Here is a 199,052-nt window from a genome sequence, read left to right as displayed (position 1 = left end):
GCAAGCCAGCCTGCACCGTGTTCAGGTGCGACCCATCCTGCCCACGGAGCGGGAACGCTGGAATACGCTGATGCAAACGTATCACTACCGGGGCTTTCGCACCTTGGCGGGCCGTAACCTGCGCTATGTGGCTACGCTCGATGGTCGCTGGGTAGCGTTACTGGGCTGGCATGCCGCCGCTTTTCAATGCCAGGCGCGGGATCGGTGGATCGGCTGGTCCTGGATCTTGCGCCGCCAGCGCTTGCATCTCATCGCCAACAATGCCCGTTTTCTGATCCTGCCCGGAGAATCCTTCCCGAATCTGGCGTCCCGTATTCTGGCGCTGAACCTGCACAGGCTCTCTGCGGACTGGCAATCCGTCTATGGGCATCCCATCGTGCTGGCTGAGACCTTTGTGGAATCCCCCCGTTTTACCGGTGCCTGCTACCGGGCCGCCAACTGGGTGGATGTCGGCGGAACCAAGGGCTTCGCCCGCCGTCCCGGTGGTGGCTATGTCCACCACGGCCAACCTAAACGTCTTCTGCTCTTTCCTCTCCATCCACAGGCGCGGGCCTGGTTGGCCCAGCCGCAGCCCCAACTCGAATGGACCCATACCCCCATGCAAACCGTGACGTTGAGCGACGCGCAAATGGAAGGCTTGCGCCAAATCTTTTTCCGCCTTCCCGATACCCGCAGCAAACTAGGCAAGCAGCATCCCCTCCCGGCCATCCTGACGGTGGCCGTGGCCGCTGTCCTGACGCGGGCCGAAAGTTATGCCGCCATCGCCGAGTGGGGCGGTCGCTTGACCCAGGCTCAATTGAAGCGCATCCGCGCCCGATTCGATCCCAAAACCAAGCGCTACCTCGCCCCCTCCGAACCGACCATCCGGCGCGTCTTGCAAGGGGCCGATGTGGAGGCGCTGGATGCGGCGATCGGCGCCTGGCTACTGGGTACGGCGGGCTTTGAAGCGGTGGCCGTCGATGGCAAAGTCCTCAAAGGGGCCGCACGCGCAGACGGCGCTCAGGTGCATCTGCTCAGCGCGTTCCTGCATGGACAGGGGGCCACCATCGCGCAAAAAGAAATCGCCCGGAAAACCAACGAAATTCCAGAACTGCGCAACCTGCTCCAGGACGTCAACATCGCGGGCAAGGTCGTCACCGCCGATGCCCTGCATACCCAGCGGGAGACCGCCCGCTTCCTCGTCGAAGACAAGAAAGCCGATTATCTCTTCACCGCCGTCAAAGGCAATCAACGAAAACTCCGCGACCGTCTGACGTGCCTCCCTTGGGGCGATTTTCCCCCTCAACGCTGAAACCACAGAGGTCGGGCATGGCCGCTTTGAATACCGCAAAATCATCGTCGCCACCCGGGCAACCGGCCTCCATTTTCCGCATGTCGGACAAGCTTTCCTGATCCAACGCTCCACCATCAACAGCAAAGAGGGCACGATTCGGGATGATTATGCCTTCGGACTCACCAGCCTGACCCCGGATCGTGCCACGCCCGAAAATCTGTTGGGCTTGGCCCGTGGTCACTGGGAAATTGAAAACCGGAACCATCATGTCCGCGATGTGACTTTCCACGAGGACCTCTCCCAAGTCCGTACCCAGAACGGTCCCCATATGATGGCGACCTTGCGCGAACTGGCCATGAGCATTATGCGTCTCACTGGCGTCAAGAATATCGCCAAAGCGTGCCGGGATTTCGCCGCCAGCGCGCACAAAACGCTCCGCCAACTCGGATACTGAGGCGCCACCACGGGGTTTACCTATCCGAGAATAGCTCCGGAGGGCGAGCTGCGTCCGTCAGCCACCCCATTCACGATTCTGCACCCAAAATCGCCTGAAAATGCCGCATTTCCACCAACTATAGCCCCTTCAAACCACCATTAAAATCAGTGGCGAAAACCTCTGCTACTATATCTGGCGAGCTTGACGGAGCCCTGACCCCCTACCCACTCAATCTGACGAAGAGCCATTTGTAGCAATAGGAATAGATGCCACGTTGCCTACTTGGAAATTTAATGTTGGATTCATGGCCTTCATGAAGCCATGGGCAAGTGTTGAGCACAATAATGCAGTTAGAAAGTATTTATCTTTTTGTGCAGGGAACGCAGAAGATCCAGCAACATCAAATATAGCCTTCGTATCTGAGAATCGAACCCCAAAATATGAGGAGCTAATAAATGACCATGAGATTGACTCTTGAAAATAATAGTCGCGATTCTGCGGTCTAGATCTTAGTTTACCTTGCTCATCAGTAAAGCTTTGGATCTCATAGCCATCATTTTCCCAGTTAACAATATTTTCATTATTTCCATACCATTTGCGATAATCTCCGCCCTTATTATACGGATACCATTTTTTAGTTCCGTAATTAGTGTCGCCTGAGAAGAAACTCATTTTCTTTGATGATACTTCAAACCACTCTCTAACAAATTTATCGTTACTTCCTGTTTGTAACCCAACCTTTACAGGTGCAATATCATCAAGTCTGGTGCCTTGCTGAAAAATATCTCTAATTTTATCGCTCACCCAGTATGCGATTGGACTTCCAGGAATCTTTTTGAAATCTGATGCAGATGCACGGTAGAACCAGCCGCAACCCGGATTCATAACCGCTTCTCGGATGGCGGCTTTTTTCTCATCTTCAGAATTGCCAGCAACCAACCTTAAATAGCCGCCCTTGTAGTCCAGCCGATTTGCGTTCTCCAATACAAAGGCGGTGGTTGAAACCACTTCACCGCCGATGCTGTCAAAAGCCCTTGCACCGAGGTGAGCCATTGATAGCAATGTGTCCTGGTTCAGAATCCGCGCACGCAATGCCTCAAACGATGACAAGAACATCCAACTCTGCATGGTAATCATCGCAACCGCTCCATGCTTCTGGGCAAGGTCGAGGTTACGTTCGATGAACATGGCAAATAGATCTGACTTGCTCGCGGGGTAGTTATCTTTCACCCATGCACTCAATCGCCCATTCATTCCCTTTCCCCCCATATACGGCGGATTGGCAATCACCACATGGTATTTCGGGCTCAGGTAATCGGCCTGCCGTAGGGCTTGCAGCACCTTCTGGTGGGTCAGGCTGTGGAACAGATGACCGGAGACATTTTTTGACTCCAGAATCCTGAGCATACCGTCCACGTCGGTGACATCGGTACGGATCAGGGAGCCGAAGTTGTCGGCCTCTTCGAACTGGCGCAGGGTGGTTTGCAATGGCGCAGTGAAGAGGTCACGGCCGGCAAAATCCATGTAATCCTTCAGCTCGCCATCGTCAAAGTGGACATTCTCCAGCACGCAGATATTTGGCTTGATGCCCTTGTTGAAGAACCGGCGCTGTTTGGCGCGGGCTTTCATAGTCAGGGCAAAAGCGGCCAGCTCCCCGGCGCGTTCGTCGATTTCGATGCCGTAGAGGTTATTCGTGAGGATCTTTTCTGGTATTTCGGCGGGATCAACGCCTTCCTCCTCGTAGATGGCGTAGAGCAGGTCAAAGGCATAGGTGAGCATGTGGCCCGACCCGCAGGCCGGGTCGCAAATCTTGATCTCTTCCGGCTTAGTGATGCGCAGGAAGTCCGTTTCTGCCTGTTCGGGCTTGATGTAGTAGTCCATCTGCTCAATCAGCTTCGAGCCGGGACGGTTGAGCAACCACAGACGACCAAGTGAGTTTTCTACCAGATAGCGCACGATCCAATGCGGGGTAAAAAGCTGGGTGGCGGCGGGGATATTCTCGGGCATGATCTTCTTGTTCTTCTTCAGTCCGTCGAACACCTCGTCCTTCTTCTCGGAGATATAGAACTGGTAGAACCAACCGATCACCTCGACATCCTCGCAGGCATCCGGCGTCATCGCCTCGCGGGTGTAGGCAAGGATGGAGTTGCCCGAGAGCAGATCGTCGGGCATCAGGAGTTCGGTGTAGTCATCGATGCGCTGGAACAGGAACGGCATCGCCTTGTTCCAGAAGTTGCAGGCGGCGACCACCAGCAGGCGGTAAGCCTCGCCTTGCGGGTCGGGGCTGGGCGCTTTGCCGTCGAGCAGGGCGAAGATCTGCTGCCGGACCTTATCGTGGACCATCTCTTCGTCGATATGCCCCATTTTGGCCTCAGCCAGAATCTCGGGCTGGAATTGTCCGGGGTCGGCTGGAGAAACAATGTTGACGCGGTTATAACGGTTCACGTCCATGAAACGCAGGGCGCAGAAGCGGTTAAACCAGATGTAGGCCACCCGCTCAATAACTTGCTCCTTGCTGTGCTCCTTGATGGTTTTTTCAAGTTTTTTCACTGCCTCGGCACGTTCACGCCGGGCGGCGCTGCTTTCAGCCAACACCAGTTTCAGTTTGGCGGAGACCTGTTCCAGCAGAGAACGTCGGGCATATTGGGCAAATTTTTTGAGTTTTGCAGTTTCCATATCAGAGAAGTCCTTTTGAACCACGAATGGATACGGATGAATACGAATCGTGATAAAGGCGAGTTGTGCACGGTTCTATGCAAGCGTGCATAAAGTCCATACACGCTTTTATGCGCCAGCGCTTAAATGGGCGCATATATTTACGCCGAGCGCATAAATTAACGCTTGCGCTCATAAATAGACCCTTTACGATCACCAATCTGAATAATTTCGCCACGCTTCTTCAGACGCAAAAGCAGTTTGTACGCCTGATCTTGAGTAACATGACACAGCTCCATGACATCCGCACGTTTTATGCTGCCGTGCTTGTTGATGTAGTTGAGTACCATCTGTTCTTGCTGGATAGGCGCGAACCCTGCCTGACGGATATACTCCGACTTCTTTCCCGCCTTTTGGTACATCGTCGCGCTGAGGGTGTAAGTCCGGCCCCTGCCGGTGCCGTGAGGTTCGAGAAATCCGGTTTCCACCAGTTTTTCCAAAGTCGCCCGAACATTGGCCTCCGGCTTTTGGACGGATGGAGTCAGGTCAGCGGTGGTCAAGCGGCGTTCTTCGCGCAAGCGTGACAGGATGATCAGGGAATCAATGGGCATGTTCCCCAGATTATCTTCCTGCTCGACTACCATCTTGAGGAAATCGAGATCGGCGGCGGCATTGGCCATCTGCACGGAAACCGTGAATTCATTGGACATGGAATAATCAGGTATCGGCCGACCGTATCGCAGCATACCTTCATAAATGCGGTCGATCCCGCGCCCAGTGCGCTCGGCCAAACCGATCCGCTTGATCACGTCAGCAAGCAGCGGATTACGGGAGCGAGGATCGGCGACGAGCAGATTGTCCAGGGTGACGCCTTCGACGAATCCGCCGGGATTGCTGATAAAAAGGCCATCGTCTGCAATCTTGACGTGCACGGCGCCCAGACGGCTGAAATCACGGTGGACTAGGGCGTTGACGAATGCTTCGCGGAATGCGCGGCGATCATAGTTGGGAACCGGCACACGGAAGAGGCCGACCTGTATTTCCTCTTCCTCGACCCGAGCCTTGAAAAGCAGTTCTACTTCTTCAAAGGTTTCCAGCAGGGGCTTACGATAGAACTCATTCACCTTGACGTCTGTGCCGTGCAGTACCTGGAAGGCTACCTCGTAGGCGGGAAGGTATTGCCGCAACAGATCGGCAGTTCCCAACAACAGCAAACCGGTCATGGTTGGCCGCCTGTGGCCGTTCGCCTCGCGACAAAGCCCCAGGGCACCATCCAGTTCGTCATCCGCGAGCGCCAGCAAGGATTGTTCTCCACCATATTTTTTGATGGCATTACGGATGCGCAGACGTTGCAGCGGATCGAGTTGACTTACTAAAACGTCCTCCAGCACCATGGCCGAGGGATCGACAAGTCCCATTGACGACTGGCGCTGGATGAACTCATGAGGATAAAAAGGTACCGCTTCAGGTGTGCCATCCAGTTTGAGCCGCCTTCGAACCAGCAGACCATCGGAAGTTGAAACCAGTTGCCGTGATTTAGGCACGGAGATATGGACTATAGATTTGCCCTGCAACTCGCACCGCTCTACTCGGACAGATATGGCCGGGTTCGTCTTATTGGCGATCAGTGAAGATATGCCCGACACATTGAGATGATTCGCATGCAAGCCGGTAGCCTCACCGTCATCCTCCACCCCAAGTAACAGGTCGCCGCCATTGGTATTGGCCAAAGATACCACGGCCGCCACAAGTTCCCGGTCCGGCAGGCATTTTATATCACTCTTGAATTCCAGAGACACACTTTCACCCTGCTGGATCAGCTTTTCAATTTCGTGCTCATTCGCGTCCATTCGTGGTTCCTAAATTTGAATCCTTTTCCCTTTGCGAATTTCATCCAGCAATGCCTCGCGCATGGATTCCAGGTAGCGTTCCACGTCGGTCTCGTCGGCCAGCCAGGCTTTTTCGAAAGAGACCTTCACCGAGCGGCTGGGCACATACTCGATGCGCGGCTCCGGCTTGGTGGGTGGCATGGGGCTCAGTCCTTCCTCCGGCGAGGTGGTTTCGCCGGGTTCCGGAGCAGGCTCAGATGTTGGAGCCGGTTGCGCCCAGGATGTCATCTGCGAAAGCAGTCGCTGGTAGTCGTTTTCCTCAAACCGACGTAGGTTTTCGCGGACCACCGCAATCAGCTTCTGTCGCTCCAGGTCTGCGTTGAATTCGTTGAACGGACGGGTGATCTGCTCTTGCTGCCCGTCGTTCAGTGCGACGAATTCGGCCATGCCGCAGAGTCGGCCTTTAAGAGCGGCGACTGTCTCCTTGGCCGTAGTGATCTCGGCCTCGATCTGGGCCGTGATCTTCTCCTGCAGGGTTTCGACTTGCGTCTTGACCTGCTGCATTCGGTTACCCTTGAAGCATTCTGGATCGGCCAATATCGCCCTCAAGACGCCTGAAGAAACATCTTCAGGATCGCCCTCTCTCACTTCCAGTTTTCCACTTCCCACATCTTCTTCGATGTAGGCGAAGTTGGAGTCCTGGCTTTGAACGAACTGGCGGGCGTTATCGAAAATGCCTTTCTGCGGCCCGCTCATGAATTTGCGGACAGGATCGATGACGCTTTCCTTCATGTCGAGCAACGCGTCTTCCTGGCGGGTGAGTTCGGTCAGATACCAGGCATAGGGCTTGCCGGTTAGCTCCTTGAGCTTCTCAAGTACCGGTGTCAGTGCATTCTGGAACGGATATTGGGATGCCTGGGCCGCTAGCAGGGTGAGCTGATGCGTCAGATCTTGGAGCGCAGTGTCAGTCTCCTTGCCAAGCGCCTTCGCTTCGCCGGCAGCAGGCGGAGCATCGAAGAAATCCTCAAAGAACACCTTGAGAACGCGAACCTGCGATGCGGTAAATTCGACCTGGGGCTCCAGCACCACATTGCCATGACCATGCGTGTTGCGCAGCGCCCGTTCCAGTTCGTCTTCTTCCAGCAGGTTCCCGTCAGCGCGGACTTCGACCTTGCCGCGAGCGCAGAGGCTGGCCAGGGTGCAAAGAATAGCGGCGTAGTACCAACCGTAGGGTTTGCGCTCGAATTTTTCCAACAGGTTTTTCAGCGTAGTACGCACGCCACCCCGGTTATTGCTCTGAATGAACGCCAACAGCTCCTGCTCAGACTCGGCCAGGGAGGTGGTATCATTACCCAAGAGTGTTGCACCCTTATTACGCAGAACCGTCCTGATCATTTCTTCCGTATAGGGGACGCCGCGCAGCATGCGAAGGTTTGGATAGGCACGGGTGATGAGATCCTGGAATCCGCGCAGCACCCGGGTCTGGGCATCCTCGGAACCTATTTCTATGTCGGCTCCTGCCACGAACAATTTGGCCTTGCCAATCAGGCTTTGAACGCGCTGCTGTAGCTCAGCAGACCGTTCCTGGTTCTGGAAGCTCTTGTCATTCAGAATGCGTTTAACTGACTCCTGTTGCGTGATCGAGATATTCTGGCGGATGTATTTCTCCGTCCGCTTGTACATGAGGATATCGCGAACGAGGCGTTCATCCGCAGGCATCAGAACCAGTAGTTCGTCCCGGCCCATGCTCTGCATCTGCAGGATGGACTCGCTTTCGGCGTTTTCATGGAACGGACTGATGACATGGATAGCCAGCTCGTACTCCCGCCCGTGCAGCCGATCATCAAGCTTTCTGGAGAATGGGTAGTCCTGGCCATTCTCGTCGAAGCGAATCTTCCGCTGCTTGATGACGTAGTCGAAAATGATCTTCTCAAGCTCGGCGGCAACTTCGGATGACTCCACCTCGGTGTTCTTGATTTCCTGCTCGACGTCTTTTTCCTCGTCGGTCAGGTATTCGTAGAGTGCGCCATTGCGCTGCACGTAAGTCTGTTGTTCCAAAAGATTGAGGGCTTCTTCGACCCGTTTCCGTAACACGGGCAGATCCTGATTGAAGCCGTCCAGCATCAGGACGCACAGGTTGCGAAGCGTCGGCTTGAACTCCTTGACGTATTTGACCAAAAAGAGCGTCTTCAACAGCCGAATGGCGAAAGGACCATCCAGATGGTTTTCTGCCTGGATGATGGCTCGCTGGATGTTGGATTTCAGCGCGGTGCGAATGCCTTCAAACATCAGGTCGAAGGTCGCAAGCCGCCCGATTTCATAACCCCCGATCTGGATCGCCACCTGCTGGAACACGCCCAGCATGGAGCGTTCGCCCACCGAACTGTGCTTGCCCTCAAAGGCGCTATGCAGCGATAGATTCTGAATGGCCGACTGAAACAGCGCAAACTGGTACGGAATAAACGGATAGCTGTGAATGAAGTGGTCCCGGTCCTGATAGTTCCGGTAGGTCTGCGAGCCGTCGGCAAAGTCAAACAGAGTCTTAAAATTGTTGGACTGCGCGTGATAAATGTCCGACAGAAGACGCACGCCTTCTTCGTTCTTCATAAGCAGACGTTTCTGGATAACCTCCGCCACGTCGGCACTGCTCAGCTTCATGCGATTGGCAAACCGCGCCTGAATTTTCGAGAAGTCGTTACTTTGCTGTTTGCTCATCTCGCCGACGACCGTCCCCATGTCCTCCTGGGCGGTCACGATGATCCATGCGCGGCCTCGGCATTTGGTGGCCAAGCTCTCGGCGATGGTCTGGAGGTTGGTCATCAGCTTGACATTTTCGGCGATGTACTGACCGACCTCGTCGATAAAAAAGTTCAGGCGGAATGCTTTATTTCCCTCTTGGCTCGATTGCCGCTCAATATACGCTTGCACCTGCTCAGCAAAATCTTCAATGGAGACACGGTATTCACTGCGGTATTTATCGAGTATCCCCGAGGCCTGCGTCTCGTCACCACCAGCTACCTGAGCATAGGCTTTGGCAATGTTTTTGGTCTCTAGCAAAGACTGCTCGCGGCCCTTTTGCCATGTTCTGCCCGCTGTCGTTTCGTAGGCCGATTGGAACTGTTCGTAGAGGCCACGACTGTCGAGGTCGCGCTCAAACCGGGCGATGTGCCCCTGTTTGCCGTAGTAACCACACATCTCGTCAAAGACCTTGACGAAGACAGCGAGGAGCGCATCCATTTGGGTCTTGCTGATGACATCCGCTTTCTGGTCGATGTTGAATAGAATGCTTTTAGAAGGGATGGCGACGGCTCGCTTGAGATCACCGCGCAGGATTTCGTTATCGCCGCACTTGGGCAGGAACAGATCAAGAGCCGAGGCTCCTTCGATCAGCCGGTTCTCAAGCAAGAGCGCCAGCATCTTCAACAGGTGGGATTTGCCGGACCCGAAGAAGCCGGAAACCCAAACGCCGTTGGCACCTTCATAGTTGTTGTAGGCATCCAGAAAGGACTCAAGCCGCTTCTCGACTTCGTTGGTCAGTACGTACTCTTCAATCTCTCGGGACAGACTGGCTTCATCGTCAGCTTTGATGACCCCTTCAATCGGGCGATCAACTGGCTTGTTGAAAATGGTCTTAAGAGTCATCATCCTTCCCTCGGCTCTTCTGATTAAATTCAGACTTCACAGTGAAAAATATTGAATGCTCGATAATATTTATCGTCATGCATTCTCTCAAAGAGATCCAGCGATGCTCCAGTCTGCAGGGAGTGGGTGTAGTTTCCCGGGAAAAATAGGACAGTCGGCTTATCTTTCGCTGTGCTCTGCAAATTGTTCAACACGTTGTGTGAGCGGATGTAGGGGAACACCTCACCAACGCCGGACAGAAAGAGAACCTCGAATTCCGTAATGGCCAGCTTGGCCGCAATGGCCGGAACAAGATGCGCTTCGGGGTCCAGCACGCCCTGCAACAACTCCTTGAGCTGCTCTTTGGAGACAGTAGCCTCCATTTCGATAATCTGGTTCCATATGCCACGCTCTTTGAGAATTTCTATCGAAAGATCATACAGATTGATCTCCAGAATCCGGACACCGGCCTGCTCAAGACGATTGACCAGCTTCAGCTTTTGCCGCTCGACTTCAACAGAATCTTCCGGCTTGAATGGGCAGATGAAAAAGGGGATCTCATTACCAAGACCTTGCTTCTTGAGAAAGCGTTGGCCTGAGATCACAGCAAAAAGATGCTGAAATCTTTCCGGTATTGGCCTTCTGGCCATATCTGCTGACACTACGCCATCCCTTTTAGTTCTGATTCAAATACAGGGAAGTGCAAAATCTCCCTGCGGTTGCCTTGATGGATCAGCTCCAATAGTTTTGGGCTGAGCATGGCAGCGTGGATCGTGTTGTTGGCCGTCAAGAAATCGGCCTCGCGAAGCATCTTAAATAAGACCTGCCGTAATTTGCTTCGGGTTGCTGGGGTGATCTTATCCAGCTCCAAATGCCATTCAGCTTTACGGTTGAAGAAAGCATCAAAATCATCAAAGTTCAGATCACCTTTCATTGAGATATAACGCTCATGAAGCACTTCGATGGCAAAGTCAGCGATAAATCTGTACTGGCGGCAAACAGCAAGCCAGAGAAGATAGACCTGCTCTTGACGACTGCCATCTACCAAGAATTTAAGTTCAACCGGACTCAGGGTCCTGAGCCGAGAGATAACCTCGCGGCAGATTCGCTTGAGTGTACTTACCGTTCTGGTCTGCAGTACATTATTTGCAATAACACTTGTACGAACTGCGTTCCAGTCACCGAGATCAAAATACAGCTTTACCAGCTCCAGCGACTCACGGTGAAATAGACTGCCCGTTGTAAATGACAGGCTGTATCTATCACTACCCATTTTTCGTCAGGATTCCTTTTTGTAATGTTCAGCAGCGCCACCGGCCTTCACCCATTCGTCCACGTCAACCTTTTTGAACTTCCAAAGTCGGCCCATGCGATGCGCGGGCATTTCATGCCTATCAATCCACTTGTACACGGTGTCATTGCTGACCCCCAGGTACTTGCAGATCTCACTTATTGATAACCAGCGGTCTTCCATCTCGGTCATTTCTTAAGCTCCTTGTGGGGGCGGCCAGAATGAAGTTGCGGAGCATTTCCATTTAAACGGTTCCAGTATACGAATAGACCGAATTTTGTCAAAGGAAGGCTACCGATTAAAGCCGATTACTTCGTAATAAGGTCTACGGAAGACGCATAATTGGCGCCTGCATCGATTTCACGGCACTGGCAGCGCAGGTAGATGGTGCGGCTCCTCGACCGGTGAGTTCCCAGGGTGGTCGCCCGCCTTACCCCACCGAAGTCATGGTGCGGATCCTGGTCTTGAAACGCCTGTACAATCTTTCGGATGAACAGATGGAATACCAGCTTCTGGATCGCCACAGCTATCAACGTTTCTGCGGCCTGCTGGATGCCGCGCACCTGCCCGATCGCAAGACGATCTGGCATTTTGAGAACCGGCATCGAGGTAGCCGGTGCCGAAGCCCTGTTTGCAGTGGTAGAGCAGCAAATTCTCCAGCACGGTTATCTGGCGCGAGGAGGTCAGATCATTGATGCCAACCTGGTCCCTGCACCCAAGCAGCATTTTATCCGGGAAGACAACGCACAGCTCAAAGAAAAGGCCGTACCCGCGACTGGAGCCCCACCAAACGTCGCTAGAAAGATCTGGAGCGACCTGGACGAAGAAGCATGGGAAAAGCAGCCATGGCTACAAGCTCTCTGTCAGAGTGGAACGCAAACACTGCCAGAGCAACAGGAGATAATCGCCCGGCAATCCAGCTTTAGGCTTCTCTTGGGCTGGGTGTTGGGGGTATTGGTAACAGTTCGTAGAGTCTCATGATGTGAGTATTCCCGTGTCATGACACCATTTGCACCCTTCGCCAGAGCAGGAGGGGCAAACCTGAACATTTGGGTTTGCTGGGTTTGCTGGGTTATTTTCACCGGCCATATATAAACTGTCAGTTGTATTACCATTTGTTTGACAGTTTTCACGCTGGGAATGAAACATACCCTTAAAACCCTGCAAACCCTGATTAGTGACTTTCCATGCCACCCCAAGATGTGTCTCCCGGCCTTTCATTACTTGAAGACCTTCAACAATCCTATTTTCGTGGCGTCGCAAGTATTTGCCTAGCCGCCTGATATTTATGGAACCTTTGCTGTTTCCAGCAACTGCGTCCAAAGCCCCCAGAAGCTCGGCATCAGTGTTGAAGGTAGCTTTTTCTACCAAGTCCTTCAGTGTGATAAACCGTTCACCGATCAGCGCGTGCCAACCTTGCAGAATGGCGCTGAGGTCTTCGGCTTCTGGGTCAGTAGCGCGTTCTCTACTCACAACGTCCAGTGGGTCAGCCATTGGACAGGGTGCGAGACCGTCCTCAATTAAGGTTAAAACTGCGGCGCGCACAGAATCGTTCCAGGCGTTAAAGCTGCCCAAACTGCCCTCCTTATGTGGCCGTGCATATTTCAAAATGGCGATGGCCGCCGCCTGCATCGCACCAAGATGCACTTGTGTCCACTCGGTCGGGTCAATATTGAATTGACGAAGCTCAGCCCTTTCAACCTTCGGGTCAACGCGGATTGTCAGCGTGCGCCTGGTTAAATCAGCAGCAGGGATCAGGTTTATCCCAGTCGCCATAAGTAGCATCCTTGTTGGGATTTTTGCAGTGGCACTTTGGCCCAGTAATCGGGACGAGTATCTTTCAGAGGTAATGACTGCGGCTAGGTCGTCGCCGCCCAGAGTACCGCTGAGGTTGTCCCACAGCACAGCCGGTGTTCCCTCAAGCAAGGTGGAGAATAGTCGTTTTTGCTGTTCTTCAGGGCTTGCACCGAGGCTTGTAACGGATTTGTCGTCCCCCGCCAGTAGTTTGGCGACAATGCCTATATGCGTTTTCCCAGAACCAAATGTTGGCGCTGAAATGATAAACATCGGAGACAATGGCAGGATTGGACGTTGTACAGCCGTCAACAACAGCGCCATAGTCGCTCCTGCATCTGCTGGAGAGATAAAAGGCATTTGGCTAAGCGGGAACCAGAGCGTTTGAATTGCCTCGCGAATATCGTTTGGAATGGGCGCCCAATCTCCTTGATGGTGCAAGTAAAGACCCGTCTGGTCATCATACCCTTGGCGATCAAGCAGTGTGCCACCAGGTCGCATGATTCTGTGACGTGTCACCCCATTTAACTCGGGGAACTGCCACGCCTCACGCGCTGCAAGTATGCGCTGTGCAAATTCAAGGGGTAGCTTACTTGCAGCCCATGAACCGCTGCGACCATCGTAACGTTTTATTTCGAAAAGTCGCTCAACGGGATCAAGTAACGCATGGGCTGAAGCCGGGTAAGTGTTCCCTCTTGAGTCGATCCGGACCAATGTCCCACCAAAATCAAAAACTTCGCGCTTAGCGGTCAGTCGCCCAATCACAGTACGAAGTAGTTCCGGCCATTTCCCTGAAATAAGCATGAGCTGTACGCGCTCAACCTCGCCAGGCTGTGCCTCGTCCTCTGCTACAGATTCACCCGCAAGTTCTTCCGCATTCGCAACTGTGACGGCCTCTATTGCTGTTCGGGTAGCGCTTGCGCCATCGCGCACATAAGCATCGCTCCAATCATCGCCCTCTACGTTTGGGATGGCTACCTGTCCATGCACCGCTGCTGCGGCGACTCTGGCTGCTTTCTGGCCCACTCCTGTAGCATCGTGGTCGCCACAAAGGATGATCTCTGCAGGGCTCCGTCAAGCTCGCCAGATATAGTAGCAGAGGTTTTCGCCACTGATTTTAATGGTGGTTTGAAGGGGCTATAGTTGGTGGAAATGCGGCATTTTCAGGCGATTTTGGGTGCAGAATCGTGAATGGGGTGGCTGACGGACGCAGCTCGCCCTCCGGAGCTATTCTCGGATAGGTAAACCCCGTGGTGGCGCCTCAGTATCCGAGTTGGCGGAGCGTTTTGTGCGCGCTGGCGGCGAAATCCCGGCACGCTTTGGCGATATTCTTGACGCCAGTGAGACGCATAATGCTCATGGCCAGTTCGCGCAAGGTCGCCATCATATGGGGACCGTTCTGGGTACGGACTTGGGAGAGGTCCTCGTGGAAAGTCACATCGCGGACATGATGGTTCCGGTTTTCAATTTCCCAGTGACCACGGGCCAAGCCCAACAGATTTTCGGGCGTGGCACGATCCGGGGTCAGGCTGGTGAGTCCGAAGGCATAATCATCCCGAATCGTGCCCTCTTTGCTGTTGATGGTGGAGCGTTGGATCAGGAAAGCTTGTCCGACATGCGGAAAATGGAGGCCGGTTGCCCGGGTGGCGACGATGATTTTGCGGTATTCAAAGCGGCCATGCCCGACCTCTGTGGTTTCAGCGTTGAGGGGGAAAATCGCCCCAAGGGAGGCACGTCAGACGGTCGCGGAGTTTTCGTTGATTGCCTTTGACGGCGGTGAAGAGATAATCGGCTTTCTTGTCTTCGACGAGGAAGCGGGCGGTCTCCCGCTGGGTATGCAGGGCATCGGCGGTGACGACCTTGCCCGCGATGTTGACGTCCTGGAGCAGGTTGCGCAGTTCTGGAATTTCGTTGGTTTTCCGGGCGATTTCTTTTTGCGCGATGGTGGCCCCCTGTCCATGCAGGAACGCGCTGAGCAGATGCACCTGAGCGCCGTCTGCGCGTGCGGCCCCTTTGAGGACTTTGCCATCGACGGCCACCGCTTCAAAGCCCGCCGTACCCAGTAGCCAGGCGCCGATCGCCGCATCCAGCGCCTCCACATCGGCCCCTTGCAAGACGCGCCGGATGGTCGGTTCGGAGGGGGCGAGGTAGCGCTTGGTTTTGGGATCGAATCGGGCGCGGATGCGCTTCAATTGAGCCTGGGTCAAGCGACCGCCCCACTCGGCGATGGCGGCATAACTTTCGGCCCGCGTCAGGACAGCGGCCACGGCCACCGTCAGGATGGCCGGGAGGGGATGCTGCTTGCCTAGTTTGCTGCGGGTATCGGGAAGGCGGAAAAAGATTTGGCGCAAGCCTTCCATTTGCGCGGTCGCTCAACGTCACGGTTTGCATGGGGGTATGGGTCCATTCGAGTTGGGGCTGCGGCTGGGCCAACCAGGCCCGCGCCTGTGGATGGAGAGGAAAGAGCAGAAGACGTTTAGGTTGGCCGTGGTGGACATAGCCACCACCGGGACGGCGGGCGAAGCCCTTGGTTCCGCCGACATCCACCCAGTTGGCGGCCCGGTAGCAGGCACCGGTAAAACGGGGGGATTCCACAAAGGTCTCAGCCAGCACGATGGGATGCCCATAGACGGATTGCCAGTCCGCAGAGAGCCTGTGCAGGTTCAGCGCCAGAATACGGGACGCCAGATTCGGGAAGGATTCTCCGGGCAGGATCAGAAAACGGGCATTGTTGGCGATGAGATGCAAGCGCTGGCGGCGCAAGATCCAGGACCAGCCGATCCACCGATCCCGCGCCTGGCATTGAAAAGCGGCGGCATGCCAGCCCAGTAACGCTACCCAGCGACCATCGAGCGTAGCCACATAGCGCAGGTTACGGCCCGCCAAGGTGCGAAAGCCCCGGTAGTGATACGTTTGCATCAGCGTATTCCAGCGTTCCCGCTCCGTGGGCAGGATGGGTCGCACCTGAACACGGTGCAGGCTGGCTTGCTGGTTTTCGGTGAGAGTTGGGACTTCCATGCGGCAAAAGTTACCGCATTCATCCTGAGAAGTCCAGAAAAACCCTTTGTGCTACTCCATCAGCAGCTTAGATGGAAGGTTGACAGGGCCCTGATGATCTCTGCCCTTGGGTATTTTCCCCGGATAGCCTTCGCCGTGGTCAGCATGTTCCCTGCCGAAAAACAGCAGACAACGCCACCTGTAGAGATGGACTCAGCAATGCTCGCCGCTGTCCCAAAGCCTTCAGCAATATAGATCACGTCGCCGGGATCCCTGAGCCAATACATACCGCCTTTCATCCTGCCGCCCTTGGCGAAGGATTTGCGTCCGGATGCGCTGATTTTCTGGAGCGATTGGATTTCTCCGTAGATGTCCCGCACGGATATGACTAAATTCCCAGTGAGATCTTGCATCGCGCCATAAGGAGAGATTTTCTTTTTGGCAAGATAAGGATGACCAGGTTCGGCTGGATCAAAATTATCCAGCGCCTGCCTGATACGCGTCGCCGCCTTTAAGTAGGCGGCTTCTCGCTGCTTCTCTGATTCACAACGGGCTTTGGCCTGTTGTTTGAGAAGTACCGCAAGTTCGGTATCGGATAAGTCAGGGTCGCGGACAGCCTGCCAGCCTGCTGTTAGACCTGTCCTTTTATCGCCAAAAACGGCCCCTTTGCGGCCCGGGAAAATCTTTAGCCAACCTGATTTATCAGAGGCTTTCCCGTTGCTCGAAAAGCGTATGAACTCGCCCACTTTTCCGTCGATGATATCGCTCGGGGGATTCAGACCGCGCGAGCGCATGGTATCAAGGAGGCCTCTCATTTTGTCCCCCATACTACGAGGCCGAGAGAACAAGAAAAAAATGCGAGAATAATGGCGATGATGTCAGGGCTCATTTTATCACCTCCCCCCGATTTGCCGTTTGGCTAGCCACTCCGCCAGGTCCGCAACACGATATCTAACTAAGCGTCCTGTCTTGAAATATCGTAAGTCATATCGGCGCGTGCAACGCCAATTTTGTAAGGTTGAAGGCTTAACCTGCAATACGGCTGCTGCAGTACGCTCGCTCAACATCAGTTGATGTGGGGAGATGTCTTTGCCGCAATCAAGCTGTCTGATAATTTCAACAATTATCTGTTTAATTAGATCGTTATAATGATCCATGGTTGACCTCACTGATCTTTGAGAGAAGATAAGGTTAGCCAAGTGTTCATCAAAGAAGATCAAAAATAACCGTATAAATTCGCGTTTATTTTGTTGACAGGTTCAGCGCCCTACGTCAGGTGTTACGCAAGACCCGCCATACGACCGATGTGGAAGCGCTGATCCGGGTGATGGTCCTCAACCGGCTCTGCAATCCCGAATCGAAACTGGGCGGACTGCGCTGGGTGGAAACAGTCTCTGGAGTTTGTCCTGGCCGTACCGGGGCGACGGTACCAGGAATTTACCGATCTGCTGGTGTCTTCCATCCACGATGGCCAAGGCGAGGTTCTGGATGTCCGCCGTGTAAAAAAATAGACGCTTCTCAGCAATTGACGCTGTTGTAGTGGAGCGTTTTGAAATCGTTACTAACGATATCGATAAGTTGTAAGATTAGATTAACTGTCGAGCACGGGGCCCGGGGCTCATTTTGAGCTCCACCCAATATCTCTTGCCGCATCAGCTGCTGGCTCTCTAAGCTTATCTCTTATGTGAAAATTTAAAAAATTCAGTGGTACCACCAGGCTCTTCGATGTTTTGAGTGGGTGAGATGGAGACCGCAGACCATGCATCTGGGGTCGCACCAATCACTGGTCAACCACCGTCAGTCTCGATCATACCACAACTTCTAGATAAGGCATTGGCGCGAAACTACATGGTTACCAACGATATTTCTTGCCTACAAGGTGAGTATCGGGGTCAATTCAAGGTCTCCATATGACGTCCTACTCATCCCTTACCTGGTCCCATGGGGACCGGACCTACCCACTCGATCTATCGAGCCCTTAAAATGAGCAGGTATTTCTTCGATTTACCGAGTATACTGTAACACAAAACGATATTTTATATGCTCAAACACAAGGTTGTCTTTATAAGAGGTTTATATCGTCTTGTTGTGCGTGCACGCGCCATCATTTATTCAATGCAAAAATTTACTGATAAAATAGCTATAGTTAAGAAATGTTGGTAATAAGGAGAAAACATGCTATCCCGTGATATAAAGATGCGCCTTTGGTACATGCCTTTTGCTCTAATTGGGCGTGGTAGTTTTTGTTTTTTACTGATGACCATGGCATTGCTAGCCGTCACTTTTTTGCCCTCTATTCTGTTCTTTGCCGCTTTGTTCATTTGGATCCCAACTTTATGGATTCTCTACGCAAGGGTATATTATCACTGGTCGTTTGCTGAAACTTGGATAAGAATCCGGCGACATGTACGATCTATACTCATCATCTTCGCTTTTTATTCAGTTCCAGTTGTGTTGACGGCTGGACTATTTAGGACGGTCAGTCTGCGGGACTATAGAGCTTGGATGTATCCCGGTGCGGGCAGTAGTGCGCATAGTATATGGTTGCGTTTTTGCGATAAACTTCCCTTGGCTTTTTTGCTAATTATTTTTGGGTATTTTCTATTCTGGCCGGCTATATCAGCAATTATGTTTTTGGACAAGAAAATAACTCCGATGGATATGATGATTTCGACATCGGAGATATTTGAACGTCTTTCTTTCCCAAAGCTAGTGATAATTACAAGTATAGTACTAGGCTTTTATTGGATCTTGTCGGAATATATTGCCAGAGTTTTTATGTCTTGGGAATCGGTAGCAGTGATGGTGGTGTTGACGATTTTCACCGTTATTCTGTCTGGGTGGTCATTTGCTTTTGGGCTGACTTTGGATTACTACCTGGATATCTCCAATAAGGATGAATGAAGTCAATGTGTTTCCCGACTAAAAAAATCAAACTCAGCGTATGCAAAACTAAAAAACGATAATGCATCTTATCAGGAGAATATCACTGCGGTGATTGTAGCAATTCCCGACAAATTATGTAGACAGAAACAAAGACAAAGAGATAACCTTGGTGGCCCAAAGGTATATAGGGATGACCCGCAGTAAAGCCGAATGTAACGCCACTGTAATGCCACTGTAATGCCACTGTAATGCCACTGTAATGCCACTGTAATGCCACTGTAATGCCACTGTAATGCCACTGTAATGCATGTTCACAGCACTACGTTACAAAAATTACTGGGCGTAAGAGCATTATGAAGTGCATTACAGAACGCGGTGTAGAAGTCTCGCTTTTTAACCATGCGCCCTCGCGGATGCAAGTGTTTTATAAGGGATGTATAGTGCTCGTGTCCAAATCTAAGCAGAAAGGCAGCAGGATACAAAACTCCTGCCCGTGCAGCGATATTCATCCATTCCCCCGAGTTCGACAGTTCATCGGCTAAAATCGTCCATTTTGTAACGCCACCCCAGCATTCATAGGGGTTTCAGCGTCCATTTTCTCAAACTTCTGTGGTGGCACGCTTTATCTCATAGATACTTTTATTTACATGACGATTAACACTGATAAAGTGGCGGCATGCATGTGAAGATAACCACCTCTGGCAGCCGCCGCTATGTCCAGCTTGTCGAGTCCTACCGGGATGATGCCGGAAAGGTTAAAAAGCGGACCGTCGCCACACTGGGGCGGCTGGATCAGGTCGACAGTCAGTTGAATGCCGAGATTCAGGGCTTGATGAAGGTCAGTGGTCAGGTACCCACCCCGATGCCAACGATTTCTTCTCCACCATCCAACGCTTTTGAAGAAGCGCGTGCTTTAGGCGATTGACCTGTTTTGCCATCAATCGTTTACAGCCTGCGCAACGCCTTTTGTTGAACTTCAACAATTCTGTAACCATTACGATATGGAAGCCGCTTTTATTGTGTGACTTGCCATATATTCTGTATTTTTCACCAGCAGTGCCCAGATGGTTCGGGCCATCTTGTTGGCCTGTGCCACGACAACCACGTTGTGGGGCCGTCGGCAGAGCAGCTTGTCCATCCAGGGGTTCCGGTTATTGATCTGGAAATTCACCACTGCCCGTGCTCCGTGGGTGAGCAGCTTTCGCAGATAGCTGTCTCCGCGTTTACTGATGCCCAGCAACCGGACCTTACCGCCGGTTCCACTCTGGCGGGGAACCAGCCCCAGAAACGCCGCAAACTCCCGCCCTGACCGAAAGGATTTCATATCGCCCACGGTGGCGATGATGGCGGTAGCTGTCAGTAACCCCACGCCAGGAATCGCCATCAATCGCGTCACTGTTTCCTGGTTTTTCTTCCATAGGGTCAAACGCTTTTCGATGTCCGCAATATCCTTGTCCATCTGTTCAAGCCGTTTTAATTGCTGGCGAACGGTGTCCAGGAACATGGGCGATAGGGATTCTTCCAAGTCGGCCAAAGCATCCGGCACTTCTTTCAGTCCTTTCTGGCGACCTTGCGGCAGATCAGCGCCAAATTCATAGAGCAAGCCCCGGATCTGATTCACCTGCATCGTCCGGACCTTGATGAGTTGCTCCCGGATACGGTGGAGCGACAGGACGGATTGCTGCTCTTCATTCTTGACCGCCACAAAGCGCATATCCGGCCGCTGTACGGTTTCCCAGATGGCTGCCGCATCCGCTGCATCGTTTTTGTTGGTCTTCACGAAAGGCCGCACGAATTGTGCCGCTACCAGACGGACCTCATGACCGAGCTTGCGTAATTCCCGGCCCCAATAATACGCACTCCCACAGGCTTCCATGGCCACGATGCCCGGTTGTCGATTGGCAAAGAACTCCAGAAGTGCCCGACGCTTCATCTGTTTGCGATGAATCTCACCGGTCTCCATGTCTACCCAGTGTAACTGCATGACCCTTTTTGCCAAATCCAGTCCATAAGTTGTAACCTGCATGACGAGTCCTCCTTGTCCTTAACGTGGATAAATTTCCACCTTGGCACCTTGATGCCGTCCGGTTCAAGCGGGGACTCCCTTCCGAAGCACCCCGCTGCCGGTCCTGTAGGGGGAGGCATCCATGCCATCTGTAACGGCTTCCCCTGGCTCTGGTCCTGCTGCTGCTCTCTTTTGTGGAAAGTTAAGATGGTGATGAGGGTACGGCTGCATGCGGTCTGTGTGCGGTGTAGCTCTTTTTGCCCGTTTTGATAGCTTGCTATCTTTATATTTGATACTAAGATACATTGATAGCTTATCTGGCTAGATATCTGCATATCAAGATAGCCAAAAATGGGCAAAATAGAGCCTTATCCAAGCCGAAGGCGGCAAAATCCACAGCCCTTGCCCGCGCAACGGGGTCCATCCAGACCCCAAGGCCACGCGGGGGTGGGCGGCAAGCCGGAACGTGTACCGGCTGGCCATTGGAACAATAAGCCGTCCATAGGTTGTGAGCGTAGCGGGAGTTTGTGGGTAAGGCGGGTTCTCATTTGCGTCATATTTTTGCTATCCAATCGTTTGATGTAGCATACTTTTTGGACAGTGAGGGGCGCAAATTGACGGGCCACCGGCCCGGTGTTATGTTCAGAGTAACTGCAACATACTCAAAAAAGGATAAAAGATAAGGCCAAGACTCGTGGTCACCGCACGCACAAAAATTTTATCAACATGCTATACCTGATCCTGGGTAAGCTGGATCTCAGGTTACCCACTTAAAATGTTGAGGCATCAATGAATAGCTTCGCAGTATACATGGCAATAATATTTTTCCCAGGAATTTTAGCAACTATAATTTGTGACAAAATTACGACTCATGTTACAAAATGGGGGGCATTTAAGTACACATTATATTCTTTCTTTTTTGGTGTTTCTAGTTATATTTTTGAGCAAATTATTTACTTTGTTTTGCCTCAACTGTCCACCTATTCTCAATCGAAAATAGAACGCGAAATATCAACTTCAAACATCCTCCCATTAATCCATTATGTAATAAATAATTACAACATCCCACAAACTGTTATCGCAAATATAATTATTGCCGTAACATTGTCACCCATTGTAGCAATTATTTTTTCTTTCGTATTCAATAAAAAGATAGTAAACATAATGGCCATGAAGTTTAAGGTATCTGAAAAATATGGCGACGAGAGTTTATATTATTTATTCTCGAGTCAAAAAAATTTGAAATACGTTGTCATAAGTGAAAAGGATAAAAACTTGACCTACCAAGGTAAATTGTCGGCAGTATCTATAACTGACTACATCCAAGAGATAATATTAATCGATGTTAAAGTTTATAATTATGAAACCAGCGACCTGGTATATAGCTCACCTAGTATATACCTATCGAAACCGCCTGGTGGTTTTACAATAGAGTACCCGGCTGAAAGCCACGATGAAACCACACTACCAATTAATCGTTACTATTGAGCACAGAGGAAAAGCATGAAGAAACCACAAAAACCAATCAGTAAGGGTTTACAAAAAGCTCAAGAAGGTCTCGCAATAGACGGATTAGTACTTAGAGGAATATTGCCGCGAAGTCCAAAAACTATTGCCACGCCACCGCCACCGCCACCAAAAAAACCCAAATAACATGAAAATCATGAGAAGTCGTTACTGTAATTAAGTCAGAGGATTCCTATAGAACAGAGATATCACCATGCCAGCATCCTGAGCAGTTGGTACGAGCTTCTACCACACCCTAACAAATGTAGGGCCTCTGTTTTTGGTAACCTGGCCGCTTCATTAATCTACACGAATGACGATGATGATCTCACCGTCACCGTCTTCGTTTCCTTCATAACGAGCCGTCCATAGGTTGTTGAGTTTGTGGGTAAGGCGTGGATTATCTAGTAACAAATGGTAATTGACATTGATGTAAAAGTGCGTTATTAATATATCAGCATTAGGTGTGAGCCGCAAAATTTAAGCCTAGAATGACTATTGCTAATAATATGTTAGGGAATTAATATGGCTGATTACGATGATATTTCGAAGCTGGCAGAACTAAAAGAACAAGGGCTCATAACTGATGCTGAATACAATCAGCAAAAGAACGAAGTATTATAAGACAATACTACTTATGTTAAAACTTACACCCCAATAAATTCACATTCAAGGTAATAGCATATTTTTTCTTGGGTATTATAGTCCATTTTTGGATTATTTCACTCCCCATATTTTGGTATCTAGCATACAAAGCGTACAAAAGGGGTGATTAATTTTAATCTTCTGCTGTTGATGAGATAAGCATGTTGCATAGATTATGTTTAGAATTTGAAACCTCATTACGTAAAGGTGTCCACGGTTACGCATTACCAACAGTTACCCTAATAGTTGGGCTTGAGTTAGAAGTAATGGCCCGCATCATAACCTGGGTATCTAAATTTATCTTTCTGGTCAGAAATAAAAATCTTCCCTTTTTTATTGTGACTAGATTTGCACACTTAATCCCATGATGAATAACCAAGGAGACTCCATCATGCATAGGAAAGTAGGATATTTTGTATTATCAATTTTTGTAGTGGCTTTGTCTGGTTGCGCTAACATGACCAATCCTGTGCCTGTTGCTGGGCAACACCGTACTGCACAACAGAAATATGCAAAAAAACACCAAAATGGTGTAGAAACCTTTTTGAGTGAGGTTATCTGATCATGAAGCTCCGCGAGTTGAGACCAGTGACCGTCATCAGCGGCATGGCCTCAGCCGCGATGTTAATTCGTTTTGCGACTGTTGACATCAGGAATCACATTTTGATTTCCGGTTAAAACAAGCTAGAAAATGCACATTTTTTTGCCTATAGAAAGACTCAAAAAAACGTCAAGCGTGTAAGTCTATGGTCCATAGACTAATGACGTTGCGGCAGACGCATGATCATGTTGTTACCGTTATAAAGAAAATGGATCAAATTAATCCCAATGCCTCAGATTATGAGCAGGTTACCCAGCACCACATGCGCCTCCTCAAGTTTTTGTAGGGAAGTATTCAGTTCCCTCGTATCCACATCACGAGGTAGACCAGCATGCGGATCAATCAAAGGTACAAAGTCAGCTTGCCGATCAGCGTCCGTTTGCGTCGGCCAAATTTTGTGGCGAAGCAATAACATTAGATTTCCGATTTGCTCATGTAGAGCGTATGCTGATTCTTGCCCTATTATGAACGGTTCATCTTTCATGGAAAATCCTAATTCTTTTGAAGTTTTCAGCATTTGCCGCCGCGCATCTTGTACCGTTTTCGAAAATTTTCGTAACCTCTCAAACTGATCCTCAAGTTTCATCACGGTTTCATACTCTTCTGCTATAGCATGTTTTGCTAGGGACTTTTTGTAATTTTGACTGTTCCTAGCCTTGCTGATATGTCTTGCATTGAAGTTTTTGCGGCTATTGTTGGTTGATTTATACCATATTCTAATGCGCCAATGCACTGTCACACTGCCGTTTATAGTTTTTCTAACCGCGATGCTCAAGTCGCTCCAGTCTTTATTTTGATTATCTTTATGGACTTGCTGTGATAGCTTTTTTTGGATTGCATAAAACTCTTGTGCTTTCTTCTGAGCATCGTCAAAGATTATGTCCTGTACCTGCTGATAAAAGAGCATCTGCCTTTGAAACATGACTTCAAGATTTCTTCTTGCTTCTGTTTGATGGTTCATTGTTGTGATCCTTTTTGGTGATGTGCTGGCCATATGACATCATCAGGTCCCAGACCGCTCTGACCAAAACTTGTCAATGATTAGAATATTCCGTCTTGATTCCTTTTTTCGTCTCATTAAGCAACTAAAATCGCCCATTTTCTCTTTTTTTACAAAGTGGTTTCCACGTGTTTGGACTTTAATGGGCACATCGGAAAACCTCATTTCACAAGAAACATACAGCATAGAAACAATTGGTTACAGCGTGCATTTCGTGCCATCAGGAGTTTTTTAAGTGCCCCGCAAGCCAGAAAGGACTCAAAGAAGCCGCCGGATGCTTTGGCCGACCTGGAAAAATCCCTATCGCCCATGCTTCTGGGCACCGTTCGCCAGCAATTAAAACGGCTTGAACAGATGGACAAGGATATTGCGGATATCGAAAAGCGTTTGACCCTATGGAAGAAAGACCAGCAAGCGGTGACACGATTGATGGCGATTCCTGGCGTGGGGTTACTGACAGCTACCGCCATCATCGCCACCGTGGGCGATATGAAATCCTTTCGGTCAGGGCGGGAGTTTGCGGCTTTTCTGGGATTGGTTCCCCGTCAGAGCGGCACCGGTGGCAAGGTTCGGTTGCTGGGCATCAGTAAACGCGGAGACAGCTATCTGCGAAAGCTGCTCACCCACGGAGCGCGGGCAGTCGTGAATTGCCAGATCAAGAACCTGAACCCTTGGATGAACAAGCTGCTCTGCCGACAGCCCACAATGTGGTCGTCGTAGCACAGGCGAACAAGATGGTCAGAACGATTTGGGTGCTATTGGTGCGAGATACTATCTACGACGCGAATCACGCGAAGATAAAAACCGCCGCATAGTACGGTATTACAGAATTGTTGAACTTCAACATAAGGAGTTGCGCAGGCGGATAAACGATTGATGGCAAAACAGGTCAGACCTCGGAAGAAAAAACCTGGCTAATTCCTGCCCATTAAGGACGTATCGTAGATAAGGAGTTCTTCCGGCGGATTCCATTAAGGCCCGCAGACTGATTGCTCTGCATCAAAGGCCGGATATAAGGCAGCAACTCGACCTCAACATGCCAGACACCGAATCCTCTTGCCCACATGGAGGCATCCATATAGGACTTGCGCATATCCACCGGCTGGCCGCAGAGATGCACCCGTACCCGACCCTTCCGGGAAAAACATCAGCCCCTCAACAGATGCAGAATCAGGCCGCCGCCCAGATCCAGACGGAGTCCCAGTTGATGCACAGCGTCTGCTTCCCGTCGGGCCGGAGAGGGCACGTCTTCCAGCGCGCCCAATCGACAAAGTCGGGGATAGATTGAGGGGTAGTAAACGCTGGGACAATATTGAACGGCTTCCGGTCTACATTCCCCCCGGTTTCCGGTAATCCCTTACACAGCCGTCCTTGCCAACGATAGAAACTGGCTTGACTGATGCATGCCTGATGACAAAAAGCCGTCACCGGCAAACCACTTTCAGCCTGTTCATTCAGTAATGCCTACCAGGCTTGGGCGTTGCGGCGCGGGGATCTCCTGCGCGGTGTTGATGGCACCATGTATTTTCTCCTCAGTCATATCCTGGAAGATTATTCTGCACCTTGGAAAGTTTCAGGACATAACGCTGCTCAGTTACCGGCTTCTTCATCTCGATTATTCTCATATTCAGGCGTCACATACCCCAGATTCTACCCCTGAGCCCACTCGATGTGTCGAGGAGCGCTAATGGACCCTTTTGCTTGGCTTATATTGCTTGTCTTTCCTTGTGTCGTTGATGCTTGCAGTAAGCCTATCCTTCGGCAGTCCTTGTTACGCCTCATTCATCTGGAAAGATTGTCCTAAATCCTGCGTACCTGCCTTCGGCATAGCTCAGACTGTGATTTTTGTATCGATTTGAAAAATTGCAATCTTAGCTCTACATATAGGATTTATAGATCAATCTGTTTTTGATCTCTAATAGATCATATGTACGTTTTTTGCTATAGTATTTAGAGATCACCAAGGATTTTTTATACTAGATATCCTTAGGGCAGAAAAGTCTATCGATTTTAAAATAATGGCATAAATAAATAATGGTGCGGTATTCACGAAAAGAAGAGCTTATTGTTTCGTCCAGAATGGGATTCTGATTGGAGACCCATAAGTGGTTCTGGTGCTCTATTTTGATAACCGCAAGTCTGTCAGCCAGGCGTGGATGATACCGTAACCTAGATTCATGGAGAATGCTGGTATTACGTATAGACAGATATTGCTGACAACAAAGTGCGGATAAACGAGACATGCGGCTAAAAATAAGAAGATTTTCGTATGTTAATCTTGGTAAGTGCAATATCGCACTTCAAAAAAGGAACATTCCCATGTCCTCCATTAATCATTATGACTGCCTGGTAAATTATGCTCAGCAGAAAAACCTACCTGTATTCCGCGAAGAGCATTTTCAGCAATGGTCCATTACTGAAGAAGGATGTTGCTATTGCGTCTCCCCTGAAGGGGCTTGGAACTTCTTTGGATTCGTCCCGCGTCCCAACCAGAAGATGCTCCTGGTAGCCGTCAACAAAAAGAAGGAATTCCTCTACTACCGACTGGATGCCACTGCCCTGCAAAAAAAAGTGGAGGGACAAAAACAGCTTTGGAATATTCCTCATGAGCAATCCTGGCAGGCCAGCTTGCTGGATTTCAGTCAGGTCCACCCCCTCTTTCTGATGCAATTGGCTTGGAAGGTTATGCCCGGCTCGCTCGAAATGTGGGACGATGATCGGACCATCATCTTAATCGCCCAACTTGCGCGTCCCTTCTCAGGGCACATCGAGTCTGACCCCCAAATGGATTTGACGGGCGCCCTGTTCAACTTCATGGAAAAATCCATACTCAAGTTTCTGGTAAATGAGTTGACAATTGCGACGCTCGGTGAATACCAGTTCTTGTGGGAAGCAGAAGACCTGGTTGATCGGCAGGCAAGAATAAAATCCCTGATCCGCCATCGCGGCCTGGTTCCACGATTTCGATTGGCGGATCTGTAAACTGAATGGATGCGCGGGGTGCTCCATAAGATCAGTGGAGGTCCGGCCAGCATCCATTTCGAAAAATGTTTTTTCTCTGACTTCATATATCTTAAGGATTATAGCCATGTCTACTTCACCGCAGCGCATACGCAACAAACTACTGCCACATGGACACTTTGCAATATCTCCTGGCTGGGTTTCTTCTGCAAACTTGCATCGTTGGCTCCGCTAAAATGAAGGATGGCGGGGCTCAAAATGAGCCCCAGGCAATGCCAGGTAAAACCGTTTCAAACCATCCTACCCTTCAATAGGTGTCAATAGCTGGAACCTACTCCGATAAGGCTATTTAAAATAAAGACCCTAAAGTAAACCTACGGATCTTCGGGACAGTCGGAGGATGCACTCCCAGGAGAAAAAACGTTGGCTCACGGGCCCATGGTAACATAAATACTTAATCCACCCCTCTGACACAACAGGAGAATTTTCATGCCCTTTCAAAGTGACAACGAAAAAAACATTCAGCAGCAATCCGGCTCCCAGATTTTTTGTTTTGCAGAAGCCGTCTATAAACAGCGCGAAGCCGAGGAACGACTTTTAGAAATGCTCTTGGGCAAGGATGTCATTGCAGCCATGCGGGATGATCTACACCAACGATAAAACGGAGCCGCCCGGTGTCAGTGCCAAAAGGCTCGGTGCATGGAATGGTACTGGTAGAGCGTCATCCCCCTTATCTCTTATCTGTAGTATTCATTGCCCATAATGGTTAGAAAAAACCCGAAAATTGCCCTCTTATTATCACGTAACACCCATAGGAAAGACGTTAATCTAGTCTCACTATCGTAACAGAAAAGAGTAAACCATGATGAAAACCCTAGATCTTGAAGCGGCTGCGCAGTTTCTGCACCTCAGCAAAGAAGAACTGCGACGGCGGGCCAAGGCGGGACAGGTTCCTGCCGCCAAGCCTGGCAAACGTTGGGTTTTTCTGGAAGACGCCCTTGCGGACTATCTCCGCAAACATTATCCTGAGTCTTGGCAAGTGGCGCCTTCTCTTTCTTCTTTGAATGTGGAGGTTCCTCAATGCTTTACAAACGTGGCAAAACCTATTGGATCGACTTTACGGCGCCGGACGGCCAGCGGATTAGACGCTCGGCTGGAACAACGGAAAAAAGCCAAGCCCAGGAGCTGCACGACCGGCTCAAGGGCGAGGCCTGGCGGCAAATTGAATTAGGCGCCCTCCCACGGGTGACTTGGGACGATGCCGGGCTGCGATGGCTGGACGAACGACAGGACAAAGCAAGTCTGAACAAGGATATGTCGGAATTAGCGTGGTTACAGACCTACTTTCGGGGCTGTTTTCTGGACGAGCTGACGCGATCTCGGATTCAGGAGGTATTGGAAATAAAGCGTAACGAAACCAGTCCCTCTACGGCTAATCGTCATTTGGCGCTGATCCGGGCCATCCTGAACCGCTGTATAGAATGGGGGTGGCTGTACCACGCGCCTAAACTGCGCCAGTATCCCGAGCCTAAAAAACGCATTCGTTGGCTGCGGCCAGAGGAGGCGGCGTGTCTGGTGACTTATTTACCCGCTCACCTGCGCGATATGGCCGAGTTTTCGCTGGCAACAGGTTTGCGTCAGGCCAATGTGACTGGCCTGTGCTGGGAGCAGGTAGACCTGATCCGGCACGTTGCCTGGGTTCACCCGGATGAGGCCAAATGTCGCAAACCCATTGGTATCAACCTTAATGCTACAGCCATGGCGATAGTGCTGCGACAAACCGGCAAACACCCGGTGCGGGTATTTACCTTTCGAAGAAAGCCTGTGAAGCAGACCAACACCCATGCCTGGAAAAAGGCCCTGCTGAAAGCGGATATTCATAATTTTCGTTGGCATGACCTTCGGCATACTTGGGCTTCCTGGCATGTGCAGGCGGGTACACCGCTGGAAAGGCTACAGGAAATGGGCGGGTGGGAGTCGGTAGAAATGGTCCGGCGCTACGCGCATCTGGCGCCAGAACACCTGGCAGAAGATTCAGCGCGCATTGATCGGGTACTCAGCCAGTTACAGGGGCATGGTACAAATATGGCACAACCCGACAAAACTACCATGGTCAAAACGCTGGTAACCACTTGATTTAATTGGTGGGCCCGCACGGACTCGAACCGTGGACCAAGGGATTATGAGTCCCCTGCTCTAACCAACTGAGCTACAGGCCCTGAAGAAAGGGCGCGAACCATTTTCGCGCCCGCATTTTTAACACATTTTTGCCCTAGGAAGGAATGGTAACTTCGCCATCCACAAAACTGCGCAAACGCTCGGAGCGAGAGGGGTGACGCAGCTTCCGCAAAGCCTTGGCTTCAATCTGACGGATACGTTCACGGGTCACGTCAAACTGCTTGCCAACTTCTTCCAGCGTATGGTCAGTATTCATACCGATGCCGAAGCGCATCCGCAGCACCTTGGCTTCACGGGCAGTCAGACCATTGTCCAGCAGCTCTTCGACCACCTCCCGAATCGCCGCATTGACCGCCGAATCCGCCGGGGCAGTGACATTCCGGTCTTCAATAAAATCACCCAGATGCGAATCTTCATCATCACCAATAGGTGTTTCCATGGAAATCGGTTCCTTCGCAATTTTCAGCACCTTGCGAATTTTATCTTCCGGCATTTCCATACGCTCCGCCAACTCTTCCGGAGACGGCTCACGGCCCATTTCCTGCAGCATCTGCCGACTGATCCGGTTCAGCTTGTTGATAGTTTCAATCATATGCACCGGAATCCGAATGGTCCGTGCCTGATCGGCAATACTGCGGGTAATGGCCTGGCGGATCCACCAGGTGGCATAAGTCGAAAACTTGTAACCCCGTCGGTATTCAAACTTGTCCACCGCCTTCATCAAACCGATATTGCCTTCCTGAATCAGATCCAGAAACTGCAGGCCGCGATTGGTATATTTTTTAGCGATGGAAATCACCAGGCGCAGGTTGGCTTCGACCATTTCCTTTTTGGCACGCCGGGCTTTGGCTTCACCGATGGACATGAGGCGACTAGCTTCCTTGATTTCCGCCACCGGCAAGCCCGCCCGTCTTTCAATTTCCGCCAGACGCTTCATGATGGCGAGAATGTCATCCCGATATTCCACCAGACGGGCGCTGTAGGAAAAACCGCCATTGATCTGCTGGTCAATCCAGTCGAGATCGCTTTCATGCCCCGGATATCTACGGACAAACTCCTTCCGGGGAAAACGCGCCCGCTCGATGCAGATTTCCATGAGCTCACGCTCACATTGTCGCACTTCTTCAGTCAATGAGCGCAGGGCATCGGCCATGACATCAATCTGCCGGCCATTGAGCTTGATTTCCAGAAAACGATCCGCAAGTTCGCGTCTTTTTTCCTGATAGCTGGCGTCATGCATTTCACCTTCGGCATGACTGGTCAACAGATTCAGATAGGCTTCACGAATAACGGCAAAGCGCTCCAGAGCTTCTTCGAGTTGCGGCCCTTTGTCGGCTTCGAGGGTTTCTTCACCGTCTTCTTCCTCATCGTCATCAGAGTCTGCCGCATCTTCCCCTTCCAGCAGAACCGCCTCGTCATCTTCACTGACGGCTTCGGCTTCCAGGGCATTGGGATCGATGAAAGCATCCACGACCTCATCCAGACGCATTTCGCCCCGTTCCACTCGATCTGCCGCGTCCAGCAGCAGAGAGATGGTGGTCGGACAGGTGGAAACAGCACGCAGAACCTGCATGAGGCCATCTTCAATCCGCCGGGCAATTTCGATTTCCCCTTCCCGGGTCAGCAGCTCGACGGTGCCCATCTCGCGCATGTACATGCGCACCGGGTCACTGGTGCGACCAATATCGGCCTCAACCACGGCCAGGGCTTCTTCAGCGGCCTCTTCAGCTTCCTGGGCAGCTACGCCGACATTGCCTTCGACATCGAGCAAAGTATCGCCATCGGGGGCCTCTTCAAACACTTCAATACCCATGTCATTGATCATGGAAATGACATTTTCCATCTGCTCAGGATCAAACACTTCTTCGGGCAGATGGTCGTTGATCTCCCCATAAGTCAGGTATCCCTGCTCTTTTCCGCGCGCAATAAGGCGCTTCAGCTCAGACCGCTGAGACTCATTGTCCACTACACTCTCACCGTCTCTCATAACTATCCTGCACTCGCGGAAAGCCGCACATTATATAAGAAAAAACCCATGGATGAAAAGCCGGAATTTTGCATCGGGTATTCATCCTGCTCAACTGGATACTTCATGGCTCTGATGGCTTGCGCTGACCACGCCGTGTTAACTGCACCATTTCGGCTCTTTCCTGCTCGGTCAGCGCACCCAGACCCGAACGATCCGCCGTACACGCCATATGATCTATTCGCGCCTTGACCAAACGTTGATTGATTCTTTGCACACAACCGGATATCTCATTACGCATCCCTGTGCCCTCCTGACTCTCGGCGTCCGTATCCATGACCAAGGCATAACAAAACTCGGCCAGATCAGAACCCGCCAATCTCGCCAAGAGCTCGTGAGAACTTAGATGGGTCATGTTAGCCAAAATATCAAGGGTGGCGTCCATTTTTTTTGCGATGGGATCTGCCGCAAAAGGGAGCAATGCCTTTTCCAGATTCTGCCATGCGGGATCCTCAGGATGATTCAAAAGCAGTCGTAAAGCATTTTTAAAAAGAGAAGGCCCCGCCTGGCTGCGTGCTCTTGCTCCGGGTGATGACGAAAGCATCGACTCCCGGCGGCGCTTTTTTGGCGTTACGGAAAAAGCCAGCCCACACAAATCCTGAAGCTTGTGCAGATAAACCTCCCTTAGCGTCGTATCATTCACGCGTTGCAGAAATGTCCTGGCTTCTCGCAAAAATTGGGCCTTTTCATCTTCGGCTGCAATGTTATAGCGGCGCTGCAGTTCATCCAGATAATAGTCAATTGCCGGGCGCGCGGTAGCGAACTGGGCTTCCAGTACCGCCCCACCCTGCGCGCGCACCAATGAATCCGGGTCCTGACCATCAGGCAGAAACAGTACCCGCAGCAAACGCCCTTCACGCAACAGCTCGGGTGCTATTTGTACCGCCCGCCAGGCCGCCTTGCGCCCCGCCCCATCGCCATCAAAACAAAGCAGAACTTCGGGGGCCGCGCGAAACAACATCTGCAACTGACTTTCACCGAGAGCGGTACCGCTGACAGCTACCGCATAATCCAGACCGGCCTGATGCAGGGTGATGACATCCAGATAACCCTCCACCAGGAGCGCCCGCCCCGTCCGGCGCAAGCCTTCGCGAGCCTGATACAGCCCGTAGAGTACCTGGCCTTTGTGATACAGGGGACCTTCCGGAGAATTCAGATACTTGGGTTCGTGGCCATCGAGACTTCGCCCTCCCAGACCGACCAGTTGGCCACGCCCATCACGGATCGGAAAAATGACCCTGTCACGAAAACGATCGTACACCGAATGATCCTCGCGACTGCTCACCAGTCCTGCCCCTATCAAGGCCTTTCGGGTGTGATCATCCCTACCCAGCCGCTGACTGAGAAAACTGGCGGCGGGCGGCGCATAGCCCAACTCAAAGCGGTCGATTGTGTCCGAGTTAAGGCCACGACTCTGCCAGTATTGCTGCGCCACCGGATTTTCGCTGAGGGCGCTCCGGTACAGTTTGACCGCTTTTTCCAGAATCTGTCTAAAGGGACGAAAATCTTCCTGAGGCGACTGACCGGCAAGCGCAGTGGGTAACGCCACACCTGCATCTTCCGCCAGCAGGGTCACCGCTTCCGGGAAAGACAGGCGGTCATGGGCCATCAGAAAACCAATGGCATTCCCATGGGCGTGACAGCCGAAACAGTAATAAATCTGCTTTTCCGGACTCACCGAAAAAGAAGGACTTTTTTCCTGGTGAAAAGGGCAACAGGCCCAGAAATCCTTACCTTTCTTTTTGAGTGGAACCCGCCCTTCCACCAGCCGGACCAGATCGGTGCGCTCCAGCAAGGCATCAATAAACGCTGGCGAAAATTTCACCATGATTCAGCGCAACTCCAATTCACTGACGCCACCACCGCCCTGCTCGGGACGGGCCATGCGCCACTGGGTCACCCGGGGATCCTGCCGGGCAAATTCCCGCACCATTTCTGCCAGCACCCCATTACCTTTTCCATGAAGCACCTCGACCTGCTGCCGACCGGAAGCCATAGCGCCGTCCACATGACGGCACAAAGCCTGCCAGGCATCGTCACGCAGCTGGCCGCGCAGGTCGAGACGCCAGGGATGGTTTTCCGGAGAAGCATACTGAGTACTGCCCTTATCCTTGGGCATTTCCAACGCCGCATCGGCACGAAACTGCGCTACCGGAATCCACAACTGCTTGCCACGCAACTGAATTTGCAGACGCTGACGCAGCGCATCCACGCGCGTGATCTGGGTAACCTGACGCAGGGGCAAAAATAACCCCCTGCTCCCGACTTCCGGCAAAGCTGGGGCGGCATCCTGCACAGCCCGGAAAGGCGCGCCTGTCTGTTCCAATGCCGCACTGGCAGCCTGGGTATCCCGCCCGGTTTTGAGCGCCGCAATGGTTTTACGGACTTCGCTGCGGGCATTTTCGAGTAACTGCTGCCACTCGTTGCGCGCTTCCTCTGCGGCGCGCTCGCGTTCCTGACGGGCCGCCTCCAGTTCCCGTTGCAAACGCTTCGCCGATTTGTCCGCTTCCATCCGCGCCAGCGCCGCTTCATCCATGGCCTGTTGCGCGGCGCGCAGCAACCCTTCCCGCTGTGCTTCCCAGCGTTCCCAGTCCTCGCGGTCATCGGCATACAGGGCTTCCGCGCGACGCATGAGCGGCTCGGGCATACCGATGCGCCGGGCGATGGTCAGCCCCTGACTGGCGCCGCCCACACCCCATTGCAGGCGATAGGTCGGCGTCAGTGTTTCTGCATCAAAACCCATGCCGGCCAAGGCCACCCCAGGGCGACCAAGGGCATAGCGTTTCATGACTTCCAGGTGACTGGTCAACATCGTGCAGGCTTTGGCCGCCAGCAGTTCCTCTGCCACTGCCTGGGCCAGAGCGCCGCCTTCACGAGGATCGGTACCATTACCCAACTCATCCAGCAGCACCAGACTATGGGCGTCGACCTGCTCAAGCAAGACCTGCAAGCGACTGACCTGAGCCGAGAAAGTGGACAGATCGGCATGAATATTCTGGGCGTCCCCAATCACCGCAAAGCCCTGTCGGAAATAACCCAACTGGCCTTCCGCAGCCACCGGCAAACCCAGATAGGCCATCAGATGATTCAAACCCAGTGCCTTGAGCAATGCTGTTTTACCACCGGTATTGGGCCCGGTAATGACCAACTGCTGATGCTGTTCCCCCAAAGCCAGAGAATTGCCCACCACCTGTCCGGGATGCTGCATGCATAACAGTGGATGCCGCAGCTTGTGCAAGGCAAAAACAGGGTGTTTGTCCACCGGCACCAGAACGCCCTGGTAGGCTTTACCCAGCTCCAGCCCTGCCCGGACCCCATCCAGCTTTCCCAACTGTTGGACAGCACGGCGGATGGCCGCTGCCTCCTGCCCGACCGCCGCACTCAACACCCGGAGTACTTTTTCCTGTTCCTGACGTTCGGCCTGGCGGTCCTGGACCAGTTGGTTATTCAGCTCCACCGCCGTCAAGGGTTCTACAAAAAGGGTTTCACCACTCGCCGAGCGATCATGGACAATGGCTTTGATCCGCCCTTTGTGGCTGGCTTTCAGGGGGAGTACATAACGATCATTGCGCAGCACAATCAGCTGCTCCTGCCAGTAATCCTGCCAATCAGGGTTACGCAAAAAACCCTGCAAAAACCGTTGAATGTCATGGCGGCCCTGGCGCAACTGCCGGCGGAGCGCCTGGAGTTCGGTGCTGGCCGTATCCAGAAGCTCCCCTTCCTCATCGAGGGACTGCTGCAGGCGGCGCAGCAATGACTGGGGAGGGTCAATATCGGCCGCCCATTCGCTGAGAGCGTCATCGATTTCGCGCAAGACGGCAGCATAGTGCTTCTGCCCCAGCAAAACCTGACTCACCTGTAGCAATTGCCGGCCAGCGAGGACCGCCCCGGGACGCTCGACCAGATCCAGCGATGTGCGGATTTCCGGCAGGGTCATAACTGGCAGAGTCGAACCCGCTACGGCGCGTTGTTGCAGACATAGAGCGAGATGGTGACGCTGATGAATTTCGGTCAGCGCTACCCAGGGATGCAAGTTTATTACATAATCTTGCCCATAAGGATGAGCACAACGGGCAGCCCACGCGGCACAGATGTCTTCCAGGTCAAGGACTCTGGCAAAGCTGTCCAGACAGGGAGCGTTTCCGGTCAAAGCCGCAACGGCTGTCATCCGTTATTCAGACGCGCCTTCACTTTATCGGCAACCAGCGCCATGTCTGCTTTGCCCAGCAATTGCGGGCGCAAGGTATTGAGCACCTTGCCCATATCCTTGGGACCAGCAGCCTCCAGCTGAGAAATGCTTTCAGCAATGAGGGCATCCAGCGCTTCCATGCTCAAGGGCTCAGGCAAATAGGCCGTGAGAATGACAATCTCCGCTTCTTCCTTGTCGGCCAGGTCGGGACGCTGACCTGCCCTGAACTGAGTGGCAGAGTCTTTACGCTGCTTAATCAGTTTTTCGACAATACTCAGGATCTCCGCTTCCTCCAGGGTGCGGCGCTCATCCACCTCACGCTGTTTGATGGCCGCCTGAAGCATACGAATCGTCGTCAGCCGCTCGGACTCACGCGCCCGCATCGCCGCCTTCATATCTTCCTGAAGACGTTCGCGTAAAGACATGATCAGTACATCCGCACCAGACGCATGGACTGACGCCGCATCCGCTTCAAAGCGCGCTTGCGGGCTGCAGCAGCCTTGCGCTTGCGTTCTTCCGTGGGCTTTTCATAAAACTCACGACGACGCACTTCCGTCAGGACTCCGGCCTTTTCACAGGAGCGTTTGAAGCGCCGCAGCGCCACTTCGAAAGGTTCATTTTCTTTAACACGAACAGTTGGCATAGAAGGTTTCAGACCTCATCAAAAATAAATGCTTAGCAAGAAAGGGGCAGAGTATAGGCAGATCAATCGCGCGAGTCAAAAAAATCTCTATCGTTGCTGACGTTGTAAAAAGCGCAAAACAAGCGTTGCATGTGCTTGACAGGGCGATCAAAAAGAATGCTAATATATGAAATAATGTACGTTAGACATACAGCCTCCTCGCCAGCCCCTCTGGGTGGCGTTATGGCTCGGTAAATTTGGGTCAGAAGTGAGTCAGGCGGCCTTTTTGCGGGGTGGGTCATCGGCGTCGGCCCAAAAGGCGGGTGCTGGGCACTGGAATTTCCCGGACTTCGGGTCGAAACCCTTCCAGAAGGGAACCCGCAGAAATTGCAGATGGAGCCATTGGGCCATGAGTCCTGCGGTAACGGGGGTGGCGACACGCCAGGGCGCTATGTCGGTCATGGGGAAGTCCTCAGCTAGGGTTTCGGCGAGGAGCTGCACCATGGACCAGGCGATGCAGCGGATTTGCATCCAGCGTTCCAAAACGGTGCGTTTTTGCTGCCAGAGATTATTGATGCCCCACCAGCGTTTGAGGTTATGGAAGATCGGTTCGATCTGCCAGCGGTTGCTGTAGAGGGAGACAATTTCGCTGGCGGTCAAGTGGGTCTCGGAAGCGAGATAGAGGCGGGTGGGAGACCATCGACGATGCTTTTCGTCGTAGATTGCACTCCAGACAGCCCGGACCGGATGGCCTTTCAGGAATCGTGCATTGGCGACGATGGATTGGAGACGGACCTTCTGCCATTTCCCATAGATATGCAGAGAGACGGTTTCGGTGGGCAGTGCGGCCATCTCTTCCGGGGTGTACTTGTCTCCATATATCCGGGGACGTCCGCGTTTGGATGTTTTCGGCGGCGGGTCCTGGAGCAGCACGGTATCTTTGCGCACCTGGCCGATAAACTGGCCGTGCTGACGCAACAGGGGCAAGAGCAGGCGCCGCCGCATGAACCAGGCATCGGTGAGCAGACGGACGGGTACTGGGATATGGGGCAGAAAAGCGCGCAGCAACGCCCCGGCAATTTTCAGCTTGTGGGTGTTGCCGGTGCTCGGTACCAAGCGCAAGCGGATGGGAAAGGAAATGGCTTTGCCGGATCGGGTACGGAGGGTCAACGCCAGGCCCACCCAATTCTGGGCGAGGACATAACTGGGGCGATTGTGTTTATGGCTGTGATCGAAGCGGAGGGCCGCACCTGGGGCTTTGGTAGAGTGTCGCAGGACCAGGGTATCGTCGATGACGAGATCGACGATCAGGAGCTTGGGCAAGGACTGCAGAAGCCAGCGTACCTGGGCTATGGCCAACGCCTGGGTGCGCAAGGACTCGCGCTCCAGGAGTTTGTAATAGGTGGTCCAGTGGCAGCGGAGGGAGATGCTACTGAGGGCGCGGGTGACCCAGCCTTCGGGCGAGATCAGGCAGCCACAGAGCAGTTCGAGGAAGCTGCGCCGCGAGCGGGGCGGCACGACCGTCAGAAAGTAGGAAATCCACTCCGACAGGCGGAGGGAAACGAGACGATGAAAGGGCATGGGTGTGATTCCGAGAAGCCTAAAACGCTTCTCATTGGCCGACCCTTTTTTACAAGGGTCGGCCGCACGGCCCCATCACCGTGTCAAGCACTTTCGCCGAAAGAAAGGCGATAAAAAACCCGGCGGAGCCGGGCTGAATGTCTAATCTTCAGTATGAAATATTAAAAATGCTTTTATATATAGAATATTAGATTACAATGTTAGAGTGATTGTGGTCTTTAAAAATCACAGGGGAAGCCCATGCGAACGGAAGCGAGAGAATTGAACGAAGCCTTACCTGATGTTCCGCCAGCCATCGACCCACCCCCGCTCGCGGATTTCATGGAAGTTGAGACCAGCAGCCCCTTTCTTACTCTGGATCAGGAATTACAACTCATCCGCCGCCTTCGTCAAGGCGACGAAAGCGCTAGAGCTACGCTCATTTCTGCCCATATGCCACTGGTTAGAGCCGTAGCTCGCTCTTATCGCAACAAGGGACTCAGCCAGGAGGATCTCCTGCAGGAAGGCTACATGGGCTTGTTGCGTGCTGCTGATCGCTTCCGCGAAGGCCTGGGCACGCGCTTCTCCAGTTACGCCACCTGGTGGATTCGCGAAGCTATGCAACGGGCCCTGATCCGCTCACGCTTTATTCGTCTACCCGATTACCTGGCCAAATCCCTGCATGCCTATTTGCAGCGAGCTGAAGACGAAAGTGCACACAATGAAGATACTCGCCGCGAGCAACGTCGTGAAGCCCTGGGGGTCCGCGAAAGTACCATGCGCGCTCTGGATTTTGCCGATATTCGCGTCTGCTCCCTGGATGAAGAATTTGCGGATGGGCCGAGCCGTGTGGAGCAGGTTCCGGGCGATACTGCCAGTCCGGACATGGATTACGATCGCGAGTCCATCTGCAAGGCACTTCGCGAACATCTGGCCGAGCTCAATGAAAAACAGCGGGAGGTCATGATTTTTCGCTACGGCATGCATGGAGATGCGCCCATGACTCTGGAAGCCGTGGCCGAACGCATGGGCGTCAGCCGCGAGGCGGTGCGACAATTACAGGTGCGGGCGCTGACCCGGCTGCGTCAATCGCTTTCGGACAGCGGTTGGGGTACTTGACGCTCCGCCAAGAGTGTCAACAATCTTTCCAGTGCCCGAGCCCGGTGACTCACCCGATTTTTTTCGGCCAGGGTCCACTGTGCCGCACTCCTGGTGCTACCAGACGGCCAAAAAAGCGGGTCGTATCCGAACCCCCCTTCCCCCTGTGGGATCGTCGCAATGGCACCCGACCAGAATCCCTGGACCACAATAGGCGCAGGATCCTCTGCCGACTCTAGCAAAACCATGCAGGCCACATAATAGGCACCGCGCTCTGTGTCCTGTAACTCCTGCATCTGTTGAAGCAAATGCTGGTTATTTTCGGCATCGCTGGCTCCTTCCCCAGCATAGCGCGCCGAGAACAGCCCTGGCGCCCCCTGTAAGGCGGGAACACAGAGCCCGGAATCTTCGGCAAGGGCCGCCATTCCTGACAAAGCCGCGCCATGGCGAGCCTTGAGCAAAGCATTTTCCACAAAAGTGCGGCCGGTTTCGGCCACTCCGGCAATGCCCAGATCATTCTGAGCATGTACCTGATAGCCACGCGGACTGAGCAAGCTCTGGAGCTCGCGGATTTTACCGGCATTACCAGTCGCCAGCAGCAGCGCTTTCACGGCACGGCCTCAGGAATTTCCTGACGCTGGCGGGCGACCAGGTCACGAATGCCCTGACGCGCCAGGGCCAGCATCTGCGTCATCTCTGCGTCGCTGAACACCGCGCCTTCGGCCGTTCCCTGGACTTCCACAAAAGCGCCGGTGCCGGTCATCACTACATTCATGTCCACTTCGGCGTGGCTGTCTTCGGCATAATCCAGATCCAGAACAGCTTGCCCCTGAAACATGCCCACTGATATAGCAGCCACCCAGTCCCGCATGGGATTCACCTGGACTTTGCCATTGCGGCGCAGGGTCTGCAGGGCATCAGCCACCGCCAGGCAGGCACCAGTGATGCTTGTCGTCCGGGTGCCGCCATCCGCCTGCAGCACATCACAATCCACCCAGATGGTGCGCTCGCCCAAAGCCTGCAAATCAACGGCTGCGCGCAGACTCCGACCAATCAGGCGTTGAATTTCGTGGGTGCGTCCAGAGATTTTACCTTTGGCTGATTCCCGCTGCATCCGGTCCTGAGTGGCCCGGGGCAACATACTGTACTCTGCGGTAACCCAGCCCTGCCCGGCGCCCCGCAAAAAAGGCGGCACTTTTTCCTCAATGCTGGCTGTGCATAAGACCTTGGTATCTCCACAGGCCATCAATACCGAGCCTTCGGCATGTTTGGTGAAATTGCGGGTAATGGCGATAGGACGCAAGGCGTCTGCTGTTCTTCCACTGGGTCGACTCATTTTCAGTACTCATCTGATGGCGGGAGGTGCATTGTAGCCCTGTCCTTCCCGCATCATAAACCCCTATAATGAGCTCAATCCCCCAGAAACGAGGATAACCTCATGTCTACTGTCGCCCATGTCGAAATCACCCAATTTCTGAAGCAACACCATCTCGCTCAGTCATTGACCATTGCCGAAATCCAGACCCTGGCGGAATATGTGACCCATGCCCAGTTCCATGCTGATCAGGTCATTGCCGAGTGGGGCACACTCGGTGAAGCCCTGTTTTTTTGTGTGAAAGGCGAAATGGCCATCATTCATCACACGGCGGATGGCGACGAAATGGAAGTGGTACGGGTGAAGGACGGCGAAATGGCCGGAGAAATGTCTTTTTTTGATCGGCAACCGCGCAGTGCCCGCATTCTCGCCAAAAGCGATGACACCCAGGTATTGGTCCTGACCCGTGCCCGCTATCAACGCCTCAAGGTCGAGAAACCCTATATTACGGTGAACATTCTGGAACAGGCCATCATCAGTCTCGACCATTTATTCCGCAATCTTTCCCAAAACTATACGGATTTTTCCACCTATATTTACGGAAAAGGCAAGCACTAGGCCCCGCCGCGTTGATTGAGCAGGTCGTGGATACGTCGCAAGCGTTCGAGGGGGTCCTGAAGCACCAGCAGCGCCTGCTTTTCTTCAGGAGAAGCCGGTAGCGCCTGGGCAAGTATCATCCCTGCCGTACTGGCATCCAGGTCTCTTGCCGCCGCCTCGCCCAGCAATTCTTTGAGGATGGCGCGGAGCAGGTCATCTTCGCGCCGCATGGGAACGACGGGCTCTTCCTCCCAGTAATGGACCGAAGCCATGGCCAAAGCACCCGCATAATGCCAATCCTGAATCGTAAAGCGTTGCTGTCCTTCCACCTGGATTTCCAGCACGCCCGGCTCACCGCCCCAATCGACAATACGCGCGAGGGTCCCCACTCGCTCAGGCTCGGCATGACCATCGCCGCGTGGATGGGTCAGGCAAATACCAAACCCACGGTCATTGCGCAGGGAGCTGCTGACCATATCCAGATAACGCGGTTCAAACACCCTCAGCCCTAATAAGGCCTTGGGAAAAAGTACGGATCGGAGTAAAAATAGAGGTATTGTGTCTGTATCCGTCGCCATGCTGTTCCTCTCACGAGTATCCATGAAACCCAGCCTGAAACCATCTTCCAGCTTCTCACTATATGTGCATTTGCCTTGGTGTAAAGCCAAGTGTCCTTATTGTGATTTCAATTCCCATGCGGCCGAACAGATTCCTGCGGAACGCTACGCTGCGGCGCTGATTGCCGATCTGGATCGGGAACTCCCGCGTATCTGGGGCCGGCGCCTGCACAGCGTTTTCATCGGTGGGGGCACCCCCAGCCTGTTTCCACCGGAAGTCATCCACCAGCTACTTTCGGATATCCGTGCCCGTCTGCAACCCTTGTCAGCCATGGAAGTCACTCTAGAGGCCAATCCCGGCGCCGTGGAAGCAGACGCCTTCAGGGATTTTCGGGCAGCCGGAGTGACCCGTCTTTCCCTGGGCATTCAGTCTTTCAACAATACGCATTTGCAGCGTCTCGGGCGTATTCACGATGCTGCCGCCGCGCAGCGCGCCATAGAAAAGGCCATGGCAGCGCAATTTACCAGCTTCAACCTTGACCTCATGTTCGCCCTCCCCGGGCAAAGTATGGACGAAGCCCTCGCTGACCTGCACACCGCTCTGCAATTTCAACCCCCGCATCTGTCCCTGTATCAGCTGACGCTGGAAACGGGGACACCTTTTGCCAGCCATCCGCCAGCGCAGATGCCTGATGAAGATACCGCAGCGGACATGGAAAGCCAGCTGCGCGACGTCCTCGATAGCCACGGACTTCCGCGCTATGAAATTTCCGCCCACGCCCGTGCTGGAGAACAATGTCAGCATAATCGCAATTACTGGCTATATGGTGACTATTTGGGCATCGGCGCCGGCGCCCATGGCAAAATCACCCAAGCCGAAGGTATCTGGCGTAGCCGGAAACCCAGCCGCCCGGAAAGCTATATGAACGATGCCCTCAGCGAACGGGAAACACTAGGCGAGTACACGCCCATTCCTCTAGAGGAACGCCCCTTTGAGTTCATGCTCAACGTCCTGCGCCTGACCGAGGGTTTCCCCATCCATTTGTTCACCGAGCGAACCGGCTTGGACAACCTGCTCATTGAGCCGCAAATCCGCCGTGCCCGACGCGAAGGCTTAATACAAGAAGAAGCCGGAACCATCCGGCCAACCGCCCAAGGGCTCAACTTTTATAATGAACTATGTGCTCGCTTCCTACCCTGAAAACCTCTATTTATTCCCGGCCCATGGCTTCGGCTTCGTGCCCGGTTATGGAGCCTTCGGTAAACAGGTACTCGCGCAGCTCCTTATCCAGTCGCGGCATTTTCCGGCGCAACCATTCCAGAACCATGGCGGCATGCTCTATTTCTTCATCCCGATTGTGTTCCAGCACCTGTTTCAAGTGGGGATCCTTGCAGGCGTCAACACGCTGCTGGTACCAATCTACGGCTTCAAACTCCTCCATTAGGGAGGATATGGCCCGGTGAATGTCCAAGGTATCACTGGACAAAGACTCCAAAGACTCGTGCATTGTTTCATGTGCCATCTTGAGATCCTTTCAGCATGAAAAAAATGAAATACTCTCTTAAGCATAGTCCAAAGCAGCCCCCTAACCCAAGCCTTCCTGATACCAAACCGGGGAATCATGAAGAGCCCTATCATGGGCTGGCCCGCCTCTTGTCCAAAGCCGGACTGTGCTCCAGGACCGTGGCCGCAGCCTGGATACGCGCCGGCAGGGTTGGGGTCGACGGACAAAAAATACTTGATCCAGAAGCTCGCTTTCCATCCAGGCATGCCCAGATTACAGTGGATGGGCAGCCCTTGCTGCAGCCCGAGCGTCAGGTGCTCATGCTGCATAAGCCACGGGGAGTGGTCAGCACCCGCAGTGATGAAAAAGGCCGGCCCACGGTTTATAACTTGCTGCCAGCCGAGCCCTGGCTCGCACCCGTAGGTCGCCTGGATCAGGCCAGTTCTGGTTTGCTTTTGTTCAGCAATGATCCAGCCTGGGCCCAGCAACTTCTCGATCCGCAACAACACCTGGTCAAAACTTACCATGTGCAGATCCGCCCACCTCTTGCGCCGGAGATACTGCAACATATGGCCCGGCACAGCGTGCTCGATGACCGGCCCTGCCTGCCCATGCAGATTCGCGAACTGCGTTGCGGGGGCAAAACCCAGTGGCTTGAATTCATGCTTGCGGAGGGTCGCAATCGTCAGATCCGGCGCCTCCTGCAAGCAGTAGATGCGGAAGTACTGCGCCTGATCAGGGTCAGCATGGGTCAACTGATCCTGGGCGATCTGGCCAGTGGGCAGTGGCGTTGGTTACAGCCAGACGAGGAAGCACTTTTGCAGGGCTGAAGGGTAGCTGTGTCCGTGCTTGGGGAATGCTTTGCAGCGACTTTGGTCCGCGCCGTTGTTGTTCTTGGCGAAATCCCGCGCCCGGCAGGCGAACTGTCTGAGCCCGCAGGGCGAGTTTTCGCCTGCCAGCGGGGTGAGTCATAGAACAACAGGCAAGGACCGTTGGAGCAAAAAGCATCCCCCAAGCACGGACACGGCTATCCTATATTATATATTCATTATATTGACATAGCCATAATATCTATGTATGTTAGTTGTACCTTATTTGCTGATGGAGAAAGGTCATGGAAATGGAACAGGAATTCGCGATGATTGCTTTGGTTTACCAACTGGAAGAAGAAGGTTATTGCTTTGCCGATGTTTCCGATGAGGAACTGCGCGAAGCCTTCCTGAACAACGAGGACCTGCGGGATCTGGCGGTACCGCGTGCTGCCTGACCCTCTTTCTCCTCCGCAACCGGCCTCGATGGCCGGTTTTTTTGCTGTCGCAGCGGATGAATCAGGGACAGATAAAGCCCTTGCGGGTCAGCTTCTTGCCCACTATACTGACCGAACGGTCGGTATCTGATTGATATTTTATCCCTGACAAGGAGTCCCAAGGGTGGCGCAAGAACAATCTTCATCCCGATTGACCATCACAGTGGCGGTCATGCTTGCCGTGGTCATGCAGGTTCTGGATCTGACCATTGTCAATGTTGCCCTGACCTACATGCGCGGCTCACTGCAAGCCAACAGTGATCAGATTACCTGGGTGCTGACCTCGTACATGGTAGCCAACGTCATTGTCCTGCCCCTTACCGGCCTGCTGGTGGAACGCTACGGGCAGCGCAACATCATGCTCTGGAGTGTCGTCGGTTTTGTGATTTCCTCGGCCTTGTGCGGACAGTCCCACAGCCTTACCGAAATCGTGCTCTGGCGCTTTCTGCAGGGTATTTTCGGGGCCTCCCTGGCTCCTGTCGGACAAACCATCATGCTCGGCGCCTATCCGGCCAACAAACGTGGACAGGCCATGGCTATCCTGGGTATGGGTATCATGCTGGGGCCGATCCTGGGGCCGACCCTGGGGGGGTATCTGACTGACACCTTGAGCTGGCGCTGGGTTTTTTACGTCAATATCCCTTTTGGCATACTGGCTTTTTTGCTCATGCAGAGCGTGCCAGATGGTGGCAAAAGCGCCAATCCCCGTCCGGTGGACTGGACCGGATTCGGGCTGATGGCTTTGGGTCTGGGCTGCCTGCAAGGGATTCTCAGCCTTGGTGATCAGGATGACTGGTTCAGCTCTCGAACCATTATCATCCTGACCTTGATTACGATACTGGGCTTACTGTTTTTTGTGTGGCGCTCATTGAGCGTCAAATATCCTGTAGTAGATTTACGTCTGCTCAAAGATCGCAATTTAGCCATTGGCAGCATGGGGATTGGCATATTTGGGCTGGCGCTGTTCGGCACCATGGTGATCCTGCCCATTATGTTGGAAAGTCTGATGCACTATGAAGCTTTTACTGCTGGCCTGGTCATGGCCCCCCAGGGGATCGGAGCCATGCTGGCCATGATGCTGGCCGGCCGCCTGCTGGGCAAGGGCATCAATCCTCGTGATATTGTGTTGGTCGGGATTGTCATCGGCGCATTTGGTACCTATCTCACCACCTTATATAATCTCGATATCAACATGGACTGGGTGATCTGGCCCAGCTTCATTCGCGGTATTGGTTTCGGCCTGGTGACCATTCCCCTGTTCACCCTGGCTTTCACCACTATCAAAAAATCCCAGCAGGCTGAGGGGTCCGGCATTTTCAACCTGATGCGCACCCTGGGCGGCAGTGTCGGTATTGCCGTTGTCTCTACCGTCATGAGCCAGGAAACCCAGGTGGGCTGGAATCAGATGAGCAAATTCATCAATCCTTTCAATCCGGCGTTCCACCATTATCTGGCTGCGGCAGGCATGACCCAAAATCCCACCACCTGGCAAGTGCTGGGCAACGTCGTCCTTTACAGTCAGGCAAACATGCGTGGCACGCTTGATGCCTTCGTGCTGGTATTTTACGGTTTCCTGGTCATGATACCGTTGATTTTATTCTTGAAAAAGCCGCCACGCGAGAAAGATGACAATACCGAAAACAGCCCGTCTCTTATGGAATAATCTCTTATGGGGCCGAGGTTTTTTCCAGGTGAGGAACAGCTGGCAACCAGAGCGTGCGCGCAAAGCCCCAGTCCAGTAGTTTGAGACTTTGCCAGGAAGCTTTCCAGAAACCCCGACTTTCATCCGTAAAAGATGGTACGCCTAAAATCACAGCAATCAGTTGTACGCCATTCTGAGTACCGGTCGCCACCAGACAATGACCAGCAGCATTGGTGTAGCCGCTCTTCATACCCGTAATGAAAGGGACGCGCCCCACCAGCAGGTTGGGGTTGGGGCTGGTTATGCCCGCGTAAGTGAAATTTTCATGATTGAAAAAATGCATGTACTGAGGGAAATCCGTCATGATGCGCCGGGTCAGAATCGCAATATCATAGGGACTGGCCGTATTATTGGGGTGCGGCAAACCGTCTGGATCATAATAAGTCGTCGACAACATGCCGATTTTGCGGGCGGTCTGATTCATTTCCCGCACAAAAGCCGGGACACTACCCGCCACCAGATGCGCCGCTTCGACGGCGGCATCATTACCTGAAGGAACGGTCATGCCCAAAATCATTTGCGCCACGGAAAAACGCAATCCGGGGCGCATGAACATGCTTGACCCGCCTGTTTGCAAGGCCGCCTGACACGGGACAAACTCCTGGTTCAGGCTTAAACCACCTGCGTTGATGTCCTTGAAAAGCAGGTACAGGGTCATGAGCTTGGTAAGGCTGGCAATGGCGTAGGGTTGATAGGCATTTTTGGCCGCGATAATGGCCCCGCTTTGAGCATTCATCAGAATGTAGGCGCGGGCATCAATGGGCGGCTGACCGCTGTCGTCAGCCCGCGCGGCGGGAATACTCAAAAGCAGCGCGCATCCCAGAAAGAACATACTCCAGAACCATGTCTGAAGCCTTGGCGAGCGCGGTTTTTGAAGCAAAAATACAGTATTACTCGATAGATGCGGCAGCATGGGTCAACCCTCCCCCATCAACAAAATGCAAAAAGTTTTAAAGCAACTTCTCAGGATAATGTCATATTAGGCTATTTTTTCTGAAATGCCTATACAGTTTTTTCTTTATTCCAACGCTACAATCCAGCCGGATATGGCAGACATTCCCCAAAACTTATAGACTGGTCGGTATGAACTTACATGCATCCCTTTCCTACGTCACCCTTGCCCATTCTCCCCTCCTCTGGACCATAGCGGGAGTCATTGTGCTTCTCGCATTTTATGTCCGGGCGGTGATTGGTTTCGGGTCCGGACTGATTTCGGTAGCACTGCTCACCCTGATTTTTCCCATTAAGGAAGTGGTCCCTGTGGTCCTGCTCCTGGATTTACTGGGTTCCGTGCTCCTCGGTGCCTATGATTTTCGGAAGATGCACTGGCCGGAGCTACGCTGGCTGATTCCGGGCAGCATCGTTGGCCTAGCCATCGGTTCTTTTATTCTCGCCGATACCAACGCCCAGAACCTCACCCGCTTTCTGGGTGTCTTCATTCTCGCCTATGTGGTGTATGCCCTAGCCATGAAACCCGAGCGCCTGCCGCGCATCAGCCTGCCTTGGGGCACGCCTCTGGGCATTTTCGGGGGGGTGGTGGGTAGTCTTTATGGTGGCGGCGGGCCGCCCATTGTCGCCTACCTGCAGATGCGTCATCTCGATAAACGCGCATTTCGTGCCACCTTTCAGGGCATTGCCCTGACTGACAATATTTTACGCGGGTTCATGTATATCGCTCTGGCTTTGCTTACCTGGCAATTGGCGGTGGGTTTCCTGATGTTAATTCCACCCGTATTGCTGGGACTCTGGGCAGGAAACCGCCTGCATATGCGCATCAATCAACGCACTTTTTTATTGGCCACATTGGCATTACTGACCGTGGTCGGACTGAAATATCTGATTTGATACATTGAAGAGCAAGGAGACTAAATGACTTTACGCAGCATGGATGAACTCAGACAACAGGCCCAGGGCGCACAATCTCTGAATATTGCCTTCATTGGTGTCGTCAATGGACTGTTCAGCGCCCTGCATCAACTGCAGCAAGCAGACACGCACGGCCTTGCCCAACAAGCCGGCATGGATGCAGGCTATGTAAGACGCTGGTGCGATGCCGCCTATGCTTATGGCTGGCTGGAACTCAATACCGAGGATCAGTGGCAACTCAGCGAAGATGGTGACAGCATGCGCCCGGAAGCGCCGGGCAGTCGCATGGCTACGGCTGTGGGCTCGGTATTGGCAGCCCACATGGCCGAACGCGCTGCTGGACTGATGCGCACCGGTGAACGCCCCGGCGAAAAGGTACTGACGGAACGGGAAACCATTTTGCCTTGGTTTGGGCTGATGCTCGAAAACAATTTCCGCAAGACATTCGAGGAAAAAATCTGTCCACAGGTGCCCATATTCGCCGAAGTGGATGCTCGGGGCGGACTCGCTGTCGACCTGGGCTGCGGCAATGGTTGGTACTTACGGGCGTTGGCCAAACGCTGTCACAATTTACGGGGACTGGGTCTGGATGGCTTTGATGAAAACATCCGTCAGGCCCAGGAAAAAGCCCTCCAGGAAGGTCTGGTGGAGCGTCTGCAATTTGCCGCCGGTGATATCCACGCGTTCACCCTGCCGGAACCTGCCGATTTGATTGCCATGAATCGCGCCCTCCACCACGTTTGGGAGAAACGCGGCACCATTTTTGAGAAACTGCGCGCGGCGCTTCAACCAAAGGGTGCCATCGTCATTTGGGAACCGGCCTGGCCCGAAGATCATCGTAGCTTGCGCGAGCCTGCCTTGCGCGGAATGGCATACCAGAACTTGACTGAGCATGTGCAGGGTAATCATTTCCTGCATCCGGAGGAAATCGCCCAGGCCCTGCAAGAAGCCGGGTTGCAACCCGAAATATTCCCCTTCGGCAGCGATGTCGTGGTTGTGGGACGGCGCTGATCGGCTGCTTCCTGCGTCAAGTGCGGCGTTCTGCCGATTTTTCTTAAGGAAGCCTTAAGGAAGAAAAGGCATGCAAAGGACGTTGCATTCCCCAAGGCTTCTCTTTATCCTACGCGCTCATGGGGCGGTAGCTCAGCTGGGAGAGCGTCGCGTTCGCAATGCGAAGGTCGGGAGTTCGATCCTCCTCCGCTCCACCAGTATTCAGCGCCCAACTGTGCTCAGTTGGGCGTTTTTATTTGTGGGTCGAGCTGCATGGCGGCGCTACTGGGCCTTATCATGAAAAGGATATCGGACAATACCCGCGATATTGACGATAACTGGGCGAAGTGAAAGGAGGGCGCACATGACACCCGAAACCAAAGCCCGCCAACGGATTGACGACAAGCTCGAACAAGCCGGCTGGGTGGTGCAGGACATGCGGCAGCTCAACCTCGCCGCCAGCCAAGGTGTGGCCGTGCGCGAACACCCCACCGACACCGGCCCCGCCGACTATGTGCTGTTCGTGGATCGTGTCGCCTGCGGCGTGATCGAGGCTAAGAAAGACACGGCGGGCGCGAACCTCACCGTGGCCGAGGCACAGACCGCACGTTATGCCACTGCCGTCCTCAAATGGCGTAAAGATACCGCACCATTGCCCTTCCTGTTTGAAGCCACCGGCGAAATCATCCGTTTCACCGACGGACGCGACCCCGCGCCGCGCTCGCGCGAAATCTTCCACTTCTTCAAGCCCGACACCCTGGCCGACTGGCTGGCCCAGCCCACCACCCTTCGCCGCCGCCTGGCCGAGCACATGCCCGCGCTGTTGGAACGCAATCTGCGCAACTGTCAGGTCAGCGCCGTCACCGGGCTGGAAAAGTCCCTCGCTCTCAACAAACCCCGCGCCCTGGTGCACATGGCCACTGGCGCGGGCAAGACCTTCACCGCCATCACCGCGATCTATCGCCTGCTCAAGTACGGCGGGGCCAAGCGCATCCTGTTTCTGGTGGACACGCGCAACCTGGGCAAACAGGCGCACCAGGAGTTCATGGCCTACACGCCGCCCGACGACGGCCGCACCTTCACCGAGCTTTACAACGTGCAGCGCCTTTCCAGCCCCACCATCGACCAGGGCGCCAAGGTCTGCATCAGCACCATCCAACGCATGTATTCCATCCTCAGCGGCGAGCCCATCGACGAGTCGGCCGAGGATGTGTCGCTGGCCGAGGTGCGGCAAACTGCCCAGCAAAACAAGGTCGTCCGCTATAACCCGGCCGTGCCGGTGGAGAGCTTCGACTTCATCGTCATCGACGAATGCCACCGCAGCATCTACAACACCTGGAAGCAGGTGCTGGACTACTTTGACGCCAGCCTCATCGGCCTGACCGCCACGCCCGACAAGCGCACGTTCGGCTTTTTCAACGAGAACATCGTCGCCGAATACACCTATGAGCAGTCGGTGGCCGACGGCGTCAACGTCGGCTACGACGTGTACGAGATCGCCACCGAGATCACCCAGAAAGGCGCCGAACTCAAGGCCAGGGAATGGGTGGACCACCGCGACCGGCAGACCCGCAAGAAGCGCTGGAGCGAGACCGAAGAAGACACCGCCTACACCGGCAGGGAGCTGGACCGCTCCGTGGTCAACGTGAGCCAGATTCGTCAGGTCATCCAGGCGATGAAAACCGCAGTGGAAACGCAGATTTTCCCCACCCGCCAGGAAACACCCAAGACCCTGATCTTTGCCAAGACCGACAGCCACGCCGACGACATCATCCAGATCGTGCGCGAGGTCTACGGCCAGGGCAACGCCTTCTGCAAAAAGGTGACCTACCGCGCCGAAGAAGACGCCGACAGCATCCTCAGCAGCTTTCGCAACGACTACCACCCGCGCATCGCCGTCACCGTGGACATGATCGCCACCGGCACCGACGTGAAGCCGCTGGAGGTATTGCTGTTCATGCGCGACGTGCGCAGCAAGGGCTACTACGAACAGATGAAAGGCCGTGGCGTGCGCAGCCTGGACGCCGACAGCCTCAAGCGCGTGAGCAACAGTGCGGACAGTGCCAAAACACGCTTCGTGCTGATCGACGCCGTGGGCGTGGAGAAAAGCCTCAAGACCGAAAGCCGCCCGCTGGAAAAGAAACCCGGCGTGCCGCTGAAAGACCTGCTGCAAGGCGTGGCCATGGGCCACCGTGACGACGACACCGTGCTCTCACTGGCCAACCGCTTGGTGCGCCTGGCCAAACAACTCGACGACAAGGCGCAAACGCGCATCGAAAAAGCCAGCGGCGGCGTGCCCGTGGCCGAGCTGGGCAAGGCGCTGATCGTAGCGATCGACCCCGACGCCGTGGTGCAGACCGCGCTCGCCACGGCCAAGGCCCAGGGCATTACCCGCAGCGAAGACAGCCTGCTGCCCGAGGAACTGGAAGCCGCTCGCGCCCAGCGCGTGGCCACCGCCTGCGCCCCGTTCGACCAGCCCGCGCTGCGTGATGAAATTGAAAACGCCCGCCGCGAACGCGAGCAGATCATCGACCACATCAACCTCGATCAAATCACTTTCAGCGGTTTCAGCGAGCAGGCCGAGGCGCAAGCCAAATCGGTCATCCAGACCTTTGCCGACTACCTGCGGCAGCACAAGGATGAAATCGCCGCGCTGGGCTTTTTCTACCAGCAGCCCTACCAGCGCCGCGCGCTCAACTTCGACATGATCGAAGACCTGCATGAGCGCCTGGCCCGCCCGCCGCTGATGCTGACCACCGAGCGCCTGTGGAGCGCCTACGCGCGTGTGCAGGCCCATCAGGTCAAGGGCGCAGACCGCAAACGCCAACTCACCGACCTGGTCAGCCTGGTGCGCTTTACCCTGGGGCTGGACGGCGCAGGCGCCGAGCTGCGCCCCTTTGCCGACGAGGTGGACAAACGCTTCCAAGCCTGGATCTTCCGCCACAACGCCCAAGCGCCCACCGCCTTCACGCCCGAGCAGATGGACTGGCTGCGCCTGATGAAAGACCACATCGCCAGCAGCTGCAGTATTAGCCGCGAGGATTTTGATTACGCCGAACTGGCGAATAAGGGCGGGTTGCAGCGCGTGTGGCAGGTGTTTAGCAACGAATTGGATGGGCTGATGGATGAGATGAATCGGGAGTTGGTGGCGTGAGTGATTTCAACGACGAAGCAATGCAACGCTATCCATTTTCCCATTTCACCCCACCATTGAATTGGAGTCTCGTAGCTCTGGAGGATATCTCTGCGGACGTCAGTCCTGGCTTTGCCAACGGAAAGCACAACTCTGACGGCACCGGGATACCGCACCTTCGGCCTATGAATGTTGATCGTAGCGGCCAGATCGATTTGAATGTTGTCAAGTCGGTTGCCGAGAGTAATGGCATTGAACTGCTGTCTGGCGACGTATTGTTTAACAATACAAACTCTGCTGAGTTGGTTGGCAAAACTGCGGTTGTTTCCACTCGGGAAACCGGCTTTGTCTTTTCAAACCACATGACACGGATTCGCCCTGAGTTTGGGGTTAATCCTGCTTTCGCTGCGCGGCAATTGCATTTTCTGTGGATGACTGGATACATGAAGCATCGTTGTACCAACCACGTGAATCAAGCCAGCATTTCTTCGAAGACTCTGGCGAAGACCATCCCATTTCTCCTACCTCCCGCCGCCGAACAAACCCGCATCGTCGCCAAACTCGAAGAACTGCTCTCTGACCTCGATACCGGCGTGGCCGAACTGAAAGCCGCGCAGAAGAAGCTGGCGCAATACCGCCAATCGCTGCTCAAGGCCGCCGTGGAAGGCGCACTCACCGCCGAGTGGCGGCAACAGCACTCGCCCGCCGAAACCGGCGCGCAACTGCTGCAACGCATCCTGCAAGAGCGCCGCGCTCGCTGGGAAGCCAAGCAGCTCGCCCGGTTCAAGGATCAAGGCAAGACCCCACCCAAGGACTGGCAAAAGAAATACCCCGAGCCGGTGCAGCCCAATACCAGCGGTTTGCCCAAACTGCCGCAGGGGTGGGCGTGGGCGAGTGTTGAGCAGATTGCTTCAGACGAGCGGTATAGCCTTTCGATAGGCCCTTTTGGAAGCAATTTGAAAGTACCCGACTACCAAGAGTCTGGCGTTCCGTTGGTCTTTGTGCGCAACATTCGCTCAAGCAACTACGGCGGAGAGCACACCAAATTTGTGACGCCAGCGAAGGCCGTCGAATTGAGCGCCCACAATATTGCCGCAGGCGATGTATTGGTCACAAAAATGGGTGAACCACCAGGAGACGCAGATGTTTACCCGGATGACCAACCTCCCGCAATCATCACGGCCGACTGCATAAAGATTCGATGCTGGCGCGAATTGATGGCGGCGCATTTTTTGAAATTTGCGATCAATTCACATATCGGGAAGCGCCAGATTGAGCCTATGACACAGGGGGTGGCGCAGAAAAAAGTTAGCCTTGGTCGGTTCAGCAGCCTTGCAGTGCCAGTTCCGCCTGCTGCCGAACAGGCAGAGATTGTGCGGATGGTCAACGAGGCAGACCACGAAGCTGTGGAGCAACTGGAAGCAATCGAGCTTTCCCTCAAACAATCCACCGCCCAACGCCAAAATATCCTGCGCGCCGCCTTTTCCGGCCAACTCGTCCCGCAAGACCCCAACGACGAACCAGCCAGCGTGCTGCTGGCGCGCATCCGCGCCGAGCGGGGCGAGCGCGGGACGGGCAAAACATCGCGTGGCCGCAATGCCAAGGAGCGCAATTGATGCATCCCTACGTACCGGCTTCCCTGCCGCTGACGAACCTCGATCTGGCTCGCCTGCTGCCGAAAATCGGCCCGGCCAATGCGGCTCTGGCGCGTTACGACGGGTTGTTGCAAAGCGTGGTGAACCCGGCGGTGATGTTGTCGCCGCTGACGCAGCGCGAGGCGGTGCTGTCTTCAAAAATCGAGGGTACGCAGGCCACCGTGGATGAGGTGCTGGAATTTGAAGCCGGCATGCATTTCGATGCGGAAAAAACCAAGGACATCCAAGAAGTCGTCAACTATCGCAAGACGCTGACGCTGGCCACAGAGGAAGTCGCTCATCGCCCCATCAGCCTTGGCTTGCTGCGACAGATGCACGCGGTGCTGATGGACGGTGTGCGCGGCGCCAACAAAACACCCGGCGAATTTCGCCGCGAACAAAACTGGATCGGCAGCGCGGGTTGCCGCATCGAGCAGGCCAGCTTCGTGCCGCCATCGTCCCTGCAACTACTCGACCATCTGCAGGCTTGGGAGGCTTACCTTGCTGACAACGACGCGGATGTGCTGCTGCAGTGTGCGGTGGTGCATGCGCAGTTCGAGCTGATCCATCCTTTCAAGGATGGCAATGGCCGAATTGGGAGGCTGCTGATCCCGCTGTTTCTGCACCAAAAGGGCGCGCTGGCCAGCCCGATGTTTTACCTGAGCGACTATCTCGAAGGACATCGCGAGGCGTATTACGCGCATTTGCAGGCGATCAGCCGCGATGGAGACTGGAGCGGCTGGATTGCCTTCTTTCTGGATGCTGTGACCCAGCAGGCGCTGAACAACACCGGTCGGGTGCGCGCCATGATGTCGCTTTATGCCGATATGAAGCGGCGCATCACCGAACTGACCCGCTCGCAGCACGCCATGGCGGTGCTCGATGCGCTGTTCGACCGGCCGATTTTTCAGTCGGGCGATTTTGTCCAGCGCTCCGGCATCCCCAAACAATCGGCCCTGCCTTTCCTGCGCACGTTACGCGACGCGGGTGTTTTGCAGGTGCTGCGTGAGAGCAGCGGACGCCGCTCCGCCGTGCTTGCTTTCCGCGATCTGCTCAACTGCGCGGAGGGCCGGGAGATTCTTTGAGTCCGGCGCACCGTACACAAAAGAATTTATGTATTAAATACCTGTTTTTTTCGGACACAAAAAAGCTTGTGGATGATGCCCCAGACACAACCAACAGGATGATGATTTGATGAACACCTCCACCCTCGTCCAGAAAGTCTGGAACTTCTGCCACACCCTGCGCGACGACGGGGTGGGCTATGGCGACTACCTGGAACAGCTCACCTATCTGCTGTTCCTGAAGCTGGCGCATGAATACGCGCAGCCGCCCTACAGCCGCCAAACGCAGATTCCCCAGGGCTACGACTGGCCCAGCCTGACGGCCAAGACGGGCGAGCCGCTGGAGTCGCACTACTTGGTGGTGCTGCACCAGCTGGGCGAGAAACCGGGCATGCTGGGCGCAATATTTTTCAAGGCGCAGAACAAGATTCAAGACCCAGCCAAGCTGGCGCGGCTGGTGCAGATGATCGACGCGGAAAACTGGATCAGCCTGGGCGTGGACACCAAGGGCGACCTGTACGAAGGGCTACTGCAGAAGAACGCCGAAGACACCAAGAGCGGCGCGGGACAGTATTTCACGCCGCGCGCGCTGATCGAGGCGATGGTGGCCTGTGTGCAGCCCGAGCCGATGAAAACCATTGCCGATCCGGCCTGCGGCACTGGCGGCTTCTTCCTGGGCGCCTACAACTGGTTGAATCGGCCCGGCGCCGCGCTGAACAAAAGCGAGAAAGAGTTTTTGCGCGATGAGACGTTCTACGGCAATGAGATCGTGGCGAACACACGACGCCTGTGCCTGATGAACCTTTTTTTGCACAACATCGGCGAGCTGGACGGGAAGCCATCGATTGACCGCTCGGACGCGCTGATTGCCGAGCCCAAGCGCAAGGTGGATTACGTGCTGGCTAATCCGCCGTTCGGCAAAAAGAGCAGCATGACCATCACCAATGAAGAAGGTGAGGAAGACAAGGAGGCGCTGACCTACCAGCGCCAGGACTTCTGGGAAACCACGTCGAACAAGCAGCTGAACTTTCTGCAGCACATCGTGAGCATGCTCAAGGTGGACGGTAAGGCGGCGGTGGTGCTGCCCGACAACGTGCTGTTCGAGGGTGGCGCGGGCGAGAAGATTCGCCGCAAGCTGCTGGAAAACTGCGATGTGCACACCATTCTGCGGCTGCCCACGGGCATCTTCTACGCGCAAGGGGTGAAGGCGAACGTCGTGTTCTTCGACAACGCGCCCAAGGACGGACGGGTGCACACCCAGGGCGTGTGGTTCTACGACCTGCGCACCAACAAGCACTTCACGCTCAAGACCCGGCCGCTGAAGCTGGATGACCTGCGCGACTTCATCGCCTGTTACCACCCGGAAAATCGGCACCTGCGCACGGCGACCGAGCGCTTCCAGTTCTACAGCTACGAAGATCTGATGGCGCGCGACAAGGCCAGCCTGGACATTTTCTGGCTGAAGGACGACAGCCTGGACAACTTGGCCGACCTGCCACCGCCGGATGTGCTGCAGCAGGAAATCATCGATCATCTCGAAGCGGCGTTAGCCTCGTTCCGGGATGTGGCGGCTGGGCTGCGGTATTGCTCTACCGCCGCAAAAAAGGCGTCCATTTCCAAATGAATGATCTTGCGCAAGTCGACCACGACATCCATCATCCTGCTTGATCGTCAGCATTATTCTCCATGGCCAAGAGTATATCACCTGCAGTGCATGCCACTGACGGCGCCACCAGATTCCATGCAGTCCGCTGGCAACCGGAAGAGAAAGTATCGTCAACCCAATTTATCATCTGCCACATGATAATGGGGATCTTCCGATAGATTCATTTCAACAATGTCCCGGGCTTTGTCCAGCAACTCCAGGCAGTCCGTGCACAGGTGCCGCAAATAGAGTTTTTTGCCTCTTTCCTTATAGCGTCCCGCCAAACTATCAATGGCCTCAATGGCAGAATGATCGACAATGCGTGCATCTGCAAAGTCAATGATGACCTGATCAGGATCTTCTGCGGGATCAAACAAGTTGCGAAACTGGGCAACCGAGGCAAAAAACAGAGTCCCACTGAGTTGATAGGTCTTGACGCCTTGCTTATCGATGCTACTGCGTACGTCTATCTGCTTGGCATGCTCCCAGGCAAAAACCAAAGCTGCAAGAATAACTCCCACTACCACCGCCAACGTGATATTGACCATAACCGTCAACACGGCAACCAGCACACCAATAAACACATCTGTGTGGGGAATCCTGCCGAAAAAACGCAGACTACTCCATTCAAAGGTTTTTTCCACCACCACAAACATCACACCGACCAACGCCGCAATAGGGACCTGTTGAATATAGCGTGAAGCCAGGACAATAAACGACAACAGGAAAATCGCCGTCGTAATACCAGACAGCCGTTTGATGGCGCCATTATTGACGTTGATGATACTTTCACCCAGCATCGCGCAGCCGCCCATGGCTCCAAAAAAGCCGCTGATGACGTTGGCTATCCCCTGGGCCATGGATTCCCTGTTTGGCTGGCCACGGGTGTCGGTCATTTCATCAATGAGATTCAGTGTCAGCAAGGTTTCTACCAGACCATTGGCTGCCATGATCAGGGCGTAAGGAAAAATGATTTCCAGGGTATGCCAGCTCCAGGGCACCTGAGGCACATGGAAGCTCGGTAATCCACCCGACAACGAGGCGACATCACCCACAGTCACCGTAGGGATCTGAAACACCACTACCACAATCGTCGTAATCAATGCGCCTGCCAGGGTGGCAGGAATAGCCTTGGTTACTCGGGGTACCAAATAAATGGCCGCCATGGTCAACAGCACCAATCCTATCATGATATAAAGAGATTGCCCCTGCATCCAGACCAGTTTGCCAGCGGCGTTTTTGACCTTAAAATGATCGAGCTGCGCCAAAAAAATGACCACTGCCAGACCATTAATGAATCCCAGCATGACCGTATGCGGAATCAAACGTACAAATTTGCTCAAGCGTGCCACAGCAAATAAAAGCTGTAGCACACCCATCAGCACCACCGCAGCAAAGAGGTACTCCACACCGTGAGATACCACCAGTCCCAGCATCACCACGGCAGTAGCGCCACTGGCGCCGGAGACCATACCGGGACGTCCTCCCCATACCGAGGTAATAAATACCAGAATTACCGCTGCATACAGGCCGGTCAGTGGTGAAACATGGGCCACAAAAGCAAAGGCGATGGCTTCGGGCACAAGTGCCAGGGCTACGGTGATGCCGCTGAGAATATTGGTTTTTTTCTCCTGAAAGGAGGACATTGCTTGCATGAAATCTCCACTGATGGATTGGCGTTATGACCGGGATTTTGCAGGAAGTAAATCACTCGGTACTTGAACACAATAATGAAGGCCCACATCCAGAATCCTGGATGAAGCACGCGATGGAGGAGCGGAGTCACTGGTTTAAAGTCACTGCGCCAGATAATGCGGTTGATCTACATCATAGTTCCAAGTTCAGACCACAGACATGGTCTATAAGCACGGTCATCTTGAACATAAGACAGACCATAACGAACATTAATTATCAATGTCAACCACATCAGTAAATTTTAGGGTGAGCTTTGCGGAGAATCAGGAAGCCATGGCCTTGCGGGCATTGGTGAAAATCTGCATCCACGGCGTGAACTCTCCCCACGCATCCGGCGCCCAGCTCATTTGCAGGCTGCGCACTACCCGTTCGGGGTGAGGCATCAATATACTCATGCGACCATCGGCGTTGCAGAGCCCGGTAATGCCTTCGGGTGACCCATTGGGATTGGCCGGATAGCTCCGGGCGATCTGCCCTTGGGCATCGACATATCGCATAATGATGGGCGCCGGAGAAACATTTCCTTCGGGAACACGGTCGAAATGGGCCCGTCCTTCCCCATGGGCAATGACAATAGGAGCGTAAGTACCGGCCATCCCCGAGAACCATAAAGAGGGTGAGTCAAGCACTTCCACCATCGCCAGCCTCGCTTCAAACTGTTCCGAGCGGTTACGGGCAAACAATGGCCAATGTTCTGTTCCGGGAATAATTTCCCGCAGTTCGGCCATCATCTGGCAGCCATTACAGACGCCCAGCGCCAGCCGCGCTGTATCGGCAAAAAAAGTGGAGAACTGATCCCGCAACAAAGGGTGATACAGTATGGATTTGGCCCAGCCCGCGCCCGCGCCGAGCACATCCCCATAAGAGAAACCGCCACAGGCTGCGAGGGCCTGAAAATCCTGGAGATGATAGCGTCCCTGAAGCAGGTCACTCATGTGGACGTCGATGGCCGTGAATCCGGCGCGATGGAAGGCAGCGGCCATTTCGATCTGACCGTTGACGCCCTGCTCCCGCAGGATGGCGACCTTGGGCGCTATTCCCTGCTGAATCATGGGCGTCTGTGGGGTAAACGGCAGGCGCGCAAAAAGCGGCATCGCTGTTGCCGTTACTGCAGCAAAAGCTTCTTCGGCGCAATCGGGGGCATCCCGCAGAGCCGCCATCCGATAACTGTTTTCAGCCCAGGCCTGGAGTAAATCAGCCGCTGCTTCGTCCAACAAAGTCTGTCCGTCCTGTCTTACCCGTAATTGCCAATGCTCGGGATGGACGGTGCCAATGCACTGCACCTGTGCTTCCAGCCCTGCTTCTGCGAAAATACGGCGCACATTTTCCTGGTCTTGATGCGCGATCTGCATCAATACACCGGGTTCTTCGGCAAAGAGGAAAGACCAGACATTCCTATCCGCAGACAGGTGAATTTCCGCGCCACAGCGGCTGGCAAAAGACATTTCACAGAGGCTGGCCCAGAGTCCGCCGTCGGCGCGATCATGATAGGCCAGCACCAGATCCTCCTCTCTTAAGCGGCTAAGGGCCGTAAACAATTTGCGGAGTTCTTCGGGTTGATCCAGATCAGCCGTTTCGGCACCCATCTGTTCCAAGACTTGGGCAAGAATAGAGGCCCCTAAACGTCCTTGCCCCAGGTCTACCAGCCATAATGCAGTATTGGGCTGAGCCGACCATTGTGGCGTCCAGGTTTTATGAAGGTCATGCACCGGCGCAAAAGCCGAAATGACCAGAGACAGTGGTGACAGCACCATTTTCTCCTGACCGCCTTCCTGCCAGATCGTGCGCATGGAGAGGGAGTCCTTGCCCACCGGAATGGCTAACTCCAGAGCAGGACAAACCTCCAGTGCGGCCACTTTGACGGCATCAAACAGGGCGGCGTCCTCTCCTGGATGATCGGCGGCCGCCATCCAGTTGGCCGAGAGCTTGATATTGTCCAGCGCGCGTACGTCTGCCGCCCAGAGATTGGTGAGGGCCTCGGCGATCGCCAGACGCGCACTGGCTGTCGGGTTCAGCACTGCCACCGGGGCTCTTTCCCCAATGGCCATGGCTTCACCGTGGGTATTCCAGAAATCTGCTGCGGTCACTCCACAATCCGCCACAGGCACCTGCCAGGGACCAACCATCTGATCGCGGTGAATCAATCCACCCACGCTGCGATCCCCAATTGTAATCAGGAATTCCTTGCTGGCCACGCTAGGATGACGCAGTACCGCATAGGCCGCATCGCGCAGAACCGCTTGAGACAAATCCAGTGCCTGTGGCTGAACGGGACGATGTTGACTGTCTCTTTCCATTTTCGGCGGACAACCCAGCAGCGCGCTGAGGGCCATTTCCACCGGGGGTTCCTGCAGCAGATGATCTTCCAGGAGCAGAATATCTTCCTCCAGCGCCTCGCCAAGGACGGCATACGGGCAATGTTCCCGCTGACAAATGGCTTCAAAACGCGGCAGATCGGCAGCCGTGACGGCCAGTACATAACGTTCCTGGGCTTCGTTACTCCAGATTTGCATGGGCGACATGGCCGGTTCATCGTTAGGTATTGCCCGTAGCTGCAGGCGCCCTCCCCGACCACCATCATGCAGTAATTCCGGGATAGCGTTGGACAAGCCTCCGGCCCCGACATCATGAATGGAGAGAATCGGCGATTCACTGCCCAGGGCAATACAGCGTTCAATCACCTCCTGAGCACGGCGTTGCATTTCGGGGTTACCCCGCTGTACTGAGGCAAAATCCAGCTGTTCGTCACCGGTGCCGCTGGCGACACTGGAGGCTGCCCCCCCACCGAGGCCAATGAGCATGGCCGGCCCGCCGATAACCAACACTTTTGCACCTACCGGCAGCGGTTTTTTCTCAACCAGTTGCGGACGAATCTGTCCCAGTCCACCGGCCAGCATGATCGGCTTGTGATAGCCGCGATGCAGGCCATCCTGCTCACATTCAAACACCCGGAAATAACCGGCTATGGCGGGGCGTCCGAATTCATTATTGAAAGCCGCCGCGCCCAGAGGACCGTCACGCATGATTTCCAGCGCCGAGCGGATGCGCGCGGGTTTGCCATAATCCTGTCTTTCCCAGGATTGGATATAACCTGGAATACGCAGGTGAGAGACCGAAAAACCCGTCAGGCCGGCTTTGGGCTTACCGCCCCGCCCGGTAGCGCCTTCATCACGGATTTCGCCACCACTGCCGGTCGCCGCCCCCGGAAACGGCGATATGGCAGTCGGATGATTATGGGTTTCCACTTTCATCAGGATGGCGGTATTTTCCTGGGTGACCCGGTAATACCCATCCGGATCGACAGCGAAGGGCTGGCTGACCGCAATACTGGTCATCACCGCAGCGTTATCTTTGTATGCCGACAGGGTCCCCTGGGGATGCAAACGATGGGTTTCGCGGATCATGCCAAACAGACTCTGGGCCTGGGGCTCTCCATCGAGGTTGTAGTGGGCATTGAAAACCTTGTGGCGGCAATGTTCCGAGTTGGCCTGGGCAAACATCATCAGCTCTGCATCGCTAGGGTCTCTGCCCAGGCTCGAAAAATACTGGTGCAGGTACTCCAGTTCCGCCGCAGACAAGGCCAGACCCATATCGCGATTGGCGGCCAGCAAAGCATTTAACCCCTCGGTCTGGAGCGGCACCCGCTGCAAATGTGCCGGTTCCTGGTGCGTGAAGATGGCCTTTGCGGCTTCCCAGTCCGGCAGCACCGACTCGGTCATCGGATCGTGAAGATGCTGACGGATTTGTGCCCGTTCAGCGTCACTGAATTCCGCCCCATCTTCCCTGATCAACGTATAAGATATGCCGCGCTCCACCCGGCGCACGCTGCTGAGCCCACAATGGCCCATGATTTCGCTGGCCTTGGTTGACCAGGGAGAAATCGTCCCCAGACGCGGGAGCACGCAAATCTCCTGGATACCCTCATGATCGACCTCGACAAAAGGCTCCCCATAGTGCAACAGGGTGCTGACAAGCGCGACTTCTTCAGCGGTGAGTGCGGCACTCAGATCGAGCAGATGCACGAAGCGGGCATGCAGAGAACACACCGGAACATGGGCTTCCTGCAAGCGGGTCAGTAGATGTTGCAGACGAAAGGCAGAAAGGGCCGCAGAGCCGTGCAGCAGCAGCATGTAATGTGTCCTCGTTCTAAAAAACTGGCAGGATTCGGCCAGGTTGACGAACCCCGCGTCATCGACCACGTGAAAATGCTTTACTTAGAGGGCCACGCCCAGGCGTTGCGCCACTTCCTGGTAAGCCTCAACTACCCCTCCCAGATTGCGACGGAAACGGTCCTTGTCCATTTTTTCCAGACTGTGGGCATCCCAGAGGCGACAACCGTCGGGACTGAATTCATCGCCCAGGTATAACTCGCCCTGAAATCGTCCGAACTCCAGCTTGAAATCCACCAGGATCAAATCCGCCTTGGCAAACAGCGCTTTTAACAAAGTATTCACGCGCATGGTCCAACGACGCATGGCTTCCACTTCTTCGGCACTGGCCCAGCCAAAGGTGCGAATATGGGAAGTGTTGATCATGGGATCGTGGAGGGCATCATTTTTCAGAAAAAACTCCAGAGTCGGCGGTTCCAATACCCGTCCTTCCTCAATGCCCAGGCGTTTTGTCAGAGAACCCGCTGCCCGATTGCGCACCACGCATTCCACCGGGATCATGTCCAGACGCCGCACCAGACTTTCTCGGGCATCCAGGCGCCGAATAAAATGGGTCGGCACTCCTTCGGATTGCAGATACTCCATGATGAAGGCATTGAAAGCATTATTGACTTCGCCCTTGCGGGCCAGCTGTTCGACCTTTTCTCCATCAAATGCCGAGGTGTCATCCTTGAAATGGAGGATCAGCGCGTCTTCCGTGCTGCTGGTGTAAACTATTTTAGCCTTGCCTTCATACAACGCCTCACGGTCGCTCATTGCGGCCTTCCCTGGGGAAATACCCGCGCAAAAATCCGGTCAATATTGCGGGTGTGGTAAGCCAGATCAAAGAGTTCAGCCAGATCCTGCTCTGACAAATATTGGGAAACATCGGCATCGGCGGCCAGAAGTGTCTTGAAATCCGCCTGTTTTTCCCAGACCTGCATGGCATTGCGCTGGACGACACGATAGGCGTTTTCGCGCAGCATGCCCTTGGCCGTCAGCGCCAGCAAGACTCGCTGGGAAAAAATCAGGCCGTGCATCTGGTTCAGGTTATCCATCATGTTCCGGGGATATACCACCAGCTTCTCCAGCAAGCCGCTGACCCGGTGGAACATGAAATCCATGACAATGCAGGCATCGGGACCAATGACCCGCTCCACGCTGGAATGGGAAATATCCCGCTCATGCCAGAGAGCAATGTCTTCCAGCGCCATGCTGGCATAACCGCGCAGCAGTCGGGCCAGACCGGTCAGGTTTTCAGAAAGGATGGGGTTACGCTTGTGGGGCATGGCAGAACTGCCCTTCTGTCCTGCTGTAAAGGGCTCTTCGGCTTCCAGCACTTCCGTACGCTGGAGATGGCGGATTTCTACCGCAATTTTCTCGATGGAACCGGCGATGATGGCCAGGGTATTGAAAAATTCGGCGTGGCGATCCCGGGAGATCACCTGGGTGCTGGCCAGTTCCGGACTCAGTCCCAGTTCGCGGCAAACGGCTTCTTCAATATCCGGATCAATGTTGGCGAAAGTACCCACGGCGCCGGAAAGCATCCCTGCCGAAACCGCGTTGATCGCATGCTGCAGACGCTGATGATTGCGTTGGGCTTCGGCATACCAGACTGCCACTTTCAGTCCAAAAGTGATGGGCTCGGCATGAATGCCATGGGAACGACCCATCATGACCGTGTCCTTGTGCTTCCAGGCCAGCTGCTCCAGAGCGGCACGAAGCCGGTCCATGCCCTGCAGGAGTAGTTCACCGGAACGTTTGAGCTGCAAGCCAAAACCCGTATCCACCACATCCGAAGAAGTGAGGCCGACATGAATGAAGCGGCTGGAAGGTCCGACAAACTCCGCCACCGAGGTCAAAAAGGCGATGACATCATGTTTTACTTCCAGCTCGATTTCGGCAATACGGGTACTATCAAATGCCGCCTTCGCCTCGATTTCTGTCAGGGCTTCGGCGGGTATTTCTCCCCGCGCCGCCAAAGCCCGGCAGGCGGCCAGTTCCACATCGAGCCAGGCCTGATATTTGGCATCCTGGGTCCACAAGGCACCCATTTCCGGGCGGGTATACCGTTCGATCATGCGTTACCCTCCGCCTGGGGTGTCAGCGCGGTCTGTAACTTATTGAGAACTTCCAAGGCTGCCTCCGGCGCTTTTTTACCCATTTTCGGTTCAGTTTCCAGCACACTGCCGGAATCATCCTTCATCGCCAGCAAACGAACACGCACGGAAACCGGCTCCCGGTCCTTTGGACTGCTCCAGATATCCTGGATACTGCTCCAGGCACGGCTGAACATCCCTCCGAAAAATCCCGATTTTTTGGCAGCCTGCTGACTGCCTGCATGGATCATCACTGTCCAGTCACCCAGCCCTTCACTGCGCACCGGATAGCCGAGCCCCTGTAAAGCCATTTCCACCGCCGGTTGGGCTTTGGCCGGAACCGCATTGAGTACCAGATAAGGGCCGCGATCGTCGCGATAGCGAGTGACCTTGATTTTGGGCATTTCGGCCAGAATGCTGGTCTGCTGCAAATGCTTCTGAATGGCTTTGAGCAGATCCCGGTTATGATCGGCATCTGCAGGAACCTTCTTCCATTCCACCGAACTGCCCTGGGGATTATTCCAGTAACGTTCCTGCTGGATACTCAGCACCTGGGCGCCATCGGCACCAGGCTGCAAATGAAAAGCATATCTCTCGCGATGGGAAGGTGCCAGGGTGTTGCCAAAAAAGGCGGCAATGCCGGTCCGGAAATTATGCCAGCCGGTGACCAACTCCCCCTGCTCCGGAGCAAATTTTTCAATGGGCGTTTTGCTGTCTGCCAAAGTTGCTTTCACGGCCGACCAGATTTGGGCGGGCTGAGCCTGGGTACTCAGGCTCAGATCAGCTCCGCTCCCCAAAATTTGAGAGCCTACACCGGCCAGCGATTTTTCTTCGACAGGCTGCTGTCCCGGCGCTTCGCGGGGCTGGAAAACACCGTATCCGCCAACAGTACTGTCTGCTACGGTGGCCGGATTGACTGCGCCCCCCGGTATGGTTACTCCCGGTGCCGGCACCTGTGCCAGCAAGTCTGGCGGAACCGCGAGGGGCTTCATGACCTGCGAATCTGCGTATTGAGGACCCGTACTCGTATGCAGGAAAGGAATATACGAACAGCCCCCTAAACCCAGACTGGTGACCACGGCAAGTGCAACATAACGGCGCATGCAATACTCCACTAAACGCGACAGAGCGCGAAAAAAATCAAAGACAACGCGCTGCTCGCAGACTACCGCGCAGACGCTCGTGATACATCTCGGCCAATGGTGTCAGGGGCAGACGCAAGGCTGGACCCATACGTCCCATCTCCTGCAAGGCCCATTTCACTGGAATCGGGTTGGATTCAACAAATAGATCACGGTGCAGGCCCACCAGCCGGGCGTTGACTGCTCTCGCCGCCACAAAGTCACCAGTCAGGGCCAGTTGACACATTTCTGCCATCATCCGGGGGGCCACATTCGCCGTTACCGAAATAACCCCTCGCGCACCCAATGACATAGCTGCGAGGGCGGCGGCATCATCGCCGGTATAGACTTCCACCTGATCACCGCAGAGCTGCAGAATTTCCGCCACCCGCTCGACCTTGCCGCTGGCCTCCTTGATACCCACCACACAGGCGCGAGGTGCAAGCCGCGCCACGGTTTCCGGGAGAATATCCCCGCCCGTCCGACCCGGCACGTTATAGAGAATCATGGGAAAATGGCAGGCTTCGGCAATGGCGGTATAGTGCTGAAAAAGTCCTTCCTGGGTGGGTTTATTGTAGTAAGGAGAGACCAGGAGCGCGGCGTCCGCCTTGGCTTCCATGGCTGCTTTGGTCAGACTGATGGCTTCGTGGGTGGCATTGGCGCCGGTCCCGGCAATGACCGGCACGCGTCCCCGGACCTGCTCCACGACACTGCGGATCACCGCGACATGCTCTTTCATTTCCAGGGTGGCCGATTCACCGGTGGTGCCGACGGCCACCAGGGCGTGGGTGCCTTCACTGATGTGCCACTCCACCAAATCCCGTAACGCCTGATCATCCACAACGCCATCTGCGCGCATGGGCGTCACCAAAGCTACCATACTGCCGTGAAACATGATTGTTATGCTCCCGCTCTTACGCGTTCCATTTCTGCATGGGATGGTACTTGCCGAATTGGAGGCTGGCAAGGTAAAGCATGAAAACAGGCGAGATCTGACCCCGACAAATACTGAATCTTGGAAAATCAGCATTCCTGAGCCTCTTCAAGAAAAGACCTGCAGCACTTTCTCACTGGATTGCATTAAATAATATACACATTTTATGCTAATGTATTATATTTGGTACATTCGGTAAGAGGAGCACCAAGTGCAAAGCAATGCTCATCCAGAATCAACGGCCTCCCTCGCTGAAATCGTCGGCGCTATCAGTTTTGCGTTGGATCTGACCGAGGGTCAGCCTGCGGGACACTCCCTGCGCTGCACTTGGATAGCTATGCATATCGGTCAGGCGTTGCAACTGGATGATGCGGCGTTGACCGATCTCTATTACTCGGTACTGCTCAAAGATGCCGGTTGCAGTAGTAACGCGGCGCGTCTCTGGGAGCTTTATGGAGATGACGAAAGACTGGTCAAAAAAGACTTCAAACTGGTCGATAACCAGAGCCTACTGCAACTGGCCCGCTTTGTTTTCCGCCACGCCGGCAAACATGAAGATCTTCTCGACAGGATGCGCCGCGTGATCCATCTGGGGAGCAAAGGCGAAGAACTAGCCACTGAACTCGTCCAAACGCGCTGTGAAAGAGGATCCAACATAGCACTGGAGTTAGGCTTCAATACGAGAGTTGCCGAAAGCATCAAGAGCCTGGATGAACACTGGAATGGCAAAGGCCGCCCCGAAGGTCTCAAAGGAAATCAGATCCCCCTGTTTTCACAAATTGCCTTGATAGCACAGGTCATTGATGTTTTTTACAAAACCGGAACTCGTCATGATGTGATGAAAGAGCTGCAGCGGCGCTCTGGAACCTGGTTCAATCCTGACCTAGTTCGCAATTTTCATGCAATCAACCCTATTGAAGCCTTTTGGGAAGGATTCAGGGATGAAGGCCTCGAAGCGCGCGTCAGCGCGCTGGAACCCATATCCTGCCGAACCTTTATTGATGAAGACAGACTGGATCGTATTGCCGAGGTGTTTGCCTCCATCGTTGACATCAAAAGCCCTTACACCCATGACCATAGTCGTCGGGTAAGCCTCTACGCGGATGGCATCGCTCAAAAAATGGGCCTTGAAGCCGAACATCGTCGCTGGTTACGCCGAGGCGCGCTATTACATGATGTGGGCAAACTGGGCGTCAGTAACCACATTCTGGACAAGCCCGGCAAACTGGATGATCTGGAATGGGAAGAAGTCCGTACCCACGCAGCTCTGACCAAAAATGTGCTGGAAAGAATTTTTCATTTCCAGGAGATGGCTGCCATCGCCGCAGCCCATCATGAACGGCTCGATGGTAAAGGCTATCCGTTAGGTTTACAGGCACCAGACATTTCGATGGAAACCAGAATCATCACTACTGCCGACATATTTGATGCGATCACAGCCAAAAGACCGTACCGTGATGCAGTACCGGTGGCCCGCACCCTGGCAATCATGGAACAGGAGACAGGTAAAGCCATTGATCCCGATTGTCTGGAAGCATTGAAAACATGCGTACCATCATGGAATTTCCTGGAATAGTGACCAGACTAAAATGGTGCTCCCAAGGGGGTTCGAACCCCTGTTACCGACGTGAGAGGCCAGTGTCCTAGACCACTAGACGATGGGAGCAAGGCCACAAATTATAAGGATCTTGGCAATAATAGCAACCGGTCGCCGATTTGCAAACGGGTATTTCAAGCATCCATGATCGGCACGCGCAAATGGGTGCCTGCCGGCTCTTCACCCTGGGCAAGATTGTTGGCGAGGCGCAGGGCTTTCACGCTCAGGCCATAGCGTCGCGCCACTTCCGTGAGAGTTTCATGATGACCCAGCACATGGTTGGCCGCAGACCAGCAGCTTCCGCTGGGGGGTGCCTTGACAAAATGGGCCACAATAGCGTCATGCATACTTTGCGCCAGATCCTGCCGGAATTCCGGGTCACGCAGCCGCTGTTCTTCCTGGGGATTCGAGATAAAGGCGGTTTCAACCAGCATGGAAGGCACATCGGGGGCACGCAGTACCACAAAATTGGCATGTTGCACTGCCGCATTATGCAAGCCTTCTATTCCTGCCAGGCCACGAATCATGACATCTGCCGCCGCTGCGGCGGCATTCATGGCCGCAGTCTGTGTCATGTTGATCAGCACCTCGTTCAGCATGGGATCTTGCCGACTGGTGGACCATTTACTGAGGATCGGATCTGCCGAATTTTGGGATTTAGCCAGCCAGCGGGCAGCGGCATTGCTGGCTCCCTTTCCGGATAAGGCCCAGACCGTAGAACCACGCACGTCGGGATCCGGAAAAGCATCAGCATGAATGGAAACAAATAGGTCTGCACGCTGACGGGAGCCCAGATACATGCGCGACAGGAGAGGAATATACCGATCTGTCTGCCGGGTCATCACCACCTGAATCCCAGGTGTCCTGCGCAGATGCCCGGCCAAAATAAGGCCTACATCGAGGACCACATCCTTTTCCCGGGTACCGCGCACACCCACCGCGCCAGGATCGTGGCCGCCATGTCCGGGATCCAAGCAGACCACAATGGGGCGTTCACGAGGCGTAATGCGGCCAAGCCGGCTGGCATCAGCCATTGTCCATGTTCCCAGCAGGGCTCCGCCCAGAGCCAACCGCTGAAGAAATTGTCGCCGACTGGAACAAATACTGGATGAATCACGCACAGTACGCCCCCAACTTATATTAATTTCTGAACTTATAGGGGTAATTTAGTGTTTATTCGGAGGAAGTCAAGGGATTAGCTCTTAGATCTATCCCCGTGCCCGCTTAGACCCCTTGGGATCCAAGCCAGCGCTGGATTTCTGCTGCGCCCATGGCGCCACTGACGCGCGCCGTTTCCTGACCATTTTGGAAGAGCAGCATGCTGGGAATCGAGCGAATCTGGAAGCGCGCCCCCAGAGACTGCTCTGCTTCGGTATTGACCTTGGCAAACAAAACCCGCCCCCGCAGAGTGCGCGCGGCCTGTTCAAACTGAGGTGCCATACTGCGACAGGGCCCGCACCAGGGAGCCCAAAAGTCCACCAGCACCGGGAGTGCATTTTTCTGGACATAGGTATTGAAATGTCCTGCATCCAGGTTGACCGGATGCTCGGGTAACAGTTCGGCATGGCACTTGCCACATTTGGCTTTATCCCCCAAGCGCTCCTGGGGAACACGATTCAGTCCACCACAGGAAGGACACACCAGCATCAATGTTGTCATTTTTTCCTCCTGAGAATATCCATCAGCGTGCGAAACTAAGCCTGGGGAGGCGTTTGTAACAGACTATCCAGTCCACCGCGATGGTTCAATGCGGCCAGATCATCAGATCCACCCACATGCAGTCCATTGATAAAAATCTGCGGCACCGTATGGCGACCGTGGGCACGCTGCTGCATTTCCCGGCGCAGAGCTGGATTTTGATCGACGCGGATAACGGTAGGATTGACCCCCTTGCTGCGCAGCAGGGCTTCGGCCCGGTGGCAATAAGGACAGGTTCCCGTGGCGTACATGATGACTTCAGCAACGACTTTCATTTTTCGACCGGCAAGCCAGCACTACGCCAGGCACCAATGCCGCCTTTAAGACTGTAGATTTTATCGAAGCCGGCTTTTTTCAAACTGGCGGCCGCCCGGGCCGATCGCATCCCGCTGGCGCATTGACAAATCACATGGTGACCACGGTGCTTTTCCAGCTCTTTCATGTATTTGGGCAAATCACCAAGAGGAATGTGACGAGCCCCGGGGAGATGTCCCTGAGCCCATTCATTTTGTTCACGCACATCAATCACCACGGCTTCTTCGTGATTGATGAGCTGGACCGCCGCCTTGGCATCCACTTCACTGATACCGGCTGCCTTGCGCGTCAGCGGCCCTTTGAAAATCATGACAATCAGCGCAACCGCCACAAGCAAAAGAGGCCATTGCGCCTGGGCGAAGGTAAGGAGTTTGGCTTCCATGAGTTATCTCCCGCAGGATCCAGAACCAGGAACACCCAGCTTCAACAAAATACGGTCCAGAGGGCAGAAACAGGAGAAACCGCTCTGCAACAAGTTGAATCCCACAAAAAGCGTAAACGCCAGAAACCATTCACTCACAAAAATGGGACTGGCAGGAGCGCCCAGAATGACACTCACCAGGACAAAAAAACCGGCAACCACACGTACCCAACGTTCTGTATTCATTTCTTGTTAAATCCTCTGTGTCTGCTGCTCAAGGCGCCGCTCCCATAAAAAATACAGCAGCGGAATCACCACTAATGTCAGGAGTGTGGAGGCGAAGGTGCCAAAAATCAAGGAAACCGCCAAACCTCCAAAGACTGGATCGGATACCATGATGGCCGAACCGAACATAATGGCCAGTGCGGTGAGGAGAATAGGGCGGAAGCGAACGGCACCCGCCTGTAAAACCGCCTCTTCCAACGGAAAGCCCTGGTGCCGATAATCAATAATAAAATCAATCAGCAACAATGAGTTACGCACCACCACACCGGCCAGAGCGATCACGCCGATCATGGAGGTAGCATTGAAGGGCGTATTGAGCAGCCAGTGGCCAGGAAAAACACCGATCAGCGTCATCGGAATCGCACCCATGACAATCACCGGCATCATGAAAGACTGGTAGTAAGCCACCAGCATCAGATAAATGAATACCAGTGCAACGATGAAGGCCGCCCCCAGATCACGGAAAACGTCCAGGGTCAGACGCATATCACCGCCCCAGAGAATCTGGTAATGAGTAATATCACTCGGCTGGGAGGGCGTAAAGCCCAGATTACCGGTGCTCAGATGCACGCCATCCAGATGCCGGCCATCCAGCCAATCATTAAGACTCAAAACCGCATACACCGGACTGGATCCAATGAGATCACCGGTCACGTAAACCACGGGATGCTGGTCCCGGTCGTAGATCGGTTTTGCCAGAGAGGTTTTCTGGATCTGCACAATACTCGACAAAGCCACCTGCTGACCCTGGCTGTTGCGAATATGTAGATCGAGAATCTGCTGCCTCCAGGCGCGATCCTGGGGCGGCACCCGCAAAATGATATCCACCGGTTCCCGGGCAGAAGGATCGTGCAAGGCACCCAGCTTGGTACCGGCAATGTAATCATGCACCAGCTCAGCCACCTGAGCAGGGGCCACACCAGCCAGCATCGCCTTTTGCCGGTCCACATGAACCCGATACTCGGGCACGGTAGCGGTTACCGAATCATCCACATTGATCATGTCGTAGACTTTCCGGAAACGCTGCTCTACGGTTCCTGCCAGTTCCCGGAGCTTCTGGTAATTCGGACCATAGAGCTCGGCAACCACCTGGGCGCGCACGGGAGGACCCGGAGGCACCTCAAAAATCTTGATGACCGCCCTCGGAAAACGCTCACGTACGCCCTGCAAGGCCTTATAGACTTCCACAGCCACCGTATGAGACATGGGACGTTCATCACGGGGGACGAGATTGATCTGGATCTGGGCGTAGTTACTGCCCTCACGCATCATGTCACCGCGCACCAGTCCGGCAAAATCGACAGGGGCCGAATGTCCCAGATAAGTCTGAAAGTTTTTGATGTACCGATTATGAACGAGAACGTTACCAACTGCTTCTGTCACCTGCCCGGTAGCATCCAGCGCCGTACCAGCAGGAGTATCTACCTGGATCATGAAATCGCTGACATTCCCTGCAGGAAGCATTTTCAGGTTAACCCCGAGAGCGCTGAGAGGACCATTCGTTCCCGAGGGGCGAACAAATTGCCACAAGGGCATTAACATGGCCAACAGGAGCAGAATCACTACCACCAGAAAAAAAATATTGCGCCGCCCCGACGATTTGAGTAGTGGCGTCACTACCCGCAAATACCCTCTTTGCAGGGCATCTGGGGAAGACTGGGCGTCATCAGCATGTTCGTCGCCATGCGCTGCTGCAGCGTGCGCATCTGCGGCCTTGGCCGCCTTTCGGCGCAGAAAGCGGTAAGCGCCCCAGGGAACCACCGTGTAGGCCAGCAAAACCGAAGCGATCATCGCGATGGGCACAAAAATCGGGATGGGCAACATGAACGGCCCCATCATCCCGGTGACAAAAGCCATCGGTACAAAAGCCAGAATGACTGCCAGGGTGGCAATATTGGTGGGATTTCCGATTTCATTCGTCGCATGGATGACACAATCGGCAAACCCACCCTTGGAACAAGCATGCAAATGGCGATGGATATTTTCAATGACCACAATCCCGCCATCGACCAGCAAGCCGAGAGAGAGAATCAGGGCGAAAAGGGTAATCCGGTTGATTGTCTGGCCCAGCAACCAGCCTATCCCCAGCACAGCGCCAAGGGTCAGAGGAACCGTCAAGATGACAATACCGGCTTCGCGCCATCCTAGGAAGAGCATCAGGATGATGGCCACCACGCCAATGGCGATACTGAGATGCTCAAACAAAGTACTCACGGCATCATTGGCGCGGGCACCATAGTCACGGGTAATGCTGACATGCACTCCCTGCGGCAGGGCTTCCCGCTCCAGGCGTCCTAGTTTGGCTTTGACAGCATCAGCCACGGTTACGGCATTGGTACCCGGACGCTTGGCCAGGGCAATGGTCACGGCAGGCATGCTGGTGCCGGCGGGAAGATGCATCTGGTTGGCCAGCCCTTCCGTGTTACTGGTCGCGGTATGACTTTCCGCAGCACCTTCCTCAATACGGGCCACATTTTTCAGAAAAATGGGTTGGCCATCATGACTGCCGATAATCACATTGCCGACGGCCTGAACAGAGCCCAGCGCACCGTCGATACGCAGGGGGATTTCATGATTATGATTGACCAGATGTCCACCGGGAAGAATGACATTATTGCCCTGCAGAGACTGCTGGATGTTTTTCAGGCTGAGGCCGGCGCTGGCCAGTTTGGCGGGATTGAGCCAGACATTGACTGCCTGCCTGCCGCCGCCAATCAGAATGGCATTGGCTACATCAGGCACATTCTGCAACTGATCCATCAGGCGGATAGCCACCTGCCGCAAGGCCAAATTATTCAGCCGTGCGCTACTCAAGGTCACCGTCATGATCGGCACATCATTGATACCGATGGATTTCACCAGGGGTTGTTCGGTTCCCGGCGGCATTTTGTCCATATTGCGACTGAGCTGATTATAGACCTCAAGCAGGCTTTTTTCTTCGTTGGCACCCACCTGGAATTCCACGGTGACAATCCCCATGTCATTCACCGCGTATCCAAAGGTATGATGCACCCCCGGCAAAGAAGCCATCAGCGCTTCCAGCGGGCGAATGACCAAATTATGGATTTCTTTACTATTGGAACCGGGCCGCATGACAAAAATTTCTGCTGCCGGAACCACGATTTCAGGATTATATAGGCGGGGCGTCACCGTCACCGCCAACAGCCCGAAAAGGGCAATGGCGATCATGATGAGTACAGTAATTTTGGATTGATAGAAAGACTGGGCGAGGCGGCCAGCCAGATTCATCTTATGCTGCTGATCAGCCATGGGCTGCACCGGCATTGATCTGATCACCATTATTCACAGCGGCAACATTGCCGGTCACCACGGTTTCGCCCGTACTCAAGCCGGCAAGAATTTCCACACCATCAGACGTTTCCGGACCACGGCGTACCATGCGGTAATGGGCTATACCCTGGGCATCTACTACAAAAACTCCCGAGATGCCGGCACGGTCCTGCAGGGCGCTGGTCGGGACGGTAATTACCTGCCGTTTCGCCAGAGGCGCCTCAACCGTCACATAATTACCGGCCTGCAAGTGACTATTTGCAGGCAACCTCAGCTTGACGGTGTGGGCATGGGTCATGGGATCCGCCGTACTCACCAAATCCAGCACCGTCGCAGGCACCCTGTGCCCATCTGCCAGCACCTCGAGGGTCTGGCCCATTTTCAGACTTTGGAATAACGTACTTCCTGCCGCAAAACGCACTTCCAACTGGCCAGGATTGGCCAGGGTCAGTACCGGCTGTCCGGGCGACGCCATATCCCCATTTTGCGCCTGCTTATTGATGATGATGCCGGAAAAGGGGGCCGTTACCCGGGCATAGCGCATCTGGGCCTGGGCGCTGGCAATTCCAGCTTGGGCTGCAGCAGCACGGGCTTGCGCCATGGCATATGCGGATTTCACCTGATCCCATTGTTTTTCTGGAATCGCCTGCTGGGCGTAAAGCGCCTTGAAACGTACATAATTGGAACGGGCATCGTTGAGGCTGGATTGGGCTTCCGCCAGACCCGCCTGGGCCTGCCGTACCTGGGCCTGCACATCGGTCGGATCGACCTCAAAAAGCAACTGGCCTGCTTTGACGGCTTGCCCTTCGCGCAGGTCAAGATGACGAATATAACCGCTGAGCCGGGAACTGATCTCTACCTGCTGGGCGGCAATTACCGTACCGGGAATCTGGCTGTAGGCGGCCATATCCTTCCCGCCAATCTGCATGACCGGGGCATTCATGCGCTGATGGATGGCCGGGGACTGGGGAGGCGTTTTGCTGCAGGCAGCCAGGCTGGCACTACTTAACACCAGCATCGACAACAGCGCGGTGCGCTTCCAGATCATCATTGTTGCACTCCTTCTTCAACGGGCACCGGAGCCGCGTCGACAATTTCTTGCGGATTCAATTTACCCATAGCCAGCAGCAGCGCACCGCGCTGGACAGCCTCGGCATAATAAGCCGAAACCAGCTCTGCCCTGGATTGATCCAGTTCGGCCTGACCATGTAAAAGTCCGGTAATGGTTTCGACACCGTTTTCATAACGCAAACGCACCAGACGTTGGGATTCTTCCATTTGCTGGACTGCCAGCTGACGCATTTTGACGCGCAGCGCTGCCTCCCGAGCACTGCGCCAGGCTTCTGCCACCTGCAAACGCAGCTTGTCCTGGGCCTCTTGCAAGGCTGCCATGGCTTGTTCGCGTTTGGCCTGGGCCCGATCCATACCACCGCCTCGAGCAAAATCCAGTACATTCCAGGTCACTTCACCACCAATGGTGTAAGAGGGCGCCGCATTCCCGAGTGAGCTACCATTCCATTCCTGATTGGCCATGGCATTCACATGGGGCATATAAGCGGCTCGGGCGACCTGAATACCGTCCTGAGCGGCCTTCAACTGCTGTTGCAAGGCGACAATACCAGCATTGTCGGCAAGAGCCTCGCGTTGCAAATCTGCCAGAGGATGGTCCGGCAATAGCGGTTGCACGGGTTTTTCCACGACAAGGTTTTTCCCCTCGGGCCAGCCAATCAAAATGGACAGATTTTCCAATGCATTAGCGCGATTATTTTCAGCATTCTGAACAGCCAACTGGGTTTTTTCACGATTCACTTCGGCGGCCAACCAGTCACTTTTGACCAATACTCCCTTATCGAGCAGTAACTTGCTGGTTTTCACATAGGATGCAGCGGCCTTTTCGGCTTTTTGGGCTACCTGGATGGCGCTGTCAGCGGCAATGACACTGTCATAAGCCTGAAGCACGGCAAAAGTCAGTTTCTGGCGGGCCAGGATATTGCCGCTTTGGGCGGCTTCGAGCATGGCATGGGCCTGATTGAGGCGTCCCCAGATTTCGCCCCCATTCCAGATGGGAATCTCCAGCTGAACTTTGGTGCCATAATTATGGTAATTACCCGGAAGATTGAGGCCAGCCGGTGCCAGACCCAGGCTGTTAGGATTGCTGGGATTGAATTGGCTGGCGCCAAAATCATTGAAAGTAGCCTGGCGCTGGGACAGCTTCATACCAAAAACCGTCAGGGCATTATTGGACTGGCTGGCAGAAAAAGAGGCCTTCAACTTCGGCAGTAAATGCCCCCGCGCCTCAGATACGGCACCTTTGGCTTCCGCCTGTTGCGCCTTGGCGGCGAGCATCTGCGGATTCTGCTTGAGAGCCAAAGTCACGCACTGCTTAAAATCCAGGGCCATTGCCGGTGCAGCCGACAGAGATCCCACTATGGCCGCCGTCAGCAGCAGCAAGGATTTTTTACAGGGACCTTCAAACATACTTAATCTCCGCCACTCAAAGCCACAACCATCCTCTTCAGGAAAACGGTGCGCATTGCTTTTCATACGTCTTCTGCAGAAGGGCAAGCGCAGGTGGCGGAGCATATCAGAATATAACCATATACCACAACAATCATCTCACGGTAGAATCCTGATATTGAATCCCCCGCCACTGAATTGCGATCCTTATGGATCTGAAAAACCTAATGGACGCTACAGAAAACGTCACTCATCATGGAAATCAGCCGCAAGGTTCGCGGATCACCGACGCGGTAATAGACTTTGTTGGCATCCTTGCGCGCTCGAAGAATATCTTTTTCGCGCAAGATCGCCAGATGCTGGGAAATATTACTCTGGGTGGTCCCCACCGCCGAAACAATATCCTGCACACTCATTTCTTCCGAACCCAACACACACAGCACTTTGAGACGCAGTGGGTGGGCCATGGCTTTCAGAGAACGCGAAGCCTGTTCAATGTCCTCTTCTCTGGTTGGTAACTCTTCCATTATTCTTGCCTCTTGGTCTATTAACCATCTTATTGACTTTCATTAAAAAATTGTAGCGCGAAGTTATGTCTCCGCCTTGCCTTTTACACTTCAACCGCATAGAATCCGCACGACGCGGGTGTAGTTCAATGGTAGAACCTGAGCTTCCCAAGCTCATGACGTGGGTTCGATTCCCATCACCCGCTCCATTATCAGCGAATGAGAATAACCCCATACAACAATTTTAGAAACCCCAGATTTTTAACACCAATACATCCGTCATTCAGTACAGCGGCCTATCCAGACCGCCCAGTATGGCATCCACTCGCTCGCGCACAGCTGCAGTCATCTGGATGGGCCGCCCCCACTCCCGCTGAGTTTCCCCGGGCATCTTGTTGGTCGCATCAAACCCTGTCTTGCCACCCAGACCCGCCACCGGCGAGGCAAAATCCAGATAATCAATGGGCGTGTTTTCAATCAGGGTGATATCCCGCACCGGGTCCATCCGGGTTGTCATGGCCCAGATCACATCTTCCCAACTGCGCACATTGATATCGTCATCCACCACAATAATGAATTTGGTATACATGAACTGGCGCAGAAATCCCCAGATGCCAAACATAACGCGCTTGGCATGCCCCGGATAACCCTTGCGGATGCTGACGACTGCCAGGCGGTAGGAGCAGCCTTCGGGGGGCAAATAAAAATCCACAATTTCTGGAAACTGCTTCTGCAGTAATGGCACAAACACTTCATTCAGCGCTGCGCCCAGAATCGCCGGCTCATCGGGGGGACGGCCGGTATAGGTACTGTGATAAATGGGGTTTTCCCGATGGGTGATGGCTTCCACGGTAAACACCGGAAACTTCTGGGTTTCGTTATAATATCCGGTATGGTCTCCAAAAGGGCCTTCTTCGGCCATATCATCGGGGTAGATATGACCTTCCAGAACGATTTCGGCGCGGGCAGGCACCTGTAGCGGTACCGTCAGAGCCTTGGCCAACTCGGTACGCCCCCCCCGCAACAATCCGGCAAACTGATGCTCGGAAACCGTATCCGGAATGGGAATCACGGCAGCAAGAATGGTTGCCGGATCGGCACCGTAGGCCACCGCCACGGGAAAAGGCTCGCCCCGATGCTGCTTCTGAAATTCGCGCAGGTCCTGTGCCCCGCCCCGGTGTGCCAGCCAGCGCATGATCACCCGGTTGCGGCCAATGACCTGCTGGCGATAAATACCCATGTTGGCCCGGCGCTTGTGCGGACCCTTGGTAATGGTCAAGCCCCAGGTCATGAGCGGTGCGGCATCTTCCGGCCAACAGGTCTGTACCGGCAGAGTAGACAAATCCACGTCATCACCGCGCAGGATGACTTCCTGACAGGGGGGACGGGCAACAGTCGTTGGCGCCATGTACAATACTTTGCGCAGGGTCGGCAATTTATGCCACAGGTCCTTCAACCCACGGGGAGGGTCGGGCTCCTTGAGGTAGGACAGCAATTGACCGATCTGCCGTAAATCCGCCAGGGATTCGGCGCCCATGCCCAGGGCCACTCTTTGCGTCGTTCCAAAAAGATTGCCCAGCACCGGCATATTAAAACCGCTCACCTGCTGGAATAGCACTGCGGGGCCACCGGCGCGGAGGGTGCGATCACAAATTTCGGTCATCTCCAGCTGCGGAGATACGGGCACCTGGAGAGAACGCAGCAGGTCCCGTTTTTCCAGATCAGCAATAAAGGCGCGCAGGTCACGATAGCTCATACGCGCATTGTAACCATAGCCGGTCTAGTTTGTCCCCTCTCCGGGGTCTTCGCGAGCGACCACAAAGGCAGTGTCCGCCACTTCCAGGCTGGAGGTGGCACGAATATCAATGGCTTCGTGGCCGCTGATGTACTCATCAGCCAGGGTACTCAGGCAGGCGATTTCGTCTTCCGTAACCGCCTCGAATCCGGCAAAGCCCAGATCGTCCAGCAGCACTTTTCCGCGCGCATCCGCTTCCATGGCACAGAGCAGATCGGTCAGCATGTCCTGCTGCGGAAACAGGCGGGGGCCGATACAAAAAGCATGAAAAGCAAAAGCATCATCCGACTGATCGATAATGCGCAGACGCTCGCGAATCAGCTTGCTGGCACTGAGGTACACCTCATCAAACAGAAAACCCAGGTCCGCCTGCCCCTGCAGCAGGGCTTTGAGTACCCCCTGATAACTGCCGGTAAACACAAACTCCAGGCGCGCGCGATCAATATCGGCCTTGTCCATCAGAAAAAGCCCAACCATATGCACCAGCGTGCCGGGATGTGCCGAGGCAATGCGTATGCGCTCCGGAAAATCCTCGGGGCTGTGCATCGGCCCATCGGCTTTTCCGCACAAATACACTTCGTCAAAATGATTGCGGGGCTTGACGATGGGCCGGAACGCCAGCTTCTGCTGATATTGCACCCAGTCGAAGGGGTTCGCATAGACCAGATCAAATTGACCGGAAAGCACCGCCGCCCGGCCACTGTCAAAATCATCATGCGGCTGGAAATGCATCACCTGACCCAGATGACGTTGCAAATAGGTATTCATCAGAAACCAGCCAGGCAGGTTTTTACCCGAGTAGTTCGGATCCACCGTAAAGTTCAGGATGCTGTTGCTGGCTGCCCATTCTTCATTCATCAATGCGCCTGCCTTAAATATCAAAATCGACGGGGATTTCACCGAGAATACTCAAGTGGATATTAAAAGGCGTCATATATTTCATGGCGGTCATCATGGATCCCTTGAACTTGAGCTTGCGGGTCATCAGGGCGGCTTTACCCGACAACTCACCGGAAAGGATCTTCTTCCAGTTATCCATGCTTGTCCACATGATGAAGTCACGGCGGCGGCCATCAGAAGGCCCAGCATAAATGACTTTTCCTGCCTTGCAGAAGAGCATGACGTGGGGAATATCCGGTCGATCTTCAATGTAATATTCCCAGGTCGCATTGAAATTCTTCAGATCTTTCTGAATTTCCGGATGTGTATCCCACTGCTTACCCACCAGACGGATCCATTCCGTACTCATGAATTTTGCCATAACTTGAAGCGCCTCTACGCTATGCACACCATATAATAATTTGTTTATATTCTGTTAAAATACTTGCTTTAATTTTCTATTTAGATGTTTTTTTCACTTTCGCCAGCTTCCAGCAGAAATTGGATAATCATGCCTGAAAGCATCACCCCAAACAGAGCGGGCATATAAGAAATCGTCCCATTGACGGTTTTGGGTCGCCCTTGGGGGCCTGTCACTGGCTCGGGTGGAGCAGTCGGACGGGGCGTTTCGTCAGAGAACACGGTCAAAAAATCGAGACTGGCGCCATTTTTTCGCAGTAACGCCCGCACCTCCCGGGCCAGCGGACATTTTTCGGTCTGATTCAGTTTGGCTATCCGCACCCGGCGCGGATCCAGGCGATTTCCGGCGCCCATACTGGAAAACACTTCCAGACCCAGCTGCTGGGCAGACTGGATCAACACCGCTTTCCAAGCAATGGCATCAATACAATCGGCCACCAGTTCAGTGCCACTCTCGCGGAGAATCCGCTCCGCATTGTCGGCAGTAATAAATTCCCGGCGGGCAACGACCGTACAAGTCGGGGATATATCCCGGATACGTGCCGCCATCACCGCCACCTTGGGCTGATCCAGGGTCGAATGCAGTGCCACTACCTGACGGTTGATATTGGATGGCGAAACCACATCATGATCCACCAGCGTAATATGACCGACTCCGGCACGGGCCAGGTTTTCGGCTACATAACCACCCACACCACCCACACCGGCAATCAATACGTGGCGGCGGCGCAAATCCGCCACTGCGGGGCTACCCAACAGAATTTCACTCCGTTCAAAAGGATCCGGCATCTAGGCATTTTCCTGCAAGCGAAAAAAAGCCAGAGTATTACGAGTGAGTTGTTCTGCCAACGCTGAAAATGCCATTTCGCGCAGATGGGCCAGGGCACGGACGGTTTCCAACAGAAAAGCCGGCTCGTTACGTTGCCCCCGAAAGGATGCACCCGACTGCCAGGGGGCATCAGTTTCTATCAATACCCGATCCAGGGGTAAAGAGCGAATCGTGGCTTGCAGGCGCAAGGCCCGGGCATGGGTGAAGGCAGCACCCAGTCCCAGATAAAACCCGCTGTCCATCAGTCGCTGCGCCTGCACCAGGCTTCCGGAAAAACTGTGCACCACCCCCCGCAGTCTCGGAAAACCACGCAGAATCAGGATCAACTCTTCGAGCGTACCCCGCGCATGCAGGATCACCGGCAAGTCCAACGCCTGCGCCAACTGCAACTGGCTTTTCAGGCAAGCGATTTGCGCCCCATGATCGGGCGCATTATCCGAACGGTCGAGACCGATTTCTCCCACGGCCACCGCATTTTCCAGCCAAACCGGCAATGCCTCAAACCAGTCAGAAGCGCAGGCATGGAGATACAAGGGATGCACCCCATAAGCGGGATAAAGCCAGATATTCTGAGCGCAGAGCTGCTGCAGACGGGGCCAGAACAATGGACTGTATGCGGGCACGATGATTTTCTGTACGCCCGCAGCCCGGGCTCTGCGGATGACATCCGGCCGGTCCAGATCAAATGCCGCATCGTCCAGATGACAGTGACTATCAACCAACTTTGGCACGCACATTTTCCTGTCAATATCCTCCATCCACGACTTGCCGCCAGACTCATCTTGGTCTTAAATGGCAGGATATGCTCAAATGCTGGAGAAATCATGCGTAGCCTGACTGCCGATATTACCATCCTCGGCAATGGCCCTGTGGCGCACAGTCTGGCATTGGCCCTGGGTGAAATCGCCCTCAAGGTACTGATTGTCGACACCTTTCCCCTGCAGCAAGTCCGTCCAGCACATCAGGACCGAACAGTGGCTCTGGCCCTGGGCAGTCGGCGTCTGCTGAGCCATCTGGGGGTGGAAATGCCTCTGTCCGGTGCGGCTGCCATCAAAACCGTGCAGATTACCCAGCAAGGCCTTACCGGTCGGGTTCGTCTTGAGCACCAGCTACTCGACGCGCCCGAACAGCGCCTGGGGGAAGTGGCCGGGCTGAACACCCTACAGACAGCACTGGCGCTCCCTCTGGCCCAGAATCCAGCTGTCCAGCAGGTGGCCGCCGGTCCTCTGGAAGCCCTGCAATGGTTTCCTGATCGCCTGCAACTGGACTGGCCGGACCTGCGGGTGGAAACGGCGCTGGCGGTGGTCGCCGATGGTGGACATGGTGGGCTCGCCCGTCTGGCGTCCCTGCAACGCATGGGCTGGGATCATAATCGCCATGCCATTGTCGCCACCGTCACCCCCCGCGAACCCCTTGCTGGTATCGCCTTTGAGCACTTTCAGGAAAGTGGGCCGCTGGCCTTCCTGCCCTTTGGTCAACAACAGTTCTCCATCGTCTGGAGCTTGCGTCCAGGTGCCGCCAGTCAGGTCATGGATCTTCATGATGGCGCTTTTCTGGAAGCCTTGAACCGCCAGCGCCCGCCTCAGCTGCCCCCCTTGGTCGCGGCCAGCCCGCGCAGTGTGTATCCCCTGTTTTTCCAGCGTCTTTGGGCACAACCCGGCCAACGTCTGGCTCTGGTGGGCAATGCTGCCCAGACACTGCATCCTATTGCAGGTCAGGGTTACAATCTGGGTTTGCGCGATGTCATTACCCTTGCCGCTCTGCTTCGAGAAGCCGCCGCCGCGGGTCAGGATCCCGGCAGCAGACGATTGCTGGAGGATTATGTCCGTATTCGCCGGCGTGACCGACTGGAAACCATCGCGTTTACCGAAGCCATGAATCGCCTGTTCAGCAACCCCCGTTTTCCTCTTCGTGTAGCACGCGCTGCCGCATTGGCCCTGCTGGAGCAAAGCACCCTGGGCAAACGCGAGCTGGCAGCGCGACTGGCTGGCATTCGTCTGCCCCCCGGCAGTGTCATTCCCGATTTGCAAAGAGCGCCCGCCCATGTCCGCTGATCCCCATTACGATCTGATTATTTCCGGTGCCGGCATGGTAGGGGCCAGCCTGGCCCTTGCGGTCCAGCAGACTGGGCTGCGGGTCGCTGTTTTTGAAAAACGTCCCCAAGCCATTTGTGCCCTGCCCGACAAGTATGAACGTGCCAGCCTGGTTGCTGCCGGTTCGGGGCGCTTTTTGCAGACAATCGGCATTGACGTGGCAACATTGGGTAGCGCTGTGGAAAGAATGCGGGTCTGGGACGCTGAAACCACTGGCAGCATTCATCTGGATGCAGAAGAAGCAGGAGAAAGTTTTCTCGGACACATCGTCGAAAACCGTCGCCTGGAGCAATTGCTTCATGCCGCACTCGCCGAACAAGGGGTGGCGGTTTTTTTTGGGCAGGAAATCAGCACCGCCTGGGCGGACCAGGAGCATATGCACATCAGCACCAGCAGCACATCCCGGGAAAGCAGCTATGGAACGACCCTCCTTGCCATTGCCGAAGGTCGCCAGTCACTGCTGCGCAAACAGCTTATCCAGGCCCCGGTTTTTCAGGAGGCCTATGGCCAGGATGCCATCACCGCGACGGTGTGGATGGAAAAACCCCATCGCGGGATCGCCTATCAGCGTTTTCTCCCTACCGGCCCGCTGGCAGTCCTGCCCTTCAGTCCCGACAGCGCCGGGCATCCCCGGGCATCCATCGTCTGGAGTGCCAAACATGCCCTGGCAAGGCGGCTGATGCAGATGGACGATGCCGCGTTTTTGGCGGCTTTTCATCAGGCCTTTGGGCCGCAACTGGGGCATTTTGTGCGTATCGGCGAGCGCAACAGTTATCCCCTGTCGGGTCTGCATAGCAGCCGCTATACGGGTGACCGCTGCGTGGTCCTGGGAGACAGTGCCCATGGCGTGCATCCCTTGGCGGGCCTCGGCGTCAATCTGGGCTTCCGAGATGTCACAGCGCTGGCCCAAAGCATTCAGGAAGCGCGCGCACGACATGAAGATTGGGGAGACAGACCAGCATTGCACCGCTATCAAAGAGCGCGACGCCCTGATAATCTGGTCAATGTCATGACCTGTGGCGCCCTCAGTCACCTCTTTTCCAACCGCAGTCGTGGGCTCGCCCGTCTGCGCGACCTGGGAATGCTGGGAACAGGGCTGTTGCCTCCGGTCAAACGCTTTCTCATCCGTCAGGCCATGGGCCTTTAAGGAGAACTACCATGCAACACCGTATCGCTGATGATATTGCTGCCGCCTTTGGAGACGCCTTTGCCCGCCTGGGTACCGTCAAGGAAGATGTGGACAAACAGGCCCGGGCCATTCTTTCCAATGCCCTGGATCGCCTGGATCTGGTTACCCGCGATGAATTTGACATTCAGCAGGAGCTACTCTCCCGACTGGCAGCCCGGGTTGCCGCCCTGGAAGCCCGCCTCGATACCGTGGCCCCCAAGGCCGCGCTGGACGAACATACCGCCAAGGACTGAAGCGCTTGCCCCTGGCGATTGTCCAGAGTCGCGCCCTCACCGGCGTTCACGCTGCGGCAGTGGCCGTAGAGTGTGATCTGGGACCCGGTCTGCCCACCTTTGCCGTAGTCGGGCTGGCCGAAACCGCCGTCAAGGAATCCCGGGACCGGGTACGCTCCGCGATCCAGAACAGCGGCTTTGAATTTCCCGCGCGGCGCATGGTCGTCAATCTGGCTCCCGCCGATCTGCCCAAGGATGGCGGACGCTTCGATCTGCCCATTGCCATCGGCATCCTCGCCGCCAGTGGGCAGATACCATTAAAGGCCCTGGAACAGCTGGAGATGATCGGCGAACTGGCCCTGGATGGCAGCCTGCGGCCAGTGACCGGCGCCCTCTCCAATAGCCTGGCTGCCGGCACTGCCGGACATGCCCTACTGCTGCCTGTCGGCAATGCCATAGAGGCCGCTTTGGCCCGGTCTGCCCCGGTTTTTGCCTGCCATAACCTTGCCGAAGCCGTGGCACACCTACGCGGAACTGAGAAGATTTCCGAAACAACGTCCGAGGACGGCATCTCTGCGGATACCACCCCTTACCCGGACTTACGCGACGTGCGCGGTCAGGAGACAGCCAAGCGCGCGCTGATCATTGCCGCCGTAGGTGGGCACCATATTCTCCTTTCCGGGCCACCGGGTACCGGGAAAAGCATGCTGGCTGCGCGTCTGCCGGGGCTGTTACCCCCCCTGCGCCGTCATGAAGCCCTGGAAGTCGCGGCCATTCATAGTCTGCAAAGTGGCGGTTTTGATGTACAACGCTGGGGACAGCGTCCCTTTCGTTCTCCCCATCACAGTGCTTCTTCGGCGGCATTGGTGGGTGGGGGCTCACAGCCCCGTCCCGGAGAGATCAGCATGGCCCATCAAGGCATTCTCTTCCTCGACGAAATGCCCGAGTTTTCCCGCAGCGTGCTGGAAGTGTTGCGGGAACCCCTGGAATCCGGGGAAATTCATATTTCCCGGGCTGCCCGCCAAAGTACCTTTCCCGCCCGCTTTCAACTGATTGCCGCCATGAATCCCTGCCCTTGCGGCAATCTCGGCCATCCTCGCCAGCCTTGCGTTTGTACGCCAGCGCAAATTGCCCAATATCGCAGCCGCCTGTCCGGCCCCCTGCTGGATCGCATGGACATTCAAGTGGAAGTCCCGGCCCTGCCGGTGGAGATGCTGCAAAACGCCCCCCAGGGCGAAAACTCTGCCTATTGGCGAGAGCGGATCAGCGCTGCCATCGATATACAGTGGCAACGCCAATCCGGGCGTAATGCCCAACTTCAGGGGGAGGCGCTGGACGCGCATTGTGCTTTACCATCTGAAGGGAGCCGTTTACTGGCTCGCGCTGCGGACACTCTGCATCTGTCAGCCCGGGGTTATCACCGTATTTTACGGATCGCCCGGAGCATTGCCGATCTGGAAGCCAGTGCGGTCATACAAACCCAACACCTGGCCGAGGCTATTCAGTATCGGCGTTTGGCACAGCATCTCAGGCAGTAGTCACTAACGGTTAAAAAAACAAAGATTTACACAGATAAAAGCTGGTTTTTTAGACACAGGAGCAGGTTATGTACGGCGCAAGTCCCTTTGCCGGCTTGAGCAATCCTATGGTTTTATTGGCTCTGGCTGGCGGCCTGATATTTTTTGGTATTGTCGTCCTGGTGTTGATCCGCAAAAAATAAATGCTGGTATCGCCCCTTACCTAGCAGTGACCCCATCCACGGACGTGGTGATCTAACTGCCCTCCCGAGAAATCCCCGACGACTCAGAGGAAACGCCATGGGGACCAACGCTGCGGGACGCAGCCTCCTTATCGTGGGGCAGAGCGGTTTCCACTTCGGCGATATGGGCCATCCGGTCAAAGTAGATCTGGGCCCGCTGGGGGTCCTTGTGCACCCCCAAGCCTTTTTCGTAGGCCAGTCCAAGATCAAAATCCGCCTTTGCCAATCCCAACCGGGCCGCCTTGCGATACCAGTGCAAGGCTTCCGGCCAGCTTTTGGTGACAGTCACTTCCTTGCGGGTAATACGCGGTGCATAAAGCGTCCCCAGGTAAAATGCCGCTTCGGCATGATCGCCCTGAGCCAGATCCTGCAGATGGTGCAGGGCAACCGGATCCGTTTCGGCCTGATCGCGCAGAGATTCCATATCTTCCGCCGCCGCCAGTACTGGCAGGGCGGCAAGTAACAAAAACAAGCTCATTTTGGCTGCTTTCATTTCAACTCCTTGGCAGAACTGTCAGGTATCGGCATGTTCCCGAGTGGCATGGAAGACCACCTGCGGCCAGCGCTCCATGGTCAAATCCAGATTTACCTGGGACGGTGCCAGATAGGCCAAACGCCCACCCGCGTCTTCGGCCAATTGTTCTTCATGCTTGCGGGTAAACTCTGCGAGCATTTTCGGATCCTCACAGTGAATCCAGCGTGCGGTCTGCACCGTAACCGGATCAAAGAGGGCTTCCACCGCGTATTCGCCTTTCAGGCGTTCGGCGACCACATCAAACTGTAGCACCCCAACGGCGCCCAGGATCATGTCACCCCCCTGCAAGGGCTTGAATACCTGGGTGGCCCCCTCTTCTGCCAACTGCTGCAAACCTTTTTGCAACTGCTTGGCTTTCAGGGGATTGCGCAGCCGCACCCGACGAAACAATTCCGGTGCAAAATAAGGAATCCCGGTAAATTGCAAGGCCTCACCCTGACTGAAACTATCTCCGATCTGAATGCTCCCGTGGTTATGCAAACCGATGATGTCCCCGGCATAAGCATCTTCTACCAACTCCCGCTCCTGGGCGAGGAAGGTGATGGGATTATGCACCTGAATGTCCCGGCCCAGCCGCAGATGGCGGATTTTCATGCCCCGCTGAAAATGTCCGGAACACACCCGCAAAAAGGCGACCCGATCGCGATGCTGAGGGTCCATGTTCGCCTGGATCTTGAACACAAAGCCACTGAAAGCCGTTTCTTCAGGGCTGACCTCGCGCCCGGTAGTCGGGCGGGAACGGGGTGAGGGGGCCCAGTCAATCAACGCGCCCAGCAACTCACGCACCCCGAAGTTGTTGATGGCCGAGCCAAAAAATACCGGCGTCTGCTGACCTTCCAGAAAATCCTCCAGACAGAAGGGGTTTGATGCGGCGCGCAGCAGTTCCACCTGCTCGCGCAACTCCGGCATTTCTTCGGGAAAACGGCGATCCAGTTCGGGATTATCCAGACCGGCGATGCGTTCCAGTTGTTGGTCCCGGGTTTCTTCACCGGGAGCGAACACCAGCACCTCATCGCGCAGCAGATGATAGACGCCGCGAAAGCGTTTCCCCATGCCAATGGGCCAGGTGACGGGAGCGCACTGAATTCCCAGCACCGACTCCACTTCATCCATGAGCTCGGTAGGATCCCGGCTTTCCCGGTCAAACTTGTTCATGAAGGTAATGATGGGGGTATCGCGCAAGCGGCAGACTTCCAGCAGTTTGATGGTCTGGGCTTCCACACCATTACCGCCATCAATCACCATCAGGGCCGAATCCACGGCGGTCAGCACCCGATAAGTGTCCTCGGAAAAATCCTGGTGACCTGGGGTATCCAGCAAATTGATGACATGATCCGCATATTCAAATTGCATCACCGAGCTGGCCACTGAAATACCGCGATTTTTTTCGATGGCCATCCAGTCGCTGGTGGCATGGCGGCTGCTTTTGCGGGCCTTGACGGTTCCTGCGAGCTGAATGGCACCACCAAAGAGCAGCAGTTTTTCGGTCAGGGTGGTCTTACCCGCGTCAGGATGGGAAATAATGGCAAAAGTCCGGCGGCGCTGGATGGCATCCAGGAATGCCTCCGCCGTCGACTCTACCGCTTCAGGAGAGGAAGACATAATTTTTAACCTTCTTTGAAAAAACGGACATCGCGCAGCAGTGGCAGAGAAAGGACCAGTGCATCCTCGCGACCTTCGGTATTGCGATAATAATTCAAGCGTACTCCAATTTCATGAAAGCCGACGGAACGATAAAGCTGCTGGGCCGCGACATTGGAGACCCTGACTTCCAGAAAGGCCCGCTCCGCTCCCAACTGTGCGGCACGCCCGAGCAGGTGCATGAGCATTTTGCGACCATAGCCCCGCCGTCGCAAAGTCGGACTTACCCCCAGATTGAGAACATGCGCTTCTGCCGCGCCCGTTGAGAGCACGCCAAAGGCAATCAGCTGACTCGCTTCGTCATCCATGACCCAGGCATCATAACCGGCCTGGATACAGTCCCGGAATATCCCCCGAGTCCAGGGTCCCGGAGAAATATGGGATTCCAGAGCCGCTACCGCATCCAGATCTTCTGCCAGCATGGGACGCAGGTTCATTTTTGCTGGTCCTCCGGCAAAAATGGCCGGATGTAATGGGGTTCCAGCTGGGCAGCCGCGCAACCGGCATCGCCTCTGGCCTGACGGGCGCTGGCCAGACGCAGGACGGCGGCGGCCTGGGGGTAATGGTCTTGCGTCCAGCCGAGCATGTTTTCCTGTTGCCAGCAGGAATGGTACAAGGGCCAGGCCGAGCCCACTCCCCAATACAATCCCTCGCTGGGCCAGGACACCGCCGCCGGCGGGCAAACCCGCTCTGCTCCCTGCAATACGGGTAAGCCGTCGGCATCCTGCACATACTCAGCGGCATACACTTCGCCTTTACGAGCATCCAGGGCGGCCAGCACTCGGGGCTGGGCAATGCCTGCCGCCAAAGCCTGCAAGCTGGAAACCGGATAAACCGGCAAGCCCCGGGCTATTGCCAGAGCCTGCGCGGTACTCACGCCAATACGCACGCCGGTAAAGCCACCCGGCCCTACGCCGCAGGCAATGGCCTGCACATCGGCAAGCTGCAAACCGGCGCGCTGCAATACCCGGGTGATCATGGGCAAGAGAATTTGACTGTGGGCATTGGCCAGCACCTGACATTCCTCAACCAGCCCGGCGGGGCCATTGATCGCCACGGAGCAAGCCTCGGTAGCCGTATCCATGGCCAGAAGCACCGGATTACTCATGACGCGGCATCCTGCCAGAACTGCTGCACGGCAAGCAGGTCCGTCACCCGGCGCATGGGTGGCAGGCTGTCCAGGAAAATTTTTCCATATCCTTTGCTGCGCAGACGGGGATCGCACAACATCAGGATACCCCGGTCATTTTCCGAGCGAATCAAGCGTCCCACCCCCTGGCGCAGGGCGATCACCGCCTGGGGAATCTGCAGTTCCCGGAAAGGATCACCACCGACGGACTGACATTGCTCAGTACGTGCCCGCAAAATCGGATCGGAGGGGCTGGCAAAAGGCAGTTTATCGATAATGACGCAGGACAGGGCTTCGCCCTGCACATCCACCCCCTCCCAGAAACTGGCCGCGCCCAGCAGGACGGCATTTCCCAAACTGCGAAAGCGATCCAGCAAGCGCGAACGCGGCATACTGCCCTGCACCAGCACCGGAAAGTCCAAAGCATGCGGCAAATGCGCTGCGGCTTCCTGCAGGGCGCGATGACTGGTAAAAAGCATGAAAGTACGGCCACCGCAAGCTTGAATCACGGGAATGGCCGCTTCCAGACATGCACGGGTATAATGAGGGAGGTTGGGCTCGGGAAGGCCCGAGGGCAGATAGAGCAGAGATTGTCGGGCATAATCGAAAGGCGACGCTGCCGCAAAGGTCTGTGCGCCACTCAGCCCCAGTGCTCTTTCCGTATTGGCGAAACTGCCCCCTACCCGGAGGGTGGCACTGGCCATGATCACGGCCTCAACGGGTTCCAGCAAATATTTTTGCAGGGGCGGAGCCACATCCAGTGGCGTCGCGTGCAACTGCACCGTCCGGGTTTTCTTTTCCATCCAGAAAACCATCTCTGCGGCGTCATGGCGCATAAAAAATGCCACACTGTCCAGCATAATCGCACCACGTGCTGCGCACTGTTCCAGCCCCTTACCTCGGGCAGAAGCCTGCTGCAAGCATTGCTGCAAGGTACTGACTGCCTGATAGACCAGCATAAAGGCAGCCTGAGGTGGAGAACCGGGGACCAGTGACCAGGGTACGCGGTCTTCTCCAGAACCCAACGCACTGCGCCATGCGCTGGTCGCTTTTTCGAGTTCGGCTGCAGCCTGCAGCAGCGCAGCATCGTCAGATGCCTCAGCTAATGCTTCACTGCGACTGTCTCTGGCCCAGTCCCAGAGCTGATGACTACTGAGCTGGCGGCCAAAATAGCGGCCCGCCAAATCCAGCACCTGATGGGCCTCATCGAGAATCATCGCCTCCACCCGGGGCAGCAGATCGCCCATCCCGTTGGCCTTGAGCGCCAGATCGGAAAACAGCAGGTGATGATTGACTACCAGCACATCGGCCTCCTGGGCTTTGCGCCGCGCTTCCACCACATGACAACGCTGATAATCGGGGCAGTCACTGCCCAGACAATTATCCCGGGTGGAGGTCACCAGGGGCCAGACCCCAGAGTCTTCCGGAATGCCGCCGACTTCGGCAACGTCTCCTGCACGGGTGCGGCCCGCCCAATCCACAATTCTGGCGAGAGGGGCAGCCAGGAGCGGAGCCACCCCCTCGCTGCTGAAGCGCTGCAAACGATGCAGGCACAAATAATTCGAGCGGCCCTTGAGGCGACTGACCTGCAGCGGTTTTCCGACGACTTCCAGAAGCACGGGTATATCCTTTTCCAGAATCTGGTCTTGCAGGGCCTTGCTGCCGGTGGAAACCAGTACCTTGCGTCCCGAGAGCATGGCCGGCAACAAATAGGCAAAGGTTTTTCCGGTACCGGTGCCGGCTTCTATCAAAGCCACCCCGCCTTGCTGCAAGGTCTGGGCAACCTGCGCAGCCATGTCCTGCTGTTGGACACGCGCCCGAAACTGCGGCAGACGCTGCGCCAAGGCTCCGTTCTGCCCGAGATTTTCTGACCAGTCTGTCATGGTCACTGGCATTGCCCGTATTTCATGCCCACTCCCGATTTACAAATAGTCCTGCTATTTTTACATATTTCCGTCACAAAAAGGGTATTCATGTACAAACGCCGCGCACATATTCTTTTCTGGCACCCTCATCAGCCCAAAAAAGCGCTCGCCGCCGCCCAATTGGCCAACCAACTGGGCAGCCAATGGCTGGAGGCCAGAGCCATATCGCTAGACATCTCCTGGCCAGACCTTTTTATTGCATTGGACAGTGATGGTATACCGGATCAGGCACATGCCGCCCACACCCAGTGCAAATTCTGGCCGATCTCTCCGGACAAGAACGCATTGCGCACTCGCATTCTGGGGGTCATCGGAGGTTTTCAGTTACTGGCCCGAATGGACCAGAGTGGACCACCACCAGTCGAGGCCCAAGACTAAGCGGTTATTTGGGCATCAAGCGGTCCGGGAACTAAACCTGTGGGGTGATGTTGGATTCGTCCTGATGGTCATTCCGGTGCGGAGAACGGGTCCATTGGCCAGATCGGGAACCCTTCCCTGATCCGGACTGTTCGGATAGGTACAGTCAATCGCAGGTCTTGGAAATGCGTTTTCCGTATTTGAAACCCGCTTCTTCCGCACCTGCGCTTGCGAAACCTGTTCAGGTTTTCCGGGCGCATTTTTTGCTTGTAACAAGCATAAAAATTTTCATAGTCGTTTCATATCACCGCGAAACAGGAGACTGAAAAATGTCTGCGCAACTCCAATCCCCTTATTATTCCCTTAAAGAGCCCAGCAGCATGGAAAACTCCAAGGCTCAGAGAATTGCCTGGGCCACTTTCCTGAGTGTCGGTGCCGTGGCTACCTGGGCCATTTTTCGTGCTGAATTCTGGATGTGGCAGTTCATCATCCTGGGCATGTGGTATGTCGGCCTCATGTGGTTTGGCCTGAAATGGCCGGCATTCCGAATTTTATTTCTGGTCGTCCTGGCCATAGCCGGCACCGGGGTCGGTCTTTATCAAGCCGGACTCAGCAGCAATGACAGTCTTGCCATACGCTATTTTTTTCATAGTAACGCCATGTTTTACTGGATGAGCGCGGCCATTCTACTCAGTGCCGTGGGTTACTATCTGTATTTGTTTGCGGGTCGGCAAAACGCCGGAAACTGGGGCCATCGGCTGGCCTGGATGGCTGTAGCCCTGGGCTTTTCCGGACTGGCCATTCGCTGGCGGGAAACCTATATCGGCCATCCTTCCTGGGGCCATATTCCTGTCAGCAATATTTACGATGTGATGGTGCTGTTCTGTGCCACAACCATTCTCTTTTACCTCTTTCATGAAAACCGCACCGAAAACCGGGGGCTTGGCGCATTCGTGCTGCCATTGGTTCTCGTTGCCGATATTTTTCTCATCTGGGTGGGTGCTGCCTATCATCTCAACCGAATTCAACCCCTCATTCCGGCATTACAGAGTTTCTGGATGAAAATCCATGTACCCTCCATGTTCATTGCCTATGCCAATTTTTATATTTCCGCCATGGCGGGTTTGGCATATCTTCTCAAAGAACGTGCACAGACCAGCGGAAACTTCCTGCGCGATCGCCTACCCAGTCTGGAACTGCTGGACAAGACCTTTTCGGGAACCATTGCCTTCGGATTTCTGTTTTTCACGGTGGGTACCATTCTCGGTGCTGTCTGGGCAGCCAAGGCCTGGGGTGGTTTCTGGTCATGGGATCCCAAGGAAACCTGGGCACTAATCGTCTGGCTGAATTATGCCGGCTTCCTCCATGCACGCAGTCAGCGCAACTGGGAAGGCAGACCAATGGCCTGGTGGGCTTTCATCAGCCTGATTGTCGTTACCTTCTGCTTTATCGGTGTGGATCTGTTCCTGGGTGGCCTGCATTCCTATGGAAAGCTCTAAACTAAGTTCCTGCTCTTTGAGATGATCAACACTTAAAAGCCCGCCGTCCAATGACGGCGGGCTTTTATATTCCGCAAAATGGGAGAGGAAATTACTCAATAAGTGTGGGTATCCGGCAGTCTTCGCGCGCCATCATAATGGGCAGCCCAGTAAGGATTGTTCAGGCTCGCTACCTGCACCCCAGAGCTGGGCGTCTGGGCACTGACAAAACGTTGATGGCCAATATAAATGCCGACATGGGAGTAAGGTCTGTGCATGGTATCGAAAAACACCAGATCACCGGGTTTAAGATTTTCCCGGGACACCTTGTGCAATTGCGCCGCCTGGGCATAAGACGTCCGTGGTACCTGAATGTCAAACTTGGCCAGGATGTATTTCACAAAGCCACTGCAATCAAATCCTGAAGGACTCATGCCTCCCCAGCGATAAGGCGCACCAATGAACTGCAGCGCAGAAACGACCATGGCGCGGGGCGAAAACCAGGAGTCACTGGATGAAGCGCTTGCGCTGTTCCCTTCGGCATATTGGCTGGCTTGTTGCGCAATATCATTGGCCAGCTGTGCAGCCGCCTGCGGACCACTGGCAGCATCCCCATCGGCCTCTAAAGCCTGGAGCGGATGCCGGGCCCAGTGGTAAGCCTGACTGGCCAGCATTTCCAGGGCCAGCCGCAAATGCGATTGCTCAGGTGTTGAAGTGACGCTCACCGCATCTACGGGAGCCGCCACTTTGACCGGAGTATCCACATGGGTGCCAGTCACTGCCAAACCGGTTTTCACCAGAACCAAGGATTGGTCGACAAATTCCGGACTGGTGACGGTATCCTTACTGACGGCTGTAAATACTTTAAAGTGATAGGAATAATCGGAAACCGGTTGCGGAGCCGCACCTACTCCCGCAAATTCCACCGGAGCCAGATGCATCAATTGCAAGGCCGTGGGAGTCAGGGCCGTATAATCATCGGCAACTGTAGCCAAAGTTGGATGATGACGGGAAAGCCCATGAACCTGCTTGACGGAATGATACCGCAGCGTGCGCAGATGACCCTGCCCTTTAACCGCATGGTAATGATGCTTCATTCCCCGATGCGAATACGTCTTAACCGGATGTGTGGCCGCTTGTGCTACACCTACACAACCGAAACACATGGCTACTGCCAAAGCAATCTGCCAGCGATGCTTCTTTATCATTCTTCTCTCCAGAACCGCTTGGGAATTGTCGCTGCATAATATTCCAATAGGCTGATTATGCAGAGACATTGCCATTTCTCATACCCGACAGAGAAACTTCGAGGCTACCCCCCTGAACCCAATAAAAAAGCCGAACATAAGTTCGGCTCGATCTAAATTACCTGAACATGGCGCACGCGGGCTGAACGCAGAACCAAAACAGCAAGATACTGAAGAGCCAAATTCCCCGTGACCCCGATACTTTCTCCAAAATGCATCCGAATATTAGCCATTAGTAAAATCGATACTCCATAGTCCTTATTTGGGAATATAGGGGGATTTGCTCGATCAGGCAAGTCCTAAAATGTCGTTTTTTTATTACAACCGTAACACATTGTAAAACTGGCCTGAGTATTGCTTGAATAATGGGAGACAAGACTGAATCGGAGCGCGAAAATGTCTTATTTTCTTGCAAAAAGCCAGAATAATCGTATTTTTTCCATAGGGTTGGCGTTTTCCACCCTGATTCTGACGGGCGGTCTAGGTACTATTGCACAGGCTACCACCTTGGACGCGACAGCAGCCAGCTTTGCTCCAAAGGGCACAGCAGCCACGCCAGCACAGATCTGGCAGCGACTGAATCACGCGCGCTGGTTCAGCCAGGGCTCCGGTCCGCACATCATTTATCTTCTGTTTGATCCTAACTGTCCGTATTGCCACCTCCTTATCAAAGAACTGCAACCCCTCCTGAAGCCTGACGCACTCACTATCCGTTATGTCCCGGTAGGCTTTCTGGAGCCTTCCAGCATGGGCAAGGCTGCTGCCATCCTCGAAGCCAAAAATCCGCTGCAGGCTCTCTGGGAAAATGAAAAAGGCTTCCGAGAGAAAGGTCATGATGGCGCCATCCAGGAAATCCTGCCCAGTGCAGCAACCGAAAAGGCCCTGAAAAATAATCTGAGCATTCTCGAAGCCACAGGTCAGAAGACTGTACCTACCATGCTTTACCGAAACAGCCAGAACCAAGCACAAATTGTCTGGCAACTACTAAGTCCCAAAAATCTGGCGCAGACTTTGAAGGGCCTCCAGTAAACGCAGGCAACGAACAGTTCCAGACGCAATCCGCCCCATTTCCGGCAGCAGATCTTCCTTTCAGAAAGTTTGCAGAAGATATTGACAGAGAGCACCGTTCTTATAATATTAAGAATCATTATCGTTAATATTCTTATAACGGAGCGTGCTCATGTTGCCTCGTGTTTCAGTGGTCACTGCATTCTGTGCAGCGTCCTTTCTTGGTTATTCAGAAGCCACCTTCGCCGATGCGGCGCAGGGCACTCCCGAATCAGCCGTTCCCAACATCCCAGGTCTCTCGGCCAAATACCTGCCCGCTTATACGCATATCGGGAATGGACTTTCCTGGGCGGGGCATCTGGACAGCGAAATCTTTTCCAATTTCTCCGGGGGTATCAAGCCAGGCAGTGAGGGCAATATCGTCGGGCAGATTGGTGGAGAATATGACACCGAAAAAGCCGGGCTCTGGAAGGGCGGTAAATTCACGCTTTCCCTGATGGGCATTTACAGTAGCGGTGTCCAGCAGAACTACAGTGGCGACATTCAGACCGCGAGCAATATCTGGGCACCCAATGCGGTACGGTTTTACGATGCCGCTTTCCGGCAGTGCTGGACGGACTGGCTCAACACCCGGGTCGGTTATATGGATGTCAACTACTACTTCGATGTGACCGCCAACGCCCTGCAACTCATCAATAGCTCCTTTGGCATGTCTCCCACCATCACGGTCAATGTTCCGGGCACCGCCACCTATCCCTATTCCGGTCTGGGACTGCTGGTCAGCACCCACAGCGCACATCTGAGTAACAAGTTTGCCATTTTCCAGGGCGACCCCCAACATCAGACATCGGCTTTTACACGCGGTTATATGGTCCTCTGGGAAGGGGCACTGCACTGGGGCCACAAGCCGGACGAAGATCTGGAAGACAATACCGATGAATACGGTCAGTACGAGCTGAAAGTGGGTGCCTGGCGGTACCAGCAGGCCAATCCCGAACGCTATCATCTTTCGCCCAGCACCGCAGGGGTTTATGGCATCATCGAAGGCAACTGGACTCTGACGGGCGACCGGCAACTGGGCGCATTTTTACAGGCCGGAGCAGCGCCCGAGAATATCAACCCCGTTCCCTGGTATCTGGGTCTGGGTCTGCGCCTGGGACACCCCTTTGCCAGCCGTCCTGACGACAGTATTTCCGTGGGCATGGCCAAAGCCTGGTTACGCCCGGATGCCGTGGCTGCGGGTCTGGATGTAGATCCCTCCACGATTCATTCTGCGGAAACCAGCTACGAACTGACCTATCTGGCCAAACTGACCGAGCACATCAATATCCAGCCAGACCTTCAGTATATCCAGCATCCCTCGGGCTACTATCCCGATGCCCTGGTGGGCATGCTGCGTCTTCATGTTGAATTTTTCTGAATCGGACATATAACCATGCCTACACCAGCATCACCAACATCGTCCTGTCGTCTGGATCAACTCAGCAGCGCCCATCCTGCACAAATTACCCAGATCACAGGAGATCGTGCCCAGCAGCAACGCCTGAAAATGCTGGGCATCCGACCGGGCGTTGCATTGAAAATTGTTCATGGGCCCAATAAACGCGGGGTGGTCGTCCAGATCCAGGGAGGGCGCTTTGCCATTGGCAAAAGCCTGGCCCAGGAAATTATTGTCAAGGAAATAACGATATGAGCACTTGTCACTCCAACAATACTCCGACCGCCTTGGGGTCTTCGGGAAAAATCATCGTTCTGGCTGGCAACCCTAACTGCGGAAAAACCACGGTTTTCAATCTCCTCACTGGCGCTCATCAACAGGTGGGCAACTGGCCAGGAGTGACGGTGGAAAAACGCAGCGGTCACCTGCAACTCGGCCACAATAAAATCGCGGTAGTAGATCTCCCCGGGGTCTACAGTCTCATGGGAGGGGGGGGCGAAGATCAGCGGGTAGCCCGGGATTTTTTGCTGGATACGCCTGTCGATCTCATCATCAACATCGTCGATGCCTCCAACCTGGAACGTCACCTCGCCCTGACGGCGGAGTTGCTGGAAACCGGACATCCCATGTTGCTGCTCATGAACATGACTGATGAAGCAGCGGCCAGGGGCTGGAAACTGCGTTGTGCCGATTTGGAAAAGACCTTGGGCATTCCGGTGGTCCCTATGGTCGCCCGCAAAAATCAGGGCAAGACGCAGTTACTGCAGACCATGACCCGGGCCCTGCACCAGCCGCCCCAGGGACACCCGGTGCATTATCCAGCGCCGGTGGAAGCAGCGCTGCAAACTCTTGCCGCAGCTCTACCGGAACAAAATCCCGTCCGTACCCGCATTGCCGCCCTGCGTCTGCTGGAGGGTACGGCAGAGGCTGAAACCAGGCAGACACAAACCCTGCTGAAAAGTCTGCACGAACAAGTCCAGGCCCGCAGCGGCGAAGAACCAGCAGATCTGATCATGGACCGCCGCTTTTCCTGGGCTCAGGAAATGGCTTCCCTCACCTTGCAACGCACTGGCAAGTCCGGCCTGCGCGAAAGCATCAACCACCACCTCGACCGCATCGTCCTGAATGACTGGCTGGGGGTGCCGGTGTTCCTGCTGGTCCTTTATCTGGTATTTGTGGTGAGCTTCAGTGGCGGTAACATTTTCCTGGATTTTTTTGATCAGGCTTCGGCTGCCCTGCTCATCCATGGTGTCGGTCACCTCCTGTTCATCGCGGGCTTACCGGAATGGCTGGTTGCAGTCATCGCCGGTGGTGTGGGTGGCGGTCTCAATTTGGTCATCTCTTTCATTCCACCTATAGCGCTCACCTTTCTCTTTCTGGCTTTTCTTGATGATTCGGGCTACATGGCCCGCGCCGCTTATGCTATGGATCGCCTGATGCGCCGCCTGGGATTACCGGGCAATGCGCTGGTGCCGATGGTCATCGGCTTCGGCTGCAATGTCCCGGCCATCATGGGTGCCCGTATCATCGAAGACCCGCGTGGACGGATTTTGACCGTACTGATGCAGCCTTTCATGTCCTGCTCGGCACGGCTCACCATTTATATGGCCTTCGCAGTGGTATTTTTCCGCAGCAATGGCGGTCAGGTGGTATTTGCCCTGTATGTTTTGGGCATTCTCGTGGCTCTGCTCACCGCCTGGCTGCTGGGCAAGACTGCCCTGCGCGGCGAAGCCATGCCCTTTGTCATGGAATTGCCACCTTATCGCCTGCCCAGCTTTCGCAGTGTGGTCCTGCAAAGCTGGCAGCGTTTGCGGATATTCCTGTTTCGGGTCGGCAAAGTCATTGCCGTCATCGGTGTGGTTTTGTTCATCCTGCCCGGTATTGGCTGGACCAGCCAGGGCTTGCGGAGTACGGACATTGATCATTCCCTGCTCGCCCAGGGCAGTCAGGCGCTGGTTCCGATATTTGCCCCCATGGGTATCCAGAAGGACAACTGGCCTGCCGTATCGGGCCTCATCGCGGGGGCAGCCGCCAAGGAAATCGTCATTGGCACCCTCAATGGCATTTATCAGCGGCAGAATGCGGCCGATATGATGGCGGATTACCGCCATCCTGACCTCATCGCCCAACTCCGTGATGCCCTGTACAGCATTCCCGCCAATGCCCTGACTTTTTTCCGCACCCTGGATGATCCTCTGGGTCTGGCGGCTATGGGCTCTACGTCAGCCACCGAGCAGGCTTCGGGTGCCGAGAGCGCCACCCTGCAGGCTATCGCTGCCGGCTTCACCCCCTTGTCGGCTTTTGCCTATCTGGTATTTGTCCTGCTCTATGTGCCCTGCGCCAGCACCATGGGTGCCCTGCGCCGTGAGGTCGGTTGGGGATGGATGGGATTTTCCCTGCTCTACGGCACGGGTCTGGCATGGGGGAGCAGCACCATGATTTATCAGATCGGGACCATGGCCCTTCACCCGACCAGTTCACTGGCCTGGATTCTCGGCATTCTGGGGACTTTCGTCCTGCTGATCCTGGCGCTGCGCATTTATGGCCGACGTCAGGATACCAGTCCCGTCCAGCTCCGTAAGGAGGCAGCGTTATGAGCACCCTTTTTGCGGTACGCGACCTCCTGCGTAATCAGACCTTACTGACCAGCAGCCAGATTGCCGCCACCCTGAGTCTGTCAGCGGCAACGGTAGAAGACATGCTGCAATACTGGCAGCGTCGTGGTCAGGCCGAAGTCGTTCCGCTGCATGCCACAAAATCTTGTGGCAGCAGTTGTGCTGCGGGGAGCTGCACCGGCTGCGGTCATGCCTCCCTACCCCCCAATATGCAGGCCTGGCGCTGGCGGGAGCCATCTGCAACCCCGCGCAAAGATATTTTGACATTTCATATCCCCGTCACCGCTCCTGAGCCTGACGGAAACCCGAGATAGCCTCTTGTCCGCATCGTTAGCTCCTCTATACTCGTAAACGGGTAATGGACCACCGATTCCGGGACAGGAGTACATCGTGCAGGTAAAAGTAGCCGCCATTCAGATGGCCGTTGGGGAAAACGAAGCAGACAACATCAACAAAGCCTTGGGTATGGTGAACAAGGCGGCCGATGCCGGCGCCAACATCGTTCTCCTCCAGGAGTTATTCAGTACGCCTTACTTCTGCAAGGATCAAAACCCGGATTTTTTTGAACTGGCCCGGCCTCGCGCATCTCATCCGGCATTACTGGCTCTGCAAAAACTAGCGAAAGATCGCCATGTGGTGCTGCCGGTGAGTTTCTTCGAACGCGCCAACAACGCCTTTTTCAACAGCCTGGTGGTTTTTGACGCCGACGGAAAGGACCTGGGCTTGTATCGCAAAGCCCATATCCCTGATGGTCCTGGTTATCAGGAAAAATTTTATTTCAGCCCCGGCGATACCGGTTTCAAGGTTTTCTATACCCATTATGGACGGATTGGCGTGGCTATCTGCTGGGATCAATGGTTTCCGGAGCCAGCCCGCATCATGGCTCTGCAAGGGGCCGAAATGCTGTTTTATCCCGCCGCTATCGGCTCCGAACCCCGTGCTCCGGAAGTCAACAGTCGGGGACACTGGACCCGGGTCATGCAGGGGCATGCCGCCGCCAATCTGGTGCCTGTTGTTGCCGCCAACCGGATCGGCAGAGAAGTCGGTGCAGAAAGTACCCTCACCTTTTACGGGGGTTCTTTCATCAGCGACCCTACCGGCGCCCTGCTCGCTCAGGCCGATCTGGAAGAAGGCATTCTCTACGCCGATCTGGACTTGCGACAGCTGGCGGCACAACGCGCTGAGTGGGGGTTGTTCCGGGATCGTCGCCCGGAACTTTATGGGCCCATTCTCAGCCTCGATGGCAATAGCGCTGATGGTTGAGAGCCTGCCGCAGGAACCCCCCGTCATTGCTCTCAGTGCCTATGAACGCAATGGCGAACCCTATTCCCTCGCCCCCCAGTATGCTGCTGCTGTCTGTCAGGCCGGGGGCCTGCCAATCCTGTTTCCGCCACAATGCCCCGAAGCACGGATCATCCTGTCGCGCTGCGATGCCTTGGTACTGACGGGTGGTGGCGATATTTCCCCGGAATTTTATCGCGCAGCCTGCGATGACAGTATCCATATGGTACATCCGGATCGGGATGCTGCAGAAATCGCCCTAGCCCGGGAAGCCATCGCCCGGAGAATTCCAGTCTTAGGCATTTGTCGCGGCTTGCAAATCATCAATGTCGCTCTGGGTGGAGATCTCCTCCAGGATTTACCCAAAAATATCGGCACCCGCATTTGTCACCGCAAGCAGGATGGAGACCCCATCATGCATGAGGTCATTGTGTTGCCCGACACTCTGCTGGGCAGCATCGTGCGCCGCGACACCCTGGAAATTTCCTCCTGGCACCATCAAGCCATTGCCAACATGGCACCCTCCCTGCGCATCAATGCCATTGCTGAGGATGGGGTCATTGAAGCCGTAGACATGCCCGATAACCCGGATATTTTTGCCGTGCAGTGGCATCCGGAGCACACCGCTGCCGGCGATCCCCATCAACAGGCACTGTTCAACTGGTTGGTCAAACGTGCGGAACGCCGCATTGTGCGGACCATTGAACGTCAGGAAAACAAGGGCTGAGCAAACCCGGAGATTCAGGGCGCAGGGTGACTGACCGGCTGCATGCGCTGCTGCAGCCAGGCGAAGCCCGCAGGCAGCAGGGAAATGACAATAATGGCAATCAACACCAGATTCAGGTGGGTTTTCACCCAGGGGAAGCGACCCAGAAAATAACCCGCGCCGAGCAGCCCCCCTACCCAGAGCACTGCACCGCTCAGGTTGAAGACGAAAAACCGCCGATAGGGCATGGCCGCAATACCCGCCACGAAGGGCGCAAAAGTCCGGATAATGGGTAACAATCGGGCGATCACCACTGTTTTCCCCCCATGCCGGGCGTAAAAACGCTGAGTGGTTTCCAGATGGTGGATATTCAGCAATTTCCCCCCGAACAGATGCACGCCCCAGCGCTTGCCCACCCCGTAATTGACTGCATCGCCCAACACGGCGGCCGTCACCAGCAGCACCAGCAGCCAGGGCAGACTCATGGCCCCGACCCCAGCCAGCGTGCCACAGACAAAAAGCATGGAGTCGCCGGGGAGAATAGGCATGATGACCAGCCCGGTTTCCGCAAACAGGATCAGAAACAGCAGGGCATATACCCAGGCCCCGTATTCCCGGAGAAACTGCAGCAAATACGGGTCAAAATGTAGAAGAATCTGCAGCAGGGCATGGAGATCATGCATCAGGCATCTTCCGTCGTCCCGCAGTAGCGCTGGTAGTGCCTTTCAAACATGACTTCGAGCTCGGCAATGACGGTTTCTGCCTCGATCCCGCCCATGACATGTTTGGACATCAAACTGGACGTATCATTGAGCATGTCCTTGGCATCCAGCATGGTGTAACTCTCGCGCAGACGCTTGATGGCTCCCACGACCGTCTCACCCTCACGGGGCGGCAGCAGATTGGGCTTTTCGATGACTTTTTCCTGGGGCTGTTCCGGCTTCTGGCGACTGCGCAGAAATTCTGCAAAAGCCACCACCTGCTCCTGTCCGGCAGCATCCAGTTTGCGCATAACCTTCAGAAACTGACGTTCCCGACTGTTCATACATCGCTACCTGTGTCTACTTTCAGGGCGAATACCGGCGGTTTACGCTTTTCGGTCATCAACGCCAGTTCCCGTACCAGGGCGACAATCACCCGATCCGTGGTTTTCTGCATTTCCGGCCAGAGCTGGCGGCATTGTTCCAGCAGTTCCCCGACATTTTCGGGGGTTTCGCGGTCTTCTTCCATAAGGATGTCTTCAATCAGACCCGGCTTCATTTCCGGACGGAAGAGCAGACCCACCGCCCCGTCTTCGGGGCGGAATGCAATCCAGCGCCCCTCATCATCCACCACCAGCGGCTCAACACCCTGGGGCAGAATGGCGGTTCCCGGCGACCAGACCATCACCTTGGCACCATCTACCGCCTGGGCCAAAGGGTCATCCTTGCCCGCTTCCGTGGCATGGGCGGTGGTGAAATAAGCGTTATGATAGGGCTCCAGCTGCACTTCCGCCCCTTCATACTGAGCCAGCAGCAGTGCTCCCAGACCAAAACCCACCACCGGTCGGCGGTTTTTGCGAAACATGGCAATGGTCTTGATTTCCTGCTCCAGCCACGGGTGTTTTTCAGTTTCCAGCGGCGACATGGGGCCGCCCAGCAAAAACAGGGCATCAAAAGTCAGGGCATTTCCGGGGAGTTCGCCACTCAAAAATACCCGAAAATAACTGAAACCAATGTCGCGCTTCTCCAGTTGGCTTTCCACGATTCCCAGAAACTCGGAATAACTGTGCTGCACGACAGCAAAATGCTTCATGAACTCTCCGTACTACTGCTTCACTGATTAGACTTCGCGGCGCACCGGCATGGCCAGCATATCCTTGCTGCAGCGTTCCTTGGCAAACTCCAGGAACTCATCCATGACCAGACTGCGGAATTTCTGTTTCTGATAGACAAAAAAGTAGGGCCGGGCCAGGGCCGGACTCAGGGGCCGCGCCAGCAAAGTACCCAGGGCCAGTTCTTTGAGCACCGTCGCCTCGGAAACAATGGCGACACCCAAACCGCCTTCTACCGCCCCCTTGACCGCTTCGGGGCTGCCCAATTCCATGGTGATATGCAGATCTTCCGTATCAATACCGGCTTGGTGCAGGTACTCCATGGTCACTTCCCGGGTCCCTGAACCTTCCTCGCGGGAAACAAAGGGATAATCCAGCAGCTCCTGGGCAGACACACTTTCATGAAGGCCCAGGGCATGGTCAGGCTGGGCAATGACAATCATGGAATCCATGCAACACTTGAGGGTGGCCAGACTTTTATTGGTCACGACCCCTTCCACCAGACCCAGATCAATGCTGTTATCTTCAATCATGTGGACGATTTTGTCCGTATTCCCCACATGCAGGCGGACCTGGACATCGGGATATTTCATTTTGAAATCCCCCAGCAGACGGGGCAGCATATATTCGGCAATGGTGGTACTGGCACCGATGAGCAGATGACCGCGCAAATCACCGGTCATTTCCCCGACCCGGTTGGACATTTCCGTATAAAGAGAAATGATGCGTTCTGAATATTCGTAGACCACCATGCCCGCTTCAGTAAGGCTGATGCGATTGTGGGTGCGATCAAAGAGACGGGTATTGAATTGTTCTTCGAGCTGCTTGACCTGAAAAGTGACCGCCGGCTGGGTCATGTGCAGCGTATCTGCCGCCTTGGTAAAGCTGAGCAGCCTTGCCACCGTATGAAAAACCTGTAACCGTCTATCTGCCATGGAAATCCTTAGTCACCCGCGACTTTTAATGAGTTTAGGGGTAATATCTGAGCGCTTCAATACAGCTTTATGGAGGATAACCCATGCCCAAGGCTTGGGAAAAGCTCGATCTGCAAGGCGCCGGAGTACAGAGTTTACAAATTCGCCTGCAAAAACTCCAGAAAAAATCTCTATGGGCCTATCTATACTGGTGTTTGTTTCCTGTCGGTGCCCATCGTTTTTACCTGGAAGAATCCTGGGCCTGGATATTCCCGCTGGTCACGGCAGCCATCGTCATCCTCGCTCTACTCGGTCTGGGATGGGAAGCTATTGTTCTGGCAGTGCTGCTGCTGGGAGTTGCTCTTTGGGATCTCAGCCGCATCAATCAGTGGATCAGCATCTACAACAAGGAGCTGCGCAAGGCCACCTGGTTTGCCCGCCAGACGCCAGCGGCCCCGGCCAATTACCAGGGCCGCGCCGATACCGGTGAGGCACCCGCCCAGTGGCAGCGGGAGTTACAAGACTATACCGCAACCAAGGAAAGCGAGCGGGCGGGCCATCCTGCTGCGCAGAACCCGGCCAACAAAGGTTTTGCTCCGGGACAGAGACGCATGTCCTTTGCCGAGCAGGAGCGATTGCTGCGGGAAATAGCCAGCGGCGCCAAAGACAAGGCGGATGCCAAAACTGATGGCAAGACATCTGAAGACCGTTAGACCGTTAGACCGCTCAAGCCATACTAAGCTTTATTAGCTGGAGCTCACGTAAATAAGTGGGCGGGGCCAAGACTAGTAGTCCTACACATGTCATTGCGCGCTTACCGCCAAGGTGGGTTATCCCACCTTTCTCATGGCTCTGCTTGGTAATGCAGTGCCTATTTTTCCTTTTCGAACATCGCCAGATAACGTTCTTTGGGGAGAGGCAACTGCTTGGCAACGGCCAGAAAATCAGCCAGATGGAGGGGAGTGCTCATGCCCACCAGGGTAACACCAATTCCCGGCGTTGACCGTACAAACTGAATGGCCCGCTGGGCGGCGTTAGCCAGTTCGGGAATGCCTTCCAGCAGGGAAGGAATTTCTTCCTGGGCCAATAATCCCTTGCCCAGGGTGTGGCTGGCCATGATGGTCAGCTTGAGCTGAAAAGCCGCCTGAATGGTGGAGCCGATATTGCCCTGTCCGGTCACCTGACTGAAACGTGTATAGGCTTCGGGCATCAGGGCGTTGAAGGGGAGTTCTACCACGCGCAGATGGTGGCGGTTGCCCTCTCCCGCCGCCTTTTCAGCCAGACCGATGAGACTGGTGAGGGACTGAAACAGGGTATGGTCCGTTTCAACCCGGCAGGCATTGAAGGTGGAAATCCCGTAATAACGAATTTTGTTTTCCTGGACGGCCTGTTCCAGCACGGTAAATACCTGGAGCAGCTTCTGGTACATCCGTTCCTTGCCGATCAGGGGAATATGCACTTCCGGTTGATCCACCAGAAACACGTCCAGGGTTTCCAGACCGGTTTGCTGGCGCAAGTCATCCAATTGCCAGGCGATATATTCGGGACTGAGGCAATGCACATTCCCGGCCAGATCTTCCTCTTTGCCCAATCCCTTGGCGACCACTTCCTCGCGGAAAAATGCGAGAGGATCTTCAGGTCGCCCCGTCGTGAAGGTCAAAAACCCCCCCTTGCCCACCACAAAAAACTCTTCCCGACGAATACCCGCGGCCATGGCTTTGGCAATACCGGCACCAACGGCCCGTCCGGCGCGGCCAAAGCGATAATTGGCACCGGTATCAATCACGTTGATTCCGGACTGCAGGGCCTGGGCGATGATGGCGGCCACAGCGAGATCCGTCACATCATCCACCGCGCCGGGAAAAGTACCCACCCCCAATGAGGACAGCTTGATCCGGGTATTGAGAAAATCGCTGAAATGTTCTTCTGCCAAGGTGTCCGCAAAGCGCGCCACATAAGCCTTGCTGCCCACACTATTGGCAGCGCCGGGAATCAAGGTGTTTTCTGCAGCATTCACGCAGCATTTCTCCTGTTGGCAAAAAGAGGATGATGATGAAAGAGATAATCCAGACGCGCTATCACTTCCGGACGGAGCGGACCTGGCAAGGGCAGATCATCCAGATACTGGAACTGGCGGCTGTAATCCGGCGCATCTTCATCATCCAGATCCCATTCCACCGCTTCCAGCAGGGCTCGACCGGCTTCGGGCAGGGCCATATCCAGAGTGCGTCCCGACAGGGCCGCCCAGACGCCGGTCCAGCAACGGGCCAGGGCAATGGGATGATACCCTCCCCCGCCCAATACCAGCAAACGCGGGCTTTCGGCGACAATTCTCTGAACAATGTTCCAGAACAGGCTATTGGATATGCGGAATTTGCTCAAGGGATCCGGCGATAAAATATCCGTACCAGCCTGAAGAACCAGCACGTCAGGTGCAAACTGCTGCAGGACCTTGGGCCAAAGTGCAGCGAAAACGTGGGCATATTCCGTGTCATTGATTTCCATCGGCAGGGGAAGATTCACGGCCAGGCCTTCCTGGTCATCCAACCCACCTCCCTGAAAGGGATAGGCATAAGTCGTGTCCATGTGCAGGGAAACCGTGAGAGTATCGGGATCTTCCCGGAAAGCCGCCTCAACACCGTCGCCATGATGGGCGTCCATGTCCCAGTAGAGTACCCGCAGCCCCGCCTTGCGCAGGCGCTGAATGGCTAGCACCGGATCATTCAGGTAGCAGAAGCCCCGCGCCTGAGCGGGAGCAGCATGATGCATCCCCCCTGCCGGACTGAAGGCGGTGAAACCCTGCAATACCAACTCCGCGCCAAGGATACTGGAACCTGTAGCCAGATTGGGGGTATCAAAAAAGCCGGGGAAACAGGGATTTTCAAGCGTCCCTAATTGATATTGTTTGCGGTCGGCATCACGCACATTGCCGCGAAACTGAGCACGCTCAAAGGCCTGAATGTAATCGCGGGTGTGAAATCCGAACAGTTCCTGATGACTGGCCGGTCGGCCCAGACAATATTCCTCGGGCGCCATGGCACCGTAAGCATTGATCAGATCCAGGGTCAGGGAAACACGGGGAATGGCCAGGGGATGATTGCTGCCGTAGCTGGCACGCCGATAGCGGGCGGCACCCACAAAACGGGCCGGACGGGTCGCGGCAATTTGGGGGTGCAAGAGCTGTTTTTCATTCATCCGCCATGCCCCCGCAGGCGCAGATAGACCTCCGGCAAGCGCGCCGGGAGACTATCAAGATGGGGGAGGACCAGGAAATGCCCCTGCCCGAACACCTGGGGCAGGTATTCCCCACCCTGGGGATCCAGACTGATACAAAAGGCGTGAATACCCAATTCCAGAGCCTCGCGCACGGCCATGCGGGTATCTTCCTGCAAATAGCGCGGATCGCCGCCGTCGTCATAATCCGCCGGTCGCCCGTCCGAAAGAATCAGCAACAAGCGTCGTTGGGCGGGGCTGCGCAACATCAAGCGGGTACTATGGCGGATGGCTGCCCCCATGCGCGTCGCCAGACGTCCAGACAAGCCTCCCAGTATGGCTCTGGCCCGGGCATCAAACTTGTCGGCAAAGCGTTTGATGGGATACATCAGCACCTCATCATGATACTTGCTGGCAAAACCATAGACCGCGAAAGGGTCGCCCACTTCCAGCAAGGCCTCGCCAAAGAGCAGCATGGCGGCGCGCAGGCGATCCACTACCCGCACCCCGGAGTCCCCGGCTTCGGCCATGATGGAGGTCGACAAGTCAGCCAACAGCAGCACGGCGGTGTCCCGCTGCTGAGGGCGGCGCTGCAAATATACGCTGGCCTTGGGTGAACGTCCGGCGCGTTTTTCGATAAGAAACTGGACCGCAGCCTCCAGATCCGGTTCCTCCCCTTCATACTGACGACGGCGCGGTGCCATCCGCGTTGGCTTCTGCGCTTGCAGGGCGCGCTTGAGGCGGCGCAGGGTGCCATCATACTCTGCGGCTATTTCGATGGCCTTGGCTTCGTCCTGTTCACGCAGCTTGCGTTCATGTACCCGCGCCCAATCCATTTTGTACTGCTGATGGCGATAATCCCATTCTCGGTAAGGCCAGCCGCCCTTGGGGCCTTTGACCCCGCGACCGCTGCCCGCGACCTTGGCCGGCAGAGGAATGCCCACGCCTACCCGACCACCGGTACCCTGAATGTCTTCCGGCGGAATTTCCATATCCGGGTCATTCCCTTCAGCCGATTGCGGCGCTTCCTTGGGCTTTTCCTGATGCCCTGCCGCCCCTAGCGCGCTGTCTCCATCCATTTCCGGAGCCTCACTGCCGCGCTTTTGCCGGGGATAAACCGGACGTGCGGCATTGGGCGAATGACCGGGAAGATAGGCGCGGGCGCGTTCCACCAGTGTCAAAGGCGGCAGCGTTGTCGTCGCATACAGGCCCAGAGCCACCCGAAAAGCATCCACAATCCCAGCTTCAGGATGGGTCAACGCTGCCAGTTCCGGGGCCAGGCGGCTCTGCTGGTAATCTTCCAGATGCTGCAGGGCCTGCTCATAGTAGGCGGCGGCCACACCCTCAGGCAGTCCATGCTTGCGCGCGGCCTGCAAAACCCGGGAAATATAGCCCGGCATTTCCCGATCCAGGGCGGTATCTACCCGCAAATCTTCGCAGAGATCAAAAAGCATCTGGAAGCGGATCAAGTCCTCGCCAAACTGGGCAAAAAGCGGTCGCCAGGTAATGCGCTGATCGGGATCCAGAGGGGGATGCTCCATCCCTATTTCCGCAAAAAGGGCGTGAATGGCGTCCTGCTCGTAACTGTCAAAAGCCAGATGCGCACCGGTATGATAAAAGGCCAGCAGTGCTTCTTCCCGATCGGGCATGACGGCCGGCACAAAAAGACTGCGACCGTCCGTCTCCAGAAAACTGCGCCCCCCTTCCAGACTCCAGTCGCCCTCTTCCAGAGGCAGGTGCAAGCCCGTCCAGGCCTGTAACAGTAGGCCAAAGAGGCGCTTGTGAGTACCCATGCGGAAACCGGGTAGCACCTCCAGCAGAAAACCCCGGGCCTCGTCACTTTCCAGCCGAAACCAGGCTTCACCCCTTATGCGTCCGGCCGCCAGCACATCAGCACCCCGCCGTGCCCATTCCTCCACACCATCCAGCCCGCAAATGCCGCGCACCTTGATGGCCCCATCCAGATAAGTTCCCAGCCCGAGGCGGCCCTTGGCGAGACTTTCGGCGGGCTGTAACAGGGCTTCCAGCCCGGCTGTGCCCTGCTCCCCAAAGAGGATCTGCACCGGCATCCGGAAATACGCCGCAGCACTGTCCACATGACGATCAATCCAGGCTGCACCGAGGCGGAACCACAAGGCCTCACCCTCGGCACCCCAGTTGCTCCGGACCGTCGCCGCCTGCTGAAAAAAGCCCACCACCGCCCTGAAGGTACCGCGCTGGGTGAGAAACTGGCGGGCCTGTTCCAGCCAGGGGTCCAGTCCACCAAAGGCCGCCACCATGGTCGCCGTGGCATGAAAACAGGCTTTCCCGGCTTCCCGATCATAAAAAAACAGATCTCTGCCGGTTTCCAGAAACTGCAGACAGGCGCTTTCACCCAGAGGCGTCACCGCAGGCAAGGCGTCGCGGGCATCGCGTCCGGCCACAAAACTGATGGCCGCCAGATGCTCGAGGATTTCTTCGGTCGCTTCCGACATGAAAGCTCCTTAGCGTTCGGGGAAGAAGGTCCGGAATATTTCCAGCAGGGCCTCACTCAGTTCCGGGTCATCGGTCTGAGGATTGATGATGGCCATGGTACAGGCTTCCAGCGGCTCCAGACCTGCCACCATCAGCGCCCCGGCATAAATCAGCGCTCGCGTCGAAGTCACTTCCTGCAAGCCCTGATCCTTCAGATTGCGGGCCTTGTCTGCCGCCGCTACCAGCGCCTTGGAACGGGACTCATCCAGCCCGGCTTCTTTCATGACAATGCGGGTTTCCACTTCCCCCGGCGGATAGGTGAAATTCATACCCACAAAACGCTGTTTGGTAGAAGGCTTGAGATCTTTCAGCACCGTCTGATAACCCGGATTGTAGGAAATGACCAACATGAAATCGGGATGGGCATTGATTTCCGTGCCCAGCTTTTCGATGGGCAGATGGCGACGATGATCGGTCAGCGGGTGGATGACCACCGTGGTATCCGTCCGCGCTTCGACAATTTCATCCAGATAGCAGATGGCACCTTCGCGCACCGCCTTGGTCAGCGGGCCGTCCTGCCAGACCGTGGCGTCGCCTTCGATGAGAAAACGCCCGACCAGATCCGAGCTGGTCAGATCTTCGTGACAGGCAACGGTAATCAGCGGTCTTTTCAGGCGCCAGGCCATGTGCTCCAGAAAGCGGGTCTTGCCGCAACCCGTCGGCCCCTTGAGCATCACCGGCAAACGCCGGCTCCAGGCCGCCATAAATACCCCGACTTCATTGGCTACGGGCTGGTAAAAAGGTTCTTCGATGATCATTTCACTCATTACTCAACCCTCTTGATGTTGTTCGGCATGGCTACGTAAATACAAAAAAATGTGGCGCAGGGTATGGATCACCATACGCTCAGGCTGGGCAGGCAAAGCATCCTGGCGCTCTGCTTTCAGACAGTTCTGGTAGTAAACCAGTTCACGACAATTATCGCGAATGGTATTCCAGTGCGGTTTGCCCTTCACCAGGGTTTTCCACAATGCCAGCAGATCAGCATCACTGGCATAGGGCTTATGCTCGGTTTCCAGCATGATCCGTAGCATGGTTTCGGCTTCGGCAATACCTGCTGCCAGCAATTCCGACAAAGGCATGCCATCGCTCTGCTGTTTGGCCAGCTTTTCGATGCGGGCATGAACAGCATCCAGTGCTGCAATCAAATCATTTGACTCGGTCATCATCACTCCTGATCGGTTTTTCGGTGAAACCCGCTACCACTCCGGGAGATTTTCGTCTAGGATAAAAGAGTTTTAGCTAAATGCGTGTATAATTCATTTTATAGTGTGATTAATAAGGGGCAACCATGAGCAAACTCGTCAAGATGGTCAAACTGAACAACCTGCAATATAACGCCAACCGCGACCCCCAGGTTTATCGCCGCGTCGTCGGCCATCCTTTCCGGATTCAGGCCATGCTCGAAGGTCAGGGCAGCGCCAAGATCAGCGTCACCTGCGAAGGCAAGACCCTGAAAGAAAGCACCCTGGAACTGCCGGGCATTTTTTCTTATGAAGTCACCTTCAAGGATGCCGGCATCCGCATCGCCACCCTGACCGTCACTGCTGATGGCCAGAGCGAAAGTCACGATCTGCTGCTTGATACCGAAGCCCACGCCAAGGTCGGCTGAATCATCCAGCTTCACTGTAACATCCAGCGCCGCCTGGTCATCCAGTAGCGGCGCTATTCACCAGGCAAACTGCTGAAAAAACTCCGGCAGTCTTTGCAGGCCCTCTTCCCGATCAAAAAACCGGTCAGCCCGGGCTGAACGGGCCTGATCCCTTATCTCCCGACTGCCTCCCAAACAAAAGATGGGAATATTCAACTGGTATTCGCGGCGAATCTGATCAATCAACTCTACCGGATCACTGATCTGCGGATCTTCCAGATTCAGCAACATAAAACGATGTAGGAGAATTTCCTGCCATTCCTCAAAAGCTTCCAGATCGGTCGCTTCAGTCATTTCCCATTTTTCCGGAATAGCCTTTGCCACCGCTTGCCGCAAGACAGCGTCACTATTCATCAAAATGAAACGCTTGCGCATCCGTTCTTCAATACTGGGCATGAAACCATCTCCTGTGATTGTGGATTTCAGTCTTTCCAGACGGCCGTTTCAGCAAAACGCGCGGACCATTGTGCACATGCTTCGCCTGCCAGCTCTTGCAAGGCGCGGGTCATTTCCTGAGACTCTGCTCGTAACCCGGTGAATACCCGGCACTGATTTTCTGACCAGACAGAGGCCGCCACCTTCCGGAAGCCACCATTTTCTGTCCAGATGCGCAACCAGGACCCATCCGGCCATTGCCTTTCCGTCAAAAACGCCCCGGCCTTGATTTTGATGCCAGCGGGAACCCTCCTGCTGGCTGGCATCTCCCATTCCGGCTCCTCTAATTCGGCAGCCGTCACAGCCTGCTGCTCTGCCGGCTTCAAGGTTGCGACGCGGGTCACCTGGATATCGCCAGATTCCAGCACTTCCGGAAAAGTGTTGCGGATATCTTCTACGGATGGCACCTGCGGCAGCAGGCGCGACCAGGTCCACAGACTATCCTGCAAGGCTTCGGCCAGCCATGCGCGGAAACCTGCCGAGGGTGCGGCCACGCAATTTACAAACGGTTTCCAGTCCACATGGAGCATCAAACTGCCGCCCATGACCAGGCTTCGGCCAATGGTCGCCGCCCCTGTCCCGCCGATTTTTTGGCTCGCACACCAAAAATCATGACCATCACGGGCTTCAATCTGCAGTCCGAAGCGGGCGTGCAAGGCTACTATCCAGGGGGCCGTGCGTGCAAAAAGTTCGGGGCCGCGACGTATGCCCAGGGCCATCGGGAAAATAAAAAAATAGTTGAGCTGACCACTATCTACCCAGACCAGACCACCACCCAGCGCTCTTTGCAATACGGGTATGCCCAGGTTAGCGCAGGCCCTGTGATCCAGCTCGGCACTAGCGGATTGAGCCGCTCCCAGACTCAGGTGAGGCTCAGACTGGACCAGCAGCAGAACAGGCGGATCATCATCTTTCTGTGCTTCTGCCAGGCCCATATAGGTTTTGTGCAGCAACTCCGGGGGCAACACCCCCAGGGAAATAACCCGTAACTGCACTTTTCAGTATTGCCCTGGTGGGACAAGAGCGACACTGCACAGCATCATCTCAGGCGTTCTCTTCCCGGCTTTCCTTATCCTTGGGCCGGTAAAAGGCGGAGAAATAGAAATCCCGCTCATTGAGGGCTTCATGCCAACGCACCCGCTCTTCCACCCCCGCCTGCATGATACCCGCCATGGCCATGGACTGCTCACTATCGAGAATGAGGATGGTATCCTGCAAATCCTCATCCAGCTCGATAAAATGTGCCGCTAGACCCAAAGGCTCCTGGACATGGACCAGAAAAGACTTGCAGGCCGGATCTTCCGGATCCAGCGGAGTCATGACCAGACGCCCCATATACGCCATTCTGGCCAACTGGTTGAAACGGGGAATTTCCAGCTTTTTCCCCATCTTGTATTTATTCAATTCATTTTTGAGACTGCTGACATCGGTAATCGGTATGGACTTCATGAGATTCCTTGCGATGTGGATTTAGACCAGTTTCGCGCAAAGCCCTGCAGGGTGCAAGGTAAGGAGAGGATGAGTGCTTAACTCCCCGCAGGAGACTTACTGATAAACCTTCATGCGCTGCGCAAACAAAAAGGGAGACGGTTGCCCGTCTCCCAGTGACCCTGAGGAGGGGTGTTCTTAGAAGTCGTAGCCGACTTGCAAACCGAAGGAATTTTCGGCCAAGGTGGAAGTGGGTGTTTCCATTCCAAAAGGCGCGGTACCTGCCGGTCCTGTGATAGTGTTAGCAAAGGCATGCATATACGCTTCTGTCAATTTCCAACCCATACCCAGCTTCTGCGTAGAACCGAAGGTGATAGTATTCTGAACTACCGCCGGGAAAATCGTGTTGGCAGCCGCATCCTTGTTATCAATGGGGTTTGAGCTCCAAGTATAACCGGCACGCACTTGTAGCCAATCATTGACATTGTACTGAGTACCGAAGTTTGCCACAAACTGATTGTGCCAATGCAGTCCGAGCGGAACCACGTTGGTTCCCTGCCAAGGGCCGTGAATGTTAAATGTATTGAGGGTATTATGCCAATTAATCCATTGTCCTTCGACACTCACCAACCATTGCCGGATGGGTCGAATAGCAATGCCCAGCGCGATTTGCTGGGGATAGTTTAAATGACCACTATACTGTCCAGCAGTGCCTTGGACTGGTTGTCCGTTTGGAAGCTGTGCGGCCTGAGCCCCCGCCTGAAATGTTAACGGTGTAAAAATCATGGGTGATTTATAAGTAGCGCCCAAGGTCACCATATTATTAACTTTATAAAGCGCACCTAAAGTCACACCCACCCCATATGCCCAAGACGGAGTCGACAAGTTCAAGCCACCACCTTCATACAAATCCCCTTTTGCAAAGTTTTGATTAGGAGTAAAGGTTTGTTGGAAAGATCCTTGTTCGGCGGCAATATTCAAAGATGCACCAACAGAAAGATGGCTATTCACTTTCATGGCAATGGAGGGAGCCATCTGAATAAAAGTGATACTACTGTATGCTTGTGCTACACCAGAAGTCAGGGTGGGCGAGGGATTCTGTAATTTACCATTCTTGGCAAATTGATAAGCAGGTCCCACTGCACCAGGCTGGATATAGTTTACACCCAAACCAGAAGTACCATAAACGCCACCACCAAAAACAATACCGTCTCCAAAAGCCGGGGCTACCCAACCAATCGCAGGAATCCCATAAATATTACTATGACTTCCTATTTCTCCACTACCCATATTCGTCTTACGGGTAGGGTTAAATACTTCGGCCGAGAAGGCCGCCTGGGGAGTCATATTCGCCAATCCAGCCGGGTTACTGATAGCGGCCGACAAGGGATCGTCTGGCGCAGCCACAACCGCTCCACCCATACCCACAGCATACTGACCAATACCAATCAACTGATATCCATCCGTTGCAAATGCGCTGCTGGAAATACCCATTGCTAGAGCTGCGCCTACTGCCACCCCAAGAATTCGTGATTTTTTCATTTGTATCCTCCGCCCACAGTTGTGTCGCTAATGACACGATGATTGTGTCTTATCGGGAACAGTGTTGCAAGACGATTGATCTATCAATTTTTTAATCCAATGATTAGTGCTTAAAATATCGGTATATTAGCAACAATAAATACTTCTGAATTTTCGGCACCAACCATTAAAAAAGGGGCCGAAGCCCCGTTTTTCATTCATCCAGCTTATCATTCATTGATGACAATATGGATTGCAGCATCCTTAACCGGGAAACTGCAGATCCTGCAGCTTCATCTGGCGGCGGACGATTTCCACGTCCTGCTTGTTCAGAGCGAAGGGGAAGGAACGAATGTCCGAGGGGGAAGAATCGCCATAGGGACGGTTGCAGGCACTGACTTCTTCGTCATCCTTGCCGGGGCAACCGGATGTCTGGAAAGGCTTGCCGGAGTTGATAATGTCTTCCAGCTCCGCTTCGGGATAGCCGAAATTCAGGACCCGGCCATATTCGTCAAATTGCATGTCTTCGTAACGGCCGCCCGCGTAATCGATGAGGAAACGACCCAACTGAACGCGGCGCCAGTGATCCTGGGGAACTGGATCCCAGTCTTCCATCATGGAGCCTTTTTCCGGGAAGAAGGCAAACATGTGGTTATGACCACCCATATCTTTCATTTTCTGGCAAACCTGGAGAATTTCCTGTTCGGTTTCACCCATGCCACAAATCAGATGCGCACCGAACTTTTCAGGACCATAAATTTCTGCGGCCCATTCAATGGCCTGCCAGTACTTATCCCAGGAATGGGGGCTTTGTACGGTTTTACCACGAGTCCGTTCAAAAATTTCCGGAGTCACCGCATCCAGGGCCACCGTGAAAATATCCGCGCCGGCTTCCTTGAGGTTGATCAGATCCTGCTTTTCCATGGTGGTCGGGTTGGAAAGAATGGATACCGGAATATGGGGGGCGACTTCCATCCAGCGCTTGAGCATGGTCATGGTGTCATTGTCCGAGTCGGGATGGGTGATCATGCTGATGCACATGCGCTGAAAATCACCTTTGTCGCTGTTCTGGGCAATGCGTTCCAGCATTTCATCGACGCGCACGGTCGGCCAGTCCACACGAATGAAATTGCGGTCGGCATAGTCCCGGCTTTCTTCACGATGACGGGCAAGACCGCAGTAGGTGCAGTTGGCACGGCAGCCCTCCGGATAAGTCATCAACAAATTCAGGCAGTTGGTGCAGGAAGTACGGTGCATCACACCGGGAATCAATCCCAAGGTTATGGCTGCGGCCGTACTCAACTGCACGTAGTCCGGGGAACGCATCGTCGGTGTTTTGACGAAATAATCCGGGCGATAAAAATTTAAGGTCTGAGCATTTTCTTCCACTACCGCACTCATGGACGTTCCTCCTGTCAATCCGCCTTAAGCGGCAAAATATTCATCAAAAGCGATCCAGGCGGATCGCATGACCTGATCTTCCTGGGCAGCGGGCTTGCGCCACACGGCTTCCAGAGAGCTTCTGCGTTGCACAGCCCGGCGCAGGGCCGGTCCAAACTGATCCTGCATGTCTTCTTCATAACTTTCCAGGGCATCGTTCTCGCCAGCCAGGTAAGCGGCAACGGCGAGTCCGGCAGCTTCTCCACTGATGACAGCTGCAGGAATACCCGCCCCGGTAATGGGATGTGTCAACCCGGCTGCATCACCACAGAGCAGTACATGGTCATGAATCATGGAACGCAAACCCCCAACGGGTATGGCGCCGCCAGTTCTGCTCAGTACTTCCGGACCCACAATTCCTCGTTCCACCATTTGCTGATGCAGTTCTTCCAGCGGTTTTTTGAGGTTGTCCTCAAAGCGCTTGTCAGCACCCAGGCCAAGATTGGCCACCGGACCGCGCGGAAACAACCAGCCATACCCTCCTGGAAATGCGTCTGACAGATAAATATCGGTATCGTCATACTCATGACACAAGGGTACCGTATATTGGCGGGTATATACCACCTGCTGATGAACCAAACCGATATTTTCCGCCACCGGACTATGAGGGCCATCGGCAGCAATCAGCATTCTGGGGACTATCTCATCCACTTCTCCGGAGGGAAGCTTTATCCTTGCACACTGGCCATCCCAACTCATAAAAGATGTCCGGGTTTTTATGTGGGCGCCTGCAGCTTGTGCCAAATCGGCCAAACCCTGATCAAACAAAGCACGATCGATCATGATGCCCGGAAAGATACTCTGATGCTGAAAACCCGAAGGCAGTACCGTTAACATACCGGCAACGTCCTGCACGCGGGATTGAGTTTCGTGCACTGTCCGCAGCAGCGGCATAGGGACGAATTCTGCACATTGCACAGGTAAACCGATCCGGGCACGCCGATCGATACACAGTACTTGCAGGCCTTTTCCCGCCGCAGCCCGGGCGGCAGCGGCACCCGCAGGACCCGCACCAACTATCAGCACATCGACTGCTTGCGGTGTCATGCTTGCTCCGCTGCCTGTCTTAATACACTGGCAAAATCTTTCGCTTGCAAACCAAAACCGTCTATTTGCTGTTTTTCAAAAATATCTGCCAGAATGGTCTCTACTTCGTTCAAGTGAACATTGCGCAAAGCAGCTTCCATATCGACGATGGCGCGCCGCGGCTGAATAAAGTAATCCCCACTAAAATGGACCTGCCGGATCCGACTGCCGAAACTGTCCCAGAGCATTTCTGCCTGCAAGGTGCCGCCCGGAGCACGCAAGGAAGCTTTGCGTAATGGCATGTCAGCTTGCATTCTGCTATTGATATTGATCCATTCCGGATCGCGGATTTCCTCCAACATCGCCGGGTAGAGCGCCATCACGGACTCGGGCATATCACCCTTTTCAAAATCCAATCCCAGATGTTGGCGGAAGCCTTCCAACAGGGCTTCCTGTACTTGCGACAATGCCGGCGCTTTTCCGAGAAGTGCCTTGAGACTGGTGACACGTTCTGCGACGGAAGAAATAGCATGCGCATCCAGTTTTTCCAATGGCACCCGCAGCACGCGCAACATTCTGGGAATATCCAGATCCACCAGCACCGTGCCCTGAAACAGCAAGATGTCCCCATCCATGATGCCACCGGTTCCGGAAATTTTTTTCCCTTCTACTTCAATATCATTGCGCGGACGGAAGGAAGCTTTAACGCCCAGAGTCGATAATCCTGCTGCTGCTGCCAGACAAATTTCACGAGAAAGTGCGGCCATGTCCCCCTTGGGCAGGGCATCACGATGACAGACCAGCTCCCAACCAATCTGGGTGGGATCAAATATCAATGCTCCGCCACCGGTCAAACGTCGCTGGACGGCGATGCCTTGTTCGCAACAAAAATCCAGATTCAATTCCTGATCAGGAGACTGGTGATATCCCACCAGAGCCGATTCTTCAAAGCGAAGGAAACGAAACACACCGCAAACACCGGTAATGTCATGCTCGGCCATGGCTTCAAGCAGGGCTTTATCCAGCGCCATGTTCTCGTCCGCAGGACGCAGCCCAGAATCAACCACCAGCCAGGAGCCTTGCGAGACCTGATTCATGCCTGCCAAGACCTGTAGCAACCGTAGCGAATCATTGCTGTTTGTGCCATTTTCAAGCAGAAAACACGATGGGAATATCCCGCAACTGCGTGCGCCGTTTGGGGGCGGCCGGGACGAAATCGAGGGGCATGGTCGTTGACTCGTCACCCATACTGAGTACTTCCTCACCCACAATCATGGAGCAACAGGACGGAGTGACGAACACATCCCGCTCCAAATGCTTGGCCAGGGCCAACATCCCATCAGAGGGAAATGCGACGCCATTGAGACCAGCCATCACTGCGTAGGTATCGGTAATGGAACGATGCACACCGGAAGGCCGGGCGCAGCCCAGCAATACCGGAGTTTCCGGGAGGGCAGCACGGGCATCCATGAAAAATTTTCCAACTTCATCCGTATGTGGCGTCGCAAAAGGTCTGCTGGAAGACGCATACTGGGGCATGATGACCACCAGCACCAGGGCACTGGGCAGATGGCGCTGAATGATTTCCAACGAATTCCATTCACCCAACAGTTCACCATAATGCAAACCGATGACAATATGGGGAACCACTTTCATGCTGGTAGCCACCAAGGCTTCGAGAGCGGCTTCGAAATCATCAACGCTGCGGCGCAGGTGATAGACCTGGTTGATGGTATCTTGAGCACCGATGACATCCATCATGGCCACATCCACACCCGCATCTTCCATGCCCCGGGCAAATTCCGGAGTGGCTATGCCTGTATGCATGGCGATCTGCAAATTGGGATAACGATCCTTGATCTTTCGAACCATCGGAAAATAAGGCTCGTAATGCACGACATTCTGATGGTCGGAACCTCCGGAAAGCAGCAGTCCACGCCCACCATCCAGCACAATCTGATCCACCAGACGATCCAGCTCTTCAGGACTGCGTACCGGAATCATCGGCTCCAGGATTTTGGCCTTGCAGTGATCGCACTGCAATTTGCAGTCACCGCCGGTGATGGAGATGGCCGGAAACGCATTTTTCCCACAGGCAGACACCTCAGAAGTTTCGTGGTGCTTAAAAGAAGGCGTATAGAAATTGATACGACCCACTTGGCTGCCAGAGAGACCGGACCACCGTTCCCGCATGGACTCGACCAGATCTGGGTTGAGTGTCAGATCTTCCAATGCTTCCACTTGCGAAACAGCGTTTAACCATGGGTTCATATTAATTTCCATCCTTAGTCATACGTGGAGAAAGCTAGACGGCCGCAAAATGCGGCCGTCTGACTGGATAGGGCTACCAGAATGTATCAGCAGCCACCAAAACCATCAGCCGTCATTTTTTCTTCAAAAGCCGAGAGTGCATCTGCACCGGTCTTCAGCTCAGCAGAATCACCGGCAAAATCCGCCGGGGTCAGCTTGGCAATCCAGCCGCTTCCGTAAGGATCCTTGTTGATCAAACCCGGGTCTTTAGCCACTTCATCATTGCTGGAAACCACGGTGCCACTCACTGGACTCTTCAGAGGACCTACCCATTTACCAGATTCTACTGTGGCGGCAGATTTGTCTTTTTTGATGTCCTTACCGGCGCTCTTGGGGGTATAGGAAACAATTTGGCCGGCAAGAGCACAGGCGTAAGATGTCATACCGATGGTAACGCTACCGTCATCTTCCTTGCGTAGCCACACATTGTTTTCGACGTTGTACATCAAATCTTCGGGGATTTCACAGCCACGTACAGTTCCCATCATTTTCTCCTTCAGGTTTTAAATTAAAAAAACAAAAGCCGGTCAACCGATAAAATCAGATCAGCAAGATCACCTGCTGAAGCCACTTCATCCACCTCATCAATCAGGTCATCTGCCACAATCTCATAGCCTGGCAGTGCGGGCCTGCACACGTAGAGCTGGGCTCCCGCATTTTTCGCATCACGAATAAAATCGATGATGCGCTTACCACCTTCCATGGCGGCCAAATTTTCAGCAACGCCCACTTTCATGAGTCTAACAGCTTCCATGGTGCAAAAAATCTTAACCTCTGCGTCCATGGAAGACAACAGTGAACCTAAATAAAACGGGGTGGCACAGCGATGTGCCGTGCTTGGACCACTGGTCATCACGATCACAACCGATTTTTCGCTATCATCATCCAAATAATGATCACTCATCGCATCCCTCGCTCACAGTGAATGTCGTCGCGCAAACAACGCTGCCGATACAACTCAAAGGCCGCATCCCCAGTAGACAGCTTTTTTAGGGCGACGTCCACGGAAGCTACCGGCCGGACTCGGGCAATCCAAGCTTCATAGGGTTCAATATTCAGCAGATTGGGATCTTCTAGCACATCTTCATTGGCGAGTTCTATCACACAGTCGAACACGTTGGGTACCGGACCCGCCCATTTCCCACTTTCGATGGTGGCTACCGGCTTACCCACAGGACGACGGGTGCCAGGCCGACGCACGCGTACGTGCAGAATTTTACCGGCAATTGACTGCGAAATATCAGTCATTCCCACCGTCAAGGTACCATCACCTTCACGACGGACCCAGATTTGACATTCCTGATCATAATATAATTCGGCGCGGAATTCGCATCCGTTACATTCCATAGCCTCCCCCTGGTGACAGCGGCAGGTAAAAAAAAGCGCCCCTTTGCGGGGCGCCCTTCAACCTTATTATACGATGCCTTTGGCCGCGAGCAAGTCCATGGAGTCACTGACGTTGTCGGGAATACCGACCTTACGTGCAGACAGCCCCATTGCCAAACCCAGCAATTGCGTGAAGTAAATGACCTTGACATTGGATTTGATGCCAAACTCGGTTTCTGCACGCACCTGATGCATTTCCAGTCCGGAATGGCAGGTCGGACATTCCGTGGCGATCACTTCAGCACCCGCATCTTCTGCAGCCTGGAGAATATTCAATACCAGCTGAGTGGATGTATCCGAATCAGACAAAGTGTGGGCACCACCGCAGCAAGCCGTTTTCAGCGGGAAGTCCACCGCAACGGCACCCGCTGCATTGAGCAGGTCATCCATGAAGTGAGGTGCATAGGAAGACTCAGAATCAGGGCCCTGGTCTTTTTCCGGGAAAATCTGCCGGGGCCGGGTGTACATACAGCCATAGTAATTGGCAATTTTCAGCCCGTTCAGACTCTTCTTGACCTTGCTCTTGATCCCGTCAGGGCCAACCTCTTCCATGAACCATTCCAGAGCATGCAAGGTACGCACATCACCTTCATAAACCGGGTCACCGGACTTGTCTGCCAGGTCCTGCACTGTCTTCATGGTTTCTTCAGACGTGGCACATTCGTATTCCGTCTGCTTGAGGTTACGATAGCAACCGTTACAAGGGGCCATCACTGTATCACAGCCCTGCAACTTACTGGCAATAGCCAGATTCCGCGCGGACATGTAAGTCTGGAGCATGGGATGAACATTTTTCACTTCCATGGCACCACAGCAATTGTAGTCTTCCAGATTTTCCATCTGCAAACCGAGTTCCTTGACGAGAACGCGGGTGGATTTGTCATAGGGACCACCAGAGCCTTCCAGCGCACAACCCGGATAATATGCAACCTTAGCCATGATGAGCAGCCTCCTTCTGTGCTTTCACATATTCGGCAAGAACTTCGCCGGTCTTACCCCAGGATTTGGTTTTCGGGCGGAAAACCACATTCATGCCCATTTTTGCCAGCTGACCCAATGGCAAGCCTTTGGAGAGACGTTTACCGAACTCAACAATCCAGGGCTGCACCAACGGTTGATTGGAACGCTTGAAAAAACCCATCATCACTTCCGTGTCCTCAATGCGGCCAAACTCGATGCACTGATGCGTGAATTCTTCATCAAAGTGGGTGGACAGGGTCTTGGGAGTCAAACCGTTATCTTCCATCCAGTGGGCAGTAGCTTTCATCACGCCCTCAGGACGCACATCTTTGGGGCAGATGTTGGTGCACTTGTTGCAGGACACACACTGCCAGATGATATCCTTGTCCTTGAGCAACTCAGCCTTCAGACCCAGACGAATCAGGTAGATCCAGTAGCGCGGATTGAAGTCCACGTTCTGGGCATACATGGTGCAGGAGTTGGTGCAGGAACCGCACTGCCAGCAACGATGCACATTTTCGCCACCACTGTAGCTCTGAATAATTTTCTCAAAGTTTTCTTCATAGTCGGTCAGCGTACGGGGAGTAATCATCGTGTTCCAGGAACCCGATACATCCACACCGTCCACCACCAGATTGTCGTGCTGTAAAATCCGATCAGGATCGATCAGTGTTTTTTCATGAATAGCCATAGCTGCTCCTAAACCCTAATTCATCAATGAATGTCGTCTCTTTTGATACGAGACCCGCCCATCCGTCGCTGCACTTCTACGCCCAGCAACTTTCGAATCTGTTCCGTAAAGTCTGTTTGTCCACCAAAGTCCGAGCGTAAAAAGCCTTCGGCCATTGCCCGAACATACTGGGAGTACTGATGAGCGAGGATAATGTCCACCATGTAGGGAACATCCCGATATACACCCAACTCCTCCAAGGTTTCCCGCATCCACTGGCGCAGACCCTCAAACATCTCGGGACTCTCACCAAAAGGGAAATCCGTCAGGTAATCACCGCCACGAATAAACTCACGAATGGCGCCAGAGGTAGTTCCCTGGTCCCAGACCCACCGTGTCATCAACGGGTAACGCTCAGGATCACTGAAGTGCAGCACCTCAGCAGCCACATCCCTGATCACCCGCTTCACTTTTCCGGTAGCCGGCAAGGCTTCCTCAAATCTGGTCATACGCTGCACCAGATCGCCATGCCCGGTCAGTAGATCACGCATCAACTCCCCGACCCTGGCCGTTCCTTGTTCCGCAATGAGCGGCCAAATTTTGCGTCGCGCCGTAAACATCTGGGCGACGAGATGTTCCATTTGTGTTTCGGTCAGAGGTTGCTGTTCTTCCAGCAGCAGACGACGAAAGCTCGCCGTTTTTTCCGCCATGCTGCTCACCAGATCGGCCAGACCCTGTTGACCCTCAAACGCTTCTTCCAGTTCATAAAAGGAGCGATTGAGCAGACCCTTGTCGAGCTCTATGGGCAGCGTGGCAGGAACGATATGTTCTTCGTTCCTGTCCTGGTAGATATCAGCTGGCAACTTTCTGCTGTCCGAAGAGATCGGCTACTGCCCGTGAACCAGCAGACTGGCCTTGAGCGATGGACGTATCGATATCTTCTGGTCCAGTAGCTGCACCACACACGTAAATGCCCTTGCGCGTGGTTCCCTGACTATTGGTGTACTGCTCAGCACGATCAATGAAACCGTGCTTTTCCAGACCAATACCAAAAGTTTTGGCAATTTCAGGGTTCAGTGCATTGGGATCCATGCCGATGGCGTGCACCACAATATCCATGGGAATGACAATAGGACGCTTGACCAGGGTGTCTTCGCCTTTTACCAACAAGCGACCATCAGGCGACTTGGTGACTTCAGCAATACGCGCCTTGACGAACTTGGTCTTGAACTCTTCCTGGCTCTTCCAGTAGAACTTGTCTTCGTACAAACCAAAAGTACGAATATCCATGTAATAGATGAATACGTCCGTGCTGGGCGAGATTTCCTTGATTTCCATGGCGAGGTTGGTAGAAACGGTGCAGCAGATCTTGGAGCACCATTCACGACCAATCTGGCGGTCACGGGAACCTACGCACAGGAGAATGGCCACCCGTTCCGGCACGCGACCATCGGAAGGACAACGAATCTGGCCAGTGCCCACCATCTGTTCCATCTGACTGGTGGTCAGCACATCTTCATAGGTTCCGAAACCCCATTCAGGTTTATTGATGGAGTCAAAGTGGGTGAAACCGGTACCCAGTACGATTGAGCCCGCTTCGACCTTATCACCATTGCTCAGGGTCGCGGTGAAATTACCCGCCTCACCTTCAACCTTGCTGACTTTGGTCGATTTGTGGATGGTGACATTGCCATCCCCTTCCACCCGACTGACCATACGGCCGATAGCGTCCTTGGCCCATTCACCTGATGGCACCAACTTGGCGTAACCGGAAATAATGGGCGCGCCACCGAGAACATCTTCCTTCTCGACGACCACGGCCTTTTTACCCATCGAGGCGATGGTGGCAGCTGCTGACAGACCGGAAGGACCGGCACCTACGACTAATACTGTATCCTGTGCACTCACTGATTTTTCTCCTTAAGCGCCCGCTTTCATGTTGATATTTTGGTTAGTGGCGAGTTCAGGGTTGTAGAGGTATTCCACGTTACCCTGCTCGACCTGTTTGAGGTATTCCTGGAAGTCGGCCTTGGCCTTGTCCCAGTTGATGCCCATTTTCTCCACCAGATCTTCACAGGGTGAAGCATGCCACTGGAGCTGGACGATCTTGAAGGGATCGGCACCGCAGGCCAGGGCGGCCAGCTGCACGTCGGCAATGATCGGGATGCTGTAGTTCATGTCATGGGCCTTACCGATCCACTGGTTCTTGTCCATGGTGGTGATACAGCCGGTGTCGATACCAATCATGACGTCAGCGTTGGCTTCTTCCCGGGCGACCTTGATCTTGCGATTCATGGTAAAGCTGCGGGTGAATTCGCGCTCGGAAATGATGTGCCGGAAGCCGAAGCCACAGCAGTCATACCAGGTGGAATAGTCGATGACCTGAGCACCCAGGGCCTGGGCAACGGAGGTGCCGACCGCCGTGCGGTTGCCGCCGAGAATGCTGTTGTCGTAAATGGCGTCTTCCGCAACCATCTTGTAGTAGTGGCAGGCCGCATGGGTGGTCACCCGGATGTTGCTCATGTCGATGGTCTGCAGTTCGCTGGCGATGCGGTTGCGCATGACATGCAGCCATTCACTGTAGTGCACGACTTCTTCGGGAATGACGATCTTGCCATCCACCAGACGCCCGAGCTTGCCGAGAATCTTTTTGACCTTTTCGCGCAGTTCGGCAGATTCCACCAGATACTTGCGAATTTCCTTGTAGTTGCCGAAGGAGGTGCCGCAGTGCACCAGGGGATAGAAGTGGCCATTCTCGTAGCCGTGCTGCTTGCCGGAAACATAGGCCTGATGGAAGTTGCGCAGGAATACGGCGGCGAGGGATTCGACGTTGCCGATGCCGGAGCCGTGATAATTCCAGGCAGTGCACGAGGTCTGGTCGGTTTCGTCCAGATAGTCGGTGCCAAAATGGTTCATGAACCAGAGCAGGCTGGTGGGATAGCCGGGGATATTGCCACACTGTCCGCAGCTCTTGTGATGCCAGAGCTGGTTGGTGGGGACCCGCTTTTTCCAACCATAGAGGGTATCTACTTCGATGGGTTTGTGATCATCGGTGATCCGATGAACAATGATTTCGCCTTCTTTTTCCAGCTCCCACATGTGCTCGCGAATGTCGTCCATGCGCTCACCGAGATCCATGGTGCGCCGGTCTACATGACTGCGGACCCAGGCCGTGGCCGCTTCCGCTTCATTCGCCGACAGATTGGTGTCCTGGAAAAAAGCGCCGTGTCCCGCCAGACCTTGCTGCGTGTTGTTGTCGCTCATATCAATCTCCTTGATCCGTCAATCTTCCTGGCTCTCGAGCCAGTCTTCGTAGTCTTCCCGCTTTTCATCGATGAAGTCTTCGATCACGTCAAAGAGATTTTCATCCATGGTTTCCAGGGACTTCAACACACCCGTCATTTCCCAAATGGTGTACATTTCAACGGAGGTCTTGAGAGATACTTCCCATGCGGTTTCAACGGTCTGCAAGGTGCGGACCGGAATGGCTTTGCGCAATACCCGCAAATCACCTTCCACTTTCTGGATATTGGGGCCCCAATCTGGGAAGTGATCGGGTTGAATCATGTCAGGAGAAAGCTGGTTACCGGTGGTAATCAGTTTGAGCATCACACGACCGAAGGGACGCAATACATCCTTCGCAGATTGCATACCATGACGAATAGACACTTCGCGCATGATCATGACCAATCCCCCGGGGGAGTTCTTGAAAGGACAACGCGCCGCGCAGGTCATACACTGAGCACAGGCCCAGATTTTTTCCTGCATGGCGTCATAAATCTGTTCCACGTTTTCCGTCCAGAGCAACTGGACGATTTCACGGGGACTATAGTCATAGAACTGCGCCGACGGGCAGGTAGCCGTACAAATGCCACAATTCAAACAGCCATTGAGTTCGTGGTCATAACGAAAATCCGCACGGATTTCGTCAAACATCTCTTTCATTTCAGCGTAAGTCGCCATCTACTTGCTCCTCGCTCGCAATTAATACGTCATACCTGTTCGACCCGCAGCGCAGATCATTGGTTCAAATAAATAACGTGATGTCGGATTCGCCAGCAAATTCAAAAAAAGCAGCCGCGCCACCCAGTTCAATACCGTCAATGAAATCTGCCGTATCAAACTCGAAAAGATCGACGGTCATCTGACAGGCGATCATTCGCACTTCGGCCTCAACACATAATTCGCGCAACTCATCCAGACTGGCCACACCCTTGGCCTTCATTTTGCTTTTCATCATGGAGGTAGCCATTCCTTCCATTCCCGGCAACACCATCATCAGCGTCGGCATCGGGACAGGCATCGGCATGGCCGGATTACCCAGGGGGCTGACACGCAGGTGACTCAGATCTTTCTTGAGCAATTGCAGGCCGTAAAAGGTGAAGAAGATTTCTACGCTGTAACCCAGAGCAGCAGCCGTAGAAGCCAAAATAAAGGGCGGATAACCCCAATCCAGCGTCCCTTTCGTGGCAACAATCGCCAGTTTTTTCTCGTCCATTTTCAACTCCTGGTCAGGCACTCAGCCTAACCTCATGCAATTAGGCCTTCTGGATGAAAAAGATAAATTCGCCCGAAGCTTCAGCATGCTCCAAAAGCGGGTTTTTGGTCTGCTTGGAAAACGCTTCGAAATCTTTCACAGCACCGGGATCGGTAGCGACGATCTTCAGGACCTGACCGGAAGTCAGCTCGCCAAGAGCCTTCTTGGTGCGCAGAATAGGTAAAGGGCAATTCAGGCCACGTGCGTCGAGTACTTGATCTTCTTGTACCATGGTTTAACCTCCTAAGGTTATTGATGTCTGAAAACTACCTGCAAGACTGTATCAGGAAAAGGGGGAACAGCAAGGCAAATATTTTGATTTGATGATTAAGCACCCCTATTTTAGAGAATCCTTATTGACTGGGCAACTGACTTATTGGCAAGCCACGATTCGCCCAGGCCGAAATTCCACCCCGCAAATTCAGCACCTGATCAAAGCCTTGTGCAGCCGCAAAAGCAGCAGCCTGAGCAGATCGACCGCCACTCAGACAATAAAAGACCACCGTCTTGGATTTGTCCAGTTGCTGTAGAGACATAGGTAGGATGTGCAGAGGAATATGCTGCGCCCCTTGAATCACACCTCTCGCCACCTCAGCAGGTGAACGCACATCCACCAAAATGAACTCATTCCCCTGATCACTCAGGTCTTTGAGCTGGTCTGCCGTGATTTCCTGAAAACCGTACATAAGCTATTCACCAATTAATAAATTAACGTCAACCCTTAGCTTACACCATGTGCTCTCTGACGTGTAGAGCACCCTTAACCACCGAGACGCATCATGAAAATCCGCGACGAGCGTTCCGGATCAGTTACGAATTCGTGACGCTCAGGTTTATCCTGCCAGATACGCGCACGGATTTGCTCGGCAATATCGGCATCACGATATGTGCTACGCAGCATGGGCAAGAGATCCACCCCGTTTTCCTGGCCCAGACAAAATACGAGACGTCCGCTAGCGGTCAAGCGGACGCGATTGCAACTGGCGCAGAAATTGTCACTGATCGGCGTGATAAAGCCAATGTGGGAGCGCGGCTGCCCTGCAAATTGATAGAGTTGGGCCGGGCCGTTATCGGTCGGGCGAAAAGCCGGATACAGGGTGCCCAACTCAGCTTCAATACGTTCACGCGCTTCACTGGCGCTGAGGAATTCTGACTGTTGCGCTGCACTGCCGGCTTCACCCAGAGGCATGGTTTCAATGAAACGGATATCAATATGATGTTCCAGGGCATAGCGCACCAGGTCAGCCAGAGCATGACCATTTTCCCGGCGCATCAATACCACATTGAGCTTGATCCGGGGAATGCCCGCTGCCACCGCCGCCGTGATGCCTTGCAAGACCTCTTGCAGTTTGCCGCCTCGGGTGACCCGGGCAAACACTTCGGGTTCGAGACTATCCAGGCTGATATTGAGGTTGTTGACTCCAGACTGACGGAGCAACTCCGCTTTCCGGGGTAATAACAGGCCATTGGTACTGACACTGATTTTACCGATCCCCTGTCGTTGAGCGGCTGCAATCAGGCTGTGCAAATGGGGATGAATAAGGGGTTCGCCACCCGTAAAACGCATATGCCGCACACCCAAGCCGGCAAATATGGCAATGAGCCGATCATATTCTTCTACCTGAAGATGATCTTTGCGGGCAAAAAAAGGTGTTCCTTCAGCGGGTGAACAATAGGCGCACCGAAAATTACAATGCTCGGTGACAGAAATACGCAGGTAGGTAATCCGTCTTCCGAAACGATCTGCCAGGGCGGATTCTCGTAACGGTGAAGCCAATACCTCCTGCGCCATATTTTTCACCTCGCTGAGACCGGAAAGAAACTTATACTAGACCCCTTTCCAGACTCAGTTCAACACTGCTGACGTCCGTGATACAAATTGATGACGTGCTGTGCTTCGACAAAAAACAGCCAGCGCTCAACACCAATACCGAATACTACGGAAATCACCGCAATCCAGGGGAAAACCATTTGTCCTGTCAGAATTCCAATGATCAGGGCAGCCACTGGAATGGCGAAAGCAAAAATATACATCATGAATTTAATGCTGCGCGCCTTGGAATTGGGCAGCGTGTGTCCAAACTCTTCGGTCAGGAAGGTTCCAAAAGTGTGTCCCTGCTCCAGGATACGTACGGTGAAACGGTTAAAACCTGTAGCCGTACGAATGGTGGGACCATTGGGGCGACTGATCCAGAAATAGTAAATGCCTTTCATGACAGCTGCAGCCACCAAAAGACCCAAGGCGATGCCGACCAGCGTTGGTGCGGGAGCACCCATGATCATCCGTTCAGCAGCCAGAATGGTGGCGCCGATGGCCAGACCCATCACATAAAAATTGGCTGGTACCAGAGCGGTATTCCACTGGCGGATAGTTCTCAGCACGGCATAAATCATGCCCTGACAGAAAATCGTAATCAGTCCGATCAGCCCTGCCAGATTCGCCAAGATTAATCCTACTGTATCCTGGGTGCCTGCGGTAAAAAACACCCAAATCAGGTAGGCGAAGGCGAAAGGATAATACAAAACGGCAAATACCCCTTCACGAGCCAACCAGGAAGTCCGCCAACGGGTAAACGCCCGCCAGGCATTTTTAGGGTTGGCCAGATGGGCGGTAGATGACAGCATACCAATACTGACAAAAACCAGGGAGAGAATGACCGCGATCATGGTCTGCAGGGGATTCAGGCCGCCATCAATCTGGAAATCATTGATGATGGCAGTCAAAGCCATGATGCCAAATCCACCGCCAGAAAATAGCGTCAAAAAAATAACTGCGAGTGCCGGATGCATGGTCTCTCCTTAACGCTCAACAACGCGATTGACCCATTCCTTGACTTTACGAACCGCTTTTTTCTTCAGCTCTTCAGTGGGAATCGGGGCATGGACGCGAGGGGGTAAATAGTGGTTGGTCGGGTTGTAATTCAGCTCGGGCATCAACTGGTAACCACCCCGGTCGCGAACAGCGCGACTGACCGGACTTTCGGGATCATCCAGATCGCCATACATGCGAGCGTGGGCCGGACAGGTCAAAACGCAAGCGGGCTGCCTTTCCTCTTCCGGAATTTCCATATCATAAATACGGTCAATGCAGAGCGTACATTTTTTCATGGTTCCAGACACCCGATCCAACTCGCGGGCGCCATAGGGACATGCCCATGAACAGTAATTGCAACCCATGCACTTATTTTGGTCCACCAAAACAATACCGTCTTCGGCCCGCTTGTAAGACGCACCGGTGGGACATACCGTCACACACTCGGCATTTTCACAATGCATGCAGGACATGGGAAAATTGACGGTTTTGTTATAGGGATAATCACCTATTTCAAAATGCCGGATACGGTTGAACCAGACCCCGGAAGGCTTCGCTCCATAGGGGTCATAGTCGGTCAGCGGTGCTGTCGTACCACTGGTATTCCATTCTTTACAGGCCACTGCGCAGGCGTGACAGCCGACACAGGTGTCCAGATCAATGACTAAACCGAGTCTCATCGCAGTCTCCTTGGCGCGTCAGGATTTCAGGTTGACGGGCTTGTGGGTGTGGTAGCGCAGCACGTCCGGTGCCGGGGTATCTCCTGGCAGGGGCTTCATGGTCGGGAATACCGGCCAGGTACCTTCTTCTCCGGGGGCTGCCGGATAAATTTTCACCATCAGATCGTACCAAGCCGCCTGACCGGTAATAGGGTCGGAGTTGGTCAAGCGTCTTTCCCCCTGCTTGGCCGGGAGTAACTCGGAAATAAGATGATTCATAAGAAATCCCCGAGTAGCTTCAGCCGCTTCCGGTTTCAGGCCCCAAGCTCCAGACTGTTTACCGATGGCATTCCAGGTCCATACCGTATCTTCCTGACAGCCTTCGATCAGCTTGACCTGCACGCGGATTTTGCCGTTATGACTTTCCACCCATACCCAGCTTTTATCGACGATACCCATCTGCTCGCCGCGCTTGCGGTTCATGTACATATAGTTCTGGGCAAGGATCTGGCGTAACCAGGCATTCTGGCTATCCCAGGAATGATACATCATCATCGGACGCTGGTTTACCGCGAAAAAGGGATACTCCTTCTTGTCGACACGCTGCTGCTCCAGAGGCTCATAAAAAGCTGGTAGCGGATCGAAGTAGGTGGCCAGTCGCTCACGATCCACCGGATCCTTGGGCTGCGGTCCGTCATAAAGCCCCATTCCCGCCAACCTAAAGCGCTGGAAGGTTTCAGAGTACAACTCAATGGTGATAGGGTCCGCAGTCGGATTGAAACCAATCCGCTGGGACAGTTCCAGATATTCCTTGTTGGCAAAGCGATAGAAAGCCATGGACTCCGGCAAGTGATACTGAAAGAAGCCCTGATTTTCGATGTAACGATCCCATTGCTTGGGATTGGGGGCGCCCCGCAGATGCGTTTCCCCATCTTCACCCCGCCAGCCGGCAAGAAAACCAATCCCCGGCGCACGTTCGTAGTTGGTGATGAAATCCTTATAACCGGAGAAACGCGGCTCGCCATTTTCCTTGGTAAAGGCCGGGAATTTCAGGCGACCGGCAATATCCACCATGACTTCCTGCCAGGGCCGGACGTTACGGTCCGGCTGCAAAATGGGATGGCGAATGGAATCACAAATGGCATCCGGTTCCGAAATCGGCCGATCCAGGAGAGAAATGGCATCGTAACGCTCCAGATAGGTGGTATCCGGCAGAATCAAATCGCCGAAATTGACCATTTCCGAATGGAAGGCATCCACCACCACGAGGAAGGGAATGTTGTACTCACCATTCTCGTCCTTGGACTTGAGCATGTCCTGCACATTGGCCGTATTCATGGTGGAATTCCAACTCATGTTGGCCATGAAGAAAATCAGGGTATCAATGGCATAGGGATCTTTATTGACCGCATTGGTGACCACCATGTGCATCAAGCCATGATTGGCAATAGGCGCTTCCCAGGAGTAGGCCTTGTCGATACGCTTGGGCTGACCATTTTCGTCAATGACCAGGTCTTCAGGTGCCGTCGGGAAACCCAGCGGTGAAGACTTGAGCGGAGTATTGGGCGCACTGTGCTGGGCAGGCTTGACGGCTGGCGGCACAGGCTTGGGATAAGGCGCCTTGGATCTGAAACCGCCGGGGCAGTCGATAGTACCCAACAACACCTGCAACAAATGAATGGCTCTGGCAGACTGCATGCCATTGGAATGCGCCGAAATGCCGCGCATGGCATGCATGGACACCGGTCGACCGATGAACTTGTCCTGCTTGCGTCCCGCCCAATCGGTCCACTCCACATTGATTTCAATGCTTTCCTTGAAAGCCACATGGGCCATTTCCAGGGCCAGACGCTCAATGGTCTCAGCCGGAATACCGGTGATTTTGCTGGCATTTTTGGGGGAGTATTCATCACTGAGATAACGCTCCGCCAAAACCGACATGACCGTGCGCACCGGTCGGCCATCAGGAGCGGTATATTCACCGAACAGCGCAGCAGTGGAACCTGCCTCCATACCGTTGGCGAAACATTCTTTCTGGATGTCCCAGATCATGGGATGCCCTTCGGCATCACGGAGAATCAGACCATCTCCCGCCTTGCCGGGGGTATTGACAACTAGGAAAGGGGCATTGGTATAGCGCAGCAGAAAATCCCAGTCGAACTGTTCGTTCTGGAGGAGTACATGCACCATGGATAGGGCGAGCATGCCATCAGTACCTGGCTTGATGGGCACCCATTCGTCGGCAATGGCCTGATACCCGGTGCGGGCCGGATTGATGCCGACAAATTTTCCGCCACGCCGCTTCAACTTTTCCAAACCGATTTTCAGGGGATTCGAGGAGTGATCTTCGGCAACCCCCCAAAGCATGAAATACTTGGTGCGATCCCAATCGGGGTCACCAAATTCCCAGAAAGCGTGACCGAGCATGTACAATCCGGCCGTCGCCATGTTTACCGAACAGAAACCACCATGGGCGGACCAGTTCAAGGTACCAAACTGCTGTGCCCATAGTCCGGTCAGCGCCTGCATCTGGTCGCGACCGGTGAAGTAAGCGAGCTTGTTGGGATCCGTCGCGCGGATGTGGGCCAGCCTTTCGGTCAGAGTATTGATCGCCTCATCCCAGGAAATTTCTTCAAATTCACCAGCGCCACGCTCGGTACCCGGCTTGCGGCGCAGCGGATTGCGCAACTTGCCCGGAGAATATTGCTTCATGATTCCGGCGGAACCTTTGGCGCAGAGCACCCCCTGGTTGATCGGGTGGTTGCGGTTCCCCTGGATAAATCGTACCTTATTGTCTTCTACAGTGACTTTGATGCCACAACGACAAGCACACATGTAGCAAGTGGAGTACTTGATTTCCTGCTTGCTGTGGTCCTCAAATTCCATAACCGTAGCCATAATTGTACCTCGCGTCTGGCTGCACCAAATCGGGGACATCCCGTTATCGCCAGAATCTTGGCGGAGCGTACCTGATAAAGCAAGTCAGCGTTTTTGATTTTGTAATAAGTAGTCCTTATTTGCTTTGTGGCAGGGACGATGATTAGTTTAATGGCGCTTAGTCCAAGGAGATGCATTCATGATTCGCAATGATTTCAAAGAACATTCACGCATTACCGTGACCTGGAAAGACAAGGAAGGCAAGTTAAGACCCGGTAATTTCTATGTATACGCCCTGTTGAAGGATGCCATGATCGTGCGCGCCACCGACAAGGACGGCCTGCTGCGCAAGCTGCCCTATGCTGACGTACTGCGGGTGGTGAAATTCAAGGATGTGGCTCCCCAGGATCGGTACATGATTCCCGATGAAATCCTGAAGGAATCGAACTGGAAAGATACGGATATCATGATGCGCTACAGCTCCAGTCCACATCGGGGCAAGTAATTCGCAATCAGGGGCGGGGTCCTCTGGTCCAGAGCCCCGTCTTGCCTCCCTCTTTTTTAATCAGGCGTATGGCATCAATTTCCATGCCTCTGTCCATCGCTTTGCACATATCGTAAATTGTCAGCAGCGCCACTGAAACCGCTGTCAGCGCTTCCATTTCCACGCCCGTTTGACCGCTACAGTGGACTTCCACACGGCAGATGATGCTGGATGACTCTATGACTGGAAGCAACTCCACCTCGACCCCAGTCAGCAGTAACGGGTGTGCCAATGGGATCAGCTCCCAGGTTCTTTTGGTGGCCTGAATGGCTGCTATTCTGGCAATACCCATCACATCACCCTTGTGTATCTGCCCTTGAGTAATACGCTCGAAAGTACTTTTCGCCATCCGGATTTCTCCTTCAGCAACAGCCACTCTTGCGCTCACAGCCTTGGCACCCACATGGACCATGTGGGCCTCGCCCTGGGCATTAAAATGATTGAGGCTTTCTGGATCCGACATAGCGTTGGCACTCCTTTTGCTTAGTTTTTCTGATGTATTCCGAAGGCCCTGGAATTGCCCATGAAAACCTCCATACGAATCTGGCTGTGGATGATTCTCTGTTGTTTCGCCCTGCCCGCGCAAGCCGATCTGAGCTTTCTACTGCCTCCGGTCAGCAGCCCCGCCATCATGTATGCCGCTTTTACCCCGCTGGCCAAGTACTTAAGTCAAGTCATTGGTCAAAAAATTACTCTGCATTTCAGTGCTAATTTGCAAAGTTTTTACGATCAAGCCGACAAGAAAACACCACAGATGGTTCTTTTTTGTCCCATTTCTTACATCCGCAGCGCCCACCAGCAAGCCTACTATCCGCTTGCCGGCATAATCCCTACGCCTGGTGGAAACCATAGCGTGATTGTCGTGCGTAGCAACAGTCCAATCCATAACGTCTTACAGCTCAAAAATCGGAGTTTTGTGATGGGTGATCCGGCCTGCGCAGCCTCCTCCCTGGTTCCATTGTCAATGTTTCGAGAATTGGGAATGACGCCAAAAAGCTTCAGCGCCTTTCGCCAAAGCGGTTCCGATCAAAGTGCACTGATGGATGTAGCGGCGCGTTTTTATGATGCCACTGCAGTGGCAAAAAATGTGGCGGCCCCCTACCTGCATTCCGGTGCCTTACGCATCATTGCTGATGCTGCCGTAGGTCCCGGCGATTTACTGGCCGCCTCGGCCGGGGTGCCCGCCACTTTGCGCAAGCAACTCACAGAAGCTTTGTTGCGTGCCAAAAGACGAGATCCCGCCAGCATCCATGCCCTCGGCGGACTGGCAGCCGGATTCCAGCCAATCAATGATGGCGATTATAACGCGCTGCGTACCTTGTATCAGGAAATTCACGGCGTTCAGTTGTCGCCCAAGGTCCCGCAACAAGCACTGACTCTGGGGATTCCCCCGACCTTCACCCCCATTGCGGCATACCGTATTTTTGCGCCACTGCAAAAAGCCTTGAGCGCCGCCACAGGGCGCGCGGTACAACTCGTCATTCCATCTGACGAACAGTCTTTTGTTCAGGATGGTCAAAAGGGCAAGTTTGACTTTGCCCTGCTCACCCCCAAAATGGTCGTTATGGAAAAAAACCAAATGCTTCCCCTGGCGCGGTCGGTTTCTCAGCTTGACCAACATGGCCTGGCCATTATTCGGAGAGACAATGCGTCAGCAACTGCCGCAAATCCATTGCGTATTGCCTTTGCCAGCCCCTATTGCAGCGCCCGCTCGCTGGCTGAGCAGCAATTATTGCGTCTGGCGGGAAAACGCTCCGTGGTCTGGGTGCCCGAAGGTTCGGAACGCGCAGTGTTTACTGCGCTTGCCGAAAATCGCGCTGAACTGGGTATCGTGCGCAGTGCCACGGTCAGGACCCTGGAAAAACAGTTACCGGGCATCTGGTCCGTAGTCCATAGCGCAGGTCGTGCACCTGTATGGACTCTGACAGTCAAGCGTACCCTGAACCGTGAACAACGCATGGCGGTCCAGAAACACGTTGCCGACTTGCCTGCCAATGCCTTGGATACCGCTGGATTCATGGGCTTCCGTCCGTTAGCACATGTCTAACTCAAAAAAATTCAGCGGACCCATGCTTGCGGCTGCACCGCATAAACCGGAAGCGCGGAAATGGCATTCCATGGTTGTGGGCCACTTGGGGCTGATGACCCGTTTCTGGCAGAACATGTCCTGGCGGGCCAAGAGTATGACGTTTGTCTTGCTCCTGGTGGCATTGATTTATTTATCCATTTCCATATTTCTTTACACTTCTGTACGTAATGATCTGACCAATCAGGTGCAAACTGAACTACTGCGACTGACGGAGACCCTGGCCAGTTCGGCGGCAGACCCCCTGCTCCTCAAAGATGGCGGGAAACTGGGGAAACTGGCGGAACTTCGCAATCCATTGGTGCAATCCATTATTATCACCAACAGACAGCATGTAGTGGTCGCCAGCCCGGATATTCGTCAGCTAGGACAAACACTCACCCCATCGCTGAATCGCGACAAAGCTCGTCAGCTGGATCACTTTGCGGCTCCCATTCTGGCCGGCAGCAATCAGTTGGGCTCGGTCTATTTACAGGGTAATCGCCAACATATCAGCGCCCTGGTCAATCAGCGTCTGGATAGAACCACGAGCCGCTTGATTGTGCTGGGCCTGATCACTGCCTTATTGGGATTACTGGGGGCCTACCTGGTCAGCCTGGCCATGACTCGTCCTGTGTTAAGACTACTGGATGAAATCGAAAACATGGAAAATCGTCTGGGGCTCGACAGAAAAATGGCTACAATTCGCGCGCCCCAGTCAGGCGATGAGATCCATCGCCTGGAATGGGCTTTCCGTTTGACCGAGCAACGTCTCAAGGAACATCTGACTGAGCTACGTCAGTTGCACCAGCGTCAACAAGCCATGCAATGTATGGCCACCATTGGCGAAATGTCGGCGCAGGTGGCCCATGAAATTCGCAACGCCCTGTCTTCCCTGCGCGGCGCGGCGCGCTTTCTGGTGCGCTATGGTCAGGCAGATAATCAGGGAGAGTTTATACGCATCATTGAAGAAGAAGTACAACGACTCTATGACATGACCCAAGGGTTTCTGGATTTTGGTCGTCCCTATGCGGCAGTACCGGTGGACACCCCGATTCGTCCTCTGCTGGAACGTTGTCTGGCAAGACACAGAGCTGATCTGGAAACCAAAGCTATCGTAGCCACCCTGGACTGTCCCGAAATACTCTATGCCAAAATCGATCCTTCTCTGATGGAACAAGCGTTGAGCAATCTGATCCTCAATGCCATTGATGCCCTGCCCACGCAGGGGGGAGCACTGCATCTTGGCGCAGAACAAAAGAATCTTACTCAGATGAACATCTCCGTTACGGATAATGGGCCAGGCATCCCTTCGGAAAAACGCGCCACTATTTTCAAGCCCTATGTCACCACCAAAACCAAGGGCAGTGGTTTAGGATTAGCGGTGGTGACCAAAATCATGATGGTGCATGATGGTAGTATTGAATTGTGTGACACCGCTGCTGGTGCCCGATTCATTCTCCATTTACCCTGTGGATTGCCTTCAATCAAAAAGCCCTCAGGCTATTGAACTCCTCTCATAGAGATCTATTCTTACAAATATGCAAAATCTGATTCTAGTTGTGGAAGATGAAAAAAACTTACGCTGCGTTCTGGCGGCAGTTCTGAAAGCCGAGGGATTTCGCGTCGTTGAGGCTGAAAACGGCGAAACGGCCTTGACCGCGATCGAGAGCGAGCAACCGGCGCTGATTCTGACGGATCAACGTCTGCCAGGCATTTCTGGCACCATCCTCCTCCGCAAGATCAAGGCGCAATATCCGCAAATACCGGTCATCATCACTACCGCCTACGGCGAAATCGAGCAGGCTGTAGATGCTATCAAGTCTGGTGCTGAACACTATCTGACCAAGCCGGTGGATGAGGGCGAACTCATCGCGCTCATCCGTCAGACTTTGGACCGCCATGGTAAAGCGCTTCCACCCATGCGTCAGGAACCGCGCCGACATGGGTTGATTGGTGTCAGCCGCGCCATTGAAACCCTGCTGGAGACCATTGATCTGGTGGCTCCCGCCCCCTCCAACGTCCTTATTACCGGTGAATCCGGGACCGGTAAGGAGCTTGTGGCCCGCGCTCTGCATCAAGCCTCCAACCGTGCAGATCAACCTTTTATCGCTTTCAACTGCGGTGCCATCCCACTGGAACTCGTAGAAAGTGAAATTTTTGGCTATGAAAAGGGTGCCTTTACCGGAGCCACTCGCACCCAGGCTGGTAAACTGGAGATGGCCGGGGCTGGCACCCTGTTCCTCGATGAAGTGGGGGACATGCCCCTGGCGATGCAGGTCAAACTGCTGCGTGCCTTGCAGGAGCGAGAATTTACCCGGCTCGGCACACATCAGCCGGTACGCATGGCGGCCCGCATTGTTGCGGCCACTCACATGGATCTGGCCAAAGCGGTGACGGATGGTCACTTTCGGGAGGATCTCTATTATCGACTGAATGTGATCCCGTTACATATTCCACCATTGCGGGAACGGCGGGCGGATATTGCCCCACTGGTCCATCACTTTCTGGAGCAGGTTTGCCAGGTCATCGGTCGCAGTCCAACGGTAACCATCAGTAGTGACGCTCTGGAGTCACTGGAAGCCTACGAATGGCCAGGCAATATCCGTCAGCTGGAAAACCTGCTGGAACGGATGGTGGTGCTTAACCGCAGTGGCCATATTCAGCGCCAGCAATTGCCGGCCGATATCTGTCAACAGAATACTGGACCCGGTAGCAGCAGTGCAGCAAGCCCTTTTGACTTGCCGGCCCTGGAACGGCAAACCGTGCTCAGTGCCCTGGAAAAAACCCGTTTCAATCAAAGTCAGGCAGCTGTTCTGCTGGGGATCAGCCGTAAACAGTTACGCACCAAGATGAAAAACATCGGCTTGTTGGGCGAACAGGACGCAGAAGACGATAATCTCGATGCCTGAGCCATAGCAGGGACCAGTATGGAATATCTGGTCCTTTTGGCACAATGATTTTTCCCTGGATTGCTCCCTTCCACTTTTTGTCGGCGTCCACAGCAAACCCATAGCCCTCTCCTGATACGAATGCGATCTTGCTTGAAAATCCCTGTTCAAAAGAACTTGCGATATAAAGGAACGCAAAAATAAGCAGATATAAACCCAGCCTAAAACTATACTCTACAATTTACTTTATTGTTTATTTTCAACGACTTCAACTGACAAAAGGTGGCACAAATTCTGCTACCTGTATTTTGCCGCGCCAGTGGGACGCGCTGCAACAAAGGAGCATTTTATGAAGCACCGAAATAAACAGCTTGTGCAGATCGCTTTGCTCATGGCAGGACTTTCCGGGTTGACTTTGAGCATGGATGCATCAGCTGCTGATGCGCCGACAAACGCAAGCAATATTCAGGCTGGCAAAGCCATTGCCTTTAATCGCGCCCAGGGCAACTGTCTGGCCTGTCACGCCCTGCCCGGTGGCACTATGGCAGGTAATGTCGGACCGGCTTTGCCCATGAAAGGCGTGACTTTTCAGCAAATGTTCCAAACCAAGGAAAAGTTGGTGGCCTTTCTGGGTGACCCGGAAAAATTATTTCCTTACGCCAATATGCCCGAGTTTGGAAAAAACAAAGTACTGACACATACCCAGTTAGAGCAGGTAGCCGACTATTTGTGGTCTTTAAAGTAACAATCCACCCGTAATTCTTAAGGAGACAATAATGATGAACAAACCCATTGCGCGACGCCAGTTTTTGGGTGCCAGCCTGGCTACGGGAGCAGTGGCCACGGCTGCCGGCCTGGGCCTGCTCAAAACGCAGATGGCCTTTGCGGACAACGTCTCTGGCTGGCCGGCAAAGGCATTTGATGCCAAGTTGCTGAAAGATGCCATGTCCGATTCCATTGGTAAAACCGACGTGCCGGTGTCTTCCAAAGTCAAGTTGACGGCACCCACTATTGCAGAAAATGGTGGTGCAGTTCCTGTGACTATCGAAGTGGAATCTCCCATGACAGCTGATGACTACATTGCGGCGGTTTATTTGTTTGTTGACCACAATCCTACGCCGCTGGCCAGCCAGTTCACCTTTACGCCCGCTTCGGGTCAGGCCTACATCCAGCAACGGATTAAAATGGCCAAAACCGACAATGTTCGGGTCGTGGCCAAAACCAATAAAGGGGTATTGATGGCCTCTGCCCCCCGTGAAGTCAAAGTCACCATTGGTGGTTGCGGCGGCTGAATCCATACTCCCAATTTATTTTAAAGAGGAATTATCCATGGCAGGAAATGTAGGTAACCCAATGGTTCGTATGGCCAGTAGCGCCAAAAAAGGGGAAATTGTCGAAGTCCGTACGTTGATCATGAATCCCATGACCACCGGCCTCACCAAGGACAAGGCAGGAAAAATCATTCCCGCACATTTCATTCAAACCGTCACTATCACCTTTAACGACAAACCCTTGCTGGACATTGACTGGAGTACTGCCGTCAGTGCCAATCCCTACCTTGCATTCAAATTACGTGCAGAAAGTAGCGGTACTCTGAACATAGTCTGGAAAGACAATACCGGCGGGCACTGGAGTGCGAACTCCAAACTGACGGTAGCCTGATACCTATACCAGGGGCGAATACAATCGCCCCAGCAACAACAAGGAGGAACCCATGAAGCGGTTGCTGATTGCGCTTTCAATTATAGGCCTAGCTGGTGTCAGTGACGCCGCGCAGGCAGTCAACTGGTGGGACCTGGGAAACACCAAGGTCGGACCGGCCGAGACACTCAAACAATTCCATGAATATTTCAAGGAACAGAACCCCAAGATGCCTCTGGAAAAGTATGCTTTGGGCGCTTATGCATACAGCCCGGAAATGTACAGTCAATATCAGGAGGCCATTCAGTTCAACCCAGGAGATTTGACATTATCTCAGGGTAAGGCTTTATGGGATAAGGCTTTTGGCAACGGCAAGACCTATGCAAGTTGCTACCCCGACGGAGGAAAGGGTGTTGCGGCCCATTACCCCATGTATGACGCCAAAACCCATGCTATTGTCACCATCGGCACCAGCCTCAATGCTTGCCGTAAGGCTAATGGTGTGGCGCCACTCAAGTATGGCAGCAGCGATATGATCGCCCTGCAAACTTACCTGACATCCTTGTCCAACGGTATGCCCGTAGATATTCAGGTGCAGGGTCCGGGGGCGACAAAAGCCTTTGAAGAAGGAAAAGCCTATTATTTCATGAAGCGTGGGCAACTGAATTTTTCTTGCGCGACCTGCCATGTCGCTTATCCCGGAAAATATCTGCGCGCCCAGATCATTTCCCCGGTACTGGGACAAAGCGCCCATTTCCCGACCTATCGTGCAGCCTGGTCGGCAGTGAACACCTTGCAGAAACGCATAGAAGGTTGCGATAAAAAAGTGGGTGCTGTCCCGCAACCGTTGGAAAGTGCCGATTATAAACATCTGGAATACTTCATGAGTTATCTCAGTAATGGCATCAAAATCAATGTGCCGGGATATCGTCCCTGATTAAAGCAGCGAGTGATCAATCCATGATTTTTCACTCGCCAACACCACTACCAGAACCGATGGGGAATACCATGAATAGGAACAAATCACTGCTGCTCTCGGCAGCTCTCTGTGCAGGGTTGGGGCTGGCTGGTCTGGCTCAAGCGGCTGAAATACCCTCGACGGTAACCGGAATGCCTGCCATCAATACCGCTAGCCCCCTGTACATTGTCAATGTCCAAAAGGGCGTAACCCCGGCGCAAATCAAAATGGGCATCCAAAGTGGCGCCGAAGCCGAAAATATGAACGTCGTGGGTACATTGGACGTTCAGGAGGGGCTCAAGGAAAGAGGCATCAAAAGCAATCAGCCCTATGTGATTTATGAAGTCTGCAATTTGGTACTGGGCGCCAAAATCCTCAAAAGCACCCCGCAATTCGGGGCTTTTGCACCCTGTAAAATTGTCATGTATGAGCAGGACGGACAATTGAAGCTCATGACTTACTTGCCCACTTATGCCCTGAAATATTTCCCGAAAAATCCCGAGTCCGCCAAAGTGGCTCAGGAACTGGATCATCAGATCATCACTGTGATGAAGCAAGCCGCTGCCGGCGGGCTTTAATTCACACCGGAGGATACACAATGAATTTAAGTAGACGTGATTTCATGCAATTGATGGGCATTGCCGGTGCCGGGAGTTTTCTGACTCCGGGAGCCGTACAGTCCGCCTGGGGTGCCGATGCAGATCCTTATGAAATTCCTGACTACGGGAATGTCACCCTGCTGCATATGACGGATTCCCATGCCCAGCTACTGCCGGTCTGGTGGCGGGAACCCGATACGAACATTGGCGTAGGCCCGGTACTGAATCAGGTCCCCCACCTTTGTGGGCAGTGGATGCTCGATTATTATGGTGTAGCTACGCCTCCAGCCAACAAATATGCTTATTCCTGTCTGGACTTCGACACCCTGGCCCACAAGTACGGAAAAATTGGCGGCTATGCGCACATTGCCAGCCTGGTCAAACGCTATCGGCAACAGCGAGGAGACAAAGTCCTGGTACTGGACGGTGGCGACACCTGGCAAGGTTCGGCAACCAGCCTCTGGACCAAAGGAGCGGACATGGTCGGCGCGCAAAATCTGCTGGGCATTGATGATTTTGTGGGCCACTGGGAGTTCACCTACGGACAGGACCGTGTTGAGCATCTGGTCAAAACCCAACTCAAGGCCAATTTCCTGGCCCAGAACGTATTCAGCAACACCTGGCAGGAACTGGTTTTCAAACCTTACCATATTCATGAGGTCAGTGGCCGCAAAATCGCCGTCATTGGTCAGGCTTTTCCCTTTACGCCCATTGCCAACCCGGGCTATATGATTCCTGACTGGGGCTTTGGTATTCATACCGGACACATGCAGAAAATGGTAACGGAGTGCCGCGAACAGCATCATGCTGATCTGGTGGTGATCCTCTCTCATAACGGCGCCGATGTGGACAAGAAAATGGCCGCGATGGTCCAGGGCATCGACATCATTCTGGGTGGACACACCCACGACATCATGGGTCCCAAGCCTTTCATGGTCGGCAAGACCCTGATCATCAACACCAGCACTAACGGCAAAATTCTCGCCCGTTTTGACCTGGATGTGGGCAAGGGCAAGCTCAATGGCTGGCGTTTCCATTATCTGCCGGTATTCTCCAACCTGATCAAGGAAGATGCGGAGATGGCGGACTACATCCATAAGGTTCGCAGCCCGTATCAAGAGAAACTGGCCCAGCCCTTGGCTACCACGGAGAGTCTGCTGTACCGGCGCGACAACTTCAATGGCAGTTTCGACCAGCTGCTCTGTGATGCCCTGCGCGATGAGATGGATTGTGAGGCATCTTTCTCACCGGGCTTCCGCTGGGGCTATTGCAAGCTTCCCGGTGAAACCATCACCATGGAAGACGTGATGGGCCAGACCGCTATCACCTATCCCCAGGTCACGGTCAACACCTACACCGGCGAGCAGATCAAGAACATCATGGAGCAGGTAGCCGACAACATTTTCAATCCGAACCCCTATTACCAACAGGGTGGGGACATGATCCGGGTAGGGAATATTCAGTATGATTTCAATCCCGACGAGAAAATCTACCATCGCTGCAGCAACATGCGGATTGGCGGAAAGCCCATGTCCGCCAGCAAAAAATACAAGGTGGCCGGATGGGCAGCCATGCAACCCGTGGAAGGTAAACCGGTCTGGGAGATTTTTTCAAAGTGGCTGCAATCCAAAAAGCATGTCCGCGTCGACAAATTGGATCTGCCGGTACTCAACAAGGATATGCAAAGCAATAAAGGGATTGCTTTCCCGAAAATGTATCAACTCTAAACGGCTTCAGGTGACGAGCAGCATTCGCCAGCGGCATCTGCCGCTGGTTTTTTTATGGGGAAAACAAGGTCCTGTAGCCCAACCCCCCATTACAACTGATTTTGTCTCGACCTGTCCTCATGCTAGACTGCGTTCTGATTTTTGCGGCCTGGAAGTGGCGATTGGCTTTTTCATATCCCGGGCGCATCTCCCTCTGCATGTAAAAGGCCTGTAACTAGATGATCATGAAACGCATTCTTGGACTTTTTTCCACGGACCTCGCGGTGGACCTCGGCACTGCGAATACCCTGATTTATGTGCGGGGAAAAGGGATTGTCCTGTCGGAACCCTCGGTGGTAGCTATTCATACTGGTCGCCGCAGCGGGAGCAGTCGCCGTTTGCACGTAGGCGAAGAAGCCAAGCGGATGCTGGGCCGCACCCCCGCCAATATTACCGCCATCAGACCCCTCAAGGACGGCGTCATCGCCGACTTCGAAATCACCGAAGCGATGCTCAAACACTTCATTCGTCGCGTGCATCATCAGCGTTTTCTCAGCCCCAGTCCCCGCATTATTGTTTGCGTGCCTTATGGCGCCACCCAGGTAGAACGTCGCGCTATCCGCGAATCAGCCATGAGTGCCGGCGCCCGCGAAGTCCACCTGATTGAAGAGCCCATGGCAGCGGCCATTGGTGCCGGAATGCCCGTCGCTGAACCCACAGGATCCATGGTGGTGGATATTGGCGGTGGCACCACCGAAGTCGGCGTCATCGCCCTGGGCGGCGTGGTGTACTCCCAGAGTGTCAGGGTGGGGGGCGACAAAATGGATGAGGCCATTGTCAATTACATCCGGCGCAATTATGGCATGCTGATTGGCGAAAGCACCGCCGAGGAAATCAAGAAAAAAGTCGGCTGCGCTTACCCGGGTCAGGAAGTGCTGAGCCTCGAAGTCCGGGGTCGCAATCTGGCCGAAGGTGTTCCCCGTACCTTTTCCATCAACAGCAATGAAATCCTGGAGGCCCTTCAGGAACCACTGGGCGCCATTGTCGGCGCCATCAAGCTGGCTCTGGAACAAACGCCTCCCGAGCTAGCCGGGGATATTGCCGAGCGTGGCATGGTTCTCACCGGTGGCGGCGCCCTGCTTCGCGATCTGGACCGGTTGATCATGGAAGAAACTTCCTTGCCGGTCATAGTGGCCGAAGATCCTCTGACCTGTGTGGCCCGAGGCAGTGGTCGCGCCCTGGAAGAACTGGAGCTTCTGGGTGAGGTTTTCGCTGACGACTAAAGCGGCGAAGCCATAGAACCCTCCATGCCCGCGTTGTTTTTCCCCCGCCGCTACCCGCCGCTCCTTCGCGTAGCGGCATTGATATTGTTAAGCCTTGCCGTTGCAGCCTTCAGCGAAAAACATCCGGGGCTGGAAAACTGGTCCGGAAACCTGGCTTATCCAGTGCACTGGATAGATATGCAGGTCGCGGATAACTGGCGCGCCCTGCATCAATACCTCCAGGACCGCAATGAATTGCTATTACAAAATAAGCGGTTGCGTGAAAAAATCAAGGTGATGCAACCGCAGCTACTGGAAAACGAGATACTGCACAATGAAAACCGACAATTACTAGCTTTGCTCGACAGCTTCCCCCGGCCGCCTGGCGAAATGGCGACAACGCAAGTGATTGCCGAAAATTTTTCTCCGGGCAGCCAGCTGATTACAGTCAATCTGGGGAGCATTAACGGGGTAAAAGTAGGGCAGCCGGTCCTCGCGGCTGGTGGAGTAGCCGGACAAGTGATCCATGTAGCTCAACGCAGTGCCCAGATCGCCCTGATTTCCGATCTGGATAGCAGCATTCCTGCGCAACTGGCCGACACGAATATGCCGCTACTGGTTAACGGCACCGGTCACATAAACATCCTGAGCGTTCCTTTTCAGTCGCGCAACACTGCACTGAAAGTGGGCGATCACTTGGTCACTTCGGGTCTGGGGGGACGTTTTCCTCCCGGCTTACAGATCGGTACTATTGCTGATGTCGTTCACAACGGTGACGAGCCCTTCGCACAAATTTCCGTACGTCCTTCTGTGTCCTTGGGCCAGCTTAATACTGTCCTCATTCTATTAAAAAACCCGCCCCCTGTGCAGCATGGTAAATCATGACTACCGTAGCCATGCTCATTGCCTTTTTTCTGGCATTGGTACTGGAAACCATACCCTCTGGTCCAGTATATGGCATGGTCCATCCGGATTTTGTGGCCATGCTCCTTATCTATTGGTCTCTCCGCAGTGGCTCCGAGCTCAGCTATACCCTGGTTTGGCTGATTGGACTGCTTCAGGATCTGGTAATGGGTGATGTTCCCGGAGGGCAAGCCATTGCCGGAGTGCTGATGATTTATGCCCTGATGAATGGTTTGGGTAAAGTAAGGCATCTCTCGGTCTGGGAACAACTAATTTTCATTTTCGTGCTGTTATTACTGCATCGGCTGATTGTCTGGCTCTGGCAACTCTGGTCCGGATCAGTGAGCTGGCATTTTAGCCTGCTTCTCAGCCCATTGATCGGGGCCTTGCTCTGGCCGCTGTTTACCGGCTTACTGGACACCCTGCGCCACCATTTGAAGACCTCCTCATGAAGCTGCAACAACGCCTCCTTCGCCCCTTGCAAAAACTCGACCCTGCTTTGCTGACCGGCATTGTGTTGTTGATGTTCATCAGTCTGGCGGTGCTTTACAGTGGTAGCCAAGAGAGCTTAAAGGTAGTATTTGCCCAATTGTTTCACTTTGCGGTAGGTTTTGCCGTACTGATTGGTGTTGCCAACACCCCACCCGAGCGCTTCCGCGCCTGGGCTCCGGCTCTCTATGTCATTGGCGTCATCCTGCTTGCGCTCACCCTGGTGGCCGGCAAAACCAGTCTGGGGGCTAGGCGCTGGTTAGGAGCCGGGCCCATCACTTTCCAGCCTTCTGAACTCATGAAACTGGCCTTGCCGCTGTTAATGGCCTATTACTATTCACAGCAGGAGAATGTGCGGCGTTGGCGTGCGGCAATCACCGGCTTTATCCTTATTGCCATTCCTTTTCTCCTGATCGCCAAGGAACCGGACCTGGGTACAGCTGCGCAAATTGGCGCAGCTGGGATTTTCATGATGTGGCTGGCAGGCGTCCGCCGCCGCTGGTTCATTGGTCTGCTGATTATCGTCGCCGTCAGCGGGCCGATCATGTGGCATTTTCTGCACGGTTACCAAAAGGAACGGATTCTGACTTTTCTCGACCCTCAACGAGATCCTCTCGGGGCCGGATACCATATCATCCAGAGCATGATTGCCATCGGCTCAGGTGGCTTTTGGGGAAAAGGCTGGTTTAATGGTACCCAGGTCAACCTCGACTTTCTACCCGAGGCCCAGACTGACTTTGTCTTTGCCGGTTTTGCTGAAGAATTTGGTCTTTTTGGTGTGCTCATCCTGATTGCCACCTATCTACTGATTGTCCTGCGCGGATTGGTTATCGCCTTCGAAAGCCGCGATGCGTTCGGGCGTCTGATAGCTGGCACACTGAGCCTGACCTTTTTTCTGTATATTTTTATCAATATGGGCATGACAACCGGGATTTTACCCGTGGTGGGCGTGCCCTTACCTCTGATCAGCTATGGCGGAACCGCCATGCTGACCTTCATGATCGGGCTCGGCATTCTCATGTCTGTCCATGCCCATCCCCGTACCCACGAATGATCAGCAAACAGACATAGCTTTCTTGACGGGCATCATTATAATTCTACAGATGCCCCCAAGATTTATTCCAAATTCAGTACTGCGTATTGAGGACCTGATGATATCCCGCCTATCCCTGATGAATCCTATTTTTCTCTTGTTTTTTGGACTGCTTTTTGCCAGCAGCGCCTTAGCGGTTGTTCCCACTCCACGACTGCCGACACCGCCGGCACCCGCCCTGCCAGCCATCGCCAGCTATGTATTGATGGATTACGACACCGGTCAGATTATTGCCGCCAAAAGTGAAAACCTGCGCCGGGCGCCAGCCAGCCTGACCAAACTCATGACCGCTTATCTGACTTATCAGGCCATCCATAACGGCAGCCTCAATCCTCATGAAAACATTGCTGTATCCACCAAAGCCTGGAAAACCGGCGGCTCCAGCATGTTCATCCAGCCCGGACTGGCGGTCAATGTCGATCAGCTCCTGCATGGTCTTTTGATTGATTCCGGTAATGATGCTGCCGTGGCTCTGGCAGAGACAGTGGCCGGCAGTCAGTCCGGCTTTGTAACCTTGATGAACGAAAGCGCCGGACAGCTGGGCCTGCAAAACACTCATTATAATAATGTTGATGGCTTACCCGATGATAATCTCTATACCACGGCCCTGGATGTCGCCCGGCTTTCCCAGATACTGATCCAGCAATATCCCCAGGTTATCCAGATTACCAAGCAGAAATCCTATACCTACAATAAAATCACCCAGCGTAGCTGGAATCCAGTTCTGTTTCGCGACTCCAGTGTGGATGGCCTGAAAACCGGCCTGACCGACGCTTCCGGATATTGTATTGATGCCACGGCCCAGCGTAATGGCCGACGCCTGATTGCCGTCGTCATGGGCGGTCCCAACTGGGCGGGCAGCACCAATGCGGTGGAGGCCCTGCTGGATTATGGCTACCGCTTTTTTGTCAACCATCCCCTCTATCACTCGGGCGCAAAGGTGGGCGACATTACCCGCAATGATTTTTCGCCCATGCACATACCTGTAGGCGTTATCAGCAGTGTGACCGTCACCGTACCCAAAGGCCATTTTTCAGATCTGCAGCAGGTCGTCGAAGTGCGTCCCAATTTGCAGGCTCCCCTGAAAAAAGGTACGGTCGTAGGAAAGTTGGTTTTTCGTTTGGACGGAAAAACTCTCAAAACGGTGCCGGTCGTCAGTCAGGTTTCTGTAGAAAAGGCTGGCTGGATAACTCGTATGTTCCATAAAATCGGTGAAGCCCTCTGAATCAGGATGAGAGGACCCTGAATGACATCTGAATCCCAACATGCAGGGGATTATCCCCATTTGCATCATGTCAAAGTCATCGGTCAGCAGACCAATTTGCTGGATGCCGTACGCAAGGCCGTGGAGCCCCATGCCCCCCATCTGCACGATAATGATTTTGTCATGCGCAGCAGTAGCCAGGGGAATTACTGTGCGGTCACCATCTCTCTGGAAGTCCAACATGAAGCTCAACTTCTAGCCATTTATACGGCAGTCAAAGCCGTGGACGGAGTCATCCTCTGCTTATGAACCATTCTCCCATACTGGTGCGCTGCTGGCCCGGCATTCTGCCCTACTTCACGGTGCTCGACGCCATGCGCGAATTCACCGCCCAGCGGGATGCCGAAACTCCTGATCAAATGTGGCTGCTTCAGCATCCGCCAGTATTTACCCTGGGGCGCAGTGCAAATGCCGCCGATGTGCTTGATCCCGGCTCCATCCCTGTCATCCGCAGTGATCGGGGCGGCAAGGTCACCTACCATGGTCCAGGACAATGGATTGTTTATTTACTGATAGATTTACCACGTATGGGTATCGATGTTCGTCAACTGACCAGCTTCATGGAACAGGCCGTCATTCAGCTCCTGGCAGAACATGAGGTGTGCGCTCATGCCCGCAAGGATGCACCGGGGGTATATGTGGGAGAAGCTAAAATAGCCTCCCTGGGACTGCGGGTCCAAAAGGGCCGCAGTTATCATGGCTTAAGCCTGAACACCGATATGGACTTAAGCCCTTTCCAGCGCATTCATCCCTGTGGCATGCCCGGGCTGGCCGTCACCCAGATACATGATCTCTGTCCTGAATGGGCCAGCCGGGACGTTGCTGAAGATCTACTGCAAGCGCTGTCCGCGCAGTTACAGCGACCTCTGCGAAGAGGGGGGGCCTGAGAGGATGGAAGCTACTGCCGATAAAAAAGCCGGAAGAGGTGCGGAAAAAACCTCCCGTAACCCTATTCCCATCATTCCTGTAGAAACTCCCAGGATGCCCAAACCCCAGTGGTTGCGAGTGCGCTCCCCTCTGTCACCAGAAGTGGATCGCCTCAAAAAGATTTTACGGACAGCAGACCTGCATACGGTTTGTGAAGAAGCCTCCTGTCCCAATCTCGGCGAATGTTTTGGTAGTGGGACCGCCACCTTCATGATTCTCGGGGATGTTTGTACCCGCCGCTGCCCCTTCTGCGATGTGGCCCATGGCCGTCCCCAGCCCCCGGATGCTGCAGAACCCCTGCATCTTGCCCAGACCGTCGCCACCATGGGATTGCGTTTTGTGGTCATTACTTCGGTGGATCGGGATGATTTGCGCGATGGCGGCGCCGGACATTTCGCCGATGTCATCGGCGCCTTGCGCCAGCACTGCCCGGATCTGCATATAGAAATCCTGGTTCCAGACTTTCGCGGGCGCATGGAGAAAGCCCTGGCGGCTCTCCACGACACCCCCCCGGATGTGTTCAATCACAATCTGGAAACTGTACCCCGCCTGTACCTCCAGGCCCGCCCAGGTGCCGACTACCGTCACTCCCTGAATCTGCTATCTGCCTTCAAAGCGCAACATCCCGATATTCCCAGCAAATCAGGACTCATGCTCGGGCTGGGAGAAGAACTGGACGAGATTCGTGAAGTCATGCAGGATCTGCGTCAGGCGGGTTGCGAACTACTGACGCTGGGACAATACTTGTCTCCTTCCCGCCATCATCTGCCGGTGTCCCGATTTGTCCCACCGGATGAGTTTGAAGCCCTGCGCCTGGACGGGCTGGCGATGGGCTTCCGTCACGTCGCCAGCGGTCCCCTGGTGCGCTCTTCCTATCATGCCGAACGCAGTTTTCATGAAATGACCGAAGACTAATCGGCATAAATCATGCTGCTGCGTTACACCACAGTTCTGACGCTGGCATCTGCGTTACTGCAACCTCCCGGCATTCTATTTCTTCTTGCCCTTTCTGGCTGGGTCCTGGACGTGCTCGGCTGGCGATACCTGGGGCGCACGCTACTGCTGGTCGCTCTGTGCGTCCTCTATTTTTTTTCTACTGCCATTGGCACAAGGTGGCTGATCAGCCCCCTAGAAAACCGCTACCCCCCCCTCGGCCACCCTCTTCAAGGACCTGAGCGTCCAGGTGCCATTGTCGTTCTGGGTGGTGGTGAGGTCATGACCTCACCAGACTCACAGCAGGAAACCGCCAATGCCCGCACCCTGGTGCGCCTGATGGCTGCGGCAAGGCTCGCCCACTGCACCCATCTACCCTTGGTCCCCAGTGGAGGTGCCCCACGCTTCGGCGTGGCCGCAGAAGCCATTACGATGGCCCATATTCTCCGTCAGGATTTTCACGTAACCAGCCCGATCTGGCCGGAAACCCACTCTTACAATACCGCCGCCAATGCCGCAGATTCCAGTGCTTTGCTGGCTGAACATCATATTCAGCGCATCTATCTGGTCACCTCGGCACTGCACATGCCAAGAGCCGCAGCCTGGTTTCGATTATCTCATCTTGACGTCGTCCCGGTCCCCACCGATTATCGCCTCAATCAGGCTCGGCCATACCGGCTAACGAGCTGGCTCCCCCGGGCCATTTTCATGGAAATCAGCAGTGAGGCCAGCCATGAATATCTGGGCCTGCTCTGGCTCTGGCTCCAGGAGCAGGGTCTGGGCAAAAGCAACTAAGGTTTTAATCCGCCTTGCGGTCGGGGAACAAAACCTGAACGTGTAGATGCTCTCCTTCACTGGGTTTTGCCAGCTTCAGCGGCGCAGGAACTGCCGCGCCATTGGCAGAAGGCCCATAGGGCGCATAGGCATAGGGCTTGGCGGGAAGGGCTGCTGCCAGGGTCTGGTAACTGGGGGAGTGGACGCCGATGGGCAAAGCCACGGTATTGTGCTCACCGACCACCCGCCGCACCTTGCTCCAGTCGATGGCCTGCTTAATGTGGTGTTCCTGCATGAAGATCTTGATCTGCATGGCCGCACGCTGCAGGTCGGGCACACCTTTGTGATAGGTATTCATGGGTTTATAGGACTGCAGGTAGACCTCACCATCATGGACCCCCACCAGATTGGGCATGTCGATGATGCGCACCGGCGTTCCTACCGGAACCAAGGGAAAAAGTTGTGCCACATTCTCGGGATACATCTGAAAGCAACCCTGACTGGCGCGCATGCCTACTCCCCAGGGATGATAGGTACCGTGAATGAATATTCCCGATAGCCCGGTTTCCATCGCCAGTTCGCCCATGGGATTTTCCGGTCCGGGTGGCCAGTACCAGGGAATATCCATATGAAATTTTTGCTTGAACCAGGCATGGATGTTTTTGGGCACATTCCAGGCCGGCATCTTGAACTTGGCGATGATCCGGGTCGTGGTCAGATTTTCTTTCCAGCCCGGCAAGAACACGCCTACCGGGTAGGTGTACACCACATGATCATTGTTCGGAAAAAAGTAAATTCGCCGCGCTGGAATGTCCACTACAATGCCGGTCCAGGGTTTGGGCGGCAGAATGTACTGGGCAGGAATGACCACTTTACTGGCCTGCCCCGGCAGCCACGGGTTGACTCCTGGATTCGCCCGGGTGGTCTGATTGTAACCCAGATCATAAAAACGTCCGATATCGAGGAGCGTATCGTCCCGATGGGTAGTGACTGCATGCAGTGCGCCCACCATATTGCCATGTTCTGGCAAAGGAAACACACTTGCTTCAGCTCCATCCATGCCCAGAGCCACGAGCACCGCAGTAAACAGCCAAATACCCCATTGTTTTTGTTTCATTAGCCTTCCTGTTTGCGGCAAATACCATTAAGATGCCGGGCCAACTCCGAATAAGGTTGTTGGTAGCATGTTTTATAACCATCATTATCATAAGGGAAAAGGAGGCCTTTATGGAATCACCACACATCATCATTTTAAAAAGTGCGAGTCAGGGAAGCGCGATTCCTGCAACCGAACTGCGGGATGCTCTGTTTCGCCTGGATCACATGCTGGCTGATCTGGTCGAAGACCTGCAAATTCCCTTTCGGGGGCCCTGTGTAGGTTTGCGCCAAGCACCTGAACAACATCTGCTGGCTGTCGCCAGACATCGCTGGTCTCAGGAAGATTGCCGCTGGGGAGTGGCCATCTGCAGCCAGCATCCGCGCTATGACCTGCGTGCAGAATGGACCTTGGCTACCGTCAGCCGCGAGCGTCTGCCCCTGGTGGTGAAAGCACTCCCGGCCTTTTTTTCGGGTTATGCCAGCGCAGCAGCTCAAGGCATCGAACCCACGCGTCCGAGTCTGTCCCGTTTAAAATCTTTGGCTGAACTGTTTGCACATTGACAGCACCTTGAAAACGCCTATTTACGAGCTCATGAGTCAATTGCCACAAACATATTCAATCGGAAGTGAGCTTCGTGCATGGAATTACCTTTTAGCAGCCTGATTATCATTGGATTACTTCTTGTTCTCGTGGTTTTCGCGGGACTCTGGAAGTTATTCAACAGAAAAAAACTGCTGAAAGCTTCTCCGATTGCCAAGACTGCGCATACTGAAGAACGGTCAGTTGCGCCCCCTCCCCTGCAAGCTCCTCAGGCCTCCACATTAACCACGCCAGCCGGGATCGCGAGTGCGGAAGTGGATGAAACCAGCATTCTTGATGAAATTGAAATTTATCTGGCTTATGGTCATTTGGAGCAGGCTGCTACATCCTTGCGCTGGTACGTTTCCCACAATCCAGATGACATCCAGCAAAGCCGGAGATTACTGACCCTGTATCAAGAAATTCCGGACATGGATGGCTTCGCTGAATTGTTGACTCAGCTCTGTGATACGAAGACCATTTCCGGCGCAGAAGCTCAAGACCTTACTCTTGCAGGTCTTCGCTTAGATCCAGACAATCTCCAGCTCCGCGTCCTTGCTGAAAATACGGGTATTAGTAACAGTCAGTTAGTGGCCATCAACAGCATACAAAACATCGAGAATCCAGCGCAGACTTCATCCGCACTCCAGAGAGCACAGCAAGAACTTCAGCAAGCATTGGTCAATCCTGAGCCTCTGGATATGGATCTTGGCGGTTTTTCAGAAAAGACCCTACCCAATCCAAGAACCAAAACGAATTCTGCCCAGACCAGCGAAGAAGAAACCCTACTGCAAGGTCAGTTGCGCCTTGAGGCTATTCGTCCCGAAGAATGGAGCATCTGCGCAACCTTGGTTGATCCATTGACTACCATTCGGGCCTTACAGGCGGCCCAACAAAACGTCGAAGCCGAACGCATACTGAAACGCAACCTTATTTTTGATCCCCGCAAGCTGGTCCTGCATGTGGCTTTACTGGATATGCTCTATCAGCAAAAACGTTGCGAAAATTTCGCAGAAGCATTACTCCAACTGTATATCAGCTTATGGGGAGCAGGGACCGCGCTGCGCATACGAATGCTGAATCATGGCCGTCAACTCGGAGAACATCCCCTTTGGGATCAATTGGAAGCCAGTGAAACCAACAAACATATACTCGCTGATCAAGCAGAACAATACGGTCTTTATCTGCCCCTGACAGCCATTCCCTTTACCAGCCCGGCACTGGTTCTGGAAGAAGTTCATCGCGATCATCAGATCATGGCCAAGGACAATGATGACAGTATTCTACAAGAGTTCGACAGTCTTCTGGAGTATGGACAAGTGGAAGAGGCCGTGGATCTCCTCGAAAAAGCCACACTCGCCCGCCCAGACCATAAAATTTACTACCGACCGCTCCTGGAAATGTATGAACGTATGGGTGCCCAAGAGCGTTTTTCCAGTTTTACTCGTGCCATTCTTAATATGGAAACACCACCGGATGAAGAAATCATGCGCCAGATGTTCAGCCTTGCTGAACGTATGCAACGCCAACCGCAGCGTCAGGTCATTTAGGATTTACTCATGACGAATAACATCTCCCAAAGTGATACCATCCTCGTTCGCAGCCTCGGTATGGATCATCGCAAGGAAGCGGTTTTTCGTATGGCTTTCAAAATGCATACTCGCCGTGAATATCACTTGCTTGAACCCAGTGATGATCGGATTCCACATTTGACGATTGTGGATATTGACGGGCCACAGGGTCTTGAAATTGCCAACAAGCTCCATCTGGCGGAGCCGGAACAGCGTATTCTGGTAACCAGCGTTTCCTCTCCGGCAAATTGCGTCTTCCCGATACTCCAGAAACCCGTGCGCATGGAAACCTTGTTTCCTGCATTGGAAGCGCTTTTACTGGATACACCCCGGTTACCGGAAAAAGCGCCTACTGATAGCAATGTCAAGCCCATTCGTCCGGATGTGCGCGTTCCCGAAATCAGCGTCCAGATGCCGGAGGTAATTCCAACACAAGCGCCGCCGAGTGCTCCAGCGATACCTGCCAAACCGGCGCCGGTGCTTCGCCCTGAAGAAATCCAGTATTTCAGTTCCAGTGAAGGTTTATTGGGCCTGCTGCAAATTGCACAACGAGATCAGGCAACGACCATCATTGCAGATCAGAACCAACACATCATCGTCCGCATTGAAGCGATGACTGATCAGGCCATCGTTCTGGTAGATGATGAACAGTTGCAGCATATTTGTCGCGGATCATCTATAGAATTGCAGATGCGTGCACCCCGAGCGGATGACTCCGTAGATAGTCACACTGCACGCCATATGTCCCTGCAATCCCTGCTCTGGCAGACCGGCGCATGGACAGCAAATGGTCGACTGAACCAGAAACTACAAATAAATGCTCCCGTACAACTTAAGCAATGGCCCAATCTGACCCGTTTACCCATGCTCCCGGATGCGCTGCGCCTGGCGGCATTTCTGGCAAGATCTCCAGCTTCTCCCGCACTCACGGTAAAAATGCTGCGCGTTGAGGTGCCGGATTTATTCAACTTCCTGGCCGCTGCAGATGCGTTGGACTTACTCCGCTATAACACGCCGGAAAATCCAAGCAATGTTGTTCGGTCTGGGCAGCATTCAAGCTCTGCAGATGCTGAAATTCCCGCAGCCAAAAGAAGCTTTTTGGGTCGCCTCCTGAAACGCATAGCCGGAATATAAGGCTTGCGCATGCTGCGATGCGGATCACAATGATTTTCAAGGAGCCATTTTGTGAGAGAAGATAATAAAATCGTTTTTACAGGTCCAGTTGGCGCGGGGAAAACTACCGCCATATCGGTCTTATCGGACACGCCGATCATTTCTACCGATGCTCAGGCCTCTGACATGACCCTGAATCGCAAAGGACATACAACCGTCGCCATGGACTATGGCACACTCAAGCTGGATGCCCAGACCAAAATCCATCTTTATGGTACACCGGGGCAAGAACGCTTTGATTTCATGTGGGACATCCTCACGACAGGCGGATTGGGGCTCGTTCTCATGCTGGATAATACCCGCCCCAACCCCAAAAAAGATCTACATTTTTTTCTGCACGCCTTCAAGGACTACATTATCAATGTCCCGGTAGTGATTGGCATTTCCAAGACCGATATCCAAAATCGACCAAGCCCAAAAGACTATGCCGACATGCTGCTCGATGTCACTACAGATCTCAAAATGTTGAATCCAATTCCTCCTATTTTTGAAATCGATGGCCGCAAAAAGGAAGATATCAAAAATCTGGTCATGGCCCTGCTCTACTCCATCGATCCAGGGATTGGAGATGTTCTATGAGTATAGAGCTGGTTTCGGCGAGCACTGAAGTCTTCGGCGAAGTAACGCCAGCGGGAGCCTTTTATGCGACTTCCAGCCCCGACCAGGAAGGTAACCGCGCGCTTTTGTTGCAAGTCCTCCGCACGGGAAATCGTGCGCCATTTTCTGCCGAAATAGCCTGCCAATGGGCAGAAACCAGCAATCCCGAAGAAGCTCTGCGCAGTGTGTTCCGCCTGCAACGGCTCGGGTTGTTGCGCGGCGCTCAGAAGGCCCGCGCCGATAGTGGGCTGCGGCTGGAAGATGCCCTGCCGCCGTTACTGGCGCGCTTGTCCGATCAGCAAAAAACCCTGCTCGCTGATGAAAATGGTTTTTATCTCGCAGCGGCAGGCTTTGCCCATGAAGCAGCTGAAGAACTGGCAGGTCTTTCCGCTGATTTACTTTCTCTGCACTCCCGCCATAGCCGATTGCTAAAAAACAACTTACGGGTCAATACGGAATCCTGGGGACTATTGGACCCTTCCGGCCGATCTGAACTGGGTTTTTGGCCGCTATTCATCGGGCAACAACGTTTCATGCTTATTGTCAGCGGCACCCCCCGTCTCCAGGATCAATCCTTTGTCACACTGGTCCAGGAACTGGATAAACGCTACCGCTAATTTTTAATATCCATGCCGAATTATTGATAGTTTATCAGGAGAACATCCATGCGCGAAGAAATGCTCAAATCCATCCTCAGTGACCTCAATGGCTCATCCGCCGATATTGAGGCTTCTGCGGTCATCTCTACTGACGGTCTTACTATTGCCTCCCTGCTTTCTTCAAGCATGGATGAAGACCGCGTCGGCGCCATGGCTGCCGCCATGCTGTCCCTGGGTGACCGTACCGCCGCAGAATTGGCCCGGGGAGAGCTGGAACAGGTCATGATCAAGGGTGACAACGGCTACGTGCTGCTTATTCACGCGGGTCCGGATGCCGTTTTGACCATTATCGCCCGCAAGGAAGCCAAGCTGGGGCTGGTTTTTCTGGATGCCAAACGCGCCTCCAGCGGTATTGCCGAACTACTGTGATCCTGCCTTTATAGCCAGGGTTATTCCTGATCACTTCACAGCATCCGCTCCCTTGGGCCATAATGCGCGAAATCACTGCTTGAGACGCATATGACTTTTCAGGAAATCATCCAGCGGCTTCAGAGTTTCTGGGCCGCGCAGGGTTGCGTGCTATTGCAGCCCATGGACATGCCCGTCGGAGCGGGTACTTTTCATCCCGCTACCTTCCTGCGCGCTATCGGCCCTGAACCATGGCGGGCGGCTTATGTGCAGCCTTCCCGTCGTCCCACCGACGGACGCTACGGCGACAATCCCAATCGTCTCCAGCATTATTATCAGTTTCAGGCTGTTCTCAAACCCAACCCGATGAATTTGCAGGACCTGTATCTGGATTCCCTGGCGGCACTGGGAATTGACCCGAAGGTTCAGGACATCCGCTTTGTGGAAGATGACTGGGAGTCTCCCACTCTGGGCGCCTGGGGTCTGGGCTGGGAAGTCTGGCTGAATGGCATGGAAGTGACTCAGTTCACCTATTTTCAGCAGGTGGGCGGTCTGGATTGTCACCCGGTGATGGGTGAGGTGACTTATGGTCTGGAGCGTCTGGCCATGTACCTGCAAGGGGTGGAAAGCGTCTACGATCTGGTCTGGACTCCGGGAGTGCTCTACGGAGATGTTTTTCACCAGAATGAAGTGGAGCAATCCCGCTACAATTTTGAGATGGCTCCTGTAGAAGATCTTTTTCAGCGTTTTGATCGCGCTGAAGCCGATTGCCGTTCGCTCCTGACCAGCAAGCTGCCCTTGCCGGCCTATGAACGGGTTCTCGAATGCTCCCATACTTTCAACCTCCTGGATGCCCGGCATGCCATTGGCGTCAACGAACGCGCCCGTTTTATCGGTCGGGTGCGTGGCCTGGCCAAGGGAGTCGCGGAAATTTATGCCGAAGCCCGGGCCGAACTGGGCCATCCCCTGTTGCGGAGTGCCTGATGTCAGCCCATGAAAAAGCTCAGCGCGAAGATTGTCTTCTGGAAATCGGCTGTGAAGAACTTCCCGCCCGCGAACAGCTGACCCTTCGGGATGCTGCCGCTGCGCATATGGCTCGCCTGCTGGATGAAGCCGGACTCGAATGTGGTCAGATTACCGCCTATGTCACCCCCCGACGTCTGGCTTTATGGATTCAGGATCTTGCCCTGCACAGCCATCCCCGGGAAAGCATCCGCCGCGGCCCTCCAGTAGAGAGGGCTCGAGATGCCGACGGAAAAATCACTCCCGCAGCCGAAGGTTTCGCCCGCTCCTGTGGTGTAAGCTTCGCCGATTTGCACACCCTTGAAACAGAGAAAGGTCCAGTGCTGGCCTGGCGGGAAATCGAAGCTGCCCGCAGTAGTGACAGCCTGCTCCCGGAAATTGCCAGCCAGACGATTGCCGCCCTGCCCTTACGCAAGCGCATGCACTGGGGATCCCGTCAGGACAGCTTCCTGCGTCCGGTACGTTGGCTGCTTTTACGTCAAGGACAGCAGGTGCTGGATTGGCAGGCCTTTGATCTGCAAGCTGGAGGCGTAAGCTTCGGCCATCGGGTCCATCATCCTGAAGCCATCCTCATCCCGCAGCCCTCAGACTACGCCCAGGCACTGATGCAAGGCCAGGTGATGGCGGATTACGACCTGCGCCGCCAACATATTGCCCACAAAATTTCCGCCATGGCCGAAGACCTGGGGGCTACCCCCATATTACCTCCCGCCCTACTGGATGAAATCACTGGGCTGAATGAGTGGCCGGTGATCCTGTTGGGCGGCTTTGCCGAAGATTACCTGCGGATTCCCGAAGAAGCGCTGATCACCGTGATGATGCAGCATCAACGCTATGTTCCGTTACGTGGCGAAAATGGCCAACTGATCGCCCAATATGTGTTTGCAGCCAACTTGCACAGCCAGGATGCGCAAGTGGTGATTCATGGGAATAACCGGGTATTACGTGCTCGCCTCGCCGATGCCGCTTTTTTCTGGGACCAGGACCGCCAGAAATCATTGGCCGAAAGACTTCCCGAGCTGAAACAGGTCCTTTTTCAGGAGGGGCTGGGCAGCATTTACGACAAAACCCTGCGTCTGCAAAAACTGGCCCGGGCCTTAAGTCCGTTCTGTCAGGTCAATGCGGATGATCTGGAACGGGCCGCTGCACTCTGCAAAAGTGATCTGCTCTCCGGTGTGGTCGGAGAATTTCCCGAACTGCAGGGTATTATGGGCGGACATTACGCCCGTCATGACGGCGAAAAAGCCGAAGTCGCGGCGGCCATTGGTCAACATTACCTGCCCAACGGTCGCGATGATGATATCCCGTCCAGTCGAGCCGGTCAGTGTCTGGCCATTGCCGACAAGCTCGATACCCTCTGCGGCTTTTTTGCCATCGGCAAAGTCCCCAGCGGCGACCGGGATCCCTTTGCCCTGCGCCGGGCTGCATTGGGCATCTTGCGCATTATGCTCAATGCCGATTTAATCCTGCATCTGGATACCGTCGTTGACCTGACACTGGAGACTCTGGGGCGCGCCATCGTCAAAGATCCTACGGCAGTTCGCAGTGCCGTACTCGACTTTTTCCAGGACCGGATACGCGTCTATTTCAAGGAAGAAGGTTTTCGCGGTGACCAGATCAACGCCGTACTCAGCCGCCAGCCCTATCAGATGGTCGACGCAAGACAACGCCTGGAAGCTCTGTCGGATTTTCTTGCCAACCATCCCTCTGCCGACGCCCTTACGGCACTGATCAAACGCATCAATAACCTGCTCCGTAAAGAACATCAGGAAGTGACGGGCGAGCCCGATCCGCAATGCTTCGAAGATCCCGCCGAAAGACAGCTCTGGACGCACTGGCAAGCCATGGCCGAATCCGTGCATACCCATCTGCAACAAGGACATTATACCGGAGCTTTGGATTTGCTGGCTGGATTACGACCCTCCGTTGACCAGTTTTTCGATCAGGTCATGGTCATGGCGGAAAATCCCGAAATCCGGCAAAACCGGCTGGCTCTGCTGTCTCGACTACAGGATAGTTTTCTGGGCATTGCCGACTTTGCGCAGCTTCAGGGCTCCTGATGGCGCAATGGGTGATTCTCGACCGTGACGGCGTCATCAATGAAGACAGCAATGCCTTCATCAAGTCTCCCGCAGAATGGCGGCCTATTCCAGGCAGCCTGGAGGCTATTGCCCGCCTCAACCGGGCGGGATATCAGGTAGTCGTGGCCACCAACCAGTCCGGAGTGGGTCGCGGGCTCTTCGACATTCGCACTCTCACCGCCATCCATCAGCGTATGCGGCAGGAACTGGCCGTTTTTGGGGGACGCATTGAAGCGATTTTTTTCTGCCCCCATCTGCCCGACGCCGGATGCCAATGCCGCAAACCCCTGCCGGGCATGTTCCAGCAAATAGCCGAACGCCTGCAGATTTCCTTGGACAATGTGCCCGCCATTGGCGACAGCCTCCGCGATCTTCAAGCAGCCCGGGATGCTGGCGCAAAACCCATACTGGTACTCACCGGAAAAGGCCAAAACACCCGTCAGGATGCCGAACTGGCTGGATACCCGATTTTTCCGGATCTGGCGGCAGTGGTGCATGCCTTGCTGGGTGCGGCTTGATACAAACGCTGCGCAGCGGCATTTTTTACGGCGGCTTTACCTTATGGACGCTGATCTGGGCCTTTTTTACCCTGCTGACCGTCCCCATGCCACTTTCCGCACGGGTCTGGGCCAGCCGCCTCTGGGCCCGGGTTGCGGTACACTGGCTCGGCCTCAGTTGTGGTTTACATTACCGGATCCGGGGCTTGGAAAATATTCCTGACACCCCCTGTGTGATTATTGCCAATCACCAATCGGCCCTCGAAACTCTGCTTCTATGGTGTATTTTTCCACGCCTTTCCTATGTGCTCAAACAGGAACTGTTCCGCATCCCCATCATTGGCTGGGGTCTGCGCCTGGCCTGGCCCATCGGCATTGATCGCAGCGCGGGTCGCCAGGCTTTGGTACAGGTCATGGAAGAAGGCAAACTGCGCCTGACAGCCGGGTTTCATGTGGTTATTTTTCCCGAAGGTACGCGTTATCCCTGTGGTGAAGTCGGCCCTTTCAGCAGCACGGCAGCCGGGCTGGCCTTACGCGCAGAAGTGCCCTTGCTGCCCATTGCCGTCAACAGTGGCTGCTTTTGGGCACGCAATGACTGGCGCAAAAAGCCTGGACAGGTGGAAGTACAAATTGGTCCAGCACTGCCTCCCAGCGGAAAATCGGCAGCCCTGACCCAGGCCGCCGAAAACTGGATCCGCGCCACCGTCACGCAGATGCCAGGCGCGCCTGCAAAGCCGTAACCACCTGCTCGGCTATGGGTATGCCCGTGGTCTTTTCAACGCCTTCAAGACTGGGGGTCGGATTCACCTCCAGAACCAACGGATTCTGATCAGCATCCGCCATCAGATCCACGCCGGCAAAATCCAAGCCCAGAGCTACAGCGGCTTTCCGCGCCACCTCCGCCCAGGTATCCGGTAGATCAGAGCATGCCCGGGCACGACCACCGCAGTGCAAATTACTGCGAAAGTCCTCTGCGACAGACTCCCGGACCATGACGGCAATCACTTCACCATACAAAACAATCACCCGGACATCCTGGCAACCGGGTAAATACTGCTGAATCATGGCCTCATGCTGAAGGCTCAGAAAAGTATCCAGCATGCCTCGCGCCGCCATGGGTGAATCCGCCAGACTGACACCGACCCCTTGGGAACCCTGCAGGAGCTTGTGAACCAGAGGAGTTCCCAGCATTTCCAGCGCCGCTTCCCGCTGTCGTGCATCGGTGAAATACAGGGTCTGCGGAACAGCTACCTCGGCAGCCACCAGAACCTGCAAGGATGCAAATTTATCCCGCGCCAATTGCAGGGCCCCGGCCCCATTCAGGCACAAGGTTCCGGCTCCGGCAAAATAGCGCAGCAATCGTGCACCCAAGGCAGTAATAGGCCCGCCGATTCGCGGGATGACAGCGGCGCAATGCGGAAGGACTTCGCCATTGGCATATACCGCTGCGTGCTTGCCATTCAGGGACAAAATACATTGCTCCGGGGCGAGGAGCAGCGGTTCCATCCCCGCCGCAGTAATCGTCTGGAGCAGTCGCTGAGTGGAATACAGATTTCCGAAGCGCGACAAGACCACGATTTTGGTATTTACCGCTGTCATCAGGATGCTTCAGCGCGAAAGCTCAGCAAGGGCAATTCACCATGGGCAATGGATCTTTCGATGAAACCCGCCCGCCCCGGGTTTTCCTGTTCGAGCCGATTTCGGGCCCGGGAGTTTTCACCACAAATGGCCGCAAACAGCACCTCCAACTCCAAAGGATTCACCCGCAAGCTCCCAAAGGGATTTTCTCGATTCGCCGGACGCCAGAATAAATTGGGTAACCACCCCTTACCCTGTACCAGAGGATGCTGATAAAGCCGCTGACATAGCTCTGCAATCTGTTTTTCAGTCTGTCCTTCTTGTGTATTTTCCATTGATTGTCCTGGATCCTTGTTGTGATTGAGTAAATGTGCCGCTGCTCGCGCCAGCGCAGCAGATCTCGCCGTGCATCATAAATCTTCTCCCTTGGCAACGGAATTATTGTGGAGCATAATAGTCAACAATATAAACAAGTAGTAATGTTTATTCGTAATAGCTGGCCATTCGGCCAAGGAGCACAGCAATGAGCGACAACAACACGCAGCAAGGTCTGGCGGGACACGGCGCTTTTTTTCAGGACACCAACCTGTCGGCGAATGAAGCGGAAGCGGCCACGGCCTGGGTCCGCAGTCATGTAGACCGGCGCACCATGGATCTCGGTGAGCGCATGGACGACATTCGCGAGCACATGTGGGAGCTGGAAAAAGAAGGCGAAATCATTGTTCATCGGATCACCGATGATCACAAACCCATCGAAGTAGATACCCTCTATGGTTGGAAAAAGCGGGTCCCCACCAACCAGCTCTGGCATCACAAGAGCTGCGGACAGTGTGGCAATATCCCCGGCTATCCCACCAGCCTGCTCTGGTTCATGAACCATTTTGGCACCGACTATCTGGACGAAACCGACCAGACCTCGTGCACTGCCTGGAATTATCACGGCTCCGGCATCGGCAACGTCGAATCCCTCGCCGCCGTATTCCTGCGCAACTTCCATCAGGCCTATGTTTCCGGTAAGCAGCACGGCTACGAGAATGGCCACTTCTATCCCCTGGTGCACTGCGGCACCTCCTTCGGCAACTACAAGGAAATTCGCAAGTATCTGGTGGAATCTGCCGAACTGCGCGAAAAGGTCAAAAAGATTCTCGGCAAGCTCGGGCGTCTGGTGGATGGCAAGATCGTCATTCCCGAAGAAGTCGTGCACTACAGTGAATGGCTGCATGTCATGCGCAACCGCATCGCCAGCGAACTGCAGACCATCGACATGAGCAACATCCGGGTGACCACCCATGCGGCCTGCCACTACTACAAGATGGTTGCGGAAGACGCCATTTACGACAACAGCATTCTCGGCGGCAACCGCACGGCGGTCGGCACCTCCGTTGCCCAGGCCCTGGGTGCTCAGGTCATCGACTATTCCACCTGGTATGACTGCTGTGGCTTCGGCTTCCGGCACATCATTTCCGAGCGCGAATTCACCCGCAGCTTTACCATGAATCGCAAGATCAAGGTCGCCCGGGAAGAAGCCAACGCTGACGTCATGATTGGTATCGACACCGGCTGTATCACCACCATGGACAAGAACCAGTGGATCGGTAAGGCCCATGACATGAACTACAGCATCCCGATCATTGCCGACGTGCAGCTGGCCGCCCTGGCCTGCGGTGCCGATCCCTTCAAGATCGTCCAGCTCCAGTGGCATGCTTCACCCTGTGAAGATCTGGTGGAGAAAATGGGCATCAGCTGGGACAAGGCCAAGGCCGACTTCCAGGAATACCTCAAACAGGTCGAGCAGGGTAACGTGGAATACCTCTACAACCCTGAACTCGCCACTAACCAAAATATCAACATGAAAGCCGAGGCGTCTGCCTAAGATATTGGTTGATCGCTCCGACAATGAACCCCGCAATCTGCGGGGTTTTTTATGTGCATAGGAAATCTATCCGGGCATGGAATACTTCAATCTCCAAAAAACTCCCCTTGCCCCACCATTTTCGAGTATGCTTAGGCACACTCGCCCCAACAAGCGATACTATTTCCCGATTTAACAGGAGGAAGACCGTGGATAACAAGGCTCTCAATACTCGTTGTGTAGAACTTTTCCAGAATCCCAATGTTCGCCTGCGCATGTGGAACGCGCGGATGTTCTGGCATGTCGGTGATCAGATGAATGTGGCACCCGCCGCCCTGACCGACCCCAAAGTCGATCCCTGCGAGCTGGAAGTCATGCTCAGCGCTGCCGCCCTGACCGATTCGGAATGTGCTGCCGAACTCGACAAAAAAGAGCCTGGCCGCGTGGCCTTCATCCAGCGTCAGGTGCGCGAGGGAATGCGTCCCTTGTTGCGCCCTGTCAATAACGCCTAATAAATCGTGCACCACAGTCTGGAGTGAAGACAATATTCACTCCAGCAACTGGTTGATCTGAGCGGCACAAATAAAATCATTATCGGTAATGCCTCCCACGGCATGGGTCTGATACCGCAAGCGACAATAAGCATAGCCCAGTTCCATATCCGGATGATGGTCCTCCCGATCAGCAATCCAGGCTACGGCGTTGACGAAAGCCATGGTCTCGTAAAAATTCCTGAACTGAAAATCCCGACATAAACAGGCATTATCCAGCCGCCATCCGGGAAGCTCCTGGAGCCGTGTGAGCAACAATGCATCCGGGATCTTTGCCACCCCGCCTTCGCAAGCCTGACATTTTCCCTTACGTAAATCACTGGGCATTATCTCCTCCTTTTTGGCAAAATGACTGCCGGGTTGTATGCTTACACCCAGTTTAGTGCTTTTTCAGGTGTTGATCATGTCCAAAAAAATGTCGCCCTCACCCTTGCAGACGCCCGATGGCAGTACCCATATCCTGCTGCACTCCTGCTGTGCCCCCTGCGCCGGGCCGATCATGGACGATATCCACAAGGCCGGTATCGAATATACGGTGCTGTTTTATAATCCCAATATCCACCCTCAGGCAGAGTACGAATTGCGCAAGGAAGAGAATATTCGTTATGCGGAAACCTTGGGCGTGCCTTTCATTGATCTCGATTATGACAAGGACAACTGGTTTGCGCGCGTTAAAGGCCTGGAATGGGAACCGGAACGGGGTGAACGCTGTACTGCCTGTTTCGACATGCGCTTTGAACGCTCGGCACTATATGCAGCAGAGCACGGTTTTACTGTATTCACGAGCACCCTCGGCATTTCACGCTGGAAAGACATGCAGCAGATCAATGCCTGTGGAGCCCGGGCAGCGGCCCGACACGCTGACCTGCAATACTGGGATTACAACTGGCGCAAGGGTGGGGGCAGCGCGCGGATGATTGAAATCGCCAAGCAGGAACAATTTTATCAGCAGGAATACTGCGGCTGCGTCTATTCATTACGTGATACCAATTTACATCGCCTCAGCCAGGGCCGCGAAAAAATTCTGCGCGGCATCAAATTTTACGGCAAGGACACGCGCCCTCAGGAAGAGGCTGACAAGGACTTCAACGGCATCAATAATATATAACGGTTTCCGGGCCCCAGCATCTCGAACAAGGGGTAATGCAAGGGGATACCACGGGCTTTCCCCCAGTCCGCCAGCGCCGAATACGCCTTCCACGAAGCTATAGCCGCATTGGCAGTCACTTTTACTCTGGCGACATCCTGCGCGGGCCACTCGCCCCGCAGCCACCCTGCCGGGGTTTCACTGCCCGCATCTACCAGATAGCCTAATCGGGCTTTGACCAGGGCATCGCCACCGCTACCCTGCTCGCTTTCCATCAGCGTCATTTCGGTATGATCGCGCCAACTGGCTGGCAACTGCGGAGCCAACTTGCCTCTGGTTTTGACCATCTGCCGATACGTACCCTGAAAATTCTGGTAGATATACACATGCGCCATCCCCTGTTCTTCATGCACCGCTGCGCTCTGAAAAACTCCCAGCCACCACAAGGTACCCAGCACCAGCAGCACAAATACCACAAGCGGCCCCGCCCAACCCCGGCGCCAATCACGTTTCGGGGCTTGTCTCATCTCTGCCATGTGCGTACACCTCTCTAAAATAGTCCCAGGAGAATCCCGGGCCAGGATCCCATTTACGGCCGGGGGCAATATCCGCGTGACCCACGATGCGCTCTGGGTGGATCGCCGGAAAAGGTCCCTGCAAATCTCTGGCTAAAGCCGCCAGACGGCGATATTGCTCTGGCAAGAAGCGCGTGCTTTCGCTGCCTTCCAGCTCAATACCCACACTATAGTCATTACAGGCAGTACGCCCCTGCCAGGAAGATACGCCCGCATGCCAGGCCCGATCCCAAACACTTACATGCTGCCAAAGCCGTCCATCCCGTTCAATGAAAAAATGGGCAGACACGCGCAAGTCGCGCAACTGTTGGTAGTACGGATGCCGATCAAAATCCAGACAGCCCGTGAAAAATCGGGGAACCTCACCACTGCCAAATTGGTCCGGGGGCAGGCTGATGGCATGCACCACCAAGAGATCCACGGCGACACCAGCAGGACGTTGATCATAGTAGGGGGATGGCGCTGCAAGTGCCTGGGCATACCAACCATCTGCATTCCAAGGGTGCCCGGGATTTGCCATCAAGGCAGCTCTTCAGGGGGGAGATCCGCATGAGCATCCAGCCACTGCTCCAGGGCATGGACCCGCGCTTCTACCTGAATTGGCCGTTGATACTGCCCATCCCGAAACCAAAACAAGGCGGGCAAATGGTACACCTCAAACTCCTGGGTAATCCCCATGTCCACCCCCGCATCAATTTCCCAAACCTGGAGATTGGCACGCTGCTCTTCCAGTTTGGCCAGAAGCTTTCGCCAGATGCGACAGGAATGACATCCCGCAGAGCTGAAAAACAATACCACTTCGCCCCGGGTTTCTGCCATGCGCTGCCAAAATCCCAGCTCAGAAACCAACTCCATATATCGCTCCTTCTCCATGCGTGCTGAACGCAGCGCTCGCCCGCAATAAGCACTTGAAAAATGAAAACCACCCAGACTGTCTGGATTCTACCTGCAATATTGGTTACAGTTCAGCATTGATATTGCAATAAAATGGATTACCGCATGTATAGTTTCACATCTTAACTGCAACCGCTCAAACATGAATCTCCACAATGCCTGAACCTGACAGACTGAACCTGCGCGCGCGCCTTCCCCCACGCTCAGGCCTGAATCTCTTCGACTTTCAAAGAGCGTTTCTTTTTGGGGGGGAAAGCTCCGGCTTCATGGATCCTGCCGATCTTTGCCGAAACCATCCTGCGGAAGCCATTCTCTATGGTGAAGAGGAAGAGGATGAAGGGCATTCCTTTATATTTTCCCGTTGTGAGGATTCACAACTTCTGTTTCTACCCCAAGCACCCCTTCTAGAGCTCCCCTATTCAAGAACTTTGGTTTTTTTGGACAGCCCAAGCTCAATTGCCACTTTTTTTTCAAACTTTCTCTCAGTGGATATCGACTTCTATCGATTCGATCACCCAAAACTGATTCAGTGGCGAAAAAAACGCAATAAAAACCGCTTGCTGCTGAATACAGAACTTACCATATCACGGCGTAATGGCAGGCAGGTTCTCGCGCGATTATATGACTTCAGCATGTCCGGAATCGGCTTTCAAACCAATGTAGTGGACTTCTCAGATGGCGAACTGATTCTGGTTGAATTCATGACGGAGCATTGTGGCACTTATGAAAGTGCGGCAACGATTGTCCGTCAGGAAATCAACCTGCATCAAAATCACAAGACCTTTGCTGCTGCGCGACTGGTTCCAACCAAAGCGCAACGTGCCAATATGGAACGTATATTTATCTGCAGCCTGAAGCAGGATCGCACTTTCGCGCACTTAAACCATATTCATGAGGCATCCATATCTCCCGAGCCCTTGATTGCAAAGAAGCATCAAAGCGATGGAGAGCCTTTAGTTTCAGCGACCCCCTCACCACCAAGGCATTATTACTCACTGGACAATCGCCCGTCAGCCACACAGGCCAGGCCACAGGAACAGCAATCTCAGTTTTATGGTTTTGCCGCTGCAGATAAACGCCTGGTACAAGAAACAGAACATCCGCAACAACAGCAAGCTAAAACGATGGACCAGCAACAGATCATTGCCACAGATCTGCCAAGCATGACCACAACGGCTCCTCGGGAAACAGAGATCTCAGCGGAACCAGAGCAAAGCCCCACTCATCAAGAGTCCAATCGTGATCATCAACAGCTTGAAAAAGAAACCAGAGCCGACTTTTCTGCGGAAGATATAGAGGTTCCGCCATTGATTGCAGATGTCTTTGAAGTACTCCCACCCCCCCCCTTGAATCTATGAGCCACTCTCGCGAGGACAGCATGAGCGACGAAGAACAGTTACAGCAACAGCCCGTTTTGGTAAATCCACATCCCGTTTCCAATCACCCAGCAACAACCTTCGGTTCTCAAGATATACCGGTTTTGCGCAAAACCGCCAAACAGGGCTCTGGCAAAACCATTGTCCCGCAACTGAATCACGAACTGGCCATGGTGCTTTCTCAAAAAGGCGCCCTACATCTTGAACGTTATGAATTTCACCAGGCCATCGAACAGTTTCGCCGCGTGATTGAGATGACCAGCCCGCAAGAAGAAGCCAACCACACTGATAGCTTCAGAACCTTGTCACAGCAGGAGTTACAGGCAATCGCCCTGCGTGGCGAGGCGGAAGCCATGCACGCCTTGGGACAAGACGAAGATGCTGCTGCATTAGTTCAACAGGCCCTGAGTTTGCTCCAGACATACCCAGGGGCGGAAGTGGGAGACATGCCCGACTGGACCCAGAATCTAGCCCTTAGCCTGCTGACACAGGCAAAGATTCTGCAGGACCGGGATCTCGCCGATGCCGAAGTCGACTACCGTCGCGCCCTGGAACATCTGGACGCAGTAATCACCAAGCTGGACACGCAATGCCCACCACAAATTCGTTTGCGCATGTCAGTCGCACTGGCAGGCTTCGCAGAGCTGTTTCTGATGCAAGAACAAAGCAGCGATGCCTTGTCCCTGATTGATCGTGCTCAGGCTGTTCTCCAAGACAGCACTGAAGCTCTAGAACTCCATAAATTATCCGACTGGCGTCTGCAATTTGCCCGACTACAGGGGCAACGCTGCCAGGCTTTGCGTATTCAAGGTCAATTACAGGCGGCGACACAGCACAATCGTGAGGCGGAAACGGAGCTGGCGGCGTTGCAGGAGCAATTCCAGGAACAGGACATGCCAGCACTGGTGGTCCAAGCAGCGGTCAACCTGAATGAGCAGGCACAAATATTGGCCTGTACCAGCCGTCATGAACAGGCTGTTGCCCAACTGAGCAGCGCCGTCAGCATTCTCGGCAATTTACAAGAGCGACTACATGAAAATTTTGGTCCACATTTACAAATAATGCTGGCAAGAACCCATCTTCAGCGTGCCAGTTCCGAGCTGAGCATGGGACAGGCCCATCGTGCAGAGACTTCATGCCAGCAAGCCAGACCCATTCTCGAAAAACTTCATAACCAGGAATACACTGCCCATTCAACGGCCTTAGTACAAACCTTGGCCGAGAGCCTGGTCCTGCAGGGGAAAATATTTACACATCTTGGGAATTCCCAGGCTGCCATGGAAACATTCGATCAGGCAGCCAACTTGCTTTCGGCATAAAATCCGGACAGGGTTTATTGGCGTTATCGGCCCCTTCATCGGGGCTGATCCGCTTAAAGCTGCGGGTGTTGCCGCTCCTGAGGGCCGCGCAAGCGATTCATGGCGGAAAGATAGGCCTTGGCGCTGGCCACGACAATGTCCGTGTCAGCACCCTGACCGTTGACGGCACGACCACTCCCGTCCTGCAGGCGAACTGTCACATCACCCTGGGCGTCCGTGCCAGTGGTAATGGCATTGACCGAATACAATAGTAAATGAGCCTCGCTATTCAAAAGGCTTTCCATGGCCTTGAAGGCCGCATCCACGGGGCCGCCGCCCACTGCCTTGGCGGTTTTGGCGACGCCATCCACCCACACTTCCACGGTCGCCTCGGGATGTGTGCCCATTTCCGAGCAGACCCGCAAATAGCCCAGACGATAATGTTCAGCCTGCTCTTCCTGCAAATCTTCATTGACCAGGGCCTGGAGATCTTCATCAAATACTTCCGCCTTGCGGTCGGCAAGGTCCTTGAAACGGGCAAAAACCTGATCCAGGGTGTCTTTGTCCAGGTGAATGCCCAAAACCTCCAGACGGGCGCGGACGGCCGCTCGTCCTGAGAGTTTACCCAGGGTCATGCGGTTTGCGGACCAGCCGACATCCTCAGCACGCATGATTTCATAGGTCTCACGATGTTTGAGCACACCATCCTGATGAATACCGGACTCATGGGCAAAAGCATTGGCGCCGACAATCGCCTTGTTAGGCTGAACCGGAAAACCGGTAATGGTCGAAACCAGTTTACTGGTGGCGACAATCTGGCTGGTATCAATGCGCGTATCACAACTGAAAACGTCCTGGCGAGTGCGCACCGCCATGACGATTTCTTCCAGGGCAGCATTACCAGCCCGTTCTCCCAGACCGTTGATGGTACATTCCACCTGGCGGGCACCATGCTGCACGGCCGCAAGGGAATTGGCCACTGCCAGTCCCAGATCATTATGGCAATGTACGGAAAATATGGCTTGATCTGCGTTGGGAATCCGCTGCCGCAGGTTGCCAATCAGCTGGCCAAAGCGATCGGGCAGGTTATAGCCGACCGTGTCGGGAATATTGATGCTGCGCGCCCCGGCCTGGATCACCGCTTCAATGACCCGGCAGAGGAAATCCTCTTCGGAACGCCCCGCGTCTTCGGGAGAAAATTCCACATCATCGCAATATTGTCGCGCCAGCTTGACCGCAGCCACCGCACGCTCCAGCACCTCGTCGGGTCGCATACGCAACTTGGATTGCATATGAATGGGACTGGTAGCAATAAACGTATGAATACGCGCCGCATTGGCCTCTTTCAGCGCCTCACCCGCACGGCGGATATCCTCCTCCCGTGCCCGTGCCAGACCACAGATTCGACTTTCCCGCACATTTCGGGCAATGGCCTGCACGGCGGCGAAATCCCCGGGACTGGCGACGGGAAAACCTGCTTCGATGACATCCACCTGCAGGCGTTCCAGGGCCTGGGCAATCCGCAGCTTTTCTTCCCGGGTCATGGAGGCTCCCGGTGACTGCTCGCCATCACGCAGGGTGGTATCAAAAATGATCAAGTGTTCTGTGGACGTCGTCATGTTCTTCCTCCCGATCTGATGGGAGATTGTAACCTGCTATGCGATTTTCACGAAGACCACTGCAGGATAACTGCTCATCCGCTCAGGAACCACGTCGTAACCAGCGGTACACCGTTCGTTCACTCACGCCCAGAATTTCGGCAACCCGACGACGATTCCCCCGATATTGACGTAACAAGCCATCCAGATCATCAGGTTGACCGCCATTGCGCAGCGCTGTCGGGCGAATGACAGAATCATTCACTTCATCAGATACGGATAGGTGTGATACCGCCTTGGGCTGGGGTAACTCAAAATCCAGATGACTCGCCTGAATAACCGGCCCATCGGCCAAAGCCGCCGCTTTTTGCAGAATATTCCGCAACTCCCGAACATTGCCTGGAAAATCATAGGCAAATAAACGTTTTTCTGCTTCTTTCGAGAGCGACCATTGCCCTCCCCAACTTTTTCCGATGCGCTCCAGCAGCACCGAAGCTATGCCGGGAATATCTTCTCGACGCTCCCGCAAGGGCGGCAGATCGATGGTGATAGCGGCCAACCGATAATATAGATCTTCACGGAATTGTCTTTGCCCTGCCATTTCCAGCAGATTGCGATTCGTCGCCGCGATGATACGCACGTTCGCCTGCAAGGTTTCCGCCCCCCCCAGACGCCGAAAGGTACCTGTTTCCAGAACCCGTAATAATTTGGCCTGCATGCTCAGCGGCAACTCACCGACTTCATCCAGAAACAGGGTTCCCCCATCCGCCATTTCATAAAGACCACGCTTGCGCCCCAAACAACCGGTAAAAGCGCCTCTTTCATGACCCAGAATTTCACTTTCAAACAAGGTTTCCGGAAGGGAGGCACAATCGACGGTAATAAAGGCTCCCGCAGCCCGGGCGGAAAACTGGTGCAGCGCGCTGGCGGCCAGTTCTTTACCGACGCCGCTTTCCCCGTACAGTAAAATACTGGCATCGGTGCGGGCAGACATTTCAATGTGATGCAAACATTTCAGAAAGGCCGGAGAACGACCGACCATGCGCATTTCTCCGCAGGTAATTTCATCATCCTGGTGGGGAAGACGAATAATCTCCTCACCTAAATAGGTATTGCCGTCCTGATCTTTTATAGCATGACCACGAATACGCACGTGTTCCGCATGATTCTGATGGTCATAATGAATATGCCGCACTTCGTGGGCCTCGCCCGTCGTGAACACCGCTTGATGGGGACAATCCTCACCGCGCATATGACAAGGGACCGGCGAATGATGGGAAATTTCATGACAGCAACGCCCTAATACCTCATCGGCTTGCATACCATAGGCTTCCTGATAAGCGCGATTGGCCGCAATGATCCGATAGTGCTCATCAATTAAAACCATGGGATTTTGCTGGATGTTCAAAACACTTTGTACATCCAGCCCGAGGGCAGGCTTGGACTTTTGGGTGGACTTGTGTCCTAAGGAAGAACTGGGATTACGATTTCGCATATCCATCATTTGCCTCGGTGCCTGGTCGGCTTTTGTCATATATTTACGATATAAATAGGTATTTGCAAATAATACGCATCCTCTCTCTGCTTGGATGCATGAAATTTTTTATCAGGATAGCCAAATTATATTTATTTATAGGCGGCAGTTATTGGTTCTGTCATGCCCATGTCATGACATGTCATGACATGATTCATAAGCCCCCGGGTTAAATACCACAGTCAAACGTTCAATCAGATTATTATTATTTTTTAACTCAACATAGGAATGAAACGTTTAGCTTAAAAAAAACAGTCCCGATGTATATCTGGCATATTTACTGCTACCCAATTGGCATTCACTACCAAGAGGAATCTCTATGTCTGGCATGTATATTATTTGCTTGAGCGGTGAGCGCGAAAAGCTGCAGTTTGCGGCGATGGCGGCTTCGGTAGCCGCTGTATCTGGGACTGATGTCCATATTTTTCTGTCCATGAATGCCTTCCCCTACTTCATTAAAGGGCATAGCAAGGAAGCGCCGGCCGAAGGCAAGTTGGGAGAAGCCATGGCGGAACGCAAAGTGCCTCCCTTCTATCAGATTTTCGAACAGGCGGTGGAGCTGGGAGATGCCAAAATCTGGGCTTGCTCCATGGCCATGGATGTCCTCGGTGTCAAAGAGGACGGCATGGAAGAGATCGTCGCAGGTCCTCTTGGACTGACCAAATTTTTCAGCGATGCCGAAGGCGGTCAGATTCTGACTTTCTGATGTTTTGTTGATGATATCCCCATAACCAACAGCGCGAGTAAGGAGTAGCACATGAGTGAACGCGTCGTAGATGCCCGTGGCAGCTTTTGCCCCGGTCCACTGATGGAACTGATTTCCAACATGAAAATGATGCAGGTGGGCGATACCCTGGAGCTGTTATCCACCGATGCCGGTTCCGCAGCTGATGTTCCAGAGTGGATCAAAAAAGTCGGGCACGAAATGGTAGACACTGAACAGGATGGCGAAGGGACCTGGCATATCCGGGTTCGCAAGGCCAAGTAAAAACAATCACAGGGTCAAACAACCCAAGGAGTGTGACATCATGAGAATTCTGGTTGTAGGTGGCGGTATGGGCGGTACCATTTTCGCGAATCACTTGGCCCGGCGTATTCACCATGAAATGAAAACCGGCAAAGCACGCATTACCATGTTGTCAGCCAGCCATGAGCATGTGTATCAGCCGGGCTGGCTCTATGTAGCTATGGGGCGCGCCACTCCCGACGAGCTGGTCCGGGAGCAGCAAAGCCTGCTGGAGCCAGGCATTGAATTTCATGTGGACCCCGTCGAAGAATTTCATCTGGCCGAGAATCACGTCAAGTGCAAAAGCGGGAAGGTTCATGAATATGACCTGATTGTCATTTCGACCGGCTCGCGGCCCTTGCCCGAGAAAATCCCCGGCCTCAAGGAAAATTCCATCAACTGCTACACTGCCGACGATGCCGTGGAATTCTTCAAGCAACTGTCGGACTTCAAGGGTGGCCGCATTATGATTACGGTGGGCCTGCCCCACAAGTGCCCGATGATTCCCCTGGAAATCACTTTTGCCATGCACGACTTCATCAAGGATCGCGGTCTGCTGGATAAAACGGAATTCTACTACACCTACCCCATCGGTCGCGTGCACAGCCTGGAAAATGTCGCCAAGTGGGCCGCACCGGAATTTGACCGGATGGGTATCAAGTACGAAACCCTTTTTAATATGAAGGAAGTGGACGGTAAAAACGCGGAAGTGTTGAGCGAGGAAGGGGGTGCCGTCAAATATGATCTGCTGGTAGCTGTACCTCCCCACAAGGGTCAGGAGGTCATCGAGAAAAACGGCCTGGGCGAAAATGGCTGGATTCCCACCAATCGTTCTTCCCTGCACATGGAAGGCGAACATGGCAAAAATGTTCTGGTTCTCGGCGATACCACCAATCTACCCATCAGCAAGGCGGGTTCCACCGCACACTTTGAGGCAGAAACGGCTGCCGAGAATGTGGCGGCAGTCATCAAAATGGGGCGGCCGGTAAAAAGCTACGATGGCAAGGTGTTTTGCTTCATCGAGGCAGGCAAGGATCGGGCAACTTATGCCATGTTCGATTACAAAACGCCTCCTCAGCCCAAGGCACCTACTGGTGCTGTTCACGCTTTCAAGATGTCTTATAACAAACTCTACTGGGCGACTGCCCGTGGTTTACTCTGAGGAGGTGACATATGGCTGCAGTCATGGCAGAAACTTCTCAGGATGAACTGCAACGTGCCCAGGATGCACTGGTGCATCTGGTGCAGAACGGAGATCTGGAGCGAATTGTGCAACTGGCGCGCCTCAGTGGTGCAGCAGCGGACTCCATGAGTGATGAGATGGTTGGCCGCTTAGCTGGCTTGGCCAGTGATGGTCTGGATCTGGTGGATCAGGTGACCCGCAGTCAGGTAGCCCGTGCCCTGCCGACCATCAGCTCCCTGGTGGAAAACGGGGATCTGGAGCGCATCGTGCATCTGGCCCGTCTCAGTGGTGCCGCTGCCGATTCCATGAGTGATGAAATGGTCGGACGTCTGGCGGGTCTGGCCAGTGATGGTCTGGACTTACTGGATCGGGTAAATCGCAGTCAGATTGCCAATGCCCTGCCGGCCATCTCGGCACTGGTGGAAAACGGGGATCTGGAGCGCATTGTGCATCTGGCCCGTATGGCCGGAGCGGCCGGTGACTCCATGAGTGATGAAATGGTATCCCGTCTCGCTTCTCTGGCCACTGATGCCATGTGTCTCCTGGACCGGGCAACACGAACCGGGGTCATGGACCGGCTGCTCGGCGTCGCTGAGAAAATGGACCAGGATCATATTCTCACCGATTTCCTGCATTGCCTCAGCGGTGCCACCGAAGAGGCCGCTAGTGCTCCTGCCCCCAAGGGCGGCATTGGCGGCCTGTGGGAGATGATGAAAAAGCCCGAAACCCAGCAAACCATCCAGTTCCTCATGCTGGTCGGCAAACACTTCCGCTCCTGCCGACTGAAACACTGATCAAATAATCTTTTTAAAGCGTTCTACTCGCCCCGCTTGCAGCCCCTGATGTTGAGGGGCTTTTTTATATCTGCTGATTAATCGGAAATGGGTGTGTAGGCAAAACAATAACCATGGGGACTGATCTTTCCAGCGACCACCTTGCAGGTACCGTCCACCTTGGGTGATGCTCCAGGTACAAAATGCGTGCAGTTACAGCACATATCTTTCCCGCTGGGATGATTTTGATAACTCACGGAGCTTTTACTTTGCAAACTATCCGCAGTTCCCGCATGGGCCATTGAGGAAAACACCAAGGGGGCGACAGCAACAGTGGCAGCTATTTTTCCGGTGGATTTCAACCATTCACGACGATTCATGGATTTCATAACACATTCTCCTAGATAATAAAAAAGAGGCTGTTAGGCCCACTAAGGTATACGGAATATCTATCCGGATAGATGCAAAATTTCAAAACCGGCGGCAAAAAAATCTCATTAAATTTGTCTGAATGAATATAGTTATGGCAGCCGCGCCTTTTCGCTGAAATCATCCCTGATTCAGAACATGAAGATTATGAGAAACAGGCTTCATGCCAATCAAATCACGCGGAAAAATCACTTTTCTCTTACCGACAAGGGGGATGGATAAACTGCTGAGTTCAGCCGAGAGCAGGTTGATGTGAATCTGCAAAAAAGCCTTGTAGACAAATTCCGTACAATACAATGTCCGGTCATCCTCCAGGTTATAGAGATCATCAAAAGGAATCTGCGCTTTTACCTGTTTCTGACACCAGCGAAACAGGTTTTGACACTGAGGTTCCACGAGGGAGATCGGTACATATCCCACGCTCACTGCCCGTTCTGCTGCAGAAAATTCTGCCAACCTCCCCACCCGCACACCTCCATGGGTACGTTCCGTTGACGGCACACTTTCAAATAACGTGCCGCCAACCATGAGCCCCACATGCGTCCAGGGTCCACGGTCCTTGAGGCGCACCAGACGCGCCTCCACTCCCAGCCCCTCACGAACCAGCAGATAAGCAGTCAGTCCACACTCACGAACCATTTTCCGTCTCGTCGCAGCATTTGCAGGGTCGTATCTCTTGGGGCCCCTTTTTTGGGAATCAACTGAATAACAATCGTCGCATGCTCTACGCCATTGACCAGGGTGTGCTCATTTTTGACTATCTTGGCTTCTTTCAATCCTCCATCAGCCTGCAGACGTTGATAGGTAGCCATCACATAGCCATTGACCTTCGCTTCTTCAAGACGCAGGGCATAAGGCTGTGCAGAGTTATGGATTTCCGGTCCCCAATACACCAGCTTGTCGACTTGCTGAATATCTCCTTTTGCCATGCCATGCACAAAATGCATCGCTACATTTTCCGGACCCGAACTGTTAAACAGTCCACAGGCAGCAATACTAGTTGACATGCCTGCCAAGATCATGATTTTCAGGAATTTCCGCACGCTATATTTCTCCTTCAGACAATTTTTTACCCCAAAAATCAACAGGCAATACCTGAAGCTGTATTGCCTATATCAGTCTCCTGAAGTTTAATGGAACAGCAGATTATTGTACGGTTTTGCGCACCTTGATACTGGAATTGATTTCTACACGTTGATTCATGAATCGGCCCTTGGCGGTCGCATTGCTGGCCACCGGATCCAGATAGGAATGACCTTTGGTCACAATCCGTGAGGCATTTACCCCGTGGGCTTCCAGATAACCAGCGACACTCTGTGCCCGTTCCTCGGACAGTTTCTGATTGTAGGCAAAACTCCCGGTTTTACTGCAGTAACCATTCACATCCAGCACCGCATCCGCATGTTTGTGCGCAAAATCAGCCACCTGATCCAATACCGCAATATCATGGCTGATCAGCCGGGAAGAATTGGTCTGAAAATTGATTCCGGTGATGGTAATAGGTTTGCTTTCCAGAACCGTATGTTGCACGGGCGCAATCTTCGGTGCCGGAGCAGGTTTGGCTGCGGGAGCCGCCGGGGCCGCCGGCGGAATGCCCGGTGCACAGGCAAAAGGATTGGTTCCACAACCAGCGGCAGCCAATACAACCGCTACAGCCAGGGTATGTTGATATATTTTTTTCATGAGACATCTCCTTAGTAGCTACTTTTTGGGCTGATAAACTGTATTTACAACAACGGATACCGGTTCTCATAAAATAGGCCCCATCCGGGATGGAGCCTGAAGTTCCCGATTTTGCTAGCGGGAGGAGGAGACTACAATGAACATTTTATCGCGTCATCCGCTGGTCAACCCAAGGGGCCATTGGCGGTCACAATTTGCGGTTCCATGGAAGCCAGGATGGCAATCAGGTAATTCTGGGCGGCCATCGGAATCCGGCGGGTTTGCATGGCATTCATCATATCCTGGGCCAGATAGTTGAATGCGGATTGGGTAATATCCATGCCTTGATGCACTTTGCGCATGCTCGGCCCGGTATACTTACAGGGTCCACCCACAGCCATACAGACCTGTTGCACCAGTTGATATTTTAGTTGCGGAATATTTGCATGAGCAAAGTAGTAATTGATATGAGGATCGGCGGCCACATTACCCACAAAAGTATTGATGAGCGCCGTGATACCTGCTTTACCGCCATACTGGGCATAATAATCCTGCGCCGATGCCGTCGAAATCCCCATCAGGGAAACTGCCGTCAAACCTGCCGCCAGAGCAACACCCTTGCTGATGGCCGACAGACGGGAAGAAGTACGTGCAAACATATTAAACTCCTCGTAATTGGGTGAGATCAGAAACTGGTGGTCAGAGACAGATACAGGCCGTTCTGGTTCTTTTCCGTAGCAATAGTACCGAGATCCACATAAGCCGCAGTCAGAGAAAGCTGTTTATAGGGGAACCAGGCCACGTAGACGTCTTTCCAGGCGCTGGTCTTGGATACGGCATTCCCCAATGTACTGAAATTCCCGGCCCCGCTGGACGGTGCAATCAACTGGTTTTGGGGCATTCCCCGATATTCGGCGCCCAATACCACATGACGATTCAGGAAAACGCCTACCGATGCCGCCGGAACAACCTTATAACGCATACCATTGACGCCGCCAAAACCCAACAGCCCTTGCTGGTTAGCGTTGGTCACATCAATATTCACGTCTGCCAAGGTCGTTAAACCAAACAAACCATTGAGCCATACTTTGGTAGCTGACAAATAATAACTGACACCATTACGTTTCACATGCAACGTATCTGCTAAATTTTTAGGCATTTCATTGTGGTGAAAGTCCACGCCAACGGATACTTGAGGTTCCCACCAGTTTTGGTCATAGACGATGTTGCCAAAAAGTCTGACTTTCAGGCCAACAATATCCTGATTCAAATCATAATTGCTGCCAAAAAATGCTGGTCCGCTCAATCCAAGAGCCGCGGAAGTGGTGGATGTTCCCAAAGGAACCGGCTTTCCACTCACGACGCTGAGAATACGATGATCCAGTGTTTGACCGGTATTACCTAAACTGAATCCCTGCCGAGCAAATGACACTTCAATGCGATTAAATATTCCGACTGATGCACCGTAAGCATTGAGATTATAATTATTCAGTAATACGTGAGAATAAAAGGCTGTGGCGCCTATCTGCTGATTCGTACCATAACCGGAAATCACGGCCCAGGGGTTGATACCACCACCAGCAGCACCGTCCACTGCTGTTACGGCACCTGTACCCAGGATACGACCCTGGCCAAACAAACAGGAAGATCCTATAGCTGCACTAGCTGCAACTGGAGCCAACCCACCAAGCGCACAAGCCATCGCCACGATAACTACTTTTGTAGCAGGTGACTTCGCAGTCTTACTTTTCATTTTCATACCTCCTCCTAGCCGTTAAGCGATTCTTGAATGTTAAAAAAACATTCATGGTCACAAAAGCAAGAAAGAGGCCAACATGAAAAACAGCCAAAGAAAATCGTAAATTTATATATAACTATTTGTTATTTAATTATAAACATAAAATTCGCCTTGTACTTCATTCTGGGTACTGACTATCCTTAATCATGACACGTCATGACATCTGCTAGCGCGCGTCATGACAGATTTCACTTACTGATCGATTATTTGGACGTTCACTCATCCATAAAAAAACCGGTGCCAGACGCGCTGGCACCGGTTCCATCACTAACTCAATATGATGCGTTATAGCATAAGAGCTTCTTTTTTTTCTTCCAGCATTTGTTCAATGCGCGGTCCGAGAATAATTTCCATGGCAAAGCCCATTTTGGTTCCCGGAACCACCAAGGTATTAGCACGGGACATAAAACTTCCGGGAATCATTTGCAGCAAGGTCGGAAAATGCTCGAGCTTGTGATCCCTAAAGCGAATAACCACCATGCTTTCATCGGGAGTCGGAATATCCCGGGCAATGAAAGGATTGGAGGTATCCACCAGCGGTACGCGCTGGAAGTTGATATGGGCCCGTGAAAACTGGGGAGTAATATGGTGAATATAATCCGGCATACGGCGCAGAATCGTGTCGACAATGGCTTCCGCAGAATACCCGCGCTGAGCATTGTCACGATGAATTTTCTGGATCCATTCAAGATTTACCACCGGAACTACACCCACCAGCAAATCCACGTAATTTGCTACATCCACATCTTCAGTTTTTACACCACCATGCAGGCCCTCATAAAAAAGCAGATCTGTACCAGAGGGTATATCCTGCCAGGGCGTAAAGGTTCCAGGCGCACTACCCCGCAACTCAGCCTCTTCCTCATCGTGCACATAATAACGCAGCTGCCCGTGGCCGGTTTCTCCATAGCTCCGAAACAAACGTTCCAGAGCCTCAAAGTCGTTACCTTCCGGTCCAAAATGACTGATGGTTTTCCCCTCAGATGCCGCTTTGGCAATAGCTTCACGCATTTCCGCCCGGTTGTAACGATGAAAACTATCCCCTTCAATAATGACCGGATTGACTTGCACACGCCTGAAAATATCATGAAAGGCATGTTTGACCGTGGTGGTACCCGCCCCGGAAGAACCGGTGACCGCGACAACGGGATATTTCTTGGACATGGTATGAACCTCATAGTGTGAAAAATGCTTGCGCTGACCCAGATAATTCAAGGCCGCCTTTGGGTCAGTGTAACAAAGGAGGTCTGAGGGTCAATATGAAACGCTCATATGCAGCGTCCATGGAATACCAAAAGCGTCGCAAAAACGATCAAAGTCCGAGATTCTGCCAAATGGCAGCGGTCGCCTCATGCTGATTCAGGGTATAAAAATGCAAACTGGGGGCGCCCTGAGACAGTAGCTGTTCACATTGTCGACTCAGCAGTTCAATGCCAAACTGAGTCTGCGACTGAAGATCATCACCTAAGGCCTCCATACGTCGCCGTATATATTGGGGCAACTCGGCACCGCACATGGCAGAAAAGCGGGTAATCTGCTCAAAGTTGGTGATGGGCATCACCCCTACGACCACAGGAACATCCACTCCACGCTTTTGCAGATCTTCCAGAAGCTGCCAATAGGCGTCCGGATTATAAAAGTACTGCGTGATGATACTATCTGCACCCGCCCGCACTTTTTCGGTCAGATGCTGAAGATCATCCGGGGCAGAAGCAGCCCGGGGGTGGATTTCCGGATAGCCCGCCACGTAAATCTCAAAACCGCCAAATTGATGAATAAATGCTACCAGATCAGCTGCATATTCAAAGTGCCCGGGATTGGACATCCCTTCGGGCAAATCGCCACGTAGAGCCACAATCTTTTGAATACCTTGATCACGATAAGCTTCCAGGATTTCCCGGATGCCCGCTTCGGTGGATCCGATACAGGACAGATGAGGAACCGCCTCCAGATCATATTCCTGACGGATCATGGCGACCGTGGCAAAAGTCCGCTCTCGCGTGGAGCCTCCCGCGCCGTAGGTCACCGAAGCATATTCCGGCTTCAATGCCTTCAAGACACGGATAGTTTCCCGCAGGCGTTCCTCACCTGCGGTGTTTTTCGGCGGGAAAAACTCGATAGAGTGCGTCATCAGTAACGATATGCGTCGTTCTTGAAGGGACCATGGACGTCCACACCCAGATAATCCGCCTGGGCAGACGTTAACTGCGTCAGCACCCCGGCAAAACCTTCTACCATATATCGAGCCACTTCCTCATCCAGGGTTTTCGGCAACACGGTAACCGTAATTCGGGAGGCCTTCTGATCGGCAGACAGGTCGGCAAAGCGCTCACCGTAAAGATGAATCTGGGCCAGCACCTGGTCAGCAAAAGAGCCATCCATGATGCGGCTGGGATGCCCGGTGGCATTGCCCAGATTGACCAGTCGCCCTTCGGACAAAAGAATCAGGTAATCATCGCTGTCGGCGTTAAAGTCCTTGCCCGCCGACGCATCGCGATACACCTTGTGCACCTGAGCCTTGACCTCGTCCCAGGCCCAGTTGGCACGCATGAAAGCCGTGTCAATTTCATTATCAAAGTGACCGATATTACACACCACCGCGCCCTTCTTGAGAGCCTTCAACATGCCCGCATCGCAGACATTGTAATTACCCGTGGCTGTCACCAGCAGATCGGTCTGTCCCAGCAGTCCCCGATCTATACAGGCATCAGTACCATCATTAATGCCTTTCTGATAGGGTGAAACTACTTCAAAACCATCCATACAGGCCTGCATGGCACAAATGGGATCGACCTCGGTGACCCGCACAATCATGCCTTCCTGACGCAGGGAAGCGGCCGACCCCTTGCCCACATCACCATAACCCAGCACCAGGGCGCGCTTACCCGACAACAAGTGGTCGGTAGCGCGCTTGATGGCATCATTGAGGGAGTGGCGACAACCATACTTGTTGTCATTTTTACTTTTGGTCACCGAGTCATTGACATTGATGGCCGGCACCTTGAGTTTGCCTTCCTTGGCCATTTCCCAGAGACGATGAACACCCGTGGTAGTTTCTTCGGAAACGCCATGAATGTTTTCCAGCAACTCGGGGTATTTATCGTGGAGCAAGCCGGTCAGGTCACCACCGTCATCGAGAATCATGTTCGGCCGCCAGCCATCGGGTCCGGTAATGGTCTGTTCCACGCACCACCAGTATTCTTCCTCACTTTCACCCTTCCAGGCAAAAACCGGAATACCGGCTGCGGCAATAGCCGCCGCTGCCTGATCCTGAGTAGAAAAAATATTGCAGGAAGACCAGCGCACCTCAGCCCCCAAAGCCACCAGAGTTTCGATGAGCACCGCCGTTTGGATGGTCATGTGGATACAACCGGCAATACGCGCACCTTTGAGTGGCTGTTGGGCCTGATACTTGCGACGAATGGCCATCAGGGCCGGCATTTCGGTTTCGGCAATACGGACTTCCTTGCGTCCCCAGGCTGCCAGGGACATATCCGCCACTTTATAGTCTTCAGCAGTTTTCAGCACAGCATTCATGCAGGTCATTTCCTTTTATCATGAAAGCGAGCGCGGTTTTACGGGAGTAACCGGGCCGAGCCTGACCGCCAGAAATATGGCGACTGCAGCGCTCCTCGACTCGATCATCTGGCGGAGACCAGCTCCGCACAAAGCTTTTTACCGCAGTCCGGCAGCATCCCGCAAGGCCGCAGCCTTGTCCGTCCGCTCCCAGGTGAATTCCGGTTCTTCACGACCAAAATGTCCATATGCTGCCGTTTTCCCGTAAATCGGGCGCAACAAATCGAGCATCTGAATAATACCCTTGGGGCGCAGATCAAAATGTTCCCGTACCAGGGCGGCTATACGATCATCATCAATTTTGCCAGTACCAAAGGTGTCCACCATCAGGCTGACGGGTTGGGAAACGCCGATGGCATATGCCACCTGGACTTCACAACGGCTCGCCAGACCAGCGGCGACAATGTTTTTAGCCACGTAACGGCCAGCGTAAGAAGAGGAGCGATCAACCTTGGAAGGGTCTTTCCCGGAAAAGGCGCCGCCGCCATGACTTCCCTGACCACCGTAGGTATCAACGATGATTTTGCGACCGGTGAGGCCGCAATCCCCAACAGGTCCACCAATCACAAAACGGCCGGTAGGATTGATCAGGTACTTGGTATCCTTATGGAGCATTTCCGAGGGCAAGACCGGCTTGATGATTTCTTCCTGCACGGCTTCCACAAGGTCAGCATGAGAAATATCCGGGCTATGCTGGGTGGAAAGCACGACGGCATCAATCGCTACCGGGCGGCCATCTTCGTAACGCACAGTGACTTGACTTTTGGCATCGGGTCGCAACCAGGGCAGACGGCCATCCTTGCGCACCAAGGCCTGGCGCTCGGTAAGACGATGAGCAAAGTAAATCGGGGTCGGCATCAGTACATCGGTTTCATCGCAGGCGAAGCCGAACATCAAGCCCTGATCGCCAGCGCCTTGATCCAGATCAAGCCCTGCCCCTTCATCCACGCCCTGGGCAATATCCGGAGACTGTTTATCGAGGGTCTGGACTACGGCACAGGAAGCCCAGTCAAAACCCATTTCCGATGAGTCATAGCCGATACGGCGCACGGTTTGCCGGGCCACGTCGGCATAATCGACGGTGGCAGTCGTGGTGATTTCACCAGCCAGCACGATCAGTCCGGTAGTAATCAGGGTTTCTGCGGCAACCCGACCACGGGTATCCTGGGCGAGGATGGCATCCAGGATGGCATCGGAAATCTGGTCTGCGACCTTGTCGGGATGACCTTCGGAAACAGATTCAGAAGTAAAAAGATGGCTTTTGGACATGCGTTCAGGCTCCTTGCTGGCGTGGCCGATGAGTCGGGGACAGACCGCACTATAGCAAAGGATATGCTGACAAGCGAAGTGAAAGACACTCACTTCACGAACAAAAAAGACTCAAGCTCAGGGTCGGGAAGGGCCAATAATTGGGAAAGACGTTTTTTTACTACCCCCCCAAAAATAGGAGATGCCGCCCGTGACCTGAATATTATTAAGATTGGCGGCGTTAGGCGTCGGACTGTCGAACAGCAGCTGATCCTGCACATCCAGACGCAGGCCAAAGTGGTCACCCAAAGCGTATTGATATCCCAGACCAAAAACCCCCATCAGCGAGGTCCCGCGCCCTATATCCTGGTTGAACCGGTTGCTGGAAGCCCCGAGACCCAGGGTGAGGAAGGGAGTGTTGGGGCTATTGAAAGCATAGACATTACCCAACAATGCCCCACTGAACTGATTCGCTTCCGCCGCTTTGGAGTGCGGAGCAATATCCTGTAAATGAGCAAATGCGGCAGCCACCTGCGCCTCCACCCCCAGATGTCCATCCAGGCGCTGCCCCAGACGCAAGCCGAGTACTGGACCGCTGTCATGCTGAGCAAGTCCACTGGCACTGCTAAAAAACGTGTTCCCGCCAAAAAGGTTCACATAAGTCTGGTCATGGGCAACCGGCTCCGCAGCCCATGCCGGAATAGCAAGAGCCAGCATCGAAAGCGCCAGCATATTACCCAGAACCCTGATCATGACCAGACCCACCTCAGACAGGACAACACAATTCTTGAAAACCTGTTATGATAATAGACTGATTTCAGCAAAAATACCACATCCAACCTAGCAATTTGATAAAAACCCAACAAGGAGTTGTCATGTCCACATTGATCTGCGGATCACTGGCCTTTGATACCATCATGGTGTTTCAGGACCGTTTCAAGGCCCACATTCTGCCGGAACAGGTACACATGCTGAATGTGTCCTTTACAGTCCCCGAAATGCGCCGGGACTTTGGCGGCTGTGCGGGAAACATCGCCTACAACCTCAAACTCCTGGGCGGCAATCCCATCATTGCGGGCACCGCCGGACAGGACTTCACCCCCTACCTGGAGCATCTCGAAAAACAAGGCCTGGATACCAGCCTGATTCGTATCCTCCCGGATCATTATACCGCCCAGGCCTTCATCACCACCGATCTGGATGATAACCAGATCACCGCCTTTCATCCCGGAGCCATGTTCATGGCCCAGGACAATCATCTGGAAGGCCATATCCCCAGTGACACCCATTGGGCCATTGTCTCTCCCGACGGTCTGGGTGCCATGGTTCAACATCTGGAAGATCTCACCCGCGCCAGCATCCCGACCCTCTTTGATCCTGGTCAGGGCCTACCCCTTTTTGATGCCCAGACCCTGACCCGACTGATCGATCTGGCCGATTACCTGACGGTGAACGACTACGAGTACCAGATGGTGCAGGCGCGCACCGGTCTCAAGCCGGATGAACTTAAACAGCGCCTGAAAGCCATGATTGTCACCAAGGGCGAACAGGGTTCCGTGATTTACCATGATGGCCAGGAAACCCACATTCCCGCCGCCAAACCCAAGGCCGTAATCGATCCGACGGGTTGTGGTGACGCCTATCGGGCAGGTTTGCTGTATGGTCTTGAGCGCGGGCGGGACTGGGAAACCTGCGGGAAAATTGCCTCCCTGATGGGTGCTTACAAAATCGAAACGGCTGGCACCCAGAATCATCACTTTACCTGGGCAGAATTTCAGGCACGTTATCAGGAAAATTTCGGCAGCAAACTCGATTGATCAGGAGCTATCAGGTCACGATGGGCTTGTCTTCCGCATCCCAGACATTGATCCCTCCACCCAGATTGTAGACCTCGTTAAAGCCCATTTCCTGCAAGGTGACAGCGGATAGTGCCGAGCGCGTACCGCTGTCACAATACAATACCACCACCCGATCCCGAGCCTGAGAAAGCAGCGGATGACAATGACCGTAATCCGGGTCCGCCAGAGCCTCCAGATAACCCCGGGGGACATGGATTGCTTCGGGCAGATGCCCCTCGATAAAAGCGTGGGCTTCGCGCACATCCACAAGGACGATATCATCCCGCGTCCGTAACCAGTCTTCCAAAGTATCCACGTCAATTTCACGAATCTGACTCCGCGCATGCCGTATAAAATCTGCCAGAGATTTCGCCATCATTTTCTTCTCCATTCTGCCTCGCTGAAGAGCATACACCCCTGCGTCCGCCCCAGAACCAGAGTTTAGCACCCCTCACCATCCGCTTTCACGCGCATCCGGCAGCGCGCGCAAAATGGAACGTTTTCACGAAAAATCAAAGAATAATAATCCCTTTCCTTTGCCTATAATATTATTCTATGATGAAAACATCTTTCCTTAGCCCAGAGGAGTCTCACCATGCCTGCCAAACGTTCACGTAAAGATGCATGCCAATTACCCCCTCTTGGAATGGACGAAACCAGCCTCTGTTCTGACACCCGCCATTATCTCGCGCACACGCTCGGTGCCGATGAGGAAAATGCTTCGAAAAACAATCTTTACACGGCACTTTCCATGAGTTTGCGCGATCGTCTGGTGGAGCGCTGGAAAAACACCCAAAAGAAAGTGATAGAGGAAAAAGGCAAACGCACCTTTTACCTATCCCTGGAATTTCTCCTGGGCCGCACCATGGGCAATGCCTTGCTCAATCTTGGCTTGGAAGAAGCGGCCGAGAAGGCCGTTGCACAGGAACATCGCCACCTGAGTGACATCATTGAAGCAGAACCGGATGCAGGCCTGGGTAACGGTGGACTTGGCCGCCTCGCCGCCTGTTTCCTGGATAGTTGCGCCTCTCTCGGCCTACCCGTCACCGGCTATGGTATTCGCTACAGTTACGGCATGTTCCGTCAGGAGATCCGCGGCGGTGAACAGGTGGAAGAACCAGACCACTGGTTGAAAAACGGATATCCCTGGGAACTGAAACGTCCGGAAAGGGTGCGGCATGTTCATTTTTTTGGGCGCAGCGATGTCTACGCCGATGCCCATGGCAAACTCAAGCATCGCTGGGTGGATACACACGATGTGCTCGCCGTCCCCTATGACATTCCCATACCCGGTTATCGCAATGAGGTTGTCAACACCCTGCGTCTGTGGCGTGCGGCTTCCACCGACATCTTCGATCTGGGTGAATTCAACGCGGGGGCCTATCCGGAAGCGGTGGCGGCCAAAAATAACGCCGAACATATCAGCATGGTGCTGTACCCCAATGACAGCAGCGAGAACGGCAAGGAACTGCGCCTGCGTCAGCAGTACTTTCTGGCTTCTGCCAGCCTCCAGGATGTGGTTGCCGACTGGGTCGCCATCCACGGTGAGGACTTCCGCCACTTCGCCAAGCAGCACTGCTTTCAGCTCAACGACACGCATCCGAGTTGTGCAGTGCCGGAACTGATGCGTTTACTCATGGACGAACATGGCCTGGACTGGGACAGCGCCTGGAACATCACCAGCCAGACCATGGCCTATACCAACCACACTCTCCTTCCCGAAGCCCTGGAACGCTGGCCGGTACGCCTGTTTCAGCAACTGCTGCCACGCCTGCTGGAAATTATTTTTGAGATCAACGGTCGTTTCCTCCAGGAGGTCGCCCGCAAGGCTCCCGGTGACACCGCCCTACTGCGGCGCCTGTCCATCATTGAGGAAGGTAACGAACAAATGGTGCGCATGGCGCATCTGGCCGTGGTCGGCAGCTTCTCCATCAATGGCGTTGCCGCACTGCACACCGAGTTACTTTGTGAGGAACTATTTGCCGATTTTTACCGCCTCTGGCCCAGAAAGTTCAACAACAAGACCAATGGCGTCACCCCGCGCCGCTGGTTGCAATGGGCCAACCCTGCCCTGCGGGAGTTGCTGACTGAACACATTGGTCCCGAATGGAAAAACGATCTGGATCACCTGAAGAAACTCGCCCCCTTTGCAGAGGACCCGGCATTCCGCAAACGCTGGGATGGCGTCCGCCAAATCAACAAGGCCCGTCTGGCCCATCTGGTGCAGGAACATACCGGGGTGCAGTTCATTCCGGGGGCCATGGTCGACACCCAGGTCAAGCGCATTCACGAATACAAGCGCCAACTCCTGAATGCCCTCCACGTCATTCATCTCTACGACCGCATCAAACGGGGTGAAAGCGCCGAGGTCACCCCCCGCAACGTGCTCTTTGCCGGAAAGGCCGCGCCGGGTTATTTCATGGCCAAGCGCATCATCAAGCTCATCAACAACATCGCCAACGTCGTCAATCATGATGCCGATACGGCCGGACGCCTGCGGGTCTGCTTTTTGCCCGACTACCGGGTGTCCCTCATGGAAAAAATCTGCGCAGCTACAGACTTATCCGAACAGATTTCGACAGCAGGCAAGGAAGCCTCCGGAACCGGCAACATGAAGTTCATGATGAATGGCGCCCTGACCATTGGGACACTGGATGGTGCCAATATCGAAATTCGCGAGGCGGTCGGGCCTGAGCATTTTTTTCTTTTCGGCCTGAACGCGCATGAGGTCAGCCGCTTACGGCATGATTACCGGCCCGACATTTATCTGCAGGCCGATCATGATCTGCAAAGAGTCATGGAGCTTTTATATAGCGGTTTTTTCAATGCCTTCGAGCCGTGTGTTTTCGATCCGATCATCCAGACTTTGAATAATCCTCATGATCCCTGGATGGTACTGGCCGACTTCACCAGCTATAAACTCAAGCAGCAGGAAGCCGCTGCGCTATGGCGTGATCAGGCCGAGTGGCAGCGTCTGAGCATTTTGAATACGGCTGCCAGTGGTGTTTTTTCCAGTGACCGGACCATTCAGGAATATAATAGGGATATCTGGCATCTCGAGCCTCTGGTGATGGCCCCATGACAGAATCCAGTCAATCTGGTTTAATGCGCTTTGTTCGCATTTATTTCCTGTACAGAGAATATTGATGGCTCACTCACCGCGCCCCTTACTCCTATTGATTCTGGATGGCTGGGGCTACCGCGAAGACCCGGAAAACAACGCCATTGCCCTGGCTCGTACCCCCAACTGGGATGACTGGTGGCGTAGCCACCCCCATCAACTCCTCAACGCTTCCGGCGCCTCTGTAGGCCTGCCCGGTGGTCAGATGGGTAACAGCGAAGTCGGGCATATCAATATCGGCGCCGGACGCGTGGTCTATCAGGAATATGAACGTATCAACCGGGGAATACTGGATGGCAGCTTTTACCATAACAGTGCCCTTTGTGCTGCGGTAGATGCTGCGCAATCTCAGGGTGGTGCCGTACATATATTGGGACTACTCTCGGCAGGCGGAGTGCACTCCCATGAAGAGCATCTGTTTGCAGCGCTCCGCCTGGCGCGGCAACGGGGCGCGGAGCGCGTCTATGTGCATGCTTTTCTTGACGGGCGAGACACCCTGCCTCGCTGTGCCGCCAGTTCTCTGGAAAACCTGGATGCCCAGGTTGAAGCTCATGGTGGCAAACTGGTATCGTTGATCGGCCGTTTTTATGCCATGGATCGGGATCATCGTTGGGATCGTGTGCAACAGGCCTATGACTTGTTGACGATGGGTGCTGGAACCCGTTATCCCAATGGGCAGGAAGCCCTGGCCGCCGCCTATGCGCGCGGGGAAAGTGATGAATTTGTATCACCCTCCTCCATCGGCAACACCCCTACCTGTATCCAGGATCATGACGCTGTGCTGTTCATGAATTTTCGTTCTGATCGTGCCCGGCAGATTACCCGCCCTTTCATCGAGTCCGATTTTGATGGTTTTCCTCGTCAGGTTACGCCCAAACTGGCCGATTTTGTGACCCTCACGGAATATAGTGAGCATTTTGATGTGCACGTCGCCTTTCCTCCGACCCGCATCAAAAATACGCTCGGTGAATGGCTTTCTAACCGTGGTCTACATCAGTTGCGTATTGCCGAAACCGAAAAGTATGCTCATGTTACCTTTTTTTTGAATGGCGGGGATGAAACCGTTTTTCCCGGTGAAGATCGCATCCTTATCCCTTCCCCTAAAGTCACCACTTATGATCTGCAACCGGAAATGAGCGTTCAGGCGCTCTCCGATGCCCTGGTGGAACAAGTGGAAAGCCGTCAGTACGACGCCATCATCTGCAATATCGCCAACCCCGACATGGTCGGCCATAGTGGCAAGCTCAGTGCCGCCATTGCCGCAGTGGAAGCTGTCGATCACAGCCTTGGCCGGATTGTCAGTGCTGTCCGTCATGTGGGTGGCGAAGTGCTCATCACCGCCGACCACGGTAACGTCGAGCAAATGCTGGATACCGAAAGCGGCCAAGCCCATACCTCCCATACCTGTAATCCAGTGCCCCTCTTGTACATCGGCCGCCCCGCCAAAATTCACGCGGGTGGTGCTTTGGAAGATCTTGCTCCGACCTTGCTGCATTTAATGGGTCTGCCCACCCCACCGGAAATGGGTGGGAAAAATCTGGTACAGATCATCTAGATGACCCCAGGGAATTTGCTGCGCTCGGCAATCCTGCTGGTAACGGCGGGATTACTCCCCATGGCGGCAAATGCGAGTTCGCTTCAGGAAAAAATTCAAAGTAACCGCGAAAAACTGGAACACTTGCATGAGAATTTGGGTCAGGTTCAGGCCCATCTCAGCGCTGGCCAAAAAACCCAGGCGGAGCTTCGCCAAGAAATCAAGGTGTTGGATCAAAAAATTACCGTCACCCGCAAAAAACTGGCGGGTATTCAAACCCAGCAACGGCAAACCCAGGATAAATTGAAGGCGCTCAAAGAAAAAATCACTGCCTTGCAAAATGAATTAATCCAGCAAAAAGGGATTCTTGGCAAGCAGATGCAAGGCGCTTACATGCTGGGCAGCAGCACCCCCCTCGCGGTCTGGCTGCAAACCGAAAAACCCGGAGAACTGGGGCGTATGAGCGTTTTTTATGCCGCTCTGGCCAAGGCTCGGGCAGCACTCATTGTTAAAACTCAAAATACCGCTGCGCAAATTGTTCAGGCTCGCCTTCAGGTAGAACAACGCGAAGCGGGTCTGGTCAAACTCGCCGCACAAATCCAGGCCCAGGAAAACACTCTGAACCAGCAGCGCCAGCAACATGCCACCCTGGAAAATCAACTGTCGGATCGGATCGCCAGGGATAAGGCCAAAATTGCCGAGTTACAGGCCAATGCCAACATACTCAATGGCCTGGTAAGTCGGCTGGTGGTCCAATTCCGGCATCAGGAAGCAGTTGCCGAAGCCCAGCGCAAGGCGGCTGCTGAAGCGGCGGCACGGGCGGCTGCCGCCAGAGCCCGGGCAGCCGCCGAAGCACGCGCCGCAAAGCAGCGCCGCCTGGCGGCAGAACGACGTGCGGCCGCACAAAAAGCCCAGGAAGAAAAGCGCGCCGAGCAAGTCCAGCGCGCAGCCGAAAATGCGGCTCCCCCGACCACGATCGTGCGCCCTCCGAAGATCAGCACCGTGCCAGCGCCCCCTGTACCAAGCCCCGCCCCCAGTGCGGGCCAGCCTCCTCCGAGCACCCCGATCATCGGTCATGGCCGCTATCCCGCCCCCGTCAACGGTCCCATTACCGCCCGCTATGGCAGTCCGCGCGTAAGCGGTGGGCTGGACTGGCAGGGCATTACTTTTCAGGCTGCACAAGGCACGCCGGTTCGTGCCATCGCCCCGGGCATGGTACTGTATGCAGGGCCCCTCAGAGGTTATGGACAGATTGTGATCGTCCAGATTGGTCATAGCCTGCTCAGTATTTATGGGCATCTGGGTTCTACCGATGCCCACGTCGGCGAACAAATCGCGGCTGGGCATCAGGTTGGTACTGTAGGTAGTGGCGGCGAACTGGGGAATGATGGCCTGTACTTCGAGATCCGCAATGGCGGGCACCCCGTCAATCCTTTGGACTACATTCACAATTGATTCCGACCTGGCCACGCCGTTTCGGAAACCGACAGCCTGTTTTCTGGAGACAATCATCATGATCCCGCTGCGCCACATTTTATCCCGCCCCTCTGGTCACTGGCTCAGATTCAGCGTTCTGTTGGTACTGGGTTGTATCTATGCGGGAAATACGCTGGCGGCTACAGAGCAGAGCCCAGTCCCCCTGCAACAAATCCAGACCCTCAGTCAGGTTTTTGCCATCGTCAAATCCAATTATGTGGACACGACTTCAGACAAAAAACTTATGGACGGTGCCATCAGTGGTATGGTCAGTGCGCTGGATCCCCACTCAGCTTACCTGACGCCCAAGGAATTCAAGGAAATGCAGGTAATCACTGATGGTAAGTTCGGTGGTCTGGGAATTGAAGTCACGGGAGATCACGGGATTCTCAAGGTCGTAGCACCCATTGATGGCACTCCGGCTGCCAAGGCCGGCATAGAACCCGGGGATCTGATTATCAAAATCGATGGTAAAGCCCTACAAGGCATTGGCTTGCAGAAAACCGTCGACATGATGCGGGGCAAACCGGGTACCCAAGTGACTCTGACCATTCTGCGTCCCCACCAGAACCAGCCTCTCCATCTGACCCTCACCCGGGCCATCATCAAGGTGCAAAGTGTCCGTTCCGCCATGCTGGCTCCGGGCTATGGCTATATTCGCATCAGCCAGTTCCAGGAAAATACCGGCCGGGAAACCCGCAAGGCCGTGGAAAAACTCGAGAAGGAAGCCCAGGGGCATCTGAAGGGTCTGATTCTGGATTTACGCAACAATCCGGGGGGCGTTTTGGGCGCCGGTGTCGAAACCGCCGATACCTTCCTGAACAAGGGCCTGATTGTCTATACCAAGGGCCGGACTCCCGACAGTGATATGCGCTTTAGCGCCCATGGTCCCGATTATCTGCACGGTGCACCCATGATCGTGCTCATCAACGGCGGCTCGGCCTCTGCCGCCGAAATTGTGACTGGTGCGCTCAAGGACGATCATCGTGCCCTCATCATGGGCCAACGCAGTTTTGGCAAGGGTTCCGTGCAGACCGTTATTCCTCTGAGCAATGGCGGAGCACTGAAGCTCACGACGGCCCTTTATTACACCCCGGCAGGTTGCTCCATTCAAAGCCAGGGGATTGTTCCCAATGTGGAAATTCAGCCAGCCAATCCGCAATTACGGGCACTGGATGAAGACCTCCTCAAGGAATCAGAATTAAAAGGCGTACTCAAGGCTCCGGATGCCTGCAGTCAGGTAAAACCCCAGTACATCATCAGCACAGCACCTGCCAAACCGGCTCTTGCCACGGCCCAGACCAGCAGCGCCACAAGCCAGGAGGATGCCATAGCCGCGTCCAGTATTCGCAAACCGAATCTGGAAAAAGATACGGTATTGCGTGAGGCATTGCGCATTCTCGAAAATAAAGCGGTTCCGGTGGATGTGCATGGTCATAGTGCCCAGGAAGTCATTCCCTTGGCCTTGGCGGCGAGTCAGTAGTGCCCGGGATAAATCTCGTGAAAAACGGGTCAAAGTTTTCGGAAATTTTGCAATGGAAGTGGTGACAGATGGTTAGCACAGAGATTCACGGGGTAATCCGCTAATGTCTTCAGCCAAGCAGATACTCATCCCCGTAGCAGCGGGTTTTGAAGACATGGAAGTGGTCATTTGTAGCGATATTCTGCGCCGCGCTGGCTGTCAGGTGGTGCTTGCTGGCCTTGCTCCCGGGCCGGTTACCGGCGGGCGGGGACTGTCCCTGCTCCCGGATCAGACCTGGGAGAATATCCATGAAACAGATTACGATTTGATTATCTTGCCGGGGGGCATGGGGGGTGTGGAAAATCTGGAAAAGCATGCACCCTTGTTAGCCTCACTGCAACAACGAACCCGGCGAGGTGCCCTGATTGCTGCTCTTTGTGCTGCACCGGGCCTTCTGGCCCGCCAGCAGCTGCTGGACAACCGGCATGTGACGGCCTACCCCGGCGTACTGGACCCGCTTAGCCGCCAGTATCACTATGAAAACTCCGCCGTAGTCGTCGATGGTCCCCTGATCACCTCACGTGGACCCGGCACGGCTATGGATTTTGCGCTTACCCTGGTGGAGATCCTTCTGGGACCTGAAAAAAGACAGGAAACAGAAATTCCACTGCAACGCAGTACCTACTGAGACTTTCCCTTTTTCTGTGACTATGGATAATAGGGGAGCATCACTTAACCTGAAGGAATATTTATGAAACTTCGTGCGGTCATTCTTGCTGCCACTGTCAGCGCCTTTGCCATCCCTGCTTTTGCTGCTCCCGTAGCCACGGTCAATGGGACTCCCATCGACAATAGTGAAGTCCAGGCTATCATGTCCATGAGTCCAGCCTTGGCCAAAGAGCCCAATGCCCACGAGCAGGTCGTGCAGAATCTGGTCAATATGGAAGTACTGTCTCAGTATGCGACCAGCCACAATCTGGGCCAGTCTCCTGATGTCAAGGAACGTCTGGCCATGGCCAAGCGCCAGATTCTCGCCGATGCGGCAGTGGACCAATATGTGCAGGAGCATCCGGTTCCCGAATCAGATATCCAGGCGGCTTATAACAAGTTTGTTGCGGCCATGGGTAAAAAAGAATATGAGGTTCGCCACATTCTGGTGAAAACCAAGCCTGAGGCCGAAAAAATTCTGGCAGAACTCAAGGCCGGCAAGAAATTCTCCACCTTGGCGGAAAAAGACTCCATCGACAAGGCCAGCGCTGCCCATGGTGGCGAGCTTGGCTGGATTGTGCCCGGAATGGTGGTGCCGCCCTTTGCCCAGGCCATTGAAACGGCCCCCATTGGCAAGCCCATAGGCCCGGTACAAACCCAGTTTGGCTATCATATTATCGAAGTCCAGAAGACCAAGGCTTTGACCCCTCCCCCTCTCAGCGCTATGAAAGATCGTATCAAGGCGCAGCTTTCGCAGCAGGAAGCCGCCAAGTTCGTGTCAAATTTGCGTAGCAAGGCAAAAATCGACATCACCAAATAAAAGCGTTATCAACCCATCCAGCGCCGGGGTCATTCCCGGCGCTTTTTTTTGTCCTAATGTATCCCCATATGCTGATAGGTGTCGGAGCTTTCCGGGCGATCTGCGCCTTGCCAGCAGTCGGGGCAGACGCCACAATGGGAAGCAGGGTACACAGAGATCAGGGGGCCTGGGGAAATGAGTAAAACGCAGCAACGCCGCAGTACCATTCTGGAGCGAGAGCCGAAAACGGAAGAGCCAAGAATGTACAAGGTCTTGCTGATGAATGACGATTTCACACCTATGGATTACGTCGTTCATATTCTCGAAACCTACTTTCACAAGCCCCACTCTGAAGCGGTTGCGGTGATGATGTCTGTTCATCATCAAGGTAAAGGACTCTGCGGAGTTTTCCCCTACGACCTGGCTGAGACCAAGGTCGCGCTGGTGACCGCAGATGCCCGACAGCACCAGCATCCACTCCGCTGTGTCATGGAAAAGGAGTAATACCGATGATCGACAAGGCGTTGGAAAAATCCATCAATCAGGCATTTCAGATTGCCCGACAGTACGGCCATGAATATGCATCGGTAGAACATTTGCTGCTGGCTCTGCTCGACAATCCGGAAGGCCAGGAGGTTCTGCGGGCGTGTGGCGGAAATACCGTCCATCTTTCCATGGAATTGCAGAATTTTCTGGAGCGCAAGGTACCGGCCATGGGTCCCGCTGGCACCGTCAACACTCAACCCTCGGTAGGCTTTCAGCGCGTCATTCAGCGCGCGCTTTATCACGTTCAGTCTGCGGGCAAAGAAGCCGTATCCGGTGCCAATGTGATTGTTGCCATGTTTGCCGAGCGCGAATCCCATGCGGTGTACTTCCTGCAGAAAGAACATGTGACCCGACTGGACGTTGTCAACTATCTGGCGCACGGCCTGCGCAAGGATGAAGCCATGGACGAGGAAGAAGAGGAAATCGAAGGCAACACCGAAAAAAAGGGAAACAGCAAGGATCCCCTGCAAGCCTATGCCCGCAACCTGAATGCCATGGCCAGAGCCGGACGTCTTGACCCGCTGATCGGGCGCCAGGATGAAGTCATCCGGGCTTTGCAGGTACTGGCACGGCGTCGCAAAAATAATCCCTTGTTTGTCGGCGAACCCGGAGTGGGTAAAACCGCCATCGTCGAAGGTATTGCCCGCGCCATTGTCGCCGGAAAAGTTCCGGAGTTGCTGGAAGACGTGACCATTTACGCCCTCGATCTGGGTGCCCTGATAGCCGGTTCACGCTATCGTGGCGACTTTGAGGAGCGCCTCAAGGCCGTCTTGAAAGCCCTGCGCAAGCAGCCGGGCAGCATTCTTTTCATTGACGAAATCCATACCCTGATTGGTGCTGGTGCTGCCTCCGGCGGTGCCATGGATGCCTCCAATCTGCTTAAACCGGCGCTGGCCTCTGGCGAACTCAAGTGTATTGGCGCTACCACCTACCAGGAATTTCGCCAGTATTTCGAAAAAGATCGCGCCCTCACCCGGCGCTTCCAGAAAATAGATGTTCCTGAACCTTCCCAGGAAGAATCGGTGCAGATTCTGCGCGGTCTGAAAAGTCAATTTGAGCAGCATCACCATTTGCGTTACACCGACACCGCCCTGCGCGCCGCCGTGGAACTTTCGGTGAAACATATTCATGACCGCCACCTGCCGGACAAGGCCATTGATCTTATTGACGAGGTAGGTGCAGCCCAGGCTTTGCTACCGCCCTCCAAGCGGAAAAAAAGTATTGGCATTCATGACATTGAAGAAATGGTGGCGAGAGTTGTCCGAATTCCCGGCAAAAAAGTCTCCCTGGATGACCGGCAGGCCCTGAAAAATCTGGAAAGAGATTTGGGTCTGGTGATTTATGGCCAGGAGAAGGCCATTCAGGAGCTTTCCTCCGCCATCAAAATGGCTCGGGCCGGACTCCGCCATCATGAAAAGCCGGTGGGGACCTTCCTGTTTTCCGGACCCACCGGTGTCGGCAAAACCGAACTCAGCCGGCAATTGGCCAGCTTGCTGGGGATACCCCTGTTACGCTTCGATATGAGCGAATACATGGAACGCCATACGGTATCCCGCCTGATTGGCGCTCCTCCCGGCTATGTAGGACATGATCAGGCCGGACAGCTGACCGAGGCCGTCAGCCGTAATCCCCATTCGGTGCTGCTCCTCGATGAAATCGAAAAAGCCCACCCGGATATTTTCAATGTCCTGCTGCAGGTCATGGATCACGGCAAACTGACCGATGCCGGGGGCCGCTCCGTGGATTTCCGCCATGTCGTGCTGATTATGACCACCAATGCCGGCGCGGAATCCCGGAACAAGGCCAGTATTGGCTTCATGAAACCCGCTGAAAAGGAAGGCGGTCAGGAAATGGAAACCATCCGGCGGATATTCTCACCGGAATTTCGCAACCGTCTGGATGCCGTCGTTCCCTTCAGCGCCTTGTCCCGGGAAAACATCCTGCATGTAGTCGACAAGTTCATCATGGAGCTGGATGAACAGTTACTCGGCAAGGGCTACAGCCTCGAAATCAGCCCCGAACTCCGCCAGTGGCTGGCTGACAAGGGCTATGATCCGCAGATGGGAGCCCGGCCCATGGCCCGGGTCATTCAGGAACATCTCAAAAAACCCCTGGCGGAACATATTCTTTTCGGGGATCTGCCCAAAGGCACACGGATTACCGCCACCCTGGAAGAGG

191 protein-coding genes, 4 tRNA genes, 5 pseudogenes and 1 riboswitch (1 of these 201 only partly in view) are annotated in these 199,052 nt (G+C 54.2%); of the genes and pseudogenes, 91 read left to right on the top strand and 109 right to left on the bottom strand.

Annotated elements, in window-relative coordinates:
- Both B1757_RS09300 and B1757_RS16080 read left to right on the top strand, forming a co-directional pair.
- On the top strand, window positions 1-1,291 hold a 1,291-nt coding region (locus B1757_RS09300), incomplete at its 5' end, for an ISAs1 family transposase (RefSeq protein WP_101537243.1).
- The gene (locus B1757_RS16080; protein WP_140391020.1) at window positions 1,272-1,727 is read left to right on the top strand and encodes an ISAs1 family transposase; all 456 of its coding nucleotides are present in this window, start codon (window positions 1,272-1,274) and stop codon (window positions 1,725-1,727) included. The genes B1757_RS09300 and B1757_RS16080, both read left to right, overlap by 20 nt.
- Window positions 1,728-1,937: 210 nt before the next feature.
- On the opposite strand, the gene pglX is transcribed toward B1757_RS16080, so the two are convergent.
- The 6 genes from pglX to B1757_RS09265 form a co-directional block, all read right to left on the bottom strand.
- Window positions 1,938-4,385 carry a BREX-1 system adenine-specific DNA-methyltransferase PglX gene (gene pglX / locus B1757_RS09290; protein ID WP_216360849.1) on the bottom strand — a complete coding sequence of 816 codons (2,448 nt, stop codon included), beginning with the start codon at window positions 4,383-4,385 and terminating at the stop codon, window positions 1,938-1,940.
- Between the two features lie 158 nt (window positions 4,386-4,543).
- Window positions 4,544-6,214: an ATP-binding protein gene (locus B1757_RS09285; protein WP_101538035.1), complete on the bottom strand. Its 1,671-nt coding sequence runs from the start codon at window positions 6,212-6,214 to the stop codon at window positions 4,544-4,546.
- Window positions 6,215-6,223: 9 nt separating this feature from the next.
- Complete coding sequence (gene brxC, locus B1757_RS09280) at window positions 6,224-9,838, bottom strand: BREX system P-loop protein BrxC (protein ID WP_101538034.1); 3,615 nt, start codon at window positions 9,836-9,838, stop codon at window positions 6,224-6,226.
- Between the two features lie 26 nt (window positions 9,839-9,864).
- Complete coding sequence (locus tag B1757_RS09275; RefSeq protein ID WP_101538033.1) at window positions 9,865-10,476, bottom strand: DUF1788 domain-containing protein; 612 nt, start codon at window positions 10,474-10,476, stop codon at window positions 9,865-9,867.
- On the bottom strand, window positions 10,476-11,087 hold the full coding sequence (locus B1757_RS09270; protein WP_101538032.1) for a DUF1819 family protein: 612 nt from the start codon (window positions 11,085-11,087) through the stop codon (window positions 10,476-10,478). Before B1757_RS09270 ends, B1757_RS09275 begins: the two co-directional genes overlap by 1 nt.
- Window positions 11,088-11,093: 6 nt before the next feature.
- Complete coding sequence (locus B1757_RS09265) at window positions 11,094-11,297, bottom strand: helix-turn-helix domain-containing protein (RefSeq protein ID WP_101538031.1); 204 nt, start codon at window positions 11,295-11,297, stop codon at window positions 11,094-11,096.
- 161 nt (window positions 11,298-11,458) lie between these two features.
- Here B1757_RS09265 and B1757_RS09260 point away from each other — a divergent pair.
- Window positions 11,459-11,988, top strand: a pseudogene (locus B1757_RS09260) (transposase); the annotation flags it as partial.
- A gap of 92 nt (window positions 11,989-12,080) precedes the next feature.
- On the opposite strand, the gene B1757_RS09255 reads toward B1757_RS09260, so the two are convergent.
- The 6 genes and pseudogenes from B1757_RS09255 to B1757_RS09230 form a co-directional block, all read right to left on the bottom strand.
- Window positions 12,081-13,925 (bottom strand): hypothetical protein, encoded by a 1,845-nt coding sequence (locus tag B1757_RS09255; RefSeq protein WP_101538030.1) that lies wholly within the window; start codon window positions 13,923-13,925, stop codon window positions 12,081-12,083.
- A gap of 235 nt (window positions 13,926-14,160) precedes the next feature.
- The gene (locus tag B1757_RS16075; protein WP_368233151.1) at window positions 14,161-14,553 is read right to left on the bottom strand and encodes a hypothetical protein; all 393 of its coding nucleotides are present in this window, start codon (window positions 14,551-14,553) and stop codon (window positions 14,161-14,163) included.
- A gap of 43 nt (window positions 14,554-14,596) precedes the next feature.
- On the bottom strand, window positions 14,597-15,259 hold the full coding sequence (locus B1757_RS15105; protein ID WP_143484185.1) for an ISAs1 family transposase: 663 nt from the start codon (window positions 15,257-15,259) through the stop codon (window positions 14,597-14,599).
- Between the two features lie 220 nt (window positions 15,260-15,479).
- A pseudogene (locus B1757_RS16070) lies at window positions 15,480-15,818 on the bottom strand (Druantia anti-phage system protein DruA); the annotation flags it as partial.
- A 158-nt stretch (window positions 15,819-15,976) separates the two neighbouring features.
- Window positions 15,977-16,711, bottom strand: a complete 735-nt coding sequence (locus B1757_RS09235; protein ID WP_101538029.1) for a primase/helicase family protein — start codon at window positions 16,709-16,711, stop codon at window positions 15,977-15,979.
- A 78-nt stretch (window positions 16,712-16,789) separates the two neighbouring features.
- A complete protein-coding gene (locus B1757_RS09230) occupies window positions 16,790-16,963 on the bottom strand; it encodes a helix-turn-helix domain-containing protein (protein ID WP_226860444.1) in 174 nt (57 codons plus the stop codon).
- Between the two features lie 1,108 nt (window positions 16,964-18,071).
- Between B1757_RS09230 and B1757_RS09220 the strand changes: the two genes are divergently transcribed.
- Together B1757_RS09220 and B1757_RS09215 are read left to right on the top strand one after the other, a co-directional pair.
- On the top strand, window positions 18,072-18,800 hold the full coding sequence (locus B1757_RS09220) for a hypothetical protein (protein ID WP_101538026.1): 729 nt from the start codon (window positions 18,072-18,074) through the stop codon (window positions 18,798-18,800).
- Between the two features lie 658 nt (window positions 18,801-19,458).
- A pseudogene (locus B1757_RS09215) lies at window positions 19,459-19,704 on the top strand (IS1634 family transposase N-terminal domain-related protein); the annotation flags it as partial.
- Window positions 19,705-19,776: 72 nt separating this feature from the next.
- Here the strand turns inward: B1757_RS09215 and B1757_RS09210 are convergent.
- Entirely contained in the window at window positions 19,777-20,808 is a 1,032-nt protein-coding gene (locus B1757_RS09210) for an IS110 family RNA-guided transposase (RefSeq protein ID WP_101538025.1), read from the bottom strand.
- A gap of 768 nt (window positions 20,809-21,576) precedes the next feature.
- On the opposite strand from B1757_RS09210, the gene B1757_RS09205 reads away from it, so the two are divergent.
- The 4 genes from B1757_RS09205 to B1757_RS15430 all read left to right on the top strand — a co-directional run bounded on the left by B1757_RS09205 (window position 21,577) and on the right by B1757_RS15430 (window position 23,500).
- Complete coding sequence (locus B1757_RS09205) at window positions 21,577-22,275, top strand: hypothetical protein (RefSeq protein WP_101538024.1); 699 nt, start codon at window positions 21,577-21,579, stop codon at window positions 22,273-22,275.
- 15 nt (window positions 22,276-22,290) lie between these two features.
- The gene (locus B1757_RS15565; protein WP_216360848.1) at window positions 22,291-22,440 is read left to right on the top strand and encodes a hypothetical protein; all 150 of its coding nucleotides are present in this window, start codon (window positions 22,291-22,293) and stop codon (window positions 22,438-22,440) included.
- A gap of 378 nt (window positions 22,441-22,818) precedes the next feature.
- A complete protein-coding gene (locus tag B1757_RS09200) occupies window positions 22,819-22,917 on the top strand; it encodes an SHOCT domain-containing protein (protein WP_101538023.1) in 99 nt (32 codons plus the stop codon).
- Between the two features lie 412 nt (window positions 22,918-23,329).
- Window positions 23,330-23,500, top strand: coding sequence for a hypothetical protein (locus B1757_RS15430; protein ID WP_172437656.1), 171 nt, complete (start codon window positions 23,330-23,332; stop codon window positions 23,498-23,500).
- A 271-nt stretch (window positions 23,501-23,771) separates the two neighbouring features.
- Here the strand turns inward: B1757_RS15430 and mobI are convergent, their stop codons facing one another.
- Window positions 23,772-24,500, bottom strand: coding sequence for a conjugative transfer protein MobI(A/C) (mobI, locus tag B1757_RS09195; RefSeq protein ID WP_101538022.1), 729 nt, complete (start codon window positions 24,498-24,500; stop codon window positions 23,772-23,774).
- Between the two features lie 300 nt (window positions 24,501-24,800).
- Here mobI and B1757_RS09190 point away from each other — a divergent pair.
- A pseudogene (locus B1757_RS09190) lies at window positions 24,801-25,354 on the top strand (IS110 family RNA-guided transposase); the annotation flags it as partial.
- A 355-nt stretch (window positions 25,355-25,709) separates the two neighbouring features.
- Here the strand turns inward: B1757_RS09190 and tnpA are convergent.
- Window positions 25,710-25,997 (bottom strand): IS66 family insertion sequence element accessory protein TnpA, encoded by a 288-nt coding sequence (gene tnpA / locus B1757_RS16180; RefSeq protein WP_438263621.1) that lies wholly within the window; start codon window positions 25,995-25,997, stop codon window positions 25,710-25,712.
- 861 nt (window positions 25,998-26,858) lie between these two features.
- On the opposite strand from tnpA, the gene B1757_RS09185 reads away from it, so the two are divergent.
- From B1757_RS09185 to B1757_RS09175, 4 genes and pseudogenes are all read left to right on the top strand, one after another.
- Window positions 26,859-27,521: a hypothetical protein gene (locus B1757_RS09185; protein ID WP_101538021.1), complete on the top strand. Its 663-nt coding sequence runs from the start codon at window positions 26,859-26,861 to the stop codon at window positions 27,519-27,521.
- Between the two features lie 468 nt (window positions 27,522-27,989).
- Entirely contained in the window at window positions 27,990-28,160 is a 171-nt protein-coding gene (locus tag B1757_RS15425) for a hypothetical protein (RefSeq protein ID WP_172437655.1), read from the top strand.
- Window positions 28,161-28,362: 202 nt separating this feature from the next.
- A pseudogene (locus tag B1757_RS16210) lies at window positions 28,363-28,461 on the top strand (hypothetical protein); the annotation flags it as partial.
- A 119-nt stretch (window positions 28,462-28,580) separates the two neighbouring features.
- Entirely contained in the window at window positions 28,581-29,636 is a 1,056-nt protein-coding gene (locus tag B1757_RS09175) for a tyrosine-type recombinase/integrase (protein ID WP_101538019.1), read from the top strand.
- Between the two features lie 6 nt (window positions 29,637-29,642).
- Here the strand turns inward: B1757_RS09175 and B1757_RS09170 are convergent.
- The 7 genes from B1757_RS09170 to B1757_RS09140 form a co-directional block, all read right to left on the bottom strand.
- A tRNA-Ile gene (locus tag B1757_RS09170) sits at window positions 29,643-29,719 on the bottom strand.
- A gap of 53 nt (window positions 29,720-29,772) precedes the next feature.
- A complete protein-coding gene (gene rpoD, locus B1757_RS09165; protein WP_101538018.1) occupies window positions 29,773-31,665 on the bottom strand; it encodes an RNA polymerase sigma factor RpoD in 1,893 nt (630 codons plus the stop codon).
- A 103-nt stretch (window positions 31,666-31,768) separates the two neighbouring features.
- Window positions 31,769-33,532 (bottom strand): DNA primase, encoded by a 1,764-nt coding sequence (dnaG, locus tag B1757_RS09160; protein ID WP_101538017.1) that lies wholly within the window; start codon window positions 33,530-33,532, stop codon window positions 31,769-31,771.
- Window positions 33,533-33,535: 3 nt separating this feature from the next.
- Window positions 33,536-35,872 carry an endonuclease MutS2 gene (locus B1757_RS09155; protein WP_101538016.1) on the bottom strand — a complete coding sequence of 779 codons (2,337 nt, stop codon included), beginning with the start codon at window positions 35,870-35,872 and terminating at the stop codon, window positions 33,536-33,538.
- On the bottom strand, window positions 35,869-36,318 hold the full coding sequence (locus tag B1757_RS09150) for a GatB/YqeY domain-containing protein (protein ID WP_101538015.1): 450 nt from the start codon (window positions 36,316-36,318) through the stop codon (window positions 35,869-35,871). The genes B1757_RS09155 and B1757_RS09150 overlap by 4 nt, the downstream gene beginning before the upstream one ends.
- 2 nt (window positions 36,319-36,320) lie before the next feature.
- Window positions 36,321-36,536, bottom strand: coding sequence for a 30S ribosomal protein S21 (gene rpsU / locus B1757_RS09145; protein ID WP_010636820.1), 216 nt, complete (start codon window positions 36,534-36,536; stop codon window positions 36,321-36,323).
- 252 nt (window positions 36,537-36,788) lie between these two features.
- On the bottom strand, window positions 36,789-38,096 hold the full coding sequence (locus B1757_RS09140; RefSeq protein WP_101536954.1) for an IS701 family transposase: 1,308 nt from the start codon (window positions 38,094-38,096) through the stop codon (window positions 36,789-36,791).
- A 240-nt stretch (window positions 38,097-38,336) separates the two neighbouring features.
- Between B1757_RS09140 and B1757_RS09135 the strand changes: the two genes are divergently transcribed.
- Window positions 38,337-39,194 (top strand): sigma-70 family RNA polymerase sigma factor, encoded by an 858-nt coding sequence (locus B1757_RS09135; protein ID WP_101538014.1) that lies wholly within the window; start codon window positions 38,337-38,339, stop codon window positions 39,192-39,194.
- Here the strand turns inward: B1757_RS09135 and rdgB are convergent.
- Together rdgB and rph are read right to left on the bottom strand one after the other, a co-directional pair.
- Window positions 39,161-39,784: an RdgB/HAM1 family non-canonical purine NTP pyrophosphatase gene (gene rdgB, locus B1757_RS09130; protein ID WP_101538013.1), complete on the bottom strand. Its 624-nt coding sequence runs from the start codon at window positions 39,782-39,784 to the stop codon at window positions 39,161-39,163. The two genes, B1757_RS09135 and rdgB, sit on opposite strands and share 34 nt — an antisense overlap.
- Entirely contained in the window at window positions 39,781-40,509 is a 729-nt protein-coding gene (gene rph, locus B1757_RS09125) for a ribonuclease PH (protein ID WP_101538012.1), read from the bottom strand. The genes rdgB and rph overlap by 4 nt, the downstream gene beginning before the upstream one ends.
- A gap of 102 nt (window positions 40,510-40,611) precedes the next feature.
- Here rph and B1757_RS09120 point away from each other — a divergent pair, with 102 nt between their 5' ends.
- Window positions 40,612-41,106, top strand: coding sequence for a Crp/Fnr family transcriptional regulator (locus B1757_RS09120; protein WP_101538011.1), 495 nt, complete (start codon window positions 40,612-40,614; stop codon window positions 41,104-41,106).
- On the opposite strand, the gene B1757_RS09115 is transcribed toward B1757_RS09120, so the two are convergent.
- Window positions 41,103-41,663 (bottom strand): LON peptidase substrate-binding domain-containing protein, encoded by a 561-nt coding sequence (locus B1757_RS09115; protein WP_101538010.1) that lies wholly within the window; start codon window positions 41,661-41,663, stop codon window positions 41,103-41,105. The two genes, B1757_RS09120 and B1757_RS09115, sit on opposite strands and share 4 nt — an antisense overlap.
- Before the next feature lie 22 nt (window positions 41,664-41,685).
- Between B1757_RS09115 and hemW the strand changes: the two genes are divergently transcribed.
- Entirely contained in the window at window positions 41,686-42,843 is a 1,158-nt protein-coding gene (hemW, locus tag B1757_RS09110) for a radical SAM family heme chaperone HemW (protein ID WP_101538009.1), read from the top strand.
- 10 nt (window positions 42,844-42,853) lie between these two features.
- Here the strand turns inward: hemW and B1757_RS09105 are convergent, their stop codons facing one another.
- On the bottom strand, window positions 42,854-43,165 hold the full coding sequence (locus B1757_RS09105; protein ID WP_101538008.1) for an encapsulin-associated ferritin-like protein: 312 nt from the start codon (window positions 43,163-43,165) through the stop codon (window positions 42,854-42,856).
- A gap of 26 nt (window positions 43,166-43,191) precedes the next feature.
- Here B1757_RS09105 and B1757_RS09100 point away from each other — a divergent pair, with 26 nt between their 5' ends.
- From B1757_RS09100 to B1757_RS09095, 3 genes are all read left to right on the top strand, one after another.
- Window positions 43,192-43,977 (top strand): pseudouridine synthase, encoded by a 786-nt coding sequence (locus B1757_RS09100; protein WP_101538050.1) that lies wholly within the window; start codon window positions 43,192-43,194, stop codon window positions 43,975-43,977.
- 284 nt (window positions 43,978-44,261) lie between these two features.
- A complete protein-coding gene (locus tag B1757_RS15420) occupies window positions 44,262-44,414 on the top strand; it encodes a hypothetical protein (protein WP_172437654.1) in 153 nt (50 codons plus the stop codon).
- 163 nt (window positions 44,415-44,577) lie between these two features.
- Window positions 44,578-46,116: a DHA2 family efflux MFS transporter permease subunit gene (locus B1757_RS09095; protein WP_101538007.1), complete on the top strand. Its 1,539-nt coding sequence runs from the start codon at window positions 44,578-44,580 to the stop codon at window positions 46,114-46,116.
- Between the two features lie 4 nt (window positions 46,117-46,120).
- On the opposite strand, the gene B1757_RS09090 is transcribed toward B1757_RS09095, so the two are convergent.
- Window positions 46,121-46,987: a D-alanyl-D-alanine carboxypeptidase family protein gene (locus B1757_RS09090; RefSeq protein ID WP_253253790.1), complete on the bottom strand. Its 867-nt coding sequence runs from the start codon at window positions 46,985-46,987 to the stop codon at window positions 46,121-46,123.
- Between the two features lie 251 nt (window positions 46,988-47,238).
- Between B1757_RS09090 and B1757_RS09085 the strand changes: the two genes are divergently transcribed.
- From B1757_RS09085 to B1757_RS09055, 7 genes are all read left to right on the top strand, one after another.
- A complete protein-coding gene (locus B1757_RS09085) occupies window positions 47,239-48,000 on the top strand; it encodes a sulfite exporter TauE/SafE family protein (RefSeq protein WP_101538005.1) in 762 nt (253 codons plus the stop codon).
- Between the two features lie 24 nt (window positions 48,001-48,024).
- Window positions 48,025-49,032, top strand: a complete 1,008-nt coding sequence (locus tag B1757_RS09080) for a class I SAM-dependent methyltransferase (protein ID WP_101538004.1) — start codon at window positions 48,025-48,027, stop codon at window positions 49,030-49,032.
- 121 nt (window positions 49,033-49,153) lie between these two features.
- Window positions 49,154-49,229: transfer RNA gene (locus tag B1757_RS09075), tRNA-Ala, on the top strand.
- 146 nt (window positions 49,230-49,375) lie between these two features.
- Window positions 49,376-52,165 (top strand): type I restriction endonuclease subunit R, encoded by a 2,790-nt coding sequence (locus B1757_RS09070; protein ID WP_101538003.1) that lies wholly within the window; start codon window positions 49,376-49,378, stop codon window positions 52,163-52,165.
- On the top strand, window positions 52,162-53,760 hold the full coding sequence (locus B1757_RS09065) for a restriction endonuclease subunit S (RefSeq protein ID WP_143484239.1): 1,599 nt from the start codon (window positions 52,162-52,164) through the stop codon (window positions 53,758-53,760). The genes B1757_RS09070 and B1757_RS09065 overlap by 4 nt, the downstream gene beginning before the upstream one ends.
- The gene (locus tag B1757_RS09060; protein WP_101538002.1) at window positions 53,760-54,863 is read left to right on the top strand and encodes a Fic family protein; all 1,104 of its coding nucleotides are present in this window, start codon (window positions 53,760-53,762) and stop codon (window positions 54,861-54,863) included. The genes B1757_RS09065 and B1757_RS09060 overlap by 1 nt, the downstream gene beginning before the upstream one ends.
- Window positions 54,864-54,972: 109 nt before the next feature.
- Window positions 54,973-56,466: a class I SAM-dependent DNA methyltransferase gene (locus B1757_RS09055; protein WP_101538001.1), complete on the top strand. Its 1,494-nt coding sequence runs from the start codon at window positions 54,973-54,975 to the stop codon at window positions 56,464-56,466.
- 152 nt (window positions 56,467-56,618) lie between these two features.
- Here B1757_RS09055 and B1757_RS09050 read toward each other — a convergent pair whose 3' ends face one another.
- The 6 genes from B1757_RS09050 to dapA all read right to left on the bottom strand — a co-directional run bounded on the left by B1757_RS09050 (window position 56,619) and on the right by dapA (window position 66,445).
- Window positions 56,619-58,142 carry a SulP family inorganic anion transporter gene (locus B1757_RS09050; RefSeq protein ID WP_101538000.1) on the bottom strand — a complete coding sequence of 508 codons (1,524 nt, stop codon included), beginning with the start codon at window positions 58,140-58,142 and terminating at the stop codon, window positions 56,619-56,621.
- Window positions 58,143-58,445: 303 nt separating this feature from the next.
- A complete protein-coding gene (gene purL / locus B1757_RS09045) occupies window positions 58,446-62,312 on the bottom strand; it encodes a phosphoribosylformylglycinamidine synthase (protein ID WP_101537999.1) in 3,867 nt (1,288 codons plus the stop codon).
- Between the two features lie 84 nt (window positions 62,313-62,396).
- Window positions 62,397-63,107 (bottom strand): phosphoribosylaminoimidazolesuccinocarboxamide synthase, encoded by a 711-nt coding sequence (purC, locus tag B1757_RS09040; RefSeq protein ID WP_101537998.1) that lies wholly within the window; start codon window positions 63,105-63,107, stop codon window positions 62,397-62,399.
- On the bottom strand, window positions 63,104-64,411 hold the full coding sequence (gene purB, locus B1757_RS09035) for an adenylosuccinate lyase (RefSeq protein WP_101537997.1): 1,308 nt from the start codon (window positions 64,409-64,411) through the stop codon (window positions 63,104-63,106). Before purB ends, purC begins: the two co-directional genes overlap by 4 nt.
- On the bottom strand, window positions 64,408-65,532 hold the full coding sequence (locus tag B1757_RS09030) for an outer membrane protein assembly factor BamC (protein ID WP_101537996.1): 1,125 nt from the start codon (window positions 65,530-65,532) through the stop codon (window positions 64,408-64,410). The genes purB and B1757_RS09030 overlap by 4 nt, the downstream gene beginning before the upstream one ends.
- A gap of 37 nt (window positions 65,533-65,569) precedes the next feature.
- The gene (dapA, locus tag B1757_RS09025) at window positions 65,570-66,445 is read right to left on the bottom strand and encodes a 4-hydroxy-tetrahydrodipicolinate synthase (protein ID WP_101537995.1); all 876 of its coding nucleotides are present in this window, start codon (window positions 66,443-66,445) and stop codon (window positions 65,570-65,572) included.
- 250 nt (window positions 66,446-66,695) lie between these two features.
- Between dapA and B1757_RS09020 the strand changes: the two genes are divergently transcribed.
- The gene (locus B1757_RS09020; RefSeq protein ID WP_216360846.1) at window positions 66,696-68,060 is read left to right on the top strand and encodes an HD-GYP domain-containing protein; all 1,365 of its coding nucleotides are present in this window, start codon (window positions 66,696-66,698) and stop codon (window positions 68,058-68,060) included.
- A gap of 14 nt (window positions 68,061-68,074) precedes the next feature.
- Here the strand turns inward: B1757_RS09020 and B1757_RS09015 are convergent.
- The 10 genes from B1757_RS09015 to B1757_RS08970 all read right to left on the bottom strand — a co-directional run bounded on the left by B1757_RS09015 (window position 68,075) and on the right by B1757_RS08970 (window position 77,015).
- Window positions 68,075-68,150: transfer RNA gene (locus B1757_RS09015), tRNA-Glu, on the bottom strand.
- Window positions 68,151-68,215: 65 nt separating this feature from the next.
- Complete coding sequence (locus tag B1757_RS09010; RefSeq protein WP_172437653.1) at window positions 68,216-69,202, bottom strand: N-acetylmuramoyl-L-alanine amidase; 987 nt, start codon at window positions 69,200-69,202, stop codon at window positions 68,216-68,218.
- 103 nt (window positions 69,203-69,305) lie between these two features.
- Entirely contained in the window at window positions 69,306-69,740 is a 435-nt protein-coding gene (gene trxC / locus B1757_RS09005; protein ID WP_101537993.1) for a thioredoxin TrxC, read from the bottom strand.
- A gap of 35 nt (window positions 69,741-69,775) precedes the next feature.
- Complete coding sequence (gene grxC, locus B1757_RS09000; RefSeq protein WP_101537992.1) at window positions 69,776-70,054, bottom strand: glutaredoxin 3; 279 nt, start codon at window positions 70,052-70,054, stop codon at window positions 69,776-69,778.
- Entirely contained in the window at window positions 70,051-70,476 is a 426-nt protein-coding gene (locus B1757_RS08995) for a rhodanese-like domain-containing protein (RefSeq protein ID WP_101537991.1), read from the bottom strand. Before B1757_RS08995 ends, grxC begins: the two co-directional genes overlap by 4 nt.
- 3 nt (window positions 70,477-70,479) lie before the next feature.
- Complete coding sequence (locus B1757_RS08990) at window positions 70,480-70,701, bottom strand: YgaP family membrane protein (protein WP_101537990.1); 222 nt, start codon at window positions 70,699-70,701, stop codon at window positions 70,480-70,482.
- Between the two features lie 6 nt (window positions 70,702-70,707).
- Window positions 70,708-74,010, bottom strand: coding sequence for an efflux RND transporter permease subunit (locus tag B1757_RS08985; protein WP_101538047.1), 3,303 nt, complete (start codon window positions 74,008-74,010; stop codon window positions 70,708-70,710).
- Complete coding sequence (locus B1757_RS08980) at window positions 74,003-75,082, bottom strand: efflux RND transporter periplasmic adaptor subunit (RefSeq protein WP_101537989.1); 1,080 nt, start codon at window positions 75,080-75,082, stop codon at window positions 74,003-74,005. The genes B1757_RS08985 and B1757_RS08980 overlap by 8 nt, the downstream gene beginning before the upstream one ends.
- Window positions 75,079-76,509, bottom strand: a complete 1,431-nt coding sequence (locus tag B1757_RS08975; protein WP_101537988.1) for a TolC family protein — start codon at window positions 76,507-76,509, stop codon at window positions 75,079-75,081. Before B1757_RS08975 ends, B1757_RS08980 begins: the two co-directional genes overlap by 4 nt.
- Window positions 76,510-76,712: 203 nt before the next feature.
- Window positions 76,713-77,015: an ArsR/SmtB family transcription factor gene (locus B1757_RS08970; protein ID WP_101537987.1), complete on the bottom strand. Its 303-nt coding sequence runs from the start codon at window positions 77,013-77,015 to the stop codon at window positions 76,713-76,715.
- 114 nt (window positions 77,016-77,129) lie between these two features.
- Here B1757_RS08970 and B1757_RS08965 point away from each other — a divergent pair.
- A tRNA-Gly gene (locus B1757_RS08965) sits at window positions 77,130-77,203 on the top strand.
- Between the two features lie 74 nt (window positions 77,204-77,277).
- On the opposite strand, the gene ubiD is transcribed toward B1757_RS08965, so the two are convergent.
- From ubiD to B1757_RS08940, 5 genes are all read right to left on the bottom strand, one after another.
- Window positions 77,278-78,750, bottom strand: coding sequence for a 4-hydroxy-3-polyprenylbenzoate decarboxylase (gene ubiD / locus B1757_RS08960; protein ID WP_101537986.1), 1,473 nt, complete (start codon window positions 78,748-78,750; stop codon window positions 77,278-77,280).
- A gap of 24 nt (window positions 78,751-78,774) precedes the next feature.
- Window positions 78,775-79,647, bottom strand: a complete 873-nt coding sequence (locus tag B1757_RS08955) for a phosphate/phosphite/phosphonate ABC transporter substrate-binding protein (protein ID WP_101537985.1) — start codon at window positions 79,645-79,647, stop codon at window positions 78,775-78,777.
- 13 nt (window positions 79,648-79,660) lie between these two features.
- The gene (locus B1757_RS08950) at window positions 79,661-80,050 is read right to left on the bottom strand and encodes an SCP2 sterol-binding domain-containing protein (RefSeq protein ID WP_010637778.1); all 390 of its coding nucleotides are present in this window, start codon (window positions 80,048-80,050) and stop codon (window positions 79,661-79,663) included.
- Window positions 80,051-80,130: 80 nt separating this feature from the next.
- Window positions 80,131-80,877 (bottom strand): tRNA threonylcarbamoyladenosine dehydratase, encoded by a 747-nt coding sequence (locus B1757_RS08945; protein ID WP_101537984.1) that lies wholly within the window; start codon window positions 80,875-80,877, stop codon window positions 80,131-80,133.
- Window positions 80,878-81,654 (bottom strand): TatD family hydrolase, encoded by a 777-nt coding sequence (locus tag B1757_RS08940; protein WP_172437652.1) that lies wholly within the window; start codon window positions 81,652-81,654, stop codon window positions 80,878-80,880.
- Between the two features lie 87 nt (window positions 81,655-81,741).
- On the opposite strand from B1757_RS08940, the gene B1757_RS08935 reads away from it, so the two are divergent.
- Genes B1757_RS08935 through B1757_RS08920 form a run of 4 tightly spaced genes read left to right on the top strand, consistent with a single transcriptional unit; the run spans window position 81,742 to window position 85,949 of the window.
- On the top strand, window positions 81,742-82,971 hold the full coding sequence (locus B1757_RS08935; protein WP_101537982.1) for an FAD-dependent monooxygenase: 1,230 nt from the start codon (window positions 81,742-81,744) through the stop codon (window positions 82,969-82,971).
- The gene (locus B1757_RS08930) at window positions 82,961-84,157 is read left to right on the top strand and encodes an FAD-dependent monooxygenase (RefSeq protein ID WP_101537981.1); all 1,197 of its coding nucleotides are present in this window, start codon (window positions 82,961-82,963) and stop codon (window positions 84,155-84,157) included. The genes B1757_RS08935 and B1757_RS08930 overlap by 11 nt, the downstream gene beginning before the upstream one ends.
- 11 nt (window positions 84,158-84,168) lie before the next feature.
- The gene (locus B1757_RS08925; protein WP_101537980.1) at window positions 84,169-84,432 is read left to right on the top strand and encodes an accessory factor UbiK family protein; all 264 of its coding nucleotides are present in this window, start codon (window positions 84,169-84,171) and stop codon (window positions 84,430-84,432) included.
- A 5-nt stretch (window positions 84,433-84,437) separates the two neighbouring features.
- Window positions 84,438-85,949, top strand: a complete 1,512-nt coding sequence (locus B1757_RS08920; protein WP_101537979.1) for a YifB family Mg chelatase-like AAA ATPase — start codon at window positions 84,438-84,440, stop codon at window positions 85,947-85,949.
- Between the two features lie 234 nt (window positions 85,950-86,183).
- Here B1757_RS08920 and B1757_RS08915 read toward each other — a convergent pair whose 3' ends face one another.
- Genes B1757_RS08915 through yoaA form a run of 5 tightly spaced genes read right to left on the bottom strand, consistent with a single transcriptional unit; the run spans window position 86,184 to window position 91,358 of the window.
- A complete protein-coding gene (locus B1757_RS08915) occupies window positions 86,184-86,663 on the bottom strand; it encodes a tetratricopeptide repeat protein (protein ID WP_101537978.1) in 480 nt (159 codons plus the stop codon).
- 21 nt (window positions 86,664-86,684) lie between these two features.
- Window positions 86,685-88,307: a peptide chain release factor 3 gene (locus B1757_RS08910; protein WP_101537977.1), complete on the bottom strand. Its 1,623-nt coding sequence runs from the start codon at window positions 88,305-88,307 to the stop codon at window positions 86,685-86,687.
- A 5-nt stretch (window positions 88,308-88,312) separates the two neighbouring features.
- Window positions 88,313-88,783 carry a ribosomal protein S18-alanine N-acetyltransferase gene (rimI, locus tag B1757_RS08905; RefSeq protein WP_101537976.1) on the bottom strand — a complete coding sequence of 157 codons (471 nt, stop codon included), beginning with the start codon at window positions 88,781-88,783 and terminating at the stop codon, window positions 88,313-88,315.
- A complete protein-coding gene (tsaB, locus tag B1757_RS08900) occupies window positions 88,780-89,454 on the bottom strand; it encodes a tRNA (adenosine(37)-N6)-threonylcarbamoyltransferase complex dimerization subunit type 1 TsaB (RefSeq protein ID WP_101537975.1) in 675 nt (224 codons plus the stop codon). Before tsaB ends, rimI begins: the two co-directional genes overlap by 4 nt.
- Window positions 89,451-91,358 (bottom strand): DNA repair helicase YoaA, encoded by a 1,908-nt coding sequence (yoaA, locus tag B1757_RS08895; protein ID WP_172437651.1) that lies wholly within the window; start codon window positions 91,356-91,358, stop codon window positions 89,451-89,453. The genes tsaB and yoaA overlap by 4 nt, the downstream gene beginning before the upstream one ends.
- A 90-nt stretch (window positions 91,359-91,448) precedes the next feature.
- Here yoaA and B1757_RS08890 point away from each other — a divergent pair, with 90 nt between their 5' ends.
- Entirely contained in the window at window positions 91,449-91,778 is a 330-nt protein-coding gene (locus B1757_RS08890) for a hypothetical protein (protein ID WP_101537973.1), read from the top strand.
- 308 nt (window positions 91,779-92,086) lie between these two features.
- Window positions 92,087-93,256 carry a c-type cytochrome biogenesis protein CcsB gene (gene ccsB / locus B1757_RS08885; RefSeq protein WP_101537972.1) on the top strand — a complete coding sequence of 390 codons (1,170 nt, stop codon included), beginning with the start codon at window positions 92,087-92,089 and terminating at the stop codon, window positions 93,254-93,256.
- Between the two features lie 95 nt (window positions 93,257-93,351).
- Here the strand turns inward: ccsB and B1757_RS08880 are convergent, their stop codons facing one another.
- Entirely contained in the window at window positions 93,352-94,443 is a 1,092-nt protein-coding gene (locus B1757_RS08880) for a C40 family peptidase (RefSeq protein WP_101537971.1), read from the bottom strand.
- A gap of 435 nt (window positions 94,444-94,878) precedes the next feature.
- Here B1757_RS08880 and B1757_RS08875 point away from each other — a divergent pair, with 435 nt between their 5' ends.
- From B1757_RS08875 to B1757_RS08845, 7 genes are all read left to right on the top strand, one after another.
- Window positions 94,879-95,511, top strand: a complete 633-nt coding sequence (locus tag B1757_RS08875) for a thioredoxin fold domain-containing protein (RefSeq protein ID WP_101537970.1) — start codon at window positions 94,879-94,881, stop codon at window positions 95,509-95,511.
- 151 nt (window positions 95,512-95,662) lie between these two features.
- Window positions 95,663-96,910: a carbohydrate porin gene (locus B1757_RS08870; RefSeq protein WP_101537969.1), complete on the top strand. Its 1,248-nt coding sequence runs from the start codon at window positions 95,663-95,665 to the stop codon at window positions 96,908-96,910.
- Window positions 96,911-96,925: 15 nt separating this feature from the next.
- Window positions 96,926-97,183, top strand: a complete 258-nt coding sequence (locus B1757_RS08865; protein ID WP_101537968.1) for a FeoA family protein — start codon at window positions 96,926-96,928, stop codon at window positions 97,181-97,183.
- Window positions 97,180-99,525, top strand: a complete 2,346-nt coding sequence (feoB, locus tag B1757_RS08860; RefSeq protein WP_101537967.1) for a Fe(2+) transporter permease subunit FeoB — start codon at window positions 97,180-97,182, stop codon at window positions 99,523-99,525. The genes B1757_RS08865 and feoB overlap by 4 nt, the downstream gene beginning before the upstream one ends.
- Window positions 99,522-99,857 carry a FeoC-like transcriptional regulator gene (locus B1757_RS08855; RefSeq protein WP_101537966.1) on the top strand — a complete coding sequence of 112 codons (336 nt, stop codon included), beginning with the start codon at window positions 99,522-99,524 and terminating at the stop codon, window positions 99,855-99,857. Before feoB ends, B1757_RS08855 begins: the two co-directional genes overlap by 4 nt.
- A 76-nt stretch (window positions 99,858-99,933) precedes the next feature.
- Window positions 99,934-100,806: an N-carbamoylputrescine amidase gene (gene aguB / locus B1757_RS08850; protein ID WP_101537965.1), complete on the top strand. Its 873-nt coding sequence runs from the start codon at window positions 99,934-99,936 to the stop codon at window positions 100,804-100,806.
- A complete protein-coding gene (locus tag B1757_RS08845) occupies window positions 100,799-101,551 on the top strand; it encodes a gamma-glutamyl-gamma-aminobutyrate hydrolase family protein (protein WP_101537964.1) in 753 nt (250 codons plus the stop codon). The genes aguB and B1757_RS08845 overlap by 8 nt, the downstream gene beginning before the upstream one ends.
- Before the next feature lie 14 nt (window positions 101,552-101,565).
- Here the strand turns inward: B1757_RS08845 and B1757_RS08840 are convergent, their stop codons facing one another.
- From B1757_RS08840 to B1757_RS08825, 4 genes are read right to left on the bottom strand one after another with little or no spacing between them, the layout of a single operon-like run.
- Window positions 101,566-102,213 (bottom strand): VTT domain-containing protein, encoded by a 648-nt coding sequence (locus tag B1757_RS08840; RefSeq protein ID WP_101537963.1) that lies wholly within the window; start codon window positions 102,211-102,213, stop codon window positions 101,566-101,568.
- Window positions 102,213-102,575, bottom strand: a complete 363-nt coding sequence (locus tag B1757_RS08835; RefSeq protein ID WP_101537962.1) for a hypothetical protein — start codon at window positions 102,573-102,575, stop codon at window positions 102,213-102,215. Before B1757_RS08835 ends, B1757_RS08840 begins: the two co-directional genes overlap by 1 nt.
- A complete protein-coding gene (locus B1757_RS08830) occupies window positions 102,572-103,324 on the bottom strand; it encodes a type 1 glutamine amidotransferase (RefSeq protein ID WP_101537961.1) in 753 nt (250 codons plus the stop codon). The genes B1757_RS08835 and B1757_RS08830 overlap by 4 nt, the downstream gene beginning before the upstream one ends.
- Before the next feature lie 27 nt (window positions 103,325-103,351).
- Window positions 103,352-104,278: a selenium metabolism-associated LysR family transcriptional regulator gene (locus tag B1757_RS08825; RefSeq protein ID WP_101537960.1), complete on the bottom strand. Its 927-nt coding sequence runs from the start codon at window positions 104,276-104,278 to the stop codon at window positions 103,352-103,354.
- Window positions 104,279-104,361: 83 nt separating this feature from the next.
- On the opposite strand from B1757_RS08825, the gene B1757_RS08820 reads away from it, so the two are divergent.
- Window positions 104,362-104,970, top strand: a complete 609-nt coding sequence (locus B1757_RS08820; RefSeq protein ID WP_101537959.1) for a TM2 domain-containing protein — start codon at window positions 104,362-104,364, stop codon at window positions 104,968-104,970.
- Between the two features lie 158 nt (window positions 104,971-105,128).
- Here B1757_RS08820 and B1757_RS08815 read toward each other — a convergent pair whose 3' ends face one another.
- Genes B1757_RS08815 through B1757_RS08795 form a run of 5 tightly spaced genes read right to left on the bottom strand, consistent with a single transcriptional unit; the run spans window position 105,129 to window position 111,150 of the window.
- Complete coding sequence (locus tag B1757_RS08815; RefSeq protein ID WP_101537958.1) at window positions 105,129-106,274, bottom strand: aldo/keto reductase; 1,146 nt, start codon at window positions 106,272-106,274, stop codon at window positions 105,129-105,131.
- Window positions 106,271-107,452, bottom strand: a complete 1,182-nt coding sequence (locus B1757_RS08810; protein ID WP_101537957.1) for an acetoin utilization protein AcuC — start codon at window positions 107,450-107,452, stop codon at window positions 106,271-106,273. The genes B1757_RS08815 and B1757_RS08810 overlap by 4 nt, the downstream gene beginning before the upstream one ends.
- Window positions 107,449-109,944 carry a nitric oxide reductase activation protein NorD gene (locus B1757_RS08805; RefSeq protein WP_101537956.1) on the bottom strand — a complete coding sequence of 832 codons (2,496 nt, stop codon included), beginning with the start codon at window positions 109,942-109,944 and terminating at the stop codon, window positions 107,449-107,451. The genes B1757_RS08810 and B1757_RS08805 overlap by 4 nt, the downstream gene beginning before the upstream one ends.
- A gap of 9 nt (window positions 109,945-109,953) precedes the next feature.
- Window positions 109,954-110,751 (bottom strand): CbbQ/NirQ/NorQ/GpvN family protein, encoded by a 798-nt coding sequence (locus B1757_RS08800; RefSeq protein ID WP_101537955.1) that lies wholly within the window; start codon window positions 110,749-110,751, stop codon window positions 109,954-109,956.
- 3 nt (window positions 110,752-110,754) lie between these two features.
- Window positions 110,755-111,150: a hypothetical protein gene (locus B1757_RS08795; RefSeq protein ID WP_101537954.1), complete on the bottom strand. Its 396-nt coding sequence runs from the start codon at window positions 111,148-111,150 to the stop codon at window positions 110,755-110,757.
- Between the two features lie 125 nt (window positions 111,151-111,275).
- Between B1757_RS08795 and B1757_RS08790 the strand changes: the two genes are divergently transcribed.
- Complete coding sequence (locus B1757_RS08790) at window positions 111,276-111,596, top strand: hypothetical protein (protein ID WP_101537953.1); 321 nt, start codon at window positions 111,276-111,278, stop codon at window positions 111,594-111,596.
- Window positions 111,597-111,653: 57 nt separating this feature from the next.
- Here the strand turns inward: B1757_RS08790 and B1757_RS08785 are convergent, their stop codons facing one another.
- The 24 genes from B1757_RS08785 to B1757_RS08670 form a co-directional block, all read right to left on the bottom strand.
- Window positions 111,654-112,031, bottom strand: a complete 378-nt coding sequence (locus B1757_RS08785; protein ID WP_101537952.1) for a hypothetical protein — start codon at window positions 112,029-112,031, stop codon at window positions 111,654-111,656.
- A 26-nt stretch (window positions 112,032-112,057) separates the two neighbouring features.
- Entirely contained in the window at window positions 112,058-113,065 is a 1,008-nt protein-coding gene (locus B1757_RS08780; protein ID WP_101537951.1) for a lipoate--protein ligase family protein, read from the bottom strand.
- 49 nt (window positions 113,066-113,114) lie between these two features.
- A complete protein-coding gene (locus tag B1757_RS08775) occupies window positions 113,115-113,519 on the bottom strand; it encodes a hypothetical protein (RefSeq protein ID WP_101537950.1) in 405 nt (134 codons plus the stop codon).
- 177 nt (window positions 113,520-113,696) lie between these two features.
- Window positions 113,697-115,040, bottom strand: a complete 1,344-nt coding sequence (locus B1757_RS08770; protein WP_101537949.1) for an OmpP1/FadL family transporter — start codon at window positions 115,038-115,040, stop codon at window positions 113,697-113,699.
- A 243-nt stretch (window positions 115,041-115,283) separates the two neighbouring features.
- Window positions 115,284-116,420, bottom strand: a complete 1,137-nt coding sequence (locus B1757_RS08765) for a radical SAM protein (RefSeq protein ID WP_101537948.1) — start codon at window positions 116,418-116,420, stop codon at window positions 115,284-115,286.
- A gap of 24 nt (window positions 116,421-116,444) precedes the next feature.
- Window positions 116,445-117,506 carry an NAD(P)/FAD-dependent oxidoreductase gene (locus tag B1757_RS08760; RefSeq protein ID WP_101537947.1) on the bottom strand — a complete coding sequence of 354 codons (1,062 nt, stop codon included), beginning with the start codon at window positions 117,504-117,506 and terminating at the stop codon, window positions 116,445-116,447.
- A complete protein-coding gene (locus tag B1757_RS08755; RefSeq protein WP_101538046.1) occupies window positions 117,503-118,582 on the bottom strand; it encodes a lipoate--protein ligase family protein in 1,080 nt (359 codons plus the stop codon). The genes B1757_RS08760 and B1757_RS08755 overlap by 4 nt, the downstream gene beginning before the upstream one ends.
- A 52-nt stretch (window positions 118,583-118,634) precedes the next feature.
- Window positions 118,635-119,756, bottom strand: a complete 1,122-nt coding sequence (locus B1757_RS08750; protein WP_101537946.1) for a radical SAM protein — start codon at window positions 119,754-119,756, stop codon at window positions 118,635-118,637.
- 86 nt (window positions 119,757-119,842) lie between these two features.
- Window positions 119,843-120,283, bottom strand: a complete 441-nt coding sequence (locus tag B1757_RS08745; RefSeq protein ID WP_253253788.1) for a glycine cleavage system protein H — start codon at window positions 120,281-120,283, stop codon at window positions 119,843-119,845.
- A gap of 20 nt (window positions 120,284-120,303) precedes the next feature.
- Complete coding sequence (locus B1757_RS08740) at window positions 120,304-120,699, bottom strand: DsrE family protein (RefSeq protein WP_101537944.1); 396 nt, start codon at window positions 120,697-120,699, stop codon at window positions 120,304-120,306.
- On the bottom strand, window positions 120,696-121,142 hold the full coding sequence (locus tag B1757_RS08735; protein WP_101537943.1) for a biotin/lipoyl attachment domain-containing protein: 447 nt from the start codon (window positions 121,140-121,142) through the stop codon (window positions 120,696-120,698). Before B1757_RS08735 ends, B1757_RS08740 begins: the two co-directional genes overlap by 4 nt.
- 66 nt (window positions 121,143-121,208) lie before the next feature.
- Window positions 121,209-122,120 (bottom strand): CoB--CoM heterodisulfide reductase iron-sulfur subunit B family protein, encoded by a 912-nt coding sequence (locus B1757_RS08730; RefSeq protein ID WP_101537942.1) that lies wholly within the window; start codon window positions 122,118-122,120, stop codon window positions 121,209-121,211.
- Window positions 122,113-122,832, bottom strand: coding sequence for a 4Fe-4S dicluster domain-containing protein (locus tag B1757_RS08725; RefSeq protein ID WP_101537941.1), 720 nt, complete (start codon window positions 122,830-122,832; stop codon window positions 122,113-122,115). Before B1757_RS08725 ends, B1757_RS08730 begins: the two co-directional genes overlap by 8 nt.
- 23 nt (window positions 122,833-122,855) lie before the next feature.
- Entirely contained in the window at window positions 122,856-123,674 is an 819-nt protein-coding gene (locus B1757_RS08720; RefSeq protein WP_101537940.1) for a hypothetical protein, read from the bottom strand.
- Complete coding sequence (locus B1757_RS08715) at window positions 123,664-124,719, bottom strand: CoB--CoM heterodisulfide reductase iron-sulfur subunit A family protein (RefSeq protein ID WP_101537939.1); 1,056 nt, start codon at window positions 124,717-124,719, stop codon at window positions 123,664-123,666. Before B1757_RS08715 ends, B1757_RS08720 begins: the two co-directional genes overlap by 11 nt.
- 12 nt (window positions 124,720-124,731) lie before the next feature.
- Window positions 124,732-126,075, bottom strand: coding sequence for a heterodisulfide reductase-related iron-sulfur binding cluster (locus B1757_RS08710; RefSeq protein ID WP_101537938.1), 1,344 nt, complete (start codon window positions 126,073-126,075; stop codon window positions 124,732-124,734).
- An 18-nt stretch (window positions 126,076-126,093) separates the two neighbouring features.
- Window positions 126,094-126,774, bottom strand: a complete 681-nt coding sequence (locus B1757_RS08705; protein ID WP_215843587.1) for a 4Fe-4S dicluster domain-containing protein — start codon at window positions 126,772-126,774, stop codon at window positions 126,094-126,096.
- Window positions 126,775-126,838: 64 nt separating this feature from the next.
- Window positions 126,839-127,309: a sulfur carrier protein DsrE2 gene (gene dsrE2, locus B1757_RS08700; protein WP_010637276.1), complete on the bottom strand. Its 471-nt coding sequence runs from the start codon at window positions 127,307-127,309 to the stop codon at window positions 126,839-126,841.
- Between the two features lie 40 nt (window positions 127,310-127,349).
- A complete protein-coding gene (locus tag B1757_RS08695; RefSeq protein WP_101537937.1) occupies window positions 127,350-127,580 on the bottom strand; it encodes a sulfurtransferase TusA family protein in 231 nt (76 codons plus the stop codon).
- Between the two features lie 121 nt (window positions 127,581-127,701).
- Complete coding sequence (locus B1757_RS08690) at window positions 127,702-128,034, bottom strand: rhodanese-like domain-containing protein (RefSeq protein ID WP_101537936.1); 333 nt, start codon at window positions 128,032-128,034, stop codon at window positions 127,702-127,704.
- Window positions 128,035-128,108: 74 nt separating this feature from the next.
- Complete coding sequence (gene moaA, locus B1757_RS08685; RefSeq protein ID WP_101537935.1) at window positions 128,109-129,140, bottom strand: GTP 3',8-cyclase MoaA; 1,032 nt, start codon at window positions 129,138-129,140, stop codon at window positions 128,109-128,111.
- 59 nt (window positions 129,141-129,199) lie between these two features.
- Entirely contained in the window at window positions 129,200-130,138 is a 939-nt protein-coding gene (locus B1757_RS08680; protein WP_101537934.1) for a dimethyl sulfoxide reductase anchor subunit family protein, read from the bottom strand.
- 9 nt (window positions 130,139-130,147) lie between these two features.
- Window positions 130,148-130,840: a 4Fe-4S dicluster domain-containing protein gene (locus tag B1757_RS08675; RefSeq protein ID WP_010637265.1), complete on the bottom strand. Its 693-nt coding sequence runs from the start codon at window positions 130,838-130,840 to the stop codon at window positions 130,148-130,150.
- Between the two features lie 18 nt (window positions 130,841-130,858).
- The gene (locus tag B1757_RS08670) at window positions 130,859-133,717 is read right to left on the bottom strand and encodes a molybdopterin oxidoreductase family protein (RefSeq protein ID WP_101537933.1); all 2,859 of its coding nucleotides are present in this window, start codon (window positions 133,715-133,717) and stop codon (window positions 130,859-130,861) included.
- A 178-nt stretch (window positions 133,718-133,895) separates the two neighbouring features.
- Here B1757_RS08670 and B1757_RS08665 point away from each other — a divergent pair, with 178 nt between their 5' ends.
- Entirely contained in the window at window positions 133,896-134,201 is a 306-nt protein-coding gene (locus tag B1757_RS08665) for a hypothetical protein (RefSeq protein WP_101537932.1), read from the top strand.
- Window positions 134,202-134,208: 7 nt separating this feature from the next.
- On the opposite strand, the gene moaC is transcribed toward B1757_RS08665, so the two are convergent.
- Window positions 134,209-134,703, bottom strand: a complete 495-nt coding sequence (gene moaC / locus B1757_RS08660) for a cyclic pyranopterin monophosphate synthase MoaC (RefSeq protein ID WP_101537931.1) — start codon at window positions 134,701-134,703, stop codon at window positions 134,209-134,211.
- A 60-nt stretch (window positions 134,704-134,763) separates the two neighbouring features.
- Between moaC and B1757_RS08655 the strand changes: the two genes are divergently transcribed.
- The 18 genes from B1757_RS08655 to B1757_RS08570 all read left to right on the top strand — a co-directional run bounded on the left by B1757_RS08655 (window position 134,764) and on the right by B1757_RS08570 (window position 151,766).
- A complete protein-coding gene (locus B1757_RS08655) occupies window positions 134,764-136,287 on the top strand; it encodes a PhnD/SsuA/transferrin family substrate-binding protein (RefSeq protein WP_101537930.1) in 1,524 nt (507 codons plus the stop codon).
- Entirely contained in the window at window positions 136,280-137,815 is a 1,536-nt protein-coding gene (locus B1757_RS08650; RefSeq protein WP_172437650.1) for a sensor histidine kinase, read from the top strand. The genes B1757_RS08655 and B1757_RS08650 overlap by 8 nt, the downstream gene beginning before the upstream one ends.
- A gap of 52 nt (window positions 137,816-137,867) precedes the next feature.
- A complete protein-coding gene (locus tag B1757_RS08645; protein ID WP_253253787.1) occupies window positions 137,868-139,217 on the top strand; it encodes a sigma-54-dependent transcriptional regulator in 1,350 nt (449 codons plus the stop codon).
- 328 nt (window positions 139,218-139,545) lie between these two features.
- Window positions 139,546-139,941: a sulfur oxidation c-type cytochrome SoxX gene (gene soxX, locus B1757_RS08640; protein ID WP_101537928.1), complete on the top strand. Its 396-nt coding sequence runs from the start codon at window positions 139,546-139,548 to the stop codon at window positions 139,939-139,941.
- 34 nt (window positions 139,942-139,975) lie between these two features.
- On the top strand, window positions 139,976-140,488 hold the full coding sequence (soxY, locus tag B1757_RS08635; protein ID WP_101538043.1) for a thiosulfate oxidation carrier protein SoxY: 513 nt from the start codon (window positions 139,976-139,978) through the stop codon (window positions 140,486-140,488).
- A gap of 37 nt (window positions 140,489-140,525) precedes the next feature.
- Window positions 140,526-140,858 carry a thiosulfate oxidation carrier complex protein SoxZ gene (gene soxZ / locus B1757_RS08630; protein ID WP_101537927.1) on the top strand — a complete coding sequence of 111 codons (333 nt, stop codon included), beginning with the start codon at window positions 140,526-140,528 and terminating at the stop codon, window positions 140,856-140,858.
- Window positions 140,859-140,910: 52 nt separating this feature from the next.
- Entirely contained in the window at window positions 140,911-141,774 is an 864-nt protein-coding gene (soxA, locus tag B1757_RS08625; RefSeq protein WP_101537926.1) for a sulfur oxidation c-type cytochrome SoxA, read from the top strand.
- A 71-nt stretch (window positions 141,775-141,845) separates the two neighbouring features.
- Complete coding sequence (locus B1757_RS08620; protein WP_101537925.1) at window positions 141,846-142,373, top strand: DUF302 domain-containing protein; 528 nt, start codon at window positions 141,846-141,848, stop codon at window positions 142,371-142,373.
- A gap of 20 nt (window positions 142,374-142,393) precedes the next feature.
- On the top strand, window positions 142,394-144,121 hold the full coding sequence (soxB, locus tag B1757_RS08615; protein ID WP_101537924.1) for a thiosulfohydrolase SoxB: 1,728 nt from the start codon (window positions 142,394-142,396) through the stop codon (window positions 144,119-144,121).
- A 218-nt stretch (window positions 144,122-144,339) separates the two neighbouring features.
- A complete protein-coding gene (locus tag B1757_RS08610; RefSeq protein WP_101537923.1) occupies window positions 144,340-145,383 on the top strand; it encodes a rod shape-determining protein in 1,044 nt (347 codons plus the stop codon).
- 24 nt (window positions 145,384-145,407) lie between these two features.
- Window positions 145,408-146,247, top strand: coding sequence for a rod shape-determining protein MreC (mreC, locus tag B1757_RS08605; RefSeq protein ID WP_101537922.1), 840 nt, complete (start codon window positions 145,408-145,410; stop codon window positions 146,245-146,247).
- Window positions 146,244-146,717 carry a rod shape-determining protein MreD gene (mreD, locus tag B1757_RS08600; protein ID WP_101537921.1) on the top strand — a complete coding sequence of 158 codons (474 nt, stop codon included), beginning with the start codon at window positions 146,244-146,246 and terminating at the stop codon, window positions 146,715-146,717. The genes mreC and mreD overlap by 4 nt, the downstream gene beginning before the upstream one ends.
- A complete protein-coding gene (gene rodA / locus B1757_RS08595; protein WP_101537920.1) occupies window positions 146,714-147,808 on the top strand; it encodes a rod shape-determining protein RodA in 1,095 nt (364 codons plus the stop codon). Before mreD ends, rodA begins: the two co-directional genes overlap by 4 nt.
- 97 nt (window positions 147,809-147,905) lie before the next feature.
- Complete coding sequence (locus B1757_RS08590; RefSeq protein WP_101537919.1) at window positions 147,906-149,072, top strand: D-alanyl-D-alanine carboxypeptidase family protein; 1,167 nt, start codon at window positions 147,906-147,908, stop codon at window positions 149,070-149,072.
- A gap of 21 nt (window positions 149,073-149,093) precedes the next feature.
- Window positions 149,094-149,360: a YbeD family protein gene (locus B1757_RS08585; protein ID WP_101537918.1), complete on the top strand. Its 267-nt coding sequence runs from the start codon at window positions 149,094-149,096 to the stop codon at window positions 149,358-149,360.
- Complete coding sequence (gene lipB, locus B1757_RS08580; RefSeq protein WP_101537917.1) at window positions 149,357-149,998, top strand: lipoyl(octanoyl) transferase LipB; 642 nt, start codon at window positions 149,357-149,359, stop codon at window positions 149,996-149,998. Before B1757_RS08585 ends, lipB begins: the two co-directional genes overlap by 4 nt.
- Window positions 149,999-150,002: 4 nt before the next feature.
- Window positions 150,003-150,953, top strand: coding sequence for a lipoyl synthase (lipA, locus tag B1757_RS08575; protein ID WP_101537916.1), 951 nt, complete (start codon window positions 150,003-150,005; stop codon window positions 150,951-150,953).
- A 12-nt stretch (window positions 150,954-150,965) separates the two neighbouring features.
- Window positions 150,966-151,766: a YdcF family protein gene (locus B1757_RS08570; RefSeq protein WP_101537915.1), complete on the top strand. Its 801-nt coding sequence runs from the start codon at window positions 150,966-150,968 to the stop codon at window positions 151,764-151,766.
- Window positions 151,767-151,770: 4 nt separating this feature from the next.
- On the opposite strand, the gene B1757_RS08565 is transcribed toward B1757_RS08570, so the two are convergent.
- Window positions 151,771-152,862 (bottom strand): L,D-transpeptidase family protein, encoded by a 1,092-nt coding sequence (locus tag B1757_RS08565; RefSeq protein WP_101537914.1) that lies wholly within the window; start codon window positions 152,860-152,862, stop codon window positions 151,771-151,773.
- 110 nt (window positions 152,863-152,972) lie between these two features.
- Here B1757_RS08565 and B1757_RS08560 point away from each other — a divergent pair, with 110 nt between their 5' ends.
- The 10 genes from B1757_RS08560 to B1757_RS08515 all read left to right on the top strand — a co-directional run bounded on the left by B1757_RS08560 (window position 152,973) and on the right by B1757_RS08515 (window position 162,112).
- A complete protein-coding gene (locus B1757_RS08560) occupies window positions 152,973-153,404 on the top strand; it encodes a hypothetical protein (RefSeq protein WP_101537913.1) in 432 nt (143 codons plus the stop codon).
- A 78-nt stretch (window positions 153,405-153,482) separates the two neighbouring features.
- Window positions 153,483-154,973 carry a hypothetical protein gene (locus B1757_RS08555; protein WP_101537912.1) on the top strand — a complete coding sequence of 497 codons (1,491 nt, stop codon included), beginning with the start codon at window positions 153,483-153,485 and terminating at the stop codon, window positions 154,971-154,973.
- A gap of 9 nt (window positions 154,974-154,982) precedes the next feature.
- Window positions 154,983-156,128 carry a histidine kinase gene (locus B1757_RS08550; RefSeq protein WP_101537911.1) on the top strand — a complete coding sequence of 382 codons (1,146 nt, stop codon included), beginning with the start codon at window positions 154,983-154,985 and terminating at the stop codon, window positions 156,126-156,128.
- 51 nt (window positions 156,129-156,179) lie between these two features.
- On the top strand, window positions 156,180-156,746 hold the full coding sequence (locus B1757_RS08545) for a GTP-binding protein (protein WP_101537910.1): 567 nt from the start codon (window positions 156,180-156,182) through the stop codon (window positions 156,744-156,746).
- On the top strand, window positions 156,743-157,381 hold the full coding sequence (locus B1757_RS08540) for a hypothetical protein (RefSeq protein WP_101537909.1): 639 nt from the start codon (window positions 156,743-156,745) through the stop codon (window positions 157,379-157,381). The genes B1757_RS08545 and B1757_RS08540 overlap by 4 nt, the downstream gene beginning before the upstream one ends.
- 48 nt (window positions 157,382-157,429) lie before the next feature.
- Window positions 157,430-157,792, top strand: coding sequence for a roadblock/LC7 domain-containing protein (locus B1757_RS08535; protein WP_101537908.1), 363 nt, complete (start codon window positions 157,430-157,432; stop codon window positions 157,790-157,792).
- Between the two features lie 90 nt (window positions 157,793-157,882).
- Window positions 157,883-158,755, top strand: coding sequence for a glycine--tRNA ligase subunit alpha (glyQ, locus tag B1757_RS08530; RefSeq protein ID WP_101537907.1), 873 nt, complete (start codon window positions 157,883-157,885; stop codon window positions 158,753-158,755).
- Window positions 158,755-160,854 (top strand): glycine--tRNA ligase subunit beta, encoded by a 2,100-nt coding sequence (gene glyS / locus B1757_RS08525; RefSeq protein ID WP_101537906.1) that lies wholly within the window; start codon window positions 158,755-158,757, stop codon window positions 160,852-160,854. Before glyQ ends, glyS begins: the two co-directional genes overlap by 1 nt.
- On the top strand, window positions 160,854-161,393 hold the full coding sequence (gene gmhB, locus B1757_RS08520; protein WP_101537905.1) for a D-glycero-beta-D-manno-heptose 1,7-bisphosphate 7-phosphatase: 540 nt from the start codon (window positions 160,854-160,856) through the stop codon (window positions 161,391-161,393). The genes glyS and gmhB overlap by 1 nt, the downstream gene beginning before the upstream one ends.
- Window positions 161,390-162,112, top strand: a complete 723-nt coding sequence (locus B1757_RS08515) for a lysophospholipid acyltransferase family protein (protein WP_101537904.1) — start codon at window positions 161,390-161,392, stop codon at window positions 162,110-162,112. The genes gmhB and B1757_RS08515 overlap by 4 nt, the downstream gene beginning before the upstream one ends.
- Here B1757_RS08515 and B1757_RS08510 read toward each other — a convergent pair.
- Complete coding sequence (locus tag B1757_RS08510) at window positions 162,078-162,971, bottom strand: ATP-grasp domain-containing protein (RefSeq protein ID WP_101537903.1); 894 nt, start codon at window positions 162,969-162,971, stop codon at window positions 162,078-162,080. The genes B1757_RS08515 and B1757_RS08510 overlap by 35 nt on opposite strands.
- Window positions 162,971-163,285, bottom strand: coding sequence for a hypothetical protein (locus tag B1757_RS08505; RefSeq protein WP_101537902.1), 315 nt, complete (start codon window positions 163,283-163,285; stop codon window positions 162,971-162,973). The genes B1757_RS08510 and B1757_RS08505 overlap by 1 nt, the downstream gene beginning before the upstream one ends.
- Before the next feature lie 188 nt (window positions 163,286-163,473).
- Between B1757_RS08505 and B1757_RS08500 the strand changes: the two genes are divergently transcribed.
- Window positions 163,474-164,823, top strand: a complete 1,350-nt coding sequence (locus B1757_RS08500) for a heterodisulfide reductase-related iron-sulfur binding cluster (RefSeq protein WP_101537901.1) — start codon at window positions 163,474-163,476, stop codon at window positions 164,821-164,823.
- Between the two features lie 188 nt (window positions 164,824-165,011).
- The gene (locus B1757_RS08495; protein ID WP_101537900.1) at window positions 165,012-165,314 is read left to right on the top strand and encodes a hypothetical protein; all 303 of its coding nucleotides are present in this window, start codon (window positions 165,012-165,014) and stop codon (window positions 165,312-165,314) included.
- Window positions 165,315-165,350: 36 nt separating this feature from the next.
- On the opposite strand, the gene B1757_RS08490 is transcribed toward B1757_RS08495, so the two are convergent.
- Window positions 165,351-165,680 (bottom strand): 4a-hydroxytetrahydrobiopterin dehydratase, encoded by a 330-nt coding sequence (locus B1757_RS08490; protein WP_101537899.1) that lies wholly within the window; start codon window positions 165,678-165,680, stop codon window positions 165,351-165,353.
- A 76-nt stretch (window positions 165,681-165,756) separates the two neighbouring features.
- Here B1757_RS08490 and B1757_RS08485 point away from each other — a divergent pair, with 76 nt between their 5' ends.
- Window positions 165,757-166,461, top strand: a complete 705-nt coding sequence (locus tag B1757_RS08485; protein WP_101537898.1) for an epoxyqueuosine reductase QueH — start codon at window positions 165,757-165,759, stop codon at window positions 166,459-166,461.
- On the opposite strand, the gene B1757_RS08480 is transcribed toward B1757_RS08485, so the two are convergent.
- Genes B1757_RS08480 through B1757_RS08470 form a run of 3 tightly spaced genes read right to left on the bottom strand, consistent with a single transcriptional unit; the run spans window position 166,416 to window position 167,870 of the window.
- Window positions 166,416-166,976 (bottom strand): hypothetical protein, encoded by a 561-nt coding sequence (locus B1757_RS08480; protein WP_101537897.1) that lies wholly within the window; start codon window positions 166,974-166,976, stop codon window positions 166,416-166,418. The two genes, B1757_RS08485 and B1757_RS08480, sit on opposite strands and share 46 nt — an antisense overlap.
- Complete coding sequence (gene ampD / locus B1757_RS08475) at window positions 166,945-167,535, bottom strand: 1,6-anhydro-N-acetylmuramyl-L-alanine amidase AmpD (RefSeq protein WP_101537896.1); 591 nt, start codon at window positions 167,533-167,535, stop codon at window positions 166,945-166,947. The genes B1757_RS08480 and ampD overlap by 32 nt, the downstream gene beginning before the upstream one ends.
- Window positions 167,535-167,870 (bottom strand): thioredoxin family protein, encoded by a 336-nt coding sequence (locus B1757_RS08470; protein ID WP_101537895.1) that lies wholly within the window; start codon window positions 167,868-167,870, stop codon window positions 167,535-167,537. Before B1757_RS08470 ends, ampD begins: the two co-directional genes overlap by 1 nt.
- A gap of 194 nt (window positions 167,871-168,064) precedes the next feature.
- On the opposite strand from B1757_RS08470, the gene B1757_RS08465 reads away from it, so the two are divergent.
- On the top strand, window positions 168,065-169,267 hold the full coding sequence (locus tag B1757_RS08465; protein WP_101537894.1) for a PilZ domain-containing protein: 1,203 nt from the start codon (window positions 168,065-168,067) through the stop codon (window positions 169,265-169,267).
- Window positions 169,268-169,287: 20 nt separating this feature from the next.
- Window positions 169,288-170,604 carry a tetratricopeptide repeat protein gene (locus B1757_RS08460; protein WP_101537893.1) on the top strand — a complete coding sequence of 439 codons (1,317 nt, stop codon included), beginning with the start codon at window positions 169,288-169,290 and terminating at the stop codon, window positions 170,602-170,604.
- Between the two features lie 53 nt (window positions 170,605-170,657).
- Here the strand turns inward: B1757_RS08460 and B1757_RS08455 are convergent, their stop codons facing one another.
- Window positions 170,658-172,202, bottom strand: coding sequence for a 2-isopropylmalate synthase (locus B1757_RS08455; protein ID WP_101537892.1), 1,545 nt, complete (start codon window positions 172,200-172,202; stop codon window positions 170,658-170,660).
- Window positions 172,203-172,284: 82 nt separating this feature from the next.
- Window positions 172,285-173,568: a sigma-54 interaction domain-containing protein gene (locus B1757_RS08450; RefSeq protein ID WP_438263620.1), complete on the bottom strand. Its 1,284-nt coding sequence runs from the start codon at window positions 173,566-173,568 to the stop codon at window positions 172,285-172,287.
- A 475-nt stretch (window positions 173,569-174,043) separates the two neighbouring features.
- On the opposite strand from B1757_RS08450, the gene B1757_RS08445 reads away from it, so the two are divergent.
- From B1757_RS08445 to B1757_RS08430, 4 genes are read left to right on the top strand one after another with little or no spacing between them, the layout of a single operon-like run.
- Window positions 174,044-174,421, top strand: coding sequence for a DsrE/DsrF/DrsH-like family protein (locus B1757_RS08445; protein ID WP_253253786.1), 378 nt, complete (start codon window positions 174,044-174,046; stop codon window positions 174,419-174,421).
- Window positions 174,422-174,472: 51 nt separating this feature from the next.
- Window positions 174,473-174,703 carry a sulfurtransferase TusA family protein gene (locus tag B1757_RS08440; RefSeq protein ID WP_010637198.1) on the top strand — a complete coding sequence of 77 codons (231 nt, stop codon included), beginning with the start codon at window positions 174,473-174,475 and terminating at the stop codon, window positions 174,701-174,703.
- Between the two features lie 40 nt (window positions 174,704-174,743).
- The gene (locus B1757_RS08435) at window positions 174,744-175,883 is read left to right on the top strand and encodes an NAD(P)/FAD-dependent oxidoreductase (protein WP_101537889.1); all 1,140 of its coding nucleotides are present in this window, start codon (window positions 174,744-174,746) and stop codon (window positions 175,881-175,883) included.
- 11 nt (window positions 175,884-175,894) lie between these two features.
- Window positions 175,895-176,698 (top strand): helical membrane plugin domain-containing protein, encoded by an 804-nt coding sequence (locus B1757_RS08430; protein ID WP_101537888.1) that lies wholly within the window; start codon window positions 175,895-175,897, stop codon window positions 176,696-176,698.
- Between the two features lie 77 nt (window positions 176,699-176,775).
- On the opposite strand, the gene B1757_RS08425 is transcribed toward B1757_RS08430, so the two are convergent.
- From B1757_RS08425 to B1757_RS08375, 11 genes are all read right to left on the bottom strand, one after another.
- Window positions 176,776-177,066, bottom strand: a complete 291-nt coding sequence (locus B1757_RS08425) for an iron oxidase (protein ID WP_101537887.1) — start codon at window positions 177,064-177,066, stop codon at window positions 176,776-176,778.
- 160 nt (window positions 177,067-177,226) lie between these two features.
- Window positions 177,227-177,745, bottom strand: a complete 519-nt coding sequence (locus B1757_RS08420; protein WP_101537886.1) for a YiiX/YebB-like N1pC/P60 family cysteine hydrolase — start codon at window positions 177,743-177,745, stop codon at window positions 177,227-177,229.
- The gene (locus tag B1757_RS08415; protein ID WP_101537885.1) at window positions 177,724-178,149 is read right to left on the bottom strand and encodes a hypothetical protein; all 426 of its coding nucleotides are present in this window, start codon (window positions 178,147-178,149) and stop codon (window positions 177,724-177,726) included. The genes B1757_RS08420 and B1757_RS08415 overlap by 22 nt, the downstream gene beginning before the upstream one ends.
- A gap of 103 nt (window positions 178,150-178,252) precedes the next feature.
- On the bottom strand, window positions 178,253-178,789 hold the full coding sequence (locus B1757_RS08410; protein ID WP_101537884.1) for an OmpA family protein: 537 nt from the start codon (window positions 178,787-178,789) through the stop codon (window positions 178,253-178,255).
- Between the two features lie 164 nt (window positions 178,790-178,953).
- Entirely contained in the window at window positions 178,954-179,427 is a 474-nt protein-coding gene (locus B1757_RS08405) for a group I truncated hemoglobin (RefSeq protein WP_101537883.1), read from the bottom strand.
- 26 nt (window positions 179,428-179,453) lie between these two features.
- Complete coding sequence (locus B1757_RS08400) at window positions 179,454-180,527, bottom strand: DUF3034 family protein (RefSeq protein ID WP_101537882.1); 1,074 nt, start codon at window positions 180,525-180,527, stop codon at window positions 179,454-179,456.
- 324 nt (window positions 180,528-180,851) lie between these two features.
- The gene (locus B1757_RS08395; RefSeq protein ID WP_101538042.1) at window positions 180,852-181,730 is read right to left on the bottom strand and encodes a phosphoribulokinase; all 879 of its coding nucleotides are present in this window, start codon (window positions 181,728-181,730) and stop codon (window positions 180,852-180,854) included.
- 148 nt (window positions 181,731-181,878) lie between these two features.
- On the bottom strand, window positions 181,879-182,697 hold the full coding sequence (gene metF, locus B1757_RS08390; protein WP_101537881.1) for a methylenetetrahydrofolate reductase [NAD(P)H]: 819 nt from the start codon (window positions 182,695-182,697) through the stop codon (window positions 181,879-181,881).
- A complete protein-coding gene (gene ahcY / locus B1757_RS08385; RefSeq protein WP_101537880.1) occupies window positions 182,697-184,103 on the bottom strand; it encodes an adenosylhomocysteinase in 1,407 nt (468 codons plus the stop codon). Before ahcY ends, metF begins: the two co-directional genes overlap by 1 nt.
- A 21-nt stretch (window positions 184,104-184,124) precedes the next feature.
- Window positions 184,125-184,206, bottom strand: a riboswitch (S-adenosyl-L-homocysteine riboswitch).
- A gap of 35 nt (window positions 184,207-184,241) precedes the next feature.
- Window positions 184,242-185,411 carry a methionine adenosyltransferase gene (metK, locus tag B1757_RS08380; protein ID WP_101537879.1) on the bottom strand — a complete coding sequence of 390 codons (1,170 nt, stop codon included), beginning with the start codon at window positions 185,409-185,411 and terminating at the stop codon, window positions 184,242-184,244.
- Window positions 185,412-185,528: 117 nt separating this feature from the next.
- Window positions 185,529-186,143 (bottom strand): outer membrane beta-barrel protein, encoded by a 615-nt coding sequence (locus B1757_RS08375; protein ID WP_101537878.1) that lies wholly within the window; start codon window positions 186,141-186,143, stop codon window positions 185,529-185,531.
- Between the two features lie 122 nt (window positions 186,144-186,265).
- Here B1757_RS08375 and B1757_RS08370 point away from each other — a divergent pair, with 122 nt between their 5' ends.
- Window positions 186,266-187,207, top strand: coding sequence for a carbohydrate kinase family protein (locus B1757_RS08370; protein WP_101537877.1), 942 nt, complete (start codon window positions 186,266-186,268; stop codon window positions 187,205-187,207).
- Between the two features lie 10 nt (window positions 187,208-187,217).
- Here B1757_RS08370 and B1757_RS08365 read toward each other — a convergent pair whose 3' ends face one another.
- Window positions 187,218-187,604, bottom strand: a complete 387-nt coding sequence (locus tag B1757_RS08365) for a rhodanese-like domain-containing protein (protein ID WP_101538041.1) — start codon at window positions 187,602-187,604, stop codon at window positions 187,218-187,220.
- A 219-nt stretch (window positions 187,605-187,823) separates the two neighbouring features.
- Here B1757_RS08365 and B1757_RS08360 point away from each other — a divergent pair, with 219 nt between their 5' ends.
- The 8 genes from B1757_RS08360 to clpA all read left to right on the top strand — a co-directional run.
- A complete protein-coding gene (locus B1757_RS08360) occupies window positions 187,824-190,310 on the top strand; it encodes a glycogen/starch/alpha-glucan phosphorylase (RefSeq protein WP_101537876.1) in 2,487 nt (828 codons plus the stop codon).
- A 64-nt stretch (window positions 190,311-190,374) separates the two neighbouring features.
- Window positions 190,375-191,904, top strand: coding sequence for a 2,3-bisphosphoglycerate-independent phosphoglycerate mutase (gpmI, locus tag B1757_RS08355; protein ID WP_101537875.1), 1,530 nt, complete (start codon window positions 190,375-190,377; stop codon window positions 191,902-191,904).
- A complete protein-coding gene (locus tag B1757_RS08350) occupies window positions 191,905-193,338 on the top strand; it encodes a murein hydrolase activator EnvC family protein (RefSeq protein WP_101537874.1) in 1,434 nt (477 codons plus the stop codon).
- 58 nt (window positions 193,339-193,396) lie between these two features.
- Window positions 193,397-194,842, top strand: a complete 1,446-nt coding sequence (locus tag B1757_RS08345) for a S41 family peptidase (RefSeq protein WP_101537873.1) — start codon at window positions 193,397-193,399, stop codon at window positions 194,840-194,842.
- Window positions 194,843-194,945: 103 nt separating this feature from the next.
- Window positions 194,946-195,509: a DJ-1 family glyoxalase III gene (locus tag B1757_RS08340; RefSeq protein ID WP_101537872.1), complete on the top strand. Its 564-nt coding sequence runs from the start codon at window positions 194,946-194,948 to the stop codon at window positions 195,507-195,509.
- A 63-nt stretch (window positions 195,510-195,572) separates the two neighbouring features.
- Window positions 195,573-196,349: a peptidylprolyl isomerase gene (locus B1757_RS08335; RefSeq protein WP_101537871.1), complete on the top strand. Its 777-nt coding sequence runs from the start codon at window positions 195,573-195,575 to the stop codon at window positions 196,347-196,349.
- 174 nt (window positions 196,350-196,523) lie between these two features.
- Complete coding sequence (gene clpS, locus B1757_RS08330) at window positions 196,524-196,832, top strand: ATP-dependent Clp protease adapter ClpS (RefSeq protein WP_101537870.1); 309 nt, start codon at window positions 196,524-196,526, stop codon at window positions 196,830-196,832.
- A 5-nt stretch (window positions 196,833-196,837) separates the two neighbouring features.
- A protein-coding gene (gene clpA / locus B1757_RS08325; RefSeq protein WP_101537869.1) for an ATP-dependent Clp protease ATP-binding subunit ClpA crosses the window boundary here: on the top strand, window positions 196,838-199,052 show its 5' portion. Its footprint extends 44 nt past the window's final position; the window shows 2,215 of its 2,259 coding nt (coding positions 1-2,215); its start codon is at window positions 196,838-196,840; its stop codon lies off the right edge, out of view.

The sequence above is a fragment of the Acidithiobacillus marinus genome, assembly GCF_002847505.1.
Taxonomy (GTDB): Bacteria; Pseudomonadota; Gammaproteobacteria; order Acidithiobacillales; family Acidithiobacillaceae; genus Acidithiobacillus; species Acidithiobacillus marinus.
Note: the sequence above shows the minus strand (reverse complement) of the source record. Positions and strands in the feature narration are given on the sequence as shown.

Excerpts from the sequence above, each read along its gene's own strand:
- B1757_RS08985 (WP_101538047.1), bottom strand. The coding sequence starts at position 74,010 with ATGGCTGATCAGCAGCATAAGATGAATCTGGCTGGCCGCCTCGCCCAG.
- B1757_RS08340 (WP_101537872.1), top strand. The coding sequence starts at position 194,946 with ATGTCTTCAGCCAAGCAGATACTCATCCCCGTAGCAGCGGGTTTTGAA.
- B1757_RS08910 (WP_101537977.1), bottom strand. The coding sequence starts at position 88,307 with ATGTCTTCCTCTCCTGAAGCGGTAGAGTCGACGGCGGAGGCATTCCTG.
- glyS (WP_101537906.1), top strand. The coding sequence starts at position 158,755 with ATGTCAGCCCATGAAAAAGCTCAGCGCGAAGATTGTCTTCTGGAAATC.
- brxC (WP_101538034.1), bottom strand. The coding sequence starts at position 9,838 with ATGATGACTCTTAAGACCATTTTCAACAAGCCAGTTGATCGCCCGATT.
- B1757_RS08680 (WP_101537934.1), bottom strand. The coding sequence starts at position 130,138 with ATGCATCCGGCACTCGCAGTTATTTTTTTGACGCTATTTTCTGGCGGT.
- B1757_RS08365 (WP_101538041.1), bottom strand. The coding sequence starts at position 187,604 with ATGGCGAAATCTCTGGCAGATTTTATACGGCATGCGCGGAGTCAGATT.
- soxX (WP_101537928.1), top strand. The coding sequence starts at position 139,546 with ATGAAGCACCGAAATAAACAGCTTGTGCAGATCGCTTTGCTCATGGCA.
- B1757_RS08560 (WP_101537913.1), top strand. The coding sequence starts at position 152,973 with ATGGAATCACCACACATCATCATTTTAAAAAGTGCGAGTCAGGGAAGC.
- B1757_RS08990 (WP_101537990.1), bottom strand. The coding sequence starts at position 70,701 with ATGAATACAGAACGTTGGGTACGTGTGGTTGCCGGTTTTTTTGTCCTG.
- B1757_RS09085 (WP_101538005.1), top strand. The coding sequence starts at position 47,239 with ATGAACTTACATGCATCCCTTTCCTACGTCACCCTTGCCCATTCTCCC.
- B1757_RS08550 (WP_101537911.1), top strand. The coding sequence starts at position 154,983 with ATGACGAATAACATCTCCCAAAGTGATACCATCCTCGTTCGCAGCCTC.
- B1757_RS08610 (WP_101537923.1), top strand. The coding sequence starts at position 144,340 with ATGATCATGAAACGCATTCTTGGACTTTTTTCCACGGACCTCGCGGTG.
- B1757_RS08820 (WP_101537959.1), top strand. The coding sequence starts at position 104,362 with ATGCCCAAGGCTTGGGAAAAGCTCGATCTGCAAGGCGCCGGAGTACAG.
- feoB (WP_101537967.1), top strand. The coding sequence starts at position 97,180 with ATGAGCACTTGTCACTCCAACAATACTCCGACCGCCTTGGGGTCTTCG.
- B1757_RS08670 (WP_101537933.1), bottom strand. The coding sequence starts at position 133,717 with ATGGCTACGGTTATGGAATTTGAGGACCACAGCAAGCAGGAAATCAAG.
- B1757_RS08420 (WP_101537886.1), bottom strand. The coding sequence starts at position 177,745 with ATGGTTCGTGAGTGTGGACTGACTGCTTATCTGCTGGTTCGTGAGGGG.
- lipB (WP_101537917.1), top strand. The coding sequence starts at position 149,357 with ATGAACCATTCTCCCATACTGGTGCGCTGCTGGCCCGGCATTCTGCCC.
- B1757_RS08665 (WP_101537932.1), top strand. The coding sequence starts at position 133,896 with ATGATTCGCAATGATTTCAAAGAACATTCACGCATTACCGTGACCTGG.
- B1757_RS08915 (WP_101537978.1), bottom strand. The coding sequence starts at position 86,663 with ATGAAAGCAGCCAAAATGAGCTTGTTTTTGTTACTTGCCGCCCTGCCA.
- B1757_RS08970 (WP_101537987.1), bottom strand. The coding sequence starts at position 77,015 with ATGGAAGAGTTACCAACCAGAGAAGAGGACATTGAACAGGCTTCGCGT.
- soxZ (WP_101537927.1), top strand. The coding sequence starts at position 140,526 with ATGGCAGGAAATGTAGGTAACCCAATGGTTCGTATGGCCAGTAGCGCC.
- B1757_RS08855 (WP_101537966.1), top strand. The coding sequence starts at position 99,522 with ATGAGCACCCTTTTTGCGGTACGCGACCTCCTGCGTAATCAGACCTTA.
- B1757_RS08675 (WP_010637265.1), bottom strand. The coding sequence starts at position 130,840 with ATGAGACTCGGTTTAGTCATTGATCTGGACACCTGTGTCGGCTGTCAC.
- B1757_RS08470 (WP_101537895.1), bottom strand. The coding sequence starts at position 167,870 with ATGGAGTTGGTTTCTGAGCTGGGATTTTGGCAGCGCATGGCAGAAACC.
- ampD (WP_101537896.1), bottom strand. The coding sequence starts at position 167,535 with ATGGCAAATCCCGGGCACCCTTGGAATGCAGATGGTTGGTATGCCCAG.
- B1757_RS08445 (WP_253253786.1), top strand. The coding sequence starts at position 174,044 with ATGTATATTATTTGCTTGAGCGGTGAGCGCGAAAAGCTGCAGTTTGCG.
- B1757_RS08790 (WP_101537953.1), top strand. The coding sequence starts at position 111,276 with ATGAGCAAACTCGTCAAGATGGTCAAACTGAACAACCTGCAATATAAC.
- B1757_RS09235 (WP_101538029.1), bottom strand. The coding sequence starts at position 16,711 with ATGAGAGGCCTCCTTGATACCATGCGCTCGCGCGGTCTGAATCCCCCG.
- B1757_RS08450 (WP_438263620.1), bottom strand. The coding sequence starts at position 173,568 with ATGGTTTTAATTGATGAGCACTATCGGATCATTGCGGCCAATCGCGCT.
- B1757_RS08810 (WP_101537957.1), bottom strand. The coding sequence starts at position 107,452 with ATGAATGAAAAACAGCTCTTGCACCCCCAAATTGCCGCGACCCGTCCG.
- soxA (WP_101537926.1), top strand. The coding sequence starts at position 140,911 with ATGAAGCGGTTGCTGATTGCGCTTTCAATTATAGGCCTAGCTGGTGTC.
- B1757_RS08745 (WP_253253788.1), bottom strand. The coding sequence starts at position 120,283 with ATGATGGGAACTGTACGTGGCTGTGAAATCCCCGAAGATTTGATGTAC.
- B1757_RS08405 (WP_101537883.1), bottom strand. The coding sequence starts at position 179,427 with ATGTTTGCACGTACTTCTTCCCGTCTGTCGGCCATCAGCAAGGGTGTT.
- B1757_RS08805 (WP_101537956.1), bottom strand. The coding sequence starts at position 109,944 with ATGTCGGAAGCGACCGAAGAAATCCTCGAGCATCTGGCGGCCATCAGT.
- B1757_RS08465 (WP_101537894.1), top strand. The coding sequence starts at position 168,065 with ATGCCTGAACCTGACAGACTGAACCTGCGCGCGCGCCTTCCCCCACGC.
- purL (WP_101537999.1), bottom strand. The coding sequence starts at position 62,312 with ATGCTGCTGCTGCACGGCTCTGCGGCCCTTTCTGCCTTTCGTCTGCAA.
- B1757_RS08830 (WP_101537961.1), bottom strand. The coding sequence starts at position 103,324 with ATGAAGCATTTTGCTGTCGTGCAGCACAGTTATTCCGAGTTTCTGGGA.
- B1757_RS08840 (WP_101537963.1), bottom strand. The coding sequence starts at position 102,213 with ATGCATGATCTCCATGCCCTGCTGCAGATTCTTCTACATTTTGACCCG.
- lipA (WP_101537916.1), top strand. The coding sequence starts at position 150,003 with ATGGAAGCTACTGCCGATAAAAAAGCCGGAAGAGGTGCGGAAAAAACC.
- B1757_RS08765 (WP_101537948.1), bottom strand. The coding sequence starts at position 116,420 with ATGAGTGCGGTAGTGGAAGAAAATGCTCAGACCTTAAATTTTTATCGC.
- B1757_RS08935 (WP_101537982.1), top strand. The coding sequence starts at position 81,742 with ATGCGTAGCCTGACTGCCGATATTACCATCCTCGGCAATGGCCCTGTG.
- B1757_RS08975 (WP_101537988.1), bottom strand. The coding sequence starts at position 76,509 with ATGTTTGAAGGTCCCTGTAAAAAATCCTTGCTGCTGCTGACGGCGGCC.
- yoaA (WP_172437651.1), bottom strand. The coding sequence starts at position 91,358 with ATGACAGACTGGTCAGAAAATCTCGGGCAGAACGGAGCCTTGGCGCAG.
- B1757_RS08865 (WP_101537968.1), top strand. The coding sequence starts at position 96,926 with ATGCCTACACCAGCATCACCAACATCGTCCTGTCGTCTGGATCAACTC.
- B1757_RS08360 (WP_101537876.1), top strand. The coding sequence starts at position 187,824 with ATGCCTGCCAAACGTTCACGTAAAGATGCATGCCAATTACCCCCTCTT.
- dsrE2 (WP_010637276.1), bottom strand. The coding sequence starts at position 127,309 with ATGGACGAGAAAAAACTGGCGATTGTTGCCACGAAAGGGACGCTGGAT.
- B1757_RS08490 (WP_101537899.1), bottom strand. The coding sequence starts at position 165,680 with ATGCCCAGTGATTTACGTAAGGGAAAATGTCAGGCTTGCGAAGGCGGG.
- purB (WP_101537997.1), bottom strand. The coding sequence starts at position 64,411 with ATGATCGAACGGTATACCCGCCCGGAAATGGGTGCCTTGTGGACCCAG.
- B1757_RS08890 (WP_101537973.1), top strand. The coding sequence starts at position 91,449 with ATGTACAAACGCCGCGCACATATTCTTTTCTGGCACCCTCATCAGCCC.
- B1757_RS15420 (WP_172437654.1), top strand. The coding sequence starts at position 44,262 with ATGGAAATGGAACAGGAATTCGCGATGATTGCTTTGGTTTACCAACTG.
- B1757_RS08945 (WP_101537984.1), bottom strand. The coding sequence starts at position 80,877 with ATGCCGGATCCTTTTGAACGGAGTGAAATTCTGTTGGGTAGCCCCGCA.
- B1757_RS09270 (WP_101538032.1), bottom strand. The coding sequence starts at position 11,087 with ATGGGTAGTGATAGATACAGCCTGTCATTTACAACGGGCAGTCTATTT.
- B1757_RS08570 (WP_101537915.1), top strand. The coding sequence starts at position 150,966 with ATGCTGCTGCGTTACACCACAGTTCTGACGCTGGCATCTGCGTTACTG.
- B1757_RS09175 (WP_101538019.1), top strand. The coding sequence starts at position 28,581 with ATGCTTTACAAACGTGGCAAAACCTATTGGATCGACTTTACGGCGCCG.
- ccsB (WP_101537972.1), top strand. The coding sequence starts at position 92,087 with ATGTCTGCGCAACTCCAATCCCCTTATTATTCCCTTAAAGAGCCCAGC.
- ubiD (WP_101537986.1), bottom strand. The coding sequence starts at position 78,750 with ATGAGCTATCGTGACCTGCGCGCCTTTATTGCTGATCTGGAAAAACGG.
- B1757_RS09090 (WP_253253790.1), bottom strand. The coding sequence starts at position 46,987 with ATGTTCTTTCTGGGATGCGCGCTGCTTTTGAGTATTCCCGCCGCGCGG.
- B1757_RS09060 (WP_101538002.1), top strand. The coding sequence starts at position 53,760 with ATGCATCCCTACGTACCGGCTTCCCTGCCGCTGACGAACCTCGATCTG.
- B1757_RS08875 (WP_101537970.1), top strand. The coding sequence starts at position 94,879 with ATGTCTTATTTTCTTGCAAAAAGCCAGAATAATCGTATTTTTTCCATA.
- B1757_RS08705 (WP_215843587.1), bottom strand. The coding sequence starts at position 126,774 with ATGGCGACTTACGCTGAAATGAAAGAGATGTTTGACGAAATCCGTGCG.
- dnaG (WP_101538017.1), bottom strand. The coding sequence starts at position 33,532 with ATGGTGAAATTTTCGCCAGCGTTTATTGATGCCTTGCTGGAGCGCACC.
- metK (WP_101537879.1), bottom strand. The coding sequence starts at position 185,411 with ATGTCCAAAAGCCATCTTTTTACTTCTGAATCTGTTTCCGAAGGTCAT.
- B1757_RS08695 (WP_101537937.1), bottom strand. The coding sequence starts at position 127,580 with ATGGTACAAGAAGATCAAGTACTCGACGCACGTGGCCTGAATTGCCCT.
- B1757_RS08410 (WP_101537884.1), bottom strand. The coding sequence starts at position 178,789 with ATGAAAAAAATATATCAACATACCCTGGCTGTAGCGGTTGTATTGGCT.
- B1757_RS08690 (WP_101537936.1), bottom strand. The coding sequence starts at position 128,034 with ATGTACGGTTTTCAGGAAATCACGGCAGACCAGCTCAAAGACCTGAGT.
- grxC (WP_101537992.1), bottom strand. The coding sequence starts at position 70,054 with ATGAAAGTCGTTGCTGAAGTCATCATGTACGCCACGGGAACCTGTCCT.
- B1757_RS09210 (WP_101538025.1), bottom strand. The coding sequence starts at position 20,808 with ATGCAGGTTACAACTTATGGACTGGATTTGGCAAAAAGGGTCATGCAG.
- B1757_RS08555 (WP_101537912.1), top strand. The coding sequence starts at position 153,483 with ATGGAATTACCTTTTAGCAGCCTGATTATCATTGGATTACTTCTTGTT.
- B1757_RS08930 (WP_101537981.1), top strand. The coding sequence starts at position 82,961 with ATGTCCGCTGATCCCCATTACGATCTGATTATTTCCGGTGCCGGCATG.
- B1757_RS08480 (WP_101537897.1), bottom strand. The coding sequence starts at position 166,976 with ATGGCAGAGATGAGACAAGCCCCGAAACGTGATTGGCGCCGGGGTTGG.
- B1757_RS09120 (WP_101538011.1), top strand. The coding sequence starts at position 40,612 with ATGTCTACTGTCGCCCATGTCGAAATCACCCAATTTCTGAAGCAACAC.
- B1757_RS08440 (WP_010637198.1), top strand. The coding sequence starts at position 174,473 with ATGAGTGAACGCGTCGTAGATGCCCGTGGCAGCTTTTGCCCCGGTCCA.
- soxY (WP_101538043.1), top strand. The coding sequence starts at position 139,976 with ATGAACAAACCCATTGCGCGACGCCAGTTTTTGGGTGCCAGCCTGGCT.
- B1757_RS08335 (WP_101537871.1), top strand. The coding sequence starts at position 195,573 with ATGAAACTTCGTGCGGTCATTCTTGCTGCCACTGTCAGCGCCTTTGCC.
- B1757_RS08825 (WP_101537960.1), bottom strand. The coding sequence starts at position 104,278 with ATGGCAGATAGACGGTTACAGGTTTTTCATACGGTGGCAAGGCTGCTC.
- rimI (WP_101537976.1), bottom strand. The coding sequence starts at position 88,783 with ATGAACCTGCGTCCCATGCTGGCAGAAGATCTGGATGCGGTAGCGGCT.
- mobI (WP_101538022.1), bottom strand. The coding sequence starts at position 24,500 with ATGAACCATCAAACAGAAGCAAGAAGAAATCTTGAAGTCATGTTTCAA.
- B1757_RS08750 (WP_101537946.1), bottom strand. The coding sequence starts at position 119,756 with ATGAACCCATGGTTAAACGCTGTTTCGCAAGTGGAAGCATTGGAAGAT.
- B1757_RS08755 (WP_101538046.1), bottom strand. The coding sequence starts at position 118,582 with ATGAATCAGGTCTCGCAAGGCTCCTGGCTGGTGGTTGATTCTGGGCTG.
- B1757_RS08460 (WP_101537893.1), top strand. The coding sequence starts at position 169,288 with ATGAGCGACGAAGAACAGTTACAGCAACAGCCCGTTTTGGTAAATCCA.
- B1757_RS08430 (WP_101537888.1), top strand. The coding sequence starts at position 175,895 with ATGGCTGCAGTCATGGCAGAAACTTCTCAGGATGAACTGCAACGTGCC.
- B1757_RS08540 (WP_101537909.1), top strand. The coding sequence starts at position 156,743 with ATGAGTATAGAGCTGGTTTCGGCGAGCACTGAAGTCTTCGGCGAAGTA.
- rpoD (WP_101538018.1), bottom strand. The coding sequence starts at position 31,665 with ATGAGAGACGGTGAGAGTGTAGTGGACAATGAGTCTCAGCGGTCTGAG.
- clpS (WP_101537870.1), top strand. The coding sequence starts at position 196,524 with ATGAGTAAAACGCAGCAACGCCGCAGTACCATTCTGGAGCGAGAGCCG.
- B1757_RS09155 (WP_101538016.1), bottom strand. The coding sequence starts at position 35,872 with ATGACAGCCGTTGCGGCTTTGACCGGAAACGCTCCCTGTCTGGACAGC.
- purC (WP_101537998.1), bottom strand. The coding sequence starts at position 63,107 with ATGAGCGACCGTGAGGCGTTGTATGAAGGCAAGGCTAAAATAGTTTAC.
- mreD (WP_101537921.1), top strand. The coding sequence starts at position 146,244 with ATGACTACCGTAGCCATGCTCATTGCCTTTTTTCTGGCATTGGTACTG.
- rpsU (WP_010636820.1), bottom strand. The coding sequence starts at position 36,536 with ATGCCAACTGTTCGTGTTAAAGAAAATGAACCTTTCGAAGTGGCGCTG.
- B1757_RS08650 (WP_172437650.1), top strand. The coding sequence starts at position 136,280 with ATGTCTAACTCAAAAAAATTCAGCGGACCCATGCTTGCGGCTGCACCG.
- tsaB (WP_101537975.1), bottom strand. The coding sequence starts at position 89,454 with ATGAGTAATCCGGTGCTTCTGGCCATGGATACGGCTACCGAGGCTTGC.
- B1757_RS08980 (WP_101537989.1), bottom strand. The coding sequence starts at position 75,082 with ATGATGATCTGGAAGCGCACCGCGCTGTTGTCGATGCTGGTGTTAAGT.
- B1757_RS09030 (WP_101537996.1), bottom strand. The coding sequence starts at position 65,532 with ATGCGCCGTTATGTTGCACTTGCCGTGGTCACCAGTCTGGGTTTAGGG.
- B1757_RS09115 (WP_101538010.1), bottom strand. The coding sequence starts at position 41,663 with ATGGCGACGGATACAGACACAATACCTCTATTTTTACTCCGATCCGTA.
- B1757_RS08590 (WP_101537919.1), top strand. The coding sequence starts at position 147,906 with ATGATATCCCGCCTATCCCTGATGAATCCTATTTTTCTCTTGTTTTTT.
- rph (WP_101538012.1), bottom strand. The coding sequence starts at position 40,509 with ATGAGTCGACCCAGTGGAAGAACAGCAGACGCCTTGCGTCCTATCGCC.
- B1757_RS08760 (WP_101537947.1), bottom strand. The coding sequence starts at position 117,506 with ATGACACCGCAAGCAGTCGATGTGCTGATAGTTGGTGCGGGTCCTGCG.
- soxB (WP_101537924.1), top strand. The coding sequence starts at position 142,394 with ATGAATTTAAGTAGACGTGATTTCATGCAATTGATGGGCATTGCCGGT.
- B1757_RS08740 (WP_101537944.1), bottom strand. The coding sequence starts at position 120,699 with ATGAGTGATCATTATTTGGATGATGATAGCGAAAAATCGGTTGTGATC.
- B1757_RS08620 (WP_101537925.1), top strand. The coding sequence starts at position 141,846 with ATGAATAGGAACAAATCACTGCTGCTCTCGGCAGCTCTCTGTGCAGGG.
- B1757_RS09050 (WP_101538000.1), bottom strand. The coding sequence starts at position 58,142 with ATGCAAGCAATGTCCTCCTTTCAGGAGAAAAAAACCAATATTCTCAGC.
- B1757_RS08800 (WP_101537955.1), bottom strand. The coding sequence starts at position 110,751 with ATGAGTGAAATGATCATCGAAGAACCTTTTTACCAGCCCGTAGCCAAT.
- B1757_RS09150 (WP_101538015.1), bottom strand. The coding sequence starts at position 36,318 with ATGTCTTTACGCGAACGTCTTCAGGAAGATATGAAGGCGGCGATGCGG.
- B1757_RS08940 (WP_172437652.1), bottom strand. The coding sequence starts at position 81,654 with ATGTGCGTGCCAAAGTTGGTTGATAGTCACTGTCATCTGGACGATGCG.
- B1757_RS08735 (WP_101537943.1), bottom strand. The coding sequence starts at position 121,142 with ATGGAATGTAACGGATGCGAATTCCGCGCCGAATTATATTATGATCAG.
- B1757_RS09185 (WP_101538021.1), top strand. The coding sequence starts at position 26,859 with ATGTCCTCCATTAATCATTATGACTGCCTGGTAAATTATGCTCAGCAG.
- B1757_RS08370 (WP_101537877.1), top strand. The coding sequence starts at position 186,266 with ATGTCCACATTGATCTGCGGATCACTGGCCTTTGATACCATCATGGTG.
- B1757_RS08925 (WP_101537980.1), top strand. The coding sequence starts at position 84,169 with ATGCAACACCGTATCGCTGATGATATTGCTGCCGCCTTTGGAGACGCC.
- trxC (WP_101537993.1), bottom strand. The coding sequence starts at position 69,740 with ATGACAACATTGATGCTGGTGTGTCCTTCCTGTGGTGGACTGAATCGT.
- B1757_RS08455 (WP_101537892.1), bottom strand. The coding sequence starts at position 172,202 with ATGACGACGTCCACAGAACACTTGATCATTTTTGATACCACCCTGCGT.
- metF (WP_101537881.1), bottom strand. The coding sequence starts at position 182,697 with ATGACGCACTCTATCGAGTTTTTCCCGCCGAAAAACACCGCAGGTGAG.
- B1757_RS09070 (WP_101538003.1), top strand. The coding sequence starts at position 49,376 with ATGACACCCGAAACCAAAGCCCGCCAACGGATTGACGACAAGCTCGAA.
- B1757_RS08870 (WP_101537969.1), top strand. The coding sequence starts at position 95,663 with ATGTTGCCTCGTGTTTCAGTGGTCACTGCATTCTGTGCAGCGTCCTTT.
- B1757_RS08510 (WP_101537903.1), bottom strand. The coding sequence starts at position 162,971 with ATGACAGCGGTAAATACCAAAATCGTGGTCTTGTCGCGCTTCGGAAAT.
- B1757_RS09285 (WP_101538035.1), bottom strand. The coding sequence starts at position 6,214 with ATGGACGCGAATGAGCACGAAATTGAAAAGCTGATCCAGCAGGGTGAA.
- B1757_RS09200 (WP_101538023.1), top strand. The coding sequence starts at position 22,819 with ATGGCTGATTACGATGATATTTCGAAGCTGGCAGAACTAAAAGAACAA.
- dapA (WP_101537995.1), bottom strand. The coding sequence starts at position 66,445 with ATGTTTCACGGCAGTATGGTAGCTTTGGTGACGCCCATGCGCGCAGAT.
- B1757_RS08655 (WP_101537930.1), top strand. The coding sequence starts at position 134,764 with ATGAAAACCTCCATACGAATCTGGCTGTGGATGATTCTCTGTTGTTTC.
- B1757_RS09135 (WP_101538014.1), top strand. The coding sequence starts at position 38,337 with ATGCGAACGGAAGCGAGAGAATTGAACGAAGCCTTACCTGATGTTCCG.
- B1757_RS09205 (WP_101538024.1), top strand. The coding sequence starts at position 21,577 with ATGAATAGCTTCGCAGTATACATGGCAATAATATTTTTCCCAGGAATT.
- B1757_RS08375 (WP_101537878.1), bottom strand. The coding sequence starts at position 186,143 with ATGATCAGGGTTCTGGGTAATATGCTGGCGCTTTCGATGCTGGCTCTT.
- B1757_RS15565 (WP_216360848.1), top strand. The coding sequence starts at position 22,291 with ATGAAGAAACCACAAAAACCAATCAGTAAGGGTTTACAAAAAGCTCAA.
- B1757_RS08505 (WP_101537902.1), bottom strand. The coding sequence starts at position 163,285 with ATGGAAAATACACAAGAAGGACAGACTGAAAAACAGATTGCAGAGCTA.
- B1757_RS08775 (WP_101537950.1), bottom strand. The coding sequence starts at position 113,519 with ATGAAGTCCATACCGATTACCGATGTCAGCAGTCTCAAAAATGAATTG.
- rodA (WP_101537920.1), top strand. The coding sequence starts at position 146,714 with ATGAAGCTGCAACAACGCCTCCTTCGCCCCTTGCAAAAACTCGACCCT.
- B1757_RS08585 (WP_101537918.1), top strand. The coding sequence starts at position 149,094 with ATGACATCTGAATCCCAACATGCAGGGGATTATCCCCATTTGCATCAT.
- B1757_RS09220 (WP_101538026.1), top strand. The coding sequence starts at position 18,072 with ATGCTATCCCGTGATATAAAGATGCGCCTTTGGTACATGCCTTTTGCT.
- B1757_RS09230 (WP_226860444.1), bottom strand. The coding sequence starts at position 16,963 with ATGTTGAGCGAGCGTACTGCAGCAGCCGTATTGCAGGTTAAGCCTTCA.
- B1757_RS08995 (WP_101537991.1), bottom strand. The coding sequence starts at position 70,476 with ATGGAAGCCAAACTCCTTACCTTCGCCCAGGCGCAATGGCCTCTTTTG.
- B1757_RS08500 (WP_101537901.1), top strand. The coding sequence starts at position 163,474 with ATGAGCGACAACAACACGCAGCAAGGTCTGGCGGGACACGGCGCTTTT.
- B1757_RS08435 (WP_101537889.1), top strand. The coding sequence starts at position 174,744 with ATGAGAATTCTGGTTGTAGGTGGCGGTATGGGCGGTACCATTTTCGCG.
- B1757_RS08710 (WP_101537938.1), bottom strand. The coding sequence starts at position 126,075 with ATGAGCGACAACAACACGCAGCAAGGTCTGGCGGGACACGGCGCTTTT.
- B1757_RS08845 (WP_101537964.1), top strand. The coding sequence starts at position 100,799 with ATGGTTGAGAGCCTGCCGCAGGAACCCCCCGTCATTGCTCTCAGTGCC.
- B1757_RS09100 (WP_101538050.1), top strand. The coding sequence starts at position 43,192 with ATGAAATACTCTCTTAAGCATAGTCCAAAGCAGCCCCCTAACCCAAGC.
- B1757_RS08785 (WP_101537952.1), bottom strand. The coding sequence starts at position 112,031 with ATGCCCAGTATTGAAGAACGGATGCGCAAGCGTTTCATTTTGATGAAT.
- B1757_RS08565 (WP_101537914.1), bottom strand. The coding sequence starts at position 152,862 with ATGAAACAAAAACAATGGGGTATTTGGCTGTTTACTGCGGTGCTCGTG.
- B1757_RS08485 (WP_101537898.1), top strand. The coding sequence starts at position 165,757 with ATGTCCAAAAAAATGTCGCCCTCACCCTTGCAGACGCCCGATGGCAGT.
- B1757_RS09105 (WP_101538008.1), bottom strand. The coding sequence starts at position 43,165 with ATGGCACATGAAACAATGCACGAGTCTTTGGAGTCTTTGTCCAGTGAT.
- hemW (WP_101538009.1), top strand. The coding sequence starts at position 41,686 with ATGAAACCCAGCCTGAAACCATCTTCCAGCTTCTCACTATATGTGCAT.
- B1757_RS08880 (WP_101537971.1), bottom strand. The coding sequence starts at position 94,443 with ATGATAAAGAAGCATCGCTGGCAGATTGCTTTGGCAGTAGCCATGTGT.
- glyQ (WP_101537907.1), top strand. The coding sequence starts at position 157,883 with ATGACTTTTCAGGAAATCATCCAGCGGCTTCAGAGTTTCTGGGCCGCG.
- B1757_RS08795 (WP_101537954.1), bottom strand. The coding sequence starts at position 111,150 with ATGACCGAGTCAAATGATTTGATTGCAGCACTGGATGCTGTTCATGCC.
- B1757_RS08350 (WP_101537874.1), top strand. The coding sequence starts at position 191,905 with ATGACCCCAGGGAATTTGCTGCGCTCGGCAATCCTGCTGGTAACGGCG.
- B1757_RS08730 (WP_101537942.1), bottom strand. The coding sequence starts at position 122,120 with ATGGCTAAGGTTGCATATTATCCGGGTTGTGCGCTGGAAGGCTCTGGT.
- B1757_RS08345 (WP_101537873.1), top strand. The coding sequence starts at position 193,397 with ATGATCCCGCTGCGCCACATTTTATCCCGCCCCTCTGGTCACTGGCTC.
- B1757_RS08835 (WP_101537962.1), bottom strand. The coding sequence starts at position 102,575 with ATGAACAGTCGGGAACGTCAGTTTCTGAAGGTTATGCGCAAACTGGAT.
- B1757_RS09055 (WP_101538001.1), top strand. The coding sequence starts at position 54,973 with ATGAACACCTCCACCCTCGTCCAGAAAGTCTGGAACTTCTGCCACACC.
- gmhB (WP_101537905.1), top strand. The coding sequence starts at position 160,854 with ATGGCGCAATGGGTGATTCTCGACCGTGACGGCGTCATCAATGAAGAC.
- moaA (WP_101537935.1), bottom strand. The coding sequence starts at position 129,140 with ATGGCGCAGGAGGTATTGGCTTCACCGTTACGAGAATCCGCCCTGGCA.
- B1757_RS08950 (WP_010637778.1), bottom strand. The coding sequence starts at position 80,050 with ATGGCAAAATTCATGAGTACGGAATGGATCCGTCTGGTGGGTAAGCAG.
- B1757_RS15105 (WP_143484185.1), bottom strand. The coding sequence starts at position 15,259 with ATGGAAGGCTTGCGCCAAATCTTTTTCCGCCTTCCCGATACCCGCAGC.
- mreC (WP_101537922.1), top strand. The coding sequence starts at position 145,408 with ATGCCCGCGTTGTTTTTCCCCCGCCGCTACCCGCCGCTCCTTCGCGTA.
- B1757_RS08395 (WP_101538042.1), bottom strand. The coding sequence starts at position 181,730 with ATGTCCAAGAAATATCCCGTTGTCGCGGTCACCGGTTCTTCCGGGGCG.
- gpmI (WP_101537875.1), top strand. The coding sequence starts at position 190,375 with ATGGCTCACTCACCGCGCCCCTTACTCCTATTGATTCTGGATGGCTGG.
- B1757_RS08535 (WP_101537908.1), top strand. The coding sequence starts at position 157,430 with ATGCGCGAAGAAATGCTCAAATCCATCCTCAGTGACCTCAATGGCTCA.
- B1757_RS08770 (WP_101537949.1), bottom strand. The coding sequence starts at position 115,040 with ATGAAAAAATCACGAATTCTTGGGGTGGCAGTAGGCGCAGCTCTAGCA.
- moaC (WP_101537931.1), bottom strand. The coding sequence starts at position 134,703 with ATGTCGGATCCAGAAAGCCTCAATCATTTTAATGCCCAGGGCGAGGCC.
- ahcY (WP_101537880.1), bottom strand. The coding sequence starts at position 184,103 with ATGAATGCTGTGCTGAAAACTGCTGAAGACTATAAAGTGGCGGATATG.
- B1757_RS08425 (WP_101537887.1), bottom strand. The coding sequence starts at position 177,066 with ATGAAATCCATGAATCGTCGTGAATGGTTGAAATCCACCGGAAAAATA.
- B1757_RS08400 (WP_101537882.1), bottom strand. The coding sequence starts at position 180,527 with ATGAAAATGAAAAGTAAGACTGCGAAGTCACCTGCTACAAAAGTAGTT.
- B1757_RS08725 (WP_101537941.1), bottom strand. The coding sequence starts at position 122,832 with ATGGCTATTCATGAAAAAACACTGATCGATCCTGATCGGATTTTACAG.
- B1757_RS09140 (WP_101536954.1), bottom strand. The coding sequence starts at position 38,096 with ATGCCCTTTCATCGTCTCGTTTCCCTCCGCCTGTCGGAGTGGATTTCC.
- B1757_RS08955 (WP_101537985.1), bottom strand. The coding sequence starts at position 79,647 with ATGAATGAAGAATGGGCAGCCAGCAACAGCATCCTGAACTTTACGGTG.
- B1757_RS15430 (WP_172437656.1), top strand. The coding sequence starts at position 23,330 with ATGCATAGGAAAGTAGGATATTTTGTATTATCAATTTTTGTAGTGGCT.
- B1757_RS09080 (WP_101538004.1), top strand. The coding sequence starts at position 48,025 with ATGACTTTACGCAGCATGGATGAACTCAGACAACAGGCCCAGGGCGCA.
- B1757_RS15425 (WP_172437655.1), top strand. The coding sequence starts at position 27,990 with ATGCCCTTTCAAAGTGACAACGAAAAAAACATTCAGCAGCAATCCGGC.
- B1757_RS09265 (WP_101538031.1), bottom strand. The coding sequence starts at position 11,297 with ATGACCGAGATGGAAGACCGCTGGTTATCAATAAGTGAGATCTGCAAG.
- pglX (WP_216360849.1), bottom strand. The coding sequence starts at position 4,385 with ATGGAAACTGCAAAACTCAAAAAATTTGCCCAATATGCCCGACGTTCT.